The organism is Aureisphaera sp. (assembly GCF_059726885.1).
Genome location: NZ_AP041051.1, coordinates 3322450 through 3553135, shown reverse-complemented (window position 1 = coordinate 3553135; position 230686 = coordinate 3322450). Strand labels below are relative to the sequence as shown.

Annotated in this window: 202 protein-coding genes, 2 tRNA genes, 3 rRNA genes and 1 other RNA gene (2 of these 208 running past the window's edge); 125 read left to right on the top strand and 83 right to left on the bottom strand. The window is 39.6% G+C overall.

From position 1 onward, the window contains the following. A protein-coding gene (locus AC6JAD_RS16005; protein ID WP_461303949.1) for a GAF domain-containing protein crosses the window boundary here: on the top strand, positions 1 to 1393 show its 3' portion. The gene continues 983 nt to the left of window position 1, outside the view; only the last 1393 of its 2376 coding nucleotides appear in the window; its start codon lies beyond the left edge, outside the window; its stop codon occupies positions 1391 to 1393. On the opposite strand, the gene AC6JAD_RS16000 is transcribed toward AC6JAD_RS16005, so the two are convergent. Further along, positions 1390 to 2595: a Pycsar system effector family protein gene (locus AC6JAD_RS16000; RefSeq protein ID WP_461303950.1), complete on the bottom strand. Its 1206-nt coding sequence runs from the start codon at positions 2593 to 2595 to the stop codon at positions 1390 to 1392. The two genes, AC6JAD_RS16005 and AC6JAD_RS16000, sit on opposite strands and share 4 nt — an antisense overlap. A gap of 51 nt (positions 2596 to 2646) precedes the next feature. Here AC6JAD_RS16000 and AC6JAD_RS15995 point away from each other — a divergent pair, with 51 nt between their 5' ends. Next, positions 2647 to 6351, top strand: a complete 3705-nt coding sequence (locus AC6JAD_RS15995; protein ID WP_461303951.1) for a metallophosphoesterase — start codon at positions 2647 to 2649, stop codon at positions 6349 to 6351. Positions 6352 to 6371: 20 nt separating this feature from the next. Here AC6JAD_RS15995 and AC6JAD_RS15990 read toward each other — a convergent pair whose 3' ends face one another. From AC6JAD_RS15990 to AC6JAD_RS15955, 8 genes are all read right to left on the bottom strand, one after another. Further along, entirely contained in the window at positions 6372 to 6908 is a 537-nt protein-coding gene (locus tag AC6JAD_RS15990; protein ID WP_461303952.1) for a hypothetical protein, read from the bottom strand. A gap of 56 nt (positions 6909 to 6964) precedes the next feature. Next, positions 6965 to 11836 (bottom strand): lamin tail domain-containing protein, encoded by a 4872-nt coding sequence (locus tag AC6JAD_RS15985; RefSeq protein WP_461303953.1) that lies wholly within the window; start codon positions 11834 to 11836, stop codon positions 6965 to 6967. Positions 11837 to 11848: 12 nt separating this feature from the next. Beyond that, positions 11849 to 13348, bottom strand: a complete 1500-nt coding sequence (locus AC6JAD_RS15980; protein ID WP_461303954.1) for a tetratricopeptide repeat protein — start codon at positions 13346 to 13348, stop codon at positions 11849 to 11851. A gap of 149 nt (positions 13349 to 13497) precedes the next feature. Beyond that, on the bottom strand, positions 13498 to 18594 hold the full coding sequence (locus tag AC6JAD_RS15975) for a hypothetical protein (RefSeq protein ID WP_461303955.1): 5097 nt from the start codon (positions 18592 to 18594) through the stop codon (positions 13498 to 13500). Next, positions 18591 to 19211, bottom strand: a complete 621-nt coding sequence (locus AC6JAD_RS15970; RefSeq protein WP_461303956.1) for a hypothetical protein — start codon at positions 19209 to 19211, stop codon at positions 18591 to 18593. The genes AC6JAD_RS15975 and AC6JAD_RS15970 overlap by 4 nt, the downstream gene beginning before the upstream one ends. An 8-nt stretch (positions 19212 to 19219) precedes the next feature. After that, a complete protein-coding gene (locus AC6JAD_RS15965) occupies positions 19220 to 19750 on the bottom strand; it encodes an OmpH/Skp family outer membrane protein (RefSeq protein ID WP_461303957.1) in 531 nt (176 codons plus the stop codon). 421 nt (positions 19751 to 20171) lie between these two features. Further along, complete coding sequence (locus tag AC6JAD_RS15960; protein ID WP_461303958.1) at positions 20172 to 20639, bottom strand: hypothetical protein; 468 nt, start codon at positions 20637 to 20639, stop codon at positions 20172 to 20174. A 289-nt stretch (positions 20640 to 20928) separates the two neighbouring features. Then, a complete protein-coding gene (locus AC6JAD_RS15955; RefSeq protein ID WP_461303959.1) occupies positions 20929 to 21795 on the bottom strand; it encodes a hypothetical protein in 867 nt (288 codons plus the stop codon). A 69-nt stretch (positions 21796 to 21864) separates the two neighbouring features. Here AC6JAD_RS15955 and cysQ point away from each other — a divergent pair, with 69 nt between their 5' ends. Genes cysQ through AC6JAD_RS15925 form a run of 6 tightly spaced genes read left to right on the top strand, consistent with a single transcriptional unit; the run spans position 21865 to position 27224 of the window. After that, complete coding sequence (gene cysQ, locus AC6JAD_RS15950) at positions 21865 to 22647, top strand: 3'(2'),5'-bisphosphate nucleotidase CysQ (protein ID WP_461303960.1); 783 nt, start codon at positions 21865 to 21867, stop codon at positions 22645 to 22647. A 1-nt stretch (position 22648) separates the two neighbouring features. Continuing rightward, positions 22649 to 23110 carry a DUF2061 domain-containing protein gene (locus tag AC6JAD_RS15945; protein ID WP_461303961.1) on the top strand — a complete coding sequence of 154 codons (462 nt, stop codon included), beginning with the start codon at positions 22649 to 22651 and terminating at the stop codon, positions 23108 to 23110. Then, entirely contained in the window at positions 23110 to 23709 is a 600-nt protein-coding gene (gene cysC, locus AC6JAD_RS15940) for an adenylyl-sulfate kinase (protein ID WP_461303962.1), read from the top strand. The genes AC6JAD_RS15945 and cysC overlap by 1 nt, the downstream gene beginning before the upstream one ends. Then, the gene (gene cysD, locus AC6JAD_RS15935; protein ID WP_461303963.1) at positions 23702 to 24607 is read left to right on the top strand and encodes a sulfate adenylyltransferase subunit CysD; all 906 of its coding nucleotides are present in this window, start codon (positions 23702 to 23704) and stop codon (positions 24605 to 24607) included. Before cysC ends, cysD begins: the two co-directional genes overlap by 8 nt. A 42-nt stretch (positions 24608 to 24649) precedes the next feature. Then, positions 24650 to 25906, top strand: coding sequence for a sulfate adenylyltransferase subunit 1 (locus AC6JAD_RS15930; RefSeq protein WP_461303964.1), 1257 nt, complete (start codon positions 24650 to 24652; stop codon positions 25904 to 25906). A 19-nt stretch (positions 25907 to 25925) separates the two neighbouring features. Further along, on the top strand, positions 25926 to 27224 hold the full coding sequence (locus AC6JAD_RS15925) for an oligosaccharide flippase family protein (RefSeq protein ID WP_461303965.1): 1299 nt from the start codon (positions 25926 to 25928) through the stop codon (positions 27222 to 27224). On the opposite strand, the gene AC6JAD_RS15920 is transcribed toward AC6JAD_RS15925, so the two are convergent. After that, positions 27214 to 28062, bottom strand: a complete 849-nt coding sequence (locus AC6JAD_RS15920; protein ID WP_461303966.1) for an FkbM family methyltransferase — start codon at positions 28060 to 28062, stop codon at positions 27214 to 27216. The two genes, AC6JAD_RS15925 and AC6JAD_RS15920, sit on opposite strands and share 11 nt — an antisense overlap. A gap of 256 nt (positions 28063 to 28318) precedes the next feature. Between AC6JAD_RS15920 and AC6JAD_RS15915 the strand changes: the two genes are divergently transcribed. Genes AC6JAD_RS15915 through AC6JAD_RS15855 form a run of 13 tightly spaced genes read left to right on the top strand, consistent with a single transcriptional unit; the run spans position 28319 to position 43601 of the window. Then, positions 28319 to 29476: a glycosyltransferase gene (locus AC6JAD_RS15915; protein ID WP_497865724.1), complete on the top strand. Its 1158-nt coding sequence runs from the start codon at positions 28319 to 28321 to the stop codon at positions 29474 to 29476. Continuing rightward, positions 29473 to 30393, top strand: a complete 921-nt coding sequence (locus AC6JAD_RS15910) for a glycosyltransferase family 2 protein (protein WP_461303967.1) — start codon at positions 29473 to 29475, stop codon at positions 30391 to 30393. The genes AC6JAD_RS15915 and AC6JAD_RS15910 overlap by 4 nt, the downstream gene beginning before the upstream one ends. A 6-nt stretch (positions 30394 to 30399) precedes the next feature. Then, positions 30400 to 31296 (top strand): sulfotransferase family protein, encoded by an 897-nt coding sequence (locus tag AC6JAD_RS15905; RefSeq protein ID WP_461303968.1) that lies wholly within the window; start codon positions 30400 to 30402, stop codon positions 31294 to 31296. Continuing rightward, the gene (locus AC6JAD_RS15900) at positions 31283 to 32479 is read left to right on the top strand and encodes a hypothetical protein (protein WP_461303969.1); all 1197 of its coding nucleotides are present in this window, start codon (positions 31283 to 31285) and stop codon (positions 32477 to 32479) included. Before AC6JAD_RS15905 ends, AC6JAD_RS15900 begins: the two co-directional genes overlap by 14 nt. Continuing rightward, entirely contained in the window at positions 32457 to 33548 is a 1092-nt protein-coding gene (locus tag AC6JAD_RS15895; protein WP_461303970.1) for a glycosyltransferase, read from the top strand. The genes AC6JAD_RS15900 and AC6JAD_RS15895 overlap by 23 nt, the downstream gene beginning before the upstream one ends. A gap of 26 nt (positions 33549 to 33574) precedes the next feature. Continuing rightward, positions 33575 to 34687: a glycosyltransferase family 4 protein gene (locus tag AC6JAD_RS15890; RefSeq protein ID WP_497865722.1), complete on the top strand. Its 1113-nt coding sequence runs from the start codon at positions 33575 to 33577 to the stop codon at positions 34685 to 34687. 10 nt (positions 34688 to 34697) lie between these two features. After that, positions 34698 to 35309 carry a sugar transferase gene (locus AC6JAD_RS15885; protein WP_461303972.1) on the top strand — a complete coding sequence of 204 codons (612 nt, stop codon included), beginning with the start codon at positions 34698 to 34700 and terminating at the stop codon, positions 35307 to 35309. Further along, a complete protein-coding gene (locus tag AC6JAD_RS15880) occupies positions 35306 to 35905 on the top strand; it encodes a NeuD/PglB/VioB family sugar acetyltransferase (protein WP_461303973.1) in 600 nt (199 codons plus the stop codon). Before AC6JAD_RS15885 ends, AC6JAD_RS15880 begins: the two co-directional genes overlap by 4 nt. A 2-nt stretch (positions 35906 to 35907) precedes the next feature. Beyond that, complete coding sequence (locus AC6JAD_RS15875) at positions 35908 to 37035, top strand: DegT/DnrJ/EryC1/StrS family aminotransferase (protein WP_461303974.1); 1128 nt, start codon at positions 35908 to 35910, stop codon at positions 37033 to 37035. A 17-nt stretch (positions 37036 to 37052) separates the two neighbouring features. After that, positions 37053 to 39038, top strand: coding sequence for a polysaccharide biosynthesis protein (locus AC6JAD_RS15870; protein WP_461303975.1), 1986 nt, complete (start codon positions 37053 to 37055; stop codon positions 39036 to 39038). Between the two features lie 48 nt (positions 39039 to 39086). Further along, positions 39087 to 39842: a polysaccharide biosynthesis/export family protein gene (locus AC6JAD_RS15865; RefSeq protein ID WP_461303976.1), complete on the top strand. Its 756-nt coding sequence runs from the start codon at positions 39087 to 39089 to the stop codon at positions 39840 to 39842. Between the two features lie 9 nt (positions 39843 to 39851). Further along, the gene (locus AC6JAD_RS15860; RefSeq protein WP_461303977.1) at positions 39852 to 42233 is read left to right on the top strand and encodes a GumC family protein; all 2382 of its coding nucleotides are present in this window, start codon (positions 39852 to 39854) and stop codon (positions 42231 to 42233) included. Positions 42234 to 42266: 33 nt separating this feature from the next. Beyond that, positions 42267 to 43601, top strand: a complete 1335-nt coding sequence (locus tag AC6JAD_RS15855; RefSeq protein WP_461303978.1) for a capsule assembly Wzi family protein — start codon at positions 42267 to 42269, stop codon at positions 43599 to 43601. A gap of 47 nt (positions 43602 to 43648) precedes the next feature. Here AC6JAD_RS15855 and AC6JAD_RS15850 read toward each other — a convergent pair whose 3' ends face one another. Next, complete coding sequence (locus tag AC6JAD_RS15850) at positions 43649 to 45079, bottom strand: choice-of-anchor B family protein (protein ID WP_461303979.1); 1431 nt, start codon at positions 45077 to 45079, stop codon at positions 43649 to 43651. Positions 45080 to 45350: 271 nt separating this feature from the next. Between AC6JAD_RS15850 and AC6JAD_RS15845 the strand changes: the two genes are divergently transcribed. Both AC6JAD_RS15845 and AC6JAD_RS15840 read left to right on the top strand, forming a co-directional pair. Next, positions 45351 to 47090 carry a helix-turn-helix domain-containing protein gene (locus tag AC6JAD_RS15845; protein ID WP_461303980.1) on the top strand — a complete coding sequence of 580 codons (1740 nt, stop codon included), beginning with the start codon at positions 45351 to 45353 and terminating at the stop codon, positions 47088 to 47090. 176 nt (positions 47091 to 47266) lie between these two features. Continuing rightward, positions 47267 to 48388, top strand: a complete 1122-nt coding sequence (locus AC6JAD_RS15840) for a T9SS type A sorting domain-containing protein (protein WP_461303981.1) — start codon at positions 47267 to 47269, stop codon at positions 48386 to 48388. Between the two features lie 95 nt (positions 48389 to 48483). Here AC6JAD_RS15840 and AC6JAD_RS15835 read toward each other — a convergent pair whose 3' ends face one another. From AC6JAD_RS15835 to AC6JAD_RS15820, 4 genes are read right to left on the bottom strand one after another with little or no spacing between them, the layout of a single operon-like run. Then, a complete protein-coding gene (locus tag AC6JAD_RS15835) occupies positions 48484 to 49950 on the bottom strand; it encodes a DUF3570 domain-containing protein (RefSeq protein WP_497865718.1) in 1467 nt (488 codons plus the stop codon). Positions 49951 to 49959: 9 nt separating this feature from the next. After that, positions 49960 to 50169, bottom strand: a complete 210-nt coding sequence (locus AC6JAD_RS15830; protein ID WP_461303983.1) for a DUF4266 domain-containing protein — start codon at positions 50167 to 50169, stop codon at positions 49960 to 49962. Beyond that, positions 50166 to 51155, bottom strand: coding sequence for an FAD:protein FMN transferase (locus AC6JAD_RS15825; RefSeq protein ID WP_461304013.1), 990 nt, complete (start codon positions 51153 to 51155; stop codon positions 50166 to 50168). Before AC6JAD_RS15825 ends, AC6JAD_RS15830 begins: the two co-directional genes overlap by 4 nt. Then, a complete protein-coding gene (locus AC6JAD_RS15820; protein ID WP_461303984.1) occupies positions 51156 to 51596 on the bottom strand; it encodes a thioredoxin family protein in 441 nt (146 codons plus the stop codon). Between the two features lie 219 nt (positions 51597 to 51815). Between AC6JAD_RS15820 and lodA the strand changes: the two genes are divergently transcribed. Together lodA and lodB are read left to right on the top strand one after the other, a co-directional pair. Further along, positions 51816 to 53954, top strand: a complete 2139-nt coding sequence (lodA, locus tag AC6JAD_RS15815; protein WP_461303985.1) for a CTQ-dependent lysine 6-oxidase LodA — start codon at positions 51816 to 51818, stop codon at positions 53952 to 53954. Between the two features lie 5 nt (positions 53955 to 53959). After that, positions 53960 to 55144, top strand: coding sequence for a lysine-epsilon-oxidase maturase LodB (gene lodB / locus AC6JAD_RS15810; protein ID WP_461303986.1), 1185 nt, complete (start codon positions 53960 to 53962; stop codon positions 55142 to 55144). A 93-nt stretch (positions 55145 to 55237) separates the two neighbouring features. On the opposite strand, the gene AC6JAD_RS15805 is transcribed toward lodB, so the two are convergent. Then, the gene (locus AC6JAD_RS15805; RefSeq protein WP_461303987.1) at positions 55238 to 55873 is read right to left on the bottom strand and encodes a hypothetical protein; all 636 of its coding nucleotides are present in this window, start codon (positions 55871 to 55873) and stop codon (positions 55238 to 55240) included. Between the two features lie 161 nt (positions 55874 to 56034). On the opposite strand from AC6JAD_RS15805, the gene AC6JAD_RS15800 reads away from it, so the two are divergent. From AC6JAD_RS15800 to AC6JAD_RS15790, 3 genes are all read left to right on the top strand, one after another. After that, complete coding sequence (locus AC6JAD_RS15800; protein ID WP_461304014.1) at positions 56035 to 56490, top strand: COG2426 family protein; 456 nt, start codon at positions 56035 to 56037, stop codon at positions 56488 to 56490. A 34-nt stretch (positions 56491 to 56524) separates the two neighbouring features. Continuing rightward, a complete protein-coding gene (locus AC6JAD_RS15795) occupies positions 56525 to 56974 on the top strand; it encodes a cupin domain-containing protein (protein WP_461303988.1) in 450 nt (149 codons plus the stop codon). Positions 56975 to 57114: 140 nt separating this feature from the next. Then, the gene (locus AC6JAD_RS15790; protein ID WP_461303989.1) at positions 57115 to 57759 is read left to right on the top strand and encodes a CAP domain-containing protein; all 645 of its coding nucleotides are present in this window, start codon (positions 57115 to 57117) and stop codon (positions 57757 to 57759) included. Positions 57760 to 57884: 125 nt separating this feature from the next. On the opposite strand, the gene mnmE is transcribed toward AC6JAD_RS15790, so the two are convergent. After that, positions 57885 to 59276: a tRNA uridine-5-carboxymethylaminomethyl(34) synthesis GTPase MnmE gene (mnmE, locus tag AC6JAD_RS15785; protein ID WP_461303990.1), complete on the bottom strand. Its 1392-nt coding sequence runs from the start codon at positions 59274 to 59276 to the stop codon at positions 57885 to 57887. A gap of 115 nt (positions 59277 to 59391) precedes the next feature. Between mnmE and AC6JAD_RS15780 the strand changes: the two genes are divergently transcribed. From AC6JAD_RS15780 to AC6JAD_RS15770, 3 genes are read left to right on the top strand one after another with little or no spacing between them, the layout of a single operon-like run. Further along, entirely contained in the window at positions 59392 to 59754 is a 363-nt protein-coding gene (locus AC6JAD_RS15780; protein ID WP_461303991.1) for a DUF4870 domain-containing protein, read from the top strand. Positions 59755 to 59781: 27 nt separating this feature from the next. Next, positions 59782 to 60705 (top strand): alpha/beta hydrolase, encoded by a 924-nt coding sequence (locus AC6JAD_RS15775; protein ID WP_461303992.1) that lies wholly within the window; start codon positions 59782 to 59784, stop codon positions 60703 to 60705. A gap of 55 nt (positions 60706 to 60760) precedes the next feature. Next, a complete protein-coding gene (locus tag AC6JAD_RS15770; RefSeq protein WP_461303993.1) occupies positions 60761 to 61528 on the top strand; it encodes a cyclase family protein in 768 nt (255 codons plus the stop codon). A 7-nt stretch (positions 61529 to 61535) separates the two neighbouring features. On the opposite strand, the gene AC6JAD_RS15765 is transcribed toward AC6JAD_RS15770, so the two are convergent. Beyond that, positions 61536 to 62534: a hypothetical protein gene (locus tag AC6JAD_RS15765; RefSeq protein ID WP_461303994.1), complete on the bottom strand. Its 999-nt coding sequence runs from the start codon at positions 62532 to 62534 to the stop codon at positions 61536 to 61538. A gap of 137 nt (positions 62535 to 62671) precedes the next feature. Between AC6JAD_RS15765 and AC6JAD_RS15760 the strand changes: the two genes are divergently transcribed. Together AC6JAD_RS15760 and AC6JAD_RS15755 are read left to right on the top strand one after the other, a co-directional pair. Continuing rightward, the gene (locus AC6JAD_RS15760; RefSeq protein WP_461303995.1) at positions 62672 to 63235 is read left to right on the top strand and encodes a hypothetical protein; all 564 of its coding nucleotides are present in this window, start codon (positions 62672 to 62674) and stop codon (positions 63233 to 63235) included. 120 nt (positions 63236 to 63355) lie between these two features. Continuing rightward, the gene (locus AC6JAD_RS15755; RefSeq protein ID WP_461303996.1) at positions 63356 to 63778 is read left to right on the top strand and encodes a DUF1573 domain-containing protein; all 423 of its coding nucleotides are present in this window, start codon (positions 63356 to 63358) and stop codon (positions 63776 to 63778) included. A 70-nt stretch (positions 63779 to 63848) separates the two neighbouring features. Here AC6JAD_RS15755 and dnaN read toward each other — a convergent pair whose 3' ends face one another. From dnaN to AC6JAD_RS15730, 5 genes are all read right to left on the bottom strand, one after another. Further along, complete coding sequence (gene dnaN / locus AC6JAD_RS15750; protein WP_461303997.1) at positions 63849 to 64967, bottom strand: DNA polymerase III subunit beta; 1119 nt, start codon at positions 64965 to 64967, stop codon at positions 63849 to 63851. A 109-nt stretch (positions 64968 to 65076) separates the two neighbouring features. Then, positions 65077 to 66759 (bottom strand): gliding motility-associated ABC transporter substrate-binding protein GldG, encoded by a 1683-nt coding sequence (gldG, locus tag AC6JAD_RS15745; protein WP_461303998.1) that lies wholly within the window; start codon positions 66757 to 66759, stop codon positions 65077 to 65079. Further along, a complete protein-coding gene (gene gldF / locus AC6JAD_RS15740; protein WP_461303999.1) occupies positions 66756 to 67472 on the bottom strand; it encodes a gliding motility-associated ABC transporter permease subunit GldF in 717 nt (238 codons plus the stop codon). The genes gldG and gldF overlap by 4 nt, the downstream gene beginning before the upstream one ends. 3 nt (positions 67473 to 67475) lie before the next feature. Beyond that, positions 67476 to 67772, bottom strand: a complete 297-nt coding sequence (locus AC6JAD_RS15735) for a putative quinol monooxygenase (protein ID WP_461304000.1) — start codon at positions 67770 to 67772, stop codon at positions 67476 to 67478. Positions 67773 to 67780: 8 nt separating this feature from the next. Continuing rightward, on the bottom strand, positions 67781 to 68614 hold the full coding sequence (locus AC6JAD_RS15730; protein ID WP_461304001.1) for an SAM hydrolase/SAM-dependent halogenase family protein: 834 nt from the start codon (positions 68612 to 68614) through the stop codon (positions 67781 to 67783). A 113-nt stretch (positions 68615 to 68727) separates the two neighbouring features. On the opposite strand from AC6JAD_RS15730, the gene AC6JAD_RS15725 reads away from it, so the two are divergent. Both AC6JAD_RS15725 and AC6JAD_RS15720 read left to right on the top strand, forming a co-directional pair. Further along, positions 68728 to 69681, top strand: a complete 954-nt coding sequence (locus AC6JAD_RS15725; protein WP_461304002.1) for a PhoH family protein — start codon at positions 68728 to 68730, stop codon at positions 69679 to 69681. Continuing rightward, positions 69681 to 70634 (top strand): phosphoribosylaminoimidazolesuccinocarboxamide synthase, encoded by a 954-nt coding sequence (locus tag AC6JAD_RS15720; RefSeq protein WP_461304003.1) that lies wholly within the window; start codon positions 69681 to 69683, stop codon positions 70632 to 70634. Before AC6JAD_RS15725 ends, AC6JAD_RS15720 begins: the two co-directional genes overlap by 1 nt. Before the next feature lie 135 nt (positions 70635 to 70769). On the opposite strand, the gene AC6JAD_RS15715 is transcribed toward AC6JAD_RS15720, so the two are convergent. Further along, a complete protein-coding gene (locus tag AC6JAD_RS15715; protein ID WP_461304004.1) occupies positions 70770 to 72008 on the bottom strand; it encodes an acyloxyacyl hydrolase in 1239 nt (412 codons plus the stop codon). Between the two features lie 77 nt (positions 72009 to 72085). Between AC6JAD_RS15715 and AC6JAD_RS15710 the strand changes: the two genes are divergently transcribed. After that, complete coding sequence (locus AC6JAD_RS15710; RefSeq protein WP_461304005.1) at positions 72086 to 73465, top strand: alanine/glycine:cation symporter family protein; 1380 nt, start codon at positions 72086 to 72088, stop codon at positions 73463 to 73465. Here AC6JAD_RS15710 and AC6JAD_RS15705 read toward each other — a convergent pair. From AC6JAD_RS15705 to AC6JAD_RS15695, 3 genes are all read right to left on the bottom strand, one after another. Then, the gene (locus AC6JAD_RS15705) at positions 73458 to 74396 is read right to left on the bottom strand and encodes a hypothetical protein (protein ID WP_461304006.1); all 939 of its coding nucleotides are present in this window, start codon (positions 74394 to 74396) and stop codon (positions 73458 to 73460) included. The two genes, AC6JAD_RS15710 and AC6JAD_RS15705, sit on opposite strands and share 8 nt — an antisense overlap. Then, entirely contained in the window at positions 74396 to 75823 is a 1428-nt protein-coding gene (locus AC6JAD_RS15700) for an MBOAT family O-acyltransferase (protein ID WP_461304007.1), read from the bottom strand. Before AC6JAD_RS15700 ends, AC6JAD_RS15705 begins: the two co-directional genes overlap by 1 nt. A 91-nt stretch (positions 75824 to 75914) precedes the next feature. Continuing rightward, entirely contained in the window at positions 75915 to 77000 is a 1086-nt protein-coding gene (locus AC6JAD_RS15695) for a M42 family metallopeptidase (protein ID WP_461304008.1), read from the bottom strand. A 103-nt stretch (positions 77001 to 77103) separates the two neighbouring features. Between AC6JAD_RS15695 and AC6JAD_RS15690 the strand changes: the two genes are divergently transcribed. The 7 genes from AC6JAD_RS15690 (at position 77104) to AC6JAD_RS15660 (ending at position 84333) form a co-directional block, all read left to right on the top strand. Further along, a complete protein-coding gene (locus tag AC6JAD_RS15690; RefSeq protein ID WP_461304015.1) occupies positions 77104 to 77805 on the top strand; it encodes a DUF4294 domain-containing protein in 702 nt (233 codons plus the stop codon). 461 nt (positions 77806 to 78266) lie between these two features. Further along, a 16S ribosomal RNA gene (locus AC6JAD_RS15685) occupies positions 78267 to 79786 on the top strand. Between the two features lie 107 nt (positions 79787 to 79893). Further along, positions 79894 to 79967: transfer RNA gene (locus tag AC6JAD_RS15680), tRNA-Ile, on the top strand. A gap of 94 nt (positions 79968 to 80061) precedes the next feature. Continuing rightward, positions 80062 to 80138, top strand: a tRNA-Ala gene (locus tag AC6JAD_RS15675). 170 nt (positions 80139 to 80308) lie between these two features. Continuing rightward, positions 80309 to 83117 (top strand): 23S ribosomal RNA (locus tag AC6JAD_RS15670). 138 nt (positions 83118 to 83255) lie between these two features. Further along, a 5S ribosomal RNA gene (rrf, locus tag AC6JAD_RS15665) occupies positions 83256 to 83362 on the top strand. Together the 16S, 23S and 5S rRNA genes with 2 tRNA genes alongside form the textbook arrangement of a ribosomal RNA operon. A gap of 134 nt (positions 83363 to 83496) precedes the next feature. Beyond that, entirely contained in the window at positions 83497 to 84333 is an 837-nt protein-coding gene (locus AC6JAD_RS15660; protein ID WP_461303294.1) for a formylglycine-generating enzyme family protein, read from the top strand. 9 nt (positions 84334 to 84342) lie between these two features. Here the strand turns inward: AC6JAD_RS15660 and AC6JAD_RS15655 are convergent, their stop codons facing one another. Beyond that, complete coding sequence (locus AC6JAD_RS15655; protein ID WP_461303293.1) at positions 84343 to 85848, bottom strand: sulfatase family protein; 1506 nt, start codon at positions 85846 to 85848, stop codon at positions 84343 to 84345. Between the two features lie 127 nt (positions 85849 to 85975). On the opposite strand from AC6JAD_RS15655, the gene trhA reads away from it, so the two are divergent. Next, positions 85976 to 86596, top strand: coding sequence for a PAQR family membrane homeostasis protein TrhA (gene trhA / locus AC6JAD_RS15650; RefSeq protein ID WP_461303292.1), 621 nt, complete (start codon positions 85976 to 85978; stop codon positions 86594 to 86596). Here the strand turns inward: trhA and AC6JAD_RS15645 are convergent. The 3 genes from AC6JAD_RS15645 to AC6JAD_RS15635 are packed head-to-tail and all read right to left on the bottom strand — an operon-like array spanning position 86593 to position 88420. After that, complete coding sequence (locus tag AC6JAD_RS15645) at positions 86593 to 87018, bottom strand: DUF4268 domain-containing protein (protein WP_461303291.1); 426 nt, start codon at positions 87016 to 87018, stop codon at positions 86593 to 86595. The two genes, trhA and AC6JAD_RS15645, sit on opposite strands and share 4 nt — an antisense overlap. Next, positions 87018 to 87686 carry a ZIP family metal transporter gene (locus AC6JAD_RS15640; RefSeq protein WP_461303290.1) on the bottom strand — a complete coding sequence of 223 codons (669 nt, stop codon included), beginning with the start codon at positions 87684 to 87686 and terminating at the stop codon, positions 87018 to 87020. Before AC6JAD_RS15640 ends, AC6JAD_RS15645 begins: the two co-directional genes overlap by 1 nt. Continuing rightward, positions 87686 to 88420, bottom strand: coding sequence for a class I SAM-dependent methyltransferase (locus tag AC6JAD_RS15635; RefSeq protein WP_461303289.1), 735 nt, complete (start codon positions 88418 to 88420; stop codon positions 87686 to 87688). Before AC6JAD_RS15635 ends, AC6JAD_RS15640 begins: the two co-directional genes overlap by 1 nt. A 58-nt stretch (positions 88421 to 88478) precedes the next feature. Here AC6JAD_RS15635 and AC6JAD_RS15630 point away from each other — a divergent pair, with 58 nt between their 5' ends. Further along, positions 88479 to 89645: a THUMP domain-containing class I SAM-dependent RNA methyltransferase gene (locus AC6JAD_RS15630; RefSeq protein WP_461303288.1), complete on the top strand. Its 1167-nt coding sequence runs from the start codon at positions 88479 to 88481 to the stop codon at positions 89643 to 89645. Here the strand turns inward: AC6JAD_RS15630 and AC6JAD_RS15625 are convergent. Genes AC6JAD_RS15625 through rlmD form a run of 3 tightly spaced genes read right to left on the bottom strand, consistent with a single transcriptional unit; the run spans position 89635 to position 92209 of the window. Next, positions 89635 to 90339 (bottom strand): DUF6048 family protein, encoded by a 705-nt coding sequence (locus AC6JAD_RS15625; RefSeq protein ID WP_461303287.1) that lies wholly within the window; start codon positions 90337 to 90339, stop codon positions 89635 to 89637. The two genes, AC6JAD_RS15630 and AC6JAD_RS15625, sit on opposite strands and share 11 nt — an antisense overlap. Next, a complete protein-coding gene (locus AC6JAD_RS15620) occupies positions 90305 to 90793 on the bottom strand; it encodes a DUF6452 family protein (protein ID WP_461303286.1) in 489 nt (162 codons plus the stop codon). The genes AC6JAD_RS15625 and AC6JAD_RS15620 overlap by 35 nt, the downstream gene beginning before the upstream one ends. 3 nt (positions 90794 to 90796) lie before the next feature. Beyond that, positions 90797 to 92209: a 23S rRNA (uracil(1939)-C(5))-methyltransferase RlmD gene (gene rlmD / locus AC6JAD_RS15615; RefSeq protein ID WP_461303298.1), complete on the bottom strand. Its 1413-nt coding sequence runs from the start codon at positions 92207 to 92209 to the stop codon at positions 90797 to 90799. Positions 92210 to 92404: 195 nt separating this feature from the next. On the opposite strand from rlmD, the gene AC6JAD_RS15610 reads away from it, so the two are divergent. The 3 genes from AC6JAD_RS15610 (at position 92405) to rocD (ending at position 94753) form a co-directional block, all read left to right on the top strand. After that, on the top strand, positions 92405 to 92965 hold the full coding sequence (locus tag AC6JAD_RS15610) for an RNA polymerase sigma factor (RefSeq protein ID WP_461303285.1): 561 nt from the start codon (positions 92405 to 92407) through the stop codon (positions 92963 to 92965). Next, a complete protein-coding gene (locus AC6JAD_RS15605; protein ID WP_461303284.1) occupies positions 92955 to 93341 on the top strand; it encodes a DUF6768 family protein in 387 nt (128 codons plus the stop codon). The genes AC6JAD_RS15610 and AC6JAD_RS15605 overlap by 11 nt, the downstream gene beginning before the upstream one ends. A 134-nt stretch (positions 93342 to 93475) precedes the next feature. Beyond that, positions 93476 to 94753, top strand: coding sequence for an ornithine--oxo-acid transaminase (rocD, locus tag AC6JAD_RS15600; RefSeq protein WP_461303283.1), 1278 nt, complete (start codon positions 93476 to 93478; stop codon positions 94751 to 94753). Between the two features lie 52 nt (positions 94754 to 94805). Here rocD and AC6JAD_RS15595 read toward each other — a convergent pair whose 3' ends face one another. From AC6JAD_RS15595 to AC6JAD_RS15585, 3 genes are all read right to left on the bottom strand, one after another. Further along, positions 94806 to 95180, bottom strand: a complete 375-nt coding sequence (locus AC6JAD_RS15595) for a DUF2752 domain-containing protein (RefSeq protein ID WP_461303282.1) — start codon at positions 95178 to 95180, stop codon at positions 94806 to 94808. A 16-nt stretch (positions 95181 to 95196) separates the two neighbouring features. Next, on the bottom strand, positions 95197 to 95463 hold the full coding sequence (locus AC6JAD_RS15590) for a CD225/dispanin family protein (protein ID WP_461303281.1): 267 nt from the start codon (positions 95461 to 95463) through the stop codon (positions 95197 to 95199). Positions 95464 to 95692: 229 nt separating this feature from the next. Continuing rightward, positions 95693 to 97756 (bottom strand): DUF8693 domain-containing protein, encoded by a 2064-nt coding sequence (locus AC6JAD_RS15585; protein ID WP_461303280.1) that lies wholly within the window; start codon positions 97754 to 97756, stop codon positions 95693 to 95695. A 184-nt stretch (positions 97757 to 97940) separates the two neighbouring features. On the opposite strand from AC6JAD_RS15585, the gene AC6JAD_RS15580 reads away from it, so the two are divergent. Next, positions 97941 to 98492, top strand: a complete 552-nt coding sequence (locus AC6JAD_RS15580) for a DUF8465 domain-containing protein (RefSeq protein WP_461303279.1) — start codon at positions 97941 to 97943, stop codon at positions 98490 to 98492. On the opposite strand, the gene AC6JAD_RS15575 is transcribed toward AC6JAD_RS15580, so the two are convergent. Then, the gene (locus AC6JAD_RS15575) at positions 98489 to 99397 is read right to left on the bottom strand and encodes a hypothetical protein (protein ID WP_461303278.1); all 909 of its coding nucleotides are present in this window, start codon (positions 99395 to 99397) and stop codon (positions 98489 to 98491) included. The genes AC6JAD_RS15580 and AC6JAD_RS15575 overlap by 4 nt on opposite strands. A 101-nt stretch (positions 99398 to 99498) precedes the next feature. On the opposite strand from AC6JAD_RS15575, the gene AC6JAD_RS15570 reads away from it, so the two are divergent. Beyond that, entirely contained in the window at positions 99499 to 100647 is a 1149-nt protein-coding gene (locus AC6JAD_RS15570; protein WP_461303277.1) for a cysteine desulfurase family protein, read from the top strand. Here AC6JAD_RS15570 and AC6JAD_RS15565 read toward each other — a convergent pair. Together AC6JAD_RS15565 and AC6JAD_RS15560 are read right to left on the bottom strand one after the other, a co-directional pair. Next, positions 100644 to 103109 carry a TonB-dependent receptor gene (locus AC6JAD_RS15565; RefSeq protein WP_461303276.1) on the bottom strand — a complete coding sequence of 822 codons (2466 nt, stop codon included), beginning with the start codon at positions 103107 to 103109 and terminating at the stop codon, positions 100644 to 100646. The two genes, AC6JAD_RS15570 and AC6JAD_RS15565, sit on opposite strands and share 4 nt — an antisense overlap. A gap of 9 nt (positions 103110 to 103118) precedes the next feature. Continuing rightward, on the bottom strand, positions 103119 to 104804 hold the full coding sequence (locus AC6JAD_RS15560) for a M23 family metallopeptidase (RefSeq protein ID WP_461303275.1): 1686 nt from the start codon (positions 104802 to 104804) through the stop codon (positions 103119 to 103121). Between the two features lie 144 nt (positions 104805 to 104948). On the opposite strand from AC6JAD_RS15560, the gene AC6JAD_RS15555 reads away from it, so the two are divergent. The 4 genes from AC6JAD_RS15555 (at position 104949) to rny (ending at position 107320) form a co-directional block, all read left to right on the top strand. Then, on the top strand, positions 104949 to 105239 hold the full coding sequence (locus tag AC6JAD_RS15555; protein WP_461303274.1) for a coiled-coil domain-containing protein: 291 nt from the start codon (positions 104949 to 104951) through the stop codon (positions 105237 to 105239). 10 nt (positions 105240 to 105249) lie between these two features. Continuing rightward, positions 105250 to 105540 carry a cell division protein ZapA gene (locus tag AC6JAD_RS15550; protein WP_461303273.1) on the top strand — a complete coding sequence of 97 codons (291 nt, stop codon included), beginning with the start codon at positions 105250 to 105252 and terminating at the stop codon, positions 105538 to 105540. 52 nt (positions 105541 to 105592) lie between these two features. Beyond that, positions 105593 to 105700: non-coding RNA, 6S RNA (gene ssrS / locus AC6JAD_RS15545), on the top strand. 54 nt (positions 105701 to 105754) lie between these two features. After that, on the top strand, positions 105755 to 107320 hold the full coding sequence (gene rny / locus AC6JAD_RS15540; RefSeq protein ID WP_461303272.1) for a ribonuclease Y: 1566 nt from the start codon (positions 105755 to 105757) through the stop codon (positions 107318 to 107320). A 54-nt stretch (positions 107321 to 107374) separates the two neighbouring features. On the opposite strand, the gene AC6JAD_RS15535 is transcribed toward rny, so the two are convergent. Both AC6JAD_RS15535 and xerD read right to left on the bottom strand, forming a co-directional pair. Further along, positions 107375 to 108322: an aldo/keto reductase gene (locus AC6JAD_RS15535; RefSeq protein ID WP_461303271.1), complete on the bottom strand. Its 948-nt coding sequence runs from the start codon at positions 108320 to 108322 to the stop codon at positions 107375 to 107377. A gap of 58 nt (positions 108323 to 108380) precedes the next feature. Then, on the bottom strand, positions 108381 to 109280 hold the full coding sequence (gene xerD / locus AC6JAD_RS15530; protein ID WP_461303270.1) for a site-specific tyrosine recombinase XerD: 900 nt from the start codon (positions 109278 to 109280) through the stop codon (positions 108381 to 108383). Between the two features lie 97 nt (positions 109281 to 109377). On the opposite strand from xerD, the gene AC6JAD_RS15525 reads away from it, so the two are divergent. The 3 genes from AC6JAD_RS15525 to AC6JAD_RS15515 all read left to right on the top strand — a co-directional run bounded on the left by AC6JAD_RS15525 (position 109378) and on the right by AC6JAD_RS15515 (position 111384). Next, positions 109378 to 109935 carry a porin family protein gene (locus tag AC6JAD_RS15525; RefSeq protein WP_461303269.1) on the top strand — a complete coding sequence of 186 codons (558 nt, stop codon included), beginning with the start codon at positions 109378 to 109380 and terminating at the stop codon, positions 109933 to 109935. A 121-nt stretch (positions 109936 to 110056) separates the two neighbouring features. After that, complete coding sequence (locus tag AC6JAD_RS15520; RefSeq protein WP_461303268.1) at positions 110057 to 110632, top strand: porin family protein; 576 nt, start codon at positions 110057 to 110059, stop codon at positions 110630 to 110632. Between the two features lie 164 nt (positions 110633 to 110796). Then, positions 110797 to 111384 (top strand): OmpW family outer membrane protein, encoded by a 588-nt coding sequence (locus tag AC6JAD_RS15515; protein WP_461303267.1) that lies wholly within the window; start codon positions 110797 to 110799, stop codon positions 111382 to 111384. 98 nt (positions 111385 to 111482) lie between these two features. Here AC6JAD_RS15515 and AC6JAD_RS15510 read toward each other — a convergent pair whose 3' ends face one another. Genes AC6JAD_RS15510 through AC6JAD_RS15500 form a run of 3 tightly spaced genes read right to left on the bottom strand, consistent with a single transcriptional unit; the run spans position 111483 to position 114861 of the window. Next, positions 111483 to 113234, bottom strand: a complete 1752-nt coding sequence (locus tag AC6JAD_RS15510) for a sodium:solute symporter family protein (RefSeq protein ID WP_461303266.1) — start codon at positions 113232 to 113234, stop codon at positions 111483 to 111485. An 11-nt stretch (positions 113235 to 113245) separates the two neighbouring features. Next, a complete protein-coding gene (locus AC6JAD_RS15505; RefSeq protein ID WP_461303265.1) occupies positions 113246 to 113863 on the bottom strand; it encodes a helix-hairpin-helix domain-containing protein in 618 nt (205 codons plus the stop codon). Continuing rightward, positions 113863 to 114861 (bottom strand): OmpA family protein, encoded by a 999-nt coding sequence (locus AC6JAD_RS15500; protein WP_461303264.1) that lies wholly within the window; start codon positions 114859 to 114861, stop codon positions 113863 to 113865. Before AC6JAD_RS15500 ends, AC6JAD_RS15505 begins: the two co-directional genes overlap by 1 nt. 297 nt (positions 114862 to 115158) lie before the next feature. Here AC6JAD_RS15500 and hisG point away from each other — a divergent pair, with 297 nt between their 5' ends. From hisG to hisIE, 9 genes are read left to right on the top strand one after another with little or no spacing between them, the layout of a single operon-like run. Further along, positions 115159 to 116016: an ATP phosphoribosyltransferase gene (hisG, locus tag AC6JAD_RS15495; RefSeq protein ID WP_461303263.1), complete on the top strand. Its 858-nt coding sequence runs from the start codon at positions 115159 to 115161 to the stop codon at positions 116014 to 116016. 9 nt (positions 116017 to 116025) lie between these two features. After that, positions 116026 to 117312 (top strand): histidinol dehydrogenase, encoded by a 1287-nt coding sequence (hisD, locus tag AC6JAD_RS15490; protein ID WP_461303262.1) that lies wholly within the window; start codon positions 116026 to 116028, stop codon positions 117310 to 117312. Between the two features lie 3 nt (positions 117313 to 117315). Continuing rightward, positions 117316 to 118365 carry a histidinol-phosphate transaminase gene (gene hisC / locus AC6JAD_RS15485; protein ID WP_461303261.1) on the top strand — a complete coding sequence of 350 codons (1050 nt, stop codon included), beginning with the start codon at positions 117316 to 117318 and terminating at the stop codon, positions 118363 to 118365. After that, on the top strand, positions 118365 to 119501 hold the full coding sequence (gene hisB / locus AC6JAD_RS15480; protein ID WP_461303260.1) for a bifunctional histidinol-phosphatase/imidazoleglycerol-phosphate dehydratase HisB: 1137 nt from the start codon (positions 118365 to 118367) through the stop codon (positions 119499 to 119501). Before hisC ends, hisB begins: the two co-directional genes overlap by 1 nt. Beyond that, complete coding sequence (hisH, locus tag AC6JAD_RS15475; RefSeq protein WP_461303259.1) at positions 119501 to 120082, top strand: imidazole glycerol phosphate synthase subunit HisH; 582 nt, start codon at positions 119501 to 119503, stop codon at positions 120080 to 120082. The genes hisB and hisH overlap by 1 nt, the downstream gene beginning before the upstream one ends. Position 120083: 1 nt before the next feature. Beyond that, complete coding sequence (hisA, locus tag AC6JAD_RS15470) at positions 120084 to 120806, top strand: 1-(5-phosphoribosyl)-5-[(5-phosphoribosylamino)methylideneamino]imidazole-4-carboxamide isomerase (RefSeq protein ID WP_461303258.1); 723 nt, start codon at positions 120084 to 120086, stop codon at positions 120804 to 120806. Further along, positions 120806 to 121315, top strand: a complete 510-nt coding sequence (locus AC6JAD_RS15465; protein WP_461303257.1) for a DinB family protein — start codon at positions 120806 to 120808, stop codon at positions 121313 to 121315. The genes hisA and AC6JAD_RS15465 overlap by 1 nt, the downstream gene beginning before the upstream one ends. A gap of 1 nt (position 121316) precedes the next feature. After that, entirely contained in the window at positions 121317 to 122072 is a 756-nt protein-coding gene (gene hisF, locus AC6JAD_RS15460) for an imidazole glycerol phosphate synthase subunit HisF (protein ID WP_461303256.1), read from the top strand. A gap of 11 nt (positions 122073 to 122083) precedes the next feature. Next, positions 122084 to 122713 carry a bifunctional phosphoribosyl-AMP cyclohydrolase/phosphoribosyl-ATP diphosphatase HisIE gene (gene hisIE, locus AC6JAD_RS15455; protein ID WP_461303255.1) on the top strand — a complete coding sequence of 210 codons (630 nt, stop codon included), beginning with the start codon at positions 122084 to 122086 and terminating at the stop codon, positions 122711 to 122713. Positions 122714 to 122847: 134 nt separating this feature from the next. Here hisIE and AC6JAD_RS15450 read toward each other — a convergent pair whose 3' ends face one another. After that, complete coding sequence (locus tag AC6JAD_RS15450) at positions 122848 to 123279, bottom strand: hypothetical protein (protein WP_461303254.1); 432 nt, start codon at positions 123277 to 123279, stop codon at positions 122848 to 122850. Positions 123280 to 123329: 50 nt separating this feature from the next. On the opposite strand from AC6JAD_RS15450, the gene AC6JAD_RS15445 reads away from it, so the two are divergent. After that, positions 123330 to 124109 (top strand): tRNA pseudouridine synthase A, encoded by a 780-nt coding sequence (locus AC6JAD_RS15445; RefSeq protein ID WP_461303253.1) that lies wholly within the window; start codon positions 123330 to 123332, stop codon positions 124107 to 124109. 45 nt (positions 124110 to 124154) lie between these two features. Further along, entirely contained in the window at positions 124155 to 124838 is a 684-nt protein-coding gene (locus AC6JAD_RS15440) for a DUF2461 domain-containing protein (RefSeq protein ID WP_461303252.1), read from the top strand. On the opposite strand, the gene AC6JAD_RS15435 is transcribed toward AC6JAD_RS15440, so the two are convergent. The 3 genes from AC6JAD_RS15435 to AC6JAD_RS15425 form a co-directional block, all read right to left on the bottom strand. Further along, the gene (locus AC6JAD_RS15435) at positions 124835 to 125242 is read right to left on the bottom strand and encodes a glyoxalase (RefSeq protein WP_461303251.1); all 408 of its coding nucleotides are present in this window, start codon (positions 125240 to 125242) and stop codon (positions 124835 to 124837) included. The two genes, AC6JAD_RS15440 and AC6JAD_RS15435, sit on opposite strands and share 4 nt — an antisense overlap. 147 nt (positions 125243 to 125389) lie before the next feature. Then, entirely contained in the window at positions 125390 to 128482 is a 3093-nt protein-coding gene (locus tag AC6JAD_RS15430; protein ID WP_461303250.1) for a WD40/YVTN/BNR-like repeat-containing protein, read from the bottom strand. A 64-nt stretch (positions 128483 to 128546) separates the two neighbouring features. Next, positions 128547 to 129329, bottom strand: a complete 783-nt coding sequence (locus AC6JAD_RS15425; protein ID WP_461303249.1) for an outer membrane lipoprotein-sorting protein — start codon at positions 129327 to 129329, stop codon at positions 128547 to 128549. Positions 129330 to 129413: 84 nt separating this feature from the next. Between AC6JAD_RS15425 and AC6JAD_RS15420 the strand changes: the two genes are divergently transcribed. Genes AC6JAD_RS15420 through AC6JAD_RS15410 form a run of 3 tightly spaced genes read left to right on the top strand, consistent with a single transcriptional unit; the run spans position 129414 to position 131365 of the window. Further along, entirely contained in the window at positions 129414 to 130076 is a 663-nt protein-coding gene (locus AC6JAD_RS15420) for a hypothetical protein (protein ID WP_461303248.1), read from the top strand. Between the two features lie 8 nt (positions 130077 to 130084). Further along, entirely contained in the window at positions 130085 to 130972 is an 888-nt protein-coding gene (locus tag AC6JAD_RS15415; protein WP_461303247.1) for a DUF72 domain-containing protein, read from the top strand. A 3-nt stretch (positions 130973 to 130975) separates the two neighbouring features. After that, positions 130976 to 131365: an acyl-CoA thioesterase gene (locus tag AC6JAD_RS15410; RefSeq protein ID WP_461303246.1), complete on the top strand. Its 390-nt coding sequence runs from the start codon at positions 130976 to 130978 to the stop codon at positions 131363 to 131365. Here the strand turns inward: AC6JAD_RS15410 and AC6JAD_RS15405 are convergent. From AC6JAD_RS15405 to AC6JAD_RS15395, 3 genes are all read right to left on the bottom strand, one after another. Continuing rightward, positions 131362 to 132630, bottom strand: a complete 1269-nt coding sequence (locus AC6JAD_RS15405) for a mechanosensitive ion channel family protein (RefSeq protein WP_461303245.1) — start codon at positions 132628 to 132630, stop codon at positions 131362 to 131364. The genes AC6JAD_RS15410 and AC6JAD_RS15405 overlap by 4 nt on opposite strands. Next, the gene (locus AC6JAD_RS15400) at positions 132627 to 132908 is read right to left on the bottom strand and encodes a DUF3817 domain-containing protein (RefSeq protein ID WP_461303244.1); all 282 of its coding nucleotides are present in this window, start codon (positions 132906 to 132908) and stop codon (positions 132627 to 132629) included. Before AC6JAD_RS15400 ends, AC6JAD_RS15405 begins: the two co-directional genes overlap by 4 nt. A gap of 62 nt (positions 132909 to 132970) precedes the next feature. Continuing rightward, on the bottom strand, positions 132971 to 133573 hold the full coding sequence (locus AC6JAD_RS15395; RefSeq protein WP_461303243.1) for a M15 family metallopeptidase: 603 nt from the start codon (positions 133571 to 133573) through the stop codon (positions 132971 to 132973). A gap of 71 nt (positions 133574 to 133644) precedes the next feature. On the opposite strand from AC6JAD_RS15395, the gene AC6JAD_RS15390 reads away from it, so the two are divergent. Further along, positions 133645 to 134370: an SDR family oxidoreductase gene (locus tag AC6JAD_RS15390; RefSeq protein WP_461303242.1), complete on the top strand. Its 726-nt coding sequence runs from the start codon at positions 133645 to 133647 to the stop codon at positions 134368 to 134370. A gap of 1 nt (position 134371) precedes the next feature. On the opposite strand, the gene AC6JAD_RS15385 is transcribed toward AC6JAD_RS15390, so the two are convergent. Continuing rightward, complete coding sequence (locus AC6JAD_RS15385; protein WP_461303241.1) at positions 134372 to 134821, bottom strand: hypothetical protein; 450 nt, start codon at positions 134819 to 134821, stop codon at positions 134372 to 134374. 94 nt (positions 134822 to 134915) lie between these two features. Continuing rightward, a complete protein-coding gene (locus tag AC6JAD_RS15380; RefSeq protein ID WP_461303240.1) occupies positions 134916 to 135770 on the bottom strand; it encodes an OmpA/MotB family protein in 855 nt (284 codons plus the stop codon). 178 nt (positions 135771 to 135948) lie between these two features. On the opposite strand from AC6JAD_RS15380, the gene AC6JAD_RS15375 reads away from it, so the two are divergent. Together AC6JAD_RS15375 and AC6JAD_RS15370 are read left to right on the top strand one after the other, a co-directional pair. After that, positions 135949 to 136122 (top strand): adenylosuccinate synthetase, encoded by a 174-nt coding sequence (locus tag AC6JAD_RS15375; protein ID WP_461303239.1) that lies wholly within the window; start codon positions 135949 to 135951, stop codon positions 136120 to 136122. A 49-nt stretch (positions 136123 to 136171) separates the two neighbouring features. Further along, complete coding sequence (locus AC6JAD_RS15370; RefSeq protein WP_461303238.1) at positions 136172 to 136828, top strand: hypothetical protein; 657 nt, start codon at positions 136172 to 136174, stop codon at positions 136826 to 136828. On the opposite strand, the gene AC6JAD_RS15365 is transcribed toward AC6JAD_RS15370, so the two are convergent. From AC6JAD_RS15365 to AC6JAD_RS15350, 4 genes are all read right to left on the bottom strand, one after another. After that, positions 136825 to 137151, bottom strand: a complete 327-nt coding sequence (locus AC6JAD_RS15365) for an ArsR/SmtB family transcription factor (protein ID WP_461303237.1) — start codon at positions 137149 to 137151, stop codon at positions 136825 to 136827. The genes AC6JAD_RS15370 and AC6JAD_RS15365 overlap by 4 nt on opposite strands. Further along, positions 137141 to 137569 (bottom strand): SRPBCC family protein, encoded by a 429-nt coding sequence (locus tag AC6JAD_RS15360; protein ID WP_461303236.1) that lies wholly within the window; start codon positions 137567 to 137569, stop codon positions 137141 to 137143. Before AC6JAD_RS15360 ends, AC6JAD_RS15365 begins: the two co-directional genes overlap by 11 nt. A gap of 84 nt (positions 137570 to 137653) precedes the next feature. Beyond that, positions 137654 to 138211 (bottom strand): ExbD/TolR family protein, encoded by a 558-nt coding sequence (locus AC6JAD_RS15355; protein ID WP_461303235.1) that lies wholly within the window; start codon positions 138209 to 138211, stop codon positions 137654 to 137656. Positions 138212 to 138325: 114 nt separating this feature from the next. Continuing rightward, entirely contained in the window at positions 138326 to 139048 is a 723-nt protein-coding gene (locus AC6JAD_RS15350) for a hypothetical protein (RefSeq protein ID WP_461303234.1), read from the bottom strand. Positions 139049 to 139224: 176 nt separating this feature from the next. On the opposite strand from AC6JAD_RS15350, the gene AC6JAD_RS15345 reads away from it, so the two are divergent. The 14 genes from AC6JAD_RS15345 to AC6JAD_RS15280 all read left to right on the top strand — a co-directional run bounded on the left by AC6JAD_RS15345 (position 139225) and on the right by AC6JAD_RS15280 (position 158726). Further along, a complete protein-coding gene (locus tag AC6JAD_RS15345) occupies positions 139225 to 140886 on the top strand; it encodes a T9SS type A sorting domain-containing protein (RefSeq protein ID WP_461303233.1) in 1662 nt (553 codons plus the stop codon). 110 nt (positions 140887 to 140996) lie between these two features. Next, positions 140997 to 142217: a serine hydrolase domain-containing protein gene (locus tag AC6JAD_RS15340; protein WP_461303232.1), complete on the top strand. Its 1221-nt coding sequence runs from the start codon at positions 140997 to 140999 to the stop codon at positions 142215 to 142217. Positions 142218 to 142326: 109 nt separating this feature from the next. Further along, positions 142327 to 142881 carry an RNA polymerase sigma factor gene (locus AC6JAD_RS15335; protein WP_461303231.1) on the top strand — a complete coding sequence of 185 codons (555 nt, stop codon included), beginning with the start codon at positions 142327 to 142329 and terminating at the stop codon, positions 142879 to 142881. Between the two features lie 3 nt (positions 142882 to 142884). Beyond that, entirely contained in the window at positions 142885 to 143691 is an 807-nt protein-coding gene (locus tag AC6JAD_RS15330) for a hypothetical protein (protein ID WP_461303230.1), read from the top strand. A 66-nt stretch (positions 143692 to 143757) separates the two neighbouring features. Further along, positions 143758 to 144618, top strand: coding sequence for a DUF4097 family beta strand repeat-containing protein (locus AC6JAD_RS15325; protein ID WP_461303229.1), 861 nt, complete (start codon positions 143758 to 143760; stop codon positions 144616 to 144618). A gap of 3 nt (positions 144619 to 144621) precedes the next feature. After that, the gene (locus AC6JAD_RS15320; protein WP_461303228.1) at positions 144622 to 145464 is read left to right on the top strand and encodes a DUF4097 family beta strand repeat-containing protein; all 843 of its coding nucleotides are present in this window, start codon (positions 144622 to 144624) and stop codon (positions 145462 to 145464) included. Positions 145465 to 146007: 543 nt separating this feature from the next. Then, positions 146008 to 147768, top strand: coding sequence for a tetratricopeptide repeat protein (locus AC6JAD_RS15315; RefSeq protein ID WP_497865691.1), 1761 nt, complete (start codon positions 146008 to 146010; stop codon positions 147766 to 147768). A gap of 93 nt (positions 147769 to 147861) precedes the next feature. Further along, positions 147862 to 149511, top strand: a complete 1650-nt coding sequence (locus AC6JAD_RS15310; protein ID WP_461303226.1) for a tetratricopeptide repeat protein — start codon at positions 147862 to 147864, stop codon at positions 149509 to 149511. 495 nt (positions 149512 to 150006) lie between these two features. Continuing rightward, the gene (locus AC6JAD_RS15305) at positions 150007 to 151674 is read left to right on the top strand and encodes a patatin-like phospholipase family protein (RefSeq protein WP_461303225.1); all 1668 of its coding nucleotides are present in this window, start codon (positions 150007 to 150009) and stop codon (positions 151672 to 151674) included. Between the two features lie 117 nt (positions 151675 to 151791). Then, positions 151792 to 153870: a flavin monoamine oxidase family protein gene (locus AC6JAD_RS15300; protein ID WP_461303224.1), complete on the top strand. Its 2079-nt coding sequence runs from the start codon at positions 151792 to 151794 to the stop codon at positions 153868 to 153870. A gap of 67 nt (positions 153871 to 153937) precedes the next feature. Further along, positions 153938 to 154972 carry a helix-turn-helix domain-containing protein gene (locus tag AC6JAD_RS15295; protein ID WP_461303223.1) on the top strand — a complete coding sequence of 345 codons (1035 nt, stop codon included), beginning with the start codon at positions 153938 to 153940 and terminating at the stop codon, positions 154970 to 154972. A gap of 103 nt (positions 154973 to 155075) precedes the next feature. Then, entirely contained in the window at positions 155076 to 156182 is a 1107-nt protein-coding gene (locus AC6JAD_RS15290; protein ID WP_461303222.1) for a nuclear transport factor 2 family protein, read from the top strand. A gap of 120 nt (positions 156183 to 156302) precedes the next feature. Beyond that, complete coding sequence (locus AC6JAD_RS15285) at positions 156303 to 157733, top strand: metallophosphoesterase family protein (RefSeq protein WP_461303221.1); 1431 nt, start codon at positions 156303 to 156305, stop codon at positions 157731 to 157733. Positions 157734 to 157904: 171 nt separating this feature from the next. Further along, a complete protein-coding gene (locus AC6JAD_RS15280; RefSeq protein WP_461303220.1) occupies positions 157905 to 158726 on the top strand; it encodes a GNAT family N-acetyltransferase in 822 nt (273 codons plus the stop codon). 306 nt (positions 158727 to 159032) lie between these two features. On the opposite strand, the gene AC6JAD_RS15275 is transcribed toward AC6JAD_RS15280, so the two are convergent. Continuing rightward, positions 159033 to 161840 (bottom strand): TonB-dependent receptor, encoded by a 2808-nt coding sequence (locus AC6JAD_RS15275; protein WP_461303219.1) that lies wholly within the window; start codon positions 161838 to 161840, stop codon positions 159033 to 159035. A gap of 506 nt (positions 161841 to 162346) precedes the next feature. Between AC6JAD_RS15275 and AC6JAD_RS15270 the strand changes: the two genes are divergently transcribed. Then, positions 162347 to 163483: an MBL fold metallo-hydrolase gene (locus AC6JAD_RS15270; RefSeq protein WP_497865687.1), complete on the top strand. Its 1137-nt coding sequence runs from the start codon at positions 162347 to 162349 to the stop codon at positions 163481 to 163483. A 108-nt stretch (positions 163484 to 163591) separates the two neighbouring features. Then, positions 163592 to 164998 carry a formylglycine-generating enzyme family protein gene (locus tag AC6JAD_RS15265; protein WP_461303217.1) on the top strand — a complete coding sequence of 469 codons (1407 nt, stop codon included), beginning with the start codon at positions 163592 to 163594 and terminating at the stop codon, positions 164996 to 164998. Between the two features lie 12 nt (positions 164999 to 165010). Here the strand turns inward: AC6JAD_RS15265 and AC6JAD_RS15260 are convergent, their stop codons facing one another. Both AC6JAD_RS15260 and AC6JAD_RS15255 read right to left on the bottom strand, forming a co-directional pair. After that, positions 165011 to 166630, bottom strand: coding sequence for an FAD-binding oxidoreductase (locus AC6JAD_RS15260; protein ID WP_461303216.1), 1620 nt, complete (start codon positions 166628 to 166630; stop codon positions 165011 to 165013). 131 nt (positions 166631 to 166761) lie between these two features. Continuing rightward, a complete protein-coding gene (locus AC6JAD_RS15255) occupies positions 166762 to 167325 on the bottom strand; it encodes a YceI family protein (protein WP_461303215.1) in 564 nt (187 codons plus the stop codon). 116 nt (positions 167326 to 167441) lie between these two features. Here AC6JAD_RS15255 and AC6JAD_RS15250 point away from each other — a divergent pair, with 116 nt between their 5' ends. The 4 genes from AC6JAD_RS15250 (at position 167442) to AC6JAD_RS15235 (ending at position 171236) form a co-directional block, all read left to right on the top strand. After that, positions 167442 to 168314, top strand: a complete 873-nt coding sequence (locus AC6JAD_RS15250; RefSeq protein WP_461303214.1) for a winged helix-turn-helix domain-containing protein — start codon at positions 167442 to 167444, stop codon at positions 168312 to 168314. A gap of 62 nt (positions 168315 to 168376) precedes the next feature. Then, the gene (locus AC6JAD_RS15245) at positions 168377 to 168790 is read left to right on the top strand and encodes a DUF2541 family protein (protein ID WP_461303213.1); all 414 of its coding nucleotides are present in this window, start codon (positions 168377 to 168379) and stop codon (positions 168788 to 168790) included. 21 nt (positions 168791 to 168811) lie between these two features. Continuing rightward, a complete protein-coding gene (locus AC6JAD_RS15240) occupies positions 168812 to 168994 on the top strand; it encodes a hypothetical protein (protein WP_461303212.1) in 183 nt (60 codons plus the stop codon). A gap of 163 nt (positions 168995 to 169157) precedes the next feature. Next, positions 169158 to 171236, top strand: a complete 2079-nt coding sequence (locus tag AC6JAD_RS15235; RefSeq protein ID WP_461303211.1) for a zinc-dependent metalloprotease — start codon at positions 169158 to 169160, stop codon at positions 171234 to 171236. Between the two features lie 134 nt (positions 171237 to 171370). Here AC6JAD_RS15235 and AC6JAD_RS15230 read toward each other — a convergent pair whose 3' ends face one another. Further along, positions 171371 to 171655, bottom strand: a complete 285-nt coding sequence (locus tag AC6JAD_RS15230) for a hypothetical protein (RefSeq protein WP_461303210.1) — start codon at positions 171653 to 171655, stop codon at positions 171371 to 171373. A gap of 368 nt (positions 171656 to 172023) precedes the next feature. Between AC6JAD_RS15230 and AC6JAD_RS15225 the strand changes: the two genes are divergently transcribed. The 3 genes from AC6JAD_RS15225 (at position 172024) to AC6JAD_RS15215 (ending at position 175762) form a co-directional block, all read left to right on the top strand. Beyond that, the gene (locus AC6JAD_RS15225) at positions 172024 to 173076 is read left to right on the top strand and encodes a serine hydrolase domain-containing protein (RefSeq protein ID WP_461303209.1); all 1053 of its coding nucleotides are present in this window, start codon (positions 172024 to 172026) and stop codon (positions 173074 to 173076) included. 674 nt (positions 173077 to 173750) lie between these two features. Continuing rightward, positions 173751 to 174497, top strand: a complete 747-nt coding sequence (locus AC6JAD_RS15220) for a helix-turn-helix domain-containing protein (RefSeq protein WP_461303208.1) — start codon at positions 173751 to 173753, stop codon at positions 174495 to 174497. A gap of 89 nt (positions 174498 to 174586) precedes the next feature. Next, the gene (locus AC6JAD_RS15215; RefSeq protein ID WP_461303207.1) at positions 174587 to 175762 is read left to right on the top strand and encodes a serine hydrolase domain-containing protein; all 1176 of its coding nucleotides are present in this window, start codon (positions 174587 to 174589) and stop codon (positions 175760 to 175762) included. A gap of 30 nt (positions 175763 to 175792) precedes the next feature. On the opposite strand, the gene AC6JAD_RS15210 is transcribed toward AC6JAD_RS15215, so the two are convergent. The 4 genes from AC6JAD_RS15210 to AC6JAD_RS15195 form a co-directional block, all read right to left on the bottom strand. After that, positions 175793 to 178144: a TonB-dependent receptor gene (locus AC6JAD_RS15210; protein WP_461303206.1), complete on the bottom strand. Its 2352-nt coding sequence runs from the start codon at positions 178142 to 178144 to the stop codon at positions 175793 to 175795. Positions 178145 to 178483: 339 nt separating this feature from the next. Continuing rightward, complete coding sequence (locus AC6JAD_RS15205; protein WP_461303205.1) at positions 178484 to 179821, bottom strand: hypothetical protein; 1338 nt, start codon at positions 179819 to 179821, stop codon at positions 178484 to 178486. A 240-nt stretch (positions 179822 to 180061) separates the two neighbouring features. Continuing rightward, complete coding sequence (locus tag AC6JAD_RS15200) at positions 180062 to 180757, bottom strand: LytR/AlgR family response regulator transcription factor (RefSeq protein WP_461303204.1); 696 nt, start codon at positions 180755 to 180757, stop codon at positions 180062 to 180064. 2 nt (positions 180758 to 180759) lie between these two features. After that, on the bottom strand, positions 180760 to 181755 hold the full coding sequence (locus tag AC6JAD_RS15195) for a sensor histidine kinase (RefSeq protein WP_461303203.1): 996 nt from the start codon (positions 181753 to 181755) through the stop codon (positions 180760 to 180762). 179 nt (positions 181756 to 181934) lie between these two features. On the opposite strand from AC6JAD_RS15195, the gene AC6JAD_RS15190 reads away from it, so the two are divergent. The 8 genes from AC6JAD_RS15190 to AC6JAD_RS15155 all read left to right on the top strand — a co-directional run bounded on the left by AC6JAD_RS15190 (position 181935) and on the right by AC6JAD_RS15155 (position 198152). Beyond that, the gene (locus AC6JAD_RS15190; protein ID WP_461303202.1) at positions 181935 to 183932 is read left to right on the top strand and encodes a serine hydrolase; all 1998 of its coding nucleotides are present in this window, start codon (positions 181935 to 181937) and stop codon (positions 183930 to 183932) included. A gap of 661 nt (positions 183933 to 184593) precedes the next feature. Next, positions 184594 to 186192, top strand: coding sequence for a DNA cytosine methyltransferase (locus AC6JAD_RS15185; protein ID WP_461303201.1), 1599 nt, complete (start codon positions 184594 to 184596; stop codon positions 186190 to 186192). A gap of 2 nt (positions 186193 to 186194) precedes the next feature. Then, complete coding sequence (locus AC6JAD_RS15180) at positions 186195 to 187400, top strand: hypothetical protein (protein ID WP_461303200.1); 1206 nt, start codon at positions 186195 to 186197, stop codon at positions 187398 to 187400. A 1-nt stretch (position 187401) separates the two neighbouring features. Continuing rightward, positions 187402 to 191067, top strand: coding sequence for an ORC-CDC6 family AAA ATPase (locus tag AC6JAD_RS15175; RefSeq protein ID WP_461303199.1), 3666 nt, complete (start codon positions 187402 to 187404; stop codon positions 191065 to 191067). Between the two features lie 23 nt (positions 191068 to 191090). Beyond that, a complete protein-coding gene (locus tag AC6JAD_RS15170; RefSeq protein ID WP_461303198.1) occupies positions 191091 to 192572 on the top strand; it encodes an ATP-binding protein in 1482 nt (493 codons plus the stop codon). Positions 192573 to 192581: 9 nt separating this feature from the next. Continuing rightward, entirely contained in the window at positions 192582 to 193115 is a 534-nt protein-coding gene (locus tag AC6JAD_RS15165) for a hypothetical protein (protein ID WP_461303197.1), read from the top strand. Continuing rightward, positions 193112 to 196288: a Z1 domain-containing protein gene (locus AC6JAD_RS15160; RefSeq protein WP_461303196.1), complete on the top strand. Its 3177-nt coding sequence runs from the start codon at positions 193112 to 193114 to the stop codon at positions 196286 to 196288. Before AC6JAD_RS15165 ends, AC6JAD_RS15160 begins: the two co-directional genes overlap by 4 nt. Before the next feature lie 784 nt (positions 196289 to 197072). Further along, the gene (locus AC6JAD_RS15155; protein WP_461303195.1) at positions 197073 to 198152 is read left to right on the top strand and encodes an adenylate/guanylate cyclase domain-containing protein; all 1080 of its coding nucleotides are present in this window, start codon (positions 197073 to 197075) and stop codon (positions 198150 to 198152) included. 11 nt (positions 198153 to 198163) lie between these two features. Here the strand turns inward: AC6JAD_RS15155 and AC6JAD_RS15150 are convergent, their stop codons facing one another. Next, positions 198164 to 198784 (bottom strand): class I SAM-dependent methyltransferase, encoded by a 621-nt coding sequence (locus tag AC6JAD_RS15150; protein ID WP_461303194.1) that lies wholly within the window; start codon positions 198782 to 198784, stop codon positions 198164 to 198166. 507 nt (positions 198785 to 199291) lie between these two features. Between AC6JAD_RS15150 and AC6JAD_RS15145 the strand changes: the two genes are divergently transcribed. Beyond that, complete coding sequence (locus tag AC6JAD_RS15145; RefSeq protein ID WP_461303193.1) at positions 199292 to 200503, top strand: multidrug effflux MFS transporter; 1212 nt, start codon at positions 199292 to 199294, stop codon at positions 200501 to 200503. Positions 200504 to 200508: 5 nt separating this feature from the next. Here the strand turns inward: AC6JAD_RS15145 and AC6JAD_RS15140 are convergent, their stop codons facing one another. After that, positions 200509 to 200955: a Dabb family protein gene (locus AC6JAD_RS15140; RefSeq protein WP_461303192.1), complete on the bottom strand. Its 447-nt coding sequence runs from the start codon at positions 200953 to 200955 to the stop codon at positions 200509 to 200511. 83 nt (positions 200956 to 201038) lie between these two features. On the opposite strand from AC6JAD_RS15140, the gene AC6JAD_RS15135 reads away from it, so the two are divergent. The 6 genes from AC6JAD_RS15135 to AC6JAD_RS15110 all read left to right on the top strand — a co-directional run bounded on the left by AC6JAD_RS15135 (position 201039) and on the right by AC6JAD_RS15110 (position 206810). Next, on the top strand, positions 201039 to 201782 hold the full coding sequence (locus tag AC6JAD_RS15135; RefSeq protein ID WP_461303191.1) for a ThuA domain-containing protein: 744 nt from the start codon (positions 201039 to 201041) through the stop codon (positions 201780 to 201782). Between the two features lie 32 nt (positions 201783 to 201814). Then, positions 201815 to 202330: a YceI family protein gene (locus AC6JAD_RS15130; protein ID WP_461303190.1), complete on the top strand. Its 516-nt coding sequence runs from the start codon at positions 201815 to 201817 to the stop codon at positions 202328 to 202330. Between the two features lie 295 nt (positions 202331 to 202625). Next, positions 202626 to 203609, top strand: a complete 984-nt coding sequence (locus AC6JAD_RS15125; protein ID WP_461303189.1) for an SMP-30/gluconolactonase/LRE family protein — start codon at positions 202626 to 202628, stop codon at positions 203607 to 203609. Continuing rightward, positions 203596 to 204087, top strand: a complete 492-nt coding sequence (locus tag AC6JAD_RS15120) for a gluconokinase (RefSeq protein WP_461303188.1) — start codon at positions 203596 to 203598, stop codon at positions 204085 to 204087. The genes AC6JAD_RS15125 and AC6JAD_RS15120 overlap by 14 nt, the downstream gene beginning before the upstream one ends. After that, a complete protein-coding gene (gene gnd, locus AC6JAD_RS15115; RefSeq protein ID WP_461303187.1) occupies positions 204080 to 205477 on the top strand; it encodes an NADP-dependent phosphogluconate dehydrogenase in 1398 nt (465 codons plus the stop codon). The genes AC6JAD_RS15120 and gnd overlap by 8 nt, the downstream gene beginning before the upstream one ends. Then, positions 205470 to 206810, top strand: a complete 1341-nt coding sequence (locus AC6JAD_RS15110) for a GntP family permease (protein ID WP_461303186.1) — start codon at positions 205470 to 205472, stop codon at positions 206808 to 206810. The genes gnd and AC6JAD_RS15110 overlap by 8 nt, the downstream gene beginning before the upstream one ends. On the opposite strand, the gene AC6JAD_RS15105 is transcribed toward AC6JAD_RS15110, so the two are convergent. The 12 genes from AC6JAD_RS15105 to AC6JAD_RS15050 all read right to left on the bottom strand — a co-directional run bounded on the left by AC6JAD_RS15105 (position 206807) and on the right by AC6JAD_RS15050 (position 217862). Continuing rightward, positions 206807 to 208027, bottom strand: coding sequence for a class I SAM-dependent rRNA methyltransferase (locus tag AC6JAD_RS15105; RefSeq protein WP_461303185.1), 1221 nt, complete (start codon positions 208025 to 208027; stop codon positions 206807 to 206809). The two genes, AC6JAD_RS15110 and AC6JAD_RS15105, sit on opposite strands and share 4 nt — an antisense overlap. 1 nt (position 208028) lies before the next feature. Next, positions 208029 to 208814 (bottom strand): TerC family protein, encoded by a 786-nt coding sequence (locus AC6JAD_RS15100; RefSeq protein WP_461303184.1) that lies wholly within the window; start codon positions 208812 to 208814, stop codon positions 208029 to 208031. A 13-nt stretch (positions 208815 to 208827) separates the two neighbouring features. Next, complete coding sequence (locus tag AC6JAD_RS15095) at positions 208828 to 209079, bottom strand: acyl carrier protein (protein ID WP_461303183.1); 252 nt, start codon at positions 209077 to 209079, stop codon at positions 208828 to 208830. Positions 209080 to 209082: 3 nt separating this feature from the next. Then, complete coding sequence (locus tag AC6JAD_RS15090) at positions 209083 to 210354, bottom strand: beta-ketoacyl-[acyl-carrier-protein] synthase family protein (protein WP_461303182.1); 1272 nt, start codon at positions 210352 to 210354, stop codon at positions 209083 to 209085. Then, positions 210351 to 210797, bottom strand: a complete 447-nt coding sequence (locus tag AC6JAD_RS15085) for a 3-hydroxyacyl-ACP dehydratase FabZ family protein (RefSeq protein WP_461303181.1) — start codon at positions 210795 to 210797, stop codon at positions 210351 to 210353. The genes AC6JAD_RS15090 and AC6JAD_RS15085 overlap by 4 nt, the downstream gene beginning before the upstream one ends. Next, on the bottom strand, positions 210791 to 211540 hold the full coding sequence (locus AC6JAD_RS15080; RefSeq protein WP_461303180.1) for an SDR family oxidoreductase: 750 nt from the start codon (positions 211538 to 211540) through the stop codon (positions 210791 to 210793). Before AC6JAD_RS15080 ends, AC6JAD_RS15085 begins: the two co-directional genes overlap by 7 nt. A 9-nt stretch (positions 211541 to 211549) precedes the next feature. Beyond that, the gene (locus AC6JAD_RS15075) at positions 211550 to 212602 is read right to left on the bottom strand and encodes a type III polyketide synthase (RefSeq protein WP_461303179.1); all 1053 of its coding nucleotides are present in this window, start codon (positions 212600 to 212602) and stop codon (positions 211550 to 211552) included. Beyond that, positions 212599 to 213315 (bottom strand): methyltransferase domain-containing protein, encoded by a 717-nt coding sequence (locus AC6JAD_RS15070; RefSeq protein WP_461303178.1) that lies wholly within the window; start codon positions 213313 to 213315, stop codon positions 212599 to 212601. Before AC6JAD_RS15070 ends, AC6JAD_RS15075 begins: the two co-directional genes overlap by 4 nt. 4 nt (positions 213316 to 213319) lie before the next feature. After that, on the bottom strand, positions 213320 to 214444 hold the full coding sequence (locus AC6JAD_RS15065; RefSeq protein ID WP_461303177.1) for an NAD(P)/FAD-dependent oxidoreductase: 1125 nt from the start codon (positions 214442 to 214444) through the stop codon (positions 213320 to 213322). Positions 214445 to 214528: 84 nt separating this feature from the next. Then, a complete protein-coding gene (locus AC6JAD_RS15060; protein ID WP_497865671.1) occupies positions 214529 to 215245 on the bottom strand; it encodes a YiaD family glycine zipper/OmpA-like lipoprotein in 717 nt (238 codons plus the stop codon). After that, a complete protein-coding gene (locus AC6JAD_RS15055; RefSeq protein WP_461303176.1) occupies positions 215245 to 215730 on the bottom strand; it encodes a lipocalin family protein in 486 nt (161 codons plus the stop codon). Before AC6JAD_RS15055 ends, AC6JAD_RS15060 begins: the two co-directional genes overlap by 1 nt. A gap of 128 nt (positions 215731 to 215858) precedes the next feature. Next, the gene (locus AC6JAD_RS15050; protein ID WP_497865669.1) at positions 215859 to 217862 is read right to left on the bottom strand and encodes an alpha-ketoacid dehydrogenase subunit alpha/beta; all 2004 of its coding nucleotides are present in this window, start codon (positions 217860 to 217862) and stop codon (positions 215859 to 215861) included. 123 nt (positions 217863 to 217985) lie between these two features. Here AC6JAD_RS15050 and AC6JAD_RS15045 point away from each other — a divergent pair, with 123 nt between their 5' ends. From AC6JAD_RS15045 to AC6JAD_RS15025, 5 genes are read left to right on the top strand one after another with little or no spacing between them, the layout of a single operon-like run. Continuing rightward, positions 217986 to 218936, top strand: coding sequence for an isopenicillin N synthase family dioxygenase (locus AC6JAD_RS15045; RefSeq protein WP_461303174.1), 951 nt, complete (start codon positions 217986 to 217988; stop codon positions 218934 to 218936). Between the two features lie 7 nt (positions 218937 to 218943). Further along, on the top strand, positions 218944 to 219270 hold the full coding sequence (locus tag AC6JAD_RS15040) for a translation initiation factor (RefSeq protein ID WP_461303173.1): 327 nt from the start codon (positions 218944 to 218946) through the stop codon (positions 219268 to 219270). Next, positions 219263 to 220183 (top strand): DUF1835 domain-containing protein, encoded by a 921-nt coding sequence (locus tag AC6JAD_RS15035; protein WP_461303172.1) that lies wholly within the window; start codon positions 219263 to 219265, stop codon positions 220181 to 220183. The genes AC6JAD_RS15040 and AC6JAD_RS15035 overlap by 8 nt, the downstream gene beginning before the upstream one ends. Then, positions 220183 to 221052, top strand: coding sequence for a nucleoside phosphorylase (locus AC6JAD_RS15030; RefSeq protein ID WP_461303171.1), 870 nt, complete (start codon positions 220183 to 220185; stop codon positions 221050 to 221052). The genes AC6JAD_RS15035 and AC6JAD_RS15030 overlap by 1 nt, the downstream gene beginning before the upstream one ends. Next, complete coding sequence (locus AC6JAD_RS15025) at positions 221049 to 221903, top strand: substrate-binding domain-containing protein (RefSeq protein WP_461303170.1); 855 nt, start codon at positions 221049 to 221051, stop codon at positions 221901 to 221903. Before AC6JAD_RS15030 ends, AC6JAD_RS15025 begins: the two co-directional genes overlap by 4 nt. A gap of 201 nt (positions 221904 to 222104) precedes the next feature. Here AC6JAD_RS15025 and ung read toward each other — a convergent pair whose 3' ends face one another. After that, positions 222105 to 222770 (bottom strand): uracil-DNA glycosylase, encoded by a 666-nt coding sequence (ung, locus tag AC6JAD_RS15020; RefSeq protein ID WP_461303169.1) that lies wholly within the window; start codon positions 222768 to 222770, stop codon positions 222105 to 222107. Between the two features lie 59 nt (positions 222771 to 222829). Here ung and AC6JAD_RS15015 point away from each other — a divergent pair, with 59 nt between their 5' ends. From AC6JAD_RS15015 to AC6JAD_RS14985, 7 genes are all read left to right on the top strand, one after another. Next, positions 222830 to 225001, top strand: coding sequence for an endonuclease MutS2 (locus AC6JAD_RS15015; protein ID WP_461303168.1), 2172 nt, complete (start codon positions 222830 to 222832; stop codon positions 224999 to 225001). A gap of 170 nt (positions 225002 to 225171) precedes the next feature. Then, positions 225172 to 225762: a dioxygenase family protein gene (locus AC6JAD_RS15010; protein ID WP_461303167.1), complete on the top strand. Its 591-nt coding sequence runs from the start codon at positions 225172 to 225174 to the stop codon at positions 225760 to 225762. Between the two features lie 143 nt (positions 225763 to 225905). Next, positions 225906 to 226271, top strand: coding sequence for a DUF2200 domain-containing protein (locus tag AC6JAD_RS15005; protein ID WP_461303166.1), 366 nt, complete (start codon positions 225906 to 225908; stop codon positions 226269 to 226271). 52 nt (positions 226272 to 226323) lie between these two features. Next, on the top strand, positions 226324 to 226764 hold the full coding sequence (locus AC6JAD_RS15000; protein ID WP_461303165.1) for a hypothetical protein: 441 nt from the start codon (positions 226324 to 226326) through the stop codon (positions 226762 to 226764). Between the two features lie 50 nt (positions 226765 to 226814). Beyond that, positions 226815 to 227564 (top strand): class I SAM-dependent methyltransferase, encoded by a 750-nt coding sequence (locus AC6JAD_RS14995; protein ID WP_461303164.1) that lies wholly within the window; start codon positions 226815 to 226817, stop codon positions 227562 to 227564. A gap of 135 nt (positions 227565 to 227699) precedes the next feature. Then, complete coding sequence (locus AC6JAD_RS14990) at positions 227700 to 228101, top strand: helix-turn-helix domain-containing protein (RefSeq protein WP_461303163.1); 402 nt, start codon at positions 227700 to 227702, stop codon at positions 228099 to 228101. A 31-nt stretch (positions 228102 to 228132) separates the two neighbouring features. Continuing rightward, a complete protein-coding gene (locus AC6JAD_RS14985) occupies positions 228133 to 228528 on the top strand; it encodes a VOC family protein (RefSeq protein ID WP_461303162.1) in 396 nt (131 codons plus the stop codon). Positions 228529 to 228579: 51 nt separating this feature from the next. On the opposite strand, the gene AC6JAD_RS14980 is transcribed toward AC6JAD_RS14985, so the two are convergent. Together AC6JAD_RS14980 and AC6JAD_RS14975 are read right to left on the bottom strand one after the other, a co-directional pair. Further along, positions 228580 to 229170, bottom strand: coding sequence for a hypothetical protein (locus AC6JAD_RS14980; protein WP_461303161.1), 591 nt, complete (start codon positions 229168 to 229170; stop codon positions 228580 to 228582). Then, positions 229167 to 229673: an RNA polymerase sigma factor gene (locus tag AC6JAD_RS14975; protein ID WP_461303160.1), complete on the bottom strand. Its 507-nt coding sequence runs from the start codon at positions 229671 to 229673 to the stop codon at positions 229167 to 229169. Before AC6JAD_RS14975 ends, AC6JAD_RS14980 begins: the two co-directional genes overlap by 4 nt. 186 nt (positions 229674 to 229859) lie before the next feature. On the opposite strand from AC6JAD_RS14975, the gene AC6JAD_RS14970 reads away from it, so the two are divergent. Continuing rightward, positions 229860 to 230686, top strand: the 5' portion of a protein-coding gene (locus AC6JAD_RS14970; RefSeq protein WP_461303159.1) for an amidohydrolase family protein. It continues 400 nt past the right edge of the window; 827 of the gene's 1227 nt are visible here — the first part of the coding sequence; it begins with the start codon at positions 229860 to 229862; its stop codon lies beyond the right edge, outside the window.

Genomic DNA, 230686 nt, shown 5'->3' with positions numbered 1-230686 from the left:
CGCAAAACTGTACCCGGACAATTTGTTATATAAGAAATTACAAAAACAGGGTGTTAAAAGTGCCATCATCCAACCCATTCAGGATGAAGACAACTTATTTGGGATGATGGAAATCATATCACCAAATGCTCAGGAGCTTAATACGATTAATGCCAATAAATTGAGGGATATCATGCCTTTCTTGGTAGATTCCGTTCGTCGATCTAAACAAGAAAAGGATAACGAAATGGAACTCCTCATTCAACAGGAATGCACTTCCATTCATCCTAGTGTGCATTGGAAGTTTAAACGTGAGGCCAAGCGGGTTATCGAAAGCCAATTGAACGGTGATGAAGCTACATTTCAGGAAATAGTTTTCGAAAATGTATTCCCTTTGTTCGGCCAGATTGATATCAAGGGATCTTCCACGGCTCGTAACGAGGCCACCAAGGATGATCTTATCCTTCAGTTGAAGAAGGTGAAGAAAATACTTGTAATGGTATTCGAAAAGGAAGCTCTTCCCATCTATGAGCAGATTAATTTCCGAATCGATAATTTCCTCAAGGATATTAAACAAAACCTTCAGGTCGATAGTGAACGTAGGGTGCTTAACTTCTTACGGAATGAAATAGTTCCACTCTACGATCATTTAAGTGTAAAGGATGAGAATTTAAAAGCTTTGATCGATGAGTATCATGAGCTTTTAGATCATGATAAAGGATTTATTTATAAGCATAGAAAAGATTATGATGAGTCTGTAATGCTTATTAATAAGACCATGGCCGCGATCTTGGATAAAAAACAAGAACAGGCACAGCTCATGTATCCTCATTATTATGAACGATTTAAAACCGATGGGGTAGAGCATAACCTGTACATTGGTGAATCTATTACCAAACAGGATAGTTTTAATAAAATCTATCTATATAACTTACGTTTGTGGCAACTTCAGGCCATGTGCGAAATGGAGAATAAGTTCTACCAGTTAAAGGAAAAACTACTGGTGCCATTAGATGTAGCCTCCATGATTCTGGTCTTTAACAGTTCACTTTCCTTGCGTTTCCGTATGGACGAAAAAAGATTTGATGTAGATGGAACGTACAATGCACGTTACGAAGTGGTTAAGAAGCGGGTGGATAAAGCCTTGGTAAAGGGGACAGATGAGAGAATTACCCAGCCCGGTAAGATCACCATTGTGTATTCGCAGCGTTCAGATGAACAGGAGTACATTAAGTATGTGAATTTCTTGCAATCTAAACGCCATTTAGGGGATAATGTTGAAATATTGGATTTAGAAGACTTGCAAGGGGTTACAGGCCTTAAGGCTATTAGGGTAAATGTTCTTTACAATCGAGGGAAGAAAGATAAGTCTTACTATACCTATGAGGATTTAATGAAGGAAATTAGCAACTAACCTTGTGGGGTTCCACTAACCAGAAAAGAAATTACAAAAGCAATAACAGAGATAACTATACCGCTCATAAAAATGGTATAGGTCAACCTTAGTATTGTGTATTTTCTCTGAAGTACCAGTCCCAGAAAGTACAAATCCTTGGTTAACGAGGAATAGATATACTCCTTGTCCTTTAGCATTTCATTCATTGCCCAATCGTACTCCGATAAACTCATTTGATGAAAATTCCCAAAGAACAATAGGTTCACCTTCTTGTTTTCCACATCCTCCTTGGTAAACTTACCACTGGTAACATTAGGCCTTGTAGCCAATACAGACATTACAATGGAAACCACGGTAACCAAAATGAATATTATCGTAGGAACAATTAGATATGCATTGGAGGGATTGTCCAATTTTGGAATTAAATTGGAAAGAGCAATCGAAATAATAATTGCATTTACCGAGAGCAAGATATTAGCCTTGGTATCTGCGATATCACTTAGTTTAATATGATTTCGAAGGGTAACCCTAAATACACTCTGAATCGCTTTCTCAGGATCTATCGCCTTTGCCTGTGCCTTTAGCTTTTTTTCTTCTTTCTTTTTTTGAAGGGCTTTTTCTGCCTTAAGGGCTTCACTTTCCTGTATCATGAGTTTTAGATTTTCTTCTTTTTTTGGAGTCCAATGCTCAACCGCATATTTGGAGGTGTACCGATGTCTATTCTGCAATAGATCAATGTTTTCAACTAACCATTTCCTTCGGCTATAATCTGCACATCCTTGCATTTTCCATTCCAGTCTAAGAAATTCACTGGCCTCCTGAAAATAATCTTTGGCAAAATGCGAGGCATCTGCATCACGAATAATTTTTTCCATTTCAGTAGTAGGCACAGCATCAAATTTTGTAGCCATGATACATTTGCCTATTTGGGCCAATAGCTCATCTGTAGCCCCCTGTTCTTTAAGGAATTTTGTTGCGATCTCAATACTTCTAGCTTCATGTTCCTCCCCTCCATAGATGTAACCGACATCATGAAAAAGGGCAGCCAACAACAAAATTTCGGCTTCTTCTTCGGTTAGGTCACTCCCATCAATTATTTCTTTTGTACTTTTAAATACACGTTTGGTATGGGTAAGGTTATGATAGAGGCAATTGCTTGGTAACTCTTCAGAAAGAAGTTGCTGGACATATGCTTCAGATTTTTCAATGAGTGTTGACATACCAATTTATTAGATTACCAAATTACTAAATTTTAGCATTAGTCAACCGATATGAAAAAAGTTTACACCATCCTTAGTTTTGCCCTTGTTTTTCTAGTATCCAGTTGTGCCACATATAAGACAAAACTAGCTCAAGATTCCTCAAACACGGCAACCTCTCAATCTTCCAAGCAGGTAGAAAGTACCTTTTACTTAATTGGTGATGCAGGTAATGCTGAAACGGGATCTTCTACCGACGCATTGCTTTCCTTTCAGGATCATATAACTGGAAAGGATACATCGAAAGACCATCTTATTTTCCTTGGGGATAACATCTATGAAAAGGGATATCCAGAAGAAGGAAACCCGAATGAAAGTGAAGCAAAACATCGGCTGGAAGTACAATTGAAAGCGGCCAAAGTATTTGGTGGAAATGTTGTTTTTATTCCAGGAAACCACGATTGGTATAGTGGCCTTTCAGGATTAAAGCGTCAGGAGAAAAGCGTAGAAAAAAGTTTGGGAAAGAACACTTTTCAGCCAGAAAATGGGTGCCCTATAGAAAAAATTGATATTAGCGATGAGGTGGTTCTATTGGCTGTAGACACCCAATGGTATATTACCGATTGGAATAAACATCCCACCATTAATGATGAGTGCGATATTAAAACCAGACATGATTTTATTCTCGAATTGGAAGGGGAATTAAAGAAAAACAACGAAAAAACCATTCTTTTGGCCATGCACCATCCGGCCATCACATATGGATCACATGGTGGATATTTCAACTTCGAGAAACATATTTTTCCATTTAAGGCCAAGGTTCCTTTACCGGTAATAGGAAGTTTGGTTACCCAAATACGTGCTCAGGGAGGGGTTTCTCCACAGGATCGATACAACAAACTTTACAATGAGCTAATGAATCGACTCATAACCCTTGCCAAGGGTAATGATAGGCTTATTTTGGCATCTGGGCATGAACATTCCTTGCAATACACCGATTTAGACGGTGTAAAACAAATAGTGTCCGGGTCAGGATCGAAGAATTCTGCCGCTGCATTGGGAGATGGTGCTAAATTTGTTTCAGGAGCATCTGGTTTTGCTGAGTTAAAGGTTTTCACCGATGGATCTTCGGAAGTAACTTTCTATGAAGGTAATAATGGAAAGGCAGTAGAGATTTTCAGTTCCCAAGTACACGGCCCTAAGAATAACTATGATTTTAGCACATTAACCAATTCATTTCCTCAAAATAAAGTAGCGACTGCCTATGAAAAAGAAAAAACCGATAAGGGCAAGAGCTATAACTGGTTTTGGGGAGATCACTATCGCTATGTGTATGGAACGGATTTAAATGTTCCTGTTGCTACGTTAGATACATTATACGGAGGATTAACCATAGAACGAAAAGGAGGAGGCCATCAAACGCGGTCCCTACGGGTGGTTGATAAGAAAGGAAGAAACTTTGCCATTCGCGGTGTTAAAAAAAGTGCTACGCAATATTTGCAAACGGTACTGTTTACCGAAACCTATATACAAAAGGATTTTGAAGAAACGGTAACTGAAGACCTTATCCTCGATTTTTATACTGCAAGTCATCCATTCGCTTCTTTTGTGGTTGCTCCGCTTGCAGATGCTATTGGTGTGTATCATACCAATCCAGAGTTATTGTACATACCCAAACATAGGGCCCTTGGAAAATACAATGCAGAGTTTGGTGATGAATTGTACGTAATTGAAGAACGACCCGATGATGGATTTTTGGATGTAGCATCTTTTGGAAAGCCAGATGCTATAGAAAGTACAAGCGATATGATGCAGAATCTTCGTGAGGATGAGAAATACCAAGTAGATGAGGGTGCATTTATCAAGGCCCGTTTATTCGATATGCTATTGGGGGACTGGGATCGCCATCAAGATCAATGGCGTTGGTCCCGATTTGATGTGTCAAAAGATCAAAAAGTCTATCGACCCATACCTAGGGATCGCGATCAGGTATTTTCATATTACGACGGTGCTTTGTTAGATGTTGCCAAGGTGCTGATACCAAGTGCGGGGCAACTTCAGAAGTATAGTGATGACTTTAAGGACATTAGATGGTTAAATGCGGCAGGAATCCTTTTGGACAGGAATTTTTTACAGACTTCTTCTAAGGAAGAATGGATGCAACAGGCAAAACTGATTCAAGAAAACTTGACAGATGAATTAATTGAAAAGGCCTTTGCAGAGTTGCCAAAGGAAGTACAAGACGAAAGAGCCGAGGATATTAAGACAAAATTACGGGCTAGAAGGGATCAGATGGTGTCTTTAGCACAGCGCTATTATGAGTTTCTATCCAAACTCCTCATTTTTACGGGTACCGATAAGGACGATTATATAGAGATTACTAGAGGCAATGGTTCTACCAAAATCTCCATTTCGCGTATAAAAGGAGGAGAGATCCAGGAGCCTTTCAAGGAACGAACGGTATTTAGCAATGAGACCAAGGAAATTTGGATCTACGGATTGGATGATGACGATCAGTTTGTGGTGAAAGGAGAGGGGAGTAGCCCCATTTTCATTAGAATAATTGGGGGCCAGAACAATGATGTGTACACCTTAGAAAATGGCCGTGCTGTAAAAGTACATGACCATAAGAGCAAACCCAATACCATTGTTCAGAATAAAGGAGGCTCTATTCGCTTTCGTGATGATTATGAAATCAATAATTATGATTTCCGGAAGCTTATCACACGAACCAATTCCATTGTGCCTTCAATTGGGGCCAATCCTGATGATGGATTGCGTATTGGCTTAATGGATACGTATACTATAATGGGTTTTAAAACGGATCCCTTCCATCAAAAACATGTATTTAGGGCTGGCTACTATTTTGCTACCCAAGGCTTTGATTTGGAATATAGCGGAGAGTTCGCCGATGTTTTGGGGGACTGGAATTTGTTCGTTGGCGGACATTTTACCAGTGAAAACTTTACCCGAAACTTTTTTGGGTTTGGAAATGAGACTGAAAATTTTGATGATGAGGATGGTATTGATTTCGATTTTAATCGCGTTAAGACCGGTATTTTAAGCGGAAAACTTGGAGTGGTGAAGAATGGATTGTACGGTGGCAGATTAGGAATTTCTGCCTTTTTTGAAAACGTTGAAGTAGAGGACACAGAGAATCGTTTTATTTCCGACTTCTTCGATATGATGCCAGAAACCTTTGAGGCCCAGAATTTTGTTGGAGCCGAAGTGGATTATACCTATTCAAGCTATGATTATGCCGGTGCACCCAGCAGAGGAATGCATTTTGGGCTAAAAGTAGGAGGGAGAACCAACATTGATGATACTGAACGCACCTATGGGTACGTAGTTCCCGAGTTACAGTTTTACAACTCAATTACCAAAGATGGGAAATTGGTATTGAGAACCATGGCTCAAGGACAATTTAATATTGGGGATTCGTTTGAGTTTTATCAGGCTGCAGTTTTAGGATCTGGTGATGGATTACGTGGGTATAGAACCCAACGTTTTAGTGGGGAAAGCGCTTTGGCTTTTGGTGGAGACTTACGTTATGGCTTCAAAAAATTTAAAACTGGGATATTGCCCTTACAACTGGGAATCTTTGGTGGTGCTGATACTGGTAGGGTATGGTTAGATGGCGAAGATAGCGATACCTGGCACAGTGATGTAGGAGGTGGTCTTTGGATCAACGCCATAGACACAATTTCCGGTCAACTTGGAATCTTTTCCGGTGACGATGGTATGCGTATATCGTTTGGATTTGGGGTGAGTTTGTAAGAAATCTAGTTGCACCCTGGTTATAGTTCAATCCAATTAGATTTAATAAGCAAATAGTCAATACCAATTTTGTTGGAAGTACCATCGGATGCATTAGACCGTGAATAATACCAAAGCCTTATTTTTTGATCATTCTGGGAGATGATAATATCTTTTTTGCAAACCAGTGTAGACGTTCTCACGATGTTTTCGTTAGAATTCTTTCCAAAAGCTATATCATTTAAGTTCCTATAGGCACAATCTTCTTCTAAACCAGATTCTTTATTTAATACAGCTTCATCGAAGACAATGAATTCATTTAAATTGTTTTCTATAAGAAAATGAGATTTCTTAAGAGGCATTAAGTTGTCCAGAGTAGTGAAAACACCCAAAGAACTGCTCTCATAGTTATTGCAATCGTAGCTTAAATCATAGATGTTGAAAATAAAGGTGCTGGAGCTCTCAAATCCTTTTAAGTCCAAATTAATGAGTACTTCAAGGGTGTTACAGTTTTCTACTTGTGTTTCCCTAGGAATTAACTCAACATTCATTATAAGGTCCGATACATCATGCTCCACTATATTTGATTTACACTGAGTAAATAGAACTAATATGAGCAACAAATATTTAATCATTAGAATTTCTTCCTATATTCATCTATACCATCCCTAAATTCCTTAGTGGCTTTGTTCCAACTATGCAGTGTCTTCTGATAATCTACAGCTGCTTTTTCTGACCACGACTTGAACGCTTCTTTAGATTCAAAATGCATTTTTCCTCCCATAAAAGTAACGTACCAAGCTTGTGCATTGTGAAATAATTCGTGTTCAAGTGCATTGACCGTATTCCAATAGCTTTTGAGCAATACCACCCTGGATCTATCGTAATCATTTGCATGCAGTTTCCATCTTTTTTGATCCAAAGCAATAACGTCATACCCTGTAGCTGCTGTGGACCTAGCCCTATAGCTGAATCCTAAACCATCATTTTTACTATTCCTAAAGACCACGGGAATATTTTTGCTAAAACCAATATGTTCACCTAGGGCACCAATATAACTTAAATATTCAGCTTTGCTACCCATCCATTTACCATCTACGGCAACTATTTTGTACATGTATTTTGGTTTAAAGGTATACCCGTCTTCAAAATTACCTTCAATATCGAATCCATCTTGTGCCTGATACACAACGGTATAGTATTTTTTACCATCATCTACGGTGGCTATAAGTTCTCCCGCTTTATTCACAAATTGCGTGCTATCCCCTTTAACATCTACAAGGTTCATCCAGTTATTGCCCATTGCTTTATAGGGAGAATGGAATTCACTTTCCTTATCGGGAGAAAGCCATCTATTTATTCTAGCATCATAAAGGCGATGTTCAAAGGCAACCCTGCCAATTTCTTCATCCGTCTCGGCAAATTCACCTTGGTACCCATATCTATAGTCGTTGTCTAAATTTCTATTTGGCATAATCATTCCACCTGGATAGTAATCCTTATACCCAATAACATCTACACTGGTATCCTTAACTTCTATATCATCTAGATAAAATATATTGGGTTGAACGAAATCTGTGCCGTTTGGGTACCCCAATATTCTACAACCACCAAACAAAAGCTCGTGCTGTCCTGTGGAAGTTGGCTGTATGGTGTAAGTATAATATCCACCTTGTTGTATACTGGAACCACTATGATACAGCCAGTCGCTACCACCGCCCACTTTCCGTGCCAACGCATAAAATTGACCTAAAATTGATTCCATTTCAATTTTATATTTAATCTGATACGTTTTACCGGCCTCCAAATGGAAGCGAATTCGCGTATAATTCCAATTTTGAGTTACCGTAACCCGGAGTTTTTGATCAACCAAATCAATAGCGGCATAACCCCCAGGCAACCAGGTATCTGGTTCTATGCTCATTAAATCGTTGAAATTCTCTTCATAAATTATAGGATTTTCATCAGAGGCCTGTTGCACCAATGCTCTAACATTGCCTAGATGATCAGTAAACTGATAGGTGTCCGACGCGTCACTTCTATTATGAATTCCTAACCTTGAATTACCGTAAATTGGGTGTTCTTTCAAGTTATTACCCTCATAAATGGCAACTGGATTCCCATTCAAATCCCTGATGTAATGTGTTTTAATGATGGGCGATCCACCACTGTTGAAACTTTCTTTACTAATACGTTGTCCTTTATCATTGTATTCATACTCAAGAATAGGTTGTCCCGAGGTTTGCTTTACCCTTTGAACCAATCCAATGGAATTGTATTCATAAATAACACCATCCTCATTATCCTTAACCAATTGCCCAATTTCATTATATTCATAATTATCTAAGGTTTGAGTTTCCAAATCGTCTGCATCACTCGGAGAAGGGGCATCGTCTGTAATATGGTTAAGTTGGTTCTTATCATCATTGTAATGATATGTAAAGTCGTCCATTTCATTAGTACCGAGGACTGTATTCTTGGTTCGATTTAAAGTAATAATATTCCCATTGGAATCGTAAGTAAGGTTAGATACTTTGTAGTCATCACTTTCAAGAATATTGGCATTACTATCTGCACTTCCGAATATTGCCTCACTCAACCAATTATTGGGGTTGTAGGAATACAAATAAGCATCCTGTGTATCTGTGGAAGACAATTCCTTAGTACTCCAACGAATGGCTTTAACATTTCCATCATATCTATCACCTCCTTGCGGTGTAGTTTTTATAGGAGACTCATTTCGCAAGTAATCACCATTGTAATAATCGAGGGTAATTCCGAAAATGTCATTTACATCGCCACCCATGCTTTCGCTAAAGTTTAATGAAGGATCGTTTATACTCTTTAGGAGCCCAGAAAGAGCATAGACATAATCGGTTCCTTGAAGTCCATCGGCAATTTCAATCCGTTTTAATTGTCCAGATTTAAAATAATCATAATTTGCTTGTTCTTTAAAATCTATGCCATCCCTAGAGGTAGCAACATTCAGCAACACATTGTTCAGATTGTATGTGTAACGGTGCACAAAAAGTTCGGAAGGATCATCTTTTTGATAGATCATATCCTTTAAATTACCGTTGTGATCGTACGAATAATGAATCGTTTTTAAACCAAGGCCATCTATATCCTGAACGGACCATTTTATGCGCCCATAAGCATCATAATTATACCATGTGGTACTTGTAGCAGGAGCACCTACTGAAGGTGATATCTTTGTCATGGACACATTGTCTGATAAGAAGCTCTGGGTATAATCCAATGGGTCTAGACCATTAGTTGAAAGAATACTGGGTAAGCTTGGATCTGCTATATCATACAAAGTTTCATGTATTTCTCGCAATCCAACAGTAATCATATCGGAGGCTGGGTCTAAATTTGTAAAGTTACCTGTGCCGACACCGCTTCTTATTGGTCTTGCTTGGGTATCATAGTCGGTAAAGGCAACCTCATTTACCAGAGCTTGTTCACTGTTTTGGGAGAAACGCATCTGACCATCACTCCTATACTTGAACTTTGCAAACCCTTCATCGGGTGTTTCAGTTTCAATAACCAGTCCTAGGGCATTATAGGAATGGGTAGTAGCCATGTTATGGCTTACGGTCGATTGGACATTGGTAAGACAAGAGTTATCAAATCCTATTGGTGGAGTTGACATTTTGAGACGACCTATGTCATCATAGTAATACAGCTCATAATCTATGTAATTCACATTATATCTTACACCCTTGGTTCCCGAAGGGGCTACCACCGCACCAGTTGAAGAAATATAGGTTTGTGGGTTGGAATTATCGGGTGTCGACGAAATGCGGTATACGTTGCCTCCAGAAATGGAGGAAACAATATTTCCTGTTTTCAAGTCATAGATGGTATAATCGGATGCACTGGTTAAATAGGATAGGGAATTGACCCCATATGGAATGTGCACATCCACATAACCCTGGTCTCCAATCACAGAGATTACCTCATATTCCAATGCTCCACCAGATCTAGCCCTAGCAATGACATTGTCATTGGTATCTAAAAACTCTATCAATTCGTTACCTTGGACATCTAATGTTATGTTTTTGGTATACTTGGTAATTACCTCTTCTCCTTCACTATTAATTGGACCGTTAAAATAATCGGATCCGAAAACGTAATACATTTCCTGAGCAGCAGGAACTTCGAAAGTATAACCCGTTTTCCATTCCCCATCTATTTGGTTACCACCAATGGTTTTCATAACCCTTCCTGGATTTAATCTGTCATACACCGTTCTGAAATAGGGCCTACTTGTAGTTGCTTGGAGTTTTTCGTTGGTGTTTTCGTTACTGTAATACCTTCTTAAACTCGAAAAAGTATTTACGGGCATATCTACCTCTTTTAGATAGTCATAATCGGAATCATTGGGCACATAGGTATTAAAGTTTCCATAAATGAAGCGTGGATCATGCACAAAGCCGTCACAGGACGGAGCGGGTAGTGTTTCTAAAGCAACCCTTCCTAATCTGTCATACTTCACTTGAGTTCCCCAAACCTTGTTATAGTCCTTGTCCCAGAAATAATTGACAGTTGGCTTTCCCATCCCATTAAAATATGCCCCAGATTTGCTAGTCATTTCACCATAAACATTGAATGATTCCGAGTAAATATGATTAGAACTGGTACTAAAATTTGCGATAGAAGGTGGGGGCGGTGGAGGAAAGGCATCCAATGCCTCTGTAGGCTGCTGCAAAGTTATGGGAAAAGGAAGGCTAAACGGTGTACCATCTTCCTGAACATAGATATCCAACAGGTCATGATGATCGTAATAGTTAATTCTGTCTTGAAGGTGAATGGATTTCTTGAAATAACGCTCGGTTTGAGTAGGGGGAAAGCCCTGAGCTTCTAATTGCGCAGCCAATGAAACATAGATCGGGCCATTAAAAACCCCGCCATCACCATTGTCCAAGTCACCGCAGAAATTATAAATAGCACATTCTGGGGAACCCGCAGGCCCTTGGGTGGTATATTTTACCTGATCTATTAAAAAAGCATTCTTATTGAATAATTCTATGGTGGCATACGGATTATGAAGTACAAAATTGTTCTGTAAAATAATTTGGTCTTCAAAACCCGCAGATTCTGGAAATAAGTCCACAAATTTGTCTACATCGAACAAGAAATTCGTCCCCGGCCTATTATCGATTACCCTTCCCGCATAGGTAACAACCAAGAAGTCGCCCGAATCGATTATAGTTTCATTGGGGAAAGTATATTCCGAAGTATGGTCTTTAATCCTCCAACCCGAAATGTCAATATCTTCGGTAGAAGAATTGAACAACTCTATATACTCACCAATATGATGATATTTCGTCTCGATTCGTTCACTATAGTGAGTGTCGAAGTATACTTCAGATATAACTACAGTTCCCCCAACGCGGTTAATGGGAACGTGCTCTTCGTAATCCCAACAGTTCTGACCGTACAAACCCGAAAACGATAACACCGTGAGACCAACTAAAATATATTTAATGTGCTTACTCATATTATTCAACTTTTAAAGGCGATTTGAAGCGAACCTGTTTTCAGGATCATTGGTTAAGATGTACTGAAGCGTACTTTCTTTATCGAAATCATTATCCATTCTATTATAGATTTCGTAAAGCAGATAGTACAATGGAAGGTTCATGGTAAATATGTTCTTTTCCTTCTTATCTGCCAGTAACTTTACGTTTTCATGTTTAGGACTGTCAATGGCTTTGTAATCCTTTATTCCCAGCAAAGCGATTTCTTCTGCTGCCGTGAAATCCCTATTTTCCATATGTGCTTTTCCATAGCAATAGATCAAGGTATTAATCATCCCTTCAGATTTTATAGGAACAGTATCAATAATCTTTCTTACTAATTCTATGGCCTCTCTATATTGACGGTTTAAAATGTAAATGGTAGTTAATTTGGCAATTGTTTTTATCATTAAGGAATCTACCAATCCCCAATTAATTAGCAAGTCTTCACCAATGGCAATGGCTTGTGAGAGGAGGGAAGGGGACTGGGTTTCATTTTCATATTTTAATTGAAGGGCGTGCATAACTCCGAGTGCTGTATAAACAGTTCTATTCTGACTATCATATTGAAGTTGAAAATCTACTAATCCAGAATAATTCTTAGATTTTATGAAAAGGCGCTTGATGAGCTTTACAATTTTCGTATCGTTGATGTCAATTGCATAAACCTTTTGAGCATAGTTCATAGCCCCGTCATAATTCTTTTCATTGAAATAACGATTGGCCAATTCCATATGAATTAGCTTTAGTTCATTTTGAATGTTTTTACGCCTTGTATTGTTCTCGTTATCAAAATAAAGTGTGTTCCTCCTTTTGTTTTCTATAATTGTGATTCGGTTGAGTAGTTCATCATTACTCAAAGGAGAATACCTGGCTTTATGGAGAGCCCTTCTATTTTTCCGGTTGGCCTTGTGAACTTTGTTGGTTTTATAATCTATATTGACAGCATCTATAGCTATCTTGTGTTTTACCTTTGCCTCGCCAATTTTTAGATATAAAGCATCTGGATTTATTTGAATGGCCCTAGTGTACAAGGATTCTGCATCTTTGAGCAAAGAATCGGAATTTGTTTGATCCCTATATTGAGCAGCAATGTCGGGGTATCCCAATTCTAACCGCATAAGGGAACGTGCGGCCCTATCGTAAAATTCCACTTTTTCTGGATTGGCACTCATGGCGTTTTTGAATAATTCTACACACAACAACCATTTTCCTTGAGCTCCATAGACATTCTGCAAGCCATCATATAATCTAATATCAGCTGGCGCTAATTTGATACAGTCTAAATAAACGATTTCTGCTTTAGAGTACTCCTTTTTAAAGAAATGCTCCTTAGCCTGTGCAGCATTATTTAATGCCAACATATGGTCTTCCTTATTATAGTTGTTCGCCGAACTAATAAAGGAAAGCGCTTTTATCTCATGAAGAGGTAATAGCGTAGCCACAAATCCCCACGCCGAGAGGCGTAAAAAATCACTTCTGTTTATTGCCATTATGTGTGTGGGTAATAGAAGAAAAAAGAAAAGGAGAAGAGCTGTTTAAGTTCAAGCTTACAGATACCCGATCTTGCGGGACGACTCTATATGAATTACTTCTCCTATCTTGTTCCATCAAAGTTAATATTATATTTCGTAAAATCAAATTATTGATTCTTATATCGGTAATAGTTTTTCTCGGATAACTTAAAACCTCCTACAATTCCATTTTCAGCATCATCCACCACTTCATTGTAGGACTCTAAGAACCTACCAGCGGCGTCGTAAACAAAATAAGTAGCTAAATTGTTCTCGTCAAGAATGTATTCAAGCTCATCCCATGAATTATAGACATAGCTGTTAATACTTGTAGAGATCGGATGTAACCGGTAATCGTCTACATAAATAGTTCCACTTAGGGAAGCCACCATAAATATGGTATCCCCAGATGTTTGTGATTCACTCCTATCGAAATAATGATTTAGCTGAACCCAATCGCCAGCAAAAATCTTTTCGCCGTTAAATTCTTGAAGTGCTCCTCCATATGTTTGTTTAAACCGCGCATTACTATAATTGTCCTTATGCACCCATACAGACATTTTGTACTTACCGGCTCTGTGATTCCCTCCTTTGAGGACAGCACCAAAACTATTGTCACTAGTTGTGATTTTTAAAGAATATTGGCCTGTATGCGCTTTTTCAGTGGTCCGTAAACTAGCATTTCCCCTTACTTGCGGATCCAATCGGGAGGTGGCTGTATCATAATATTCTGCGCCTGTATTGAAAGATTCGTAGTATCCAGAGTTTGCCGTAAACAGTACTTTAGTATCATTATCACACATTTTGGAAATTGTGAAATTTCCATTTATATCCTTAGCTTCTATTGCGAGGGAGTAGTGGTCATATCTGGTAACAGTAGCAATGTTTCTCCAATCGGGATTTGTTTGCAAACTACCATCTGGCCAATTTCCAACAGTCCAATTAAAGTTGTCATTTATTCCTACATAGTTCTCATAAATCCCGTTTTCGTCTACTTCACCATTCCAAACATAAGTTTTATGCTTGCGCCATATCTTTTCACTTTCCAGCGAAGGCGTTTCAAGTGCGTCGTTGTTACTTGAATAGGTCCATTTATTGCTCCAAGTGGTAATTCCAACTCCAGTCTCTTTCCATTCTCCACCATGTTCAAGATATGCTTTCTCAATTGCAACCTGTGTGAGCATATTTCTATTGGTAGGATTATCAAAGGCACTACCCATACCATATCCGCCAATAGGGTTATATTCGGCTACAGTATAAGCAGGAATAATTTCATTTTTAAAGCGATTTCCTTTGCTATCTTCAGTTATGGTTGCAAGAATTTGATTAGTCAAGGGACTATATTCTGCATATTCCGTGGTAGATTCGAAATTATTCTTTTTCTCGCTTACCAAATTTAAATTGTTATATATATCCGCCTTGGAACCTACATTGTGAAAGTATTTGGAACTGCTCCCTTGAGTCACTTGCTTCGATGTGTAGAATGATTGAGTGAATTGGCCTACACTATAAAAATCATCTGCCGTATGGTAGGAGTTGTTTACTTTTGAAGTTAGTTGACCTTCAGAGTTGAAAACTTTAATTTCTTCTACATTTCCTAGTGAATTGAGGTTATTCTTTACCACGAGTTCCTTAATATTGGTATCCGTTGCAGGGTTTTCCTCAGAGCATTCAATTTCTAAAAATTCTCCAAAAGATACTGTGGTCGCATTTTGAACTAGTTCTTCGAGCACCTTGAATTTGTATTGCCTGCTCAAATCACTATTGGTTTCGGTTACGTACTTGTAAGTAACTACAGGCGAAGGCAATAGACTCACGTAAGGGACCTGTTGGGTTATATTGTAATGCGGTTCCGGGTAATACGAAATTATACCAGAGGAAGTATTAGTATTTGGGTCGATATAACTATAGCTTGTTGTATAATTACTGCCACTATCATTAATGGCTATTCTCTGAACCCTAATGCCACTTTCGTTATCTGGTCTGTGTTTATTTGCAATTACCGTATGTCGCATTGAGTATTTCCTCCATCCTTGTTCGGGAGTCCAAGCCAAGTCGAATCTAGGATGGTTCTGATTCTCAACACCATTATATGACCCTCCAGCATGCAATACAGAAACTGGTTCTGCTGAATGTTGAAATACATCTCGGAAAAATGGGCTCGATGCCATGACCTCTACGATCATATAATTCCCAGCGGTATTTAACTCAGTAATGGTGGCCATTTTGGAGTCAATATTAACACTTGAGCGATCATATCCGGCTCCAGAATGGTTATACACCGCAGAGTACCACATATCCATAAAGAATGGTTGGGAAGGATCGAAATACTCGGATAGCACTAGATCATTTGCAGTATCATCTTGGTCGTCAATCTCTATTTTTATCCTTGTGATTCCTTCTGGTGCAGTATCCGGGTTACTACCACCTTCTGGAGGTGGTATGAGGAAAGAAAACTTTAATTTACTGGTAAATACCCTTCCATTTTTAATGGCAACTTTGTCATAGGTATCGGGCTCGTAATAAATATTGATGTTCGCTCCCGTAGGGGTAGTTATCTGATTGAGACTCCATGCCTGTGGGTTATCCTTGTGATAGCCAAAATCATTTCTCTTTTCGGCATTATAAGAGTAATTTGAAGCATATCTGAAACGGATACTAGGTATTAGCCCAATTCCACCTTTTCCCCTGAAATGAACATTTTTTAAAGTTAACTTACCCAAATCAGAATTGGGGGCACCATATGCAGATGAATAATCATAGTTGAATTTGATTACCTTCAGAGCATTATCTTCAATGTTTAGGCCAGCAAAATCATTCTCGTCAAATACGTTGTCATTAAGGTTTACATCAAATTGTCTTAAATAATAATCGCGTTCCTGCCATACATTAGGACATGTTCTCCAGGGACAATCTGGATCTCTACCATAGGTTCCGGAAATTGCATAGCTATAATTTTGTGTCGCAGCAAGTGGAGCTCCTGCTGCTTTGCTTAGACCGTTAGCATGTTCGTTTTTCAGTAGTATAATTTTGTCCAATGCCAATAGTGGATGACTTCCCATTTGCATATAATTGGTCGATCCCGATTCCCTATGATACATATTTTTATATACCATTGCCTCGCTTTTATTATCGCGTCTTAGGGTTTTACTAAATAGTGCGGTATGGGTACGGGTTTTAATCTTATCTAAATAGTAGATTTGTTTACGACCCCAAGAATACTCTTTGGCCTTATCGAATACATCCACACTTTCTGAATATTTCCCGTTAGGTGTCTTCCATATATATCCGTTACTCCATTTGCCATACTCAAACCGAACCCAATAGCCATAATCCCCTTCATCAGGAAATTTTCTTGAAGGGTCCATTTTTATATAGTCAGGACCCGTAATCGCCGTAAGTAGCCAGTGGGTAGCGTACATATCCAACTTCATGCGGTCCATTTGTGCCTGATCTTCTGTTTTGTCGTCGACAATACCATATAATCTTCGGACCTCCTCCCCTTGATAAACAGGGAGTGAGTAGTGATAGGTCTTGCCATCTTGTGCAGTAACTTTGAAGGCACCAATGCTTTCCCTGAAATTAATTTCAATAAAACCCTCTCCAACATAACCACAGGAATTAACATCCCTAACAAAATTATTATCTACATCCAAAAACCCTTTAGTCTCCGCCACGCCAGATCTAATATCTTCTACCGTGAAGTATTCCACATGTCTACCTTGTTTAATCCGGTGGTTTGGTTCATCATATAATCCATCTCTATGAATAAGAGTCTGATCTGAATTATAGGAGAAACCCGGTGGAGGAGGAGAAGGAGGTAATGCCGTATTATAAACTGCTTCGCCACCTACATAACTAATATCGTAGGGTAGAACATTGAGAAATGAGCTATTGAATGATTTGAAATTGAAATAAACAGGTTTTTCCGTAACCGTGGTACCTTCCAAGTTCGTATGGGTGATGGATGTATTAGAATCTTCTAACCACATTCCTGAAAATGGATAAAGCCTAATATTATTGGCCAGAACGGGACTAATAGTTCCACCAATTCCTTGAGCATCCACACTATAATTATCGAAATTGGCAAAAGCTACATTATGGTTTTTTATATATGAATCTTCCTTGGATTGCTCAAAGGTACTTTGAGTACTCACTTCATAAGCATCCTTATTTCTCAAACTATTGTCAGATGTAATATTAAAATCTGATCCGTCCAAGCCATAGCTACCGCCAGGAACATGATAAGAAAAAATCGCTCCAGAGGTCTGGAAGTTACTTATGCTTTTCAATTCCCAACTAACCTTGTTCTTTCCAAAAGAGAAGAAAGCCCATGGAGTTACAATCATAAAACTGTTGTTTTCTTGACGTACAGTATAGTCAGATTTAGAAATAGATTTACCGAAGGAAGCACTTACAGAAGTACCAAACCCATTGGCTTTTCCACTTACAGATAAACCTGAAGAAGATAAGCTGACACCAATACCACTGGATTTTCCCCTTATCAAATTACCATCCTTGTCCAATTTAGATTTAGATAAACCTAAGCTCCCATTAAGTCCACCCGGTCCATATCCAATTCCCATATTTAGAGAAAGCGCTCCATCTTTGCTTACACCTAAATTGGCGCCAATTCCGAAACTTCCATTAAACCCAACAGATAAACCGACTCCGAAATTATCACTGAATCCATAACCGGCAGAAACCCCATCTGTACCAATAGATCCGTAAATTCCTGCAATACTCAGGCTTACACTTCCGCCTAACGATCTGTTTGAACCCCAAGAAACACCTACTCCTACAGACCATTTTCCTGGTATACCTACCCCAATGGATACAGAAGCACTATATTCACTGCCACCTTCGTCATATGCCATTTCTTTTACTAGTCCATGTTTCCAATCATCTGGATATCCGTTTACACTTCTATTGATGGCACCTGGATTAAGGCTCCATCCTAATCCTGTCCATGAAGCTTCTTGATCTACCGTTACCCCGGCATGATAGGATAATGTTAAGGGATAACCACCTTCTGGACTAGGGACATTTATTACCGGAAGCACGTACGAAAAATCACCTGTGATCAGATTTACCATATCTGTGGCATCCACGGGTTCAAAACTCGCAGCCTCAGGCGAATTAGGCCCTTGGGCATATAAAGAACCAAAATTGGAAATGCACAAAAGGATGGCTAGACCGAGAATTATTCTATTTATTTTTTTCATTCATTTTCGGGATTAAATGCTAATTGTGGCTCATTAGCTATAGTTTCCTGGTATATTTTAAATTTGATTTCCCCTGTGGCTAAACCAATATCTTCTATTGTGAAATTGAGGAAATCTGCATTTTTTGCTTTTTCATTGTTAGGATAGACCAATAGGAGTGAAGTAGACCCCGACATACCATACATCCTTGGATAGATATAATCTGCCATGGCAATGGTATCCTTGGTATTCGTATACAAGTGAACGCTTTCGCCCATTCCAAAGGCAAGTTTGTTCACCAATGCTCCAAATTCGTTTCTGTCACTTGGCACAGCACTTAAGAGTTCCTTTCCATTTTTGGAAAGATGAAGGTTGAAATAGAGATAGGATGCATATTTTTTCCGTAACGAATCAACTAGCTGCTCCGAATGATTGCCATTGAGTTCTTGGTTCACCAAAAGATCTGTCGGACGATACATTAGGGCTATGTCAACCCCATTTACTTTTTTCTCTTGCAGATATCCGTTCTCAGGATTTTTGATGTGTGCAAGAAGATCTTCTTCATGATCAAATGAAGTCCTATTGCAACTAGCGAAAAGAGTAATCGCTAAAAATAAAATTAAAATGTCTCCCCTCATTTATATTGTCAATTCCCTTGATATTCTTTGTTTAATCCTTCAAGCACAATTTCAGTGAGATCCGATGCTTCATCTGCATACATAATGTTACCAGATCCACTGGCCCCGAATATGATACTGTGATTATGTTGTTTGCCATATTCCTTAACATAATCGTTTATATCATTGATCACGGTTTGCGTGGCTTTTTGGTCCTCCTCCTGAATTTGCTTTTGAATAGCTTGCTGATAGCTCCCAATTTGTTGTTGTTTATTGGATAGCAATTCCTGCTTCAATTGTATTTCCTTTTGCGTCATGGAAGAGCGCTCCTTTTCGTAGGTTTTCAGTTCTTCTTGCCAATTAGCGATAAGACTATCTACATTGGCTTGTAACCCCTTGGCTTTTTCTTCGAACTTACTGCGTTCTACCTGTGTTCTATCATACCCCTCAAGGAGTTTGTTGACGTCCACATAGACTAAATCTGAAGTTGAATTGTAGAAAAAAGAAATAATGACTGCAGCGAGTGCAATAAGGGCAATGGGTAATCCTAATTTTTGCATATTGGGGGTCGATGGTTATGTTATTAAAGCTACTTTTTAAAATTAATTTTGAACCGATAAATCAAAAAAATTACGACAACAGTTGTCGGATTTCTTGAAATTCAAGTTTTACGGGTTGTATTGAATTAATTCTATTTTTGAGTTATACCTTCATAACTACAATAATAAAAAATCAATAGATTTTTGATTTTTAAGTAGTTACAAGAACAACCAAAAAGTGAAGTGCTAGGGGAAGTAGTGCACAACAAATTCTGAAACAAATTACATCGTGAAGTTAATAATAAAAACAGGACATTTCCTATTTTTTAATTTCGATATTTTTTCATAACACAAGTACCTTTTCGAATGTATTCCCATTATGTTTACATATAAAAAAAGGGCCCATGTTTGGACCCTTTGGTTTTCTTACTGAGAAAATTATCTAATCGCATGCAATGGGATATGGCCCACAAATAATATTACAACCAGGGCAGCAGGGTTGATAAGTGCACGCTATACATTCAGCCCCCCTGTAGCAGTACTCAGTGTTTTCTGTAATGGTAATTCCTTCGAAGTCAAAATAAGTATACGTTTCGTTGTCCACGTCATCCTTCTCGACTTTAAGGAATTGCAGGGACTCTTTGTTATTTTTTTGTCCGTAGACAGCAAAATAATAGCCTTCTGCTTCAGAATAGAGCGCATCGATATAGTTCACCTCATCGAAAAAACGGATAAAGTTCTTTTCAATTAAACGGTTAAGCTCGGGTTTATCGATTGTCTTTAACAATACGTCTTCATTGGTAGTACTCATTTCTGTTAGAGTAGTATCAACGTTCGTGTCATTTGCGGTGAAGCTGTAGAAAACTACACCCAGCGCAACAATTAAAAATGCATAAATGATTTTTTTCATAATGTATTAGTGTTAAATTAAAAATTAGGTTTGTATTCTACTTAAAGTTAACCATTTAACACGTTTTTACATTTTGCAACTAGTTAATAATAAGTTAATTAGGTCTTAAATCATGAATTTTTGATTCCAATTACAAAGTTCCCATACATTTATTATGGACATACCTTACATTTATTGAAATCCCAAATGATGGGAGAGCAAAATAGGAAATGAGGATAGTAGAAAATTGAATTTGGGGTTGCCATTGGAATCATTCACAGGCTTATTCCAACTTAGAGGATCAATCTATTTAATGCCCCTCTAGATTCAACATATAGAGATTTCCTCCTTTGCCTCGGGAGCGCTCATCAGCAATGTATACTTCGTTCTCGTTTTTAAAGCAGATACTTTCCTTTTGTGAGCGATGTCCCAATTTAATTTTATCAATATCTCCATGTGCGAAATTGTCTCCAGTGTAATTCGAAATTATCCAGACTTTATTATAGGATAAAAGTGCAATTTTACCAGTTTCATGATGAATGGCTGCTGAGGTGATCTCGCAATCACTTTGATCATCACAGGTTTTTATCTCGCCAATAAAGGCAGCGGTCTGTTCCCCTGGTTTAGCGGGGAGACGGTAAATCTTTGAGGTACCGTCATATTTCTTAGCTCTATTTCTTGTAAATAGGTAGAAATGCTCATTAAGGTAAAAGAAGGCCTCTACATCATAGCTCTTGTTCTTTTCTTTGGGCGGAAATTTTAATTGATCGGCAAATGTAAAAGTGGTTTCTATGGGCTCATATCGACGTTTGTCCAATGATCCCGGTTTTTGAATACCGTAAATTGCCAAATCGGTCCTATTACTAATGTTGTTTCCAAAGTTACCTACATAGAGGGTTCCATCTGGGCTTGTGGCGAGGTCTTCCCAGTCAATATTGGGTGCATTTTTAACGCGAATGGTTTGTACCATTTTTTTGCGTTGCAAATTATAGGCATACACCTCTGGTGGATTCCTGGAATCGTTAATGGTCCAAATAAAAGGGTCGCCTGGGAATATTTCAATTCCGCTTACCTCATTAATCTGGCCCGGAAGGTCTGCAACGAACTGCATTTTTCCAAAATCCTGGCAACTCACTTGAGCGATAATTAGTAGGAATAAGTAGGTCATTTTCTTCATGTGTATAAAAGTAAACATAATTATGAATTCTTGCTATTTATTGTACCTTTGCGCACTTATATTCCCCATATGAACAAACACTTACAAACTGCCATTAAAGCTGCTATTGAAGGAGGTAAGGCCATCATGGAAATTTATGCCACCGACTTCGATGTAGAGTTTAAAGGTGATGACTCTCCGCTAACAATTGCAGATAAGGAATGTAATGATATTATTAATTCTTATTTACAGCAAACTCCATTCCCAATTATTAGTGAAGAAAATAAACAGATTGAATATGATGAGCGAAAAGATTGGAGTAGGTGCTGGATCGTAGACCCTTTAGATGGAACCAAAGAGTTTGTAAAGCGTAATGGAGAGTTTACCGTAAATATTGCTTTGGTGGAACAGGGTACGCCCCAACTAGGGGTAATTTATGTGCCTGTTACCAAAACCCTTTACTTTACACAAGGTGCCGATAAGGGCTCTTTTAAGTTAATAATTGAAGACCAGGAATACGCTCCAGAACAAATAATCGAGGATGCCCTGCCAATGTCGCCAGCAGCACTTTCACAGCCAGTAAAGGTTGTAGGTAGTAGGTCACATCTCAATGAGGACACTAAAGCTTTTATTGAAAAGCTAGGGCAGGAAGTTGAAATTGTCTCTAAGGGAAGTTCACTTAAGTTTTGTTTGGTAGCAGAGGGAAATGCACATGTATATCCGCGTTTTGCACCAACAATGGAATGGGATACTGCCGCTGGGGATGCCATTTGCAGGGCGGTAGGTATTAAGGTGATAGACCAAGATACCCAACTTCCCCTTGCATACAATAAGGAAAACCTACTGAACCCCTATTTTCTGGTGACATCTTAACATGGCTCAGTACAAACAAGAATCACATATACGAAGTCTGCTAAAAGGTATCTCTTGGCGAATCGTTGCCACTACAGATACCATTTTGGTAGCATTGCTAATTACGTGCTTGTTTGGGCAATGTAGCTTAGAAGATGCGTTTAAGATTGGTGCGGCAGAATTTTTAATTAAGTTTTTTACTTACTATCTGCACGAGAGAATTTGGCAGCGCTACAGAAAAAATGGCGAAGTCACCAAAAGGGCTACTATTTATAAATCTATCTCTTGGAGACTGGTGGCAACCACCATGACCTTCATCATTTCTGGCGCTGTATTGAATAGTTTTAATGAAGTCGCACTTTTTATAGCTTTAACCGAGTTAATTACTAAATTTGCACTTTATTATTTTCATGAGCGTTTATGGCTCAAAATACCTTTGGGTAGAATACGAAATTACATTTACAGGAAACTAGGTAAGAACTAATGCAAAAGAACGTAATTCCTCATCAATTCAACGTAGATAGGGAAATGAGAAAGTCCATTAAAGGGCATGGTTCATTCTTACTATGGTTTACGGGCTTAAGTGGTTCCGGAAAATCAACCATTGCCAATGCGGTTGAAAAATCCTTGGTAGAAAAAGGAATACACACCTACATCCTGGATGGAGATAATGTAAGAAAGGGACTGAACAATAACCTCACGTTTTCACCAGAGGATAGAAAAGAGAATATCCGACGTATTGGCGAAGTTGCCAATTTAATGGTAGATGCCGGTTTGGTTACCTTAGCTGCTTTTGTTTCACCTTACCGTGTAGATCGGGAAAATATAAAGCAAATTTTGGGTGAGGACAATTATGTAGAGGTATTCGTAAACACACCCATAGAAGAATGCGAGCGTAGGGATGTAAAGGGATTGTATGCAAAGGCTCGTGCAGGTGAGATAAAGGACTTTACGGGTGTAAATGCTCCCTATGAAGCACCACAATCTCCCGACATTGAAATAGACACCACTAAGATTTCTGTGGAAACTGCGGTAGAAACCGTTATAGCACATATTGAAAACAAACTGAAAATAGATGAGTAAGTATTATTTGAATTATCTGGATGAATTGGAGTCCGAAGCCATTTATATTTTGCGTGAAGTATGGGCGCAATTCCAGAATCCTGTAATTCTTTTTTCTGGAGGAAAAGACTCAATCCTGGTAACGCACTTGGCAAAAAAGGCGTTTTATCCTTCTAAAATCCCATTTCCATTAATGCATGTGGATACGGGGCATAATTTCCCGGAAACTATCAAATTCCGTGACGATCTTATTAAAGAGTTGGGTGTTGAATTGATTGTTGGTTCTGTTCAGGAATCAATAAACAAGGGCCGTGTAGCAGAGGAGAAAGGTAAGAATGCCACAAGGAACGCACTTCAAATTACTACCTTGTTGGATGCCATAGAAGAAAACCGTATCGATTGTGCCATTGGTGGAGGACGTAGGGATGAAGAAAAAGCTAGGGCTAAAGAACGTTTTTTCTCCCACAGGGATGATTTTGGGCAATGGGATCCTAAGAATCAACGTCCGGAGTTATGGAATATATTGAACGGAAATCATTTCGAAGGAGAGCATTTCAGGGCTTTCCCCATAAGTAATTGGACCGAAATGGACGTTTGGAACTATATCCTTAGGGAAAACATCAGTATACCTTCCCTTTATTTTGCACATGAACGCAATGTGGTTTGGAGGAGCAATTCATGGATCCCTGTATCGGAACATCTTATTATGGAAGAAAATGAGACTGTGGAGAACAAGAAAATTCGATTCAGAACCCTTGGCGATATCACCATTACCGGTGGTTTGGAAAGTGACGCTGACACCCTAGAAAAAATCGTTGCCGAAGTGGCTGCAATGAAACAGACCGAAAGAGGGAACCGAACGGACGATAAGAGAAGCGAGACTGCAATGGAAGACCGAAAGCGTCAAGGATATTTTTAATTTAAATTCAAGAAGTAAAACCAAGAACCAAGTACGAATTACATGGCCATAGATAACAACCAATTATTACGATTTACAACGGCAGGGAGTGTGGATGATGGAAAAAGTACCTTAATCGGTAGATTATTGTACGATTCCAAAGCAATTTTCGAAGATCAACTAGAAGCCGTAGAGTCTACGAGTAAACGTAAAGGGCACGAAGGAGTGGATCTTGCTTTGTTTACCGATGGCTTAAGGGATGAACGCGAGCAAGGTATTACCATCGATGTTGCCTATCGTTATTTTACCACACCCAAGCGTAAATTCATCATTGCGGACACCCCAGGACACATTCAGTATACCCGAAATATGGTAACGGGTGCTTCTACGGCAAACGCAGCCCTTATTCTTATAGATGCCAGAAATGGTGTTATAGAGCAGACCAAGCGTCATGCATTTATAGCATCCTTATTGCAGATTCCTCATATCATTGTTTGTGTGAACAAAATGGACTTGGTTGAGTATAAAGAAGAGGTATACGAAGATATCATAGCGCAATTTGAAGAGTTTTCATCTAAATTGTATGTAAAGGATATTCGTTTCCTTCCTATAAGTGCACTTAATGGGGATAATGTAGTAAACCGTTCAGAAAATATGGAATGGTTTCAGGGAGCACCATTGTTGCATACCTTAGAGCATATGCATATTAGTAGCGACATCAATAAAATTGATGCGAGATTTCCAGTGCAGACAGTGCTAAGACCACAGAGCAAAGAGTTTATTGATTACAGAGGCTACGCAGGCCGTGTGGCCAGCGGAATTTTTAGACCTGGTGATGAGGTTACTATCATGCCATCAGGATTTACGTCTTCCATCAAAACCATTGACACCATTAGTGGAGCTTTAGAAGAAGCCTATGCACCTATGTCGGTTACTATTACCCTAGAGGATGATATAGACGTGAGTCGTGGCGATATGATTGTAAAAACGAACAATAAGCCAACACCAAGCCAAGAATTTGACGCCATGATTTGCTGGTTAAATAATGGTGCAGCGCGCCCTAGGGCGAAATATACCATTTTGCATACCTCCAATGAACAAAAGGCGATGATAAAGGATATTCTTTACAAGATTGATATCAATTCATACAATCGGGATGAAGAAAACAAAGACCTTAACATGAACGATATTGCACGCGTTAAGGTGCGTACCACCCGACCTCTTATGATCGATGAGTATCGAGACAATAGAATTACAGGAAGTTTTGTTTTGATCGATGATGCTACGCATGAAACCGTGGCCGCTGGAATGATAATGTAGGTCACCCAAACCATTTGGAGTGAAATTATCTTCTTTTTTTAATAGTCAACAAATTCGAACCTCTGCGATCGGAAGCGTTGCCATTAAATTCCTTTCGGCATTATTTGCATTGATCAATGGAATATTGTTGGCACGAATGCTCACCGTAAAGGATTTTGGTATTTATGTTTTGGCCTTTACCACCGTAACAGTAATCACCATACCTGTTTCCTTAGGACTTCCACACCTACTTACCCGGTATATTTCGAAATATGAGATTACAAAAGAATGGGGCGCCATGAAAGGGCTATTAATACGTTCTAATCAATTCGTATTAATAACCAGCTTATTGGCTGTAGTGATAGGTTTTATAACCTATGTCATTTGGTGGAAACAATACCCTATCAACACTGTGACAACCTTTTGGTATTCTTTCCTTTTATTGCCACTTTTAGTTTTTGGTGCTTTGCGGTCGGCCGCGCTACGTGGATTGAAATATGTAGTGCTTGGTCAGATGCCCGAAACATTTTTAAGGAATATGTTGTTTACAGTCTCTTTGGTCACTGTATACTTTAGCAAGATAGAATTAACCCCACAATCCGCAATGCTTTACCATATTGTGGCTGCGGCGATAGCTTTCTTCATTGGGTACCTTTTTCTGAAAAGTAAACTTCTGAATAGATTGAAAGGAGTGGAGGCAGTATTTTATAATAAGTTCTGGTTAAAGGAAGCTACCCCATTTTCAATCATAAGTGGAGTGCAGGTAATTAAGACAAAATCAATCACCTATGTCTTAGCTGCATTTGGGAGTTATGAGGCTGTCGCAATTTTCGATGTCGCTTTGCGAGGATCTGCCCTGGTCTCCTTTACCGTAGAAGCCCTTAACTTGGCTATTTCACCTTATATCTCTACAGCTTTCGAACAACAGCAAACGGAAAGTCTTCAGCGCATTGTTAAGAAGACAGCACGTTTGGTATTTGTATTGTCCATCCCCATTGCACTCGTACTAATTTTTGGAGGCGAGTGGATTATTGGCTTCCTATTCGGATCGGAATATATTGTCGCTTATATTCCAGTAGTCATCCTGTGTGTTGGACATATCATTAATACCATCGTTGGCCCTCTTGCCGCCGTTTTGAACATGACGGACAACCAGAAATACCTTTCCAAGAACCAGATGCAAATGATGGTACTTAGTATTATATTGAGCGTTCCTTTTGTTTATTTTTGGGATGTGGAGGGAGCGGCCGTTGTCTTTAGTCTCATTCTAAGTCTACAGTTAATTCTATTGGTAATTTTCGTAAAAAGAAAACTGAAGATAGATCCGACTATTTTTTAATTACAGATTCTTTCAATTGATACTCACTTTCTGGGTGCGCGCAGATGACCAAATTATAAAAGTGTCGGTTAAAAGCGTCAATCTTTTCAAGTTGGTAAGTTCGCTTGAAGAAAAAGCCAAATATAAATTCCTTTAAAAATGAAGGTTTTCCCGATTTGGAGGCTATCCCAGGTTCCTTTGGGAAATAAAATGGGCCATATCCCAATTCCTCAAGTGTACGAACAAGTTCCATTCCCGATTCCCCTTCATTGATCAATTCGAAACAGATAACAGGTTTATTTTTGTCCAACATCTGTCGCATTCCCTTAAAGGCATTAACTTCATGTCCTTCGACATCTATCTTAATGAATGCAAAGGGCTCGTTCAGATTTCCGTCTAATGGTTTAAGCTGTATTGGGACACTATTCTCACTGGGTTTATCCGAAACATATGCGCCTCCTGCATTTCCTTCGGGAACGTGAAGGTGAGAAGTACCTTCCTTGTCGGAAACGCCAAAATTAAAGATCGAGATATTTTTCCTGCTTCTGGTATTTAGTTTTAAAACCTCAAAAGTAAGTGGATTGGGTTCAAAGGAGAACACATGTTTAAAATGTTCAGAAAACTGAACGGAATGATTGCCGATATTGGCACCTATATCGAGCATATTATGTTGCGGCAAATCAAAATTTAATGATTGCAACATAGTTTCAATCTCAAATTTTTCATAAACACCATAGGAGAAAACCTCTTCCCCAATAAAATCATGTGAAAACACTAATAGTTTGGGGGAATCCTTATGATAGGAGCGCAATTTTCCTAACAAATATCGTGCAATTGTACTGTAAAAATGGTATTTCAATTCTTGTCAATTTGTAAGGACGCAATATACCATTTATAATCCATTAATCTTGAAAATGATACTAGCTTAAACCTAATAAAATGGTATTGTTATCATGTTTTATGGATTAATTTATGTGGCGATGATTTGGAGGCTAATACTGGCGATATTCCATCCGTCTTTATTCAATTTTATTGTAGTTTAGCAGCGTGGCTGAATCTCCCAATAAGAAGAAAAGATTATTGCTAATTGAATCGTATCCCAGCCATAATACAGTATGCAGAAAAGAAATAAGGTACTAACCATAATACCAAGTCTTTATGGTGGTGGGGCAGAAAGATTTGTGGCGGACTTAACTTCAAGTTTGTGTAAGGAATATGACCATACCTTGGTTACCTATAACCGTAAGAGTGGGATGTATTCTTTTGAAGGGGAATTAATTGAACTTCCGGTGAGGGAATCCAATTCTCCAATTTCCCGTTTCATTAGGTTTCATAGGCTTAAAAGAAGATTGGGGAAGCTAAAGGGGGAAAAAGTTCCTTCGGTTAGTATTAGCCATATGTTGATTCCAAATTTATTGAACGTCCTAACGCGGAAGGAAGGGAAAGTGATTTGCGTTATTCATGGACAATGGAGTATTGGTCTGAATTCACTTCCTTTTTTGAATGTTCTTTTTAAAAAATTGTATGCAAGGGCCGATGTAATTGTTTCGGTTTCGCAGTTTATCCAAGAAAAATTTGTTGAGGCCTATCCCTTGGGTGTTTCCCATGAGATAATTCATGCTGGAGTAGATATTGATAGGGTTCTTATTCAATCGCAAGAAACCATTGAACAGCCTTTACCTGAAGAATATCTGGTGTATGTTGCAGGATTTAGGGAAGTAAAAAACCATATCAGTTTATTACATAACCTAAAGGACTTTTTGAAGAGCTCAAACTATTCATTAGTGTTGGTAGGCGAGGGGCCTAAACGAAAGGAAATTGAAGCGACCATTTCCAATTTGGGACTTTCAGATTCAGTAATCCTCTTGGGAGGGTTGTTAAACCCGTATCCAGTGGTTAAGGGAGCAAAATTATCATTGATGGTTTCGTCTTCCGAGTCGTTTAGTTTAGTCGTTGTTGAATCTATGTGCTTGGGTGTTCCTGTTATTGCTACCGATTGTGGCGGCCCGAGGGAAATTATTTATGGAGCTAGCACTTCTCAATTAGATTTTAGCCTTCCATGCAGAACCTCTCAAGGTATCTTAATTGAAAAACCAGATAAATGGAATAGTTGTACTTTAACAGATGAAATAAAAAGACTACTTAACAACCCTGAACTTTATCAAGCGATTTCAAAAGCTGGTAGGGAAAGAGCCAATACATTTAGTCTTGCTAATTCTGAACAACGCTATATAGAATTGATTAATCGTTTAACGCAGAAATCCTCACAGTGATATCAGTTGTAGTGCCACTATATAATAAGGAGACCTTCATTGGGGAAACCATAAGCTCTGTATTGGGGCAGAATATGGCAGACTTTGAGCTAATTATTGTAAATGATGGTAGCACAGACGATTCAATGAAAGTAGTCAATAGCTATACAGACAAGCGTTTAAAAGTGCTGAACATTGAAAGATCGGGAGTGTCTGTTGCGCGAAACTTGGGTATGAAAAATGCTCAGTTTGAATGGATCGCATTTTTGGATGCCGACGACTGGTGGGCCCCAGAATTTTTGGAAGAAATGGTTCAAGCGATTCATGCATATCCAACCCACGATTTATTCGCTAGTGGCCGTACCCGGGTATTTTGTAATAGGGAAGAGCGTTATGAAAACCCGTTATTACCCCAAGATGGTGAATGTAAACCATTGAATTTTTATAAGGTAATAAGTCAATATCTACCTCCCATTAATAGTTCGAATTCAATATTGAACAAAAAATGTATTGATAACGTAGCAGCATTTACCGAAGGTCAAAAAATGCACGAGGATCACGATTTATGGATGCGTCTTTGTGTGGACAAGGAGGTCGTTTTCCTAAATAAGAACCTATCATTTTATAGGAACACGGAAGAGGACTCTGCGTCTAAACAATATTATGAGCCACTCGATTTTTGTATATATCTCACCACCTTAGGTAAGGTAAAAAAGATAATTTCAAACAAGGAAATGAGTTATTTTAACCGATACTGCAATCGGTTCATACTAATCAATTACATAAAAAATTACTCACATTATAGCCGTGAAGAAGACGATTTGGTGTATGAAAAGGCTAGGGGATTGCTCCAGGGATTCCATGCGCTCACCATGTCGGTATTGAGAAAACTACCCTATAAAAATACATACCCTTTGTTCAAAATGTTGAAGATATAATGGACTATGGAGAATAGAAAGGCAAATCTTTTTATTGTAGGTGCTATGAAGGCCGGGACAACCAATCTATCCAGTTTGCTTTCACAGCATCCTGAGATATATTTTTCACCCATCAAGGAACCACATTATTTTGTTCGGAGTTTATCGACCCGTTTTTATGAACCCTCTCGATTTTTCAATTTAGAGACTTATTTGAACAAAAATTTGCCAGAGCCTTTACATATTGCCAAAGTGGAAACAGAAAAACAATACCACAAGCTTTTTTCACTATCGTTGCCTTCACACAAATATTTGGCAGAAGCAAGTACCTGTTATTTACATGATCCAGAATCTGCAAAACTGATTCATGAGTATAATGCGCAAGCAAAAATAATAATCATATTAAGAAACCCACTTGATCGAACGTTTTCTGACTACAGTATGAATTTGGGGCTTTCTAGGGAAAAGGACTCATTCAATTCGGTGATGGAGCGGGAATTGAACTTATATCAAGAAGGAAAACTGCCATGGCACAGTTATTTGGGGATGAGCTTTTATGAAGAGCCTGTGAGCCGATATAAAGAAATATTTTCGGATGTGCTAGTTCTGAATTTCGAGGAACTGATTGGGAATAAAGATGAAACCTTACATAAGGTAAACAAGTTTTTGGGAATAAGTGATTATAACGACTATGATATACAAGATTGGAATAGCACGAGAACCCTTAAGAATCAGAAACTCTTTTATTATTTAAAAAAAATAGGGCTAAAGGACTATTTTTCTCAACTGTTTGGTGCCAAATTTAAACGTACTTTGTTTAATCTTATCAGTCGAAAAGGTAAGGATCCTATGAAACTTTCAGAGGGTACACATAAAAGGATACTGCAATTGTTTAAAAAACATTCTCAGGATGCTATTGCTTGACATTTGTATATGCGCCATCATTTTTTTCCTTGGGATAAACTTAAGGAACCTCTATCGGGGCTTTACTGCTAAGGAGAAAAAGTGGTTGCTCCTTCTTTTCTTTTTCCATTTCGCTATTTCCATAGCATTCCATTTTTATGTTTCGAGCAGCGGAGGAGATGCAATTAAATTCTGGAACCTTCCCAAGAACGGTACATTTTCGGATGTGGTTTTCTTGGTGGTAAACCGCAGGGCCTCAAGTTTTATATATTTTTTCAACTATTTTCCTGCGAATGTATTACAGCTTTCCTTTTTCACGGGAAATATGTTGTATTCCTTTTTGGGCTATTTCGGTTTCATTTATTTACTGAAAATTTTTAAGGATGTTTTCGGGACTACCGAGGACCTTATGAAATTCAAATTCTTGGGAATACCGATGTTCCCATTCATTTTATTCCTTCCCAACTTGCATTTTTGGTCCTCAGGGATTGGTAAGGATGCCATCCTATTCTTTTGTGTGATTGCATTTGTGTATGCGTTATTGAATCTTAAAAAGCGAATTGTACTTTTTTCAATATGCTTACTATTAACCATTCTCATTCGTCCGCATATTACAATGTTTTTGATCGTTTCTACCGGTATTGCCTATTTGTTGGACGGAAATTTAAAAACATATCAGAAGATATTCGCTTTTGTGATACTAGCTGGAGTGTTTGGAAGTATGTTCAACTACGTTATTCAGTTTATCCAAATTGATAATCTTGAACTGTCGACCATTCAAGAATTTACCTCTAGCCGTGGTGCGGATTTGGCGTCAGATCGGACCGGGTCCAGCGTGGATATGTCGGGATACCCATTTCCATTAAAGGTATTTACTTTTTTATACAGACCCCTATTTATTGACGGTGGTGGGGTTTTGTCGCTCCTGTCTTCTGTGGAGAATCTTTTTCTTTTATTTTTAACATATAAAGTGCTGGTAAATAGACCTCTAAGATCATTTAGAAAAGGAAACTATGTAATTAAGACTATTGTCATTTTCTTTGTTATAGGCTCTATTTCATTCTCTCTTATTTTAGGGAACCTTGGAATTATGTTAAGGCAAAAAAACATGTTTTTCCCAATTCTATTTTTGTTTATTTTTTGGACACTTTATAATAACAACTACAATAAGCTTTATGCCAATGAAGGTATTGCAAGTAATTAATAGCTTGGCAGCCGGAGGAGCCGAAAAATTGATTTTGGATACCGTTCCAAAATTAAATGATGGTGAAATGACTTGCGATGTAGCCTTGTTGGACAATACAGCGTATTCCTTCAGGATTCAACTAGAGGAAACACAAAGTTGCCAAATACATACCTTGGCAAAAGGATCGGTTTATAGCCCTAAACACATCTTTGAACTAAAGAAGTTATTTAAAAAGTATGATGTAATTCATGTGCATCTGTTTCCGGGCTTATACTGGGCCGCTTTGGCTAAATGGTTGAGCCGCTCTAATATTAGGATGGTTTTTACAGAGCATAATACCTCTAATCGCCGCCGCGATACTTTGTTGAAATGGGTGGATAGATGGATGTATAAAAAGTATAACAAGATCGTAACAATTGCAGAAGAAGTAGAACAAAACTTGAAGGCACACCTGAAAGAATCGGCATCTAAATTTATAAGAATACCTAACGGAGTGGACCTTGAAAAGATGCTGAATACGATTCCAATGTCCAAATCCGAGATGAATATCCATGAAAGTCATAGGGTAATCATTCAAGTCTCCAGTTTTACGGAGCAAAAGGACCAGGCAACCTTAATTAAGGCATTGCCCAATATAAAAGAGCCCGTTATACTTTTATTAATTGGGGAAGGGCCGAAAATGGAAGAATGCAAATTATTGGCTACCCATTTACAATGCGATGACAAGGTTCATTTTTTAGGAGCTAGGTATGATGTACCTGCATTATTGAAAATGGCCGATGTAGTAGTGCTGTCTTCCCATTTCGAAGGGTTGTCTCTTTCCAGTATTGAAGGCATGGCTTCGGGGAAACCTTTTGTGGCGTCGGCTGTTCCCGGTTTGAAATCTGTAGTGGAAGGGGCCGGTTTGCTATTTCAGGAAGGCAACGAACAGGATCTCGCCCAGATCATAAATACTTTATTATCAGACTCGGAATATTCCCAAAAAGTGGCAGATTCCTGTCAGGCAAGGGCCGCCGAGTATGATATTGCATTAATGGTTCAAAAACTAAAGACCTTGTACCAAACTATATGGGAAAACCGAAACTGATTAGGATAACGACGATACCGCTGTCGTTGGAGAAGCTTTTAGAAGGTCAGTTAGACTATATGAAGCAATGGTACGATATTACTGCCATTTCGGCCGATGAACCTGCATTGAAGGATTATGGCAAAAGAGAGGGAATCTCGACGTTTTATATAGAACTTACCAGAAAAATAACACCATTTAAAGACCTGTTTGCTGTATACAAACTCTACCGATTCCTGAAAAGGGAACGTCCCGAAATAGTGCATACGCATACACCCAAAGCAGGAATTGTGGGAATGTTGGGTGCATATTTTGCGGGTGTGCCAAATAGATTGCACACAGTGGCCGGTTTACCGCTTATGGAAGCCACCGGAGCTAAGAGGACGTTGCTCAATTTTATAGAGAAACTTACCTATCGTTGTGCCACTAAGGTATATCCCAATTCTAAAGGGTTGTACGATTTTATCCTTCAAGAAGGATTCAGCAAGCCTAACAAGCTGAAGATTATTGGCAAGGGAAGTTCAAATGGCATTGATACGGCCTATTTTTCAAGAAGTCATTTTTCCGAAGAAGACATACAAGCCATCCGATCGAAATTCGAAATACCTCACGATAACTTTATCTATGTATTCGTAGGACGTATCGTAAAGGATAAGGGAATCAATGAATTGGTCTCGGCTTTTACAAAACTGTACGAAGAAAATAAGGGGATTACCTTACTATTGGTTGGGCCGTTTGAAGATGATTTAGATGCTGTTTCCGAATGGACTTCGAAAACCATTCAACAACACAATGCAATTATTACTACGGGATATCAAACTGATGTCCGTCCATTTTTTGCATTGAGTGATGCATTGGTCTTCCCAAGTTATAGGGAAGGGTTCCCAAATGTGGTATTGCAAGCCTGTGCCATGGGTCTCCCATGTATTGTAAGCGATATCAATGGCTGCAACGAAATAATCACCGAAAATGATAATGGTAAAATCGTACCAGCTAAAGATGAAGAGGCGCTATTTCATACGATGAAGGAGCTATTTTCTGACAAAGATTTATTTCAAGCCTTGGCAAAATCGAGCCGAAATAGTATCAAGGAACATTTTGAGAGGAGTTATATTTGGGAAGAACTTTCAACCGAGTACAAAGATTTATTGAATTCATAATTAGAAACGGGTGTACAAATCATTTATAAAACCACTATTCGATATTGTATTTGGCATAGTAGCCTTTGTGGTTTTATTTCCCATATTCCTAGTAATGACTTTATTGTTGGGACTACATCTAAAAGGAAATCCTTTCTTCCTACAGAAAAGACCCGGTAAGAAGGAACGAATTTTTAAGGTTGTGAAGTTTAAGACCATGACCGACGCCAAGGACGACAATGGGAATCTATTGCCCGATAAGGATAGACTTACTTCCTTAGGGAAATGGGTGAGGTCAACTTCCCTAGACGAAATCCCTCAGTTGCTTAACGTCATTAAAGGCGATATGAGTTTTGTAGGACCGCGACCATTGCTGCCACATTATCTATCTTTGTACAACGATTTTCAGAAACAACGGCACGATGTTGTTCCAGGAATTACGGGCTGGGCTCAGGTAAATGGAAGAAATGCGATATCGTGGGAGCAAAAATTTGAGTACGATGTGTACTATGCACAGCATATTGGTTTCGCATTGGATCTAAAAATACTAATTAAAACCGTTGCGAAAGTTTTTCTTCGCAAAGATATAAGTGGAGACAACACGGTAACAACAACACCTTTTAAAGGAACAGATCAAGAATGAACGACCTAATTTTATACGGAGCAGGAGGCCATAGTTTTGCTATGGTCGAACTTATTAGGAGCATAAATGGTCTCCAAGTTCAACATATTTACGACGACGCACCGAGGAATGATTTCATTCTTGGGGTTCCTGTATCCAAGTATAACGGTCAGGAATTAAATAAAGCCTCTGTATGCATTTCAGTAGGTAATAATGAGGTTAGAAAGAAGCTCTCCCAGAAGATTAATGCCGATTTTCCAATTTTAATGCATCCTAGTGCTGTCGTGTATCCTTCAGCTGAAATAGGATTGGGAACAACGATAATGGCTCAGGCAGTGATCGACGCCTCTGTTTCATTGGGTCGGTTTTGTATTGTGAACCACAATGCCACTGTTGCGCATAATGCCGTCGTGGGCGATTATTGTCATATTGCCATCAACGCTGCCATTGCCGGAGGAGTGACCATTGGAGAGGGTACGTTGGTTGGCGCAGGAAGTGTAGTTTTACCAGGTATTAAGGTTGGGGTAGGAGTTGTTATAGGGGCTGGTGCTGTGGTTACTAAGGATATTCCCAATGGGGCCACTGTATATGGTAACCCAGGAAAAATTATTAAATAACTATGAATGAGAGAATATATTTGTCTTCACCGCATATGGGAGGCACCGAAAAGAACTATGTAGATGAAGCCTTTGACACCAATTGGATTGCACCCTTGGGGCCCAATGTTACTGGATTTGAGAAAACGTTGGAAGCCTATTTTGGAGATGAATTTTATGTGGCGGCTCTTAGTTCGGGTACAGCGGCTATTCATTTAGCACTAATTCAATTGGGAATACGCAGTGGAGATGAGGTCATTTGCCAAAGCATGACTTTTAGTGCTTCTGCAAATCCTATTATCTATCAAGGAGCCATTCCAATTTTTGTAGATAGTGAAGCCGATACATGGAATATGTGCCCAGAACATCTAGAAAATGCTATAAAAGACCGCATCTCTAAGGGTAAAAAGCCCAAAGCCATTATAGCTGTTCACTTATACGGAATGCCATTTAAAGTAGATGAGATCGTTTCGGTTGCGCGGAAATATGAAATCGCACTGATAGAAGATAGCGCGGAAGCCTTAGGTAGCTACTACAAAGGGAATCCTTGTGGAAGTTTTGGGGAGTTGGCTATTCTTTCTTTTAATGGAAACAAGATCATCACAACTTCGGGCGGTGGCGCATTAGTGACCCGGGATCCAAAAGTAAAAGACAAAGTTGTTTTTTGGGCAACACAGGCTAGGGATGAAGCCCCTCATTACGAGCACACCGAAATAGGTTATAATTACAGATTAAGTAATATATGTGCAGGTATTGGTAGAGGGCAGATGGAAGTGCTCGATGAGCATGTAAAGTTAAGGCGTGAAAATCATAATTTTTATAAAAAGCTATTTCAAGAAAAACCCGGTGTGTCTGTTTTTATGGAACATTCCGAGGATTTCCTGTCCAATCATTGGCTAAGTTGTATAACTGTTACGGAAAATGCCCCATTTACCAATGATGAATTGCGTTTGGCGCTGGCATCGGATAATATAGAATCCAGACCTTTGTGGAAACCCATGCATTTACAACCTATCTTCCAAAAATATCCGTACTATGGATCGGATGTTGCAGAAAATTTATTCAAAAATGGGCTTTGTTTACCTTCTGGCTCAAATTTAACAACACACCAGAAACAAAGGATTAACACTGTTATTTCTCAATTAGTTTAGATAATAACTATATTTGTTTGCCTAATCTTATTGACGTGAAAAGAAGTGCTTCTTTAATTAGCCGGTTGTACGATGGAGATCAAAAACTGAAGCTACTGGATCAGCGATATTTACCGCGATGGACGGTATTTATCATAGATACAATTTTACTTTTTTTTTCATTATTACTGGTATACCTAGTTTTAAGCGAGACACCCATTCGTTTCCATAGGGTTATTTCAATTCCATTGCAGTTCGCTGCTATCATTGGGGTAAATCTTGTCTTTTTCTTTCTATTTCGCACCTATGCAGGGATTATAAGGCATTCTACATTTACGGATATAAAGAAGCTTGCTTTTTCTTGCATTTTTACAGCGGTAACGATATTTGCATTCAATCTCACATACGAGTTTGTTTCGGGTCAAAGGGTGTTTTTAACTACATTCCTGTTTACCTATATGCTGCTTTCATTTGCAAGTATGCTCCTTTTCCGTGTAGTGGTAAAAGAGAGCTATCAATTCTTAAAAAAGGCCGCTACGGGAAGTCATAAAAAGCGAGTGGTTATTATTGGCGTGGACGATCAGACCATTTCTTTAGGTAATGCAATAACCAATGAATCTAACTTGCCGTTCGAACTAGTTGGATTTGTAACCCGAAATTTTGATTCCAAGAAGTACAAAATTGCCGGTAAACCTGTAATACCTGTAAAGGGATCCTTAACAAGTGCACTTTTAAATTTGAATATCGAGGGAGTCCTCATTGTACACGAGTCGATTTCAGGGAAACTGAAAAATCAAATTGTAGAGGATTGTATTTCTGAAAACATTGAAGTGTTTAATGTACCATCCATGGAAACATGGAATACCAAGGCAGATATAAGGAATCAGATAAAGCCCATTCAGATAGAAGACCTCCTAGAGCGCGAACCCATTGTGATTGATGATCAGGTGATTAAAAAGGACATTTTGGGTAAAACAATACTCGTAACTGGAGGTGCTGGATCTATTGGAAGTGAGATCGTTCGGCAATTGGCAAGTTTCCACCCAGACCGGATCGTCATATTGGATCAGGCGGAATCCGCTTTGCATGAACTGGAGTTATTCTTAATTAGGAATCATCCTAAATTAAATTTCATTACCGAATTGGCAGACATAAGCAATATGTACCGAATGGAGCTTATGTTCAAAAAATATGATTTCGATATCATCTATCATGCTGCAGCCTATAAACATGTTCCGCTAATTGAACGCAATCCACATGAAGCCATATATGTAAATATTCTAGGGACGGTTAACATTTCCATTCTTGCCATTAAATTCGATATTGAAAAATTTGTAATGGTATCCACAGATAAGGCGGTGAACCCTACTAATGTCATGGGTGCTTCGAAAAGGGCAGCCGAAATGTATGTGCAATCCCTTCAGAAAGAGAAAGGGGTCTATACCCGATTTATAACGACCCGTTTTGGTAATGTGCTTGGGTCAAGTGGTTCAGTGATTCCACATTTTAGGAAACAAATCATGCAAGGGGGGCCGGTGACGGTAACCCATAAAGACATTATTCGATATTTCATGACCATTCCTGAAGCTTGCCAATTGGTATTACAGGCAGGAACAATGGGAAAGGGCGGGGAGATTTATGTGTTCGATATGGGGAAACCAGTGCGTATCCTGGATTTGGCGGAGCGAATGATCCGTCTGTCCGGCTTAGAGCCTTATGATGATATTGATATACAGATTATTGGTCTTCGTCCGGGTGAAAAACTATATGAAGAACTATTGAATGATTCTTCGACCACATTGCCGACCTATCATTCTAAAATTATGGTTTCCAAAGTACCAGCAGGGGATTTTAACACGATCAAGAAAAAAGTAAAGGAAATAATAAAAACAGCCACTAGGCACAAGGATAAAAAGGTGGTTAAATTGCTTAAAGAATTAGTGCCGGAGTTTAAAAGTGAGAATTCAGAATTTTCTGAATTGGATACAGAATCAAAGATTAATCCAGAAGTAACCACCTCCTAATCCCTTTCATTGCTCGAAAAGTTTATATTTGCATAATTATATGCCACTATGAAACAATTCCTACTTCTTGTAAGCACCTTGTTTTTACTTGTCTCCTGTGCTACCAAAAAGCAGATTATATATTTCCAAGATACCGAGGGCCTGTCAAATCAGGAAAACCCCCTCAAATTCGAACCAGTTATAGAAAATAATGACGTACTCCATATCTCTATTTCCTCAATGAGTAGGGAAGCAGTGGAGCCATTCCGTCGTAAAACAGGCCTCGAAGGCAATGTGGGAAATGCCAATCCTACCTTGCAAGGGTATTTGGTGAATTCTGAAGGCACCATCAATTATCCTGTTTTAGGAGCACTTAAAGCAAGTGGGAAAACTAGAACAGAACTACAAATGGAATTGAAAAGTAAACTTTCAGAATTTATTACGGATGTTGTGGTCGATGTGCGCATCATGAATTTCAAGGTCACCGTATTGGGAGGCGTAAATAACCCAGGGGTTTATAATATCTCAGATGAACAGGTTAGTTTGCCCCAGGCCCTTGGTTTGGCTGGGGATTTGTCCGAAGATGGCCGTAGGGACAATATTATGGTTATCCGGGAAGAGAATGGCAAGCAAGCGGTTACACGTGTTGATTTAACAAAAACAGACTTGTTTTCCAGCCCTTACTATTTCCTAAAACAGAATGACGTGGTGTATGTTGAGCCTTCCTTGAAAGGTGTTAAAAAATCTGGTTTTATACCCGATGTACCGGCATTGTTGTCTCTTTTTACCGTAGTCCTTACCAGTGTAATATTGATTACCCGATAATTCAAGAATATGAGCGATTTAACCTCTCACAACCCAAATGAACCTTCCTTAAGGGAAATAGTAGATAGGTACACGCGACATTGGTATTTGTTTGTTCTGGGCGTAATTCTGGCCGTAGTAGGAACCATCATTTACCTAAGGTATTCTACCACCTATTACATGAGTACCGGAACCATAATTATAAAAGATGATCGATCTGCGAGTAATTCGGGAGAACTAGCCGCTTTTTCGGAGCTTGGTAGTTTCTTGAACCGTTTTGGGGATAATAAGATTGAAAATGAATTGGCAGTTTTCCGTTCTAAAAGAATCATAAAAGAGGCCATCAAGACCTTAGATTTAAATGTAATTTACGAAAGTGTAGGAACTTTTAAGAATACCAATCTTTACGAGCACAAACCTTTCGAAGTTCGATATCTTACGTTCAATGACAGCGTAGTTACCACCCAAATCCCAAAACTGAATTTTAAAATCATCTCCGAAACGGCTTATGAAGTTTGGAGTGAAAATAAGTCTATTAATCAGGGAAATGATTTTGGGGAAAAAGTGGCGCTTCCTTTTGGCGACATAACGGTACTGCCCATTTTTGATAGTCCAGAAGTATTCAATCATTACATCGGCAAAACGATTTCCGTGACCTTCAATGACATAGATCGGGTAGCTTCTATATATCAAAAAAGGATTAAGGTAATCAATGAAATAAAGAATAGTAATGTTGTAGTCTTGAGCCTGCAATCCCCAGTGCCTGCCAGAGCTGAGGATTTTATAGATGAACTGGTATTTCAATACAATAGGGATGCGATCAATGATAGGGGACAGGTGGCTAAGAAGACATCAGACTTTATCGATTCACGACTTGAGATTATTACCCGCGAATTAGATTCTGTAGAAACGAATAAAGAACAGTTTAAAAGCGAGAGGCGTCTTACAGATATTGAAGCCGAAGCCCAGCTTATACTTCAAAGTGCGAGCGAATTTGAAAAACGGAGGTTCGATGTAAACACCCAATTGGAATTGGCCAATACCATGATCGATTATATGGAGAACTCGTCCAGCAATGATCTTCTTCCCGCAAATATCGGTTTAAGTGGTGAAGAGGTGTCCCGATCGGTTGATAATTATAACCAACTAATCCTGAGGCGCAATGAGTTATTGAAGACTTCCACATCTAAAAACCCAGTGGTGATTAATCTCAACAATCAGATTGGGGATATAAGGAATGGGATCTTAGGTAGTCTTAAGAATACCACCAACGCTTTGAAAATCTCCCTTAGGGATCTCAATTTTAAGGAGGCCTCGATAAATTCAAAATTATCTCAGGTTCCAACTGCAGAAAAAATTTATAGGGGTATCGAGCGTCAACAAACTATAAAGGAACAGCTGTATCTATTCTTGCTTCAACAGCGTGAAAAGGCGAATATTTCATTAGCCGTAACAGCACCAAAAGCCAAAGTAGTCGATAAGGCGTTTAGTAGTAATGTTCCCGTTTCGCCAAAAAAAGCCCTGATTTTCCTGGGCGCAGCTTTGGCAGGTCTTTTATTGCCTTTTTCAATAATTTACACAAGGTCTATCCTGAATAATAAGGTGGCGACTAGAAGGGATGTAGAAGCACTCATAAAGGATGTAAGTCTTATCGGAGAAATACCAAAATTGGGTAAAGGTGATGAACAATTAATCCAGATTAATGACAGAAGTATACTTGCGGAATCTTTTAGGATATTGCGGACCAATCTGCAATACCTGTTCATAAACAAACTGAATAAGGAGAAAAAGGCCAATACCGTGTTTGTTACATCTACGATAAAAGGTGAAGGAAAGACGTTTGTGGCTTTCAATTTGGCATTGACTTTAGCCCTTACTGGTAAAAAGGTAGCTTTGGTTGGAGCAGATATCCGTAATCCCCAATTGCAACGGTACCTTCCAAAAGAGTCCCAGTCCAGAAAAGGATTGACTGAGTATATTATCGACCCAAGTCTTCATGTAAGGGACTTGGCAGCTAAAAGTAGCTATAATGAAAACCTGAGTATCATACTCTCTGGGGTTATCCCACCCAACCCAGCTGAACTTTTAATGGAGTCCAGGACCGAAGAGTTTTTTGAAGAAACCCGGGATTTATTCGATTATGTAGTGGTAGATACTGCTCCTTCTATGCTTGTAACAGATACAATTCTTATCAATAAGTTGGCAGATGTTACATTGTATGTAGTGCGCGCAAATTATACGGAGCGTAAATTACTTGGCTTTGCCAAGGATGCCATAGAAGATAAGAGGCTAGTGAATGTGGCTACTGTTTTAAACAGTGTTTCCATGATAAACTTTGGATACGGTAATAAATATGGCTACGCCTATAGCGAAGAGAAGAGAAAGGGCCTATTAGGTCGTTTGTTCAAATAGTGATACATTTCTAATCCCCAATTCGAGTCCATCATGCGTTTCATTTTTTGTTTTCTGATTACGATTTCTGCTTTTTCACAATCCGTAAATTGGGAAGGCTCTGTCTCAGCTTCAGGTCTTTTCTCATCTGAAGATGCTACACCCTTTTGGATGTTCAGGAATACAAATAATCAATGGGGTGAGGAGACAACTTTTTCTGGTACAGGGGAAATTCTGGCAACCTACGATATAAATGAAACCTCGGAGTTGAAGGGAGGCGCAGCTTTTTTTTACAGAAATGAAGTACAGGATGAATTTCAGAGAAGGGATCTTTTTATACAGTTCACGAATGCGTGGCTAAATGCAACAGTTGGAGCACGAAGGGGAAAAACACGAAAAGGAGGTCTCTCTACAACCAATGCAAATTTTCTACTTTCTGAAAATGCAAGGCCATTACCAGGCGTGTTATTGGAAGCCTCGAATCCATTGAAGATTTCTGATAATTTAGCAATAGACTGGGGAATAGGCCACTATTGGCTGAACGGTGACCGCTATGTTGACGATGCATTAGTCCATTATAAGCGCTTGGGTTTACATGTTAAGTTGAATGAAAACCATACAATTAAAGGACAAATACAGCATTACGCACAATGGTCGGGTACCTCACCTGATTTTGGTGACTTGCCTAGTGGATTCGACACCTTTGTAGATGTTTTTATAGCCAAACAATCTGAAGAAATAGGTGAGGATGGAGAGATTACCAACGCAGTAGGAAATCATTTAGGGAGTTATTTGTTGGACTATTCCTTTAAAACAAACGTAGGGATATTTTCATTATATCACGAGCACCCTTTCGAGGATGGCTCTGGAACCGCTTTAAAAAATATACCAGATGGTGTTTGGGGTATTTACTTTGTACCCAGCAATCAAAAGTTGTTCAATGGAATTTTATATGAATATGTAGGCACCAACGATCAAGGGGTTGGTAATCAGTTGGCTGGTTCAGATAATTATTTTAGTAATAATGTGTATAGAAGCGGATGGACTTATGATGGGAATGTATTGGGAGTGCCATTTATTTTGATTGATCCCAATCGGGAAATAACCAGTGAAACATCCCCCATTATCAGTAATAGAACTAAGGTGCACCATTTTGGACTTAGTGGGACTTTCCGAAAAATATCTTGGATGTTTAAAACTTCTATTGCTAAACATTTGGGGACTTACAACAGTCCTTTTACTTCAGACATAGATCTGCTGCACAATTACCTCTCAGTGCGTTATAATACCCCTAATTATGGAAGTTTTAGGCTATTCACAGGGTTGGATAGCGGTGAAAGCATTGACACTTCTTTTGGAGCGGGATTGGAGTATTCGTATCAGTTTTAATAAAAAAAGCCCCCTTCCGGGGACTTTTATTACTAAGGAAAACTTCCTTATTCTCTAGCAATTTTTATCGTTTGACTGTTGTTGATAACAGCTATGTATATTCCTTGCGATAATTCCGCAAGTGATATGGTTTTGGATGTGACCGATGTGGCACTTTCTGAAAGTAATAATCTACCGTTTAGGTCATAAATCGCAATTTCGGTAATTGGATCACTTTGTGATCGTACGGTTAATATATCATTTACAGGATTGGGTGATACGGAAAAGGAAGACTCTGTATTCTCATTAACGCTTAATGAAGGATCCTTAACCAAGAAGAACCCACCAGCATCGGAATAATTGCTTATCACAATATTACCGCTTTCAAAAAATGGGTAAACACCCCATGCCCCTGGATCTCCTACACTAGCACTTGCGTTGTCATCTGCAGGCCATGTATCGAAGAAACCAATTTCTGTCATATTGTTATTGGCTAGATCGGAAACATCCATCACGCGCATTCCACCTCTATAAGCGGAGGCATATGCTTTATCCCCTTTAACAAACACATTGTGATCGGAAGCGGTCGTTGGGCCTAAATATTCCATATGTACACTTGGATTGTCCAAATCGTTTACATCCAAAATAATAAGGCGCAGGTTGAATCCAAAAAAGACTTCATCCAACTCATCTGTAGTAATAAAATATGCCTGGTCTTCGGTGAACCAACCTTCATGGGTATACCCAATGTTATTGTAACTTATAGAGGATATGTTTTGTGGATTCCCTTTATCGGTTACATCCACAAAGACGACTTCATTTTCGTTACTTCCCACAAATATCTCCCTTCCCGTATAATCGGAGTCAGGCCCTGAATAGGTCACTACCTGAGCATCGTGAGTGTATCCATCACCAGCCCATCCTCCAGCAGCTACTGGGTTTAAAGGGTCGGACATATCAACAAAGTGTGCACCTCCACTAAACGTGCTGGTACCAACACCATAGGCGTATCCAGAATCTTCATTTACCACAATGTTGTGCGAATTTCCAAATCCAGAATAATGCGCATCTTCGGTAAACGTAACTGGTGGACTGGCGACATTGCGCAATCTGGTAAGATCGAATATCTGCATTCCATGACCACTGGCTTCACTTCCTATAAGGGCATAATCACCAAGTGTTTTAATATCCCTCCATTCACTACTACTGGTATGTGTGTCTAGTTTTCCTAAATAAACAGGGTTAATCGGATCTGAAATATCAATGAATACGGTACCATTTTTAACTCCCATAATGGCATATTCCTTCCCATCTTGTGGGTCGGTCCATCCCCAAGCATCATTTCCCGAAGTTGCCCCAAAGAAGGCTACCGGGATATTGGACTGCAAATCATAACCATCACAAGGATAGACTCCAGCCATTCCACTTTCACAGGGTGTTTGCGCCATAAGGCAGAATGATACAGTAAAGAATAGACAGGTGAGTATTGCTTTTTTCATAGTTGCGTTTTTTTTGTTGAACAGACACAATTTACTTAAAAATGATGTTACGAATGTTAATTCCGATAACTATTTCCCTCTTAAAACTTAATTCTCCTAGTAGAATTGGATATTCTTCGAATTTCGGATGTAGTCGACTTTTAAAGAAAACGGATAAATTAGCCTCTCTTGATTTATAAATTTGGAGAGAATTTTTTATCAATTTGAATTTTTTTATGAAGAAAATGCCCGCGCACCTAGTATTTTTATGAATCCAAAGAACAGACCCATCATGAAGCATAAAGTGAAGTTTTCCAGCAGTGCCATCTCGATGATCCTCCTTGTTTTTTTTCTTATGATCTGTGGCTGGACCACGGCACAGGATAAAAGCACTTTTAATGGGATCGATATGGAAAAAATTGTGGAGCTACGAAATTATTATCGTTGGACTGCCAATTATGCCTCACAAAAGAAGTTCGATAGCGCAAATCGCTACTCAAATAGAGCTATGGAATTGGCTTTAAGCCTTAATAATGATGAGATGGTTGGATATGCAAAGGTTTGCAACGCCCGCGCACTATATTGGCAGCGGGACGTTGAAAAAGCCAAAGGCCTACTTCATGAGAATTTAGCTAACGATCAACTTCATGATACCATAAAGATAAGATCGTATTTCTTGATAAGTGATATCTATAATTATGAAAAAGACTTCTTAAGTGGTGTGGAAGCCAACATCAATGCCGAAAAAACCATAAGAAAAGCGAAGACCTTGACCCAAAAGGATAGTATGAATTTATCCCTTGTTTACAGCAACCTTGGGAATCTTCATAGGGAAATTAAGGAATTCGATCAGGCACACAGCTATTTTAGGAATGCTTTAGCATATAATGTTGATAAAGGCATGGATAGTTACCTGCTGTACTATAGATCCGAGCTTTATGATGACGAAGACAAGATCAATAAAGCTATCGACATGACACGGGAGGCAATTAAAATTGTGACCCATGACCGTAAGGATCTTTTTCTACCCACATATTATTTGGCATTAAGCAACTACTATCACAAGTTAAATAAGGCAGATAGTGCTGTTTATTTTGGAAAGAAGGGGTTAGTAGATAATACGTATTGCCAGCTAGACCTGTTACATAATGCCGTTGCTAATGGATACTTTATGCTGAAAGATTATCCGGTAGCATTGCAGTATTACAAAAACGCACTAGAGGAGTCTACAGCACCGTCCTTTGATACTACTGTACACAGAAATCTAAGCAAAACCTATACACGATTAAAGAATTATGAGAAGGCTTTAACTCACAATGCGCACTACGTAAAGCTTAAGGATTCGCTGGATGAATTGAAGGTAAAACAGGAAATCGTTGCGATTACCCAAAAATATGAGGCAAGTAAGAAGCAAGTTGAAATTGAGAAACTTAATTATGAAAACGCACAAAGTGAATTGGTTATTAAGGAGCAAAAGGCAAAATTGACCTTGATTACCATTGTGCTTTTCTTCCTGTTTCTGTTGGTTTTTGTTGTGTATTACTTTTTTATTAATCAGAAAAAGCAAAAGCACCTATTATTTATAAAGAACTCCGAACTTGCTAAAGAGCTCAAACAAAAGCAGGCTATTTTGGTAAAGCCCAAGTCTAAGGAGGATCCATCAAAGATACATGATGAGCAAAGGGAAAAGATTCATTCAGCAATTGAAAAATTGATGGAAGGAGATTTTTATCTCGATGCAGATATGACACTGGCTAAGCTGGCCCGCCTAATAGATACCAATACAACTTATTTGTCTAAGGTAATTAATGAGGATTACGAAAAGAGCTTTGCTACTTTTTTAAATGAACTTCGCCTATCCTATACACTGGAAAGTTTGGAATCGGAGCCCACGTTTAGGAGGTTAACCATAGACCATATTGCCGAAAAATCGGGTTTTGCATCGAGCTCTACCTTTTACAATGCTTTCAAAAAGTTTACAGGACTTACTCCATCCTATTACATTAAAAAACGATTGGTACAACCAGAATGACGGGCCGATTGTTCTTTACTTCCTATTTCATTTTGATTTATAAATCTGAATAAACTTCATTTTTCAACACCCATATTCATAGATAACTTTGAAGGTAAATTGTTATGAACTCCATGGTGCACTTCATATATGTGGAGAATCATAATAACAATTCTAACCCTCTAAAAATGTATACTATGATAAAATGTATTTTCTTTTTACTAATTGGAAACATTGCTATTGCGCAAACGGTTTCCACTTTCATGGCAGATCCCAGCATAGATGTAGACGATGCCCTGGTATTTGACAGCGATGGAAATTTATACGGCTCCAATTTTTCAGGGGATACCGTATACCAAATCGGAACGGATGGTGTGGCGACACCCTTTGTTAGCGGTTTTACAAACCCGAATGGCTTGGCCTTCGACACGAGCGGCAATCTATTCGTGATAGACTGGGGTGCCGGTGAAATCGTTAAATTCGATGCTACAGGGACCTTATTGGAAACCTACGTCGTGGGGCCCACTCCTTCCGGTCTAATAGCCTCACCTTCAGGAACCATGCTGTATACGGACACCGGAGACAATAGCATAAAGGAGCTGGCTACAGATGGCAGTATTACAACTTTAGTCACGGGAGCTCCCCTAAACGCCCCAGTTGGCTTGGCATATGACGAAACCAATACATTATATGTGGGCAATTTTGTAGGAAGGGAGATTTACCGTGTTGTTGGAAGTTCTTTAGAATACGTAGCAACAGTACCTGATGGGGGCGCAGCGGACAATCCGTTTTTGGGATTTATTGCATATGCCGATGGTAACTTATATGGGACCACTTTTGGCGGCCATAAAATTTACAAGATAAACCCTCTTTTGGTTGATGATGTAATCTTGTTTACCGGTGGTGAAGAAGGTAGTATGGACGGGGATATATCGGAGGCGAGCTTCAGTTATCCCAACGGAATCGTATATAACCCATCACAACAAGCCCTTTACATTTCAGAATTTAGCGGGGTCGGTAATATTCGTCGCATTGACGATTTCGTGTTGGGTATCGAAGATATTGGGAATGATTTGGAGTTGTCTATAGCCCCAAACCCTGTGAATCATTTGTTGAATGTTGATGTCCCGGATAGCGTTTTGCTGTATCAGGGTACCATTTCTATTTATTCGTTATCTGGGACACTTTTATCCAAGGTTCAGCTAGGTGATACGAACTCAAATGCGTTAGATGTTTCTTGGTTAAGTTCAGGAATGTATTTCGTGGAAGTCAATTCGCCCAATAATGGAAAGGCAGTGACTTCTTTTATTAAAAATTAAGTTTGTTCTTCCCTATGAAAAGCCCCCTAGCCAAAATGCAGGGGGCTTTTCTCTTAGTACCACTTTCAATCATCAAAAAAAATAGTAGGGGACACTCAATCGAATATAAATTTGAACCCTCCAGAAATAATACTGGCACTAAGACCATTGCTGCGCTCATATTGCGCAAACCTTAGATCGATGCTTTTTAAACCGAATTTGAAGAGTCGGAACTTCGTAAAGATATCTGTATACCGTATTCCAAAACCATACTGGCTAGCGTTAAAGGCAGATAGATCATAATCCGATGTGTAATATTGTTGGGTAGATAGATTTTGCTCGAAAGGGGCAAAGTGATCGATTGCAGTTTGGGTGTAGTACCTGTAATTTGGGTACAAAGTGAATTTATCCCCAAGCTTTATGGGCAATTCTATACTAGCCGTATGAGAACTCATTCCCCAATTATCGAAATAGTACCTATAGTAAGTACGCACACTTATGTTCTCATTAAGAAAGTAGTTAAGACGGGCCCCAATGGGTGTCTTTAATCGTGTGTCTGGTAATCTTTCAATATCATCGGCTAGTTGAAATACATCCGTATTCGTGGTCGATGTATAATTTGGGATACTCGCGGCATTTCCTATGTAGTAATTGGATCGATCCCCAAAATAGACACGCTGCATGGGGTTTGCTAACCAACCTTCTTGGTGTATTAAGTCTACAAACAGGGACAGCTGGGCATTTCTGCTCAAAATTTGGGAGAAACTCAATGAAAGGGTGTAACTATTCCTGTTTTTGTTTTCAATAAGGCCAAAGCCATCTACCGGACTCCAAACATTCGAGCCATTCTTATCAATAATTTCCCCTTGCTCATTCAGTATATCAATCCCTTCAAAGAAACCATTGTTCAAGTCCTGACCCGCATCTACATAAGAATCCAATTCGGTAGGGTAGCGAGGGCTCCATTTGTCAAGAAAGATAGAGGCTTTAAAACCAATTTCAGTATTTTTCTGATTGAATAACCATGTATACCCTCCACCAAAACCAGCAGAGAAGTAGTCATACTCTGAAGAGATACCACCGTTCACATTCCAAATACGATTTCTATCATCACTGTATTTTGTGTAACTAAGCGTGGCATTTCCCCAAATATCCATATAAGATTCTCCAGATGAGGCCACCCATGGACTGCCTGTAACCGTATTTGCATTATTTCTATTAGTATCCCCTCCTTTGGCATCATCACCTTCGAATTCCCCTCCAGAAGCCCCACTAGAATCGAATGGATCCAGGTTACTGGAAGAGGCAGAAGTATAGGCCGAAATACCCGCATCTACCGTTAATAATTCATCGGCACTCAATGGCATGGTAACAGTAATTGTGGGGGTAACGTCCGTTAGTTTTTCGGTACCTATTCCGCCCGTAACGGATGCATTGTTCCCATCCTGTTCGTAATAGCTCGAAATAAAGTCGACTTCAGCACTTTCCAGCACCCTTTTTTTATACGTAGAAGGAGTGTTGGTTTCTTGTGCATAGGCACATACACTAAATAGAGATAGTATGGTGAGGTGTATATTCTTCATTAATTGTGTTTAGTTGCAGCCACATCCACCTCCGGTTTTACCACCATTGGCACCAGAAGATCCTTCCCTGTATACTTGAAAATTTGTTTCGAACCGTTCGCATTTGTGTGCTGCCAGGTTCATATCGGGATCGTTAATGTTTACTTTTTCATATTCCTTCACCACAAGGCAGGATTGCAGGGAAGTGAGTAGGATAATTCCTAAGGCAATTCTTATCATAATTTACTGGTATCTAATTCGATGTTATTTGAAGTATGAACTTTATGCGAATCATCGACAATAATGCATTCCACGCCGTTCAACTGATTTATCATATGAAGCCCTGTGTCCAATCCCATTACAAAGACGGAAGTGGACAGGGCATCGGCTAATTCAGCATTTTTGGTAAATATGCTCACACTGCGTACCCCACTAGAAGGATACCCAGTTTTAGGATTTATAATGTGCGAATACCGTACCCCATCAAACTCTACATATTTTATGTAGTTGCCTGAAGTGACGACCGCACTGTTCTTTATGGGCATCCATGAAAAAACTTTTTCGTTGTTCAAGGGGTTTTTTATGGCGACTAGCCAGTCACTGCCATCGAATTGGGTGCCCCAGGTATTTAGGTCGCCAGAGGCATTGATGATCCCGCCGGAAACACCATGATCCCTTAACAAAGACTTTGCTTTATCTGCGGCATATCCCTTACCAATTGCTCCAAACCCAATTTTCATTCCTTCATCCTTTAACATGACAGTCGACTTTTCCTTATCCAGAAGAATCTTCTCATGGCCCACTCGAGCTACCGAATTGGTTATTTCGGTTTCTGAAGGCATGGAGGTCATACTGCCGTCGAATTTCCATATACGATCCATAGACGCATAACTAATATCGAATGCCCCTTCGGTCAATTCGGAAATCTTTTTAGAACGCTCTATGAGTTCAATAAGCTCCAGATCCACTTTAACCGGCTCCTTGCCTGCATTTTTGTTTATGGCTGTGGTCTGCGAATTCGGATCCCATGAAGAAATCATATGCTCAATACGTTGTATTTCTGAAACAGCGATATCGATATATTTATCCGCTTCTTCTTGATTTGAGGCCACAACCGTGATCTCAAATCCGCATCCCATTAATTTAAGGGAGCGTTTAAAATTCTGTTGGGCTAAAAGGCTAGGTGCCAAAAACAAGGCTAAAAGGAGGTGAATAGTTTTCAAAATCTATTGAATGAATGAGTTAATATGTGAAATATAGGCTTCAGGAGCCATTTTTTTATATCCCGTTTCACCCAATGTTTTTCCGTTTCCATCGAGAATAACTACAAATGGGAAGATTCCATTGGGATTGTATGTTTCGGCTAAGGAATTGTTGTGCTGCTGAAGAGAAGCGGGAAGTGCATTTTTCTTTCTTCTTGGGAAATCTGCTTGTAACATCACAAAGTGATCTTCAGCATATGATCTGAAAGTATCCGAACTCCAAATTTCTTTATCCAGTTTTATACAGGGAGCGCACCAATCGCTTCCTTGAAATACCAAAAGGATCAATTTATTTTCCGAAATCGCTTCATTTTTGGCTTCATCTATGTCGTTGAGCCACTCTTGGCCTAAGGCTGTGATGTTGCAAAGAAAAAATAATGAGAGTAGGAGGGTGTATCTGAACATATACTTACTAGCTGTTTAATCTAAAACAACTAAGGGATTCAATCTCCTGAAATAAAAATGTTTTTCTACTAAAAGAATCTGCATTAAACTGTGAATCAGTAACATTACGTAAAAACACGTATTGCCGTATGCACAAGTGGCACCTTACCTTTATGAAGTGGCTAGCTATAGGCTGTTCACATTCCCCATTCAGTTTAGTCTAACTTTAATCATGAAATTATGGAATTGCGAATTAGCCCATCTATTGGGATAGCACGATTAGGTAGTAGCAAAGGTCAGTTTTATCTGGCACCGGAAACCATTGGCGGATTACCGTTCGAAGCAGATGAGTATGGTAATAAAAAGGGGCCTGTAATCAATTTTAAGGACAAACATGGTCAGGTGCGAAGACAGGGACAACCATTTAAAATTTTTACTTCCGACGATAAGGAGTTAACCTTGGATTCTCCAAATGTCGAATCAATCGTGTGGAATGTTCATCTCGCAAATAAAAAAGCAGCTTGGTACAATTACAGCGAGCTCGAAGGTAACCTGCTTTATGGGGTACAAAATAGTTATGCCAATAGAAATGTTCCGTTTCGAAATCCAGATGCGGAGGATCGTCAGAAACTTATCGTCGACCCAGGACCGAGAACCATTTCTGGCCCAAAACAAAAAATTGGGTTCGATAAGGCCAGTGTTCCATCAAGTTATAAGGATCATGCATCGTATCCACCTGTCAAGGTTTCATCCGGAACACCTGTACTAACCTTAGGGGATCTGGTTACTGATTCGGATGGCAGGCTCATCGTTTTAGGAGGATTTGGAAATGCGGGAGGCAATGAACCCTTAACAAGTTATGGAGGCTCCAGTACTTGGCATGACGATATATCCGATGGTCCCGTTTACTGTACGGTTACTTTTAACGACGGAACCCCAGCTGTACAACTCCAGGCTTGGGTAATTGTTGGATCGCCAGATTTTGCTCCCGAAATTGTGAACATATCAACTCTTAGCGATACGATGTTGGATGTTGCGGTACGAACCATGAATATCGACCCTGGACTATGCAAGGGCGGTAATTATAATGAAGACTACATAGCGAATTATCAAAGGGATATACTTCCCATCATTACGAGGTTGGGTAGGTATCAATGGGTCGCCAATGTGCAACCCATGATGGCCTTCACATCCAATATTTTTGATTTCTCAGACCCTAGCGAATCCAACAGGGCAAATAGGGAGAACTACTTTGCTTATTTCCGCCAGCCCGATGACAAATCGAACCCATCACCAGATCAGCCGCAGCAGCAGCTGTTTAGGGAAAACGGGTCGGATATTTTTCCAATGATGCCTCTCAACTCTGGCAGTAATTCTGTGAGTAATGAAACTGTGGTAAAATTTTTAGCACTTAATGAAACACAATACTTCCTATTCTCTCAGTGGGCCAAAGGAAAATTTGAAAGCAACCCAGAATATAAGCCTTACCCAGTACATGAAAACGATCAGGCTAGTGTCGGGAATTGTGTTGGGCTGCCGATGTGTCCAGGAATAGAAGTAACCTGGAGCGTTCAAAATCCAGCCATCTACTCCGATCCTTATATTATTTCTGACCAGAAAGGCATGGGAGGTTATGATGCAACAGGCCTTTCCCCATCAAGGGACGAGTGTGAAGGTGGAGGCTGTGAACCAGGCGATTTAACCAAAAGAATGGCATGTCCATGGCAAGCCGATTTTTTCCAGTGTACCATTCAGCTGATCAATTTTTCGGTTCCTGCCATTAATAAAGATCTAAAGAAGTCTGTGGTAACTACCACTTACGAAACCCATGAAAAATGGGAGGCTTCAGGAAAATCATATGATAATACCCTTACTAGGGAAACAACTACAGAATCTAATGAACCTTTGCCACCCAACTATTATAGTTATTGGTGGCCTCCACAAAGCCCATGGGATGTTATTGCCGGTGAACCAACGTTAGACGGGGAGCAAAAATCCCACCTTCCTTTTGGTCAGCAAATGAATTACGCGCGGGGAATAAACAGTTTTGTTCAAATGGTAGAGCATTGGTCTGCCTTGGCATTTATTCGCGATCGTAATTCTGGGGATAAGGGATATCCTTTCTTTACGGAAACGGAAAGAAACCACGACCTATTTACGTTCGAGGCTTATGAAGTAGGACAGGTAAGTGGAAATGAGGCGGACAATGAAACTACTATTCCGGTATTTTTTATTGAAGCAGACACAAAAGTCATTGCTCAAAAAGGTAAAAGGGCCCAGCTATTGGTATCCTTTCTAGAAGAGCGATCCTTTAAGCCTATAAGTATTGCTAAGGAAGGACTCGGATCCCCACGTTCTGGAACGCGAAACCGTAGATAGTTCGTATGTCCTACACAGCATATAATACAGATGTACTCGTCATTGGCGGAGGCCCAGCTGGCACTGCATTGGCTTTGAGTCTACTCAATTATTCAAAGTGTACAGTCACCATAGTCGAACAATCAGATTTTTCGAGGGAACGGATAGGGGAACATGTATCGCCAAGTCTATTCAATATTCTGGATTACCTGAAAATGGATAAGTCAGATTTTGAAGAAGGATGTTTTCTTCCGGCCTACGGTACGATTGCTTATTGGGGCAACGAATACCCAAGCAGGATTCATTCTATATTTACTGCAGAGAATTCCACCTTTCAATTGGATAGGCAGAAATTCGATTTTAAACTTATTGAACAAGTAGTAGAACGGGGAGGGAGTGTATTTCCCCGTACCAAATGTTTGGATTTTATAAAAAAGGAGAACACAGAATGGTGTGCAAACCTTAAACATGCTGAAAGGGGAAGCTTTAAGGTAAAAGCTAAGTACCTTGTCGATGCCACAGGAAGAAATGCTATGGTCTGCAGGAGGTTGGGGATTACTATCCACAAAATGGACTCCTTAGTGGGAGTAGGGGTGTTTTTAAAACCGAATGAGGAAACCCCATTATCGCAAGAGCAAATATTGGAAACCACCGAGTTGGGCTGGTGGTACAAGGCCGTATTACCCAATGGGACCATCACAGCTTGTTTTTTTACTGATGCGGACATAGTTTCGAAATACGGGATAGATAAAAAGGAGAATTGGACCGCATTGGTCGCACAATCAAAATTTCTGAAAAATGAATTGAAAGGGGCGACTGCGCTTTCCTTAAAACCTTGGGTGAGAAATGCTGCGACTCAACTAACGGACACATCGGGCCATGATAATTTTATTGCGATAGGGGACGCGGCATCGTCATTCGACCCCATTTCATCTATGGGCATTGGGTTTGCAATGACCTCGGCCATTCATGCTGCCAAATTGATAAAGCATCAATTGCTAAATGATATAAAAAATCGCGATTCGTTGGAATTTCAACAAGATATAGTCAAAAATTTTAAGAACTACTTAAAACTCCGTAGCGAGTTCTATGCTAAGGAAATCCGTTGGAAACCCTCACTCTTTTGGGAACGTCGGCAGGCTGAAAATAATGATGTAATGCATCACTATGGGGCAGCAAACTCCAGAAATGGCTTCAGTTTGGTCGACTGACAAATTAAGGTATTGAAAATTGACGAAACATTTCTTTTCGATTGGTATGAAGCAAGCTTTATGATTGTCATTTTTTTAGTAATGCGCGTGCAACTAGTGCCTTGGAGGAACTTCTAAAAGAGGAAATTCGAAGGGCTCACTAAGAAATTTGAACTTCTTTCTTTTATTTCTGGAAATTCGTCTTTTCTGAATTACCCGAATGCTTTCATTTATGTAGTTCTGTTGTTTTTTCTGAATTTCATTCAGGTAATTCTGTGATGGCTCGCTTCCTTTTGCATGTGCTACTGTAGCAAAGATTCGCGCCATTTGCCTATCGTCTTCTTCATCCATTAAATAGAAACCGTTGGAATCACTCCACATATTATTTGGAGTATAATTTTCGAGAACATAAATAACATCGGCTTTTAAATCTGCTTCAATGAAGTCGATTACTTCATTGAAATCTCTGGTGGCCAACCAAAACAGGTTTTTTCCGGGGTCACATTCATACCGAAGGTAATTCGGCCCGATAATGCTTCCTATGAATTGTCCTTTTTCAAAAAAATCGAATGTTTGAGTGGGTTTATAGCCAACCGGAATAACAAAGTAGACAACTGCTTTTCCTGGAGATGGCGGCGGCACTTGATAGTATTCATTTTGGGAATAACTATTGTGAGTTGCGAAAATGGTAATAAAGAGGAAAAAGATTATAAGACCTCGATTATAAGATTTGTAATTCAAATGAATCATACTACGGTACTGTTTTTGCTTAATATATAAATTAGGAGGAAATTAACGGTGTATATAAGGTATGTTTTTCAAATTTGAAAGACAAGGATTAAGTTTTAGTTATTTTTTATGATAACTAGCGACTTCTCATTAACAAAAGAGCCGTAATTTTGCATTCTTATATTGTGAAAGAGACCTTACTTACTATTTTATGGAGCCTTTCCCCATTTGGGGAAGCAAAGGTAGGAATCCCATACGGTATGCTCAATGACCTTAACCCTTATTTTGTTTTTGCCATTGCATTGGGGGCCAATATTCTAGTATTTCCTTTAATGATGATCTTCTTGGATAAAATAAACACCCCGCTTTTGCGATGGAATTGGTACAAGAGAAGCGCTATATGGGTGGCCAAGAGAGCCAAAAAAGGATCTAAAAAGAACTTTAATAAATACGGCTACCTTGGGTTGGCACTTTTCGTAATGATTCCCCTGCCAGGAACCGGAGTGTATGTAGGTTCTATAGCAACTTATTTGTTTAAAATGGAGCGAAAGAAAGCGTTTACCGCCAACACCATTGGAATAACGATTTCTTCTATTATTGTTTGGTGCGTTACATTCTTTGGTCAGGGTGCTTTTTAATAGTTGTAGTTTCCACTCTTAAATTTTTGAACTTGTGAAAAAAATTCTACTACTTATCACAATTGTCGTACTAGTAATTTCATGCCAACAGGACGAAACAAAGACTGCTATTTTCCCAAAGGGAACAAAAGCTCCAAATGTGCATCACACAGGTGATGTATGGTTGAACAAAATTAGTGAGGCCGATAGCACTTTTAATTATAACATTGTTGTAGCTGAATTTGCTGCCAATGCAAAATTAGATTGGCATGTGCATCCAGATGGACAACAACTTCTCATTATCGAAGGTGAAGGCTATTATCAAGAAAGGGGAAAGCCCGTTCAAATAATTAAAAAAGGGGATGTCATTAAAAGTCTTCCTGGTGTCGAACATTGGCATGCATCTACTCCAGATACTAAATGCACCTATCTCGCTATTTATGGTGGTGCTCCAACCAAATGGTTAGAGAAATTAACAGATGAAAAGTACCGTAGTGTAGAGTAGTCATTTTTGTATTATACTCTTAGTGATAACTGTTTATGGGTATATAGAAGGAGGCTGTTTTAACGAAATTAATTTCAGCATTTAATCTTAAAGTAGTAATTTAAGCCCTGCTACCCCATTAATCTTAAGTTACTTGAACTATGAAATCCCCACTTTTGTTGTTTCGATTGGCAATACCTGCTATTTTACTAATTTCAATAAGTTTATTTTCTGCTTGTTCCGAAGATGATTCCGGCCCACAGCACAGTCCCTTACTGGATTTAGGAATTGATGAAGATGAAGTTATTTCCCGTTTGGAAACATCCCTAGTGGGTGAATCACCAGACGGTCCTGGGAATCCAGAAGACCTTTGCAATGAAGGCCTAATGCAACTCATGTCAGCCGATCCCTATTGCGGCTATGTAGATGTTGGAGAATACGCCACCAACCAAATTAACGAATATCGCGCCATGCATAATTTGCCACCTTATGTACGTGCCGTGGAATATGAGCTTTGTGCAGCACGCGAAGCTCGACTTGCTCTAGAAAATGACACTTTTCATTGGAGCGACGGTTGCGGCTGGGCATCACAGGGTGCGGCTGGAGGAGGCAGGGGAGGAGATGATTCTCCAGGAACCGTTGAAAGATCTGTATGGTGGGTTCCCAAACTCTTTTATGATGAAGGTCCCGAAGGAGGTCATTATCAAGCTATGATGGATACAAGAAGCAGGGGAGTTGCGGTGGGGTATTATGCCATTGACCGTGATAGCCATGTTATTGTTGTAAATTACTATAATGAATTGTAGGCAACAACTGGGACGATATATAATTTCCCAACCCAAAAGGGCTTTTATTTAATTTCCTATTATTGATTTATTTGAGACTAGATTGACAGAATCTGTGAAGGGTCTGGAGGCTGAAAGTAGTTCAACTATTTTCCGATGCAAAAATTCGCGAAGATATTTCCCAATAATTCATCGTTCGAAATTTCACCGGTAATTTCACCAAAGTAGTATAATGCCTGTCGAATATCAATTGCCAGTAAATCACCACTAAGACCGGAATCTAATCCTTCCTGAACCTTCAATATCTCTTCCAGGGCTTTTAAAAGTGCATCGTAATGCCGGGTGTTGGTGACGATGGTTTCATTATTGCGCAGGGCGCCCGTGTTGATAAAATCGAGCAATTTTTCCTTGAGTTCTTCAACACCTTCTCCCGTTTTTGCTGAAAGGAGCAGTAGGTGAGACCCTTCGATTGTGTTCAGGGAAATATCAAATTGATTTCTAGTTTCCTTAGAAAGTTGATCTACCTTATTGGCGATAATAACAAGGGGCTTTTGAGGATATTTATTTTTTACCTGTTCAATTTCAGTAGTGTGATCCTTTTTTTCGGTGGCATCAAAGAGATAGATAACGACCTGTGCCTGTTCCATCTTCTCGAAGGTTTTCTTGATTCCTAAGCCTTCAATTACATCATCCGTACGACGTATTCCTGCGGTATCTATAAAGCGGAACCCAATTCCACCAATCACGATTTCATCTTCTATCGTGTCCCTGGTCGTTCCAGCTATATCACTTACAATGGCACGTTCTTCGTTCAGTAATGCATTAAGAAGTGTCGACTTGCCCACATTGGGCTCGCCCACAATAGCCACAGGGATTCCGTTTTTAAGCACGTTACCGGTTGCAAATGAATCGATAAGACTTTTCAGAACATGTGTAATTCGCGTAATGAGTTTTTGAAACTCATCTCGATTGGCAAATTCTACGTCTTCCTCAGCAAAATCCAGTTCCAATTCAATGAGGGAAGCAAAATTTAAGAGCTCTTCCCGTAATTTTTTGATTTCTGAAGAAAAACCACCTCGCATTTGCTGGATAGCCAATTGATGCGAAGCTTTACTATCACTAGCGATAAGGTCGGCCACGGCCTCTGCTTGACTTAAATCCATTTTTCCATTGAGAAAAGCACGAAGTGTAAATTCACCAGCCTGTGCCATTCGGGCCCCACGACGTAGGCAGAGCTGAATGATTTCTTGTTGAATATAGTTACTCCCGTGACAAGAAAATTCCACCACATCCTCACCTGTATAACTATTGGGGTTCTTAAAAATGGTCGCCAAAACTTCATCAATCACGCGTTCCATATCCTTTATATGCCCTAGGTGAACCGTATGGGTCTTCTGCTCGCTCAATACCTTACCAGATACCGAGTGGAATAGCTCCGATGCAATAGCAATAGCATCCTTCCCCGATAGACGGATTACAGCAATGGCACCTGCACCTGCAGGGGTTGCCAAGGCTACTATGGTTTCATCGTACTTCATTGGGCGCAAAAGTACGAATTACTTAGCGGTTTGCCTCTAAGAGTCACCAACGCTGTAACATTTTTGAGAATTCTGCTACCAATAGATTAAGTTAATCATTCAATCAATCAGAATCATGGAAATTATACCTTCTACCGCAAAACGTCAGGACAATTCACTATTAATGGTTACGCATCTGTCCCAACTCCTGTATTATGTAACAGGGTTTGGAGGACTGCTCGTTCCACTTATCCTTTGGCTCACCCAAAAAGATAAGGTACTCGGCATGGATGAACACGGTAAAGCAGTGGTGAACTTTCAACTTACCATGATTCTAATCACGATACTCTCCATACCAGCTATCTTCTTGTTAGGTTTGGGTATTTTAGGACTTATTTATGTAGGAATCCTTGGTTTTGTATTACCTATAATAAACGCGATTAAAGCCAATAATGGGGAAGCTCCCAGTTACTTTTCTACCATTCGTTTTATTTCTTAATTCGATCACGCACAAGGATTTGTGAAGATGCGCAAAAGATCTTTTTGGATCAAAACCCTAGTGATTTCCATACTTCTCATTGGTGTTGGGGGTTATATAGGGTTCACTCACGTTGCACCTTATGCCATGTTGCAACCGCAAAGGGTTAATTTAGGGATTACGCCCGAACAGTATGGGGCCGAAAGCGATTCTATCACCATTGCTGTAGGAGATAGTATAAATCTCAAAGGGCATTGGGTACATGCATCAAGCCCGTCACCAAAAGGGATCCTAATCTTTGTACATGGTATTGGAGGATGCAAGGAACACTTTGTGCCTACGGCAACCGAATTCTCTAAGCAAGGTTACAGCAGCATTGTGTTCGACTTGAGGGCTCATGGCAAAAGCGAAGGCGAGTATTGTACCTACGGATTTTATGAAAAACATGACATCTCTAAGATTATAGATTTTATTGAGGAAAAACATCCAGAGCTACCCATAGGAATTTGGGGAAAGTCTTTGGGCGGTGCTATAGCATTGCAAAGCTTGGAATATGATGAACGAATTGATTTCGGCATTGTGGAAAGTACATTTACCAAGTTGGATATTATCGTTTATGATTATAAAAAGCGATTTCTAAAGGGGTTTGGGATAAAATCCCTATCCGATTATTCGTTGCGAAAGGCAGGGGAAATCGCTCAATTCGATCCAGATTTGGTAAGTCCGATTTCTTCCGTAAAAAATATAGAACAACCTGTTTTTATAGTTCATGGTGATGCAGATGAGCGCATTTCTTATACCTATGGACAATCGTTGTACGACAACTTAGCTTCTGAGGTAAAGTTTTTTAAATTGGTTAAAGGAGCTGGCCATCTCAATGTTGGGGAGGTAGGAGGGGAGGCTTATCTATACGCCATTTTTGATTTTGTAGAAGCACAAACACTTCCCATTTATGACGAAATAGAATTCTAGTTTAGGGAAGGGAGGGTGAAATTTAGTACCTTCATCTACTAAACAAACCCACCCAATGAAAATAGTAGATCTTTCCAAGCCCATACGTTATAATAAACAAGATCCGTGGTTTATGCGCGTAAAGATTAAGCACAAACCACATAGAAAAGCCAATCTGCTGATTCGTCTTTTTCTCGGGCTTCCCAAGAATTTATTTCCAAAAGGCTTTGTGGGTTGGGCAGATGATACCATTCAAAAGATGGGCGTTCACTCTACAACCCATATAGATGCCCCTTGGCACTATGCTCCTACCTGCAATGGGGAGCCTTCTAAAACCATAGATGAAATGCCATTGGAATTGGGTTATGGAGATGGAATAGTAATCGATATGGCCCATAAACCAGACTTTGAGGCAATCACTGTTAATGATATCCAGAACTTTTTGAACAAAAATGGACTTGCCTTGGCACCCAAAATGATCGTACTCATAAAAACGGGGCGTGACAAATACAACGGGACCAAAGACTTTCCAATGGTGGGTACCGGTATGAGTGCCGAAGCTACAGAATGGTTAATAGACCAAGGGATAAAAGTAATGGGAATCGATTCTTGGGGTTGGGATTTACCCTTAAAGCATTTAGTAAAAGAAGCAAAGAAAACAAGAAACCCGGAACTATTTTGGGAGGCACATTTGGTAGGGCAACGAAAGGAATACTATCATATGGAACAATTGATAAATTTGGACGCCTTGCCCTATAGCGGATTCAAAGTAGCGGTATTTCCGCTTAAGATTGTTGGTGCTTCCGCGGCACCGGCACGGGTAGTAGCCATGCTAGAAGACTGATTTCGATTTAAAAGAAGTTTAGGTCCCGATCTACCTCTATTCTGTCTATAACAGATTGTATCTTTTGAAGCATGCGATTGAAAAACAAAGCACGGTCCTTTTCTCCCGATTTGATTAACAGTTTGGAGTTTTTCATCTGTTTCTCGAAAAAACGATGCAATTCATTACAGGTAGCAGGATGCGACACCCGAAAATAGGAAAGTACTGTAAATGGGATATAGAACATTTTCTGGTGACTTGTCTTTACCATCACGGTATTGCTCATGGTGAGCAAGTCACTTTTATATAATTGATAGGACGCATTGTTTTTAGAATTTGTAACAACTTGCCGAATGGCCTGCTCCTCGACATGATCGACCACTTTCTTTAAATCTTCACAAACCAAAAGAGCCATTTCTTTCGAAATATGATTGGATTCATAATAATATAGTATCTGTTGCAGTGTCCCATTTACGGTGTTGTCGTTCCAGAATTCCAATACGTCAATGTACTTGTACATGTCCGATAATTCCAAAGCAGATTTCATTAATGAAGGCTGAATGGTAGTAGCAAAATCCTCGAAGGTTTGTTTTTCCATAGAACCATCTTCATTCAAAAACTTTAACCATACATAGAACTTGTAACGTGTAAGCCAGGAATCCGTAAGCGTATAAAAAATGGGAATGTCCTTGGCAGAATAAATTATAGAGGCGCTTTTAAGTTTTGCCAATGGCTGGATACTTTGGTAACTACTCCTGAAATAAAACTCCAAGTCGGCAGCCGTTCTAATTGGGCTCGATTTTTCGGCAAGCAATGTATTTTCATCTCCCACTTCGAAAAGTTTATTCAGGGAAATTTTATAATGCTTGGCTAGTATTACTGCCTCTTCCAGTGAAAGATTGGTTTTACTGTTTACCCTTCGGTAAGCGGCATCATAATGAATGTTCAAAATAGACGCTACTTGCTCTATGAGGGATTGATTTTCCGGAATATGTGATCTTAGGTGCTTTATGAATAGCTCTTGCATTTTTTACAAGTTTGGATATCAAAAATACCATATTGCGCAAAAATCACAATTTTTTTGATAAAATATTCATACATCTTACGATAAGGCTCCCAAAATCCACTACTAATTTCGGTTTCTGAATCTAAAATATCTATACAATGAAGAAGTATGTTTTCATTAGCTTTCTGGTAACCATAATTGGGACTACTGGGAAAGCACAGGAAGTATCAAATAACGTTGAATCTTCGGATTCTGGATTTACCACTAGGTCTTTGTCCATAATGTTTCCCTTGGGTTTTTATGGAGATGGCGATACAGGCGGGGGTGCTTTTGAAGCCGATGTTACCTTCGAATATGGGGAACATTTATTTACCCTTTTAGGTGGAATAGGGGAAAGCTATGACCTTTTTGCCCCTGACGACAGTTTTAAACAAATTAACCTTTATTATGGCAGGGAAATGGGACTCTCAAGAACGGTGTTTGTAGAAGGCCATGCTGGGATCGGCTATTTTTCATTCCAATCTAAAGGATCTGGAGGCTTTTTCTCATCCCCCAGCGAACCTATTGATGATGCGACCATTGGGTTTCCTATTATGGGGAAACTAAGGATACATACTGGCCCTCGTTTTTCGATCGGCCTAAAATTGGGCGCCAATATTAACGCTATTAATATCGTTCATACATTTGGTATTTCTATACAATGGAATAACCGCAAATGGTAATAAAAGTTGGGGGCCTACGGGAATTCCAACTGGGTCTAGTACTGCATTCAAACCCAGTAAATATAAGGTTTACAGTATTTTAATGGATGTTTGTATTGTATTAATCAAAAACACACAGTTATGAATATTAAAACAAAAACCTTCGCTTCTTTTTGGATGTCGGTGTTATTTTTCTGCTGCATTTTCACATTGAATGCTCAAAGTCTGGCAGATGATAATGCTGGTATTTTGGCTTTCGATGAAGAAGTGATCGATTATGGTAATGTGGCCTATAAATCTGACGGGACTAAAACATTTACATTTACCAATGTGGGAAAATCGCCTGTAGTTATAGCAGATGTTAAAACCAGTTGCGGATGCACGGTAGCGTCTAAACCAACGAAAGCAATCATGCCTGGAGAGTCATCTGAAATTTCGGTGAATTATAAGACCAGTAAAGCCGGGCCATTTTCAAAGACTATTACGGTCATTTCCAATGCCAAGGAGAACCGAAAAGTTCTAAAGATAAAAGGTAAAGTATTGGAAGCCCCTAGCAAAAGCTAAAGAGCTCAAGGATACTCAAAAAAAATCCGCTGAATAACAGCGGATTTTTTTATGTTCTATTGTTGACAGACTAGTTATTTAACATCACAGGCATTACCAACATGGTAACTTGTTCCCCTTCATCCAAGCCATCGATTGGAGTAAGGATTCCTGCTCTATTGGGCAAGGACATTTCCAAAGAAACATCATCACTAGTTAGGTTGTTCAGCATTTCGGTTAGGAAACGGGAATTGAACCCAATTTGCATATCATCACCTTGATAATCACAGGTTAAACGTTCGTCTGCCTTGTTGCTATAGTCTATGTCTTCCGCAGAGATGTTCAATTCGGCTCCAGCAATCTTCAATCGGATTTGATGTGTGGTTTTATTACTAAAAATACTTACACGACGTACACTATTGAGGAATTGCCCCCGATCTATTGTCAATTTATTAGGGTTCTCTTTTGGGATAACCGCTTCATAATTGGGGTACTTTCCATCGATGAGGCGACAGATCATTTCCGTATTGTCGAAAACAAATTTGGCATTGCTCTCATTGTATTCAACAGTTACATTTTCCTCGCTACCGGCCAAGATTCCTTTCAATAAATTCAATGGCTTCTTTGGCATAATGAATTCCGCCGTTTGTGATGCGGTCACATCATTTCGGGTATACTTCACCAATTTATGGGCATCGGTAGCCACAAATGTGAGGTTATCGTTAGAGAATTGGAAAAACACACCACTCATGACTGGTCGCAGATCATCATTACCCGATGCAAATATGGTTTTGCTAATAGCCGTTGCCAAAATATCTCCTTGAATAACGGTTGCACTAGGATCGTTTAGTGTAACTGGACTTGGAAAATCCTCACCACTTGCATAGGCCAATGCGTATTTACCGTGATTAGAGCTGATTTCAACAGTATTGTTATCCTCAACAGTAAAAGTTAAAGGTTGCTCCGGAAATGTTTTTAGCGTATCCAATAACAAACGTGCAGGGATGCAAACACTTCCACTTTCATTACTCTCTACTTCTAGTTTAGAAGAGATGGTAGTTTCCAGATCCGAAGCAGAGACAGTAAGCTCATTTTCGTTCAGATGAAACAAAAAATTGTCCAAAATGGGTAATGTATTGTTATTGTTTATGATGCCCCCAAGCACCTGTAGCTGTTTTAGAAGATACGAACTCGATACTATGAATTTCATTTACTCAAATTTCAGTAGAATACTCTTTTTCCTATACCCTAAAATAGGGTATTCCTTACCTACAAATATATCTTAAATGCCTTGTATGTTAAAACAAACTTATCAACAACTAACGCCTGTATTTTTTACGGCGATACCATTGAAAGAAAATTCCGAAAATACCCAACAAACCTAATGGTAACAGCAGGTTCATCATTTGCCAGAATGTCCTTTCTTGGGCTGTCTTTTGAGGATCGAGAAATGGAATGGCAATTTGCTTGGTTCGAATGTTTATAAGTCCGCTATCGTCTAGCAGGTAATTCACCGTATTCAGCAGAAATTCCTTGTTTCCATAGTAGGAGTTGGTCCATTTATCGAATCCTAATTCCAATGGCCTACCCCGATCCATTTGATTTCTTATTACATCTCCATCACTTATAACCACCATTTTGGCTGAGACACCGTTCTCTTTTGGGTTCTGTAACGAAAATGGTTTAACCCTGTTGGCATAGACCGAAGTGAATTCCCCTTCCAAAAGAACGGCCAAGGGAATTTCCCCTGCGCTGAATTCTTGTGGATCTGGTCCTTCATTTACAATCTTTAGGTTTTTTGGGATTTCCTTGTCAATATTTATTTCGGCAGGCAACCCTACAATTTTAGAAATAGGGGAGGAACTTAAAAGAATGGTTTTCTCTATAGAATTGGGTAATGTATCTATACTACTGGCATATTCGAACTTAACCGCTTCAATATTGGTGGTGATAGGGTGATTATTAGCGCTGGCCGAAAGTGGGTGATACAACCATGGATAAGGCTGGTATTGCGATTCTGTGCCATCCCCACTGGCTAGGGTAATAGGTGCGGCATATACGTCTTTGACCAAATTCGAATTAACCCGAACACCGTATCTGAAGAAAAAATCGTTAAGTCCTAAATCCATAGGAACTGCAAAAGTGCTTCCACTTACGGTATCCAATTGTTGGTACGTAGCATCTACCATCCATAAGGATGCCCCGCCATTCATTGTATACTGATCAAGCACATACTTTTCCGTTTCTGAAAATGGTCGCTGTGGTTGTGCTGCAATAATGAGATCGTACTCAGAAAGACTTTCCAAAGTACGTTGTGGACTAGTGGCCACCGAATCTAAGGTGAACTGTCCAATGTAATAGTAATCCCGTAGGGTAGTTATAAAGTCAGCTAAATACCGATCAGGGAGTTCTTGATTCCCTTTAAGCACTGCAACCTTACGTCGTTTGGGTAGTGTAAGTTTACTAAAACCATCGGCAAATGCATATTCCAGATTCTGAATGGAACCATTGATGCGATCTTCTGAGGAGGCTCCCAATTGGTTTTTTAATAGTGGTATGGGAACCGTTTTTTCATTGAAAGTGGCTAATGCCCATGGGTAAACCACTTCGTTGGTAGTTTTACCATTTTCCTGAATCTGCACATTGGCACCTTTAATGCCAAATTGTATCATTACCTGTTGAATGGCATTTCTGTCAATATCTTCATCCAAGGGATTTACAAATTGATACCGAATGTTAGGATTAAATGCCGAAAACTCTTCAAGAAGTTGCCGGGTTTCTATTTGCAGTCTTTTGAATTCTGGCGGTAGTTTCCCATCTAAAAACAGTTCGACGGTAATGGGGGAATCTATTCCGTCTATCGTATTTTTTGCCTCATCCGATAGTGTATACCGCTTGTCCTGTGTAAGGTCGAAGCGCTTGTAGGCTTTGCTGCTTATCCAATTTATGAATAAGACACCGATTAAGGTTGCTAGGAGTATGGTCAATTTGTGCTTGCTCATGACTCCTTTTTCAATTTTATATAGGTTCCAATCAAAAATAAAACGGAGACACTCAAAAAGTAAATCACATCCCTAGTATCGATCACGCCACGGGCCATACTTTTAAAGTGCGACTCCATTCCGAGGTTTGCCAAATTGAAACCTGAATTACTATTGGCGAGTCCTTCAAACCCAAAATAGAGCAAGAAACAAAGAAATACGGCTACTATAAACGATACGATCTGGTTACTGGAAAGCGACGAACAAAAAATTCCAATCGAGGTATATGCCAGTGCCAAGAATAACAGTCCAAAATAAGAACCCATTGTACTGCCAACATCCCAATTACCGCTCGGGTTTCCTAAATTGGAGATGGTAAGAATATAAGTCAATGTTGGGATTAGCGCTATGACTATGAGCAAAAACGCTCCGAAATACTTACCTAAAATAATATTTCGCAGCCCTAAAGGTTTTGTAAGTAAGAGTTCCAACGTGCCTAGTTTGGTTTCTTCACTAAACGACCGCATGGTCACTGCCGGGATTAAGAAAAGCAATACCCAAGGAGCCAATTCGAAAAAGGAACTGAGGTCTGCAAAGCCCGCATCGAACACATTGTAATTTCCACCGAAGACCCAAAGAAACAATCCATTAAATACTAGAAACAAACCAATGACCAAATACCCAATTGGGCTGGAAAAAAAGCTTCGAATCTCTTTCTTTATTAGGGCTATCATATATTAGGTCAGTTGGCAAATGGCATCTACACTCCAAGCTTGGGCTTTAGAACGAAATAGCGGCTTGGTTGTTGCCCAAACCGATTTGAAAAGAGCACTGTTCCTATAACTTTCCAAATCTGCTTCTTGTTCCCAGTGACTATAGGTAAAAAAAATGGAAGGGTCTTTTTTGTCCCTCCATAATTCTAAATACCTACAGCCCGGATACACCCGTATTCTTGATTTCACTTCTTCAAAATTATTCAAAAAAGTAGATACATGCTCCTCTTCAAATTCCATTTTTACAATTCTTGTAAACACCTGTTTTCTTATTTTATGAAATTAATGGTTATGGTATCCCAAAATTCCAATCCAAATAGGGTAGAAGCACTTCCTACCGTTTTGGGATTGCTTTTATAGATTGCGAGTTCTAAATAATCGGACGAATTCCATATCGCCAGTTTTTTGCCATCTTCTTCACGTCGGTCTGCTGGAACATCGAAATTAATGGAGTCGCTATAATGCGTATAAATCTTTGTGAAGGTGGCGGTTCGGGCAGTAATTTTAAACTCGCGCCCCTTTCCTACCTTGTCAAATAGCGATTTGGTGATATTGCAAACCACATTGCCATAATTATCAATATAAATGACATTTCCTATCACTTGATTGCCGTCTGTATTCACAACAGGTTTCAATCGGGTAAGCTCCCTGATTTCCTGTATGGGTTTCCCAATCACCTCTAAGGTTCCACCTCTAGCCAAGTGGCATGCTACCTTTACGAATACGTCCAATACTGGGAAATTACTTTCCACGCGATCGTGAATGTTGATTTCAACGATCTTTTCTGGGTTAATTTCTGAAGTAAGCATGGAAATGATCCCATTATTGGCACATATAAAATAATGTCCGTCCAATAATAGTGCAATGTGCTTGTTTTCGGGGTTCAGTTCACTATCTATACCTATAATGTGAATAGAGCCCTTTGGAAAACTGCTATATGCATTCTGAACCACATACGCCGCCTCCGTATTGTGAAAGGGGGAAATGGAGTGGGAGATATCAACAATGCGAACATCTTCCAGTTCACTGTAGATGGCCCCCTTAACAGCTCCCACATAGTGATCTTTCTCTCCAAAATCGGTTGTAAGGGTTACAATGGGCATTCGTAGTTAATTGTTGATATTTTGTTAAAACAACTACAGCAAAAATAGGGTACTTTTGCAAAGAGAAAAAGTATATTTACTCTAGTTATTCATAAAACAATAAACAACCGCTTTTGAACGAACTTATAATTGAACTCACTGAGATCAGTCCAAAAGAGTTTTTTGGACTTCAGAATGCCAATATTGACCTTCTAAAAAAATATTTTCCAAAACTGAAAATCGTTGCCCGAGGCAGTAAAATAAAAGCCTACGGTGATGAAGAGATTCTGGAAGAATTCGATACCCGAATGAGTATGCTTCTAGAGCATTATGTGAAGTACAATAAGCTCGATGAAAATGTGATCGAGCGCGTACTTATGAGCGAAAGCAGTGCCGACTACGAAACCTCAGAAATTAGTGGCGAGGTATTGGTACACGGTGTTAGCGGAAAGTTGATCAAGGCGCAAACGGCCAATCAACGCAAGCTTGTAGACCTTATGCAGAAAAATGATATGGTTTTTGCCATTGGTCCTGCCGGAACCGGAAAAACCTATACCGGGGTCGCCCTTGCGGTTAAGGCATTAAAGGAAAAGCAGGTTCGCAGAATCATTCTTACCCGTCCGGCTGTAGAGGCAGGGGAGAACCTTGGTTTTTTACCTGGGGACCTAAAAGAAAAGCTGGACCCTTATATGCAGCCTCTTTATGATGGGTTGCGGGACATGATTCCTGCCGAAAAATTGGATTCTTATATAGAGAAAGGTGTCATACAGATAGCTCCCTTGGCATTTATGCGCGGGCGCACTTTGGATAATGCTTTCGTAATTCTGGATGAAGGTCAAAATACAACCCATGCCCAAATGAAAATGTTCCTAACCCGAATGGGGAAGAATGCTAAATTCATGATTACAGGTGATCCAGGTCAGATAGATCTTCCAAGACGTGTCATTTCTGGACTTAAAGAGGCGTTGCTTATCCTAAAAGATGTCGACGGCGTGGGAATCGTTCATTTAGACGACAAGGACGTTATTCGCCATAGACTCGTAAAAAAGGTAATTGCCGCCTATAAAGCAATAGAAAATAGAAATTAATGAGCCAGACGATTACCGATACAAACTTTAATTTTCCCGGACAAAAATCCATTTACAAAGGAAAAGTACGGGAAGTATATACCTTGGAAAATGATTTGTTGCTTATGATAGCAACGGACCGTTTGAGTGCGTTCGATGTGGTCATGCCTAAGGGGATTCCTTTCAAAGGACAGATCTTGAATCAGATTGCCACTAAAATGATGAAGGATACAGTAGATTTGGTACCCAATTGGTTAGTGGCGACACCAGATCCAAATGTTGCGATAGGTCAAGCTTGCGAGCCGTTTAAGGTTGAAATGGTTATACGTGGCTATATGAGTGGCCATGCGGCCCGGGAATACAAGTCCGGTAAGAGGACGCTATGTGGTGTTTCCATGCCAGATGGTATGAAGGAAAATGATGCTTTTCCGGAACCCATTATCACTCCAGCTACAAAAGCTGAAAAAGGAGACCATGATGAAGACATCTCCCGAGAAGAAATTTTGAAGAGGGGAATTGTTTCAGAAGCGGATTATTTGGTATTAGAAGACTACACAAGGAAATTATTTCAAAGGGGATCGGAAATCGCTGCTCAGCGAGGGCTTATCTTGGTGGATACCAAATATGAGTTTGGAAAAAACAGCAACGGGGAAATCCTTCTCATCGATGAAATTCATACCCCGGATTCTTCAAGATACTTTTATGCGGATGGATATAAAGAACGCCAGTCAAAAGGAGAACCGCAAAAACAACTTTCGAAAGAATTTGTGAGACAATGGCTCATATCTAATGGCTTTCAAGGACTCGAAGGACAAGAGGTACCACATATGAGCGATGCTTATATTGAGACGGTTTCGGAGCGATATATAGAGTTGTACGAGAATATTACCGGAGAAAAGTTCGTGAAAGCGGATTTAAGCAATATTCAAGACAGGATTCGTGCAAATGTGTTGCAATATCTTCAAAACCAATGAAAATATTGGGTACGATCCTAAAATGGGTTTTAATATTTTTTTTCTTTCCGCTATCCTTAATCTTTGTGGCGTATTATCGCCAAAAGAACATAAAAAAGGAATGGAGGGAACAAAATGATGGATACTAGATATTTCCTACCAGTTGTACACGTAGCCTAAACTCACATCGGTAAAATCTGCTTGTCCACCATTGGAATTGATGTGGAATCCAGCATACAAGTTGTTTTTCCTAAACTCGTGAGTGCCCCATAAATAGTACTTCATTCCCATTCGTGAAGACACCAAGTGTTTTATTCGAAACTTTGTATCGAATTCACCCAGGACAAAATTGTTGTCAGGTGGTATTTCACGTGGAATGAACGCCCATCCCTGATTAAGACGCCAATCAATTTTATAGGCAGGTTTGTGAATGTTTAGACCAATCTGAACTTCAAGGCCAATGTGGTTCAATAAAATTTCACCAGAGCCATAAACTCCCAGCGCAGAGGCATTCCAAACGGGACTGTCCTTGAACGATGCAAATTCACGACCGTCCTGAACCAAAGATTCATTGTCATTAATATAATCGAAGTAGTGTTCGTAATAGCGATAATAGAAACCAATTCCCAGTTTATAGGTGTTATTAATTACTTTACCATATTCTCCGGCAAAAGTGTATACGGGTTTCTTATCATTAAAAGGTTCTGGTTTGCCAAGTACATTAACACCATATCCGCCACGTACCGAAACATACGAATAGATACTGCGTTCCAAATCGGGGAATGATGGAGGTTCATCCAAAGATCTGTTCGATTTAATGGCAGCAGAAACACTAAGAAGGAATGAATTAAGACCTTGATTGGGCAGACGGGTATGGCCATTGGAATGGTGAAAATATCCAGCACCCACTCTCCAATCTATTTTGCCCTGGGTATATAGTTTCCACTGGAAAAACGTTCGGAACGACCAGACCAAATCGGTGGTTATTCCTTGATTGTTAGGGTTGGTAACTGGATCATAAATCTTATTAAAGTAAGATCCTCCCATCCCTACTTGAACACTTAGATCTTTTTTTCCGAATGCATTAAATTCAATAATAGGCATGAAGGTGATGGCACTTCCCAGACTATCCTTATTGCCAAAGTCTGTATAGCTCAAGGACAATCCGGTTCTCGGTCCTTTGAGTCTCCTTGCCCATTCATGGGATTTGAATCTTTGATCCCAAACTATATTGAGTAAAAGCGACCCCTGTCCGTTGGTTTCTGGAAAGTTTTCATTGGCCTCAGCCGTGATTCCACCCATTATTTCAGGAATGAAAATAACTGGGCTGTCAGTGTCTTGTGCATATGCCGATGTTAGGCATAGAAGCAAAAAAGCGGTTAGTAGTTGTTTCATTTCGAATACAAATAAAGCCAATCGAAACGAATTTTAAAATTTAAATTACTTTAGGGCATCCATAAAGCAAGCCAAACGTGAAAGAAATCCTCGAAAATTTTATATCAGAATTATCCTCACTTGCTTGGGGACTTCCGTTGTTAATTATTCTTATTGGAGGAGGATTGTATTTGCTTATCCGAATACAATTTATGCCCTTCCGGTATTTGGGTCATGCAATTGCGGTTCTTAGAGGCAAATATGATGATGAAAAGGATGATGGCGAAATTAGCCACTTTCAAGCGTTGACCACAGCATTGTCCGCAACAGTGGGTATGGGAAATATTGCTGGGGTAGCAGTCGCCATTACCATTGGAGGACCAGGTGCCGTATTTTGGATGTGGGTTAGCGCTGTAATAGGTATGTCTACTAAGTTTTTTACTGCAACCTTGGCCATATTATTCCGTGGAAAGGACAGTGAAGGGAAAATTCAAGGAGGCCCCATGTATTTTATAGAAGAAGGTCTGGGCAAAAATTGGAAGTTCCTAGCAGTGTTTTTTAGTATTTCCGGCCTTATAGGCGCACTTCCCGTATTTAATGTGAATCAGCTTACACAGGCAGTTAATGATATCATTGTTAAGCCTTCTGGAATATATTTCGGATGGAAAACCGACTTAATAATCGGTATAGTATTGGCAGCTATTACGGCCATTGTTATTTTAGGTGGATTGTCAAGGATAAGTAAAACCGCAGAAAAATTGGTGCCATCTATGGTGGGATTGTATTTTGTGATGGTACTGATTATCCTGGGCATTTATATAGAAGAGGTCCCTCATTATCTCGGATTAATTGTTTCTGATGCCTTTTCAGCATCATTTTTTGAAGGGGATGCTTTTTTAGGTGGAGTTGTCGGAGGGTTAATTCTTCTGGGAATTAAAAGAGGCGCATTTTCAAATGAAGCAGGTATTGGAACAGCTCCTATGGCACATGGAGCCGCCAAGACCAATGAACCTATTCGGGAAGGTTTGGTAGCCATGTTGGGTCCAGCGATAGATACATTGATTGTTTGCACACTTACAGCTCTGGCAATCTTGGTCACTGGGGTGTGGCAATCGAGTATGGATAACGGAGTTTCATTAACCGCGGCTGCGTTTGACAATGCAATGCCTTCTTTTGGTAAATACGGATTAATGGTCTGCATTGCAGTTTTCAGTATTTCCTCATTGTTCTCCTATTCCTACTATGGAACCAAATGCATGTCGTACCTATTTGGAGCGCATCGTAAAGGTGTTTACAACTACTTTTATATTGGTAGTATTATTCTGGGAGCCACTGCTTCTTTAGATATGATGATTGGCTTGATAGATTCTTTTTTCGCTTTTATGGCAATACCCACGATGACGGCTACCATCATACTTGCACCCAAGGTGGTATCAGAAGCTAAATCGTACTTCAGGAGATTAAAAAAGACTAATTAAGGGTTTGTAAGAGAGAGTCCAATCTTTTAGTATACTTTTCGGCACCTTTGGGGTTTAGGTGACTTTGATTCCAAAAGTCGTTCACTTCAAAATTAATTGTATCCTGTTCTAGATCGAATAATGTGATGTTATCGAATTGTTTCTGGGAAAGTTCAAGAATACTGTCCCTTCGTCTAAGAATATCAGGGTTTTTTCTTTGGTGATAGGTTTTGTACATCGGGACTTTACAAACAACAACCTTGTATCCCTTCTGTTTGCAATAGTTCAGTATATCGAAATAAAGAGCTGTATTCTTTTTAAAAACCTTCAAACTGGGCTCGGTGTTTATTTTGAATCGTGGCATGGCCGCAATTTTAATTTCGTCATGCCCTAGATCCTGAAATTGGCCATGATAAGAGTTGGTGTTGAAACCATATTCGTTGTATACTTCCTTTCGCTCACCTTCCGAATAATACTCCCAAATCTTTTTGGAGAAGAATTGGGGGTTGGCTAAATAGGCTAACCTATCTTTAAAATATACCTGCCGCTCAAAATTATTGGCTTTATAGTATTTCAAATAAAAATTGTTTTTCCAAAAATCCTTTCCGTTATGTGGAATTTCAAAATGACTATAGGATACCTCAAAAATAACGGTCTCGAGATTAGGGAATTCATCTTCCATTCCCTTCAGTAGCTTAAAATCGGTATCATGATGCTGATCCCCGGAGGCCATATTTATGGTAGGGGTTTGTATCCACTCCGGATTAACGGACTGCCGCATTTGTGAAGACCCCAGCACCATATTTTCAAAAGTGTTCTTGTTGCCTTCCATATAGGATACATTGGCTTTAAAAGAGGAGGGCATTTCCAAAGTAAGATATTCTACCAGGCCATATCCAATAACAACTGGAACAAAAAACAAAAGCGTATATGTAGCAAATTTTCGCAACATTAAAACTGAAAATAAATAAAAGCCTCTTTGGGCTCGGCGTACCGAATGATTAAAAATATGATGGTATAATATAGTGCCCATCTCGCCACTTTTGGAACCTTAACTTCCAATTGCTGCAATGGGAAGTCCTTTTTTCGTGTGAGCAATTCTGCAATAATCAGAATTAGAAGGTACAGGAGTTTAATTCCAATCAAGGATGAAATATGGGTATCCATATCCAGGGTAAACCACTTCTTCAGGATTAAAAATGACTGAGAAATAGAGTGGGATCTGAAGAACATGGACATTAAGGCCGCAATGGCAAAGAAATAGACCAATGAAATGAATCGCGGAATTTTATATAATTTTTTCTGAAGGACTTCACCATTTTTAAATAAGGGAATCCGCTCGACCACCAAAATAATTCCGTTTACCAGTCCGAACATGACAAAGGTCCAATTGGCGCCGTGCCAAAGACCTACCAAGACCATGGTTATGATAACTGCAAAAATTCTCAGCGTTGGTGTAATCTTTCTTCGGCTTCGCAAAATGGGTAAGTAGACATAATCCGTAAACCATTTGGTCAAAGTGATATGCCATCGCATCCAGAATTCGGTTATACTAATGGACAGATAGGGTATTTTAAAGTTTTTGTTCAGCTTGAAACCAAACAATTTGGCCGTTCCAATTGCGATATCCGTATACCCAGAAAAGTCACAATAAATCTGAAAGAAAAACAGGAGGGAAACGTATACGAGGGTCAAGGCACCGTAATTTTCAGGTTCGTTAAAAACCATTGTGACCGCAATGCCCAATTTATCGGCTACTAGAATTTTTTTGAATAAACCCCACAGGATTTGGCGCAACCCTTCCTTGGCATTCTGATAATTAAAACTGCGTTCATTTTCGAATTGCGGAAGGAGATCCCGAGCCCTTTCAATAGGGCCTGCTACTAGTTGGGGGAAAAAGCTCACAAAGCACATGAACTCCAAAAAACGGTGTGTGGGTTTTATTTTTTTTCGGTATACATCGATAGTATAACTCATGGTTTGGAAAGTGTAGAAGCTAAGGCCTACTGGTATGATCACATTCCAGAAGTGATATCCTTCAGTGGCCTCTATCCCAAACAGAGAACGGAAGTTGTCTAAAAAGAAATTGAAATACTTAAATGTAAAGAGCACTCCAATATTCCAAAGGATACTTCCCCATAGGTACCATTTTCTTTTTGTTTTATTAGAAGTATGGTTAAGCGCCCTTCCTGCTAAGTAATCTACGAGGGAACTCATAAAAATAAGCCCTAAAAAACGCCAGTCCCACAGACCATAGAAGACATAACTAGCCACCAATAACAGTAGATTTTGTGTATTTCTTCTCTTAACGCCAATGATCCAATACATTGAGAAAACAATGAGGAGAAAGAAACCAAAATCGAATGAATTAAATAGCACTATAGGTTATTTGGTACTGGCCAAAGATAAAAAAAGGCTTTTATCATTCTTGATTGGATAAAAACCTTTAGGTTGTTGAAAGGAAATGTTACTACTTGAAGTAACTAAAAGTCTCTCCTTTTTTAATATTCAACAGGGTTTCGTAAATTAATTTAATAACATTTTCTACATCATCCCTGTGTACCATTTCCACAGTAGTGTGCATATATCGTAAAGGCAAGGAAATTAAAGCACTGGCAACACCACTACCACTGTAGGCAAAGGCATCCGTGTCGGTACCGGTTGCTCTAGATAGAGCAGCCCTCTGAAAGGGTATTTTCTTATCCTCGGCAGTGTCCGTAATAAGGTCACGCAATTTTTGCTGAACCGCCGGGGCATAAGCTACCACGGGACCATCACCAATCTTAGCTAACCCCTGCTTCTTTTTGTCTATCATAGGGGTGGTGGTATCGTGAGTTACATCGGTAACGATAGCAACGTTCGGCTGAATCCGTTCCGCGATCATTTGTGCCCCTCGCAACCCGATTTCCTCTTGAACCGAATTTGTTATATAGAGTCCAAAAGGTAGCTTTTTCTTATTCTCCTTGAGCAAACGTGCCACCTCTGCTATCATGAATCCACCCATACGGTTATCTAAAGCACGACAAACGAATTTGTCCTTGTTCAAAATATGGAATTCATCGGGGTATGTAATAACACATCCCACGTGCACACCCATTTTTTCAACTTCTTTTTTATCCTTGGCTCCAATATCAATAAATATGTTCTCAGGTTTTGGCGGTTCTTCCTTTGCTCTACTTCGCGTATGAATGGCAGGCCAGCCAAATACCCCTTTCACAATTCCTTTTTTGGTGTGTATGTTAACCACCTTCGAAGGGGCTATTTGATGGTCACTTCCACCATTGCGAATCACATAGAGAAGGCCATTGTCCGATATATAATTTACGTACCATGAGATTTCATCTGCATGTCCTTCGATAACCACTTTGTAGTCGGACTTAGGATTAATAACGGCCACCGCAGTACCATACGTATCCGTAATGAACTCGTCCACGTAAGGTTCTAGGTATTCCATCCATAGTTTCTGCCCGTCCCATTCATATCCGGTTGGAGCTGCGTTATTAAGGTACTGTTCTAGGAACTTCAGTGATTTTTTATTGAGAATAGATGTTGCCATATATAAATTTTGTGATGAGAATTTCAAAATTAGTAATTAATTAATAATGGGCCCGTTGCAATTTTTATAATTTTGGAACGATTTTGGAATTACAATTAGCATGATGTTCAGGATTGCCTACATTACCGTACTACTTTCACTTGTCTTTATGCCTACGGGACAGGGGCAGGAGAAAAACCCCCTTCAGGAAATCAAGAAGGACAGTACGTACACATTCTATTATATAGTAGAGGGTGATACCATTCCTAGGGAGTTTATCGATCTAAAGGAAGTGGTACTTCTGAATAAATTGGAATTTAACTCCAAGGAGGACAGGAGACGTTACCTCATATTGAGACGCAAAACCAGGAAAGTGTATCCCTATGCTAAACTTGCTGCAGATAGACTTCAGGTTATGACGGAGCGAATGGCTTCCCTTGAAAGCAAAAGAGCCAAACGAAAGTACACCAAGCGCATTCAGAAATATATAGAAGGGGAATTTTCTGAACGATTAAAAAAGCTTACCCGTACAGAAGGACAAATCCTGGTAAAACTTATACATAGGCAAACGGGGAAAACGGCCTTTAATTTGGTAAAAGAACTTAGGACGGGCTGGAGGGCCTTTTGGTACAATACCACGGCCAATATGTTCGATATTTCATTAAAGGAAGAGTATAGGCCTTTTGATGTTAAGGAAGATTACCTAATAGAGGATATTCTTGAACGATCCTTTCAGGAAAATTTATTGGAGCGACAGGAACCATGGCAGGAAATAGATTATTTGGATTTGTCTGCCCATTGGAATAAAATGGCAACTGGAAAGTAATTTTGTTTTTACTTGCCTGAATTACAGAAATGTAGTATCTTGCTTGTCCGCTCTTTTTTTCACTACATGTGATTTACATTGATTTGAATAGTCTTTATCGACTAAATATCTGTTACGATATGATTGTTGGTATTCCTTATTTCGGATCAATTTTTTTGTGACTGTAAATGACACCTTTTCAATTGTTTATAAACGGTTAATAAAAATCATCGAAAAAAGATTGAAATAGTTTTGGTGGAATGAAAAAAGGGGTTGTATATTTGCACCCGCAAAACGGATGAGGGATTGTTTGTTTTGTGTATTTAGAAGAGAATAAAGTTCATTGATATATTGAAATTGACAGCGCGTAGGACCGCGGTTTTTTTGAGACTGTGGTTCGACGAGAATAAACTAAACTAAGAATAGATACCTGAGATTTTTTTGAGGGCTTTTTGTTGTGCTTGAATTTTATTTAAGATTTAACGATGAAGAGTTTGATCCTGGCTCAGGATGAACGCTAGCGGCAGGCCTAACACATGCAAGTCGAGGGGTAACATTGGTGCTTGCACCAGATGACGACCGGCGCACGGGTGCGTAACGCGTATGCAATCTGCCTTGTACTGGGGGATAGCCTTTGGAAACGAAGATTAACACCCCATGGCATCATTTGACGGCATCGTCTTTTGATTAAAGGTCACGGTACAAGATGAGCATGCGTCCTATTAGCTTGTTGGTGTGGTAACGGCACACCAAGGCTACGATAGGTAGGGGCCCTGAGAGGGGGATCCCCCACACTGGTACTGAGACACGGACCAGACTCCTACGGGAGGCAGCAGTGAGGAATATTGGACAATGGGGGCAACCCTGATCCAGCCATGCCGCGTGCAGGAAGACTGCCCTATGGGTTGTAAACTGCTTTTGTACGGGAAGAAACACCCCCACGTGTGGGGGCTTGACGGTACCGTAAGAATAAGGATCGGCTAACTCCGTGCCAGCAGCCGCGGTAATACGGAGGATCCGAGCGTTATCCGGAATCATTGGGTTTAAAGGGTCCGTAGGCGGGCGATTAAGTCAGGGGTGAAAGTTTGCGGCTCAACCGTAAAATTGCCTTTGATACTGGTCGTCTTGAATCATTGTGAAGTGGTTAGAATGAGTAGTGTAGCGGTGAAATGCATAGATATTACTCAGAATACCGATTGCGAAGGCAGATCACTAACAATGCATTGACGCTGAGGGACGAAAGCGTGGGGAGCGAACAGGATTAGATACCCTGGTAGTCCACGCCGTAAACGATGGATACTAGCTGTCCGGCCTTCGGGCTGGGTGGCCAAGCGAAAGTGATAAGTATCCCACCTGGGGAGTACGTTCGCAAGAATGAAACTCAAAGGAATTGACGGGGGCCCGCACAAGCGGTGGAGCATGTGGTTTAATTCGATGATACGCGAGGAACCTTACCAGGGCTTAAATGCATTCGGACAGGGGTGGAAACACCCTTTTCTTCGGACTGTTTGCAAGGTGCTGCATGGTTGTCGTCAGCTCGTGCCGTGAGGTGTCAGGTTAAGTCCTATAACGAGCGCAACCCCTGTCGTTAGTTGCCAGCATGTAAAGATGGGAACTCTAACGAGACTGCCGGTGCAAACCGCGAGGAAGGTGGGGATGACGTCAAATCATCACGGCCCTTACGTCCTGGGCTACACACGTGCTACAATGGCCGGTACAGAGGGCAGCCACACCGCAAGGTGGAGCGAATCCTTAAAACCGGTCTCAGTTCGGATCGGGGTCTGCAACTCGACCCCGTGAAGCTGGAATCGCTAGTAATCGGATATCAGCCATGATCCGGTGAATACGTTCCCGGGCCTTGTACACACCGCCCGTCAAGCCATGGAAGCCGGGGGTACCTGAAGTCGGTCACCGCAAGGAGCTGCCTAGGGTAAAACTGGTAACTGGGGCTAAGTCGTAACAAGGTAGCCGTACCGGAAGGTGCGGCTGGAACACCTCCTTTCTAGAGATTCCCCCTATGGGGGATGAGAGGTACGACGAGAAGAATCCTTTAATGGGATCCTGTATCTTTCTTGGTTTAGCTGTCGATTTTGATTTATATATGCATGCAGTCTCATAGCTCAGCTGGTTAGAGCGCTACACTGATAATGTAGAGGTCGGCAGTTCGAGTCTGCCTGAGACTACGATACGTTCATATTGATATATTGAAAGGAAATTCTAGAAGTTGAGTAGTAGTTGTTATGGCTACTGGCTACTATGTACTAACTGCTAGTATATGGGGAATTAGCTCAGCTGGCTAGAGCGCCTGCCTTGCACGCAGGAGGTCATCGGTTCGACTCCGATATTCTCCACCAAGGGCAAAAAGGGATTTTTGCGGTTTAGCTGCCGTCCGTTGTGGCGGCCACCGTATGTTCCGGGCCCGGACAGTTCATTGACATATTGGGAAAAGAGATACGAGCGCAGTGCTTTATGCACTGTGCGCAATAATAAATTGAATCAAAACTCATTGAAAGAGCAAAAAGTACAATAAGCAAACTAAGGGCGTATGGGGGATGCCTAGGCTCTCAGAGGCGATGAAGGACGTGATAAGCTGCGATAAGCCACGGGGATCGGCACATACGAACTGATCCGTGGATTTCCGAATGGGGCAACCCACCATGCTGAAGGCATGGTACCCGAAAGGGGGCGAACCCGGGGAACTGAAACATCTAAGTACCCGGAGGAAGAGAAAACAATAGTGATTTCGTCAGTAGCGGCGAGCGAACGCGAATTAGCCCAAACCGGTTGTGTTACGGCACGGCCGGGGTTGTAGGACCGCAATATTCCATGCTTTACGAACTGGAACCCTTTGGAAAGAGGGGCCGTAGACGGTGATAGCCCGGTACAGGCAAGGACAGTTATGGATAGCGGTATCCTGAGTAGTGCGGGGCACGTGAAACCCTGTATGAATCCGGCGGGACCATCCGCCAAGGCTAAATACTCCTGAGAGACCGATAGTGAACCAGTACCGTGAGGGAAAGGTGAAAAGAACCCCGAACAGGGGAGTGAAATAGAACCTGAAACCATACGCTTACAAGCGGTCGGAGCCACTTTGTGGTGACGGCGTGCCTTTTGCATAATGAGCCTACGAGTTACTGTTGTTAGCGAGGTTAAGCACTTCAGGTGCGGATCCGTAGCGAAAGCGAGTCTGAACAGGGCGCTTTAGTTAGCAGTAGTAGACGCGAAACCGTGTGATCTACCCATGGGCAGGGTGAAGCTGTGGTAACACTCAGTGGAGGCCCGAACCCGTTGACGTTGAAAAGTCTTGGGATGACCTGTGGGTAGGGGTGAAAGGCCAATCAAACTCGGAAATAGCTCGTACTCCCCGAAATGCATTTAGGTGCAGCGTAATGATAGTTTTATAGAGGTAGAGCTACTGATTGGATGCGGGGGCTTCACCGCCTACCAATTCTTGACAAACTCCGAATGCTATAAAATGTTTCATTGCAGTGAGGGCATGGGTGCTAAGGTCCATGTCCGAGAGGGAAAGAACCCAGACCATCAGCTAAGGTCCCCAAATGTATGCTAAGTTGAATAAACGAGGTTGGACTGCCCAGACAGCTAGGATGTTGGCTTGGAAGCAGCCATTCATTTAAAGAGTGCGTAACAGCTCACTAGTCGAGCGGTCCGGCATGGATAATAATCGGGCATAAGCATACTACCGAAGCTATGGGCCCGCAAGGGCGGTAGGGGAGCATTCCAGTTGTGCTGAAGGTTCACCGTGAGGTGTGCTGGAACGGCTGGAAAAGAAAATGTAGGCATAAGTAACGATAAAGGGGGCGAGAAACCCCCTCACCGAAAGACCAAGGTTTCCCCGGCTATGCTAATCAGCCGGGGGTTAGTCGGGACCTAACGCGAACCCGAAAGGGGTAGTGGATGGACAACGGGTTAATATTCCCGTACCTGCCCGCGACGAAAGCGACGGATCCCTGGAGTTGCTGCGCACTGACGGAATAGTGCGTTGAAGCGCAAGCGATAGTACACTAAGGCTACGGCCGCGGTGATAATGCAGCGAAGGGGGTTCCAAGAAAAGCGAGCGAGGCAGCCCGTACCCCAAACCGACACAGGTGGTTGGGATGAGAATTCTAAGGTGCTCGAGAGATTCATGGCTAAGGAACTAGGCAAAATCGACCCGTAACTTCGGGAGAAGGGTCGCCCATCTCAGGATGGGCCGCAGTGAAGAGGTCCAGGCGACTGTTTATCAAAAACACAGGGCTCTGCTAAATCGAAAGATGACGTATAGGGCCTGACACCTGCCCGGTGCCGGAAGGTTAAGAGGAGATGTCAGCTTCGGCGAAGCATTGAATTGAAGCCCCGGTAAACGGCGGCCGTAACTATAACGGTCCTAAGGTAGCGAAATTCCTTGTCGGGTAAGTTCCGACCTGCACGAATGGTGTAACGATCTGGACACTGTCTCAGCCATGAGCTCGGTGAAATTGTAGTCGCGGTGAAGATGCCGCGTACCCGCTGTGGGACGAAAAGACCCCGTGAACCTTTACTATAGCTTAGTATTGACTTTGGACAAGCAATGTGTAGGATAGGTGGGAGGCTTTGAAGCGGCGTCGCCAGGCGTCGTGGAGCCATTGTTGAAATACCACCCTTTGTTTGTTCGGAGCCTAACCCCTAACGGGGGACAGTGCTTGGTGGGTAGTTTGACTGGGGTGGTCGCCTCCAAAAGAGTAACGGAGGCTTCTAAAGGTCCCCTCAACACGGTTGGCAATCGTGTGTAGAGTGCAATGGCATAAGGGGGCTTGACTGAGAGACCTACAAGTCGATCAGGTACGAAAGTAGAGCATAGTGATCCGGTGGTTCCGCATGGAAGGGCCATCGCTCAAAGGATAAAAGGTACTCCGGGGATAACAGGCTGATCTCCCCCAAGAGCTCACATCGACGGGGGGGTTTGGCACCTCGATGTCGGCTCGTCACATCCTGGGGCTGGAGAAGGTCCCAAGGGTTGGGCTGTTCGCCCATTAAAGTGGCACGCGAGCTGGGTTCAGAACGTCGTGAGACAGTTCGGTCTCTATCTACAGTGGGCGTTAGAAATTTGAGTGGATCTGACTCTAGTACGAGAGGACCGGGTTGGACGAACCTCTAGTGTACCTGTTGTCGCGCCAGCGGCACCGCAGGGTAGCTACGTTCGGAAGGGATAAGCGCTGAAAGCATATAAGCGCGAAACCCACCACAAGATGAGATTTCTTTAAAGGGCCGTGGGAGACTACCACGTTGATAGGCCGCAGGTGTAAAGGCGGTAACGTCACAGCCGAGCGGTACTAATAACCCGTAAGCTTATGTACGCGCACGCCCCCTTCGGGGGGCGGGCACACTCTTTTTGATCGAGGTACGGTTGCGTGCCCCTTTTCCCTCTATGTTAAGATATTTGCCGTGCACAGCGCGGCGGTCGGCCGCCCCCAGCGGGCAGGCGGACCCAAGACCAAGGTGGTTATAGCGACGGGGCTCACCTCTTACCTTTCCGAACAGAGAAGTTAAGCCCGTTTGCGCCGATGATACTGCAATGCGGGAAAGTAGGTCGCCGCCTTCTTACAGGGCCCCTTCCAAAAGGATGGGGCCTTTTTTTATACCATAACCTCCAAAGAGTAATCCCCGATCTACGTATTCAAAGGGGCAACTCCATCAAAATAGTAGTATCTTGGGTGTATCAAGTATTGCGTTTCCATGAAAATTTACAAAGCGTTACTATTTTTAGGGATATTGCTTGGAATCATGTTTTTGGTTTTCTTACGGAAGCCTGATCATAATGAAGTGGAGAAGGATCACAGCATGGTGCTGGTTCCTCAAGGAACTATGGACTACAATTCAAGTAAAGCTCAGATTTCAAGCTTTTATATGGATATTCATCCGGTTACGGTTCAAGAATTTCGAATGTTTATTGAAGCAACTGGCTATGTAACGAGTGCTGATGAGTTTGGCGATGCTGGCGTTTTCAATTACAAAACAGGAAAGTGGGGCTTGGTTACTGGTGCAAATTGGGAGTTTCCGCAAGGGCAAGATTTCCCCAAAGCAATAGATAGTCATCCAGTGACCCAGGTTTCGTGGTATGATGCCAAAGCCTATGCCAATTGGAAAGGAAAAAGATTACCTACCGAACTGGAGTGGGAATTCGCAGCCAGAAACGCAGGACAGATCGTTGATGCCATGTACCCATGGGGTACGAATGAAAATAAAAAGAACGATATATACCTTGCCAATGTTTGGCAAGGAGTATTTCCATTATACAACTCTATCGATGATGGCTATCAGAATACTTCACCAGTAGGAGCATTTGGCAAATCCCCTTTAGGATTAGAAGATATGGCCGGGAATGTATGGGAATGGTGCAGTGATTGGAAGGACCTTTCAAAACCCGATGCGTTAAAAGAAAAAATACAAAAGGGCGGTTCTTTTCTTTGTGACACCAAGGTATGTCATGGCTACACTGTATATGGGAAAAGTAGTTCTACACCGGAAACTTCTTTAATGCATGTGGGATTTAGGTGCGTAATGGATTTGTAAAAATCAAAACTATTCATATAGAATAGGCCCCGAACTTACTTTCCATTGCTCAATGGCTTCGTTTAAATGATTGGCAATCTCTGGATGTTGTGTTATCACATTTACCGTTTCATTTGGATCATTTATCAAATTGAATAAAATCGGGGTTTCTGGGTGATTAATATATTTGAATTCACCATTAAAAGCAGATTGGATACCCTGTATTTCACTAATGCCAATGCCATTTCCCATAAACTGTCCTTCACGCTCTAAAAGGGGCACTAAACTGTTGCCATTAGGGACTCCGTTCAGGATTTCTTCACTGGCATTGCCAATATCCAAAACCGTTTTTCCCAAATCGATCAATTCTACGGTTGTTTCAACACGCCCCGCTTTATATTCTTTCGGATAATTAACGATAAGGGCTGGATTAAGTACCTCTTTGTACAATGTAGATTTTCCTGTTAATCCATGATCCCCCGTCATTATACCATGGTCGGAAAAAAATACGATCATGGTATTATCACCAAACTCTGAATTTCTAATGAAGTTTACTATTCTTCCGACCTGATCGTCCATATAGGCCAATGCCCCCATATACCTTCTCCGATAACCACGCATATCGGACACCCATTTTGGTACGAGGCTTGGTTGTAATTCCTTGGGTACTTCAAAAGCTTCGCAACTTGGGGAAATTACTTCTGGCACATGCCTGAACCCGATTTTCCGAGTATATTCGGAAGGAACATTAAAGGGCAAGTGTGGCCCTGAAAAATTAATCCACATAAAAAATGGATCCTCATCTTTATAGGTATTCATTTTCTCTATAGCGATAGAAGTAAAATGTCCGTCCATAACTTCAGTATCGGGATCCAATGTAGTTGGAGCTTCTTCTCCTTCCCGAACAAAACAATCAAACAACCCTTTTTCCTCTAAAAAATCTCCATATGAATCCCTGCCCATCTGCCAAGAGCCATATTTTTCTATTTCATCGTTCGCGATTTTCAATACCATCGATCTTCCCATAGACTGGTAGACATCATCGAATCCCATTTCATCATGTAAAGCCTTGTTTCTCCATATAATCGCATTCGTCTCAGGATCGTATGTGGTGTAGGGAATTAGATGATTTTTCCCCACCCAAAACGTTCTGTATCCCTCTTGTTGCAATATTTTTGGAAATGTCCAAATGCCCTGGGGTAGGCTAGATCGGTCTAAGTTGTGAAATAGGCCCAGATTTCTGGGATATAAACCCGTAATTAACGAGTTTCGAGACGGTGAGCACATAGTGCCTTGCACTACGGCATTTTCGAATACCACTCCATGGGCTGCCAAGGAATCTATATTTGGGGTTTTTGGATGCTGGGCACCAAAAGCACCCAGATATTTTGCGGTAAGGTCGTCTACTTCAATAAAGACAATATTGGGTCTGGAACCTTCATTCGAAATGGAGTCATTCGAGGTTAACGATTCACTACAGGAAATAATTATAACCGCAAAAGACAAAAGAACTATAATTGGTAGTAAGCAGCGCATTGTAGTATCAAATATATAGCATAGAACGATTCGATGCTTCCATTTATCCTCACAAAAAAGTCATAAATGTCTAAAAACTTGAATTTTGAATGTTATATAAGAATTAAATTTGCATCAAATTCTATTTATGTATACGAAGAGGGAGGAGTTTTGGAATACAATTACCCATGGTTTAGGGGTTTTGCTCGCAATACTGGGTTTGGTTATTCTATTATTGAAGGACAATCATTCTTCTTCTTATAGCACCATGGGAATACTCTTTTATGGAGTTTCCCTAATCCTGTTGTACTTGGCATCGACTTTGTACCACGCGATACCTAAAGCTAACTGGAAGCCCTTACTGCGTAAGCTAGATCATATAAGCATATATTTACTTATAGCTGGAACGTATACGCCAGTTGCCCTTATTTCCTTAATTGATGGTAATGGTTGGTCTTTATTTTGGACCGTTTGGAGTATTGCTGCTATAGGTACTATACTAAAGATATTCTTTACGGGGAGATTCGAAAAACTTTCGCTACTCCTTTACCTAGTAATGGGATGGCTCATTCTGTTTGACATGACAGCTGTTTTAGAAGCTCATTCAACCCTTGGCATCACTCTATTGGCAGTTGGAGGCGCCTTCTATACCTTGGGAATTGTATTTTACATCATTGAGAAAATTCCCTATAACCACACCATATGGCACCTTTTCGTATTGGCTGGGAGCATATTTCATTTCTTTTTCATCTTATTGGATGTAATTTAAGACTTAATGTAATCTTTATAGTCTTCCCAAAACAACTCCATTTGTTCCATATTACCTTTTAAGAACAACATGGATTGTTGCCAAGAATCTTTATTGTGAATGGAAACTCCGTCCTGTTGAAGGTAAATGGACGAAATCTCTTTTCCGTTGGATAGAAGGAGGGATCGTTCAAATTGTAATTGGGGAATGTAAGATTCAAGAATGGATTTCAATGAAATGAACTTTTCAAACAACTTCTCCCTTTCGGTCATATCAGTTTGTTCAAAATCAATAGAAACCCTTGCGTACTTTCTTTCGAAATGAAACTTAAAAGACAGATCTTTTACTTTGGTGTTATAGAGAATCCATTTTCGTGGAAATGACTTACCAAACGAAATCCAGAAATCCTGACGTAATCTTTTAGATTCTTCTTTACTGAACATTATATAAAATAGGCTATTACCGTGCCTAGAATAATAGAGAGTAGCTTTGCCATATTGAACTTATGATCCTTACTGCTCTCAAACAGAATCGTGGTAGATACATGTAGAAAGATCCCAATAGCCACGGCATTTATGGATACAGCATATTCTCTGAACATTTCGATCTCTTGGGAAAACCAACTCCCCAAAGGCGTCATACAAGCAAACAGAAAAAGAAAAATAAAGGTGTTAATACCCTTGAAGTTTGCTTTATGAAAAAACAGGGAAAGAATAATTACTATTGGAATTTTATGGACAAGGACACCAATGAGCATACTTTCATTATGGGCTACAGGAAAACCTTCCAGTAAGGCATGAATGGACAAACTAAGAAATAAAAGCCACGGAAACGATGTTTGTTGACTATCTATATGCACATGGCCGTGTTCTGCCCCTTTGGAAAAAAAGTCTAAAACAATTTGAAGCAAAATCCCAACCATAATAAACAATCCTATATGGTCGCTCCCGCTCTCAAAAACTTCTGGTAAAAGTTCGAACAAGGTAACAGATAAAAGGAAAGCTCCACTAAATGCCAAAACCAAGGGCATTTGCTTGATCCCTTTTTTATGGAAGAAAACTGCAATCACATATCCGATGACGACGGCAAGGAAGAGTAGTATATAAGCCATTAATTGAAAATTAGTATTAACCGTTCAGAACTATTGGGATGAAACGGGGTTAGGTTGTAATCACCAAAACTATACAGTAATTCGGCCTTAGCTTCTTTAAAATACTCCATAAAATCCTTTAAGGACAATGCACGTACTTTTTCGGTAAATTTTTGGCTTCGTCCATCTACGTCAAAAGTAATATGTTTTATAATATGATCTTTACTTACTTCTTTTTCCATATGGAATGTGATATCATCTACATGTTTAATTTCATTAGCCACCAAATTCTCCCTAACAAACTCAACGTTTAGGAAGTCGATAACTCCGTATCCACCTTTCTTAAGTTCAGATTTAATTGCATTAATAGTCCTAAAATTGTCCTCTTCGGTATCGAAATAACCAAAACTCGTAAATAAGTTGAACACTGCATCGAATTTCTTCGGATAGGGCATGCACATATCATGCTGCTTAAAAGTTAAGGTTTCATTTTCGAAACGTTTGGCGTACTTAATATTTTCAGAAGATAAATCGGCACCGATCACATGATATCCCAATTCATTCAAATAAACTGAATGCCGGCCACGGCCACAGGCTAGGTCCAGTATTTCAGCATTATTCGGAAGTTTGAGGAATTTAGTAAGCTTATCCATGAATTGCTGGGCCTCTCTTTTATCCCTATCCTTATAGAGAATATGGTAGTATGGTGTATCGAACCAAGATGAATACCACCTATGTTCTGCCTCTTTTCGCATTCATATTATTTTGAGGTGCTAAAATAGGTTATTTTTGCAGCATTGAACACGAAGCTTTATGGGAAAAAACTTTAAAATGTTGGCCAAAACCCTTTATGGTTTAGAGGATTTATTGGCTGAGGAATTGCGCAAACTAGGGGCATCTTATGTGGAGAAGGGAGTACGAAGCGTCACTTTTGAAGGAGATACAGGTTTTATGTACAAAGCGAATTTGTGCTGCCGTACCGCGATAAAGATATTGAAGCCTATTAATGCTTTCAATGTGTTTACGGAAGAAGACCTATACAAAAGGGTCTATGATATGCCATGGGAAAACTATATGGACGCTGAAGGGAGTTTGGCGGTCGATGCGACTGTATTTTCTAAAGAGTTTACACATTCCAAGTATATCTCCCTAAAGACGAAAGATGCGATCGTAGATCGATTTAGGGATAAGACGGGCGAACGACCCGATGTAGATCTAGATCACCCTACCTTACGTGTAAATATACATATAGACCGAAACATTTGTACCATTTCATTGGATAGTTCAGGTCAGTCGCTTCACAAACGGGGATATAAAGTGGAGAATACCTTCGCTCCCATTAATGAGGTATTGGCCGCAGGGATGATCATGTTATCCGGATGGAATGGACAATGTGACTTTTTAGACCCTATGTGTGGTAGTGGGACGATTTTAACCGAAGCCGCCATGATCGCTTGTAATATTCCACCAAACCTAAATCGGGATGAATTTGGTTTTGAGACATGGCCCGATTTCGATGTTGATTTATACGAACTAATTGAAGGTGCAGCCCTTAAGAAAATAAAGGATTTTCATTTTAAGGTTTACGGTTACGATAAAGATGTTCTTTCTGTGAAAAAGGCCCGGCGGAATGTGAAAAGTGCAAATTTGGATGATTTCATAGAAATTGAAACCCGGGACTTCTTTGAAACCCGGAAAGAGACCGATCGCTATATGTATGTAGTTTTCAACCCACCTTACGACGAACGACTTTCGATAGATGATGTATCCCATTTTTACGGAGAAATTGGAAATACATTAAAAAGAGGGTACCCAGGTGCGCAGGCATGGATGATAACATCGAATATGGAGGCACTTAAAAACGTGGGATTACGCCCTTCGAGGAAAATTAAACTATACAATGGTAAGTTAGAGAGCAAGTTTGTAAAGTATGATCTTTATGAGGGCAGTAAAAAAGCCAAAAAGCAAACTAGCGTTTAATTATAGGGATTAAATAGGAAATTCCATACCCATATCCTACACCAAATTTACTAGAGTCATACGTTCTATTAAATCCAGGAATAATTAGGTTGTCAAAATTATCTGGTGTCGTTTCGCTTATCCTTCGTTTTAATTGAAGGTTAATTGAAAGGTATAGGTTATTGAATATTTCTGTTTTCACCCCAAATATAAATTCCGCCCAACTTGCGGTCAATCCAGTGGTTTCTTGAGAGGTGTTCACGATTTCCGTAGGAAAAGTAGGGTCCGACGTAAATATACCATAACTGGTTAGTTCCTGGGAAAATGTAGAAAACCCATAGCGAAGTCCTGCGAATATGGCATTTTCCATCCCCAACCAATTGTCGTATGCATTGTAATCTACACCCAGTTTAATATAACTTCCTTTGGCTGTTGCAGTAAGGTTTTCCTCATCCCAATCCCGGGTTTCATTCCCAATCTCGACAGCTGCGTAAAACTTTTTGTAAAAACGGACATCTCCCATTATCTCGAATCCGGTGTACCCATCCTCTAATGCGGTTCTGGCCAATTTGGAAAGGTCGGCACCTACACGAAGCCCATATTTTTCCACCCTCTTGGGTATGGAGTCATTATCTGGCTCTGCGGTTTGGGCTATTGAAGTAAAAACCCCAAAGCACAGACTAATGAAAAATAGTAAGATGTGCTTCGGTTTCATCTTCAACAGTGTTTTTTTGTATAGTAAATGATTGTATCCAATTAGACGTTTCCCCTTCAACATTAACACCCAATTCGTTAAAAATTGCCTTGAATGCACAAGCGCGGTTAATATATACATCTTCACGCGTGTAAGTGAAAGTAATTAAATCGGTATCCATGTTGTTTTCATCCGTACTATTAGCTACTAATTGATATTCTGTAAAAGAAGCCAGGGTGTTTAATGGGATGGAAATAAGCGTGTCAGAGGTGCCACTATAGACCTCGGTATTGTCAGTGTCTGTTAGTAACACCTTAAGGTTTTCCACAGCTTTACTAAGCGTATTGTCGTTTGCATCCTTGAATTCAATAACAAGTGATGGTGTGGTAGAAGTGCCTTCTTCGCAAATATCATCCTTGGTACACGAAATGATACTAATGAAGGCTAAGAAGAACCAAATAAAGTTGTTTTTCATAGACTAGACTCTCTTTTCCAAAAGTACAACATTTTCTACGTGATGTGTTTGTGGAAACATATCCACAGGCTGCACTTTGGTTACCACATAAGCATGGTCCATTAACGCTAGATCCCTTGCTTGTGTTGCGCTATTGCAACTTACATAAACAATTTTTTCAGGATTCAGGTCTAACAATTGAGCTACGACGTCTTTGTGCATGCCATCCCTTGGTGGATCTGTAATCACTACATCGGGATGCCCATTGTCTTTTACAAATTGATGATTGAATACGTTTTTCATATCACCTACGAAAAAGTCCACATTTTCAATTCCATTATTGCGGGCATTTTCCTTGGCGGCTTCAATGGCATCTGGCACCGCCTCTATGCCTACTACTTTTTTGGCAGTTTTCGCAACGAATTGCGCAATGGTACCCGTACCAGTATAGAGGTCATAGACCAGTTCATTGCCGCTAAGGGAGGCAAAATCCCTTGTTACCTTATAAAGTTCGTACGCCTGCTCACTATTGGTCTGATAGAATGATTTTGCATTAATTTTAAATTTCAAACCTTCCATTTCCTCATAAATATGATCCCTTCCGTGATAACAAATCACTTCCTGATCATAAATTGTATCATTCCCTTTACCATTTATAACGTATAACAAGGAGGTAATTTCAGGGAATTGTTCCTTAACCGCCTCCAGGAGTGACACCCGTAATGTTTCGTTTTCAACAAAAAACTGTATTAGCACCATGAGTTCCCCAGTACTCGAGGTACGTATCATTAATGTACGCAGCATCCCTTCTTGCTTTCTTGTATTAAAAAAAGGAATCTGTAACTCTTCGGATTTATTCTTAATAAAATTGCGAATTGCGTTACTGGGATCCTTTTGTAAATGGCAGTTTTCAATATTCAGGATCTTGTCCCACATTCCAGGGATATGGAATCCTAATGCATTTCTGTTTTCAATAGTTTCATCACTCTCGATTTGTTCACGGGTAAGCCACTTACTGTCGCTAAAGGAAAACTCCATTTTGTTACGATACATATAGATTTCCTTTGAACCGAGAATGGGGGAGACGTCGGGGATTTCTATACCGCCTAAACGCGTCAAATTATTTTCAACTTCCTTTTGTTTGTAGAAAAGTTGATGCTCGTATCCCATAGACTGCCATTTGCAGCCCCCACAGGTGCCAAAATAATCACAAACTGGATCTACACGTTTTTCCGACAGCTTTTGAAAGGAAATTGCACTTCCTTCATAATAGGATTTACGTTTTTTATGGGTTTGTACCGTTACTATATCACCGGGTACCGCATTATTTAGAAAGACCACACGGCCGTCTGGAGCTTTGGCCACAGATTTCCCCTTGGCACCGGCATCGATAACCTCAATGTCTTCAATAATGATCCGTTTGTTTTTTCTTGCCATGTCGGCAAAAATAAGGCTATTTCCCATAAAAGAATGTCATGTATTGTCCTTAATTAATCATAATTCTATGGAACGAGCCTGTTAAAGGGAAGATATCCAATCTTCAGTCTTTACCTTAAAATAGATGTAGATTTATAATCCAATTGAGAAAAATGAACCTTTCTGAAAATTGTTCGTCTAGTAAGTAGAAGTTATATGAGCACAACCAATAAAATAATGGATGCCTTGTTGGTACTAAAGGTAAAGGGCGGGAGTTCGAAAGCGATGGGGTTGCTCGTGAAGCGATGGCACGGAAAGTTTTGCCGACATGCCTATGGGTTTACTAAAGATAAGGATACGGCTAAAGATGTAGCTCAGGACAGTTGGAGGGTTATTCTAAAGAATATTCATCAATTAAAAGAAGAAAGAAGCTTTGGGAGTTGGTCTTTGCGTATTGTAACGAGGACCGCCATTGATAGGATTAGAAAGGAAAAACGGAATTTGGAACATTTAAAATCACACTATGATACACTTAATTCAAATACTAATGGCGATGATTCTTTGGTTGCTGGGGATAGGGTGAAGGGACTGCGGGAAGCAATCGATAGATTACCCGATAATCAAAAAGTAACGCTGCAGCTTTTTTATTTAGATGGATTCAACCTAACGCAAATTGGTGAAATCCTCGATGTTCCGGTGGGAACGGTAAAGTCTAGGCTGTTTAAGGCAAGAGAGGCACTTAAAAAAACATTAAAACATAGAAATCATGAAGAATAATATGGAAGAAATCGATCAGTTAATTAAAGAAACCCTATCCGAGGAAGAAGCTAAGTTCTATGACGAACTGGATGAACAGAATGTGTTTGAAATGATTAGGGGACTATTTGTAACCAGAAACCGCTGGTTTATGGTTCTCCTAAATTTGGTACATCTAGCGAGTTTTGTGGGTTTTATTTATTGCTTAATCCAGTTTTTTGGAGCCATAGAAACCAAAGAGATTGTTAAATGGACCTCGGGCGGATTCTTTTGCTTAATGGTTATCGGAATGTTAAAAATATTTATGTGGTTACAGATGGATAAAAACGCGATACTTAGGGAACTGAAACGACTTGAATTGCAGGTATCATCCTTGGCGGGAAAAATGTCCTCATAGTCTTTTTTGAAGCAATTATAATTTATTAATTTGCGCCCAAGGATGATTTCTCTCCTGCGCTGAATTTTCGACACCCCGAAGAAACAAAGGCATTGTAGGAATTGCTTAAATTTTTACTCTTAATTTTTTACGTTATGTCAGTAGCAGAAAAAACCCTTTCACAACAGGCCATTGAATTGGAAAACAAGTATGGAGCACACAACTACCACCCATTACCCGTGGTATTGAGTAGAGGAGAAGGTGTACATGTTTGGGATGTTGATGGAAAAAAGTATTATGATTTTTTATCGGCGTATTCAGCTGTAAATCAAGGGCATTGCCATCCAAAGATCGTAAACGCGATGGTACAACAAGCCGAAAAATTAACCCTTACTTCGCGAGCCTTCTACAACGATGTACTCGGTACTTACGAAAAGTATGCCTCGGAGTATTTTAATTTCGACAAGCTCCTTCCCATGAATACCGGGGCAGAGGCTGTTGAAACAGCATTGAAAATTTGTAGGAGATGGGCTTATGAAAAGAAAGGTATTGCCGAGAACGAAGCCCAGATCATCGTGTGTGAAAATAACTTCCATGGAAGAACTACGACCATTATTTCTTTTAGTAATGATCCTGTCGCACGGAAGAATTTTGGGCCTTATACAAATGGATTCATCAAGATTGAATACGATAACCTAAATGCACTGGAAGATGCACTAAAGAGCAACAATAACATTGCTGGTTTCCTAGTAGAACCCATACAAGGGGAGGCAGGGGTTTATGTCCCTTCCGAAGGTTATCTGAAAGCTGCTAAGGCATTGTGTGAAGCACATAATGTTCTTTTTATCGCAGATGAAGTTCAGACAGGAATAGCCCGCACGGGAAGATTATTGGCTACATGTGGTAATTGTAGCTGTGAGAACAAAGATTGTAGCGGTACACCGGAGATAAAACCTGACATTCTTATTTTAGGTAAAGCCCTTAGTGGTGGGGCATATCCCGTATCGGCCGTATTGGCAAACGATCCTATTATGAATGTAATAACACCAGGATCACACGGTTCTACCTTTGGGGGTAACCCAATTGCAGGAGCGGTGGCTATGGCTGCATTGGATGTAGTTAAGGAAGAAAATCTTGCTGAGAATGCAGATAGGTTAGGGAAACTCTTCAGAAGTGAATTAAGCAAGTATATCGAGAATAGTGGGGTATGCAAACTGGTTCGAGGAAAAGGATTGCTTAATGCTATTGTAATTAATGATGCTGAGGAAAGCAATACCGCCTGGGAAATTTGTTTGAGACTACGTGACAATGGTTTACTTGCGAAACCCACACATGGAAATATTATAAGATTCGCGCCTCCATTGGTTATGAACGAGGAACAATTAATGGATTGTGTTTCGATTATAACACAAACCTTAAGTGAGTTTGAATAGTCAGATGACTATTGCAATATGAGAAGCGGCCCAAATGGGTCGCTTTTTTTTGTTAAGGGGCCAGTATATTGAATGGATAGACCGGAATATTTCTTAGAACCCAGAATGATATAATAATGAGCAATACTATTTTGGTAAACTTGGAGGAGTAAATAATATTGGGTATGGACTTATTGTAGAATCGATTGTAACCTTTAATGCCTAGATTGTAAATGAAAAGCCCCAAGGCAGGAATAAAAAGAAAATTGTAGGTAACGACCGATTTAAAATCCAAATGAAGCAGGCTATGCAGCGCCCGTTGACTTCCACATCCTGGGCAATAAATACCTGTAGTACTGTGCATAGGGCATTTGGGGAATATGTCTACTTCCGTAGGGTCATAAAAAAAGTATATTAGCAGGATTCCTCCTACTAATATACTTATCACAATAGTTAATATTTTTCTAGAGTCCACTAAAACCTGCTACGAATCCAGCAAAAAATAGTATAGCATATATTATAGCTAAGATTACCCACGAAATAACAGCCCAAATCACCCATTTTTTGGCGTCTGCAGATGCTTTTGCAGCGGCATCGTAGTTTCCTTTTTCGTATTCAGAATTAACCTTAGAAGCATTAATGATTCCAAGAATTCCGAAAATTAGGCAGCAGAATATCGTAACTAAAATAGACTCTACAAGATAATTCTTTGGTTTTGGTTGGTTTTCCATAATTGATTAGTTAATGTTTACGAATTAAAGTTAAACTAAATTGGCTAAAATGAAAGTTTTATTGGCATTAAAATTTCAGTCAACCCTATTTTTTAAGTTATGTAAACTCCTGTTATAGCAGCAGTTGGCTGTCATTGGACAAAAAAAAGGCCATAACATAATAATGTCATGACCTGTTTAATTTTTGTACCATTAATGTCAAAGTCCGACAATAATGATCAATTATATTTTACTGATTAATTACATTGATTTTGTAATCAATCTTTAGGTTATCCGTGGTAGTTAATTGAACTAAATAGATACCATCGGCGAAATTGCCCGTTGAGAAGCGTAAGGTACGCTGCTTCCCTAGATTCTGCTTTGCAAGCACCAATTTACCGCTCATATCGAAAATGGTGAGTTCTTTCACATCATATCCTTCAGGATTACTTACTTGTAACTCGGCAATAGGATTATTCTGAACAAAATCTACATTCTCTTTCAATTCATCCTGCGCCTTCACGATTAAATCGTTTAATACACCACCCTCATAAGGGGATTGTTCTTCCTGATCTATAGTCCTAAAGGAAATAAAGAAACGATCTCTGTATTCACCTGGGCTTAGAACCCTATTCCAAACTTCACCATTGGAAATTTCTTCATAGGTGTTTGCTTCTGAATCATGAATGTATGCTGTATGGTATGGTACATTAATCTCTTCTATGAGTTTGACCTCTACATTCATTTCTTGTTGCAAATTGAATGCAATAGGTACCATTTTCCTTGGATCATCGAAAGGAATCGTTTGAATTACCAAATTACGTTGGGTTGCACTTGGGTTTTGTCCTTGTCCGCTTCCACTTCCCGGTCCAAGATTCGTGGGCATATATGCTTCCGCAATAGCGCCATCCATAGGATGTCTAGCATCCATACCCCTGTCAAAACCATCTGTAGCGGTATCATGAAATGCTAATACCATATCTCTAAAGTGAGTTCCATCACCAAAAATGGTATGAACACGAATTTGGGGAGTATAATTTGAATAATCTATGGTGGGAACATCATCACTTGACGAACCGTCGTTATCATTATCACCAGAGTCATTATCATCTGTATCATTACCATCACCAGTATCGGCGGCAGTAGTAGGGCCAAAACCATTTGTAGTTCCATTTTTGTCGCCATCTTCCATAATTCTCCATTCAGAATTATTAGAAGCACCTTCTTTTACATATTGTCTGTGACTGTTCTTAATGGTTATTTGGCCATCACCAGGATTAGCAGGATCACCTACTATCATGAATCCTTGACCAATAGGAGCATAGCGCCTTTCAACCGCCAAAGGAGTATATCCAACAGCAGTAGATATGGGATTACCGGCACCGTCATAGTTCATAAAAGTGGGCACCGTATATATACCGGGGTTAGCATCATCTGCTTCGGGTCCAGGAACCCAAGTTCCATAACCTCCTTTATTGTCAAAGTAGGTGTGTGAGTTAACAGAACGATCCTCATCCCAATAACGGAATTCGGAAATTTCTATATTATCAGTATCGTAGAAAACATCTTTCAAATCCAGGGCAGAAGGATAAGGGTTTCCCGCAAGGGTAAAGTAATATATATTACCATCTGTCCAAGGTACCGCAGCAGTCTGGACTGGTAAAGTAATATCTCCATTGTTTGGACGCCCCCTAAAATCATAAATCTGGTTGTTGGCATCTTGATATACTGTAGTACCATCTGCAGAAGTGGTCTCGTTGGTTCCTTTCATAGTAAAACCATATCCTGCAGGTATACTGTTCCCTGTACCTCCCCAAACCCATCTCTGAGTTGCGGTGTTCCAGTAGTCGTACCAGCGAGTTGATACGGTTAATGGGTTAGACCACCCATTATGGGCATTAGTTGTAGCAGCTGTCGTAGATTGTGTTAGTGTCTCAACTTCCGCCAATTTTGTAAGTCCAAAATTTCGGTTTCCAGTTCCAGCATTACCACTCACAGGGGAACACCAAAAATTATAGTCATAGGCATCGCTATTACTATCTTGGTATACCGAAAGCCACCCAGTACCCACATTAGTGGTACTTCCTGATTCTCCTTGAATCAGCTGAGCACGTTCCCTTAGGTATATACTGGCTTCTGTAGTCGCATCATTATTGTTACGAACCAAATTAATTTCTTCTTCCACATACAAAATCTGATCATCTACATAGATGTAAGAATCAGTACTGGAGGTCGCATTAGGTGAAATATATAACTGCCCAAAAACGGCGCTAGTTACACATAACATAGCTAGTGAAAGTAGTAGGTTTTTCATACTTTTTATGTTTAAAAAGGTGATAGTTATGGGGGTAACTATCAATATGTTGCTGTAAAAATAGAATTTTTTTTCAATTACCAGCACAATATTGTGCGAAATTTCCGTTGGTATTGCTTTACCTTTCGATAAAAAACGTTAAATATCCGATGAAAAAGTGCCTACAATTGCCCAACTTTGCATTATGAAAATTGGAGATCATGTATATGTTTTGGACGACACTCTGGCCGGAGTGATCACAAAAATTGATAAAGATGTTGTGACTATTGAAACCATGGATGGGTTTGAGATGGACTTTTCTAGAAATGAGTTAGTTGTGACCGTACCAGGCATTGCAATCGACAAGAATATAGATGCAGAAGTAATAACCAATGTCATTTCTGAGAAAGAGGGCTCCGCAAAAAGAAAAGTTAAGCGTTCAAAGCCTAAAGAAAGAAATCTCCCGGCAATGGAGGTCGATCTTCATATCCACCAGTTGGTAAAATCCTCTAGAGGTATGTCAAACTACGATATGCTTAGCCTTCAAATAGATACGGCCAAACGACAATTAGATTTTGCCATTTCAAAACGTATTCAGAAAATTGTATTCATACATGGAGTAGGAGAGGGTGTCTTAAGGGCTGAATTGGAATATTTATTTCGGCGCTATGATAATTTAAAGTACTATGATGCCGATTTTCAGAAATATGGAAGGGGGGCAATAGAAGTGTATATATTCCAGAACAAAAAACCCTAATCTTCAGGGAAATTGGGAGTTAGGGTAATGGTTCCCGTCAATATTTCGTCCATATTACCCATATCCAACGTTTCGAATGTGATTTGTTCGTCACCATTAACGAGCACCAGGTTTTGAACGATCAATGTGATATCACTGCTAAAGTTGTACGAATGTTCCCTGAATTCATCTATTGCAACAGACTTGGCGATCAATGCATTTAGGAAATTGGGCGTGCCTGTTGTGTCTGTGCTGTAGCTAGAAGGGTCTAGGGTGCCATTGGCTTCATAGCGAGTTAAAACACCGTCATCATCATCATCAGCGTCCAAATAGTCCGCAATGCCATCTCCATCCGTGTCTTGTGGGTTGTCAGGGTCGCCGCCTATTTCGTCAACGGTAAGTACATTGTCCCCATCGTCATCTTCATCATAAAAATTAGGTATTCCATCACCGTCAAGGTCGCCAGTGCCCTCTTTTAGGGGGTCTTCAGAATCTTCAAAAGGAATGGAATCGTTATCGTCAAGCCCTACGACAGTAGTGAGGGCTGCATTTCCGGAATTGCCAAAATACTCTATGGAAATCTCTGGATCCGAGGGGGGAATCTCATTACAGAAGTACGAATTTGTAACTGTACCGTTAAAAATTCGATAATTCATCACATTGGTAGAGGCATCTAAGGTAAAGTTCCTTGTGCCTTGTTCTGTAAATAATTGGTCGCTGGTTCCTAATCGAAGGGAAATTGTCTCTGTGCTCCCAGTATTGATCTTGAAAAACACATATCCTCCTGCTTCCCCACAATTTTCCAATGAACTATCATCAAAGTCAAAGGAAGTAACAATGATATCTCCATCATTACAACTCCATGAAAAGAGGGCTAGGGTAATGGCCGAAATTAGGACCCTATATTTTATCAAAAAGTAGGACATGACACAAAGAAACACAATCTTTTCTATTCACGCCAATGATAAATATTTTAATACGTATTTTTGCCCAAGTTCATAAGAGAAGTAACTAACTCCAACCTTCAATGAAAAAAGTGTATTTCGATAGTGCCGCGACTACAAAGCTAAGAAACGAAGTGATTTATTGTATGACTGAGGCTTTAAAAACGGAATATGGAAACCCTTCATCTACACATTCTTACGGTAGATCAGCTAAATCATTACTTGAAAATTGTAGAAAAGAAATAGCCAAGCATTTGAATGTAACGGCAGGTGAAATAATTTTCACTTCTGGCGGGACTGAAGCAGACAATCTTATTTTACATAGTTGTGTGCGTGATTTGGGTGTAAAGCGAATTATTTCGAGCAAAATTGAACATCATGCGGTGTTGCATACCATCGAGGAAATGGAAGCCAATTATGGTATTGAGGTCAATTACGTAAAGCTGGATGATTGCGGACATGTGAATTATGACGATTTGGAGGTATTGTTGAAAAAAGGGTCTGAGAAAACCCTTGTTAGTTTGATGCACGTAAATAATGAGGTTGGCAACATATTGGATATTAAGCGAACTGCCTTATTGTGCAAAGAGAATGATGCGCTATTTCACAGTGATACCGTGCAAAGTGTGGGGCATTTTGAATTGGATTTTTCTGATATACCCATCGATTTTGCTGCTGTAGCTGCCCATAAATTTCACGGGCCAAAGGGAGCCGGTTTTGCTTTTATTAGAAAGAATACGGGCTTGAAGTCTATGATTTATGGTGGTGCACAGGAACGAGGGTTAAGGGCTGGTACCGAGGCGGTTTATGCCATTGCAGGTATGGCGGAAGCATTAAAGATATCTTATCAAAACCTTGCCGAGGAAAAAGCCTATATCACAGAGTTGAAAAACTACTTTAAATCTGAATTGAGTCAGCATATTGAAGGGGTTTCCTTTAATGGCTCATGCGATGACAATGATAAAAGCACCTATACACTTTTAAATGTGTGCTTGCCCATTACCCCTGAAAAGGGAATGATGTTATTATTTCAAATGGATTTGAAAGGAATAGCTTGTTCGCAAGGCAGTGCTTGCCAAAGCGGTAGTGCAGGCGGATCCCATGTTTTGAATGAAATCCTCTCTGAAGAAGATAGAAAGAAGCCTTCTTTGCGTCTATCTTTTTCAAGTTTTAATGACAAAGAGGAAATAGACTATGTAGTTCAGGTATTGAAGGAATTTGTGAATTCCTAAAACTTCGCCGTTACTCTAACATTGAACACCCTAGGAGTTAGGAAATTAGGTATAGAATACTGCACTTTGGTGTATACGTCCCTCACAAAAGTATTCGTGATTGAGTTCTGAACATCGAAAATATTAAATATCTCTGCACCAATGGTAAGCTCTCTAAACGGCTTAAATAGACCACTGTCCTTGCGTTTCTTATCATGTATTAACACATAGTTTATCCCAAGGTCTGCACGTCTGTAATCCCTTAGTCTGGTCTGGAAGTCATAAGGATCTGCATAACTTGGCGAACCACCTGGAAGCCCAGTGTTATACACCAGATTTAGATAAGCCTTCAGGTCTGGAATTACCTTTACGTAATCCTGGAATAGCACCCCAAATTTTAAGCGCTGGTCTGTGGGCCTAGCAATGTATCCACGGTCATCAATGTTTTCTTCTGTCTTGAGGTATCCAAAACTCACCCAACTCTCCGTTCCTGGTACAAATTCACCCGCCAAACGTAAATCGAGTCCATATGCAAAAGCTTCGGCATTATTTCGTGCACGATAGCGAATGCGAACATTTTCAATAGTATATGGGTTAACATCGGTTAATTTCTTATAATATACCTCACTATTCAGGGTAAAGGCCCTGCCCCATAGGTCGAAGCTATAATCGTTCCCCAAAACTACATGAATGGATTGTTGTGCTTTCACACCTGGCCTTACGGTACCCGTAGAATCCCTCAGTTCACGATAAAATGGAGGCTGGTGGTATAACCCTCCAGAAAGGCGGAAAAGCATGTCCATATCCTTCCAATTGGGCTTGAGTGTTATCTGTGCCCTAGGGCTAATTACCGTTTGAGTCTCGCTTGTAATCCCATCTCCACCTACGGTCCAATTCTGTGATCGTATACCTGCATTCATCCAAAGTTCACTTTCTCCGATGTTGGTAAGCTTGCTCCATTGCACGAAACCGGAAATTCGGTCAATCTGTGCATTGTTTTGCGAGCGAATAGAAGTAAAGGGAACAATTGGCGAATCGAATGGTTCGTAAGGTTGATTGTTAGGTAAATCGAGAATGGGAGGTCTAATGGAAAAACCTGCCGAATCTATTACTTCGTATTCCTGAACACGGTCCCTTATATCTTCATGGGTATATTTTATACCATATTCTATGGTATGATCCTCTATTTTGAGTGTACCTTTATGTTGCGCATTTATAATAAGGGCATCAAGATCGTTTCTTGCGTGTGTTAGTTGACTCCCGATTCCCTCAGCAAATTCAACTTCACCTAGATCTTCATCACCAATATTGGTATTTACTTCACCCAGAAGGTATTGTGCCTGTATATCGAAGTATTCTTGCTCAGTGGTTTGATAAATGGACCCGATAAACTTGGCGGTATAGTTTTCGGAGGCAACGTAGGTCCCTTTCATGGCGCCAAAATAGGTGTTGTAACGATCTTCTTCCTGCCCATCATAAAATATAAGAAGGGCCACAGGATCTGTTATGGTACCAAAATTGGTCTGCCGAGTTAACGGCTCATACTGGTAGTCGTTTACAGAAATATTCCCAAGGAAGCCTAATTCAAACTTATTACTGAACTTGTATGTGAAATAGGTTTGTGCATCTGCAAATGTGGGACGAAAATTGGTTTCCGTTTGTTTGGCATTCACAAAAAGACTGTTATCCCTATAACGCAATCCCACAATACCTGTAAGACGTCCATCATTGGATTTTCCACCCAAAGAAGCACTCGCTCCCAGTAAACTGGCATCAATAGATGCCTCGAAACCTGTGGGCTGACGATAGGTAATGTCCAACACGGATGAAAGCTTGTCGCCAAACTTTGCTTGAAACCCACCAGCAGAAAAATCTACACTGGAGGTAAGGTCAGGGTTTACAAAACTCAAACCTTCCTGCTGCCCGCTTCTAATGAGAAAGGGGCGATACACCTCAATTTCGTTAACATATACAAGGTTTTCATCATAATTTCCACCTCGCACGGCATATTGGGTGCTCAATTCATTATTACTACTAACCCCAGGAAGTGAGGTGAGCACATTTTCTACACCGGCATTGGCACCAGGAATGCGTCGAATGGCCTCAGGACTAATGGTGGTGATTCCCTCTACGCGTTTTCGTTTTTTCGCGTCAATGACCACCTCTCCAAATTGCTCTATATCCGTTTTAAGCGATGGGTTAAACTCATAATCTTCATTAGATGACAATGTGATGGTAAGTTCTGCGTCCTTAAAACCTAGATAAGAATATGTTATGACCACACGCTCATTCGCAGGTATTTCCAATACATAGGCCCCGTTGAAATCCGTTTGCGTGCCTACATCACCTGCTACGATATTTACGCCATTCAACGGTTCATTGTTGTCGTCGAGAATAATTCCCCTTACGGTGGCAGTTTGTGCTTGAAGAAATCCTACAAATAATAAGAGAAAGAATAGCGGCAGTAAATATTTTGTTTTCAAAAGCGAATATTATAGTTGTTTTCTGAAAAAAGTTGCTTCAAATGTAGTACTATTTCCCACATTATCCACGACAATTACTTTCAATTTGTTTTCGGCTTCAGTAATGATATTGTCGGCGAAATCATATACTAAAACGTCTTTTTTGTAATCATATTCTGTGAGGATGAATTTTCCATTAATAGTAGCACGGTAGGTGCTTACTCCCGTTTCGTTATCCTCAATTTTTATTTCAAGGGTATTGTTTTTGCTTATCCACTTACCATCCTGAAAATTAAGTGGTTCTATCGTAGGACGAATGGTGTCCCTTGCTAGTACATAAGTTCCGAAAGTCCTGGTTTTGGCCGACAGTTTCTTTCCGTTGCGATAGGTTGTGTAGTAAAAAGGAGGTTTGTTGTAGTTGTATTTTCCGATATATAACTTGCCCATATCCTCCTTGGTATAGTTGGAGGCATCAAAGGATATGGTCATATTCTTATGTAAAGGCACCACATCTTCATGTAGTTTTAGGGTATCCACATCGGCCTGAATGTCCAGATAGGTATTCTCATAAAGACTTTCGGCAGGAATGTAGATACTGAATTTTCCCTTGGTAATGGAGTTTCCCTGATCATAGGCAACAAAGTCCAACCCTTCCTTGCTTTCCAAAGGCTCCAAAATTTCCTGTTTTTTCCCGGTAACTGGAATGGTGACTACGGTTTTGTTGTTCTGAAAATCCAAAATTTCAATCCGATACACTGAAGAAAAACCATCTTCGACGGTCACATATCCTTTGCCCGTCTCATTTACAATGACGCTCAAGGGATTATTGGGTTGTCGAAATAGCTTCTGAACACGAATTTTGTTCTTCTTGTAATAGCCATAGTCTATATAGCGATTAAGGTATCGGGTTTCGGAAAACGAAAAACGATTGAATTCCACTTTATAGGTTTCCTCTCCATTGTATGAAGCTGTTATCACATAAGAACCGTTTTTGTTCGATGCGCCATCATGTTGGTCATTGGTGGAAACCCCAAAACCAATGGTGCCTAAAGCTTCTATTGCCTCAGCGCGATAGGATCCGTCCTTCTGCTTTGTCAACCTTAACTTCTGTGGCTTTTGCGAGCCGTTTACAACTGCCTCTTCGGTAGGATACACCATAATGGCATTTACCAAAGGATCCTTGCTGTCGGCAATGTCTATTCCAAATAGCATAGGATTCATAGGCCGTGAGGAGGCATCCCTTATCTCATAGTGCAGATGGGGGCCGCCACTACTTCCAGAATTCCCCGTATAACCAATGAGGTCGCCTTTGTTCACAGGGAGCACATCCGATTCGGGAAAAAGCTCTATCTCATATTCTTCCTTTTCGTATTGTTTCTTCTTAACGTATTCCTGAATAGCCCCTGCGTAGGCATTTAAGTGCGCATACACCGTATTGTATCCATTAGGGTGGGTTAGGTACAGGGCTTTTCCGTAGCCATAATGAGACACTTTGATTCTTTTTACGAAACCATCTGCCGGCGCGTAAATAGGAAGCCCTCTTTTTTGTTGTGTTTTAATGTCTAGGCCACTATGAAAGTGGTTGCTCCTGAGCTCTCCAAAATTTCCTGAGAGAATTAAGGGAATGTCTAATGGTTTATCAAAATAATCTGCAGGAACATTCTGTGCATGAATTTGAATCCCAACAAGGATTAAAAGCAAGAAATAGGATCTCATAAAAATTCTAATTGTCTATAAATTAATGGGGAGATTCAAAAATTATTGCAAACGTATTCAATAATACAAAAAAAAGGCAAAAACAATTGGCATATTTGGGCTACAATGTTAACTTTGTGTAATAAGTATTGAATAAAACCGTTCATGTCCAACATTGTTGAAATTGTTGATTCTCTAGAAAATAGAATTAGTAAACTGCTTCACCGGCACGAGAAGTTGAAGCAAAAAAACAAAAAACTAGAGTCGGAGTTAACAGTTTTGAAAGAGCTAAATGAGAAAACCAAGGAAGAGGTTGCTCAATGGCGAGATAAGTGTGGATCACTGAAATTGGCAAATTCATTGCTTGGCAGCGACCAACATAAACGAGATACGAAACTCAAAATAAATGCTTTAGTTCGGGAAATAGACCAATGTATTAGTCAACTTTCCGAATAAGATAAAAATAATGTCGAACCCACTAAAGATTAAACTCTCTATTGCCGACAGGGTCTACCCGTTAACCATCGACCCAGCACAGGAGGAGGGGCTCAGAAAAGCCACCAAAAAAATAGAGGAGATGATCAAACGTTTTGAACAGAGCTACGCAGTTCGGGATAAACAAGATGTTTTGGCCATGTGTGCCTTGCAGTTTGCAGCACAAGTGGAACAACGTGGAATAGACAAGGTAAATGATCAGCACGAAGTGGAGGAGAAGCTTGAAGCTTTAAACCATCTTTTAAAAGATCATTTAGCATAACGTTCTTTAAAATAAATAAGGTACTGCCTGCATTAATACTATTTTTTGGTAAACTCAACACGAATTCTTTAAAAAGGGTGAGTTGAAGTTGTAAAAGCGAGCCGTCTTTGAGCGGATACTTGACCAGCTTGTTAGCCCTAAACTTGTTTTTAAGGAGTTTATTCAAAAACACAATATTAGTGTGGGCTTTTTTTATACACTAACTTAAACTTATATGGACAATATAATTACGATAGCAATTGCAGCTGTAGTAGGTTTGGCGATCGGTTTTATTATCGCCAAAATGCTCGAGAAAAGCAATGCTTCGCAGGTAATAAAATCGGCCAAGAAAAATGCAGCCTCTATCACCAAGGAAGCTAAAAGCGAAGCCGAAGCCCTTAAAAAGGATAAAATACTACAGGCCAAGGAGAAGTTCATCGAACTCAAGGCAGAGCATGAAAAGGTGATCCTTAACCGTGACAAGAAAATGGCCGAGGCCGAAAAACGAACTCGCGATAAAGAATCACAGGTGTCTAACGAGCTCTCAAAGAATAAGAAGCTCAATTCAGAATTGGAAAGTAAGAAGAAGGACTATGACAATCGTTTGTCTTTGTTGGACAAAAAGAAGTCGGAGGTTGAGAAGATGCACAAGAGTCAGATTGAGCAGTTAGAGGTTATATCCAGCCTTTCTGCGGAGGATGCCAAGGCGCAACTAATGGAAAGCCTTAAAAGTGAGGCCAAGACGGATGCCATGGCATTTATTCAAACCTCAATGGAAGAGGCCAAGATGACGGCACAACAAGAAGCTAAGAAGGTGATCATTAATACCATTCAGCGAATTGGTACTGAAGAGGCCATAGAAAACTGTGTTTCCGTTTTCAATTTGGAAAGTGATGATGTTAAGGGACGCATTATTGGACGGGAAGGTCGTAATATTCGAGCTATTGAAGCCGCAACTGGCGTAGAGATCATTGTAGACGATACCCCAGAGGCTATTATTCTCTCCTGTTTCGATTCGGTAAGAAGGGAAGTTGCTCGTTTATCACTGCATAAATTGGTAACCGATGGTAGAATCCATCCCGCCCGTATTGAAGAAGTGGTTCGCAAAACCACAAAACAGATAGAAGAGGAAATTATTGAAGTAGGAAAGCGAACCGTGATCGATCTGGGTATCCACGGCTTACATCCTGAACTTATTAAAGCAGTTGGAAGAATGAGATATCGTTCTTCGTATGGACAAAACCTGCTACACCATTCACGTGAAGTAGCTCGATTATGCGGCGTTATGGCTTCAGAAATGGGATTGAATGCCAAGCTTGCCAAAAGAGCGGGATTGCTTCATGATATAGGAAAGGTGCCCGAGGCAGAAACTGAAACCCCTCATGCTATCCTAGGTATGCAATGGGCAGAAAAGTTTGGTGAAAAGCCTGACGTTTGCAATGCCATTGGTGCTCACCATGATGAGATAGAAATGAACAACCTATTGTCTCCTATTGTTCAGGTGTGTGATGCCATAAGCGGTGCACGTCCTGGAGCGAGGCGGCAGGTGTTGGATTCCTATATACAGCGCCTTAAAGACCTAGAGGATATCGCTTTTGGATTTAATGGCGTGAACAAGGCATATGCCATTCAAGCAGGTAGGGAACTTCGTGTGATTGTAGAGAGTGAAAAGGTAAGCGACGATAAAGCCGCTCAACTTTCTTTTGAGATATCACAAAAGATCCAGACGGATATGACCTATCCCGGACAGGTGAAGGTTACTGTGATTCGTGAAACCAGGGCTGTGAATATAGCTAAGTAAGAAACTTAGGACTAAGGACAGTTATCAAAAGCCCGAAAACCAGGTAAGCACTTTCTATTCGTCGTAAATATTTGAATAGCCACTACCAGGCAATTCGAAGAATTTGCCATTAATGAATCGATAATTTCGGTCCAACCCACTAATTTGCTCTAAATCTGAAGCGTCAAGCTTAAGTTCGCTTGAATTGAAATTACTGATGATGTTCTTTTTTGTAGTCGATTTTGGTATAACCGCTATATCCCGTGTTAAATGCCAATTGATCAATACAGCTGCTGGGTGCACACCATGTTTGTCGGCTATGGACTTTATAGCAGGGATTTCAAACAGACTTGGCTCATCGGATGCCTTCATGCTATCTGCTCTATCCCCGGATCCAAGAGGGGAGTAGGCGGTTAAGTGTATCCCGTGTTCCTTACAATATTGAACCAATGTTGGTTGCTGGAGTAAAGGATGCATTTCTACCTGATTCATCTCCGGTTTTTCCTTTGAGTTCGCAACTAGTTCGCTTAGCTTTTTTACACTGAAATTTGATACACCAATGTGTTTCGTTAGGCCTTGTGCTTTAACAGACTCCATAGACTCCCAAGTAGTTGCAGAGGGAAGTTGTTCCAGAGGAACATAATCTTCAGGCCCTTGTGGAAAGGAAACTCCCTTTTGAAAGGCTACTGGCCAATGGATCAAGTACAAATCCAAATAATCCAGTTGTAGCTTTTTAAGTGATTCTTGTAAAGCGGGTACAACCGATTCAGGATGGTGAGAGTCGTTCCAAAGTTTTGAGGTAATAAATAAATCTTCCCTTTGTAGCTTGCCTTCTTCAAAAACACTTTTGAGGACCTCACCAATTTCTTCTTCGTTTCCGTAAACCGCAGCGGTATCTATATGTCTATATCCAGAATCGATGGCATCTCTCAACGCATTTTTCAGTTCGTCCCCTGTGGCTTTCCATGTTCCTAGGCCCACGGCATGGAAGGCATCTCCATTCTTAAATTGTAGTGTTTTCATTTCCTTCTTTTTAGGCTAATGAAATTACAAATAAAAAGCACAATTGAAAAGGAATTAATTAGTTGTTTCTTGGGTGATACTGTTCAATTACAGAGGCCAAATGAGATGTGTCTATATGAGTGTATACTTCTGTTGTAGTGATACTTTCATGTCCCAACATTTGTTGTATGGCCCGTAGGTCGGCTCCATTTTTAAGTAAATGGGTGGCAAACGAATGCCTAAAGGTGTGTGGACTTACTTTTTTACGAATGCCTGCTTTTTCTGTGAGTTGTTTAATAATGGTGAACACCATGGCGCGTGTAAGCGGCTTACCCCTTCTATTGAGAAAGAGATAGTCCGTAAATTCATTTGGGATATTTTGATGAGAACGAATTTCTTTCCTGTATAGCTCAATGAACTTAACCGCTTGTAAGGCAATGGGAACAAAACGCTGTTTGTTTCCTTTACCGGTTACCCTTATGAAGCCCTCTTCAAACAGCAGGTCAGATATTTTAAGCTGAGTAGCTTCAGAAACCCTTAGGCCACAACTATATAAAGTTTCAAGAATGGCTCGGTTCCGCTCCCCTTGCTCGGTGCTCAGGTCTATTTGCGCAATAATTTGGTCGATTTCCTCTTTGGATAGGGTATCAGGCAGTTTTCTCCCTAATTTAGGCGATTCAATGAGTTCTAACGGATTCGTAGTTCTGTATTCTTCAAAGATTAGGTAATTAAAAAACCCCCGTAGGCCAGAAATGATACGGCTCTGAGATCTCGGGTTTACATCTTTAGCTATTTGATAAATGAATTCCTGAAGGGTTTTTTCGGAAATGGATAGGGGAGATTCCTTTATATCATGCTGCTCTAACCAATCGATCAATTTTAAGATATCATAAGCATAGTTGGTGATGGAATTCTGTGATAGGCCACGTTCAATGTGGAGGTAATGTTTGTAATCGGTAAGTGCGTTAGACCATTTCATTCTATATTTAAAGATATTCCAAAAAAATGAAGATGAAATAACAACCTATCAAAAATCGTTGTAATTTTACATTCATAACTAAACTTTTACCCCCATTATGAGAAAAATAGCAATTACTGTAATCGCAGTATTAATTTCTTCGGTTACATTTTCCCAAGGTTTGGATCTTGGGATTAAGGCAGGTGTCAATTTTGCAAGTATTACAGATGCATCCGGTTTGGATAATCGTACTGGCTTTGTTATTGGTGCCTTTGCAGGTGTTAAACTTGGAGACAAATTGGGAATTCAGGGAGACTTACTCTATTCGCAGCAAGGAGCGGAGGCAGATGTCGATAAAATTGACTTAAACTATGTGAATATTCCCGTAGTCCTAAAGTATTTTGTTACCGAAAACTTGCACATTCATGCAGGACCACAATTTGGTTTTGTCGTCGATGATAATATAAAGGACGTGTTTGCCAATGTTGCAGAGGCAGAAACAGCAGACGTTTCTGGTGTTGTAGGTGCTGGGATTGATTTACCTATGGGTATTCGTCTCGATGGACGTTATAACTTTGGTTTATCCGATGTAATAAAGAGCACAAGTAGCGATGTAAACATAGAAAGTGGTAAAAATAGTGTGATTACGCTTTCTGTTGGATATTCTTTCCTTTAGTAAAATACTAAGGATTCTTTAAAAGGGTTGCAATGCAACCTTTTTTTTATTCTGAAAATCAGTCATTTACATAATTATTTTTTAGTTTAGTTGTATTAATCAAACTTCAAACTAAACAATTATGAAAAAATTATTCACCCTGTTGGTGATTGCGATGTTCGCATTCACTTACACAATTAGCGCACAGGATATTTCCATTGGCGCCAAGGCAGGTCTTAATCTAGCGTCGATTAATGGAGACGTTGCCGATGATTTAAGCTTAGATGGTAGAACGAGTTTCCACATTGGTGCAGTGGCCAATATTGGTATTGGAGAGTTCTTTGCCGTACAACCAGAAGTTGTTTATTCTGCTCAAGGATTTACTTCGGATGACGAAGGAGAAGATGTAACCGGGAAATTGGATTACATTAATGTGCCCGTATTGGCAGATTTCACCATTGCCGAAGGCTTCAGCTTACAGGGAGGGCCTCAATTTGGGTTCAATATTACTAGTGAGGCAGAGTCCGACGGTGAGACCGAAGAAATTGAGGATGTGGAATCCGTTGATATCGGAGCAGGTATTGGGGCACAGTATAAACTACCTGTGTTGGGATTGTTCTTTCAGGCACGTTATGTCATCGGTTTTAGTGATGTAGTTAGTGATTTAGATGGAAAAAATTCGAATATAAGTATTTCAGTGGGTTGGTTTTTTAACTAAACCAGCGTGCTTATCTTAAGTTAAGGAGTCTATCTTAGACTCCTTTTTTATTGTATATCAGTTAGTTACGATGTTTAATTAAAGAAAACAGGGTTTTTCCTGTATAATTTTCAGAAAAATATTTCTTAGTTTCGAGCCGTAATTAAACTTCAAACTAAACAATTATGAAAAAAGTAATCTTATTTGCAGTTGTAGCTGCATTCACTTTTACTATGAGTGCTCAGACCGAAAAGGGAAACTGGTATTTTGGTGCTGATGCAGGGATTTCATTTTCTTCTAACAAAATGACCCCAGAATTCGACGGAACTGATGGAGAAGACACAACCACTTCTACTTTCAGTGTAACTCCAAGTGCTAACTACTTTGTTATCGATAACCTAGCAGTTGGATTGGATCTATCCTTTACTTCCTCAAACACTAAATTCGATACCGAAGGTGGGGAGCAGGAATTTAAGAGCAATTCTTTTGCTGTTATCCCAAATGGAACGTATTTCTTTGGAAGCAGCAGTACACGTCCTTACATTGGAGCTGGTGCAGGTCTAATGTCTATGGGTGGAGAAGAAGATTCTACCAAGTTTAGTGGTCTAGCAATTAAAGGTCAAGGTGGTGTTGCCATTTTCTTGAACGATAATGTTGCTGTTAACATTGGTGTTGAGTACATTAATGCTAACCTTACTAACAAGGAAGAAGACCAACTTAAAAACAAGTCAAACACTTTAGGTGTAGGCGCTGGTTTTTCTATTTTCCTATAAGGAACATATATCTATACAAATTGCAAAGAACGGGGTCCAAATGGACTCCGTTTTTCTTTAAACAGGATTGGCAGGGTAAAAAACGAAAGGAATTGTATTTAGCGCTTCTTCCAAAGGGCAAAGATCAGCCAACCAGAAAGGGCCGCAACTCCCAATAATACAATTGCGCCTAACATATTTCCGTATATAATGTATCCTGTCCCGAAAAGAGCGGTGTAAACAAATACCACACCCAACAACATAGAGGCGAGGTCTATGGTAAACCGATCTGTGGTTTTCGCAAGTTCAGCTCCTTCGGAAGCCGCTTTTCTTTTAAAACCGTTCCAACCAATGCCATAAGGTGTAATAGAATTGTAGAACTTCGTAAGATGTTTCGTATCGGTAGGTTTAGTCACCATAGTAGCGACAATCCATGCAATAGTGGTAATAAGAACCCCTAAAACGAGCTTTTCATGATCTTCGAGCCCTAATTCGGTAAATTCAAAAAACAAGGCTATTGCGAATGAAACGATCATACCTACGATTTCACTATATGCATTAACACGCCACCAGAACCACCTTAGAATGAAAATGAGACCCGTGCCAGCACCTATTTGAAGGAGAATATTGAAAGTATCCAAAGCGCTTTCAAATTGCAGTGCAAGCAGGGCTGCTAGAATCATGAGCACGACGGTAGAAAGCCTTCCCACCGATACCAATTCCTTCTCAGAAGCTTCAGGCTTCATGAATCGCTTGTAAAAATCTAGCGCAACGTATGAGGAACCCCAATTAAGGTGTGTAGAGATGGTACTCATAAAGGCTGCAATTAAAGAGGCAACTACCAAACCTAACAATCCTTTAGGTAAATGGGTTAGCATAGCTGAATATCCTAAGTCATGCCCAATGGTCGCTTTGGGAAACTGAGCAGAAATATCAGAAAGTTGTGGGTACAAAACCAAAGAAGCCAAAGCAATCAATATCCAAGGCCATGGGCGTAACGCGTAATGCGCTATATTGAATAGGAGTGTGGCCCCAATAGCATTTTTTTCATCCTTGGCAGAAAGCATTCTTTGGGCAATATATCCACCACCGCCAGGTTCTGCACCGGGATACCATACGCTCCACCACTGAACTGCAATGGGTATAAGAAGTAAGGTTAATAAACTTTTCGAATCGCTAAAGTCTGGAAGAAAATTTAATTTATCCGATACATTTTCATGCTGCAATAAATTATCTAAACCACCTATTTCGGGCATTGTAATAATGAAATATGCTGCCCATACAGACCCTACCATGGCTACAATGAATTGTAGGAAATCTGTAAAAATGACTCCCCTTAAGCCTCCAATGGAACTATAGGCAACCGTGATAATAGAGGCGTAGACTACCGATTCCCAAGGTTCCAAGTCAAAGAGAATCCCTCCAATTTTAATAGCTGCCAAGCAAACGGAAGCCATTATCATTACATTAAAGAAAACCCCTAGGTATAAGGCTCTAAATCCACGAAGAAAAGCTGCTTCCTTCCCACTGTAACGCAATTCATAGAATTCCAGATCGGTTAAGACTTTAGAGCGACGCCAGAGCTTGGCATACACGAATACGGTTAACATACCCGTAAGCAAGAAGGCCCACCACACCCAATTTCCAGAAATTCCATTCTGCCGGACGATATCCGTGACAAGGTTGGGCGTATCGGCCGAAAAAGTTGTAGCCACCATAGATATTCCCAACAGCCACCATGGCATGTTCTGTCCTGAGAGAAAGAATTCCTTGGTGTCTTTTCCAGAGCGTTTGGAGACGACAAGTCCAATAATCAGGAAAATGACAAAAAATGAAATAATGAAAACCCAGTCGAGAGTGGCTAATTGCATAATAAGAAATATTAGTCTTTTAGGCCATCAGCCTGTCCAACCCAATCATCCCTTTCTATTCTACCTGGGAAGAAGTCGATTAATTCGGTAAGCACTCGGATGTCTTCATCCTTAAACCGACTAATTTGTTCATAGTTATAAATACCAATTTCATTGAGTTTTTGTTCAATGTATGGCCCTATACCATTAATTTGGGTAAGATCTTGTTTGTTTGAAGGTTCTGCATGACCGAAATTATCGAAGTTGAGTTTCGGTTTGTTCAATGTATACGTTATGTAACTTGTCCTGGCTTTTTGGGCAATATCCTCAGGTGCTAAAGCTTCTACTTCCTCAGTTTTCTTTGGCTCCTCTTCTTCTATGTCTAAATCGTTCTGGAGCTCTTCCTGCGTTTCTTTAACCACTTCAATAATCTTGGGCTTAATCTCCGTGAATATGACATCAATGTCTTTCTCATCACGGACCATTTTGGTTCTTTCGGAGCTTTTATTAATCTTTCGGAGTGCCTTGAGGTATTTGGATCGCTGCATGCTCCATGCAGAAAAATAACCGATTAAAAAGGTACTCAACATAAGGAGAAATATCCCTAGATAATCTGGTAATTGATTTATAAACTCTGTAAACTGATCCATTAACTTGAGCTGTACTTTATTTCTATCCGCCTATTCAGTAAACGACCTCTTTCAGTTTTATTGCTTGCAATAGACTTAGATTCACCTTCAGATCGCGCTACGACTTTTTTCCTGTCCAAGTTGCCCTTCGTTACCAAATACCAACGGACCTGTCGTGCGTATTTTAAGCCTACCATATAATTATCATTGGCATTCCCTATATTATCTGTATGGCCAATTACTTCAACAATTAAGTTCGGGTTATTGCCCATTGCTTCCTTCACTTCTGCCAATAAATCCTGTAAGTCTTTATTTACAAAAATATCATTATTTACCAATTTAGGGTAAATAGTTTTGTCTTCCGGTAGTTCTAATGCTGCAGATGCAATTCGTTCGAGATCTAATGGATTGAATGAAAAGGAGATACCATCATCGAATTTTTGATTTGCATCAAAATTAATTTCACGAATAACGGGCTTAATCACAACCCTTTCTTTGGGAATACCCATTTCCAACAATAAATCCCTAACCTTTTTACCTCTTTGGAACCCTAAATTTGGAGTATCTATATTTTCTGATGCACTATACAAAGAATAAATATGAAGCTCTTCATTAGGGTGGGAGATCATATAGGTGTTCAGCTTGTATTTGAAATCTTTAATTTCATCTTCAATAATGATGTCCGGGCTATTTTTTAAAAACCCGATGCCCTTATCGAAAAGAAATATCACATCGTTCTTTGGGGTAATGGCCTTCAGGCCATCTGGCAGTTCAATACTGTCATTAGAGTCATTTTCATTCTCGGTCAGGTTAAGACTGTCTTTATTCTGAACGAAAGGTTCGAGGGAGTCATCGGTTAACGGTCCATCGTTCATTTCAACCACTGTATCGGACGTTGCACTGGCAACATCTGTTGTCGGGTTGGTTTTTTCGTGGGTAGGATCAAGAATGGAAAACAACCACAAACCGAAGAAAGACCATATAAGGAATACCAGAAGAGCAATAAGGAAATTCTTCATTTCGGGTAATAGGTTGTTTTAGAGGTGTTGAAAAAGCTATTCAAAGCATAACAAACATACTAAATTAATTAATGCTTTGGTATTCAAAAATTAATCAATTTTTCACATAGAACTTAACATTTTTTATTTAGATTTGTATCAGAAATGAGAATTCAAAACTTACATCATCATCATTTATCACGACTGGCTCAGGCGAGGTGATAGATTGTATGTGTGATTTTACCATATCAACAAACCCGTTTGAGTATTCAAACGGGTTTTTTTTATGCCCAAATTTTAATAAAAAAAGAAGGAAAAATGATCAAATTAAAAATTGCTGTACAAAAGTCGGGGAGGCTTCACGATGACTCCTTAAAACTGCTTAAAGATGCTGGGATAGCCATCGATAATGGCAGGGATCAGTTAAAGGCTGAAGCTAAGAACTTCCCTGCGGAAGTCTATTATTTACGCAATGGGGATATACCTCAGTATTTAAAAGATGGCGTGGTAGATTGTGCTATTATTGGTGAAAATGTTCTTGTAGAAAAAGGCGAAGACATAGGTGTAGCCGAAAAATTGGGCTTTTCGAAATGCAGGGTTTCCCTGGCAGTTTCAAAAATTTTCGAGTACGATAGTTTATCTGACCTTAACGGAAAACGCATTGCCACCTCATATCCCAACACAACAAAAAAGTACCTTGAGGAAAACGGAGTGGAGGCAGAACTTCATGTGATCAACGGAAGCGTGGAAATTGCCCCCAATATTGGCCTTGCCGATGCTATTTGTGATATCGTAAGTAGTGGCAGCACCTTGTTTAAGAACAACCTAAAGGAAGTTGAAGTGATGATGAAAAGTGAAGCTGTCCTGGCAATATCCCCAAAATTACCACAGGACTCAAAAATCATACTCGATAAGCTTCAATTCCGTATTCAAGCCGTATTGAAGGGAAGGGATTCGCGCTATGTGCTTCTCAATGCCCCAAATAACAAACTTGATGAGATAGTTTCTATCCTCCCCGGGATGAAAAGCCCTACCATACTTCCTCTTGCAGACGATGATTGGAGTAGTGTTCACAGTGTCATAAAACAGGATGAATTTTGGGAAGTGATAGATCAATTAAAGGGAGCTGGAGCGCAGGGTATTTTGGTTTGTCCAATAGAAAAAATGGTGATTTAATTAGAGGATATGCAAATAATAGAAAATCCAGATAGTTCACAATGGCCCCAATTATTGGCTAGGCCAACGCAGTCGGTGCAGGATATTGAATTTACGGTACATGAGATTTTTGCGGAAATACGTCAGAAAGGTGATATCGCAGTTTCTAAGTATACCGAACTGTTCGATGGGGCGGTGCTCGACAATAACAAGGTGAATTCGTCCGAAATTGAAAGCGCAAAAAAGGCTATAACCAAAGAGTTGGTCGCTGCCATTGCCCTTGCTAAAAACAACATCGAAAAATTTCATAAAGCACAGAAAACGGAAACAGTACGAGTTGAAACGTCTCCCGGTGTGCAATGCTGGATCGAAAAAAGGCCTATTGAAAGGGTCGGGCTCTATATACCAGGAGGTTCTGCACCCTTGTTTTCCACGATACTCATGTTGGCGATTCCTGCTGTTTTAGCCGGTTGCAAGGAAATTGTGCTATGTACGCCTCCCAATAAAGATGGAAGTGTACATCCCGCTATTCTATATACGGCAGATTTATGTGGAGTAACCCAAATATATAAAGTTGGTGGTATACAGGCAATAGGGGCCTTGGCATTTGGAACTGATGCTATCCCTAAGGTTGACAAAATATTTGGTCCTGGGAATCAATATGTAACAGTGGCCAAACAACTGGCTACCAAGTTTCAGGTTGCCATAGATATGCCTGCAGGTCCGAGTGAGCTTATGATTTTTGCCGATGATACAGCGGTGCCTTCCTTTTTGGCTTCAGATTTATTAAGTCAAGCGGAGCATGGTGCAGATAGTCAAGTGATCCTTGTGTCCACATCAAAAAGGATAGCTGAAAAAACATTAAAAGAAATTAAAGTGCAATCTAAAGTATTGCCACGTAATACTATTGTAAATCAGTCTATTATAAATTCTAAAATAGTTGTAGTAGAAACTAATGAAGAAGCCTTGAGGATGATCAATATGTATAGTCCCGAGCACCTCATTATCATCAGTGAAAATGAAGACTATTTTGTGAGGAATATTGCCAATGCGGGATCTGTTTTTCTAGGGAATTTCACCCCAGAGAGTGCAGGGGATTATGCTTCAGGAACTAACCACACACTACCAACCAACGGATATGCAAAACAATATAGTGGTGTGAACCTAGACAGTTTTATGAAAAGTATGACGTTTCAGAAGATTTCGGAAGAAGGGTTAAATAACATAGGAAATGCTATAGAGTGCATGGCAGAAGCCGAAGGACTGCAAGCCCACAAGAATGCGGTAACCCTTAGATTGGACTATTTGAAGGCGTAGGAAATGGAAAAAAGAAAAAACAATATATATGAATTGGTTAGGGCAAATGTGCTTCATATGAAACCCTATAGTTCTGCAAGGGATGAATTTAAGGATTTTCATAAGGAAATGATCTTCCTAGACGCCAATGAAAACCCCAACAACAATGGGGTGAACCGATATCCAGATCCCAAACAGCAGCGCTTGAAACAACTTCTGGCCGACCGTAAGAAGGTTTCGGTGGATGAAATTCTACTGGGAAACGGCAGCGATGAAGTATTAGACTTAATTTTTCGGGTGTTTTGCGAACCTAGCCGGGATGAGGTAATTACATTACCGCCTACATATGGTATGTATAAAGTTTTATGCGAAACCAATGATGTAGAATGTGTTGAAGTGCCTTTAACGACCAATTTTCAACTCAATGTTCCTGAAATTATACAAGCGCAAACTCCCAATACCAAGTTGCTTTTTATCTGTTCTCCCAATAATCCTTCCGGTAACATGATGAGTGACAATTCAATTATAAAGCTTCTTGAACAATTTAATGGGATAGTGGTTATTGATGAGGCATATATAGACTTTACGGACCGTACTAGCTGGGTAGACCGTATTGGACAATATAATAATCTCATTATCACCCAAACCCTTTCCAAGGCGTATGGAATGGCGGGTATCCGTTTAGGGGTTTGTTACGCCTCCGCGGAAATTATTGCCCTCCTTACTAAAATTAAACCTCCATACAATGTAAATACACTCTCTCAAGCTTATGCCATAGAGGGTTTAATGAAGGAATCTTCGGTAAGGGAACAAGTACAAGCCCTTGTCTCTGAAAGGAAACGCTTGGTTGAAGCTCTAAATCATATCCCCATGGTAAAAAAGGTGTTCGACTCGGATGCTAATTTTGTTTTAATCCGAGTGGATGATGCTGAAAAGCGTTACCATCAGTTAGTCGAGAGAGGGATTGTAGTTCGCAATAGGAGCAGTCAGTTGCATTGTGAAAACACCCTACGGATTACCGTAGGTACTTTAGAGGAAAATAATTTAATCATACACACATTAAAAGACCTGTAATGGCAAAAAAAGTATTGTTTATAGATAGGGATGGAACTATTATCAAAGAAACGATCGATGAGCAAATCGACGCCTTTGAGAAACTAATATTTTATCCAAAAGTATTCACGTGGTTAGGGAAAATAGCCCAAGAGCTGGATTATGAACTGGTCATGATTACCAATCAGGATGGTTTGGGTACGGCTGGATTTCCGGAGGAAACGTTTTGGCCCGTTCACAATTTCATCTTGGATTCCTTTGAGAGGGAAGGTGTCACTTTCGATAAAGTGTTCTTGGATCGTACTTTCCCACATGAAAATGCACCTACTAGGAAACCAGGGACGGGACTACTTACTGAATATTTTTCTGAAGCTTACGATCTCACCAATTCTTTCGTGATAGGTGATCGATTAACCGATATGGAATTGGCCAAGAATTTAGGAGCCAAGGGAATATTCATTAATGACAAAACCGAGCTGGGAACCTCCGAAATCACCGTAGATCGTCAGGCTTTGGATGCGCATATTGCTATCGAGGAAAATGATTGGGAGGAAATCTACCGTTTTTTAAAGCTGGAGCGTAGGGAGGCCACCATAGAACGTAATACCAATGAAACCAGAATAAAGATTCAATTGAATTTAGATGGAACGGGTAAAAGTGCTATAGATACGGGCATTGCATTTTTTGACCATATGCTAGATCAATTAGCCCGTCATGGACAGATGGACCTGGAAATTAAGGTGGACGGAGACTTAGAAGTAGATGAGCATCATACCATAGAAGATACTGCAATTGCATTGGGAGAGGCATTCCATCAGGCAGTAGGGGATAAAGTGGGTATGGAACGCTATGGCTTCTGTTTGCCTATGGACGATTGTTTGGCGCAAGTCGCTTTAGACTTTGGAGGGCGTAATTGGCTTGTATGGGAAGCCGATTTCAAACGTGAAATGATCGGTAAGATGCCTACAGAGATGTTTTTCCACTTTTTCAAGAGCTTTTCAGATGGGGCGAAAGCCAACCTCAATATAAAGGCAGATGGAACCAACGAACACCATAAGATTGAAGCTATATTCAAGGCCTTTGCAAAAGCCATCAAATCTGCAATTAAAAGGGACCCAGAAAAAATGATACTACCCTCAACAAAAGGAATGCTATAATGAAGACGACGATCATAGATTACGGAGCTGGAAATATTCAGAGTATACAGTTTGCCTTGTCCAGACTAGGGTACAAGGCTGCTCTTAGTGCTAATGAAGACGAAATCCGCAATTCAGATAAAGTAATTTTTCCCGGCGTGGGAGAGGCGAGTAGTGCAATGAATAAGTTGAGGAAAGCGGGATTGGACACACTAATCCCAACACTATCCCAACCCGTTTTGGGAATTTGTTTGGGTATGCAGCTTATGTGTTTGGACACCGAGGAAGGAAATACGGAAGGGCTTGGTATTTTTAATGTGAACGTACGGAAGTTCTCTTCAAAGGTGAAAGTCCCCCAGATTGGTTGGAATACTGTTTATGGCTACGAGTCGCCTATTTTTAAGGGGCTTTCAGAAAATGAGTATATGTATTTAGTGCATAGTTATTATGCTCCTGTTTCAAAAGATACGATTGCACTGTCGGATTATGAAATGACTTATAGTGTGGCACTGCAAAAGGATAATTTTTACGGAGTTCAATTCCATCCAGAAAAGAGCAGTACAGCAGGAGCAAGGCTTCTTAAGAACTTTTTAGAATTGTAATATGAGAATTATACCTGCCATAGACATCATTGAAGGAAAATGCGTTCGGCTATCCAAAGGGGATTACAGTACCAAGAAAATCTATAATGAGCACCCCTTAGAGGTTGCAAAGGAATTTGAAGCCCACGGAATAGAACACTTGCATTTGGTAGATTTAGATGGCGCAAAAAGCAAACACATTGTAAATCATAAGATATTGGAACAAATTGCAAGCAAGACAAAACTTATGGTCGATTTTGGAGGTGGTTTAAAGTCAGACGAAGACTTGCACATAGCTTTTGAAAGCGGGGCAAATCAAATCACAGGTGGGAGCATAGCGGTAAAGGACCCGGATACTTTTCGAAAATGGTTGGCCACTTACGGAAGCTCAAAAATCATCCTTGGTGCGGACGCCAAAAATGAAAAGGTTGCCGTTAGCGGTTGGATGGAGGAAAGCGAGGAAGAACTCATTCCATTCATAAAAATGTATGAAAAGGATGGGGTAGCGTATGTGATCTGTACAGATATTTCAAAGGATGGCATGCTGCAAGGTCCATCATTTGGGCTCTATCAAAAGATTTTGAAGGAAACACAAGTTAAATTAATAGCTTCCGGGGGAATCTCTACTTTTTCAGAAATTCCTCAGCTTGAAGAAATGGGATGCGAAGGTACCATCATTGGCAAAGCTATTTATGAGCAAAAAATCACCTTAAAAGAACTCGAACATTATATTCTAAATAAATAATGAAAGATCGATTAATTCAGGAATTCAAGGAAAATGCGGTGTATCGTCTTAACGAAAGCAGTAGGATGATTGATATTGCAATGAAAAAAATAGGAGAAGAGGCCATTTGGAAACGACCTAACGCCGTTTCAAACAGTATTGGCAATCTCATGTTGCATTTATGTGGAAATATTCGGCAATACGCCATATCCTCTTTAGGCAATACTCCAGATATACGGAGTAGGGACACCGAGTTTGAAGCTCAAGAAGGATATTCCAAAATGGAATTGTTAGAAATGCTTAATCAAACGGTATTGGAGGCGATTGAAACTATTAAAGCTGTTTCAGATGAAGAGTTGGTAAGGGTTCGTGATGTGCAGGGGTTTCAACTTTCGGGAATAGGCATCATTATGCATGTGGTAGAACATTACAGTTACCATACTGGACAGATAGCTTTTTGGGTAAAACAATTGGAGAATATGGAATTAGGCTTTTACGATGGCTTCGATCTAAACATAAAAAACGAATAATATGCTTGCCAAGAGAATAATTCCTTGTTTGGATATCAAGAATGGGCGTACTGTTAAAGGGATCAACTTTGTTGACTTGAGGGATGCAGGCGATCCTATAGAATTGGCCAAGATTTATGCCAAAAAAGGGGCAGATGAGTTGGTATTTCTTGATATTTCTGCCACAGAAGAACGCCGTAAAACCTTAGCAACCTTAGTAAAACGTATTGCTGAGGAGTTGGATATTCCCTTTACCGTGGGTGGAGGTATAAGCAAAGTAGAAGATGTTGCCGTACTTCTTAAGAACGGAGCAGATAAGGTCTCGATTAATTCGGCCGCAGTGAAACGCCCCGAGCTAATCAATGAACTGGCCGCAAAATTCGGATCACAATGCATTGTTGTTGCGATAGATGCAAAACAGGTACAGGATGATTGGAAAGTACATTTGGTCGGAGGAAAAGTGCCAACTGAGATATCCCTTTGGGATTGGGCAAAGGAAGTAGAGGAAAGGGGTGCTGGCGAAATCCTATTTACTTCCATGGATCATGATGGTACTAAGAATGGATTTGCCAATGAAGCATTGTCCAAATTAACAGCTCTTGTTAATATTCCCGTAATCGCATCCGGCGGTGCGGGAACCATTGATCATTTTACAGATACCTTTCAAAAAGGAAATTCGGATGCCGCCTTAGCTGCCAGCGTCTTTCATTTTAAGGAAATTGAAATTAAAGAATTAAAACAAAAACTAAGAGCACAGGGGATTCCTGTGAGATTATAAAAACAAACCTTATGGAAATTAATTATTCAAAATACCCAGATGGCTTAGTACCAGTAGTGGTGCAAGACGAAGTTACCAAGAACGTGCTAATGCTTGGCTTTATGAACGAAGAGGCCATGGCCAAAACCAATGAGATGGGACGGATTACTTTTTACAGTAGGAGTAAAGGAAGGCTATGGACCAAAGGAGAGGAATCAGGAAACTATATGGAGCCCATTTCCATGGAGGTTGACTGCGACAACGATGCGCTATTAATTCAAGCAAAGCCGCAAGGTCCTGTGTGCCACAAAGGAAAGGATACGTGTTGGGGAGAACGAAACCGTTCCAATTTTGGCTTCTTCTCGTATTTAGAGAATGTAATTGAAGATCGAAAAAACAATCCTGACCGTGTTAACAGTTATGTCGCTTCCCTTTTTAACAAGGGCATAAACAAAGTAGCCCAGAAAGTAGGAGAGGAGGCAGTAGAGGTGGTCATTGAAGCAATGGACGATAATGATCTTAACTTTTTAAGTGAAAGTGCAGATCTCATGTTCCACTTTATGGTATTGTTACAGGCCAAAGGTTTTCACCTTCGTGATGTGGAGAAAACATTGCGATCCCGTCATAAGTACGATAAGGACACTGCCGAAAATGACAAATGAAACGTAAATTGATATTAGAAGAATTAGCTTTCGACTAAATGGATAGTGCCGTTCCAGTATGGAAAATTTGACCTCTAGACAACAAAAAAGGGCCCATATTATCTATGCGCCCTTTGATATTAATTAAGGTTATCTTACGAAAGCCATCCTTTTTTAACAGCACTTTTGCTATACATATAAAGGAATATGGCTACAATAATTACAAGAATGGGCATAATAACAGATCCAACTCCCATAACATCCATTACATCTGTGGCAAATATCCAATACCCCATCTGGATAACCACGGCAATCATGGATAACAGAAAGAGGGTAACGGCAAGCTTTTTTCTAATGAGCAAAAAGATGCACCCAAGAACTCCGCCTATCACAGCAACTCCGAAGACGATATTATACCATGAAGGTAGATTGTTTACTAACTCTAGTTGCTCTGGCGTGTAACTATCTACCATCGTATCTTCCATGAAATTTGATACAGCAAACTGGAATAGTCCCATAAGGTTCCAAAGAAGGGCAATTACGGCTATTACCCAATAGGCCGCACTGGGCTTGTTAGTTGTTGTCATTTTGTTTTTGGTTTAAGGTTGTACTCAATAAATATAGATATTTTTGTGCAATGTTTCGAAAACGCTATTTCTATCTCATTAAAATTCAGTTTCTTGGATTTCGCTATCACGGTTGGCAAAAACAACCCGATGTGCTTACACTGGAGAAAATGGTGTCTAGGACATTGCAGTATGTCTTAGGGCATTCTAATTTTAAATTACTGGCTGCTGGCAGGACAGATGCTAAGGTCTCTGCGGGGGCACAGTTCGTGGAACTCTTTGTAGACGATGCTCCAATTGAATTGAATGAGTTCCTTCCCGTTTTTAACCGTAACCTGCCCCAGGATATAAAGGCTTTGGAAATTCAAGAAGTAGATGAATCCTTTAACGTTATTGGCGCACCCACGGAAAAGGAATACGTGTATCTTTTTGCCTTTGGGGAGAAAACCCATCCCTTTGCTGCTCCCTTTATGTATACGGTGTTTGAGCATCTGGATATTGAGGCCATGCAGCTTGCAGCAAAATTATTCGAAGGAACGCATGATTTTAAGAATTATACGTACAAACCAACTTCAGAAACAAAGACCGTCGTATCTATTATTGAAAGTACTATAGTTGAAAATAAATTGTACACGGCTAACTTTTTCCCCAAAAAGAGTTATTTGTACCGTGTTCGCGGAAAAGGGTTTAAGCGACATCAGGTTCGTTTAATGATGGGAGCCTTGTTAGATGTGGGCGAGGGGAATGTTACACGTATCGATATTGAAAACAGCCTTAAAAATGATGTCGATATAAAGTTGGAACGAATCGTTCCGGCAAGCGGACTCATATTACAGAACGTAGAGTTATAAACTTCTCGGTTTTTTGTACCTTCCTACTTCTAAATTTTGAACTACATGAGTACTTTACCAAAAGAAGTCCTACACTTTTTAAAAGACCTTAAAAAGAACAACCATAGGGATTGGATGCAAGAAAACAAGAAAGTGTACCAAGCCAATGAGAAAACACTGAAAAGCTTCTATGCGGCAATTGAAACGGGTTTGAATGTCGATGATCAGATAGAAAAGGTAAAAGTGTTCCGAATTAACAGGGATATTCGCTTTAGTAAAGATAAAACCCCGTATAATGTTCACAGAAGTGTAAGTTTTAGTAGAGCCGGAGCACATAGAAGGGGAGGATACTACCTTCGCATTGAACCGGGAAACAAATCGGTTGTGGCCGGTGGCTTTTTTAGTCCAGAACCGCCAGATTTATTGAGAATCCGACAAGAATTTCAAATGGATGCGGACGTCATTCGGGGAATTTTGGCAGCACCCGAGTTTAAAGAAGCTTTCGGCAGTGAATTTGATGCATGGGACCCGGTTAAGACCGCTCCCAAAGGTTTTTCAAAAGACGATCCGAATATAGATTTAATTCGACTCAAGAACTTTATAGTAACCCATAAGTATACGGATAAAGAAGTGCTATCAGCAGAATTTGCAGATAAAGTAGTCCACCACTTTAAACTCATGCGCCCATTTTTCGATTATATGAGCGAAGTACTTACCACAGACCTCAATGGAGTTTCCCTATTGGATTAGGACACTTTTGCGTATTCCAATAATTGGACGTTGCTCTTTAGGCGTTCCTTTACGATATTCATCATGCGTTTGTTGAGTGCCGAAGAATTTTGAGTGTAGGTGTCGTATTCTTCAATTGTAAACTGACCAATCATAATGCCCTTCAATGAATTTCGGAACTTCATATCCTTGTGAATTGCATTTTCAATGTAATCCAAGCGCTTTTCGATGGAAAGATCAAAAAACACATTTTTATGTTTCCGAACATAATTTCTGAAAACCGCTATCAGCAATTCATTTTGCAATTTTGCAATGGGCCGTAGCGTATTGTTTTGAAATGTTTCTTCGGAAGACATTCCCGGTAGCACTCGTGCTGAGGGAATTTCTGGGCGTAGTCCTTTTAGGACACGATCTCTATCATTCATAACGAGATTGTTTTATTAAAAGTAGGAATTAAGTGACTTCGAAAATGGAAGCCGTTATAGAGTTATGAACGGGTTTTTAACAGGAAATATCCATAAAAAAAGCCCTGTCCATCTATGAACAGGGCTCTTTTTGTAATGAATGAGTCTCTATTTCTTGGATAGAAAATCGTCTTTTTCTTTTATGCTTGGCAATGCCAATTCATTTTTCTCAAGGAATGACATGAATTTTTTCCCTTCCTTATTCATTATATTTTCGAATCGAGCTTTAGCTTCATCAAATTCTCCGGAAATTAGTTCAAAATTCACTTTTCTAGCTTGAGAAATTCGATCATAGCTGCTTGCTACGCCAGAATATAAATCTCCCATACGCTCTCTTAGTTGAGGTTCGGCAGAGGCTACATAATTATCACCAGTTGTTATAACAATGTCTTCCCGTAGGTCTTCTAGGGCGTCGTGCAACTTCTGTGCAGTCTTCTTGCCTTTAGGATGTTTCTCAATAACCATTTTGGCCGATTTTTGGGTTTCAGTCAATTGGTGCACCATATACGCTAGATCTTCTACCATATTGAAAAGGTCCTTTGTATATTTTTCCTGTTCCTTTCGTTCTGCAATAGTGGTTAAGGATGTATCATCATAATTGGTTTCAATAATATGTTCATAGGTTTTCTTTCCTTTGGTAAGCACAATTTTGTACTTGCCGGCAGGAACCCGTTTGGCTGTAAACCCTCCAGAGGCAAAGGTCTTTCCTTCCGCCATTTTAGGCATATCCGTCGTGTATCCCCAATTAACTACATTGATTCCTTTGGACTTGCCTGGAGGAATGGTCGTAATTAAATTACCTTCCATATCCTGAATTTCCAATTTCATCTTTCCGAAGGTATGTCTCTTCTTCATGTAATAGATAATTCGAGCCGCACTCGTTTTGTTTCTACCCACAAATTGAGTCTCACCACCAAAATTTCCAGCAAAACCACTGCTTTCTTTCATAGTGAAGGGTTCATTGGTAAAGAAGTGAACATCTTTAGCCAGTACTTCCTGACTCAACTCACGAAGAGGGCTGATATCGTCTATAATAATCACACCACGACCATGGGTTCCCATCACAATATCGTTGGTCTGCTTTTGCAGGTCCACAAAATGAACGGCCACAGGGGGCATATTGTTAGTAAATTGAGACCAATTCTTTCCTCCGTTAATGGTAACGTACAATCCCATTTCCGTACCTAGGAAAAGAAGGTTTTCGTTTTCATAGTCTTCCTGAATGTTTCTAACAAAAGCCGGTGCCTGCACATCGTCGGAAATAATATTAGTCCAAGTCTTACCGAAATCCGTTGTTTTAAGTGCATACGGCTTGAAATCCCCACTCGTATGCCCATCGAATACGGCATAGGCGGTTCCTTTCCCGTGAACACTGGCTTCAATATGATATACCCAGGTATTGGCTGGGATGCCCGTAAGGTTGGCGGTAACGTTATCCCAGTTTTTTCCTCCATCGCGCGTTACCTGTACATTTCCATCATCGGTTCCAACCCATAAGATGTTTTGATCCAAAGGCGATTCCGCAATAGTAAAGATGGTGGTATGGTTCTCCGCTCCACTATTGTCCATGGAAAGCCCTCCAGAGGATGACTGATCCTGTTTGCTAGCGTCATTAGTTGTTAGGTCTGGCGAAATAATCTCCCACGAGTCTCCCATATCATTGCTACGATGCACGAACTGGGTTCCCATATAAAAACGATCTGGCGCATGATGACTCACGGCCATGGGTGCATTCCAGTTAAAACGCAATTTGGCCTTACCTTTTTCCTGTAGTGGTTGTACAGTTTTCGTTTTATTTCGATCTACATCATATCTCCAAACATTTTGTGCTCCTTGCATTTCCGAATAGATGATGTTTTTGGTAGGGTGTTTTAATACCCTGAAACCGTCACCATATCCCACACTATTCCAATCCCTGGCGTTTACACCCCCGGGAGAGGAGGACGGCCCGTACCATGAGCCGTTATCCTGTAAACCACCGTATACATTATAAGGTTCAGCGTCGTCCACGCTTATGTGATAAAATTGGGAAAGGGGAAGGTTTTCAACAATTTCGAAAGTAGTTCCACCATTCCAAGAACGGTAAACACCACCATCGGTTCCACAATACATGATATCGCTGTCATTAATGTGGAATGTAATATCGTGGATATCACTATGCATATTCCCCAAATCCTTAAACGTTTTTCCTCCATCACGGCTTATGGAGCCACTTAATCCACCCTTAACGATTACATTTGGATCTTTTGGGTCAATGGTTATCCTTGAGAAATAGAACGGTCGAACTACCAGCCCAAAATCATTGTTTAAGTGCTCCCAGCTTTCTCCAGCATTCACAGATTTCCATAGACCATTTTTTGATTTGTCCTCAGTTTCAAGAACTGCATATAATATGTTGTTATCACTTGGAGCTACAGCGACGGCTATCCTCCCTAGATCCCCAGATGGAAATCCACTGTGTATTTTATTCCAGTTGGCACCACCGTCGGTAGATTTATACAATGCGCTAGTGGGGCCACCCGATGAAAATCCCCATCCGCTTCTTCTGAATTCCCACATAGAGGCATACAATATGTTTGGATTGTCAGGATCCATGATGACGTCGGCCGCTCCTGTAGAAGGACCTATATATAGGATTTTGGTCCAGGTTTTACCACCATCTGTGGTTTTGTAGACACCTCGGTCTTCACTATCGCTCCATAGTGCTCCCAAAACGCCGACATAAACCTCGTTCGTATTGTTCGGGTTAACAACTACAGAAGCAATTCGTTCGCTATTTTCAAAGCCCGGAATCTCCTTCCAAGTATCACCACCATCTGCCGAGCGATACAATCCATCTCCTATAGACACAGAATTTCTTGTCCAAGTTTCACCAGTCCCAACCCAGATGATATTATCCGGATCCTTAGGGTCTAGGGTGACTACTCCAATAGATTGGGGGTACTCTTCAAAAATTGGTGAAAAGGTAGCTCCCCCATCATTACTTTTCCAAACACCACCACCTGCAGTTCCTGCATAGAGGATGCGGGTATTGGATGGATGCATTTCTAAATCATTTATACGCCCACTCATTAGGGCAGGACCTATGTGGCGGGCATTCATATCCCCAAAAAGTTCCTTCCCTTTTAGCGCAATCTCTTGTGCAGATGCTGTAAATGGCATTACGAGCAAAGCACCTAAAATTAATATGGCCTTTTTCATGGTTATAGTTTTTTTGATGAAAAAAAATCCCCTGCAAGCAGAGGATTTAATAATAAGAATTATGTTAGTTTTTGGTTCCTTCGGCAGGAGCTGCCTTTTCAGGCATTACAAAGATAGTCTCGTCAATATCACTATTGAATTCGATTTCCGTCATGTTTATCGTTTGCACTACTTGGCCATTCATTTTCACATCGAATGTATAGGCATAAAAAATATCGCCTGCTTCTTGATAATCACTATACAATGTTTGGGTTAGCATTCCTTTTTGAGGTCCACTAGTAATGGCCTCTTCCGAAACGATAGGAACGTAATTTTCAGTGTCGAAGTAATACATAACAGAATGGTCTTCTTCTTTACCATCTACCATGATTTTATTTTTTGTCAGTTTTATCTTGAAGGTTTCAGTGCCCTCAATCGTTTCTTTTCCCTCAAAGGATACAGAGTACCCTTTATTCTTATAATCGAAGAAAGGATCCGGGAAATCTTTGGCTTCATTTGCCTTATAGTTGTTAGAAGATTCGGAATCAGCAGCTTCTGCTTCCATGGTCTGAAAGTTCATGGACCAAGACTTTTCACCATCGAAGGCCTGAGGAATAAATTTTGAACCTTGTAAGTCTACTTCGGCAGCCATTCTTCCATCCTTCATGGTGTACATGGTAAACGGAAATTTTTGTGGGCCAAAAGAAGCAGTACCAATGGCCTTAATGGATTGTAGTTCTTTCCAGGCGTCCATTCCGCCGGTATTTTCAAAATAATTAGCTATGATTTCTTCTGCAGTTTGTGCATTAGAAATCGGTGCGAATGCAACTAATGCGCACAGAACAAATAGGAGTTTCAGTGTTTTCATGAATATTCGTGATGTTTGATGTTATGAGTTAGACTATACTGTGACAAATATGTTACATTTATCCATCTAAAAATTTACATCAACATGAAGAATATTATTTTAATTGCTTTTACATTCGTTTCGGTAATGGCCTTTGGGCAAAAAGAAATTGGATACGTACTTATGAACGACGGCTCCAAGGAACTAATCTACGATGGGGCTAACGCCAAGAAAAAGACGTTTCGCACCAAGGCGTTGTCAGCCAATACAGATGGCCCTGTAGCCTATGGATTTCGCTACTTGCACTATTACGATGTTGATGGCAAAATACAGGAAGTGAATGCCGACGATTTTGAAAAAGCGGTTATTGGAGACGAGGAGTATGTGTACCTATCCTTTCGTCATAAAAAGAAAAAATATAGAAAGGTGAGCAGGCTTGTTGCTACCAGCGACACCTATCTTTTGGTAAATTACTACGGGCTTAACGCCAATCAACTAATGGTAGTTACCCATGAAAAGGAGATTATTGAGGACAAGATCGTTCATTCCCTAATTAATATGAAAGGGAAATCTAAAAAGGCCATCGAAAAAGTTCGGGAGTATTTTGGAGACTGTCAGGAACTAATGGAGCGATTGGAGGAAAACTTTTCACATCAAGAGAAAGTAGGGATTGGTGGAAGATTAAACCGCTTATTGTTTTATGTAGAGGAAGGCAATGACAAGGAGGTGATGCGTAATTATATTACTCATATAGATTGTAGCAATTAATGTAACCTATGAAATTTGGAAAGGTAGAACATCCAGAACTGATAGACTTTACATTACCGCCTGATCATAAAGGAACAGCGGAAATTCTATCAAAATCGAAGATAAAGGACATTCCTAATATCTATGTGGGATGTGCGAAGTGGAATAGAGCCGATCTTAAAGGGTTTTACCCTAGGGGAACCAAGGATGAATTGCAGTATTATGGAACCCAGTTCAATTCTATTGAACTGAATGCCACCTTTTATCGCATATTCCCAGCCACAACCTTTTCTGGTTGGTATGACAAAACACCTTCGGGGTTTCGATTTTTCCCAAAGGTCTTTCAAGGTGTAACACATTGGAAACGTTTGCAGGATTTTGAAGGCTATTGGAATGAGTACCTCCTGAATTCTTCTAACTTAAAGGAGAAACTGGAAATGCCTTTTGTGCAAATGCATGGTACATTTGGACCAAAGAACATGGATAGATTGGTTCCATTTTTTGAAGCGGTTCCCAAGGACATGAGAATAGCAGTGGAGTTTCGACATACGGATTGGTTTAATGACGAAGCTGTTGCGAATGAATTATATGATATATTAGAAACGTATAACATAACCAATATAGTTGTAGATACCGCCGGTAGGCGTGACCTGTTGCATATGCGAATGACAAGCCCTTCTGCCTTTATTAGGTACAATGGAGCCAATCATGAAAGCGATTACACCCGATTGGATGATTGGGTAGATAGACTAGAGGAGTGGGTCGCCCAAGGATTACAGGATATATATTTTTTTGTGCATCAGAATGTGGAAAAAGCCTCTCCCTTGTTGTCAGCACATTTTATTGAAAAAGTCAACGAAAGATTTGGCACGGATATACATATTCCGGTGATGGCCAAACCACAGACCTTATTTTAAACTATGAGATTTCATACCCGAAAATGGATTAAACCCGAAGACCTAAATCCAAATGGAACCCTGTTTGGCGGAAGGCTTTTGGAATGGATTGATGAAGAAGCTGCACTATATGCCATCATTCAATTAGAAAACCCACGTACCGTTACAAAGTATATGAGTGAAATCAACTTTCGAAGTTCGGCTAAGAAAGGGGATATCATTGAAATTGGACTGGAGGTGGTAAAATTCGGAAATTCATCGTTGACCTTAAAATGTGAAGTGCGAAATAAAATGACCAGAGAGACCATTATCACTATAGATTCCATTATCATGGTGAGTCTTGACGCTATGGGCAAACCCACAGCCCATGGGAAAACACAGGTAGAATTTGTAAGGGATCGTTTAAATGATTAATCCTTTCTGAGCTCGGACAGATCTGAGCTTGTAGGTTTTTCGAATAACTCCAACTGAAAATAGGGAAAGGCGGCAATGAGGTGATCAAAAATATGAGCCATAAGCTTTTCATATTCCTGCCATTCCTTGGTTTTACTGAAGCAATAGATTTCTATTGGGATCCCCTCTGTGGTTGGATCCAAGTGCCTAACGGTTAAAAACATGTCTTTATTAATGCCCGATTGAGAAAGCAAATAGTTCTCTATGTAGATCCTGAAAACACCTAAATTTGTCTGGTTTCTGCCATTAATGGTCAAACTCCTATCCACGTCATTAGCACTATTGTAAAGTTCGATTTCGGCCTGCTTTTCCGAAATATAGTTGGATACCAACTGTATATTCGAAAGTTTGCTCAATTCATTTTCGTCAAGAAACTTTACCGAGCCCTGTTTCACATATAGCGCCCTTTTTATGCGCCTTCCATCGCTTTCCTGCATTCCTCTCCAGTTCTGAAACGAATCGGAAATAAGACTGTATGTTGGAATGGTCGTATACGTTTTGTCAAAATTCTGAACCCGTACCGAAGCTAGGTTTATCTCAGTCACAAAACCATCTGCACCAAATTTGCTGAAGGTAATCCAGTCGCCAATACGCACGATATCATTCACGGTCACTTGTATACTGGCTACAAAACCTAAAATGGTATCCCTAAAAATAAGCAACAAGGCAGCAGAGGCAGCCCCTAGGGTCAATAAGCTTTTAATTTCATATCCCGTAAGACGGCTTATGATAAGGAAGAGGCCAACACCCCAGGCAAAAATCATAAGTACTTGAACGTAGCTCTCAAGCGGTTTGTCACGGTATTTATCCTTGGTCTTTAGATAGTTGGCTGTTGTTCTTAGAATACTGCGAAAAATGAGTATTCCCAAAATCACCAAATAAATGTCTATAGTAACCAATAATATGCTTGAAAAAACGGGATAGCCCTTAAAAAGAAAGGGTTCAATGTACCATAGGATTCCAACAGGAATTAAATGTGCCACGAATCTTGGGAAATTACTTTTTACCAAGTAATTATCGAAAGTGGTTTTGGTTTTATTGCTAAACAAACGGAACGTCGTCACAATGGTTTTTCGCACGACAATATCCAATAGCGTAACCACAGCAGCTACCAAAACACAATTGATAAGGGTGCTCAACCCCAAAGAAAGACTGGTATTCATTCCAGCATCCACAAAGTAATTATGAAGCCATTCGAAATAAGTGATTAAGGTGTCGTCGTTCATCTTAAGTATTTTCGTTCGGCATAAAAGGGTCCAAAAGGGAGTACTGAGCAAAACAGAACTACCAAAAATACCGACCATGACCATTGTAACTTTTCTTTCATGTAATAGGCCCCAACAATGTAAAGCATAAACAATATTCCATGCGCCATACCAACGACCTGAACCATTTCAGGGCGATCCCAAACATACTTTAAGGGCATTGCAATTACCAAGAGTATAAGAAACGATAGGGCTTCTAGTACACTAATGATTTTGAAGGTTTTAATTGATTTGTCCACAATCAAAAAATTTTGGCAAAGATACGGCACGAATGGCACATAGTGGAGCCAAAAACAGATATTTAATTGCAGGGTAAAGGATCATTCAGTGTAGGGTAAGACCTGTTTTTTCTAAAGCTATAATGCCACCATTCTGTGCGCACAGTTTGGAAGCCATGTTTTCGCATTCCTTCAATTAATAATTTGCGATGGGTAAGTATCTCTTCCGAAAAATTATAATTGTCAATGTGTGCTTCCCGACCAAAGTAATCGTAGTCACTTCCCATTTCAATATAACAACCTTCTAAAGTAACCAAGGTGATATCTACCGCAGCACCTTTATTATGAATACTTCCTTTGCCATAGGGATTGGCCACATAGGTAGGACGAGGGACTTTGGCCCACATTTTTTTCTGAACGTCCAAAGGGCGGTAACAATCATACAGTTTAATTTTATATCCCAATTCACAAAAATATTGATTGGCCTCATTAAGGGCTTGGGCAACCTCAGGACGGAGAAGGCATTTGGCACAATCGTACAGGGTTTCGCCAATAAAATTATCGGGGGTAGCATATCGTATTTCGTAATCAAATTCTGAAGAAATGGTAGCAATATCTACAAGGTGGTCCTGGGCAAGTACATTACACGCATAGATTTGGAATAGTAAGAATAACCATTTATTCATGAATTGAAATTTAGTGATTTGTTGGAAAAGAGTCCCTAGAACTTTGTATTTTTAAGATAAACTTTTCGCTTATGGCTAATTTAATGGGTAAAATAGGTTTAATAACCGGTGGTACTAAAGGTATTGGTTATGGTATTGCCAAGGCATTGTTGGCACAGGGTATGAATGTGGCAATCACCGGCAGGACGCCAGAAGGGATTCGAGATGCAGTTACCTCCTTGAATGAATATGGAAATGATGCGGCTTATGCAATTGGAGTGGTTTCGGATGTTACGAATTACGATAGCCAAAAAGAGGCAGTTCAAAGAGTTCTGGAAGAGTTTGGCAACATAGATGTTGTTATTGCCAATGCCGGGCTTGGTCATTTCGCACCAATTGATAAATTGAGTGTTTCGCAGTGGGAACAAACCATCGAAACCAATCTTACGGGAGCCTTCTTTACTTTGAAAGCGAGCTTAGATTCCCTTAAAGAAAGTAAAGGGTATTACATTACTATTTCCAGTTTGGCAGGGACCAATTTCTTTGCCAACGGGAGTGCCTACAATGCCAGTAAGTTTGGTTTAACGGGCTTTACACAATCTGCCATGCTCGACCTACGACCTTATGATATTAAGGTGTCTACCATCATGCCGGGAAGCGTAGCTACTTATTTCAATAATAATGAACCGGATGATAAAGATTCTTGGAAAATTCAGATTGAAGATATTGGGCAGATCGTTGTAGATCTTTTAAAAATGCACCCACGTACATTGCCAAGTAAAATAGAAGTGAGGCCGAGTAAGCCACCAGTCAAGTAGTCTAGTTTTTCGGAAATTTCTTCTGCTCCTTACTATTAATAGCCCAATCGATGGCAGAATCTAAGTCCTTAAATTTTTTGATAGGGGCATTCGAGAATATCTTCTCTAAAACGACGCTCATCCATCCCAGTTTACTGTAAGCTACCACAGCGATGCATTTAATATGGTGTCTTTCTTTGAAGAATTGCATCCAGTCCTTAGGCTGTACAGAATAAGAATTCACTCGATTTGAAATGTAGGCCACTTTTAAATCGGTGGTGCCGAAATAGTCATATACGGCATAAATGACCTTAGAGGCAAGATCCCAATTAAAGTGAATCCCCTCCGAGATTTCCCCAATCACATAAGTGTCGAAAATGTAAAAATTCCCAAAATCAAATTCCAGCTTTTTCAAATAGTGCTCCCGGTACTTGGAGTTTTCTACTTTGACGGGGGAAATAAACTCATTCATAGCAATGAAAGTACTATTTTTTTCGAATTCAGTCAAATAAAAAACGGCCTTCAATTATTTTGAAAGCCGTTTATACTAGGGGTTTTGCTTATAACTAATTGGAACTCAGCAGGGCTAAAAATTTGTCCAAATTAGGTAATATAACGATGCGTGTTCTTCTGTTCTTGCTTCTTCCTTCGGCAGTATCGTTATCGGTCACTGGTTGAAAACTACTTCGTCCAGCGGCAATTAATTTAGATGGATCAACATCAAAATCTTCTTGTAATTTCCTGATAACTGCGGTAGATCGCTCTACACTAAGATGCCAATTGTCCTTCACATATGCACCTTTCTTCACGGTTTGGGCATCTGTATGGCCTTCTATAAGAACTTCCATTGCAGGCTCACTGTTTATAACATCGGCTAGCCTCTGAAGCAGATGATCTGCTTTAGGGTTTACGCGATAGCTTCCAGACTTGAACAAAAGTTTGTCAGAAATCGTAATCATCACCACGGTTTCATCTACATCGATAGTGATTTCATCTTCTTCTCCTTCTGCTACCAATGTATCATCCAGGTTCTTTTTAAGATTGTGGGAAATAATTAGGTTCATGGAATCCTCTAAGGTCCTCGCTTCGGCCAATTCATTCTGGTCGACATTGGCTAGTGCCTTTTTCATTTGTTCCTTGTCCTTGTTAGACAATACCACATTGCCATAGTTTTTAAGACTGTTATTCTCCAATTCAATGTTGCTATCGGTTAGGGAAGCGATTTTAGCATTGTAATTAGCGACACGATCTTCGATCTTGGCATATTTTGCCTCAATCTCTTCCTTTTCCAATTGGGTCTTGGAAAGGGTGGAGCGAGTTTCATTATACTGGCTCTCTAGTTCAACATATTTTTTCTTGGAGACGCAGGACGTAAATATAAAAGTCCCGCCAAGCAGGGTTAGTGCAATAGCTTTTTTCATTATACTAAGTTTTAACGGTTTGTTGGGTGCAAGAACCGAAATATGGTTAAAAAAACAAGTTAAGAAACCCTATTTTTTTGTTAATTAACAAGATGTAAGCAAAAGAAAGTTAATTAATTTAAGACTTTCGATATCACAGTAATTTCGTAAATTGAGTTAGAAAAAGAAAAAAGTTGCCATGCAAATACCTACAGATGTACCGAATCCGGATAACAATTCACCAATAGATCTTACAAGTCCCTTGGAAATTGTTGTCTATATTGTGATCCCGCTTGTTATGCTGGCTATTTATTTCTGGGTTAGAAGGAAAGGAAAATCTGCAATCAAAGACCAAGAAGGAAGTGAATCATGATGAATTTGGTTTAATTTTTGATAGTCCCAATACAATGAATACAGAACTTATGAAATACATACTTGTCCTCTTGCTTATCGCAGTAGCGGGTCCTGCCTATGCGCAGCTAGACACCAATACGGACAGTGTTCAATTTGAGGTGGGGGATACTAATGCAAAAGATCCCAGTGGCTTAGAACTTCCTGCGCGTAAAAGACGTGGGTTAACACTTCCAAAAGACGAACGGGATCCCAAAACCAATATGTCATTGGGAACAACACAGCCTGAACCCTTTGACATGTCCAAAACCGATGGATTATTAGAGAATGATAAAGGAAAAGCACCCAAGGCTTTTACCAAGGATAAAGAACCACTACCGCAATATGGTCAAGACCAATTTTTAGGGGATATGAAAACCGGAGCGGCCTTTGTGACTATTAAGTATAGGGACCATGAGTATGTGGATGGTGATCTCATACGAGTTTATGTAAACGAGGATATAGTCCAATCCCAAGTCTTTTTGGGGGGTAGTTTCTCTGGCTTCGTACTCAATTTAGAGCCTGGAACGAACCGAATTGAATTTGAAGCGCTTAATCAGGGGAGTTCCGGCCCAAATACAGCCGAACTGCATGTATACGATGACAATGGATTTATCATCTCCGCTAAGGAATGGAATCTCTTAACAGGTAGCAGGGCCAGCATTGTGGTGATTAAGGAAGATAACTAGACTTCCTTGTTGTCCAGGTAATCGCCCAAACTTTCCAGGGAATCATTCCAGAATGTATCGTAGAACTGTAGCCATTTCTGAACCTCTTGCAAGGGTTTTGGGTTCGCAGAACAATACCTCTCACGCCCCAATGTATTAATTTGAATCAACCCGGCGTTTTCCAAGTTCTTTATATGTTTTGTGACGCCTTGTCTCGAAATATGGAACTGTCCGGATATTTGCGAGATGGAAAGCGCCGTAGCGGCCACAACCACAGCATGAAATATCTCACGCCGTGTTGGGTCCGCTATAGCTTTTAGAACCTGTGTGATTTTATCCTGCATGGATTGCTTTTTTTGCGTATTCATCTAGAGACTGGATACAATTGTCCCAACCTCCATTAAAACTATTGAACATTGCAATAGCCGTATCGCCTGCGTAGTTGGAAATGCCGGAGTGCTCCAGACGCAATATAGTGCCATTGGCTGTGGCTTCCAGCTGCCAAGAGACCGTGGTTTCAACATCGGTATTCTCAACTACCCATGTATACACCAAGGTATAGGGATTAGCAGATTTTACCTCACCCGTTATGGCAGTGCAACCATTTTCCTCACTTGAGGTAAAAGTGTATTTATATCCATTTTCTGCTTTGAAATCGGCTTGTATAAACCATGTCGATATTTCCTCAGCTTGTGTAATGGCTTTCCATATGGTATCAATGGGGTGCTTGAATTCTACTTCTTTTGTAATGACATCTTTCATGACTTAGTTTGTTTAAGGATTAATTATGCAACTATATGGTTGCTAAATTACAAAAGAAATTTTAATATGCAACTTTTTGGTTGCTTATTTTAGCTCTGCTTCCGAAATGAGCAGGGGGTAGGCGTCCCTAACCTGTTTAATTTCCTCCTTAGTAAGTTGGGAGAATTGTTTTCCTTCAAAAGTTTTGGATATATAATGTTCACGCAATTCGAAATATGCCTTATTCAGCTCTACTTGTACCGATATAAAGTCTTTATACCTCGATTGTCTATCGGTTTGAAGCGAGATAATGGCTTTCGCAGGATTATCTGATGAGTTACCCAAGCTTTCCCCTTCGCAATACCGACAACTCTCGTCACCATTGTTATCAATAAAATTAACCAAGGTTTCTTTTAAATCAGAAAAAGCTATGAGCACATTATTGGCAAGTAGCTGGCCTTCCTTGTTCAATTCTATCCGCAGTACATTCCTTTCTTCAATATTGGCAATGCAGGGTGGATCCGTACATTTTTTCGGAAGTGTTCTAAGAATACCTTCGTCATTTGGAATAATACTGGTAACTAAAAAAAAGATAAGCAGTAGAAAGGCGATGTCGGCCATGCTACCTGTATGGATACTAGGCGTTTGTCTTGAATTTTTCATAATCGAAGTGGTTTGCAATTATGGAATCAAGAAAAATGCCAAAGCACGATAGAATAAAAAAAACCGCCTCTTCATTTATAAAGAGACGGTTCAATATGATTTAATAAATAGGCTTTATTTATGCTCGGGCTTCTTGTTTTCGTCGTCTTCATCTTCATCTTCACCTTCTTCTGATTCTTTAATTTCAGTTTCCTTCGCAGGCAATGGCTTCACATCACCTTCTTCCTCTACACGCATCATTAAGGCATCATAGGAATCTATGTGAATATACATTTTACCATCCAGCATTACCACAGGATTTTCCATATCAGCCAAAGGAACGGAAGCTCCAATAAAGGCTTTACCCAGTTGTTCTTTCACTTTATCATTTTCAACTAGGTCATAGGTTCGATAATTGTAAGGGCTATTTTCCAAACCACTTATAATAGTGTCGCAAGTACGGCACTTTTCCGTAAGATAGATTGTAATGGCTTTCTTGGGATCGATCTTAATCAGTTTAAACTCCTTTCTGATCACACGGCGGGAAAGACTATCGGTTACATCCAATTCATATTCATAAACTGGCTGCTTTCCTCTTTCAATAATAAGGCTTAAAAGGTTGACACGTGAGGTAGCGGGTACCCTTGTTTTGCGGGGTACTCCTTTTCTTTGACGAAAACCAGTTCCTGTAACGGATATGGCAACATCTAAATCCACTAAGTTTTTGTTAACAGCATAAAGGAAAAGACGATTTGCCTTTCGTTCTTCTTCAATTTCTACCTTGTAGTCTTGCGCAAAGGCGACAGAGGTAAATAGGGAAAATAGTAATGCTAAGCTGAGGTAAAAGTTCTTATTCATATTGCAGGGCTTTTTTATGGGTTCCAATATAGTAATTATTTGCCAATGGCTGGGAATCATAAATAGTGCCAATCTATTTATTGGGACCTCTCGTATTTTATAAACCACGATTCGAAATTCATGAATGTTGTGTGGAATCATGTATCTTTAAAAGATAATCAATTCAAAAAATGCTCATGAAAACTAAACAACCCTTTTTATTCATTTGTTTTTTGATCTGTATGGTTCCATTCATGCATGGACAAACGGAGCAAGAAGTGCGTGCCATGCACGATGAAACCCCGGATGACCCATATGTAGCGGTAGATAAGTCATTGATGCCGAGACAACCAGCCTATAATGTTGAGGGAAGTAGCTTTTTCACAACACAGGTAAATGTAGATTCCAATGGTGATGATATTATTGGTGATGCTGGAAATGAACCTTCTTTGGCCGTAGACCCTACCAATAATAACCGAATCGTTGTAGGATGGCGTCAATTCGATGCCATAAGCAGTAATTTTCGTCAGGCTGGTTATGGATACTCCTTAGACGGTGGGGCTAATTTTACCTTTCCAGGAGTCATAAACCCTGGAGTTTTTAGATCGGACCCTGTATTGGATTTCGATGCCAATGGAAACTTCTACTACAATAGCCTACAAGGCACGTTTGCCTGCGATGTATATAAAATTGAGGATGGAGGCGTGGTTTGGACCGGTCCTTTTCCCGCATTTGGTGGTGACAAGCAATGGATGCGACTGGACAGAACAAGTGGAATCGGTGCAGGGCACAACTATTCCAATTGGAACTCTTCCTTCACGACTTGCGGACCAGGTTATTTTACGCGCTCTACCGATGGAAGCACCACATTCGAAGATTGTATCACAATTGATGGAAATCCCTTTTGGGGGACCTTGGCGGTCGATGCAGCGGGCGACCTATATATTTCAGGTAGAACCGGCAGCACCACTGTTCTTGTAAAATCGACCAATGCGAAAGATGCTTCGGCAGATATTACTTGGGATTTTGCCAATATAGTGGACCTTAATGGCCCCGTAGCTGCGGGCTTGCCCATTAACCCTAGTGGGTTGGCCGGACAGGTTTGGGTAGATGTTGACCTAAACAATGACAATGTGTACATGCTAGCTTCAGTCATACCTACGGGTGGTGGCGACCCTGTAGATGTGATGTTTGCCAAAAGTATCGATGGTGGACAAACCTTTGCCGATCCCATTCGAATTAATACAGATCCTTTAGGTAATTACAATTGGTTCGGAACTATGTCTGTAGCACCGAACGGCCGTATCGACGTAGTATGGTTAGATACCCGAGATGCCAATGGAGGTTTCGATTCGGTATTGTACTATGCCTTTTCTGAAGACGAAGGGGAGACGTGGTTGTATAATTTGCCCATATCAGAACCTTTCGATCCAACCATAGGCTATCCCCAACAGAGCAAAATGGGTGATTACTACGATATGAAGAGTGACGACAACCATGCCCATGTAGCTTGGTGTAATACAATTAATGGAGGACAGGATGTATATTATACCAGAATAACGCCAGCGTTGTTGGGAGTTGGGGATATAGCTGCAAATCCTTTTAATGTGGTTATTTCGCCGAACCCAGTGAATCAAAATACTGCTATATCCTTTCAAATTTCATCAGAAAAGAAAACGGAAGTGGCCCTTTATGATGTATTGGGCAAGAAGGTTCATACTTTGTTGAATGAGGTGGTGTCAGGTCCACAACGCATTGATTGGAGCACCTCCGGCATCGAGAAGCTTAATTCTGGCTTGTACTTTGTTAAAATTACTGCGGGTAATCAGAAATCTGTTGCCAAATTGGTGGTAGAATAGTCAAGACCATATACTATTTCCAAGCCCCGTCTTAATAATATCAATTATTGGGACGGGCGTTTGTGTAACGTTATATCGAAAGAAGAGTCTTTTACCTAAACGCACCGTCCATGCCTATCAAAATAATTGCTTCCGTCCTTGTTCTTCTTTCAATAATAGGATGCGGAAACAATTCCCGTGAAAAGGATCCAAAAGAAACCAAAACGTATCACCTAACCAAGGAACGATCTGCACAACTGGACAGTTTGGACATACTATTAACCCAAAAGGCCAATCAAGACATTTTACCGGGATTTGCCGTCAGCATTTTCAGCAAAGACACTGTGTTTTTACAAAAAGGATATGGCTATGCAAATATGGAAAAACAGCTTCGTTACAATCCACAAACGGTTCAGATGATAGCTTCCGTAAGCAAAACCATGATAGGTGTTGCCCTGATGAAAGCTGTTCAGGACAACAAACTTTCCCTGGACGATCCTATCAGCCAATTTTTGCCATTTCCTATACAACATGTCCATTTTCCAGAGAATGCGATTACCGTTCGACACTTGGCTACACACACGGCAGGTATTACAGATGACCCGCACGGAGGCAAAGGAAATATATTCAGTAAGAAACTGGTAAAGGATAATTGGCGGGAGGTATGGCATCCCTTTATTGCCAAATACAATGCCAACGTGGATGTGCCTATGGACGAATTTCTCACTGCTATTTTTTCGAAAGATGGTGCTTGGTATACCGAAGAAATTTTTTTGAATCACGCACCGGGGACTCATTATGAATACAGTAATTTCGGTACTGCATTATTGGCACACATAATAGAGCGGGCCACGGGAACCGATTATCGAGAATATACGAGAAAACACATTCTGGAACCATTGCAAATGAAGCGGTCTGGATGGTCCCGTAATGAGGTGGATGTCGAAAATCATATTGCCTATTACAATGATAGTTATCACGCTGTACCCGAATACCACATCATTACATATCCAGATGGGGGTTTATATTCTACCGTGGAAGATTTGACACTTTTTTTACAGGAAATGATGCAAGGCTATGACGGTCAGGGAACCCTATTAAGCGCAGCTTCCTACAAAGAGATGTTTGGTGTTTACAATCCTGAACTGGATTCGAAGACAGGGCTCATATGGGATTTAGACCAAGACTGCTGCATTGGCCATGGCGGTAATGACTTCGGAATAGCTACCATGATGTACTTCTTCAAAGATCAAGGGATCGGCCGTATCCTGTTTGGTAATTTAGATGTGCAACAAGAACAACAAGATGAAGCATTTTACAGTATTCATAATGAACTTTATAGCTTCAAATAGTTGATTTTCAATTAACTTCAATACTTTTTTAAAAAATTACTACCTTTTTGTGTCACGTTTTTTTGAAACGTGAGTTTACTATTTCAGAAACATCAAAAAAACCAACTTTTTGAATACACTAACCGACAACAAGCTTATGCTGGCCGTAAAGGGCGGTGAAGTAGATCGCTTGGGATTGTTATACGAGCGTTACAAAGTTTGGGTTTATAATTTCTTCTTCCAGTCCAATCATGACTCGGAACTTTCGGAGGACTTGGTGCAGAATGTGTTTATGCGAATCTTAAAGTACAAGCATACCTATACGGAAGAAAGTAAGTTCGTAACATGGATGTTTCAGATTGCAAGGAATGTGAATCATGATCATTTCAGAAAAAACAAAAAGCATATGAATACGGTAGACTTGGATGGAATTGCTTATAAAACTGAAAATGGTAAAGGAGCACAAGAACAGTTGGAGGTGAAGGAATCGAAAAATCTCCTTCATGAAGCTTTAGGAAGGCTTTCACTTGAAAAAAGGGAGGTCATTGTACTAAGTAAATTAAAGGAATTGAAGTATAGAGAAGTTGGGGCCATTATGGGGTGCAGTGAAGATGCTGCAAGGACCAAGGCGCATAGGGCACTGAAAGAACTGAAGATGGTGTATCTGCAACTTCAAAAACATTAGGATATGGATAAAGAGAGACTTCACGAATTATGGCCAGATTATGTATTAGGGCAACTTTCTGATGCACAGAGGAACGAAATAGATTCCTATTTGGAGGAGTATCCCGAAATGAAAATCGAAATGTCCGATTGGGATCCGCTCTTAGAAGCTTTGGACAACAATTGGTCCGAGCCTTCTAATAATATGGATGCTGTTTTCTATGAAAACCTCAATGCTCAGGCAAAGGCCGAAACCAAGGATTCGACAACACAGCCTAAGGTGTTCCGATTAAACCCCTGGTTCCTTGGTGTGGCGGCTAGTGTCGTATTGGTGCTCGGATTTTTTATTGGGACAGAATGGAATACGGAAGAAAGCACAAATGGGGAAACATTGATTACCACTAATGAAAAACTAAAAGCAGCCGAGGAAGAAACCAATGAATTGCGCACACAATTGGTGATCTCCCTTGCAGATCAGCCAACGGCATCCAAGCGATTAGAGGCGCTAAGTGAAGTAAAGAAGCTTGACACTGCAACAGACAAAGTTATAGAGGCACTATTCAAAATGTTGAATACCGATCCAAATGTAAATGTGCGTTTGGCAGCGGTTACTTCCTTATCGAAGTATGTGGAAAACCCTATAGTGCGCGAAGGTTTGGTCATGTCTATTACACAGCAGGAATCGCCACTGGTTCAGATAGCCCTAGCGGAACTAATGGTCACACTAAAGGAGCAAAAATCAATTAATTCCATGGAGACTTTACTCAAAAAACCGGATATCAACGAAGCAGTAAAGATGAAATTGGAGGAATCTATAAAAGAAATCATTTAATCAAATCAATTATTCAATCAATCAATCATGGCACCCATGTGCCGAAATGAGCAAAAAACGAACATCATGAGAACATTAAAATTTATTTCAATCGGTTTATGCCTTCTATTTGTAAGTGTATTGCAAGCGCAGCGACACACAGAAACCATTACAAAACAAGAGCGTTTCCCTAGTAATTCTTCAGAAAACCTATTGGTGGTATACAATATAAACGGGCCAGTTAGGGTAGAAGGGACCAACAGTAATGAAGTCTCAATTTCTGTCGAGAAAACAATTAAAGGCAACAACAATAGGCAATTAGAACAAGGTAAATCAGAAATAGGTATTAAGGTGGAAAGAAGTGGAAATATTATCTATGTGTATCACGATTCGCCATATACTGAATTCAATCTGGAAACTGGTCGTTTTAACCACAGAGGTCCTTGGAATGGTATTAAGTATGACTACCTGCTAGACATAACGGTTAAGGTTCCTAAGAACACTAACCTGGAGCTTAGTACCATAAATAGAGGGGATATCTTTGCCCAAAGGGTTGAGGCCAACGATATTAGCGTGAGCAATATTAATGGAGCCATTACATTGGAGGACATTTCCGGAAAAACATACGCCAATGCCTTAAATAAAGACATTAACATAAGTTATTCCAAAAACCCAAGCAAAGACTCAAAATATGCGTCGTTAAATGGTGATATCAATATCAATGTAAAGAACGGTCTTAATGCAGATGTGTCCTTTAAGAGCCTAAATGGGGATATTTATACCAATTTAGATACCCGATCCTCTAATGCCGCTATGAAAATGGAGAAAGGAAAGGGGAGGAAAGGAACCAAATATAAAATGAATAAGAATACCGAATTTCAGATAGGATCTGGAGGTATTCGTATGGATTTTGATGTATTGAACGGCGATGTTACCATAAAAGGATAGAACATGAAAACACACTATAACACACTAAAGCGATTGGGTATCCTACTTGTATTGATCATGGGTAGCCAAATGAGAGCACAGACAAAAGAAACCTTTACCATTCCATTATCCAATCCTGGGGAAGAAGGCAAACTGGTAGTAAATATTATTGATGGAGATATTACTGTTCAAGGGTATGATGGAGAAGACGTCGTCGTTGAGGCCTTTGGCGACCAGAAGAGCAAAGGATGGAATAAAAGCAGCCATAAGGAACAGGAAAACATGAAGAATGGAATGCGTAAAATCGTAGATAATTCACTTTCCTTTACGGTTGAAGAAGTTGAGAACAAGGTATACATAAAATATACCCCCGGTAAATGGGTCATAGATTTTGTGGTGAAGGTACCAAGAAATTTTTCCTTGGACCTGAAGACTGTGAATCAAGGGAATATTTTAGTGGAAGGCGTTAATGGAACCCATGAGGTAAGTAATACCAATGGGAAGATTACCATGAACAATGTAGGAGGATCTGTTATTGCAGATGCCTTAAACCGAAATATCGTAGTGAGCTTTTCTTCCATTCATCAAGGGGCAAACATGATGTTTAGTAGCCTTAATGGAGATGTTGATGTAAGCTTTCCTAAAAACTTAAAAGCTAATGTATTAGCTAGATCTGATAACGGAAATGTGTATACAGATTTTGACATGGTAAAAAACGGTAATGGCGGTAATGTGCAAACCACTAAGAAGAATGGAGTGTACCGTATTCGCCGTGAGAAAGGCGTGTCAGGAACCATTAATGGCGGAGGTGCCGATATTGTCTTCAAAACATTGAATGGAGATATCCTCATACGAGAGAATAAATGAAAAGGGTAACAGTTCTATTGTTATTATTTGTTCAGGGGTATTACAGAATAAAAAAATCCCTCACTAGATCTATTCTGTGAGGGATTTCATCGAAACGGTTCCGTCGTATTATCTGTGGATTGCATAACTACTGGCTTTAGCATATTCTACCAATTTCTCATTCCACTTGCTTAGTTTCTTGTTCCAAAATTCTTTTAGATTTTTCATAATGGTGAATTTTAATGATTAAACAATTAATTCGATTTTACTATTTGACTCCCAAATAGTCTAGTTGTTTAATAGGAATTCAACAAGCGTGCCAAAAAAATGTTCATTGGTGAATTGAAACCACCATTCATGAATACAGCGATCTAAATCTTGAATGGACAAAGTATGGACAGGTGGCTTTTCCTGTTTTCAATATGGTTGTCGCATAATTTTGATTGTCAATTAGTTACATGTAAAACTATGTTCAATTATATAGTTTTCGCAACAGGAATTGTATGGATCGGAGTTTCAGAAGGCCTTCAAATTGAGTATCTTGGGAACAACTAACTCCCACTTATGAAAATTATATTATCCCTTTGTTTCTCGTTATTATTTTTTATCACGGCTGTAAGTCAAAGCACTAAAACAGTTGATAGTTTATTAGGCGTTTTAGAAAATACAAAAGACGATATGGATAGGATTCCACTCTATGAAAGTTTGTTTTTGCAAACCTATGAAAAAGAGCCTAACGAGGGAAAGCGTCACCTTGATAGTATAGAATTACTAACCCAACGAATAAATTCAGAAGAAAATGCAACAGATCTAGCCAGATACAAGGGGCTCTATTATAAAAGGATATCTAATTTTCCTTTGTCCGAGACTTGGTTGAAAAAAGCAATTACTGGTTATGAAGTCCTTGGAGATAAAACTTCTAGAATGCTTACCGTTAATGATTTGGGGAATGTTGAGCGCAAGATGGGAAAATTTGAAGAAGCCATGAATTCCATCCAATTGGTTTTGAAACTGAGGCAGGAATTGGACTTAGGGGAAGTTGAGATCGCAAAAAGCTATGTCTCTTTGGGAAATTTACATGGGGTTTTACAAAATGTGGAATTGTCCAATGAGTATTTTAACAAAGCAGAAGCAATTTATCTGAGGAACACGGGTGTTGAAGAAGATCTAGCCAAAGTGCAGGGAAACATTGGACTGAACCATAGGAAACTAAAAAATTATGATGCAGCACTTTCGTATTATAAAAAAACATTGGCGTATTTCGACAGCGCTGGATTTCCTATAAAAAAGGCTCGTGTTTTGCAAAATATTAGTGCTCTCTACAGGATTTGGGATAGTCTGCCACAGGCAGAATCCTATGTTTTGCAATCACTACAACTCACCCAAGAATATAAAAACCCTGGTCTGGAAGCTAAAAGCTTGGTTACTTTGGCAAAATTAGCTCATTTAAAGGGGGACGATAAATTAGCCCTGGACTATTACGAAAAAAGTATCGCCATAAATAGGGAAATCAAGCAAGGGCCACATTTAAAGATTAACTATAGGGATGTAGCAAGAATTTATGCGGATCTCGGGGATTTTAAGAAGGCGTACGGCTATAGGGTTGCACAATTAAACTTAGCAGATAGCCTTTATAGAAAGGAAAAAATTGACAAAGTAAATGAACTCGAAGTGCAGTATGCCACTGAGCGAAAAGAAGCCGAGATAGCTCTTCAACAACAGGAGATTAAAACCTTGAACGAAGAGGTAAAGGTCTCTAACCTAACCAAAACCTTATATGGGTTCGGTATGTTCGCTTTTTTATCGATTGCCGGCTTACTGTATTTTGGTTTTAAGCAGCGTATTAAGAAAAACAGAATTGCAAGGGAGAAGCAGGAGGCAATTTACAAGCAGGAAATAGAATTCAAAAAGAAGGAATTGGCCTCACAAACACTTCATTTGGTGCAGAAGAATACCTTTATTGAGGAACTGAAAAACAATTTAGAGCGTATTAAAGAAACCCCAGAGCTTTTCAAAGTAGAATTCAGAAGGCTAATTATGCTGCTTAAAAAAGAAAAAGCCGAAGACAAGGATTGGGAGGTGTTTAAAAGTTACTTTTCTGAGGTTCACAACAACTTCGATCTAAAACTGAAACAGATCTATGAGGAAATTACTGAAAAGGAAATACGTTTGGCGTCCTTTCTTCGCATGAATCTTTCAACTAAGGAAATAGCTTCTATGCTCAACGTATTACCAGACAGTGTTTTAAAGTCTAAGTACAGGCTTAAGAAAAAACTGAAACTGGAAAAGGAGGAGGATCTGGTTACATTCTTGTCTTCTTTATAAAGTAAAAGGTTTTATTAAGAAACTTTAAGACAGAAAAGTGTAACAAACAAGGGGGATTTCGATCTTATATAAGATCATCAATCAATCAAAATCATGAAAAAACTATTCCTCCTTCTAGTGGGTTGTATGACATTGCATGCAACTGCCCAAAGTTCATTTACTGCCTCACAATGGCAAGAAGACCTTAAATTCCTTCAACAAACTGTTCATAAAGACTATCCTTTTCTTTTCAAAAAAGTGACCCAGGAAGAATTCGATACGGCCGTAGACAACTTCTACAATAAAATACCCGATTTGGAAGCGCATGAAATCAATGTAGGTTTCGCCAAGATCATTGGGCTTTTCAAATATGGCCATACACGTTTGGGATTCCGGAACAATCCATTACCGTTTAACCAATTGCCCATAAATATGTATCAGTTCTCCGATGGAGTCTATGCGCAGGGCATTCATAAAGACTATGAAAAAGGTTTGGGAGCTAAGGTTGTGGCAATAGGAAATATGCCCATAGAACAAGCCTTAGAGGCCGTATATCCTGTTGTGCCAGTAGAGAATGAACAATTCTTTAAGGCCTACGGATTTCTATACCTGATCAGTCCACAGGTATTACACGCTCAGGGAGTTATTTCGGAATTTTCGAACAGCGTACCCATAACTTTCGAAAAGGACGGTGCCACTTTTACACTATCTATGGAGGCCATGCCTGCGGGTAAAAACCTGCCCACTTCTTATGGTTTTGTGCAGCAAAAGAATGATTGGCTAGATGTTCGGGATCAAAGCAAAACCCCTTTATACTTAAAGAATTTAGATAAGATCTATTATTTTGAACATCTTCCGGAAAAGAAAACCGTCTATGTGCGTCATAGCCAGATTCAAGATGAAGATGAAGAACCTATTCCGGTTTTTTACGAACGCGTATTCGATTTCATTGAAAAGAATGAAGTGGAACGACTTATTCTGGATGTACGACTGAACGGAGGGGGAAATAATTATAAGAATAAGGCTTTAGTTACAAAAATCATTGAATCAAAAAAGATAAACACGGTTGGAAACCTATATGTCATCCTGGGACGAAGGACATTCTCGGCATGCCAGAATTTGGTAAATGAACTGGATAATTATACCAATGCCATATTTATTGGAGAACCGACAGGTGAGAACATTAATTTTTACGGGGATAATAGGCTTGTAGAGCTACCCAATACCAAGCTACCCGTATATCTTTCTTTTGCGTGGTGGCAGGATAAACCGCAATGGGAGAATGGACCGTGGCTTGCTCCTCATATTGCTGTAGATATGAGTTTTGACCAATACAAAACCAATCAGGATCCAATATTGGATACTTGTTTGAACTTTTCAGATAGCAATTTTGTGTTGGACCCAATGCAGTATATGACCGATTTATATATGGCCGGGGAACAGGAAAAACTTCAGAAAGAGGCTTCCCGCATGGTAAAGGATCCGGCATATCGCTTTTTCGATTTTGAAGGTGAATTAAATAAAACCGGTTACAATCTTTTAGGACGAGGGCAATTCCCAGATGCCCTAGCAGTATTTAGTTTCATTACGCAATTGTTTCCAGATTCTGCCAATGCATGGGATAGCCTAGCCGAAGGGTATTTAAAGGCAGGGGATACGAATAAAGCGAAGGAACTGTATGAAAAGGCCTTGGCTATGGATCCAGAAGGCCCAACAGGAAAAAATGCAAGTAAGATGCTTCAACGCATTGAAAAGGGACATTAAAAATAGAATCCCCCGCCGTACAGGTGGGGGATTAAAGAAAAATATACTGTGGAACGATGGCTAACGATGGATGGCGTAGCTGCTTGCTTTAGCATACTCCACCAATTTAATGTTCCATTCCTTACATTTTTCTTTCCAAAATTGTAAAAATTTCTTCATACGCAAAGGTTTTAGAGGTTAATAAATCTAATTACCAAGCGCTAAGAAGCTCAAGACTTTTTAAAATCAATAAAAGGTAAAATTCTGGGCAATACCCGTAGTTGGTAAGATAGGTAGATGGTGACTTGAAGCGTTACTTAAATGTACGAAATTTCTTGTTAAGCAGTACATGATTTTAATGAAAATCGTTGAAATGCAGATATATACCTTTTAACGGCATATGATAAATGCAACATTCTTAACGTATAATTCATTGCACAATTAACTTGTGCGCTACTCATTTCTTCTTAATTTTATCGTCTCCCCTTGAAATTTGACTAACCATATGTTAACATCATGAAAGAACAATCGACCGAAGAATCAAAATTAGATCCTTTCGAGGGTATTGGATTATGTTTTAGTGGGGGAGGGTATCGCGCTACTTTCTTTTCACTTGGGGTAGTATCTTATTTGGAACGTATTCAATTTAAGGGGAGTTCCCTATTGGATAGAACACTTGCTGTAAGCTCAGTAAGTGGGGGCACCCTTTTGGCGGTGGCATATTCCAGGGCGGTATGTTCCCCAGAGTATGATTTCAAAACTTTTTACAGGGAATTTTACAATCAGTTCAAACCAGATACCGATACCTTACTAAGCGACGCAATGAAGAAGTTAGAGGATCAAAGCACCTGGGTAAAATTTGCTTATAAAAAGCAAAGTATAATAAATGCGTTTGCCCTGACCTATGCCGAAATGGATATTTTTAAGGGAGGGTTCGATGTGTACAAAAATACAAACAACACTCAATTAAAGGAGGTCTGTTTCAATAGTACAGAGTTTTCTTTTGGGCTTCCTTTTAGATTTCAAAACTCGGGGATATTTGGTAATAGTCCCCTGCGCAGTCCAAATTCAGAAGCTTTAAAGTATTCAATACAACTAGGGGATATTGTCGCCTCCTCCTCATGTTTTCCTTTAGGGTTTGAACCCCTTATTTTTCCCAACGACTATTTTTCCGATCAATCTACAGAGGCTTTCAAGGCACTCAAGAAAGAAGAATATTTCGAAGATGGGATTGGGATCATGGATGGGGGGATTGCCGATAACCAAGGTATTGAAAGCATGCTCAACATTACAAGGCGTAAAGCAATGAACAATAAATTTAACTTGCTTATCGTAAATGACGTGGCAAGTTATAAAATGGTGCCTTGGTCTGAGGATAAAACCCCAATTCGTAACAGGAAATCACTTAGGACGACCTTCCGAAGCCTCTTGGGCTATCTAAAGGTAAAACCAATTTATTGGATATTACTGCTAGCAGGAGTACTCCTTATGCTGTTAAATGCCGGACAGGTATTTAGCGATCAAGAATATGTTTGGCCTTATGTTACCGGAGGAATTCTAACGGGAATGGGAATTGTTCTTATTGTCTTGGGAGCCATATTAGCTTCAGTAAAAAAGGAGGGAAGCGATTGGTTAGAATCTATGGTGAAAGGAAATGTTCCAGAAGTATTGTTGAACGATGTAATTAGTTTTCAAAACCTGGAAATAGGACTGATAAAAAGAATGTTGACCGAACGTCTGACATCTGGGGCTAAAATGATTAATGATGTGTTTCTGAAACAAATTAGAAGGCTTAATTATAATGTGTTGTACAATGAAGAAAACTTCGATAATAAAAGGATTACCTCTACTGTCTATCAATTAAATGGCGAGAAAACTCCCTATGGGAATAATTCATTCAACAAGAAAATTACACCTACGCCTAGCAAGGAATTGACCAAAACCGCACTTATTGCCTCCCAAACACCCACAACGTTGTGGTGGGATGAGAAGGATAAGGAAGCAAACCGGATGGATTCCCTTATTGCCTGTGGCCAATTCACGACATGTTATAACCTGCTGGATTATGTTACAGATATTCGATCCCAGGGATATGATTCAAGCGAGTTACAAGAACTTGAAAACGTTTTAAGAGCCGATTGGAAAAAGTTCAATGAACAACCCCTGAACCATGTCAATCCTTGATTTTATGGCATAGCCACCCCTAATTTAGGTATATATACTTATAGTAACCTTTGGAATGAGTAGGTATGTTTGTTTTACAATGTCCATTATACAAATCCACTCTAAAAAAGAATCAATATGAGCTATCTTTCATTTAAACCTGGTACCCAAAAGAGTTCAGAAACCAGAAAAAAAGAATCCAAACTCCAAGGATCCGTAAAAAAGGCATTTTCAAAATACATACTTGATACCTATGGGGAAAAGCATAGTAAGGAATTAAAACGTCAGAGGACCATTCGAAAAAAGGCCTTTGTTGCCAAAGAAATAGATCAACCAACGGTAGGTATTATCGGTGGTGGTTTTGCAGGGCTGTACTCCGGGCTTATTTTACAATCATTGGGGATTGAATGTGAAGTATTTGAAGCCTCTGAAAGAGTGGGCGGTCGAATCGATACTTGGTATTCTACCGAATACGATCCTACCCATGTGGATAAAGCAGGTCTTTACGGTGAAGTAGGAGGTATGAGAATCCCACAATTTTCAACGGATATGCTTCCGGTACAACATTTAACATTGGCTGTAAATTCAGTACTGGAATACAACGGACTACAGGATAAAATGGTACGATGGAGGAAGTTCTACTATAATTCGGACGTGCAGCGACTTCGTTACAATAATATGCCGGCACCCATTACGGCTGCCGATGCCTCCTTAAACTCATTAAACTTTGGTATAAACGAAGGTGGCGATTTGGATATGGTATGGGTCACCGAGGTTACACCAAAGAAAGGAGATCCCTATTTACCCATCAATATGGTGTTGGATAAGGTGAATGAGCCTTTCCTTAAAAAGATAGACGAATCTTTTTCAGAGGGATTTAAAATGCTCATGGAGTATGACCATTATTCCATGTGGGGATACCTTACCAATGTATTTACGCTGGGGGATCTTGACGAATATTATGATCCTGCCATGGGTGAGAAGTCTGAGAACCTTCCGTATAATGTGGCTAGTTATTTGGAAACCCTAAATGTGGGAACCGGCATGTATTCTGTTTCTTTTGTGGAAATGGTCATAGCGGTATATGATTGGAGCGGGAGTAAAAATTCCTACGATAAATCCGATCCTAATGTGTATATGGTTACTATTGATCATGGAATGCAGCATTTTCCAGATGCCTGTAGGTCGGTACTTAATTTAGAACACGGTGTACGCATGGAAGATGGAAAGTGGGCACAGGTTGAGATAGGTATGGAGAAGGGATTGAATAATGAGTATGGATATTCGCCTCCCAATTTAACCAAGGATGCCCAACCTCCTTCAACAGTGCCTAAAGCCGATGCTAAGAAGCCGGCTCCCGGCAAACCAAGTAAGCCAAAACAACGGGTGTTTATGCAACATCGAGTGACTAAGGTAGACTATGATGAAAATCTGTTCGATGGACACGGTGGGATGAGCCTAACCATTCAAAGACCTTATGGCGAAGGCTTGGCAGTAAAACAATATCCATATGCCATTACCACCTTGCCCAATGGAAATTACCTAAATGGGCAGCTCAAGGCAAATTTCTTCGACAAGCTGTCATTCTCAAAAGCAAGGGCCATAAGGGAAAGCAATTATATGCCATCTTTTAAAGCGTTTATCACCTTTAAATCGCAATTTTGGGCCACATTGGGGAACAGACAGCACAAAGGCTTAGGCGTAGCTGCATCGGACCGTCCAAACCGTCAGATCGTTTATCCCTCATATGGGTATGAGGCCAAGGGCGGGGTACTTCAAATTTATTGTTGGGCTCAAGATGCTGAGCGCATGGGGGCACTTTCGGATAAAGAGAGAGTATATGAGTGCTTAAAAGGGATCGCTTACATATATCCGGAGGTAAATGTATATGAAGAGTTCGCAGGATACGATCCTGAAACTACGACAAAAACATGGTTCTGGGATAAGCATGCTGGAGGTGGAGCCTTCGCTCTCTTTGGCCCTGGACAGTTTAAAAATCTATATCCGACCTTATTAACCCCCGAATTTAATGGCTGCTTAAATTTTGCCGGTGAATGTGTTTCGGTACATCACGGCTGGATTGTTGGAGCCTTGGATTCTGCATACAATGCCGTGTTAAATATCTTAGAGCAAATGGGGGCAGATGATAAAATTGATCAGATGAAAGGCACTTGGGGAGCGTTAATGGCTCCAGATGTTTCCTCAGATATAGTATAATTTTGTCTGAATCGAATACCCCATTTTGAGTCTTTTGGATGGTAGAAATTGATATCTTTGGGCAACTATGGATATCGATTCCTCCATCCTTTTTTTCTTTAGTGCCCTAGGGGTATTCAATGGCTTCCTATTGAGTATTTATTTGCTGTTTTTCAGAAAGAAGAACCGCCTATCCAATTACTTCCTCGGTCTGCTTGTACTTATGTTGAGTATTCGTATTGGAAAATCGGTATATATGGTTTTTAACCAAGATCGAGTTCTATTGTACCTGCAAATTGGGCTTTCCGCCTGTTTTTTAATTGGGGTCATGCTCTATTATTATATAAAGTCACAATTGGAAAGCACCAAAAAGGTTCCTTTTTCATGGAAATTGCATATTGGAATTTTAGTAGGTTTTATCGTGACAGTGGGAATAATCTACCCTTACGAGGAATATCCAGAACTATGGAGAAGCTACTCCGCCCGCTTTATTTACTTTGTTTGGGGTGTGTATTTACTGCTTTCAGGGTACATGCTTCGCAGCTCTATAGTGAAAGTGTTTAAAAGGAGGCAGACATTTACCACACAGGAGCTTTGGCTGCTGACCATACTTGTGAGTAATCTTCTCATTTTCATTGCCTATAACATCGGAAGGTTCCGTTGGTATATTACGGGCGCCATTACATTTTCTGTAGCCTTGTATGGAACCCTCTTTTTTCTCCTATTGAAGAAGAACAGATCCATTCTATTTCAAGATCCTCCGACAAAATATGGCTCGAAAAAGATTGATATCTCAGAAGCCAATACAATCATAGGACAATTGGAAGAAGCGATGAAGCAAAAGGAACTCTTCACACATCCTGATATCAAACTCAAGGATGTGGCAGAGGAAGTTCAAATCTCACCACATAAATTGTCGCAATTATTGAATGATAATATTGGGAAAAGTTTCAATCAATACATCAACGAATACCGGGTTCAAAAGGCCAAGCAACTTATGCAACAAGAAAATCGCTATACGTTGGAGGCAATTGGATTTGAAGCAGGTTTTTCCTCTAAGTCCTCATTTTATAGCACCTTCAAAAGGATTACTGGGATGACACCTTCAGAATTCAAGCAATAGAATACTCCAAAATTATAATTCTGGAGCTTTGGATTATAAATTATGAATCCATTTTGAGATCACTTTTAGAAGTTTACCAAAACTTTTAAAAACGTTCATCAAAATGAAAATTAAAATCACATTATTCTTTGTTTGTATTTCCCTTTCCATCGTTGCACAATCGGCAAGGGAATCGATTACTAATACCCTACAGGATTATATGGAGGGCAGTTCCTATAATCAGAAGGAGCAATTACTCAGTGCCTTTTCAGATAATGCAACATTATACCTAACTGTTCGTGATGAATTCAAAACACTTACGGCCACTGAGTATGTAAGTTGGTTTAAGGGGGAAGCAGGGGTTTTTAATGGAAGGAAAGCCAAAATTCTATCTATAGATATTTCAAACGAAATAGCAACCGCAAAGGTCGAAATTCTTATTCCACAACGAAATTGGCGGTTTATTGATCTTTTCCTGTTGAAGAAAATGGAAAACAATACATGGAAAATCATATCGAAAACTGCCACACGGGAGGACTCGCCAAAACATGGCGATCATATTCTTTTTGTTGTGTCCAATGCCCAGCATTATGGCAATTCGGAACTAAAAACAGGAAACAGTTTTTATGAAATGGTCAAGGCTTATGAAACCTTTGTAAAAGCTGGCTATCATGTAGACTTTGTGAGTCCCGAGGGAGGGGCTATTCCCATTGCCTATGTTGATACCTCCGACGATACGAGCAAACGACTATTATATAACCCCGATTTCATGTATGCCATTAAACATACCCTTTCCCCACAAGAAGTGAATGTAGCTCAATACAAGGCTGTTCAATTTATTGGAGGGGGAAGTGCTATGTTCGGGGTTCCGGAAAATGAGGCAATACAACAAATTGCCATGGATATTTATGAAAAACACGACGGTATTGTGTCTTCGGTTTGCCATGGTACGGCGGGCATAGTAAACCTTAAAACAGCAAAAGGAAACTACTTGGTCAATGGAAAGCGCATAAGTGGGTATCCAGATGCCTACGAGCACAAGGAGAGGGAGTATTATAAGACCTTTCCCTTTAAAATTACACAAACGATCGAAAGTAGGGGAGGAAATTTCAAATATTCCCCACGAAACACACCGCATGTAGAAATAGATGGGCGATTGGTTACGGGACAAAATTGGCTGTCATCCATTCCTGTGGCAGAAGCCATCATTCAGCTTTTGGAAACCAAATAATTACTAACGAAATATAATTGGACGGCTCCTTTTGGGGTGGTTTTCATTTAAAAACACGTATAAATACGTATTCCACATCTATTTGATATTAAATACTTTATAGGCATAAAAATAGATATTATGGATACATACAATTTTGAATCGGATGCACTGGAAACCTTAAAGGATGTTAATCAGAAAATGGAAACGGCGTATCAAGAAAAAGCCCATCTGTTGGATACCAAAGAAGTGGCAGATACCTTCTGGGACTATCTGGTAACATGTGAAAATTATTTTGTGGATGGGGAATACAAGGAAGATTATCATCATGGACTGGAAAACATGTTTGCGCTATATCTTCTAAATGATCTTGTAGACAAAGGGCATTTAACCAAGCTATTGCGTACCGTATTCAAAATGCCAGGATCACAGATTACTACCCAACAATTTACGGAATGGAACCTTGCTGGTTGGGTTGCAGGCGATGGTACTATTTATGCCATCTCCAAATACTGTCAATTAGATATAAAATGGACTTTGGTGTTGGTGTATTACTATTACTACAAGCTTTTACCTTTCAAAATACATCCTTTTGTATCCCAATCGGCAGAATTGAACAATACTCCAGTCGATTTAATTCCGCCTTCTGCCAAGATTGCCATCATTGGTGATTGGGGCACTGGTCTTTGGACAGATGGTCATACACCCAAATGCCCTTCCCAATTGGTCATTGAAGGTGTTATAGCCCAAGATCCCGACTATATTATCCATTTAGGGGATGTGTATTATGCCGGAACCAAAAAGGAAGAGATCCAAAATCTTTTGGAAAGGCTCCCAGAAAAGTACAAAGGCAAGATATATACCATGAACAGTAATCATGAAATGTACGATGGAGCCAACGGACTAATGGGTACTACGCTCAAGGATTCCCGTTTTACACATCAAAATGGCAGTACGTACTTCTCTTTCGAGGTTGGTGATTGGATCATTGTTGGTCTGGATTCTGCTTATTATGATGAAAGCCCTTTATATATGGATGGAATTATAGCCACGAAACATGGAGGTCAGGAACAACTGGAGTATTTAACCAAGGCCTATAATTCAGGCAAACAAGTCTTGTTGTGTACCCATCACAATGGAATCGATGTAGCCAAGGATGGTCCCAAGCCCAACAGTACGTTATGGAATCAAGTGATTGGGGCCACAGCACCCAATGTTCCCGATGTATGGTATTGGGGACATGTGCACAATGGAATTGTATACAATGAGGACTTGACAATGTATGGTGGAAAAACCGCAAAGAATGGAAACAAGCCAAGAATGCGCTGCTGTGGACATGCTTCCATTCCTTATGGAAATGGTTCTTTTTTATCTGATTTAGTCACAGGAACCAACCCTGAAGTATTGTATTATGGAAAAACCGCCATGCCCAATCCTACCACAGAGGTACAGAAATTAAGGGTACTGAACGGTTTTGCGATTGTTGAAATTAATCAAAGCGATATCACCGAGACTTTTTATGAGGTAGCTTATGACAACGGACTTGTGGTTACAAAAAAGTGGAGTTCATAATTCTAATGTTGTTGAAGACTTCATTTTTGGACCCAGGGGATACCTTTTCCCTTGGGTCCTTTGTTACAAATTAGGGATGTAATCTATTCGACTTCCTGAAGTACTACAACCAACACCCTACATCTAAGTACATTGGTAGCATATTTTTGATTAGTTTTATAGATTGACGATATGATTATTAGGAATCTTGAAAGTGTACCGTTTTATCAATTAATAGAATGTTTCAATAAGGCATTTGCGAACTATTTCGTTCCTATGCCTTCGGATGCTGAATTTTATAAACAACGTTGGAAAAGGGCAAAGGTGAGTTATGAGGATTCCTTCGGAATGTTTGATGAAGATCAATTGGTTGGTTTTATGATTCATGCCATCGACGAACGGAATGGGGAGAAAATTGCTTTTAATACAGGAACTGGCGTTCTTCCAGAGTATCGTGGGAAAAGAATTGTCCAACAACTCTATGTTTATGGCCTTCCTAAATTGAAAGACAAAGGAATCACACGTTGTTCCCTAGAAGTAATTACCGAAAACACAAAGGCAGTAAAGTCCTATCAAAATGCGGGCTTTGCTATTACAAAACAATACAAGTGTTATTCGGGAACTTTTAGCATAGAAACACAAGTACCACCGATTGAGTTGAGAAAAGTCCAAGCCTCACATTTTAACTGGGAAGAGCTAAGCCAACAGGATTATTCTTGGGACAATCACATTGCGACGTTATCTGCTGGATCTTTCGATTATTACGTTGTACTGCACCTAGAAAAGGAGATAGCTTATTTTATAATAGATCCAACTCGGGGATATATCGCTCAGTTTAATATATACGAAGATTCAAAGGAACATTGGGATAGTCTCTTTGCAGCCATTCAAAGTATCTCTACATCCGTAAGGATAAATAATGTTGACGAGCGTTTGACTTCAAAAATAGAATACTTAAAACATATTCAATTAAAAAACACGGTTAATCAGTATGAAATGGAGATGGCTATATAATTTAGCCCTTTAGATGTCTAATTTCGACGATCACTTCATGTGGTCTGCGGAAAAACCACTACATTTAATAAAGCAATAGATAAGCGAAGCCAATTGCTTCCCTTACGAAAAGGAAAAAGAATTTATGTCTTCATTTTTTGGTTTTTGCATGATCATTACTCAAACCGATTTCAATAAAAAACGTTCTGAATGAATCAGAAATACCAGTCCGGCGAGTGAAATTTTAAAAGTAGGATTATAATACGCGAAAAATAAAAAGCCCTCATGGTCAAATCCATGAGGGCTTTGATTATCTAGGATTGTCTTTTAATTGTTTATGGTCCAAGAAACATAGTACATAGCGCCAATGAGTCCAGTTCCAAAAGCAGTGGCATATTCATCCTGTAATAGATTGGTAGCCCCAACTTTAAAAGTGGATTTCAAAAATTTTGGTACACGGTAGTTCACCTGTGCATCCAATACATGGAAGGCAGGTACTTGTCCCGTTCCAAAGGTGGCTTCCCATAAGTAGGTGTCACTCCAACGCCAAGCTACATTAAACCCGAAGTTTTCGAATAAATCCGAACTACCGATCGAAGCTTTCACTTTATGCTCTGGTGTATTGAAAAGCGTTAGGAAATCTGGATTCGAATCACGATCAAAATCCAATTTCGCATATGTATAATTTCCGGAGAGATCCAATTTATCGGCAACACGCAACGTCAAGCCCAAAGAACCTCCATAGGAATTCACGTCCTCATCAATATTCGTATAAGTTTGGTACGCCTCGAAGTCGCCATTGGCTATGGCTGCAATTGCCAATGGGGTTCCATCAGGCAATGCCTGCGTAAGGCCTACATCCCCATAAAACGTAGAAACTACCGTTTCATTAGTAATGAAGTCAGTATAGGCGTTATAGTATCCACTTAGGTCTACCAGTAATTTATTATCGAACAATTTTCCGCGATAGCCCAATTCAATAGAAGCAACCTGCTCTGGTTTTACTGCTTCTGGATTAGCTACCACAAGTTGTGTAGGATCCGCTGTGGCAGCAAATGCCCCAACCGATGACGCTGAGAATGAGTTGTTATAGGCGCCAGTACCATCTTTTTGTATTTGTGGTACTCCAGTGATGGCTTGTCCCACGGCACTCAAAGCATAATTACGAACATCCATTTCTGGATTGCCATCTGCACTTCCTACAAGTACTGCACGTCCTACATCTAGCCCAATGAATAAATCCTGGGTTGTTGGGTTTCTGAATCCTGTCTGGAAGGAAGCACGTATGTTGTGATTGTCAGCAATGGTAAAACCAGCTGCGATCCTTGGTGAGAAAAACCCATCCAGCAATTCAGATTTATCATAGCGCACAGACCCTGTTAATTTTACTTCAACTTGATCCGATAGTGGAAGTTTCTTCTGAATTTGTGTATACAGACCATATTCTGAATAATTAATTGGTCCGTCAGAATCTGTATAGATCGTCCCGAAGGAATTTAAACGGTATTGTCTGTACGATCCACCCACCTGTACTTCGGCAACATCCCATAAATGACTGAAATTGTAATTGGCATCGGCATGGTAGTACCTAGATTCATCTTGAAATTTGGACCCAACGGAAAGATCGGGGTTACTAATACTACTATTAAAAGCACTGTTGAACTCGGCAGTACCTGGTTCAAAACGCCCTGTGTCGGCGGTTTGACGGCCTAAGGCATGTGCCTCCTCAGGCGATAAGCCTGCCAATGTTCCTTGTACAAAACCACCCACATACTGTCCGAACCAAGTTTGGTCATCCTTCCATGCACGGTTCACATTTATTCCAGTGAATACCATATCATACGAATCTCCTGCTTTATCGGCAACTACATATCCACGAAGGAAGAAGTTGTTATTCCTGAATTCCAATTTATGTTGCTGTTGAAAGAAATTGTCAATTCTGTATCTATTGGCACCTTGGTAAATGGTTTTACCAGTTCCAACTTTTCCTTGGTACACAAATTCGAAATCATCTTCCCAAGGTCTGAAATAAAGACCCCAGTCCGCTTTTACACTTTCTGCATCATAATCGGTTAGTTCCCTTTCATTATATCCGGTTCTACTTACATCGACAGAAGGAACCAATGCCTCGGTCCCAGCGGGAAGTTGTCCTATGGCTACCAAGGTTTCTGCAACACCTCTTATATTGATACTTACTTCATCACCATATACATTTATACCATCATAATCTGTAGCACTTCTATCGATGCCCCTTTGAAGTTTATCCTCTTCGTTAGTCGCAAACCAATCGGTACCCACCAAAAGTCCGAAATTGACTTTGGCTGCAAATTTTTCACTGAACTTATGAGCTGCACGAATGCCTATATCCGTATAATCGTTATTTCCGGCTGCTTCCTGCGAGGTAATTCCTCGTTTAATGGAAAGACTAAGCCCGGTATGATCGAATGGGCTTTTACTGGTCATAAATAAAATACCATTAAACGCATTCGCCCCATATAGGGCAGAAGCTGCACCTGGCAGTATTTCAACACTTTGCACATCGGTCTCCACCATTCCCAGAAGATTCCCCAGTGGGAAATTAAGGGCTGCGTTAGAGTTATCCATACCGTCTACCAATTGGGAAAACCTATTATTGGCGAAGGTGGCAAACCCCCTTGTGTTTACCGATTTAAACGTTAAGCTATTGGTGTTAATATCGACTCCCTTTAGATTTTCGAGTCCATCATAGAATTCGGCAGAGGCTGTATTCCGTATCTCCTGTAAGCCGAATCGCTCGACGGTTACTGGCGATTCGAATATACTCTCTGGGGTTCTGGATGCTGATATTACTACCTGATCGAGCTCACTACCTTCGTTCAGGGAAACGGTTACATCCTGGTTGTTTTGATTGATTTCAACTTCAGCATTTTCGTAGCCAATGCTACTTATTTGAATAGTGAACGGTGGGGCGTTCTCAACATTCAGGGTGAAGTTTCCATTTAGGTCGGTGGCTGTTCCAATGTAAGTACCTTTTACAATGACATTAGCCCCGAGGATAGGTTCGTTATCTTGACTAGTAATAGTTCCGGTTACCGTGGTTTGTGCATGGGTAGTGCCCACTGCAACCAAGAACAGAAAAAAGAGGAGTTTTTTCATGACATCAAGTTTTACGGGTTGATTAGTAAGTATTTAGTTAAATAGTTTAAATTCTGCTTTTAGTAAAGCATCTGTTCAGAAGACACACTTCAATTACATCTAACATTCATTAATTACGTAACCTATGAATCATATAGATTTATGGATAAAGTGCAATATGCTATCAATAATAGAGGGTCATCTAATGGATGGAAAGGTAAAGAATTTTGCAATACAAATCTTACAAATCAACAATTAAGGTAGAACGTTTGAAGAATTGTTCCTTAAAAACAGGTAACCGGGGTAAATGTGTAGACTGCTGGTAGTTAACTGTATATAGCTCACAAAATGGATACCCCTACTACTTAATGGCGAAGAAAGAGAATCATTTGAAATGACCAATTATGGGTTTTGTAAATTTGTAAGAACTATTCAATACAGGTTAAAAAGTGAAAAGCCTCATCAAGACAATACACTCTATTGGATAGGAAAACAAGGATAAAAATAATGGCCGAATACCAACTTGTATGTTAAAACGAATTCTAAAATCTTTAAAACGAATGCTATATATACTACTGGGACTTATATTATTATTAGTTATAGGATACTATTTGTTTGTGAGTTTACATCCTGTTTTTGGTGGAGACGTAGATAAGGAATTACAAAAGGAATACGCTACCTCAGAAAATTATGAGGAAGGAAAATTCATAAATATAGATGGTGTAGATGAGGATATTTCCTTTGGCCAGGGAATGACCATTATGCGCAAAATGCTTTTCAATAAATTTCCGAATGCCAAACCGAAGGGAGAATTACCGCTTATAAAGGCCGATTCTGCCCAGGTAGCCGATTATATAGGTTCGCCAAGGCTTATTTGGTTTGGGCATTCTACCTTTCTGCTACAAATGGAGGGTAAACATATTCTTATAGATCCTATGCTCACCGATATGCCTTCCCCAATTTCAAGGGATGCCCAGCGCAGGTTTAATGATGCATTGCCTATAGAAATTGAACAATTACCAAGAATTGATGCGGTCTTAATATCACACGATCATTATGACCATTTGGATTATAAGTCCATAAAGAGACTAAGGGATAAAGTGGATCATTTTTTCGTTCCACTCGGGGTTGCTGTGCATTTGGAAGCTTGGGATGTCCCGAAATCCAAGATAACAGAAATGGATTGGTGGCAAGAAACCCAGTACATGGGCTTCCGCTTTGCCTGCACGCCTGCTCAGCATTTTTCTGGAAGGAAATTCAATAACCGAGCTAGTACCTTATGGGCTTCCTGGGTGGTTTCCTCGACTCATCACAATATATTTTTTAGTGGCGATAGTGGATATAACGATCATTTTAAGGCGATCGGGGACGCCTATGGTCCTTTCGATTTCGCCATGATGGAATGTGGTCAATACGATGAATTGTGGCCACTTATTCATATGATGCCCGAAGAAACGGCACAGGCAGGTCTTGACGTAAAAGCAAAAGTAATCATGCCCATTCATTGGGGGGCGTTTCAATTGGCTATGCACGATTGGGACGATCCCGTTATACGTGTGGTAGAAAAAGCAAAGGAAATAGGGATGCCAGTAGTGGTACCCAAAATTGGGGAATACATTTATATTGATTCCATGCATAATCCCACCTTTGAAAAATGGTGGTAAGGGTCTTTATGGGTGAGTGAGTAGATGCTAAACGAAAGTTAAAATAGTTTTCAGCATGTAGTTTTTTGATATCTTGAGGATTACATCGTCATCAAAAAACAATCTAAAATGAAGTTCTTCAAAACAATCACCTTATTCCTGTTCGTATTGGGAATGGGCGTAACGCATGCCAATGACATTAAGATTTCCAATATTGCCTTCGACAAGGACAAGGGACAGGTGCAATTCGATTTAGAATGGGAAAACGGCTGGAAAAATGAAAAGAACCATGATGCAGCCTGGGTTTTTGCCAAGTTAATATTTCCGAATGGCTCTTATGTTCATGGTTCTTTAATAGATACCAAGGTTATACGCACTGTGTCCGGACCAAAAGGTAAAGTGGCCATGGCCCAGGATAAAGTTGGGGCTTTTATACTACCCAGTGAAGTTCATCGTGGAAATGTACATTTGAGAGTGCAACTCAGTTTACACAAAACCCTCTTGCGTGGGCTATCGGATAAGGTGGAAGTAAGGGTTTTTGGTATAGAAATGGTCTATATCCCAGAAGGGTCGTTTTTTGTAGGTGCTACAGAAAAAGAAGCTGTCGATTATGCTTCTTTTTATGAATCAGATGATAATGGGGATCCGGCGGGAGCCTTTAAAATATCTTCGGAAGGTCAGGAAATTAAAGTAAGCCCTACCAAAGGAAACTTATACTATAAAACCGGTGATTCTCCTTACAGGGGTGACCATACGGGTACAATACCCACAACTTTTCCCAAAGGGCACGATGCATTTTATATGATGAAATATGAAACGACACAGGGCTTGTATGCAGACTTTTTGAATGCGATAGGGCCAGAATGGGCTCATGCCTTGAGTCCACATAAGGTAGAAGGGTATTATGATAAGAAGGGAGGCATTCGTTTTGCTAATGAAGTCTATACGGCAGACACCTATAACCGCCCAGCCAATTTTATTACTTGGGATGACGGAGCTGCCTTTGCCGATTGGGCAGGCCTTAGACCTATGACTGAACTGGAATTTACCAAAGCGGCGCGCGGGACTTCTGAGCCAATTGCACATGAATTCCCTTGGGGAACGGACACAACAAGCGAATTGAAACGTAAAGTGGAACTTAATGACGAACTCATATTAGAAGATGGAATATTAGAAGCTAACCTGAATGATGCAAATAGACAAGTGTATGGTGCTTCCTATTATTGGGTAATGGACCTCGCTGGAAGTTTATGGGAAAAGTGTGTGACAATAGGAGATGAAATTGGCAGGAATTACAGGGGAACTCACGGAGATGGTTTGCTTTCTGCCAATGGGAGTGCGACCAATGAAGATTGGCCTAAAGGAATTAGTGAAGAAGGAGGGTATGGGTACCGCGGAGGCGGCTATTATCATCATGGTATGAAGGTAAGTGATTTCAATCCACATAGTCCAACAGCCTATCGTCCCTACGGAAGTTGGGCAGGAGGGAAGCCCTCTATCGCATACAGCCAACGATATGTTCGTACTGCTAATTAAGTAGAGGTTGCCCTAATACGGAGGGATGCTCATTTCGAAATAAAAGAAGTGTTCGGAATCTACTTCGGTTTTTATTTTTCGAAGCTCTTCTAAATTCTTTTCACCATAGTATATCCCCAAAAGCTTCAATCTTCCTTCTGGCGTTTCTGGATTGGGAACTAGATCGCGGTCCACAAAATTAATAAAGGCACCTTCTATCATGGGTGATATGTGCTCGCGGAATGAGGCTACCCATTGTACATAAGCCTTATTCCTTGACACATTGGTGAATGCATTTCCTGCATCGTCCCACCAACATTGTATCTGCAGCATATACGGTTTATCATGAAATGCGAATATCCTACTTTCCGTATTCTCAGTGACCGCACCGCCCAGACAATGAAAACTCATATACCTATTCACGTCGGAATAGAAGCAAGTTTTTCCCAGGAAATCATATATAGCATCTACTAGTTTAACGTGGGCTTCTTTGTCTGTATTCTTAGGAAATCCAGAAGTCACTTTATGCGGATGCGGCCTATCACAAGTGGAGGAAGGCGCATCCGGTAGAATCCGTAAGCCCCTATCCCCGCAAGAGGTAGTGGTGTGCAATGGATTGTGTAGTGGAGCGGTAGGATTTACAAAATCTGCAATCCTGCTTTGGTGTTTGGATAGTGAAATGCCCTGGGTCGCAGACTTAGATCGCTTTATCTGATCTGTCCCATAATGTTTCTCTTCTAGCGACACAAAACCACTTTCATCTGGGATGAGACTTCCAAAATGTTCTCTTAACAAATCCAATAAGTCTCCTTTCGATCCATAAAACAGGCCTCCCATACGAGTATGAACTGCGCTTAGATGGCCTTCAGGTAAGGTAGCGTCCTTAGGGTCTGCTACCATCATACCGCATGCGGTAGATAAGTTTACATCGAGTTTATTGGATGCATTGTGCAGATAGGTCCAAATCTTCATAACCGCCTTGGCATCGTCTGGTGAATCCCATAGTAGCGCAAATGATGTAGTCACTGGCTTTAAGGAGGCCAACTTGAATTTGAAACGGGTAACCACGCCAAAATTACCGCCTCCGCCACCTTTAAGGGCTTTAAATAAATCAGGTCTATTTGTAAAAGAGGGTCGTTCTATGGTACCATCTGGCAATACAATTTCACATTCCAATACGGAATCGCAGGTCATGCCAAATTTTCTTATGGAAAGACCCCAACCACCGCCTTGGGTAAGTCCTCCTACGTTCACGGATTGACACCCACCACCAGGGATAATGCGCCCTTTGGTTTCCAATTCTTCATATACTTTACCCAATTGCTTACCTACAGGAATCCACGCTTCATCTTCTGTCGTATATTCAATGGTATCCATCTTCGATAAATCGATGATCATAACTCCATTACCCGAACTCATGCCTTCATGCTGGTGACCTCCGGAGCGAACACGAAAAGGAAGCTTTTTCTCTCTACAATAGGCTAAGCACCACTGCACATCTTTTGCATTCTCACAATACACTATGTATTTGGGCATGTGTCCAAAACGAGTGTTAGAAATAACCCGGGCATAATGATATATGGGATCACTAATTTCGACAACTGTAAGCCCACTGGGGAAATGATCCGTTATAGAAACTCCATTACCATCCATACTAAAAAATTTAAGGACCGAAATGACCAGTAGGGGAGCAATGGGGAATAAAAGGATTTTCGGCGTGGTTGAAGCCTAAAGATACAAAAGTATTTGTTCAAGTTTTGTACCTTTAGAATTTCCGCGTCGCTCTAAAATTGTAGTGCGACATCAAACTCTATAGCCTCGGAAATAGCATGGTCCTTTAGTTTGTTATTGTAGGTTATTCCCCAACGTGTGCGGTCTATTTTGAATTTGGTCTTTATGAGTTTCTTTTCTACATCGACCATACTCAGCCAAAATTCAACAGGTTTTGTGATTCCCTTAATCGTAAGGTCGGCTTCCATTTTGTGATCATCGGAATCTGCAAAATAAGTCACTTTGTTAATGGTTAACTGTGCTTTGGGAAATTTTGCCACATCAAAGAAATCAGGATCCTTGAGATGGTTTACGGGTCCATCGCCACTTCGAGCGTGATCTTCATTGGTAATGCTCGTCATATCAATTTGGAAGGTGCCGCCAGTAATATTGCCATGAGCGGTAATCAATGTGCCGTTGCTAAATTTTACGGTTCCCACATGCTCACTGAATTTAAAGGAATAGGTTCCTTTCCAATTAATGATACTAGTATCCGTTTGTAATGGGTGGTACTCTTCCATTTGGGCCTGTACCATTGCAATGTTTGAAATAAATAATAAAATAAATAGTGTTCTCATGATGAAATAATTTTTCATCAAAACTATCGGTAGGGGCTTATGAAAATGTCAAAAGAATGTAAAAGATGTGTCAACCCATGTAAAAATTCCTCAAATTGCCAGTAATTTGTAAGATTATGGAAAGAAAAAGGATGTATTCGCGTGCCATACTCGGTGTTTTGGTATCGGGAAGTTTATTGATTCTTGGGTTTCAAAACCCCGAAGAAGACCAGCAGCCATTAACAAAAATTGCCTTACGGGAAGTGGGTCATCAGCTACTCCTTAGCAATGAGGATTCCACTTCATTGGTTTCCCCCGTACTTGAAAAAGGGAATAATAATTATAGGGTCTCTTTTCAAAAAGCGTTGTCTATAGCCCCCGAAAACTTGGTTGCGGTAATGAACAATAGCTTACAGAAGGCCAACCTGCCGGAGGAATATATCGTCGAAGTGGTTCAATGTAGTGATGATGAAGTAGCATATAGCTATGCTTTCAGTAGCGATGAAGAGAAGTATTTTATTCCCTGTGGTACCCGAAACTTGCCTGAGGATTGTTATGCTTTGGATGTGAAATTCGCTCAACAATCGGCCTCCTTTTTAGGAAACCCACTCCTTTTAATCCTTTTTATAATATCCTTATTGGCGTTCACGATAGAATTTATGTTCCACAAAAGAAAACAGAATGAGATTGTACTTAATGGTCCAATTGATTATACACCTATTGGGAGTTTTCGTCTGTACCCGGAACAGAATATACTGGTTAAGGAAGCCGAAGAGATTCAACTATCTATTAAGGAATGTCAATTGCTAACCATATTCGCTTCCAAACCCAATCAGGTCATCAAGCGGGAGGAACTCACAAAACGAGTCTGGGAAGACAATGGTGTAGTTGTTGGAAGGAGCTTGGATACCTATATATCCAAACTACGTAAAAAATTAAAGGAAGATACTAGACTAAAGATTACCAATGTACACGGGGTAGGGTACAAGCTTGAAGAGTTAGAGCATTAAACCTTTCTTTTGTTTGCAAGTCCAAAAGGCAGAACAAACAATTAATCTGTAATACTTTAATTATGAAACAGACACTGGGAACATGGGTTTTAACCGCTTTTTTACTTGTAGGATTAACTAGCTACGGAGCGACAAAACCTTCAACTTTAGTAAACGATTGGGTGAAAATTGGCACTAAAAAAGTTGATTATAAACTGGATAAGGATATTATGAACGTAGGCTTGGACGATGGAAGGTTCAAGAAATTGAAGTTGGTAGTAACGGGCGGAAACTTAAATATGCACCGTATGGTCGTACACTATGGCAACGGTTCCAAGGAAGAAATTGAACTTCGTCATAATTTTGGCAAGAAGAGTAGTTCAAGGGTCATTGACCTCAAAGGAAACAAACGTATCATTAAAAAGATCGTCTTTGTATACGACACCAAAAATGCCTCAAGACAAAAGGCAAAAATACGGGTGTTCGGAAAACATTAAACCTTTTTTCAAATTGAATATATGGGAAGACCGCTTTTAAAGCGGTCTTTTTTATGGTACCTTGCTCCTATGGAAGAAATTGCAGAATTTTTTAGCACTCCCTTTGGTATGCTACTGCTCACAACTGGGGTACCTGTCCTATTCTGGCTTATCTACACGCTGGCTAAAAATTATAAGGATTCACAAGATCATTTCGATTTGTAAGTGCCGTTTGGGGATGTTTTCATCCCTACAAAGTACTTGGAAATTATCACTTTATTCTCACAAACCGTTTGTTTTTAGTAGCTCAACAGCAAAAACTATATCATTTTCACCTTACTCAAATAATTTATGGATATATTTACTTTTTGAATTCAAATAAACTTCTATGAGAAAAATTATTTTTTTAGTTCTTATCTTACCATTTATGGCAATGGCCCAAGAAAAAGGACCGGGCAAAGTATCCCAAGCTATTACTGAGGCAAAGTCCAATTTTGGTGAATTTCAATCTTTTGAAGTCTTTAAGCCACAAACCAGAAGCGCTGCGGCCGATTATTCGGAAACCGTTGATAACGGGATTGTATTCGAATTGGATCAATCTAAGGTTCAGAACCTGTTGGCTCAAAACCCAAAGCAAATCAACCTAAGTGTACCTTTTTCATCTAATGGAGAAACCATTTCACTTGATCTGATTCAAGTAAATGTGTTTGCACCAGATTTTAAAGCTATACTGGATACTGGACAAGATATCACGAATGAAGTGGATTTTGGAAAGCACTATCGAGGTGTTATCGCAGGGAATGAAAACTCATTGGTATCCATCAGTATTTTCGGAAACCAAGTAAATGGTTTTATTGCCAACGACGATGGTAATTACACCCTTGGAAAACTGAGACAATCCGAAACAGAGCATATTCTGTATAAGGATTCCGATCTGAACGTAGCACACAATTTAAGTTGTGCAACAGAAGATGATGGCGTAGGCTATACAGTGGAGCAAATTACGCACCCAAATACAGAAATGGACCCGGGTGATGAAGTAGATATTTATATTGAAGCTGGACGAAGTGTATATAACATTTTTGGTCAGAACCTTCCTAATACCGTAGCTTTTTTAACCACACTATTTACCCAGAGTTATGTATTGTATGCTAACGACGGAATTTTGGCTCGTACCTCAAATATGATGATTTGGGTAAACCCAGACCCGTATGATGGTAGTGGTTCTGCAGCTCAGTTGACTAAATTTACCAATCAGACCGACTTTTTAAATGGAGATCTAGGTCATTTGGTTATGATGCAGAACTTTGGTGGGATCGCTGCTGGGTTCTCAGGTATTTGTCCTTCAAATTCAGACAATAGCCTTTGTTATTCAGGATTGGTAGGAACCAGTGTTCCAGATGTGCCAATTTACTCGTTCAACGTATATCTTATTTCGCATGAAATGGGTCACCTTTTAGGTTCAAGACATACCCATGCTTGTGTATGGAATGGAAACAACACAGCCATCGATGGTTGTGCAGGGTTCACCGAAGGAGGTTGTGCCTTACCTGGAAACCCTCCAGGCGGTGGAACGATCATGAGTTACTGTGCCAATACATCGGTAGGGGTGAACTTTAATAATGGGTTTGGCCCACAACCGTTGGCAGTAATCCTTAATAATATTGAAGAAGTTGGAAACTGCTTAGATGAAGAAGATACTACAGACCCACCAGTTGCCGTATGTAAAACGCATATTGTAAACTTAGATAGCAACGGAGAGGCTACTATAGATGTATCCGATGTAGAAGGTGGTAGTTATGACAACGATGCTATTGTTTCCATGACGATCGATATCGATTCTTTCGATTGTACCAACGTAGGAACAAACAGCGTTACTTTAACAGTTACCGATACAGACGGATTGACTAGTACCTGTATTGCCTATGTAGAGGTAATAGATGGAACGGACATATCTATCGAATGTCCAGAAGATTTCACCGTAACGGTTCCGATAGGATCTACTTACGAAGTTTTGGATTACGTAAATGATGTAACGGTATCTTCGGACCTTTGTGCTTCTGTAACGGTAGCTGCATACAACCAATCTCCAAGTGCTGGAAACGAATTGGAAGTTGGGGTTCATACCATTAATTTTAGTGTATTGTTAATTGATGGGGGTGTACTTTCTTGTTCTTTCGATATCACGGTAGAAGAGTCTACATTAGGAATGGAAGATTCGGTACTATCCAGTTTGGTGTTATATCCTAACCCAGCTGTTGAATCACTTTATGTAAGCAATCCTCAAAACTTAGCGTTAGAGACCATTACCATCTACGATATGGCAGGAAGACTTATTAAGTTGGTTGACCTAACGGATAGCGGACTTGAAAAAATGATTGACGTTTCAGAATTGTCTGAGTCCAATTACTTTGCTGTAATTCAAGGAGCAGATGGTAAAATAGTGAAGCAGTTAATTATTGAATAAATAATAGTATTAGACCAAAAAGGGGCTGTCTAACAATTAGACAGCCCCTTTTTTATTTGGCAAGAAATTCTTTAGTGCTATACCCAAAAGTGGCTATACAAAGCGCTTAGGTACCTTTTTGAATTGATATAGGGTTATTGTTTCCTATAAATTTCTTCTATATACATACCCAAATGGGCATCTTTAACCAATCCACAATTCACTCGATCCAGTACCTTGTACTTAATACGAACCTTTAGGCTGTCCTCATAAAACTCGGGCGCTAGGTTCTGCGGCATATAAATGGTGGAATTAACATCAACAACCCACCCACAGCCATCTAAGGCCGGGTCTCCATAATTTCTAATGATGGCATCTTCGCAAGAATTGCATGCGGATTCGGGTACGGCTCCTTGCTTGCCTTTACAGGCAGTAAACAAGAGCAACGCTGTGGTAGAAATAAATACTAATTTTTTGATAAGCCTATGATTTAAAAGTGATGGGGTAATTTAAACTTTTTATAAAGAAATAAAAAGGGAGGGGCCTTTGTTTTTCTATTCGGGCATTATACCATTATGATTTGCCACTTTTTGGATGAAGGGATAGGAGGGATGTGAGGTGCACGTTTTGTTTGCAATAAAATATGAGGGTATGAATAACGTGATTGGAGTGCTTTTTTGATTATAATCCCATTAAGCAAACTAAATCAATTCATCCATAACATATAACAGTTCAGTAATTCGTAATTATTTTTTAGTACTATCAAAAATATATTTGTATCATAAACTATAATTTATAGTATAGATAAATGAAAAGCACTCAGAATAAGACCAGTAAAGGGAAAAAAATATTCAGAATCATATTATTTGCCGGAACTTTTATTTCCCTATGGTTTGTACCTTGGATTCTGGTTAAGGCATGGATATTGCCTTTGCCGGATACGGTTCAGGAGCAAGTAGATCAAACATTAAGTTATGGTTTTGATGGTGTTATTGTATACGTAGATGAAGCCGGCAAACCACCAGCTTTCTATACTGCTGGTTATCATAATAAAGAAGAAAAAATACCCGCCAAGCCAGATGCTTTGTTCAAGATTGCAAGTGTCGACAAGTTATATGTCGCAGTTGCTATCACTAAGTTAGCGCATAACAATCAATTGTCATTAGATAAAACAGTAGCTGATTACTTTCCTGAACTCGTAGGAAGAATAGAAAATGCAGATGAAATCACCTTACGAATGATGGTGCAACACCGCAGCGGTATTCCAAATTTTACGGATAATTCTGAGTTTTGGAAAAATCAACCCAACACGAATATAGATGTACTTGAATATGCGCTTGATTTACCGGCAGACTTCCAGCCAGACAAAGGTTATGGTTATTCGAACACCAATTATTTATTGCTTTCAAGAGTCATTGAACAAGTTACAGGAGGTAGTCGCCATGACTATTTCAAGAAGGAAATTTTAATGCCCCTTGGGCTTAAAAATACTTTTGGATCACTGGATGACGTACATCTGGACGATGTTATGAGCGGTTATTATGTCGGTATTGAAAAGGACTTCAAAAATGAGAATCAAGGAATGATGATAGCCACGGCAGAAGATGTTGGCATCTTTTTAAGAGCCCTAAATGATGGGTCATTACTTAATGAAGAAGAAATGGAAATCTATGCGTCTATGTATGAATTTAATCATGGAGGATTGGCTCCAGGTTACCAATGTATGGCAGAATACCATAAAGATATCGATGCTGTTGTTATTCAATTTATGAATACCACCGATTTTGAAGGTTATCAATGGAATTTGCTACAAATAACACATAGTCGCGTTGTTAAAATTTTGCGTAAGGCTGCACGTTAAATCTAATAGTTTGTGGCCAGCAGCGTTATTCCATTCCGCCTATAACATTTTCATTCAAATGGTTTTACACCACTAACAACAACGAATGCAACTAGCACATTTTGGATAGATGAATACGGTATGATGATTCCAATTGTCGCAAGTATTTTTGCCGTTGTATTTTGGAGGAAAGCAAGAAAGGAGAATTTTTAGAAATAAAGGCATCATCAACCTATCGCCCCAGCAGGATGTATTATACGAGCTGACGGTAGGAGGGAAGCTTAATGTATGTGTACTGGTATTTAATCTAAAAAACTTACATTAGATTTTCAATGCTGAACATAAACATGGTATCTTTTGATTGGTCTTCTTTAATTCTATTTAGCGGCATTGTTAATGCTGTTATTGTCATTGCTTTCTTAATTATAAATAATAGTCGGTATAAGGCAAAGTATGCGTTATGGGTTAAGATATTTTTGTTTTGTATCATACTAATTCTTTTTGAACGAATCATTAGGTTTTCAGACTTAGAGTCCCATTATCCCAAATTGTTATTCATTACAAGTCCTTTATTTTTCTTTATTCTTCCGTTGGTTTATGTTTTTCAAAAACGGTTAAATGGAAAACCAAAATATGGGTATCTACACTTTATAGTTCCCATGGTAATGCTCTTATTATTCATACCAACGATTTTAATGAGTGATCAAGATAAATTGGCCATGTACTATAATGAGGGCATAAACGATCCAATTTGGTTGGTAGTATGGTATCTTCTGTTTGCTGTGTATTATTCTGCCAAAACGTTCATTGCAAATAGAACGCATAAAGCCCGTTTGTTGAACACATCGGCAAATAATACTATTGAGTTGCAACTATTTTCAAACCAATTGGTCTTTTTAGCAAGTGTATGCATTATTACTATTCCAATTTCATTGTTGATGCAGTATGTAGATAACAGTTCTGAAGTTATAGATAAGTTACTGTTTATCATAGTTTCCCTAATCCCGCATTTCATACTCATTTCCATATTCAACATAAGAACTTTCGAAGGCATTAATGAATTGAAAATTGAAGAAAAACAAGCAAAATCAATTGAGTATCATGATATAGAAACTTCTAAAACCGAACTCACAGTTTTTATGACCGACCACAAACCGTACTTGAGCCAGAATCTAAACTTACAAGCATTGGCTAATTTGATAGGTTGGAATAGAACCAAACTTTCTATGGTCATAAATAAAGGGTTTGAAAAAAACTTCTACGATTACATTAATGAACATCGTCTCGATGCTGTTATTGAAAAATTCAACAAAGGTGCATATAAAGACTACTCATTAGATTATATAGTAAGTGAGTGTGGTTTTAAAAGTTATGTGTCTTTTTACAGAATCTTTAAAAGGGTAAAGAAAAAATCGCCCAAAGAGTATTTAAAAAAAATGTAAATACATTACACTGTATCACCTGTAATGTTTTAAAATCTTAATTGATAATAGGGGTTCATAAATTTGTGATAATCTAAATCATAAAATCTATGCGCCTTCTTATCAATGTACTTCTAATTATATGCTCTAATACTGTTTGTTCCCAAAATGTTGATCTTAATATTCTAAATGATATTAAAGTAAAAGCAAAAGAAACACATTCTGATGCAATTATTATCATCAAGGACGGGAAGACTATCTATGAGGATTATTTTGGAAAAGAAGAAAAACCCATTTATATAGCTTCAGCAGGAAAGTCACTGGTCAATCTCGCCATTGGGAAACTTATTGATAACGGACAGTTGGATTCATTAGACCAACCAGTTTACACTTTATATCCGGAATGGAAACAAGGCAAGAAAAAGGATATTACCATCCGAATGCTATTAAATCACACTTCGGGTATGCAGAACCTGCAAAATGCAAGTATTGAATTAGAACCTGCACCCAATTATAAGGTTAAAAACATCATCGATTTAGCTCTTGCAGCCGAACTTTCAAACACACCAGGAGAAAAATTTGACTACAACAATAAGGCTGTTGCCTTATTGGGTGGCATTGTTGAAAAGGCTTCCGGAAAACGCTTTGATCATTTTTTTGTCGATGAATTTTACAAACCCATGAATATTGCGAACTACGGTTGGATTCAAGACGAATCAGGAAATCCTACAACACATGGAGCATTTGTTATAAAACCATCGGATTTCATAAAATTTGGAAACTTACTCTTAAACAAAGGGCTCTACCATGACAGAAGGATACTGAGCGAATCATGGATTGAAGTATCATTGGAACAAGGCCAAAAGTTTGATCCAAGGTTTGGATTGCTTTGGTGGCGAAAACCGGCTTTTGAAAAACGAATAATTGATGATATCATATGGAACACATGGAAGGAAGCCCATGTGAGCAAAAGTTTTTTAAAGAAAATCAGGCCTTTAAAAAACAAACTCTATGAAAATAAGTATGATTTTTTTAGTGATTTAGAGCTACTTTTTGGCGACCATTGGAGCAAAACCCTAAATGAGAATTTAGATAAGGACTTGATGTCAAGTAAAAGAATATATAGTAATAAAATTGTAGCGTATTATGCTGACGGGTTCAGGGGGAATTATTTGATAATCATTCCAGAAAAAAATATAATTGCAGTAAGATGTGCCGACCATGAAGGATTTAATTATCAAACTGATTTTTTTAATGATTTTATAGAATTAGTCACTCAACTATAACCAAGATGAGGTCCAATAAAGTTGCACAAATTATTTATTCGAATAGTCGTTGTTAAAAGGACTGCATATTTGTTCGTTTTCATACAACCAACCATTGGCAGCCATCCCTTCAATAATCACCTTTACTTCTTTTTGTCCGTTGAGGGGTATCGTGATTGACTTAGGCATTTCTGAATTGATCTCAAGTTGACCTTCCCACCAAATAGCACCATATTTTTTATACCATTGTGAGCTAAAATCGGGATAACTTGGATTAAAATAGCTTTGAACGCGACTAAAACCTTGGTGTACATGAAGTTTTGTGAACCTCCCTCTGTCATTTAATGCATCAAAATCATACCGTAATGATGCAGAAATAAATGGGCCATCTCCGGGCGTGAGCCATTTTCTATACACCAAAGATTCTATAGAAGAAAGCGGTATGTTCATGAGTTCAGTTGGATTCACAAACATGCCATTGATCAATACAGGTACAGGGTGTAGGTTTGGGGAATCAAAAACAAAAACACCTAAACCCGTGCCTTGATAATTTGAACGAATTATAAACCCCAATTTTCGGATATAACTAATAAAAGTCTTGTATTTATTTTGCGTCTCTTTGTCAATGATTCGTCCCTCGATAACAGGGTTTACTTGAAATTTATTGGTCTTCTTTGCATTTCCTGTAACCACTACTTCATCAAGGGCTATGGTTCCTCTCGTTAGATCTATGTTTTCATCTATTTCCGATAGCGCGGGTTGTGAGGCTGTCTTCTTTGCATCCCTTAACCATTCCGTATAATCAAAAAAGCGCTCATTAGAACCATTAAAGTAGAGTTCTGCTTTTGGCTTTCTTAGTTTCCCTTTATGGTTTAGAACACTTACTAAAATAGAGTCACCCTCATATATAGGAAGATTCCCTTGAAAATCTTTATTAGATGAAAGGTCTAAAAACTTAATGCTACCAAATGATTGGGATAGTACGGAAATCTGTTTTTCTTTTTCTATATCTGCATCTAAGACCTTCCCTTTAATCGTTATAAGGTTTTCCTTTTTGTAGTGATCGTTTTGAGTGTCGATTGACCTCAGATTCCAATGGAACTTTTCCGGTCCTTCCATCAGCAGTCTCGTGTCCAATTGATAGCCCTTCGTGCGTTTTGTCCCTTCAAAAAAATACCGCCCATTAACCAAACGTTGCTTAAGATAAGGCTGTACCATAAAGGAGGAACTTATAGAATTATTGGGAAAATATGCGCTTGATTGGGTAGGGAGCACGGACATACTAACGTTGGCCATCGTGTTTCCTTCTGGGAGTATTAAGTCCACCTGAAGGGAATCCTTATTTTGGGTCAAGCAATAGCTCACTTCTACCGAACGAACCCGTTTGTTTGGTATTCGTTTATTGAAGAACATACGATGGGAGAGAGGTTGCATTTGTTTATCCAGGATTACAGCGGTATTTATTCCGTTGGGAATGTCTGTGCGGTTTACCGAGATGGTTTCATTGTCTTTGCCGAAGACATAATCCCGAGTAAAGGAGATCTTATTATTGTTAAAGATTGCTACTTTATATTTGGTATCTGCTCTCGAATGTAAAGCCGCTTGGGACCATTTTGGAGTGAGAACGATAACATTTTTAGCACTGTTGTTTACACTCATCCCAAATTCCTGATAGGAATTGATTTCCAGTTTTTTGGTAACCCATACACCGTTCACTTCTTTGACTTTTAAAAAATATGATTTGTCGGGGTCTGCAAAAAAACGAAATCTACCTTGTCCCAATCCGTTGGTTTTAATATTCGACCGGATAAGGGCACCATCGTTATCGACTAACTGGACTGAACTGGTTTTTAAAGGGTTTAGTCCTTTGTCATAAGCAACGAACCCCACATTGTTAAAGGTTCCTGTGATGATCTGTTGTCCTTCTGGATAGACTAAAAGGGTCATTCCATTTTGGTCGTTGGTGACAGTTTCTTTAGGGTTACCAACAATGGTGACTTTTTGAAGAAAAGGGGTGGCAACCTCAAAGTTTTTCATATAGTTGGTCCATGCCATGAGGGTATAGGAATCATCTACAAAAGTCGAATCGATTTTAAAATCACCGGTACCAATACCATTGTCCACCAAGAACATCTTTTTGGCTATGGCATTGCCTTCTTTAGAAAATAGCCCCACATGTAAATTGGTGGTCGCTGTAGATGGCAATTCCTGTAGTTGATCTTGTACGTAAGCCTTGAACCACAGGTGTTCTCCTTTAAAAAAAATGGCTTTATTTAGGTGAAGGTGTATATTTTCGAGCAAAGGATCATTTTGTGCACCTATAGCGGTTTCCTCTTGTCCAAAGGCAAGAAGGAACCCCATTAAGAAGAAGGGAATAGTAATTATTTTTTTGATGTCGGGCATGGTTCACTAAAGATAATCCATAATTGGGGTAAATCAAAAGTAACATGAAACCTATAGGTGTATTTAAAATATTCTTTACCTATGGACATTGAGTTCAATCTACGACAACCGCATATTTTAAAAATCTTGATGAGCTCTTCGGTATTCTAATTTTAAGATCAAGGACTGGTAGAAGGTGCGCAAGCAAATACGCCTTTCCCGCAATGACGTGGTCACTGAGCTTGTCGAAGTGTAGGAGGGAAACATAATGTGTATTGAATGGTTTAGTACTACTAATTATGGTAATCGAATCCTGTAGCTGCCATTAGAGTATTTTCATTATTCCTGAATAAAAGATTGCTAATCACCAACCATTATTCTACGGGCTCTAATGCTTGTACCATTACCATCGCCAGACCATGACCCCCAAACGGCAAATAAAATACCATCTGGTGATGCAGCAATCGCAGGAAAAACTTGATAGTTGTCCGAATTACTATTTACGGTAAAGGTTTCGCCATAGGGCGTTCCGTCGTCCAACAAACGTCGCGCATATATTTCATCGGTACTATCACTTGATGAAGCGTCGCCTTGCCAAACTGCAATAAACCCACCACGGTCGTCTGTAGCAACTCCAAGATTTTGATTTTCACTGGTGTCTTGGCTGAGTACAATTTCATCGGTTAATGAGGCACCATCACTACTGTAAATTCGTGCTGCAATTTCGGTAACCAGCGTTTGAACGCTACCACATTTTTCTGGATCTTCAAGGTGTTCCCAAACAATCAAGAACCTGCCATCGTCAAGCGTAGTAATATCCGGGTTTTTTTGATCGCAAATTTCACGCGTGTTCACTTGTTGTTCCGTAGACATTAATGGAGAACCTTCGGTATTGAATCGTTTAAAAACTATGGAAAGTCTTTCGGAATCAATATTTAGACTTTCCCAAACCACGATAAAACCACTGGGTACGGCTGCGATTCTGGCCGTATTTTGCCATCCACTTATCTCAGTATTTACCCGAAATTCACCATTACTGATATCATTGAATTCAGCATCGTATACACGGGCATATATTTCGCCTGCGTCGCCATCTTGGTTTTCACTCTGCCAGATAACCATTAGGTTGCCATTTTTATGATAAGCGGCATAGGCAAGATCTTGATCGGAATTGGTTTCTTCATTAATTCTAAATTCGTCACCCACTTTGTCGCCAGCACTATCATAGCGTTGTGCATACACTCCAAATTCGCTACCATCTTGAAATTTGCTGCGCCAAAAAATAATATGCGAGCCATCCTGTGCAACGGCAACGCTAGGCTGGCTTTGGGTCGATACGGTTTCTGTATTTACCACAAATTCATCACCCCATTTAGATCCATCCGCATGATAGCGCTGGGCTGCTACCGAATGACCATCATTATCCTGACCTTCACTCTCCCAGACCACAATTGCCTTTCCTTCCGGAGTAATGGCAACTTTGGGATAGTTCTGATTATTATTGATATAGGTATTCACTTGAAAGTCGTCACCGAGAAAAAGGTAGGTGCCGCTGCCTTCATCATCCGCTACATCACCATCGTCATCGTCATCGGGATCAATTTCAATTTCATCTTCTGTAGTGTCTTCTAGTGTGTCGTTGGAACAAGCGGGGAATAGGAAAACAATGCATAGCATTGCCAAGATTGGGGATTTCATAATAAGTTCAATTTTTAGGTTTGGGTAGAATAAAGTTGGTAAAAAATATTTACAATTGGGTATTTTTCGTTGAAAAATCTCCAAATGAACCGAACTCATTAAGATTATCTTCTTGTCTAAAAACCCATATTTTGATATTTAATGGAATACTCTATTGCATTAGCGATGCAGTCACTGAGCTTGTCGAAGTGTAGGAGGGAAGCCTAATGTGAGTGAGCGACCTAGAGTCAGGGTGAGTATTTATGATTTCCCTATAGCTTCCAATTTTTCAAAAACAACAACCTTATACATGGCGCTCACAGGAATCTTTTTTTCTTCAATCAATAGATACGTTCGGGTCGCTTTTGCCACTCTATCCAAATTGGCAATATAAGATTTATGGGTACGATGAAAATTCCCAGATAAGAGGGTAGTGATATTAATAAGTGTCTCGGAAATCAGATACATTCTGGTATCCGTAAAAACTTTTAAGTAATTCCCGAAACTCTGTATGTATTGTATTGATTTAAATGGAACCCTGATCGGTAATCCGTCATGCTTTATGGTAAGTTCTTCTTTTGTGCTATTTGTTAAGGGTTCCTTTAGTGTAGAAGTTGACACTTTGTTTATGGCTTGTAAAAAACGTTCAAGTTTTATCGGTTTCAATAGATAATCCACCACGCCAAAGTCATAACTTTCTAAGGCATATTCAGAATAGGCTGTCGTTAAGATCACCTTGGGTGACTTTATCATCGAACGTAAAATACCCATTCCATTGAGCTCTGGCATTTCTATATCCAAAAAAACGAGATCAATTTCATTTTGCTGAATGAAATTGACAAATTCCATAGGATTTCCAGTACTTAGAACCAGTTCAAAGTTGTTAATTTTAGAACAGTATTCCTCTAGCACTTCACGTGCTAACAATTCATCATCAACTATGGCAATTTTAATCATCCCTACGAGTCTGTTATATCAATAGTTAAATTCACCTGATATTCTTTCTCCATATCATTGATCCCCAATACATGGGCATTCGGATATAAAAGATTCAATCGCCGCTGCACATTGTCGAGTCCCATTCCTTTTCTTGTCGGTTGCGTCACCTTATTAGGCTTAGAATTTACAACATCAACATGAAGCCTGGAATTTTTTATGGAAACATTCACATCAATGGTACTCTGCTCATTGGTGGCCTGTGCTCCATGTTTGATTGCGTTTTCAACAAACGGGATGAGTAGCATGGGCGCTATTTTATAATTGGAAGAGTCTCCTTCAATTAAGAATTCAATTGTACACCGTTTGCTTAACCTTTTTTCTTCAAGCAGTAAATAATTTTCTATGAACTCTAACTCTTCTTTCAAAGAAACAAAGTCTTTTTTGGCACTTTCCAATTGATATCTCATCAATTCCGAAAGTTGCATGACAACCTCAGGTGTTTCCCTGGATTGTTGCCTGGAAAGGGCATAAATACTGTTTAATGAATTAAACAAAAAATGAGGGTTTACCTGTTCCTTTAAGTAATTCAATTCCAGCTCTCTTTGTAATTTTTCTTTTTCACTGTTTTCTCTCTGTATGCGTATGTTTCTTCTCAAAAAGAAAACGGCCATTCCAGTTCCAGTGGTATATAAAAAGAAAAAGAAGAATTTGGAAATAGCGATCCAATCATATTCGAAGTTTATTTTGGTAGATATAGCAGCAAAGATGGTGGCAAGGAGAAGCGTGGAAAATAGCAGATAGCGCTTTTTATCTAGGAAATAAGGAATGAGAATGAAGTGATTGATCCAAATGATTCCCATGATGTGCACGGTATAACTCAAACTGTGAACGAACAACGCATAATCGGAGCCTAATTTGTCTTTTATAATCAAATTACTAAATAGCTCAAGGAGTAGCACCAACAAAAATGCCCCCAGGTTTATGAGTAGGGTATTCTTTAAAGACTTTTGTATCATGAATTCCTTTAGTTCCGAACAAAAGTACTGAGTTAAAACACAAACTCTCATAATTTCTTACAAAAGGCCTGTATCCATGATGAAGTGATTTCATCATTTAAATGCCATGCTTATCCTGTTTACCAGTTCCGGTAGGGTTTATACAATAATTTTATCATGCATTTATAAATAACGAAACGATGAAAAGCATAACCAAAGGCCTACTCTTACTTCTTCTTATGATAACCAATACTATTTTTGCTCAGGATAATAGTGTGAAAGAAATTGTATCACCTGTAGTAGGTTCTTCTTTAGAATTACCACAAATTCGGGTAGTCCCGATAAAGGACACAAAAACAGAAAGAAACTATGAACTGTATATAGAGTTGCCAGGAGATTATGCCGAAAACCCTCATAAAAAGTATCCTGTCCTTTATTATACAGATGCTAAGTGGCATCTTGAAATACTATCTTCCTGCCAGGAATTCATTATTGAAGATGTGATTCTAGTTGGAATTTCGTATCAATTAGACATCGATGAAGACTTAAAAAAAGAAGTAGGAGCGCATGTGAGTAGGTTTCGGGATTACTCTATGAGAGAACACAGCAATCCGGAAGTTCAAGCAAAACTTCAATTAGGGCAGGCCAATAATCATCTAGATTTTATTCGCAATGATGTCATTCCCTATGTGGACAAAACCTACCGCACAGATCCAAATAGTCGTACTTATTTTGGATACTCATTGAGTGGGGAATTTGGTGCGTATATTCTAATGAAGCAACCGGATACCTTTAACAACTATATTATTGGCAGTCCAACGGTTAGGGGGGAAATCGATATTTTAACCGAAATGAATACCCAATTTGGACCTTATGAGGCCTCGAATAAGAACTCAAGTCTAAATGCCAATGTTTTTATTGCCTATGGTTCATTAGAAGAAGAGAGAGTGGTTGCACCTATGGAATCGTTCATTACATTATTAAACGATCGAAGAGATCTTGGTTTATCGGTGTATAAAGAAGTGATGGATGGGAACCATAGTACTGCATTTCCTTCAACAGCCATTCGCAGCGCAGCCTGGTTGTCGTCTATATTGAACCCGGTTTCAAGTCTTGACAATGAGACCTCATTCTGGTCGACTCCGCGCCTCAATAAGGCATTTGTCACGACCACCCCAGAGGACAGAAAAGATGGAATACTAGTTGACACTTTGGTGGTGAGTAGCGAAGACCAAAACGCGATCAAAAAGGTGTCTCAAGAGATTTTTGAGGGTGCCTATGGTCATTACGATGCCTTACTCATTTCGCATAAGAATAAATTGGTGTATGAATCCTATTACAATAAGGGGCGTATCAATGTGCCTCATGGGCAAGCCTCCGCAGTTAAAGGGTATACCAGTTTGGTATTGGGAAGGGCTATTGAGATGGGGTATGTAAACATGGACGATCTCCACAAACCTTTGACTCATTTCTTGAAAGATGTAGACCCTAAGAAATTCACAGAAGGATACGAAAAAATAACACTTCACAAAGCATTAACCATGCAAGGAGGATTAACGATCGACAGGGAACAATGGAAAGAAATTGAAAATGATTCCGTTCGGTTGAAAGGGCAGGGGCTGGTGCAGACACTTTTGGAACGTAGCGAGCCTATTACCGATGCAACGCAGACCTATTTATATGGTAATTTTAATCCCATGTTGGTGATGACGGTGATTGATGCTGTAGTACCGGGATCTGCTGAGGACTTTATTAAAAGAGAGTTTCTTGATCCCCTTGGTATTACCGATTATGAATGGTCCAAACATGTAAGTGGGTTACCACAAGCAGGATGGATGGTCAAAATGAAATCCCGTGACATGCTTAAATTAGGGCATTTGGTGCAAAACAAGGGTACGTGGAACGGAGAACAGTTCATCTCAGCAGCCTATCTGGAAGAAGCTACCCGCGGGATTGTACAACCTGCTATAGATTGGATGCCCAAGAATTATCGTTATGGATATTTTTGGTACCATACACCGGTAACGGTTGGTAACGAAAGCTATGATATGACACTGGCCTGGGGCGGTGGAGGCCAGCGCGTTATGGTCGTAGAAGAACTTGATCTAACCATTGTCATTATGGGTTATGACCGGGATGATGACAAAATCATGAAACCTATTTTTGAAACCGTCGTACCTGCATTTGCTAAAGAATAATTCGTTCTTTCAAGGCTAACATAGCATAGATAAAATTTATAATAACCCCAGGCATGATCTGGGGTTGTTTTTTTATGTCCCCATGTTACCAGCCTGCCTGCAGACAGGCATTCTTTTCTCAGAGTGATGTGGTCACTGAGCTTGTCGAAGTGTAGGAGGGAAGGGGAAACCGAAGAATGAGATTATAGGCTATAGCCAAACTAATTCAAGGTTCATGAATTCTTATTTCTAAAATATGAAAGGATGAATAATGTGTGTGGAATGGAATTATTTTTTCCTTATATAATTCGTAGGATAGGGCTTTATTTTCTTATTAAAATCATCAATTTCATCTCTAAATTTACTGTTGATGTCCTTAAAAAGCCCGTTTTTCAACCTTGTAGTAACAACTTATTGAAAATGGATATTTAGTCTGTGATTTGGATTAGTATCATACTAAGCAAGAATAGAAAAGTGTTAAAAAGACCTTTAATAACTTATTTAGTTTTAAGGGTTTACCACAGTGCGTTAAACATTAAAAATCAGTAAATTATTCGAGTAGCAATTCGATTTTATATTTAAAATAAAAGATACAATCAAAATTTAATTTTATATAAGAATTCACTAGCTTTAAAATTTTTTTGAATTGATTTTATGATATTCTATTTAAAATAGTATTTAAGTGAAAATACCAGTAATTGACATATTTGCGGGACCTGGAGGCCTAGGAGAAGGATTTTCAAATGTTCCTTCAGCCAATTGGAGGAGCTTTGATATTAAGTTATCTATTGAAAAGGATGAAAATGCTCATAAAACACTTGAATTGCGGAGTTTTTATAGAAAATTTGCAGCCAAAAATGTTCCTCAGGATTATTTTAAAATACTTGAAGAAAAAGATTTTGACAAGAGAGAGTTGTTGAAAGAAAAGTTGTTCAAGAGTTATCCTAAGAAGGCCAGAGCTGCTAAAAATGAAACATGGTGCACAACTTTGGGGGTAGAACCATCTGATAATGTAGATGCTAGGATTCGTAGAGCTTTAAGAGGAAATAACAATTGGGTGCTCATTGGTGGGCCACCTTGTCAGGCTTATTCATTAGTTGGTCGTTCAAGAAACCAGGTAAAAGATAATTTAGATAATACTGATATACGTGTACACTTGTACAAAGAATATTTGAGGATAATAGCAGTGCATAGCCCAGCTATTTTTGTCATGGAAAACGTAAAAGGTTTATTATCCGCTAGAGTTAATGATGAGAAAATATTTGATTTAATAAAAAGAGATTTAAGAGATCCTTCAATAGTATTTCCAGAGGCTGAATATAAGTACAAAATATATTCACTTATCTCAAATCCTAAAGATTCTGATGATGAAGGACAACCCATTTATAATAGTGATTCAGATTATTTGATAAGATCTGAAAATTATGGAGTTCCTCAAAAAAGACACAGGGTCATTTTATTGGGGATCAGAGAGGATATTGAAATTATACCTGACACACTTGATGAGCATCCTGATTTAATAAAATTGAAAGATGTTATAGGTGATTTGCCAAAAATACGTAGTGAATTGAATCGTTCATTTGTGAAAAGTGAAACGGTTATTGTTGAAGGTAAAGAAAAAAAGAAAAGGTTTTACAAGAAAGAAGTTGATTCCAATCAGAACTGGAAAAAGCTTATCAATTCATTTAGAAATGAAATAATATCTTGGAATGGCTTTGCTAAAAATTACTCGTCTTTAGAGATTGAAGTGCCGGAAAAAGGTATAGGATCAGAGTTTGTTGAGTGTATTACACCTTCTGAAAAAAACCCGCTTTATGATTGGTACTATGATAAAAACTTAAAAGGAGCAGCTAATCATGAATCTAGGTCGCATTTAATTCAGGATTTAAAAAGATATATGTTTTCAAGTATGTTTACTAAAACATATGAGCGTTTCCCAAGATTACATGAGTATGAAGAGCATAGTCTTGAGCTCTTGCCTGATCATGATAATGTAAAGTCTGGGAAATTTGCAGATAGATTTCGAGTTCAACTTCCCAATGAACCAGCAACAACTGTAACTAGTCATATTTCAAAAGATGGTCATTACTTTATTCATTATGATTCAGATCAATGCAGAAGCTTAACGGTTAGAGAAGCTGCACGAATTCAAACTTTTCCAGATAACTATTTATTTTGTGGATCTCGTACTGCCCAATACCACCAGGTTGGGAATGCGGTTCCACCCTATTTGGCTATGCAAATAGCTGAGATAATATTAAAAATATTTACAAAAATATAAAAATGTCCTCATTCAGTAATATTGTTTCCAAAATTCAGGTATCATCAAATGAAAAAAATATTTTAGAATTAATTGAGTATTCTAGGAATGGTTTATCGGATGATAATATTGCTTGTCTTGCAAAATTATATGCTAAATCTGGGCATATTATTAAAAAGGGCTTTTCTAATTCCACAGCAGATATAGCATCTACGGGTGGCCCAACATCATTATCTACATTGATAACCCCACTGTTTTTGAAATCTTTTGGTTTTTCAGTACCAAAATTAGGCGTTCCTGGAAGGCCAGCTGGAGGGATTGATATCTTGCATCAGATTAAAGGTTATGAAATTAATCCAAAACCTAAACAAATAAAAAATTGGTTAGAAAACGGTAAGTATGTTCACTTTATAGGAGGTGATTTATATGCCCCCCTTGATAGGCTAGTTTTTGATTTAAGAAAAAAAAATAATGCTCTCGGTATTCCTGATTTAGTAATGGCTAGTATTTTATCAAAGAAAATTGTTGTGAATATAAACTATGCAGGTTTGGACATTAGAGTTTCTTCATTTGGGAATTTTGGTAAAAAATGGGGTGAGGCAAAAGAAAATGGTGAAAGATTTCTTAGAGTTGCGTCATATTTAAACATTCAAGCAAAATGTTTCTTAACGAATGGTGATTTTCCTTATCAGCCTTTTATTGGAAGAGGAGAAGCTCTTTTGGCCATGTATAATATCTTTGAAAATAATGTTGATTCTCGTTATTTAATTAATCACTTTGAAGAATGTTATAGTATGGCTGCTTCAGTTGCAAATATTAATGAATTTGATGGTCCTAATGTAAAAGATGTCAAGGATTTGTTTAAAGATAATTTAGAGATACAAGGTACTAATTACAAGGTGTTTGTGGATAAGGTAAATGAAATTCAAAAAGGCCATATTTACAAAATTTTGTCGCCAAAATCAGGCTTTTTAAGAATAGATCTTGAAAAAGTTAGATATGCAATAGTTGATATTAATAATAGAGCAGGTGTTGGTAAATTTCTTTTTCCAGATTTATGTGGAGTTATTCTTGAAAAAATGCCTTCCGAATTAGTAAAAAAAGATGATGTCATATGTTCTTACAGATGCCCGGAGAATTATTCAGAGGAATTTCGAAACTTATTAATGGGGGGTATTGAGTTGAGTAATAAAAGATTTATAAATAATCAATTTGAAGAAATAAATTAGTATGGAGAAGTATTGTTGCTTTTTACACCCAAAGAAAGATTATGAAGAAAAAGAGTTGACAGATAAGTGCCCAGAATGTGGGAAGCCTTATGGGTTTCCATTATTTGATCAAACGGCACCAAAAAAAATAGGCGAGTACAAAGTTTTGACTTCGCTGGACCGGGGTTATTATGGAGCTACTTATATAGCCGAGAAAAGTACTGCTATAAGAACGCAAAAAATGGTGTTAAAAGTAGTGCCCAAGTCAGTTTATGAATTTTTTGATAAAAACTTCATTGAAGAATGTAAGGCACATGCCAAAGCCGCTGAAGATACTCAACACATTGTAGACATAGATAACATTTTTGATGCTGTAATTATATTTGGGGATACAAGTATTGATTGTCATGTGGCAATTCTTCAATATGTTAAAGGTAAAACACTTAAACAACTTATAGGATCTGATAAAAGACTCAAAGCTATAGCAATTGGGCAGATTGCAATTGACTTACTCAAAATTTTGTCAGAATTGGAATTGAAAAAGCTTTTTCACAATGATCTACACCCCGGCAATATAATTATTGAAGAATTAGATGCAGATAGAAAGCGTCTTGGCGAGTTAGATGATAGTATAAAAGCGGTTGCTATTGATTTTGGGTCTTTAGGCCCAAAATCCCAAAGTGGTGATAAATCAAATAGAGTAGGTGATCTTCACCGTATTGCTATAACACTCAATCAATTGGGTAAAATGATACTTGAAGACCCTGAAGGATCTGATGAACGAGATTATAGACTAGCAAGCCTTCTAGAGGAAAGAGCAAAGATTTTATTACCAAGTGTGGAAAACCAAAGGACTTTTGAATTTGGCGAAATAATTGATCAAATTAAAAGCTCGTTCATCCAAGTAAGTTCACCTTGGAAAGCTGCACTTGAATTAAAAAATTTTAAAGATTCCTACAACGCTCAAACAATGCTACCTTGGTTTGTTCCAAGCTTACTTGTTGACGATGATGATAAATGGATTAGTAGAATTTCAAATCGAGGTCCTTTAGTCATAACTGGAATGAGGGGATGTGGAAAAACCATGTTGCTTAGAGCTTTACAGTTTCACGCAAGAGCCATCCCTATAAGTCAAAAAGAAAATGATATTGAAGTTACTAAACGAATAGAAAAGGAAGGTTATATTGGACTTTATGTTTCTTGTACAAGGTTGTTAGATTCACATGGTTTAACTGATAAACCTATTCACCAACCTTTTCCTAGGTTATTTTTAGCCTATGCAATAGAAGCAATTAGTGCAATTAAACATATAAGAGAGTTAAACAGAGAAAGTGTAAAGCATGAATCTTTCAGAACTATTGCTAACATTGTATCCGAGTATGTTGAAGACACTGAAGAAATAAAAGATTTAGTTACTGAACATGAAGTTGAGGTTTTCCTCAAAAAAGCCCTTAATAGTCTAAGTAAAGGAGAAGATAAGCATACAATCAATGCTAGTCCAGCCATTTCTTTTCCTGCATTGGCGCAAGCGATATCTGAATGCTCAACTATTTGGAATAATAGTTATGTCTTTTTCCTTTTAGATGATGTTTCAACAAGGTTTTTGAATGACGAGAATATTATACATCTAGTATCAACTCTTTTATTCCAAGATCAATTTTGTGCATTCAAGTTTACTACAGAAATGCAAACATTGGAAATGGTTATTCGTTCACCAGGAAATATTGAGCAAGCTAGAGAGGGAAGAGATTATAATGTTTTTGATTTAGGGGATGAAGTAAATGAAAAAGTGCATTCCAATAAACATGAAGGAACACGTTTTGTTGAAAAAATACTGTTAAAAAGGTCTAAATTTCACAGTGGTCATCCAAAGCATCTTAACCCATCTCAGGTGCTAGGTGATGCCACCCTTAAGAGCATTGCAGAAAATATTGCAAGAAAAGGAAAAGCTTCTGATAAGAAGGGGCTTTATCATGGCATTACAGCTATAGCTAGTGTTTGTGTTGGAGACATAGGAGATATAATTACTTTGTATGATATGATTTTAAACAAAAGTGGAAAGGAATACCCTGTGCCAAGAGAAATTCAAAATGAATGTTATTTGGAACTCTGTAATTCCAGATTATATCATATCAATCGAAGAGAGAGTAAATTGTATGACTTTGCAGAATCTTTTGCAAAAGCAGCTCATCATTTATTGGTACAATCATATCGAGCAAGAAAAGCAGAAGGAGAAAATCCAAAAACTAAATTAAGACAATATTCCTCAATCTTTATAAATATTACTGCTGGAAATATTGATGAGCAATATGAGCAAGTAAGGGAATTAATTGATGCTGGGATTTTTAATTTTTCTGGTGGTCCTGAGGCTTCGAGAACTAATAGACAAGGAGTAAATCCACAGCAACAATTCAAGCTTGTTTATAGAAAACTCTATGGAGTTACTAATCACATTGGTTTATCAAATGCTGATCGTTTTGAATTATCTGGGGAACAATTGGAAAATTGGCTAAATAACCCAAAAGAGGGAGAGAAAATTCTAATTAGAAATTTAAAAACAGATATTCCACAACAACAATCAGTTGAGAGTGAAAATGGAGAGGAGTTAAGTGATATTTATAAGCCTAATACTATACAAAAAACTTTATGGGAACAAGAATTAAAGAGTGAAAATCATAAAGATGATATTACTTTAGAAAAGAATCTTTTAGAGTTAGCTATAAACAAGCTTCCTGATGTAAGGATATTGTCTTTAAAAGATTTTAAAAATGATGATAAATTAAATTTCATTGCAGGCCTTGGATTTGAGGAGCGTACCCTTAATTCAATAAAGCAGTGGATTGGACTTTCTCTCGCTAATGTAGATTTAATTGAGTTTGATGAGCCCGGCAAAAAAGAGGATATTATTAAATGCTTTGAACTAAATTCTATTAATTATAGTATTCATCCTGTAGGTAGAGCCATTGAGGATAGTATGATGTTTGATAAAAAAGCTACTGTAGATATAACAGGTCTACCCAAAGCAGTAATTTTTAATGTTGTAAGAAATGCTCTTGTCAATAATCAAAATATAAATATAGTTTTTACAGAAGCTGAAAAACATTACCCTTTGGAAGATGATATTGAAAGACTATTGGCAGAATATAAAGATTGTGACCACACAAAATTTCTTGAGTCCTTGACAGATGTACTTAAAGGAGAAACAGGCCCTTATAGAATAATACCTCTACTGCCAAAAAACATTGATAATTATTCCTCTAGACGTGTTCTTATCGCTTTTTCATCACCTAAGCACGAGCGCTTATTTTCATTCTTAGATGAACGCGAGTATGATAAGATTCATATAATAGTCCCAAGTGGTGATTCCCCAAGGGATAAACTAGCAAAAATTTCAGCAGAGGTAGCTATTCGTAGGTTTAATCATGCAGAAATTGTAGAATCCGAATCAGAAGATTTACTTGCTTTAATGAGATACTTAGCAGGAACTTACCAAAAATATTTTGTAGAACAAACTTTTAGTTTTGAAATTGCACTTACTGGGTCAAAAATTGAAACCGTTGCAAGTGCAGCAATATCTGCTACGTTTATGGTTAGTCAGGTTTGGTATGTGCAACCTCAATCTTGGGATCCTAAAAGGTTTACTGAAGGAACAAAAAACACATCAGTTTACGCATTAGAAAAAAAATAGTTTAACACTAAATAGTATTATCTATGATTGAGCAATTTAAAAAATATGAATGTGAAGAAGCTATTCCTCATGCCGGCTCAATGATAGAAAGTTTCAGGTCAATAGGCTACAATTTATCAACAGCTGTGGCAGATATTATTGATAATAGTATTGCTGCAAATGCTAAAAATGTATGGATTGATTTTGAATGGAATGGAGCCGAAACTTCACTGATTATTTGTGATGATGGTAATGGTATGTCATTAGAAGAATTAGTTGATGCAATGAGACCAGGCTCAAAAAATCCTCTTTCTGATAGAAGTTCTGAAGACTTAGGAAGGTTCGGTTTAGGCCTTAAAACTGCGTCATTTTCCCAATGTAGAATTCTCACAGTTGCAAGTAAAAAAGAAGAAGAGGCAATATCATATCGTAGTTGGAATCTAGATTATGTTGGTCAAACAGGTGAATGGAGACTACTCAACTACTTGAAGAACAATATACTTATATATAGACTAAAGATATTGAAACATGGTACAGCTGTTATATGGGAAGATATGGATAGTCTTGTTAAAAATACCAAAAGAGATAATGAAGATGATTTGAATAGTTTTCTGGATCAAATCAATCTTATGGAAAAACATTTACAAATGGTCTTTCATCTCTTTTTAGAAAATAAGGAACTAAACATTTGGATAAACGATGATCGAATAGCACCATGGGATCCTTATATAAAATCTAGTGAGCATACCAATAAATATGAAGAACATATCTTAAGAGGCAATGTTAAAGTTGATTCTTGGGTATTGCCTCATAATTCTAAATTATCTAAAGAAGATTTTGAAAAAGCATCATGGCTAAAGGGGTGGAATGCACATCAAGGTTTTTACATTTACAGGAAGAATAGATTGATTATAGCTGGCGATTGGTTAGGCATGTTCAAACAAGAGGAACATAGTAAACTTGCCAGAATTATGGTTAACGTACCTAATACTTCAGAATTAGATAAGGAATGGCAATTGGATATAAAAAAGTCTACAATTAGTCCACCTAGTGATATAAGGAAAGAGTTAAAAAAGATAGCTATTGATGCAAGAAAAGAAGCAGTGGATATTTATCGACAAATAGGTAAGGCTAGAAAAGTAAAAAAAAATAAAAAAGAAATTCCTGTTTGGCTTCCTCATAAGTGGAATGGTAAAAGGAGTTATCAGATTAATAAAGAGCACCCATTAATTAAAAGCTTTATTGATGGAATTGAAGATGATAAAACCAAAATTAGAAGACTTTTTAGACTGATCGAAGAAACTTTACCATTGACAATGATAATAATTGATGAAAGTGAAAATAGGGATAACCAGAACATTCCATTTGAAGGGAAATCTATATCAGATCTGGTTTCTATGGTCATAAATCTATTCCAGGAACTGACAGATGGAGGGCTTTCTAAAGAAGAAGCTATAGACGAAATATTAAGAACAGAGCCATTTAATTATTATCCGGAGTTAATGGAAGGCTTGGGTGAAAATTAGTTAAACATTATGGATTTAGACCTAAAAGAACTTGAAACAGAAAAACATCACTTTTTAACATCAGCCGCAGGCTTAAACTTTGCTCATGCTGCTTCTGTTTGCTTAGAAAGTTGTGGACACTCGGTGACCTCTCAAATTGCTGATACAGGTCATTTTGGAAATACCTATAATATTTCTCGTTTTGAAGTTAATGACCAAATGAAAAGAACTCATAATGATGAACAGGTGGCTACAGAAGAAGGAGCTTATGGTGTGGCATTTATGGTAGCGTCAAAAGAAATGGAGGTAAAAGCAATTGAGAAATCGAGAAAAAAAACCGGTATTGATTATTGGCTAGGTACCGAGGATAATTTTCTATTTCAGAATAAAGTTAGATTAGAGGTTTCTGGTTTACGTAATGGTAGTGATAGTCAATTTGAGTCAAGGTATAATACAAAGATGATACAATCTGAAAAATCTGACCATACTTTATTACCTGCTTTGATTGTAATTGTAGAATTTGGTCAACCTCGTATAAAAACGGGATTAAGAAATGTAATATGAAAAACGATGATTTGCAAAAATATCACCGCATAGCTATGGACAATTCCGAATTGGCTTTGAGAGCACTTCGTAATGGTGATATTGAGAAATTCAAAGAACTTTCAGAACGAGCTTTTAAATATGAAAAGAAAGCTGCTTTAGGGATGTACAACCAGCATATTGAGCCTTCAAGGTCCGTTTTGTTCAGAAGTGCAGGATATATAGCACTTGATAATGCTGATTTTATTGAAGCCAAAAAGCTCTATGAGTATGCTCTGGAAGGAGATGTTCCTGGTGAGATCAGCGATGAATTAGAAGAATTAAGAACTGAGATAGATAGAATTCAAACTGAAAATGAAAGCCTTATCCAGGTAGCGTTAACATTTTTGAATATTAAACCAAAACCTATTTCTGTTAACGATATAGAAAGTGATATTCAAAGAGCATTAAGATCATTTAATGAGAATGAAATTAATGTAGAATATGTATCAGAATATCTAAGAAGACAATTTAGTATTGACTCCGATAAACACACAATTTTAGATGAGGGCTATGAACCTTGGATTGATGCCAGAAAAGGAGAGGTGGATAAAAGATTTTGGGATAGATATAAAAACTATCTTCTGAAGGACCAAAAATGGGCACCAGATACAGTTGAAAAACTTGATGATATTACTGATGATATTTTAGATCGTCTAAAAAATCCAAAAACCGAAGGAGATTGGGATAAGCGAGGAATGGTTGTAGGTCAAGTTCAATCGGGTAAAACAAGCAACTATATCGGATTAATGTCTAAAGCTGCTGATTACGGTTATAAAATAATTGTGGTATTGGCAGGTTTAACAAAAGATTTAAGATCGCAAACTCAGCTTAGAACAGATCTTGGATTTTTAGGGTGGGACACTCAAGTAGATAGAGAATCACCTGGAGAAAGTCGTAATTTTGGTGTAAGTAAATATGACTCAAGACCTCAGGCTCATTATCTGACAACCAGTGCTCTTGATGGTGATTTTAAATCAACTTCAAGAAGAAGTGTTGGTGTTAACCCCGGAGTAGCAGGTCATTTGGTTTTGGTAGTTAAGAAAAATCCAACTGTTTTAAAAGAATTTATCAGGTGGTTTTCAGATCGTGGTGATGAGCTCGGAGATGGAAAAAAATTAGTAAAAAGACTTCCATTATTAGTTATTGATGATGAAGCGGATAACGCATCCATAAATATATCGCCAAATACCGTCTCAACCATTAATGGATTGATTAGGTCGTTACTTTCTCTTTTTCAGCAGAGTGCTTACGTTGGATATACAGCTACCCCATTTGCTAATGTTTTTATACCGTTAACAGAAGATGAAGATGACATATCTCGGGGCTTAAATGTGAGGTTGTCCGAATTTTGGAGGCATTCTGGAAGAGATTTATTTCCTAAAGATTTTATTTTAAACATTCCAGCGCCTTCCAACTACATTGGTCCAAAGGAGATATTTGGATTAGATGGAGAATTAAGTTCAGAACCAGATAAAGAGTATCAGGGGTTGCCTTTGTTGAAAGAATTAAAACCGACAGAATACAGTGTTTATTTTCCTGATAAACACAAAAAAGATGACCCACTTCCAGATGATCTTCCGGAAAGTTTGAAGCTAGCTATAAAGTCATTTATACTTACTTGTGCCATTCGTCGAGCCAGAGGTCAAATAAAAGTGCATAATTCAATGTTGGTCCATGTTACTCGATTTGTTCGCTGGCAAAATAAAATAGCTAGTCTCATTAATAGACTATTAAAGAATTGGCAACAGCAAATACAATATAGTCAAGGAACTATTGTATCAGAGTTAAAAGAGCTTTATGAAAACGAGTTTGATGTAATTACAGACATGGTTATTGAAGATGAAAGATATGATGATACCATAATTCGCCATCTTGATTGGTTTGAAGTAGAGACTCAATTAAAAAAATCTAGTGCAAAAATTAAGGTTAGAGCTATTCACGGTGATAGTACACAAGAAGGACTAGAAGGCTTTGAAAATATTTCATCTTTAGATTATTATCAATATAGGCATACTGGTTTGTCTGTGATTGCTGTAGGAGGCAATAAACTTTCCCGAGGTCTTACTCTTGAAGGATTATCAGTAAGTTACTATTTGCGAGCTTCAGTAATGTACGATACTTTGATGCAAATGGGCAGATGGTTTGGTTATCGTCACGGATATTTAGATTTATGTAGGCTTTACACAAGTGGTGAGTTAATAAAGTGGTACAAGTATATTACTGTTGCATCTGAAGAATTACGAGAAGAATTTGAGCAAATGAAGCGGGAAAGAAAAAGTCCAAAAAACTTTGGAATAAAAGTAAGAAGAAGTCCTGGAGTACTTAAGATTACAGCAACTAACAAAATGAGATCGAGTCAGGAAATGCAACTTACTTATTCTGATAAATTAAGGGAGACCTGGTGTTTTAAAAGGGATAGGGAATTAATTAATGATAACTACAAACATACTTATAGTATTATTAACTCATTAGAACCGCCAATTTTTAAAAATGGACAACAATTTGTTTGGCAAGGTGAAAATAATTTTGAAACAGTTCTTCAATTTTTAAGAAGGTATGTAGCAGACAATCGAGTTGAGCATCAAAAAATAATAGAGTATATATCGGAACAATCAAAACATAATTTTCTAACTAACTGGACAATAGTTCTAATTTCTAATAAACAAAACAAAAGGAGCAATTTATTTAAAATTAATGATGAATATATTTCTGTCGGTCTCACAATGAGAAGTGATTCAAGAATTGGTAATGGTGATTATTATGAGGTAGCCAAAAGTCATATAATTGACCCGAAACATGAATACATTGATTTTAATATAAGAGGAAAATTATTTGAGAAGGCTTTAGAACTAACTGTAGAGGATTGGAAAAGAAGTGAAAGGAAAAATAAAAAAAAGGAACCGCCTGCAACGCCTACGGGGAAAAATATTAGAGCTTTAAGACCAGCACAAAATGGATTGCTTTTAATATATCCACTTGACCCAAAACCAAACGGTTGGGAAGATTCTAATTTAGAAATACCGATAGTTGGATATGCTATAAGCTTTCCTAAAAATGAAGACGATAAAAAACTCACCTATGCAGTTAATGAAGTATTTATGGAAGAGTTTGATTTCGATATGGATGATTTCGAAGATTTAAACATTGAATAATCCATAGTAGGACATTAGTAATAATATAATTTTGATCCTTAGGTAAGTGTCAGAACATATGGTTAGCACGGTCTTCAGATGAAAATTACTGCCATATTGTTAGAATGATATGGGCTTGCATACACTATCGCGTAACCGTTTAGGTTTAGCAAAACCTGGCAAAAGATAGAAGGCCTAATTGGATTTTCTTTTTCTATTACCAGTCGGGTAGGGCTTTATCTTCTTTTTAAAATCTTCAATCTCATCTTTTAGTTTTTTATTAACATTTTCAATAACAAGTCGCAACCGCATCTTAAGGATCTTAAGAAGATTGCCATAATTTTAGATGTAGACATAAGAGAGTTGTTAGTTCCTACTAAAGAGTAAATTCTAAAAGAAAACTTCAATGGTAGTTCTGCATTTAACAAGGTTCTAGATTCACCCAGAAAAAAATCTTGCGGGATTTTCCCCGAATACAAGAATTTCAATAAGAAGCAAAAGTTTAGCTTTTTTTGGTGTGGCCAAGCGATGGACACCATTATAGATACAGTAGAGTTGTGTTTGGTACAAATGGCTGGGATTTCCTTTTACATAATATCTGCCGATATAATCCGCCAAAGGCGAAGTGATATCTGATATTATGCAAAATAGCAAAGCTATGCGGAAATCTCCTTATGGGGCCACATTGGGCCTTTTGCTATAAATGTACTATAATTTACATTATGTAAAATAGGATATTTCGATTCCTAGACCCTTTCCCTGCTTTCAAATAAATCGTAACTTCCCCTACCAAGACACTCCAACCATGTACAAGTCATTAAAAGAATACGGGAAACAAGTTCTCCGCTCCATGGTTTTCTGGAGTATGGCCATGGTACTGTATTGTATATTTCGGTTTTACGGTTTGGCCGACTTTGAAGGCACCACCATAAACAGCGATTACAAAGAAGTTTTGGTAATGTCGCATTTGGTGCGATTGTTCGCGTTTTCCGGAATGCTTATGGGTTTCATATTCGCGCATATCGAATTCTTCTTCGAGAAATACGCTTCAAAAAGATTATCCATTGGGTTGCTTATACTCCTTAAAGCACTATTATACTTAACTTCTTTAATCATCGTTTCTACCATTGCGAAATCCATTATTGAAATAAGATTTGGCATCGATGTTAACGCTACAGGGCCTTTATGGGAAGATGAAATATTTAAATCCACCTTGGTTTATGTGCTATTGGTTTCTATTGTCTTTTCCTTTATTAAAATAGCCAACGAGAAATTTGGTAAGGGGGTTTTTCTTAAAATGTTGCTCGGCCGTTATAAGAAACCACAGGAAGAAAAACGGATTTTTATGTTTTTAGACCTACAGTCCTCAACCACCATAGCAGAAAAATTGGGGCATTTTAAATACAGCCAGCTGATACAGGACTGTTTTTACGACCTTAACGAAATCGTACCCGAATATTCAGCCGAAATATACCAGTATGTTGGTGATGAAGCCGTGTTGAGCTGGCCCTATAAAAAAGGTTTGGCCAATAATAACTGTGTGCAAATGTATTTCGAATTTGCCGCATTCCTGAAAAATAAGTCTGCATACTATAATGAAAAATATGGCCTAACTCCCCTATTCAAAGCTGGATTGCATGGTGGAACCCTCATGGTGGCAGAAGTCGGTGTGGTTAAAAAGGAATTGGCCTTTCACGGAGATGTCATCAATACTTCAGCAAGAATACAGGCCGAATGCAACAACTACAAGGTGCCCATATTAATTTCGGAAAGTCTTAAAGATCAGTTAAGTATGAAAAACAATTTTATAGCCAAACATATGGGGAACGTACTGTTGAAAGGGAAAGAAAACAAAGTCAATATCTACACCTTGACGCATTCCTAAGACGCATTGGCTTAAGTTTTCTTGGCAATCAGCATCCAGATTACCTTATCTTCATCATTCTCCCAATTACCCAGATCATTGTTTTCATAAAGCACCCTAAAACCTGCATTGCGAAGTTCTTCAATCACATAGCCGGTACTTAAACTATGGGCATTGGTCTGTGCCTGCCGGGAGCTTCCTATAATTCGCGACTTCAGTTTCTCTACAATGACAATCTTCCCATTGGGTTTTAACGAACTGTACACATGATCCAATATCGTTTGGTATTCTTCCATTTCATGATACGTATCCATAATGATCACCACATCCAGCGTATTACGGGGTAATTTGGGATCATCGTAATCGCCCAGAATAACTTCTACATTATTCAGATCCCTGTCTTCAAGATTATCGCGTAATACATCTAGCCGATCTTCACGGACATCCACGGCATATACTCCCCCTGAGTCCCCTACTCTTTTGGCCAAATGAATACTTAAATAGCCTTCATGACAACCAATGTCTGCTACAAAGCTCCCTTTTTCAATTTCAGCTTGATCAAAAATAAAATCCACATCCATCCAAGTATCCCGATCTTCCCATTCACTTTCTACATATTGGCCCAGTACCAATGGAGAAACTAGAAGAGCCATTAGTATCACAAAAAATCTAAAAAGGGTGTTCATTGCCTAGCTATATTGAAGAAACCGATTTAAAGATATTCTGCTTTCAGAATATCAAATTCCCAATTAACTAATATTTAACGGGCTGTTGCACAGCAGGTAATACGTTATTACAAGGGATGCAAAAAAGGAAAACCACTCTAGCGGGGCCGGTTCCAGAGCGGTTTTCAGATACCAAAACATTCTTGTTGGGTTTGTAGGATTAAAGTGGTTAAGTTCTCATAGGGAAATGTTTCTTTTTAGGGACACACGGTTTCTTGCGTGTTTACTGTATGTTTCATTTTACATAACAACTTTACTGCGTTTATTACTTAAACAATCAAAAGTGTAAAACTCCTCATACAGATGGAAAAATAATTGTACTATTATTCTTACTTGTTAGCTGTACTTCAGTAGCTTACGCTTCTTATTTCATTGAAAACATAGAATTACCGTTTATGGGTTATAGTGAGTAATAAAAAGGCTAATTTTGCACTCATGCAAACCCCAAACAAGCACTCCCAATTCGAATTTATCGCCCTAATGGCTTCACTAATGTCGGTAGTCGCACTTGCTATAGACGCATTGTTACCTGCCCTGGATGTTATTGGTGTTGCCATTGGCACAAAGCAAGCTGTCGACAATCAGTTGCTTATTATCATGATCTTTTTGGGATTGGGGATTGGCCCATTATTGTTTGGGCCCCTATCCGATAGTGTGGGACGTAAACCCTCGGTATATCTTGGTTTTATTGTGTTTATAATCGCCAGTGTTATATGCGTGTACGCCCAAAGCCTTGAAGTTATGGTAGCAGGTCGAATCCTTCAAGGTGTAGGATTGTCCGCTCCCAGAACTATTTGCATTGCCATTATTCGGGATCTCTATTCCGGCGATTATATGGCGCGTATTATGTCCTTCGTGACCGTTGTTTTTCTTTTGGTTCCCATTATTGCTCCAGCGCTGGGAAAATGGATTTTGGATCACTACAATTGGGAAGCCATTTTCTATGTACAAGTAGGCATTAGTGTAATCATCTCTCTTTGGTTTTGGCTACGGCAACGGGAAACACTGACCGAGGAAAAACAGATCCCCTTTACCTTTAAACGATTATACCTAGGACTAAAAGAGATCCTACAGCATAGACAAACCATGGGATATACCATCATATCAGGGTTTGTGGTCGGTTCGTTTATGGTATACTTAAGTGCTTCCCAGCAGATATTCGACAGTCAATATGGACTAAAGGATGAGTTCCCTTATATATTCGCAGGACTCGCCATTGCTATTGGTGCAGCCATTTCCCTCAATGGGATTCTGGTGGTCAGGTTGGGAATGGAAAAATTGGTGACCACTTCCCTCCTAGCTTTTTTTGTGATTTCCATGGTCTATGTGGTCCTGTATTATTCTGGCAATAATCCTAGCATCTATATTTTGCTTACGTTTTTTGCCCTTCAATTCTTTGCTATCGGATTCCTATTCGGAAATCTACGTGCCCTGGCCATGGAACCTGTAGGTCATATCGCAGGGATTGCAGCAGCCATTACGGGGCTTATATCCACCTTAATGGCAGTCCCCATAAGCACTTTTGTGGGTCGCTTTTTGGAAGCCTCTACCCTTCCCATATTTATCGGGTTTGCTGTATGTTCCGGGATTTCGATTTTGGTACTATGGGCCGTAAAGGGACGGAACCAAGCCTCAACCAAAGCCTAAGGAATTTATTCACGAAGATTCATGGAATCGTATACCACCACCTTATTCCAAAGATGGGAAGATTCTTCCACGAATTTCAGGTGAACCGGTTCTACCTGGTATAGATCCTGGTCCTCTTTATTCTTGAAGGTAAGCACAATACTGAAGGAAAAGCTATCGTCTACCACATCGCGTTCTGACGGAACCGGATACCCCACATGACTGCTAACGATATATTCAGACGCATCCAGAAAACGATTCAACGATTCTAAAAAGGCTTCCTGATCTTCTTTCATGTCCGGGCGTTTTAACCAGATGTAAACATTATGCGCAAAACTGCCCTGGCATTCCGAAGGACTTGTTTCAACTACAGTGGTCTCGCTTTCAACAAAGGTGTTTTCCGGTTGTTTTTCTTCTGGCTGTTTACATTGTACGAATGTCAATAACAGTAAACAAAGTATCCCGTATTTCATAGGTGAATTGTGTATTAGTGTTGATAAAAAGTAATAAGATCGGCTTTCAAATTTACTATTTTTGTAAGGCAATACCTGCAGCTATGAAAAAAATTCTACTCCTTTCTGGTCTTGTGCTGTGCGCATGGCTTGGTTCCTGTGCCAGGGAGACCAAGGATCCCAAGGTGCTGGTATTCACTAAGACCGAAGGATATGTACATGAATCCATTCCTTATGGCATTAACGCAATTAAATCATTGGGCGGGCAGCACAATTTTACGGTGCATGATACCCAAGATGCATCCCAGTTTAATGATGTAAACCTAAAGCAGTATGCAGCTGTTGTTTTTCTGAATACCACCGGAGATGTATTCAATGAAAGACAACAGAATGCTTTCAAAAACTATATGAACAATGGTGGCGGCTTCGTAGGCATACACTCAGCCACCGATACCGAATATGACTGGCCATGGTATGGCAAAATGATAGGTGCCTATTTTGAAAGTCACCCCGATCAGCAAAAAGCCACTTTATCAAGCCAGAATGCATACCATCCTTCTACTCAATGGATTTCCCCGTCCTACGAGCATTTTGATGAATGGTACAACTTTAAGGATATGCAACCTGGTATAGAAGTGTTGGTCACGGTAGATGAAACTACCTACGACGGAGGAACCCACGCCGATAACCATCCTATTTCCTGGTATCAGGTGTACGATGGCGGAAGGGTTTTCTATACGGCCCTAGGCCATACCAAGGAAGCCTATTCAGACAAGTATGTGCTTACCCACATTCTCGGTGGCTTAGAATGGGCCATTGGCGATATGCGTATTTCATTCTTTGATTAAAAACGAATTACTTATTATAACAAACCCTACTTATGAAGACCCTACTTATCACTATTTTATTTTTACTGAACCTATCACTAGTTGCTCAAACTATAACTATTAATGAAGCCGAAGCCCAAGTTACCTTTGTGTTCTTGGATGAAGATGTGGAAGGAACCATGGATGATTTCAATTTTACGGGACAAATCGATTTAGGCGATTTGGAATCCTCCGTAATCTCTGGTTCCGTAGCCACTAAATCCTTAGATACCAACAATTGGTTCAGAAGTAGGCACCTACGTTCAAAGAAATACTTTTATGCCAACGAGCACCCTTCCCTATCATTTACGAGTACGGCCATAACGGGAACGGCAGATTCCTTTCAGGTGGAGGGAACCTTGACCATTAAAGGGATTTCGAATACCGTGACATGGCAATTCACCAATATTGAAAACGAGCTGAAGGGCACGACTTCCATAAACACCCAAGATTTTAAGGTCAATATTTACGAGGAAAGGGAACGAAATGCTGTGGATATAAGTATCAACCTTCCTTATGACACCCAATAAAAAAAGGCGCACCAAGCGCCTACAATGTTATATTAAATGATAAAAAGCTTAGTGCTTGTCCTTTTTCACAAGCACAAGTTCACCGTTCTCATTTAACACCAACTTGTCATTTTTAGAATTGCTTCTAAAATTAAAGGATCTTCTATATCGGGACTGAAAGTCTGCGTGCGTTTTTTTCTTTGGTGTTTTCGTCATAACTCTCGTTATTTTATTTCGAAATTAAATACTAAAGAACTAATTTTAAAACTTTTTAGAAAAAATTTGTGATAAAATCACTTTTTTAACATTCCCACTAATGAAAGCTAACCCCTTCTTAACCATAATTTTACTTATAATTTTTGTTGCAGGCTGTAAGGAGAAACCCACCGAATCGGAAATTCAAGAAGTAAAAAAGGAACTCGCTAATTCTGCGCTATTGGAATATCAAATTAAGGCCGAATTAGGCGAAGGTGCCTATTGGAATCATAAGACACAAGAGTTCTACTGGGTAGATATCCTAGGGAAGCAGCTGCATATTTACAATCCAAAAACCAAGAGGAACCGGTCCTTCCCCACCCCTTCACTTATTGGTACCGTGGTTCCAAAAAATGATTCAATGGCAGTGGTGGCATTAGAGGATGGGATATACACAATGAATACCCACGATGGTTCATTGGCTGTTCTTTCTGAAGTTGAAAAGGATATGGATATAAATCGCTTCAATGATGGCAAGTGCGACCCAAATGGAAATCTTTGGGTGGGTTCCATGCATCTGGAACAGACGCAACCCATGGGAAGCGTGTATAAAATCGATGCATTGGGCAAAACCGAGAAAATGATTGATAGTGTCACTATTTCCAACGGGATAGTGTGGACAAAGGATCATAGTACCATGTACTATATAGATACACCAACGGGCACGATTAGGGCGTATGATTATGATAAGGCAACTGCTACCATCTCTAATGAGCGTGTGGCGGTTATAGTAGATCCAAAAGATGGTTTTCCCGATGGCATGACTATCGATTCTGAAGACATGCTTTGGGTGGGAATGTGGAATGGCAATGCCGTGGCCCGGTTCAATCCCAAAACGGGGGAACTCATGTCAAAAATTGAAGTGCCCGCCCATAACGTAACCGCATGTGCCTTTGGAGGGCATAATTTGGACAAGCTTTATATTACTTCGGCGAGCGTAGACATGACCGATGAGGAGAAAGAACAATATCCATTGGCTGGGTCCCTTTTTGTGGCGGATCCCGGTGTGACGGGTGTAAAAAGTGATTTCTTTGGGCAGGAATAAGGTCATAATTGTATTGGGTGTAAGCGGCAGTGGCAAAACTACCATTGGCAAAAAGCTGGCAGACGCTTTGCATGTTCCGTTTTATGATGCAGACGATTTCCATCCTGATCGTAATATCGAAAAAATGAAGAACGGTATTCCCCTCAATGATGAGGACCGCTATCCTTGGCTAAAAAGGTTATCTGAAAATATTGATATATGGAGCGCAGCAGAAGGAGCCGTTTTGGCGTGTTCGGCTTTAAAGGAGTCGTACCGTACACTTTTAGCAGAAAATACACCTGTGGATTGGGTGTTCCTTTCGGGTACATTCGATACGATATTCGAACGAATGGCAAACAGAAATCATTTCATGAAAGCAGATATGTTGCAGTCTCAATTTGATGCACTGGAAGTGCCGGATTATGGATTTCATGTCGATATTCGTAGAAACCCAAATAAGATCATCGATACCATATTAAATGAATTACAGAATGACTAAGTCTGAAATTGGAATTATTGGATTGGGAGTAATGGGCCGAAGCTTGGCAAAGAATGCTCTTTCCAAGGGATTTCATGTTTCCGTCTATAATCGCTGGACCGAAACCGAAAAAGACATAGTCCCAGACTTTGTAAAGGAGGTTGATGGAAGGGCTCTTGGGTTCACGGACCTATCGGCATTTGTAGCTTCCCTGCAAAAGCCACGAAAGATTTTGCTCATGATCACAGCTGGAAGTGCTGTAGATTCTGTAATCAACGAACTTACACCACATTTGGATAAAGGGGACATCATCGCCGATGGCGGTAACTCCCATTTTCTGGATACCCAAAGACGGGTTGAAGGGCTGAAAGCCTATGGAATTCAATTTTTGGGAGTGGGTATTTCCGGAGGTGAAAAAGGAGCCTTGGAAGGCCCTTGTATCATGCCCGGAGGAAATAGCAATGCCTACGCTCCTTTCCAGGATATCCTGAAGGCCATGGCAGCAAAAGACAAAGACGGAAATCCTTGTGTTTCCCTAGTAGGCTCCGATGGTGCTGGCCATTTGGTAAAGACAGTACACAATGGTATCGAATACGGAGAAATGCAGCTCATTGCCGATTGCTATGCCGTCCTCTCTCCTACCCATTCCAATGAAGAGATTGCAACAATTTTCTCCAATTGGAACCGTGGAGTGCTACAAAGCTACCTTTTAGGGATTACGGCGTCAATACTGAGAAAGAAGAACGGCGATGCATACTTAATTGACAAGGTGTTAGATAAGGCAGGGAATAAAGGAACCGGTTCCTGGACATCACAATTGGCATTTCAACTGGGGGTCCCTGCTCCTACTATCAATGCAGCCGTAACGGCACGATACCTCTCCTCACTAAAGGAAACACGTCTTAGGTACGGTTCCAAAATAAAAAGAACGGATAGTTACGAAAAACCAGATGCAAAACAATTGGAAGATGCCTATTTGGCGAGTAGAATGATTAACCATCATCAGGGTTTCGAAGTAATAAGATCGGCCTCCAATGCCTTTGGTTGGAATATCAATCTAGCCGAAGTAGCTAGGATATGGACCGAAGGGTGCATCATTAAGTCCAACTTCATGGAAGAATGTGCCGAAATCCTGCAAAATCACACCTCCTTAATGGATCAACTTGTTGTTTTTGGTATACTGACCAAAAGGGAAAATGCATGGAAGGAAACAATAAAGTATTCATTAAATAATAGGATATTAATTAATTGCATATCAGAAAGTTATAATTATTTCAAACACATAACTTCTGCACAATCCTCTGCTCATATCATTCAGGCGCAACGCGATGAATTTGGGGCTCATACCTATAGGCGAAACGACCGCCCAGAAAACGAATCTTTCACCACTAATTGGACCGAAAATGGATAGTACATTACTCATTGCCATATTTGTAGGTATCGCAGCTTTGCTGTTGCTCATCTTACGTTTTAAAATACAAGCGTTTATAGCGCTACTCATTGCAAGTATCATTGTGGGTATTATTGCTGGGATGGATCCCTATCAAATTATCCTTACCATTCAGGAAGGAATGGGTAGCACCCTCGGTTTTGTAGCTGTCGTCGTCGGTTTAGGTGCTATGTTTGGGGCTATACTGGAGCATTCTGGCGGCGCAGAGGCAGTAGCTTCCTTTTTGTTGAAACGATTCAAGGAAAAAGGAACTTCTTGGGCCTTGATGCTGACCGGTTTTTTAATTGCCATTCCTGTGTTTTTTGATGTGGCATTCATCATTTTGGTGCCCATGATCTATTCATTACAACGAACATCGAAAAAATCCTTACTGCTTTACGGAATCCCATTATTGGCTGGATTAGCGGTGACCCATACCTTTATCCCACCGACTCCAGGACCCGTGGCGGTTGCCGATATCCTTAAGGCAGATTTGGGCTGGGTCATTGTCTTTGGTTTCTTGGTCGGTATACCTACCGCTATTATTAGCGGCCCCGTATTTGGCCGATATATCGCCAAGAAAATTCACTTGGATGCACCCGCCTTATTATCCGATATTGAAAAAGAGGATAGCAAGCGTCCTTCGGTCGCCATGATATTCAGCATCATTGCTTTACCCATTCTCCTTATAGTAGGTAATACCTTTCTCAATAGTGATTTGGCACCTTGGGCTTCAGAGAGTCTTAAAAGTTGGTCTAAAATGATTGGACATCCCTTTGTGGCGCTAATCTTGGCCAATCTTATTGCATGGTATGTGTTGGGGATAAAAAGGGGGAATACTGCTCAAACACTTCAGAATATTACTGGAAAGTCGTTGGCACCTGCAGGGATTATCATCTTGCTTACTGGCGCCGGTGGGGTGTTCAAACAAATGCTCATTGAGACTGGAACCGGAACGATGCTGGCGGACTATTTTAAGGAATTGGGACTCGGCATTCTAGTGGTATCATTTATCATTGCCGCCTTGGTTAGAATCCTACAAGGGTCGGCCACAGTGGCTATGATCACTGCCGCCGGTGTTGTGGCTTCTTTATTGGAAACGGATCCTCTGGGCGCCATGGATACGGCACTGTTGGTTATTGCTATAGCTTCGGGAGCCACCATCATGTCTCACGTAAACGACAGTGGATTTTGGTTGGTGTGCAAATATATGGGTATGACAGAGAAACAAACCTTTAGGAGCTTTACGGTCATGACTACCATCTTGGCTTTGGTGGGAATTACCTTTGTAGGTATCATTTCCATTTTCGTTTAACCGCTAAAACGATAATACTCACATTTTAAATAAGCACCTTCAGGAAAAGCGATAGGATGATCCGTATCGTGAAAGGTTTGGTCCATTACTTTATACTTCCTCCCCGAATGTTTTAAAGAACGGCTATTGATTTCAAAGAAATCCTGTGCCATTACCCTGGAAGAACAGGAGGCCAATACCAATATCCCTTTCGCTGTCACCAGTTTGGCTCCCAGATGAGCCAATTGTGCGTATTTTTTTTTGGCAACAGCAACTTCCTTTGCGCTTTTTGCAAAGCTTGGAGGGTCTATAACCACAATATCATATTGTCTTCCCTTTCCAATCAAGGATTTCATTTCTTCAAAGGCATCCCCAACTATGGTTTTATGTGTCCCTTTTATAGGGTTTAGCTTTACATTTTCCTTGGCAACCTCCAAGGCTTGCCTGCTAATGTCCAAACTAGTTACTTCAGTAGCGCCTCCGACCAATGCATGTACGGAGAATCCACCTGCGTAACTAAATACATCCAGTACTGTTTTGCCATGGGCCAACTCCCCCACTCTTTTTCTATTGGCACGATGATCCAGAAAGTAACCTGTTTTATGCCCTTTAATCACGTTAGCGGAAAAATGCACCCCATGTTCAACAAATGGGACAATTTCATTATCTAATTGGCCATACACCACAGCGCCGTCGGTAATTTCATAGGTGTTCTTGTTCTGAAGGTTCCGGCTTAATCGTATCACACAGCAATCCACGTCAGAAATTTCAATAAGATGTCCTAAAACAATTTCCAAAAATGGAAACCAAATAGCCGAATACAGCTTTACCACCAAGACGTTGTCGTAAACGTCTGCAATCAATCCCGGAAAACCATCGTTCTCACCAAATAATAGTCGATAACTATTTGTCTGAGTTTTGAGTAATTCCTCCCTTAAAGTGTAGGCGTTTTGTATGGATTCATTGAAAAAAGAGGTGTTTAATTGTGCCCCGCTACCAAAGTGTACCATTTTTATTCTAATGGGAGAATCGGGATCATAGAGTCCAACCCCCATCGGCTTATTCTTGGTATGACTAAAAATAACAGCAATATCCCCCGAAGCTCCTTCTTTGCTTATTTTTTCTATGCTGTCACTAAAGATCCACGGATGTTCACTGCGCACACTCCTCTCCCCCTGTACCGTTAATTTTACAGCTAAAACTTTCGTTGGTACGTCTGGAAGGGAGATAGAAAACATATTAATCTTTTATTTCCTTGTTAAGCTCTGCACTTAATTTTTTCTGGTAACGTCCTTGAACAATATCAATGAGAATGAGGACCGCAATGACAAAATAGAACGTGGTCTTACTCATGGCCGTTACCTCGCTTCCGAAGAGATGCATATGTGCTAAATGCCCGCCTTCTGAAAGAAGCATGATTCCAACAATAAGGAGAATGAAAAGCCCTAGGACCTCATACATGCGGTTCTTTCTAAGGAACTCGGTAACCCTTCCCGCCAACCAAATCATAAGTAATCCACCCACAATAATGGCAATAGCCATAGTGAGGAATACATCGGTTAGGGCAATAGCCCCTAAAATGGAGTCGAAGGAAAACACCAAGTTCATGATTACAATCGAGGTAATGATATTGGCAACGGATTTGGGTTTCTTTTCTGCATCTCCCTTTTCATGAATTACCATCATATGCCAGATTTCCTTCATGGCGGTATACATAATAAATACCCCACCAAAAAGAATAATGATACTGTGAAGATTGAACGAGCCATCGAAATAACCGTTCAATGGGATGACAAACCAAGGATCCTGAAACAAGTTAATGAGCTCTAATAGGACGAATAAAAGCACAATCCGGAGAACAATGGCCATACCAATTCCCAATCGTCGCACCCGGGCCTGTTGATCCAACGGCGCCCTTTTCGATTCGATTGAGATATACAACAAATTGTCCAGTCCCAATACACCTTGTAACAAGATGAGCAATAATAAAGTGATTAAATTTTCAGCAGTAAAAAATGCTTCCATGGTTAAAATGCGATTAGTTGTTTAGTTTTTCCTGAATTAAGACAATGGCATTGGAAACGGTATCCAGTGCTTGAAGCTCATGATCCTTTATTTCAATATTGAAGGCATCCTCCACATCAAGCACTACATCGATGAGGTGCGCTGAGTTAATATTCAACTCTTGAATTAAATGACTGTCTTGAGTAATGCTTTCAACGGTTACGTCTTCTGGCAGGTATACTTTAATGATGTCCCGTAGTTGATCGAAGATGGCTTCGGATGTCATGTGCTAAATTTTTCTAAAGATAATACACGCATTTACATCACCAAAGCCAAAACTTGCTTTTGCTACAGTATTTAAAGGCAACTCCTTTAGCGTTTGGGGAATCTTTTCAGGATCAATGAGTTTGTTAATTTCGGAATGAAGATCCTCACAATTAATATTAGGGAAAATGAACCCATGATGCAATTGAAGAATGGTCGCAACCACTTCCATACTTCCACTGGCAGCTAAGCCATGCCCAATCATACTTTTCAATGAGTTAATGTATGGGAACTCATCGCCCTTTCTACCTAGGGCTTCACACCAATTCTCTATTTCCGTAGGATCTTTGGCCGTTGCAGTTAGGTGTCCATTAATATAATCTATTTCATTGGCGCTAATGCCTGCATTATCAAGCGCATCCATAATACATCTCCGAACAGCCCTACTATTGGGAGCTGTCATGCTACCACCCGACCGATGTCCTCCATTATTTGTACATCCGCCCAATACCTCTGCATAAATGGTAGCGCCTCTTTTTTGGGCACTTTCCAAGGATTCCAACACCAATGCCCCAGCCCCGCTTCCGGGCACAAATCCACTGGCAGAAGCACTCATGGGCCTGGATGCCTTTTGCGGAGTGTCATTGTTCTTAAAAGTGGTCACTTTCATAGCGTCAAAACCACCCCATATGTAAGGGCTTGCATCGCTACAACTACCACACAGCATTTTTTCGGCTTTACCATTGGCAATATGTTCATAGCCCATTAGGACCGCTTCGGTACCCGTAGCACAGGCGGAAGAATTAGTCGTTACCCAGTTCCCAGCTCCAATCTTTCCTCCAAGGTAAGCCGTGATACCGCTTGCCATGGTTTGAATTACCGTCGTGCTTCCCAGTCTGCGAACCTTACCCTCGTCTAATTTATAAATGGCCTCACGGAATTTTTCTACACCACTGGTTCCTGTTCCGAAAACAATTCCCAAATCCCACAGGGGTTCGTCATCTTTTCCTGCAACTTCAATACCCGCAGAGGCTAAAGCGTCCATTCCGGCAATTACTCCATACAAAATGCCATTGCTATTGAAATTGCGCAGTTCTAAATCGGTGAAATATTGCTTTGATAGTTCATCGGAAACATCGGGTTTGCCTCCTAACTGGCAGGAGAAGTTGAGATCGGCCAATTCTGGAAAGTGTCTAATTCCCGATGTGCCAGACTGGATGCTTTTGAGAAACGAGGGGACTCCTACCCCATTAGGAGCTACAATTCCCAAACCTGTTATGACGACTCTTTTCCTCAATGGGTATCACTTTTAAAGATGATTCCACTAATAGTTCCCTTACAAACCAATGTATTATTGGCATTGACCATTTTTACTTTGCATTTCAGTTTACCAAAACGAAAGTATTCCTTTTCTGAAATAACGGTGACCCGTTCCCCAGGCAATACAGGTTCGTAAAACTGAACTTGGTTAGAAACCAATGCGATTCGGTCTTCTGGGGTCAAGCCATCAATTAAGTAAATTCCCAAACAAACTACGCCAATTTGGGCCATGCACTCCGTAAGAATGACACCGGGCGTAATGGGGTTGTTCTTAAAATGCCCTTTGTAGAAGTACTCATTTTCCAGAAAGGTATAGGTCCCTTCCGCTCCATTATCAGAAACGTGATCTAGGGTGTCTACAAAAAGAAAAGGCTTTTCATACGGTAATTGGGCGATGATGTCTTCATTGTTAACTAACATAGGCTTTCTCCTCCATCTGCTTTAATTATGGTACCGTTTACCCAATTGGAATCCTTTGAACAGAGCATCGCTACCACTTTCCCCACTGCTTCTGGTGTTGTGACATGTCCTAATGGGTTTCGTTTTTCCGCATGCTTTAGGAGCACTTCGTAATTTGGAATGTGCCTTAATGAAGGAGTGTCTGTAGCCCCAGCCTGAATGCAATTGGTTCGAATACCCAATGGGCCATACTCTACAGCCATCTGTCTCATTATTGCCTCCAACGCAGCTTTGGCTACCGAAACGGCTCCGTATCCTTTCCAAACGCGATTGTTCCCTTCGCTGGTAAAGGCAAGGTTTTGAGCTCCTTCAGCAAATGCTTCCGCAGCTATCAAGGCCGAAGTCCATTCCCACCAACTAAGTGCCATCGCATCCAAAGTAATCCTAAAATCATCTATGGATAGTTCCTGCATGGGCTTTACGGTTCCTTTGGCAATACTATGAAGCAAGACTTTCACAGATCTTTTTGGAAGCATGCTAATTACTTCGGCAATAGTTTCTGTTTTCAAAGCATCCTTGTTCAAGGTGCGCACCTCTACTCCCATTTCACGCATGACCTTGATGGATTCTTGAAGGGGAGCCATATTCGATTTACGATCACGATGTACAATGAAAATATGAAAACCTTGCTTGGCAAGTTCTAATGCACTGGCTAAGCCCAGCCCACTACTTCCTCCCAATATGATAGCCCAAGTCTTGTCCATGTTGTCTGTTTAAAATTCCAATAGTATACGCTGTGCCGAAAAACCAGGGCCAAAACTTAACATGAGCCCGTATTCGCCTTCGGGAATATCCCGTTCCAAAAACCGCTCAAGCACATATAGCACAGTGGCACTACTCATATTACCGTATAAGTTAAGAACTTCTTTGGTATCATCAATGTTTTTTCCCAGCCCGCCAAATAGATCTTCCACGGTTTGCACAATTTTCTTGCCTCCAGGATGAAAAATGAGATGTGCTATGTCTTCTATCGTTTTGCCATTCTGAGCTAAAAATGGATGTATAATATCATTAAAATGCTGCGCAATTTGATTGGGAACCTCCTTATCCAATATCATTTGTAAACCCGTATTAACCATTTTGAACCCCATCATCTGCGTTGCATTGTAAAAATGGTACATGGCCTCATCTACAATTTTTGGTCCCATGGCATCTTCTTCGGACGACATCAACACACAGGCTGCGCCATCTCCAAAAATAGCAGCACTTACAACATTGACCATGGAAAAATCGTCTAACTGAAAGGTGGCTGTAGGAGATTCCAAGGCCAGTACTGCGGCTCTTTTCCCTGGGTTTGCCTTCAGAAAATTATGGGCATAGATAATACCCGAGATTCCTGCGGCACATCCCATCTCTGTAACCGGTAAACGTACTACGTCCTGTCGCATATGCAAGTCATTAATAAGATAAGCGTCTACAGATGGTATCATAATACCTGTGCAGCTTACCGTAATAATGAAATCAATGTCAGTGGGAATCCATTTGGCTTTGGTCAGCGCCTTTTCCAAACATTGTTTCCCCAGTAATTTCATTCCTTTAGCATAAATATCATTACGCTCTTCGAATGTAGAATTCAGGAAAACCTCATGAGCATCCATAATGGAATAGCGACGGCTCACTCCTGCCCCTTCGAAAATCTTAATTACTTTTCTCTGAAAACGCTCGTCCTGTCCTTGAAGCCATTGTTTTACAAATGGGAGGATTTCGTCCGTAGGTCTTGTGTATTTGGGCAGTTGCTTTGCAACCGTTGTAATTGTTACACTCATATATTAGAAATCAACCATTGATAACGAAATGCCCATCTCCATTGGATTTTATGGGCGCCTTGTACTTTATGGCTTAGCTGTTGCAATTCTTTTTTCTTGAATCCCCTTGCTACCGATACCAGGCCGTCATGCCTCGCTGTGCTCGTTTTCAAAAACAACGCGCCGAATATTCGAAACAATCCGAACGCCCAAACACTTCTTTGTAAGTCGTTCACCACAATCCCAACTTTCGCTTTACCCTGCAATTTCTGAAGTAAATTCAGAATTTCCACTTCCTGAAAATGATGTAAGAACAATGTGCATAGGGCGATGTCGAATTCGGGCAATGAATTCATTCCTGAAAATACATCTATTTTTTTGAATTCAAGGTTAGAATATTCAGAAGATCGTTTTTCTGCCTCTCGCAGGATATGCGAATTGGCATCCACACCGATCGCTTTCATTTCGATTCCCTTCTCCAATGCCCAATCCAAACAGCGTCTAAGGACCTCGCCGTCCCCACAGCCTAGATCGACCATTACCAATGGACGATTCCTGTCTAAAGCCCTATTCAACAATTTCTCAATTCCTGAAATCGTTATGCCCACACCACCGAGCAAATTATTCACTACCGCAAGATCCTTCAGCAAAGCCTGCATTTCCTGTCCTTGGAAATCCAGATCATCCATGATTTCTGCCTCTTGCGATCTATATTTAGAAGAAAATGCTACCATTTATTCAGAAAGTAGTGCCATGCGTTTTACAAATTAGTTTAGGAATAATTACTGGGAAATTTTTCACAAATTGAACTCCCCAATGGGAAATTTCCTTATGAAGCAATAGCCTTTGCAGCATACGCCCATAGTACAACCGTGATTTAAAAGTACGTTTCCATTCTTTGAGATATTCGAATTCAATATGTGTGCGATCCCATGTCTCCGCTTTTAAAGCGCTTACCAACAATTCTGAAATTATTTTAGCTCCATGAATGGCCATAGCCATGCCATTTCCGCATAAAGGATGAATGAGCCCTGCACTGTCACCAACCATGAAAATATGATTGTTAATGGGTTCTTTGGCACTGAAGGACACTTGAGCAATGGTGAGTGGGCGGCTAAAAACCGGGGAGGCATTATTAAAAAAGTCTTTTAATAACGGGTTCTTGGACATTTCAGATTTTTGAAACTCATCAATCCCTGAAGATTTTTTGAACGTGTCATATTTTACCAAATAACAGGCATTCACGATATCGCTTTCTGTTTTGGACAATCCACAATACCCACCATCAAAATTGTGTAAAGCAACAGTATCATTGGGAAAATCATAGTTGTAATGACCTTTCACAGCCAACCACGACGAACGCTGTTCTATAAAGTTCCGTTTCAGGGATATATCTATATTGGAACGCTTACCAAAAGCACCGATTACAAAATGCGCGGTAAAACTATCCTTGGACAATGTGCTTACGCTAAATTGATTGTCTTGAAAGTCAATTTCCTCTACCTGATCAAAAATGACATCGATGGAATCTTTTATTTTCTCGTATAACAGTAGATCTAGCGCATAGCGGGACATTCCGAACCCACCCAAAGGCAATTTTGCATGGGCTACGGCTCCATTCTTTGTAGATATTTGGAATTTGGAAATAGCGACAGCACCTTTTTTGAAAGGATCTATTTCCAAGGAAGCAAGATATGACAGTACTTCATTGGAAACATATTCTCCGCATACTTTATGTCGTGGATACGGGTGCTTTTCAATAAGGAGAACGTCAATTCCCTGTTTTGAAAGATGAATGGCACTGGTTAAACCTGCCAATCCACCTCCCACAATAATGACTTCATATACCTTGGGGGAATTCACTTCTTAAAGAACGGGGGAAATCTTCAGAAAAAAAAATCCCAAGACGGTAGTCTCAGGATTTAACAATTATAGTTTTATACGGTCTTATTGGCCACCACCGGCTTCTTTTTCCGCATCTTGTTTCATTTTTTCATTGGGAACGATCACAATATTAACCCGTCGGTTCTGTGCTCGACCATCGGCTGTGTCATTAGTGGCAATCGGACTGGTTTCCCCAAACCAGTTGGTATTAAAACGACCCGGACTTAACCCTTTGGAGTTCGTAAAATAATTGGTCACGGACTGTGCCCTGTTTTTAGAAAGGGTCATGTTGTATTCGTCACTACCCGTGCTATCGGTATGTCCTACCACCAGCACATCGGTATCTGGAAATTCTACCAACACCCCAGCCAACTTATCTAAAGTAACCTTAGAGTCTGCATTGATATTGTATTGGTTCGTATCGAAATAGACCCCATTGTTCTCACCATCGAAAGTAATCACGATGCCATCATCTACACGCTCTACTTTGGCTCCTGGCACTTCTTCTTCTATTTTCTGGGCGTTTTTATCCATCTTGGATCCAATAAGGACACCCGCGGCACCACCAACGACTCCACCAATTACTGCTCCAATTTCACCATTACCACCTTTGCCAATATTATTACCTAAGATCGCACCCAATACGGCACCACCTGCAGCACCAATGACAGCACCTTTTTGTTTGTTATTTGCATTACGCGTGGCTTCGCAACTTGATATCCCGAACATAAGGACCAAGGCAAGGCCAATACTAGCTATTTGTTTCATATATCGTTTCATTATTCTTGAATTTTTGAGAAGTTCATATTTATTGTAAACGGTTTTCCTTCCAACTGTACGGTTTGTTCCCATCGCATGGAAGAATTACTCAATTGGGCTAATCGTAAACGGAAACCAACAGAGCTATCCTTATCTGCCTTTCCCAGTTTGGTTGTGGGTTTCAATAAGAAATCATACAATCCGGTATCTGGATCAACCTCTTGGATGGCAAAAATGAAATTGCGATCGCCAGTAGGACAGTTTCCATCGGTAATACTGTAGTATCCAGAGTTGTTGTTTGGGATAAAACGCCAAGCGCTTCCTTCAAAACATTCGCGCGACGTATCACGGAAAATGGTAATGTTGAAGGTGCCTTTTTCACTGTAGGTGATATTGTCTAACATCCAATTTCCCTTAATGACTTTTTTGGATTCAATTACAGTTTTGGGAGTACCACAACTCAGTACTATGGCAGAGAATGCCAAGAGCATCATAACTTTTTTCATATACTTGGTTTTATGAGGTTGATATTCGTTCGGTTTGTAAAATAAAGGTAGTGAAAAACGAAATACAAAAGAAGGCTAATTTTCGGCAAATCAACCAAATAAAGCTACTCTTGACCGAAAAACCTTTTTCAATACGCTAGAAGTTCCTTCAGCGTTTCCTCGAATCTAGTTTTTGGAAGATAGTTATTCTCCAAGTTCTGTGCGAATGGCACGGGAGTTTCTAGGCTGGCCACCCTTCTAATGGGCGCATCAAGAAATTCGAAACAATTTTCTGTTATTAGGGCCGAAATATCGCTAGCAATTCCCCCAAACATCGAATCCTCCTGAAGAATAAGAACCTTCCCTGTCTTCTTGACCGAAGTATATATGGCATCGGTATCCAATGGTGAGAGTGTGCGCAAATCTATTAGGTCTATCGAGTAATTATTCTTGTCTAGAACATCCAATGCCCAGTGAACGCCTGCACCATAGGTAATAATGGTAAGTTCGCTCCCTTCTTTTAATAAGGCAGCCTTTCCAATAGGCAGGGTGTAGTAATTGGTAGGAACTTCCTGTCGAATACTGCGGTATAACGCTTTGTGTTCAAAAAACATTACCGGGTTTGGGTCTTCTATGGCAGTCGCTAACAAACCTTTGGCATCGTATGGGAGTGCAGGGTATACCACTTTTAACCCCGGGGTATGGGTAAACCAAGCCTCATTGGTCTGACTGTGGAACGGTCCGGCCCCTACCCCTGCCCCACATGGCATACGTATGACCACATCGGCTTTCTGATTCCAACGATAATGGCATTTAGCCAAGTAATTAACTATGGGGTTAAAGCCTGAAGTAACAAAATCAGCGAATTGCATTTCCATAATAGCTTTAAATCCATTAATGGACAATCCCATAGCAGCCGAAACAATAGCGCTTTCACATATAGGTGTGTTACGTACCCTATCCTTGCCAAAAGCTTCAACAAAGCCTTCGGTTATTTTGAAAACACCGCCATATTCAGCGATATCCTGCCCCATAATGACGGAATCGTCATGGCGCTCCATGGCTTGTTTCAACCCTTCCGATATGGCATCAACCAAGCGAAGTTCTTTGGTTTCTGTCTTAGGATTAACTTCCTGATATATAAATTGTTGAAATACATCATTTAGTTCATTACTTTCAGTAGACTGAATGATCTCTTCAGCAAAAGCCAACTCTAAACCTTCATTGATTTCATTCTTTATTTCGGCTCTATAAGTCGCTATTTTCGTCTCAGATAATACACCCTCTGCCAACAAATAATTCTCGAAATTTGTTAGTGGATCCTTTTCCGCCCAAGTATCCATAAGTTCCTGCGGAACATATTTTGTACCACTGGCTTCTTCATGCCCGCGCATTCTGAAGGTTTTGAATTCCAATAATATAGGCCTCGGATCTTGGCGCATGCTGTCCACAATTTCAGAAATCTTGCTATAGACCTCCAAAATGTTATTTCCATCAATAATGTGTGCTTCCATACCGTAGCCTTTCCCACGATCTGCAAGGTGTTCACATCTATATTGTTCTGCCGTTGGTGTTGAAAGTCCATACCCATTATTTTCAATACAGAAAAGTACAGGTAATTGCCAGACAGAAGCCACATTTAATGACTCATGAATATCACCTTCGCTGGTTCCACCCTCCCCTGTAAATACAGCACATACCTGATTGTTTTTCTTAAGAAGGTTCCCTAGGGCTATTCCAGATGCCACGCCAAATTGAGGGCCCAAGTGGGAGATCATTCCAACGATATTGAATTCCTGGGTGCCAAAATGAAAACTTCGATCACGCCCTTTCGTAAAACCGTTGGCTTTTCCCTGCCACTGAGAGAACAATCTATGCAAAGGAATCTCCCTTGTTGTGAAAACCCCAAGATTTCGGTGCATGGGCAATATGTATTCTTCCTTGTTAAGAACAGAAGTAATACCCACAGAGATGGCTTCTTGGCCAATTCCACTAAACCATTTTGAAATTTTTCCTTGACGTAGGAGAATGAGCATCTTCTCTTCGATCAACCTTGGCTTCAACATTCTTTGGTACAATTGTACTAGCACTTCATCGCTTAACTCCTTACGGTCATAATCGAAAAAAATGGAATCCTTGGTTTGGGTAGCCATATGCATGTTTTTGTGAATGTCAAAAGTAGGAAAAATGCATATTGTACAAACTATTTCGTAATATTTTTTCGCTCGGAATTCCACAGCATATTTGGTATATTTGCAAGTATAAACAACGATGTTATGAACAATATACCGAGTGTTGATCTATCGGACTTCTTGTCTGATGATCCAGTGAGAAAGCAGAAGTTTGTAGATGAAATTGGAAAGGCCTATGAAGAAATTGGTTTTGTGTCTTTAAAAAACCATTTTCTGGATGACCAACTGGTAGCAGATTTATATAAGGAAGTAAAAAGCTTTTTTGCACTTCCTCTAGAGACTAAGGGCAAGTATGAAATTGAAGGTCTTGGAGGGCAAAGGGGATACGTCTCTTTTGGGAAAGAACACGCCAAGGGCAAGAAAGAAGGGGATTTAAAGGAATTCTGGCATTTTGGACAGGAACCTTCTGAAGATGCTAATCTTCCGGACGAATATCCTGAAAATGTCATCGTCGAGGAACGTCCATACTTTAATGCCACGGGTATGGAAGCCTATAGAATGCTTGAGAAGACAGGTATTTATGTGTTGCGGGCATTGGCATTGTACATTGGATTGGAAGAAACATACTTTGATCGTTGGGCGACCAACGGAAATAGCATTTTACGCCCTATTCACTACCCTCCTATCACCGAAGAGCCGAAAGGAGCCGTAAGAGCGGGAGCTCATGGAGACATCAACCTCATTACACTGCTCATGGGAGCTTCTACTGGAGGCTTGCAGGTACTTCGTAATGATGGAGAATGGATAGATGCCATTCCAGAAGAAGACGAACTTGTAATTAATGTGGGGGACATGCTGGAACGCCACACCAATAATAAATTGCGTTCTACGATCCATAGGGTGGTCAACCCACCTAAAGAACAATGGCATACCCCAAGGTATTCTATTCCATTCTTTATGCATCCTAGAAGTGATATGCGCTTGGATTGCTTAGAAGCATGTATTGATGAAGATCATCCAAAAGCCTACGAAGACATTAGTGCTGGTGAATTTTTACACGAGCGACTAGTGGATATAGGATTAATTAAAAAATAGATAGATTTTGGACCTACAGGACCAGTTAAAGAACCTATTTCCCGATCATGTTTCTCAAGAGGAACCTATCAAGGAGGACAAACCAACCGTGTGGTTGCAGGATGAACCCCTAATTTGCAAATACGAAAAGCGCAAAGGAAAACCCATAACCATAATTGAGGGGTATAATGGAGCGGATCATGATTTTAAACAATTAGCCAAGGAGATCAAGCAGTTGCTAAGTGTGGGGGGAAGTTTTAAAAACGAACAAATTATCATTCAAGGCGACTATCGCGATCGCATCATGAAATTTCTGCAGGACAAAGGTTTTAAAACAAAAAGGGTTGGTGGCTAACACCCTACATCTTACCAATGGATCAAGCTTTACCGAGCGCTTGAAACTACTTCTTCCCAATGAGGAAGTATTGACTTGGAATGAAATATTGTGCGAAGGCCCTGCCTCCTATGAGGTCTTTTCCGAGCCCTTTGTAGAAGAACGTATTACCTATTTACGGCATTTCGATCCTTCCCCAGACAAACAATATGCTGAATTTGTAACCCAATTTAACTCATTGGAGGAAAAGCCATTCGAGTCCATCATCCTTTGGTTTGAATACGATTTGTTTTGCCATATTAACATGGCGGCAGCTATCACTTACCTATTTAGCAAATGGCCCAATGTATCGTTATTCTTAGTTTGCAGTGGGCATATTGCCGGAAAAGAAGGCCTCTATGGCTTATCGGAACTTTCGAAAGATGATTTGTGGAAGGAATATGAGAACAAGTTGCTTTTGGATTCCCGTGATAAAGAAGTTATGAAGGAGTTTTGGAACATCTATTGCCAAGAAAACCATTCGAGATTAAATGAATTACAGTTCAACGAAAAGAAATTCCCTTACCTGTCTGAATGCATCCTTACACATTTTTCGCGCTTTCCGAATAGCCAACAAGGGCTAAATGCCTTGGAGCTGAAAGTACTCAATGCCATTCACGACCAAGAGCTGGATTCTACCCACAAATTAATTGGACACCTCTTAAGGAATCAAGGATATTTTGGTTTTGGGGATGTACAGTGGGCAAAAGTAATCGATAGGATGTCCCTCTATTTTGAAAGGGAAAATAGATTGCAACTAAATGAGAAAGGCAACGCTATCTTGGAAGAAACATACAGTGCTACGCAAGACTTACAGGATGACACCCTATTTGGTCGATGTGCCAAATACGACTACCTTTACAACCCTACAACACAAGGAATAGAAAAGAGATAATGCGCATTTTAGAATCCGAACTTATCCTGAATGCAGATGGCAGTGTTTATCATCTAAACCTGAAACCTGAGCACGTTGCCCATACCATCATTACCGTTGGTGATCCGGATCGTGTAGCTACCGTTACCAACTATTTTGACACTATTGAATTTTCTACCCGGAAAAGGGAATTCTGCACCCAAACAGGAACCTATAAAGGAAAAAGAATTACCGTGATCTCCACAGGAATTGGAACGGATAATATCGATATTGTGTTCAACGAATTGGATGCTTTGGTAAATATCGATTTTGAAACCAGGATGATAAAAGAGGAATTCACCCAATTGAATTTTTTTAGAATTGGTACTTCGGGAGGTATTCAAGAACATATAAGTATCGATAGTTTTTTAGCTTCTGCAGAAGCAATTGGTTTCGACAACCTAATCCATTTTTACGAAGATTCATCCCATTGGGATCAAGACTTGACCGATGCATTTGTATCGCATATGTCCTGGAATCCAAAAAACTCAGAACCCTATTGTGTGAGTGCTAGTGATGCATTGCTCTCCCTTTTTCCGAAGGGTGAGTTTTTACATGGAATCACAGGAACCAATGTAGGTTTTTATGGACCTCAAGGAAGAAAATTGCGACTTGGACTACAAGATGGAGCAATGAACGATAAACTTCAAGCCTTCAACCATAATGGCAAGCAAATAACCAATTTGGAGATGGAGACTTCGGCAATATATGGATTGGCGAAACTCATGGGGCATCAAGCGGTTTCCCTAAATGTAATCCTTGCCAATCGTGCCAACGGCACTTTTAGTCAGGATCCTAAAGAAGCGGTGAATAGGCTCATTCAAAAAGTATTAGATAGTATAGTAGCATGAAGAAGTTTCATATTGGAGGTGTACCAGAACACTTTAACCTACCATGGTATTTAACCCTACGGAACAAAGAATACCAAGAAGAAGGAATTAACCTTCGTTGGAAAGATTTCTATGGTGGAACGGGGCAAATGTGCAAGGCATTGCGGGAGAAAGAAATTGATATGGCCGTAATTCTTACTGAAGGAATCATTCGGGACATCATTAATGGCAATAATTGCAAAATCGTTCAGGTGTTTGTGGCTTCTCCGCTAATTTGGGGGATACATGTCGCCAAGAATTCAAAATATCAATCTGTAGAAGACCTAAAGGGAACTGAGGCGGCTATTAGTCGTTTTGGCTCTGGATCGCATTTAATGGCGTATGTAAACGCCGAAAATCATGGCTGGGAAACGGATACGGATCTTGATTTTCATGTGATTAAAAACTTGGATGGTGCCTTGGAGGCACTGCCGAAAGGCGAAGGTGATTATTTCATGTGGGAAAAGTTTACCACCAAGCCGTATGTAGATGATGGGCCTTTTCGTTTAGTGGGCGAGTGTCCTACCCCATGGCCTTGTTTTGTAATTGCTGTTAGGGAAGATGTGTTGGAAAACGAACCGGGAGCTGTGGAAAGTATCCTACGCATCATTAACAATACGACCCTCGATTTTAAAAGTATTCCTTCTATAGATCGCATGATCTCAAATCGCTACCAACAGCAATTGGAAGATGTACGCGAATGGCTTTCATTGACACAATGGTCCCAGGAAAACCTCTCTTTAGCACAGGTTGAGGCCGTTCAGGAAAAATTATTACAGCTGGAACTTATTGAAAATAAGGTGTCTAGTGAAAAAATATTGCATTCGATTTAATTTTTTTGCCAAAAAGCGCAACCCTTTTTGTTGTCCTGCGTCTTACGTATGTAAAACCTGAGAAGTATGACAACCTTTCTAATAGTTTTGGGGACGTTACTGGCGATCAACTTCTTATTATTGCAGTTTAGTTGCAATAAAGTGACCGAGCCAGAAGTACCCGCCGAAGAATAGACAAACATTGTCTTGTATCTGCATTGCCTACCATGAAATTGGGTCCATTCCCTTTTCCTTCAAATAATCATTTGTTTGACTAAAATGTTGGTTTCCGAACCAATATCCCCTATTCGCACTTAATGGCGAAGGATGACCGCTGGTTAATACCTTGTGCTTCATTGTATCTACTTTTGCGCCTTTTCTTTTGGCATAGCCTCCCCATAGTAAAAAGACCACCCCTTCCCTTTCCGAAGATAATTTCTGTATGACAGCATCTGTAAAAAGCTCCCAACCTTTATTCTGATGACTTCCAGCTGTATGTGCACGAACCGTTAGTGTAGCATTGAGCAATAGCACGCCCTGTGAAGCCCATCGTTCTAAATCACCGCTTAGGGGAACTTCTATACCTAAATCTTCCTTTAATTCCCTAAAGATGTTTTGAAGCGAAGGCGGATGCGGCACACCATCGGCTACCGAAAAGCAAAGCCCGTTAGCTTGACCCGGCCCGTGATATGGGTCCTGGCCAATAATGACTACTTTCACTTCATTAAAAGGCGTGTGATCGAAAGCCGAGAATATCTGCTTGCCCGGTGGATAACACCTATGTGTCTTGTATTCATCCCGAACGAATTCAATCAAGTCCTTAAAATATGGCTTATGGAATTCGTCGGCCAATTTCTCGTGCCACTTAGGTTCTATGGTTACTGACATTATTTGTACTTTTGCGCTCATAAAATTACAACAAAAACCCTTTGTAGCTCACACATTCAATGATCAAGATTGACTCAAAAACCCTTCAAGATCTGGAATTTCCTACAGCTTTGCAGCAAGTATCCCACCACTGCATAACTGAATTGGGAAAAGCTACTGTATTGGACATTGTTCCGTATTCCGATGTGTCCGAAATAACGGATGAATTGCAAAGGGTACGTGAGTTTACGGCTTCTTTCGGAAATGATAATGGAATACCTAACCATGGTTTTGAAGCCATTACCAATGAATTGAAATTATTGGCGATCGAAAATAGTACCTTAGAAGTTTCGGGTTTCAGGCGCATACTTTCGGTTTCCGAGACCACCAAGACGCTTCTTAAGTTTTTCAAAAAGTTTGAAGAATTCTATGTGTATTTAAGTGCGTATTCCGATAAGATCACTTTTACTGGCTTAATATCGGACGCGATCCATAAAGTATTCGATCGTTATGGAGATGTGAAAAATGAGGCTTCTGCCGATCTTGCGGCCATTAGAAAACGACTTAACGTAGTTAAAGGGCAGATCAATTCTTCATTTTCGAAAGCCTTATCCCAATATTCGCAGAAGGAATACTTGGATGAAATACGGGAATCTGTTGTAGATAATCGTCGTGTCTTGGCCGTTAAGGCAATGCATCGCCGAAAAATAAAAGGGGCCGTTTTAGGAAGTAGCAAAACGGGAAGCATTGTATACATAGAACCACAGGAAACGCTCGAATATGCAAACGAATTGAGCAATTTAATTCATGAAGAGTTAGAGGAAGTAAAGAAAATCCTTAAGGAGCTCACAGAATATGTAAGACCTTATCGTGAGTTACTAGCACAATACCAGGACTATTTGGTGACTGTAGATACCTGGCATGCGAAAGCCAAGTATGCCATTCAGATCGAGGGGTGCTTGCCCATTCTAACTACAGATAAGCGACTCTTCCTGAAAGATGCCTATCATCCCCTACTCCTTTTGGCCAATAAGAACCAAGGAAAGAAAACCTATCCACAAACGATAGCGTTGCACCCAGAGAATAGAATTATTGTCATCTCGGGCCCCAATGCCGGAGGGAAAAGTATCACGCTTAAAACGGCTGGTTTGTTGCAACTAATGCTTCAAAGTGGGATGTTGATTCCGGTAGACCCTTTAAGCGAGTTTACTTTCTTTGACAGAATCCTGACCGATATAGGGGACAATCAATCCATAGAGAATCATCTTAGTACATATAGTTATCGTCTCAAGAAGATGAATCAATTTCTCAAAAAATGCAATGCCAAGACCTTATTTCTTATCGATGAATTCGGAACTGGAAGTGATCCCGAACTGGGAGGAGCCTTGGCAGAAACATTCTTAGAGGTATTTTATGAAAGGGAAGCGTTTGGCATCATTACCACGCACTATACCAACTTGAAACTCTTGGCTTCTGAGCTACCACATGCGACCAACGCCAATATGCAATTCGACAGTAGAAGTTTGGAACCTGTATATAAATTACAATTGGGAGAGGCTGGTAGTTCCTTTACGTTCGAGGTAGCCCAAAAGAACGGTATTCCGTACAGCTTGATCAATAAATCGAAAAAGAAGATTGAACGGGGTAAGGTACGATTCGACAAGACCATTGCCAACCTACAGAAAGAACGCTCCCAACTGCGTAGGACCTCAGAATCCTTAAAAACCAAAGAGGAGAAAGCCCGTGAGGAAAGTAAGCAATTGGAACAAACCAATGCACGAGCGCAAGAAAAATTGGAACGATACCAAGAAATCTTCGATTCCAATCAACGGCTCATTCAATTAGGGAAAAAGTTTGATGCCCTCGCTTCCAATTACCTGAATAACAAACAAAAGAAAAAACTAACGGACGAACTCATGAAGTTGGTCATGGTCGAAAATAGCAAACGCAAGAAGGAAGCACCTAAACCCAAGGCAAAGAAGAAAGAAGAAAAAGCCAAGGAGCACGCCATTCGGCAAGAGGTGGAGCAGAAAGTAGCCCAAATTCGGAAAAAGAAGAAAAAGGAAAAAGAAGAGGCCAAAAAAGCGCCTGCACCCAAACCAAAAGTAGCTTTAAAGATTGGGGATCGCGTTCGGATGATCGATGGTAGGGCCATTGGCACCATAGATAGTATCGAAAAAAAGAAGGCCATTGTAAACTACGGTATGTTTACCACCAATGTAAGCCTCGAAGAGTTGGAAAAGGTGTCCTAGCCCATTACGATCATTGATTTACCCGAAAATGGTAAGAGTAGCCTAAGCACGATGATTTCCGACTAAAAAGCACTAAATTTATTACAATGCATGGTGGTTCAATACAAACATGGTGTTTTCGGAATTTGAGCACCAAGATGCTACTGTAGTCCATTAAAAAATCACACAAAATGAACACGAGAAAGTTAATTACTTTGACATTGATCAGCTTCTTATGCATTCAGTGTGCGATAGATAGAACTGTTTCACCATTGAGCGAAATTGAAGTTGAAAAACTCGCAGTATTTCAAAATTTGGAGTCAAAGAACAAAATTCAAATATGTGATGAAAACGAAATTGGACAAAAATTGTGGTTATGCCTTACCGTTGTTTCCAAAGAAAGTGAAGAGCCAATAATCAATGAAGAAATAAAATTATATCATACGTCTACAGCAGGTGAATATGAGCTTACAAACCCAGCTGACCCATCAAGTGCACGATTAGGTGGAACTGTGATTACTGATGAAGAGGGACGAGTATTTGTTCAAACTATTTTACCTGGTGATTATGGTAGTTCTGCAGATAATAGGCATATTCATACTACAGTAAATAATGCCAGACCAGATGCTTATGATATTAATTTCGAGCAATATACAAGTACCATGGGCAGGAACTTTATTAACGGAAGTGACCAGCATTTTCTGGCCAATTTGAAACAAACTAAAGATAATGTTCTCGTAACCTTCCTAACCATGGAAGTGAAAAATTGGAATTCCAACTAATCAATTAGAAATACAGTTATCAGAAATGGCATTATGGCTCGTGAATACTTCATCTATAATCATTAACTTTAAAACCCTAATGGTAACACAGTGAGGACTCTAAAAAAATATGATCGAACACTATAAGGAAACATAAAAATACGATGACAACAACACCAGAACATGATGCCCGGGTTGCAAAAATTATATTCGCCTCCGTATATCCTCATTACGTGAGTAAGGTGGAAAAGAAAGGTAGGACAAAAGAAGAACTGCACCAGGTAATAGAATGGTTAACGGGTTTTGACGAGAAAAAACTACAAAAACTCATTGACGAAAAAGTGACTATTGAGACTTTCTTTGCGAAAGCTACATTGAATCCAAATGCACCTCTAATTAAAGGGGTCATATGCGGCTATAGGATAGAAGATATTGAAACCCCTTTAACAAGGGAGGCAAGATACATGGACAAGCTAGTGGACGAATTAGCAAAAGGCCGAAAGATGGAAAAGATTTTACGACAGGCTTAAGGATCAATAGTGTGTCTTGCAGTGTGAAGTGGCCATAACCTAAATAGAAAAAATGATACATCGAGTAGAATTTTCCATTGATATTGAAGCCGAAAACACTACCATTTGGGAAGCCCTATGGAATGACAATTCCTATCGAGATTGGTCGGGAGTTTTCTTTGAAGGTTCCTATGCCGTCGCTCAAGACTGGAATGAAGGCAGTATTGTTCATTTTCTTGCACCCGATAAAAGTGGGATCTACAGTATCATTGAAGAGCATATTCCAAATAAAAAAATTGAGTTTAGGCATATCGGAAATGTAGTTGGCGGAAAAGAGCAGCCGGTTGATGATGAAACTAAGAAATGGTCTGGGGCAAAAGAAACGTACACACTCATAGACGGTAAGGGCACCACTACCCTTTTGGTAGAAATTGATATTATGGAGGAACATCTGGAATTTATGACCAACACATTTCCAAAAGCACTTGAGAAGGTGAAAAACAATTGCAACTAGTAGGGTATTGAAAGGAAAACGGTTATAGATAATCTACAAACCTAAAATCAATGAAAGCAACTTACAATGAAATTGGAATCAATTATTCCTCCACTAGACGCACGGACAATAGAATAGCAGAACAAATTCATTCGAAACTAAAGAGGGGCAAACGAATACTGAATATTGGCGCGGGAACTGGATCCTACGAACCTGAAAATATGGAATTGATTGCAGTAGAGCCTTCTGAAGAAATGATCTCTCAACGAAAACAAGGCTCGCATAAAGCGGTGCAAGCATTTGCTGAGGAGCTGCCATTTAAAGATCAAAGCTTTACTCATGCCATGACTATTCTTTCCATGCACCATTGGGAGAATAAGGCATTAGCATTCAAGGAAATAAAAAGAACTGTTTCGGACCTATTTGTAGCCGTCACTTGGAATCCAAATTCAGAACCATTTTGGCTCACACGCGACTATTTTCCAGAAATTTACAAAATGGATCAAGGTATTTTTCCTTCACTCGATGAACTATCCAATCACTTTGAAAACCTTGAAGTTTCGCCATTACTTATTCCAGAAGATTGCCAAGATGGATTTTTAGCCGCTTTCTGGAAAAGACCGGAAGCTTACCTAAATGCACAGGTGAGACAGTCCATATCCACCTTTGCCAAGTTAGAGGACTATTCACTTGGATTAAAACAATTGAAAAATGACCTAGAAAACGGCACATGGGAAGAAAGAAACCAAGATATCTTACATTACAAAACGTTAGATGCAGGGTACGTTATAGTTACGGCAACGCTTAAAAGCCATAAATAGCGTATGTTCAATTTTCACTTTTTAACTACCTTTAATGAAAACATGTGAAAGTGCAACGATACGCACTTTCTAGGTGTATTGTAATGACAAGTATATGTTACTACCGTATGCCCATACAAGTCTAGGATTTGGACAATGACTCAATACGAAAAAGCACTTAACAAAACCCGTCAAATTGTTTATTCAAACGAAGGACAAATTAATACTGTAATTGAAATTCGAAACTATATCCAAAATAATTATGATATGGATTTAAGTTTGGACGTACTGTCCCATGTCCAACCGGTTTCCAAATACCATTTGTTGCGTCTTTTCAAAAAATACTACGGCATGACGCCAAGACAATATTTGATCGACATACGAATCGATAAATCTAAGGGGCATCTAAGAAATGGAATGTCGGTCACTGAATCCTGTTTTGCTGTTGGATTTGAAAGCTTAGGTTCTTTCAGTACGTTATTTAAAACAAAAACAGGAAAATCCCCTAGGCAATTTCAAAAAGAGCAACTTTCAAGAAGCAAAATAGATTCAGAGTAGTGAAATTTGGGTTTCCATAAACTAAACAAAGATGAAAGTAACACTGATTAGTATTCCCGTTCGAGATCAAGAAAAGGCGTTAAAATTTTATACTGAGAAATTAGGTTTCCTAAAAAAGAAGGACCTACCATTGGGAGGTGGCAATAGATGGCTTACTTTAGTTTCGGCCGAGTGGCAGGATGGGCCAGAATTATTATTGGAACCCGCACCCAATCATTTTGAACCTTCCAAAGTATTTCAAGATGCCTTAATGGAGGCTGGATATCCTTATACACAGTTTGATGTTGATAATGTTGATAGCGAATATGAAAGGCTTATAGAACTAGGGGTCGAATTTAGTGTAAAGCCTACGAAAATGGGAACCGTTAAATTTGCGGTTTTAAACGATACCTGTGGAAATAACATTCAATTAGTGGAGCAATTATAAAAATACTATTTCAAACAACCACCGTCGCTTCTTATCATGCATTTACTAGTATTAATGCATTAATTCGTTTATCAATTCACCAACCCGTTTAATTCTTGGATCGATTTCCTTTTTTACCCTTTTCTTATTTAAAAAGTATCCATATACTCCCATACCGATAGCCATGACATAAGCTATGATTATTATATAACGTTTTGCCGGAAGGTGCCAAAAACCACTCAAAAAGAGAAGTAATATGGGGTAAACCGGCAACACAACCCAGTACACTGATGTGCGTAGCAATCGTTTTTGGGCTTCGAGATACTTCTTGGTCTTTTTAAGGTATTTCAGGTAACTTTCTTCCAGGTCATTTGGTTTAAGCCTTTTTATACACAGCAATTGAACCAATATATTCATCAAAAAAACAATAAGTAATATAGACGCAATTTTTGAAGTGGTAAAAGGAATCCAAAACGCAATGAAAGTAAACGCTAGTATGCCTATGATTACGGAAATCACCTCTATAAGTTCTAGATACTTCCACCACCTATGTAACCGCTCTAGACTCGATTGCAATTCTATCATCAATTTTGACTTGTCAAATTTTATACGTTCCTGATTACTGGACGATTGCCAAATTTTAATCAATTCATCTTCTATCATATCTTTTCTTTTATGCAGTTCAACAATTTTACCTTAATTCGCTTTATCTTAACAGCAATGTGATTCTCAGACAGTCCTAGGATACTTGAAATCTCCCGATAGACCAATCCTTCTAAGTAAAGCGCTACAATGGCCTTATCCCCATCATTCAGTTTTTTAATACAGTTTCTAAGTGCATGCAGTTTTTCATCTTCCCCATCCTTATGCTCTTCTGCGCCAGCATGCGCAATCATAATATGATCTAAGCGAATGAGACGGCTTTGATGCTTAGTACAATTAGATTTGAAACGAAGGCACACATTCAGCGCAATCCTAAACATCCAGGTGCCAATTGCAGAATTGCCCTTGAATGCACTCATGGACTTCCACACATGAACCAAAACCTCTTGAAAAAGATCTTTGGCTCCTTCCTCGTCTTCAGAATAAATCGTGCAAATTCTAAATAGTTGTTCTCGATGTTGTGCTAGGGCACTAAGAAATATGGGTTCCACTTCTTTTTTCATTGTTAAGGCATCTCTCTACTACTTTAGTTACCGGAATGTTCAAAATATGACAATTATTAGTATAATTTTTGCAAAAACACCTGCCGTCACCGTCGAATCATTTAGTACCTTACCTAACCCATGTATTTATCTTTTAATTAATCGTGGCCAAGCATCGATCAAAACAATTAGTAATTAGGATTAGATATGAAGCATTTTTTTAAAATAATAGTACTGGTCTTAATGGGTATGTCCTCATGTAAGAGTGATGAGAATCGATCCATCCTATTAAAAGAACCAACAATAATCAATGTGCACAATGGGCAATTAACGACCCAATCCATTGTGATTGAAAATGGTTTTATAAGGGAAATTGGGGATTTCGACATGCTTGTCAAAAAAAACTTAGCAACGATCATAGATTGTGAAGGGAAATATATTATCCCGGGTATGTTCGATATGCACATGCATATAGCGGAAGAAGAAAATATGATTTTGGAGCTCGATAGATTGGTACAACACGGAATAACTGGAATTCGCGATATGGGCGGTATTGCAGATTCTATAGCACATGCTAAACATTTGATTCAAAATGGGAATCTTCAAGGACCCGATATTTATTTCGCAGGGTTTACATTAGATGGCCCACAAACCAATGATCCCTTTCATTTTAAAGTGTATGATACGACAAATATTAAAGCCCTAGTTGCCGATTTAGAAAAAACGGGAGTCGATTTTTTAAAAGTCCACAATTACTTTCCAAACCACAAACTTGTTGAACTGAAACAAGCTGGTAACGAATTGGGGTTGAAAATCACTGGGCATATTCCAGTGGGTGTAGGACTTACGGAACTGGATTCGGTCGGAATTAAATGTGTTGAACATATAAACTCTTTAATTAGTAGTATTGTATTGAAGGAATCTAACGGCGTTAATAATCTTGAAGATGCATTTACTGCGTTAGATTCAACATATATCTCCAATTTATCCACGTATTTCAAAAAAAATGATATTGCCATAACACCTACATTGTA

Bases quoted from the DNA above. Each gene is read 5' to 3' on its own strand.
- AC6JAD_RS16000 (WP_461303950.1), bottom strand. From the start codon at position 2,595: ATGTCAACACTCATTGAAAAATCTGAAGCATATGTCCAGCAACTTCTT.
- AC6JAD_RS15995 (WP_461303951.1), top strand. From the start codon at position 2,647: ATGAAAAAAGTTTACACCATCCTTAGTTTTGCCCTTGTTTTTCTAGTA.
- AC6JAD_RS15985 (WP_461303953.1), bottom strand. From the start codon at position 11,836: ATGAGTAAGCACATTAAATATATTTTAGTTGGTCTCACGGTGTTATCG.
- AC6JAD_RS15980 (WP_461303954.1), bottom strand. From the start codon at position 13,348: ATGGCAATAAACAGAAGTGATTTTTTACGCCTCTCGGCGTGGGGATTT.
- AC6JAD_RS15975 (WP_461303955.1), bottom strand. From the start codon at position 18,594: ATGAAAAAAATAAATAGAATAATTCTCGGTCTAGCCATCCTTTTGTGC.
- AC6JAD_RS15970 (WP_461303956.1), bottom strand. From the start codon at position 19,211: ATGAGGGGAGACATTTTAATTTTATTTTTAGCGATTACTCTTTTCGCT.
- AC6JAD_RS15965 (WP_461303957.1), bottom strand. From the start codon at position 19,750: ATGCAAAAATTAGGATTACCCATTGCCCTTATTGCACTCGCTGCAGTC.
- AC6JAD_RS15960 (WP_461303958.1), bottom strand. From the start codon at position 20,639: ATGAAAAAAATCATTTATGCATTTTTAATTGTTGCGCTGGGTGTAGTT.
- AC6JAD_RS15955 (WP_461303959.1), bottom strand. From the start codon at position 21,795: ATGAAGAAAATGACCTACTTATTCCTACTAATTATCGCTCAAGTGAGT.
- cysQ (WP_461303960.1), top strand. From the start codon at position 21,865: ATGAACAAACACTTACAAACTGCCATTAAAGCTGCTATTGAAGGAGGT.
- AC6JAD_RS15945 (WP_461303961.1), top strand. From the start codon at position 22,649: ATGGCTCAGTACAAACAAGAATCACATATACGAAGTCTGCTAAAAGGT.
- cysC (WP_461303962.1), top strand. From the start codon at position 23,110: ATGCAAAAGAACGTAATTCCTCATCAATTCAACGTAGATAGGGAAATG.
- cysD (WP_461303963.1), top strand. From the start codon at position 23,702: ATGAGTAAGTATTATTTGAATTATCTGGATGAATTGGAGTCCGAAGCC.
- AC6JAD_RS15930 (WP_461303964.1), top strand. From the start codon at position 24,650: ATGGCCATAGATAACAACCAATTATTACGATTTACAACGGCAGGGAGT.
- AC6JAD_RS15915 (WP_497865724.1), top strand. From the start codon at position 28,319: ATGCAGAAAAGAAATAAGGTACTAACCATAATACCAAGTCTTTATGGT.
- AC6JAD_RS15905 (WP_461303968.1), top strand. From the start codon at position 30,400: ATGGAGAATAGAAAGGCAAATCTTTTTATTGTAGGTGCTATGAAGGCC.
- AC6JAD_RS15900 (WP_461303969.1), top strand. From the start codon at position 31,283: ATGCTATTGCTTGACATTTGTATATGCGCCATCATTTTTTTCCTTGGG.
- AC6JAD_RS15895 (WP_461303970.1), top strand. From the start codon at position 32,457: ATGAAGGTATTGCAAGTAATTAATAGCTTGGCAGCCGGAGGAGCCGAA.
- AC6JAD_RS15880 (WP_461303973.1), top strand. From the start codon at position 35,306: ATGAACGACCTAATTTTATACGGAGCAGGAGGCCATAGTTTTGCTATG.
- AC6JAD_RS15875 (WP_461303974.1), top strand. From the start codon at position 35,908: ATGAATGAGAGAATATATTTGTCTTCACCGCATATGGGAGGCACCGAA.
- AC6JAD_RS15865 (WP_461303976.1), top strand. From the start codon at position 39,087: ATGAAACAATTCCTACTTCTTGTAAGCACCTTGTTTTTACTTGTCTCC.
- AC6JAD_RS15860 (WP_461303977.1), top strand. From the start codon at position 39,852: ATGAGCGATTTAACCTCTCACAACCCAAATGAACCTTCCTTAAGGGAA.
- AC6JAD_RS15855 (WP_461303978.1), top strand. From the start codon at position 42,267: ATGCGTTTCATTTTTTGTTTTCTGATTACGATTTCTGCTTTTTCACAA.
- AC6JAD_RS15850 (WP_461303979.1), bottom strand. From the start codon at position 45,079: ATGAAAAAAGCAATACTCACCTGTCTATTCTTTACTGTATCATTCTGC.
- AC6JAD_RS15845 (WP_461303980.1), top strand. From the start codon at position 45,351: ATGAAGCATAAAGTGAAGTTTTCCAGCAGTGCCATCTCGATGATCCTC.
- AC6JAD_RS15840 (WP_461303981.1), top strand. From the start codon at position 47,267: ATGATAAAATGTATTTTCTTTTTACTAATTGGAAACATTGCTATTGCG.
- AC6JAD_RS15835 (WP_497865718.1), bottom strand. From the start codon at position 49,950: ATGAAGAATATACACCTCACCATACTATCTCTATTTAGTGTATGTGCC.
- AC6JAD_RS15830 (WP_461303983.1), bottom strand. From the start codon at position 50,169: ATGATAAGAATTGCCTTAGGAATTATCCTACTCACTTCCCTGCAATCC.
- AC6JAD_RS15820 (WP_461303984.1), bottom strand. From the start codon at position 51,596: ATGTTCAGATACACCCTCCTACTCTCATTATTTTTTCTTTGCAACATC.
- lodA (WP_461303985.1), top strand. From the start codon at position 51,816: ATGGAATTGCGAATTAGCCCATCTATTGGGATAGCACGATTAGGTAGT.
- lodB (WP_461303986.1), top strand. From the start codon at position 53,960: ATGTCCTACACAGCATATAATACAGATGTACTCGTCATTGGCGGAGGC.
- AC6JAD_RS15805 (WP_461303987.1), bottom strand. From the start codon at position 55,873: ATGATTCATTTGAATTACAAATCTTATAATCGAGGTCTTATAATCTTT.
- AC6JAD_RS15790 (WP_461303989.1), top strand. From the start codon at position 57,115: ATGAAATCCCCACTTTTGTTGTTTCGATTGGCAATACCTGCTATTTTA.
- mnmE (WP_461303990.1), bottom strand. From the start codon at position 59,276: ATGAAGTACGATGAAACCATAGTAGCCTTGGCAACCCCTGCAGGTGCA.
- AC6JAD_RS15780 (WP_461303991.1), top strand. From the start codon at position 59,392: ATGGAAATTATACCTTCTACCGCAAAACGTCAGGACAATTCACTATTA.
- AC6JAD_RS15775 (WP_461303992.1), top strand. From the start codon at position 59,782: ATGCGCAAAAGATCTTTTTGGATCAAAACCCTAGTGATTTCCATACTT.
- AC6JAD_RS15770 (WP_461303993.1), top strand. From the start codon at position 60,761: ATGAAAATAGTAGATCTTTCCAAGCCCATACGTTATAATAAACAAGAT.
- AC6JAD_RS15765 (WP_461303994.1), bottom strand. From the start codon at position 62,534: ATGCAAGAGCTATTCATAAAGCACCTAAGATCACATATTCCGGAAAAT.
- AC6JAD_RS15760 (WP_461303995.1), top strand. From the start codon at position 62,672: ATGAAGAAGTATGTTTTCATTAGCTTTCTGGTAACCATAATTGGGACT.
- AC6JAD_RS15755 (WP_461303996.1), top strand. From the start codon at position 63,356: ATGAATATTAAAACAAAAACCTTCGCTTCTTTTTGGATGTCGGTGTTA.
- dnaN (WP_461303997.1), bottom strand. From the start codon at position 64,967: ATGAAATTCATAGTATCGAGTTCGTATCTTCTAAAACAGCTACAGGTG.
- gldG (WP_461303998.1), bottom strand. From the start codon at position 66,759: ATGAGCAAGCACAAATTGACCATACTCCTAGCAACCTTAATCGGTGTC.
- gldF (WP_461303999.1), bottom strand. From the start codon at position 67,472: ATGATAGCCCTAATAAAGAAAGAGATTCGAAGCTTTTTTTCCAGCCCA.
- AC6JAD_RS15730 (WP_461304001.1), bottom strand. From the start codon at position 68,614: ATGCCCATTGTAACCCTTACAACCGATTTTGGAGAGAAAGATCACTAT.
- AC6JAD_RS15720 (WP_461304003.1), top strand. From the start codon at position 69,681: ATGAGCCAGACGATTACCGATACAAACTTTAATTTTCCCGGACAAAAA.
- AC6JAD_RS15715 (WP_461304004.1), bottom strand. From the start codon at position 72,008: ATGAAACAACTACTAACCGCTTTTTTGCTTCTATGCCTAACATCGGCA.
- AC6JAD_RS15705 (WP_461304006.1), bottom strand. From the start codon at position 74,396: ATGTTGCGAAAATTTGCTACATATACGCTTTTGTTTTTTGTTCCAGTT.
- AC6JAD_RS15695 (WP_461304008.1), bottom strand. From the start codon at position 77,000: ATGGCAACATCTATTCTCAATAAAAAATCACTGAAGTTCCTAGAACAG.
- AC6JAD_RS15690 (WP_461304015.1), top strand. From the start codon at position 77,104: ATGTTCAGGATTGCCTACATTACCGTACTACTTTCACTTGTCTTTATG.
- AC6JAD_RS15660 (WP_461303294.1), top strand. From the start codon at position 83,497: ATGAAAATTTACAAAGCGTTACTATTTTTAGGGATATTGCTTGGAATC.
- AC6JAD_RS15655 (WP_461303293.1), bottom strand. From the start codon at position 85,848: ATGCGCTGCTTACTACCAATTATAGTTCTTTTGTCTTTTGCGGTTATA.
- trhA (WP_461303292.1), top strand. From the start codon at position 85,976: ATGTATACGAAGAGGGAGGAGTTTTGGAATACAATTACCCATGGTTTA.
- AC6JAD_RS15645 (WP_461303291.1), bottom strand. From the start codon at position 87,018: ATGTTCAGTAAAGAAGAATCTAAAAGATTACGTCAGGATTTCTGGATT.
- AC6JAD_RS15640 (WP_461303290.1), bottom strand. From the start codon at position 87,686: ATGGCTTATATACTACTCTTCCTTGCCGTCGTCATCGGATATGTGATT.
- AC6JAD_RS15635 (WP_461303289.1), bottom strand. From the start codon at position 88,420: ATGCGAAAAGAGGCAGAACATAGGTGGTATTCATCTTGGTTCGATACA.
- AC6JAD_RS15630 (WP_461303288.1), top strand. From the start codon at position 88,479: ATGGGAAAAAACTTTAAAATGTTGGCCAAAACCCTTTATGGTTTAGAG.
- AC6JAD_RS15625 (WP_461303287.1), bottom strand. From the start codon at position 90,339: ATGAAACCGAAGCACATCTTACTATTTTTCATTAGTCTGTGCTTTGGG.
- AC6JAD_RS15620 (WP_461303286.1), bottom strand. From the start codon at position 90,793: ATGAAAAACAACTTTATTTGGTTCTTCTTAGCCTTCATTAGTATCATT.
- rlmD (WP_461303298.1), bottom strand. From the start codon at position 92,209: ATGGCAAGAAAAAACAAACGGATCATTATTGAAGACATTGAGGTTATC.
- AC6JAD_RS15610 (WP_461303285.1), top strand. From the start codon at position 92,405: ATGAGCACAACCAATAAAATAATGGATGCCTTGTTGGTACTAAAGGTA.
- AC6JAD_RS15605 (WP_461303284.1), top strand. From the start codon at position 92,955: ATGAAGAATAATATGGAAGAAATCGATCAGTTAATTAAAGAAACCCTA.
- rocD (WP_461303283.1), top strand. From the start codon at position 93,476: ATGTCAGTAGCAGAAAAAACCCTTTCACAACAGGCCATTGAATTGGAA.
- AC6JAD_RS15590 (WP_461303281.1), bottom strand. From the start codon at position 95,463: ATGGAAAACCAACCAAAACCAAAGAATTATCTTGTAGAGTCTATTTTA.
- AC6JAD_RS15585 (WP_461303280.1), bottom strand. From the start codon at position 97,756: ATGAAAAACCTACTACTTTCACTAGCTATGTTATGTGTAACTAGCGCC.
- AC6JAD_RS15580 (WP_461303279.1), top strand. From the start codon at position 97,941: ATGAAAATTGGAGATCATGTATATGTTTTGGACGACACTCTGGCCGGA.
- AC6JAD_RS15575 (WP_461303278.1), bottom strand. From the start codon at position 99,397: ATGTCCTACTTTTTGATAAAATATAGGGTCCTAATTTCGGCCATTACC.
- AC6JAD_RS15570 (WP_461303277.1), top strand. From the start codon at position 99,499: ATGAAAAAAGTGTATTTCGATAGTGCCGCGACTACAAAGCTAAGAAAC.
- AC6JAD_RS15560 (WP_461303275.1), bottom strand. From the start codon at position 104,804: ATGAGATCCTATTTCTTGCTTTTAATCCTTGTTGGGATTCAAATTCAT.
- AC6JAD_RS15555 (WP_461303274.1), top strand. From the start codon at position 104,949: ATGTCCAACATTGTTGAAATTGTTGATTCTCTAGAAAATAGAATTAGT.
- AC6JAD_RS15550 (WP_461303273.1), top strand. From the start codon at position 105,250: ATGTCGAACCCACTAAAGATTAAACTCTCTATTGCCGACAGGGTCTAC.
- rny (WP_461303272.1), top strand. From the start codon at position 105,755: ATGGACAATATAATTACGATAGCAATTGCAGCTGTAGTAGGTTTGGCG.
- AC6JAD_RS15535 (WP_461303271.1), bottom strand. From the start codon at position 108,322: ATGAAAACACTACAATTTAAGAATGGAGATGCCTTCCATGCCGTGGGC.
- xerD (WP_461303270.1), bottom strand. From the start codon at position 109,280: ATGAAATGGTCTAACGCACTTACCGATTACAAACATTACCTCCACATT.
- AC6JAD_RS15525 (WP_461303269.1), top strand. From the start codon at position 109,378: ATGAGAAAAATAGCAATTACTGTAATCGCAGTATTAATTTCTTCGGTT.
- AC6JAD_RS15520 (WP_461303268.1), top strand. From the start codon at position 110,057: ATGAAAAAATTATTCACCCTGTTGGTGATTGCGATGTTCGCATTCACT.
- AC6JAD_RS15515 (WP_461303267.1), top strand. From the start codon at position 110,797: ATGAAAAAAGTAATCTTATTTGCAGTTGTAGCTGCATTCACTTTTACT.
- AC6JAD_RS15510 (WP_461303266.1), bottom strand. From the start codon at position 113,234: ATGCAATTAGCCACTCTCGACTGGGTTTTCATTATTTCATTTTTTGTC.
- AC6JAD_RS15505 (WP_461303265.1), bottom strand. From the start codon at position 113,863: ATGGATCAGTTTACAGAGTTTATAAATCAATTACCAGATTATCTAGGG.
- AC6JAD_RS15500 (WP_461303264.1), bottom strand. From the start codon at position 114,861: ATGAAGAATTTCCTTATTGCTCTTCTGGTATTCCTTATATGGTCTTTC.
- hisG (WP_461303263.1), top strand. From the start codon at position 115,159: ATGATCAAATTAAAAATTGCTGTACAAAAGTCGGGGAGGCTTCACGAT.
- hisD (WP_461303262.1), top strand. From the start codon at position 116,026: ATGCAAATAATAGAAAATCCAGATAGTTCACAATGGCCCCAATTATTG.
- hisC (WP_461303261.1), top strand. From the start codon at position 117,316: ATGGAAAAAAGAAAAAACAATATATATGAATTGGTTAGGGCAAATGTG.
- hisB (WP_461303260.1), top strand. From the start codon at position 118,365: ATGGCAAAAAAAGTATTGTTTATAGATAGGGATGGAACTATTATCAAA.
- hisH (WP_461303259.1), top strand. From the start codon at position 119,501: ATGAAGACGACGATCATAGATTACGGAGCTGGAAATATTCAGAGTATA.
- hisA (WP_461303258.1), top strand. From the start codon at position 120,084: ATGAGAATTATACCTGCCATAGACATCATTGAAGGAAAATGCGTTCGG.
- AC6JAD_RS15465 (WP_461303257.1), top strand. From the start codon at position 120,806: ATGAAAGATCGATTAATTCAGGAATTCAAGGAAAATGCGGTGTATCGT.
- hisF (WP_461303256.1), top strand. From the start codon at position 121,317: ATGCTTGCCAAGAGAATAATTCCTTGTTTGGATATCAAGAATGGGCGT.
- hisIE (WP_461303255.1), top strand. From the start codon at position 122,084: ATGGAAATTAATTATTCAAAATACCCAGATGGCTTAGTACCAGTAGTG.
- AC6JAD_RS15450 (WP_461303254.1), bottom strand. From the start codon at position 123,279: ATGACAACAACTAACAAGCCCAGTGCGGCCTATTGGGTAATAGCCGTA.
- AC6JAD_RS15445 (WP_461303253.1), top strand. From the start codon at position 123,330: ATGTTTCGAAAACGCTATTTCTATCTCATTAAAATTCAGTTTCTTGGA.
- AC6JAD_RS15440 (WP_461303252.1), top strand. From the start codon at position 124,155: ATGAGTACTTTACCAAAAGAAGTCCTACACTTTTTAAAAGACCTTAAA.
- AC6JAD_RS15435 (WP_461303251.1), bottom strand. From the start codon at position 125,242: ATGAATGATAGAGATCGTGTCCTAAAAGGACTACGCCCAGAAATTCCC.
- AC6JAD_RS15430 (WP_461303250.1), bottom strand. From the start codon at position 128,482: ATGAAAAAGGCCATATTAATTTTAGGTGCTTTGCTCGTAATGCCATTT.
- AC6JAD_RS15425 (WP_461303249.1), bottom strand. From the start codon at position 129,329: ATGAAAACACTGAAACTCCTATTTGTTCTGTGCGCATTAGTTGCATTC.
- AC6JAD_RS15420 (WP_461303248.1), top strand. From the start codon at position 129,414: ATGAAGAATATTATTTTAATTGCTTTTACATTCGTTTCGGTAATGGCC.
- AC6JAD_RS15415 (WP_461303247.1), top strand. From the start codon at position 130,085: ATGAAATTTGGAAAGGTAGAACATCCAGAACTGATAGACTTTACATTA.
- AC6JAD_RS15410 (WP_461303246.1), top strand. From the start codon at position 130,976: ATGAGATTTCATACCCGAAAATGGATTAAACCCGAAGACCTAAATCCA.
- AC6JAD_RS15405 (WP_461303245.1), bottom strand. From the start codon at position 132,630: ATGAACGACGACACCTTAATCACTTATTTCGAATGGCTTCATAATTAC.
- AC6JAD_RS15395 (WP_461303243.1), bottom strand. From the start codon at position 133,573: ATGAATAAATGGTTATTCTTACTATTCCAAATCTATGCGTGTAATGTA.
- AC6JAD_RS15390 (WP_461303242.1), top strand. From the start codon at position 133,645: ATGGCTAATTTAATGGGTAAAATAGGTTTAATAACCGGTGGTACTAAA.
- AC6JAD_RS15385 (WP_461303241.1), bottom strand. From the start codon at position 134,821: ATGAATGAGTTTATTTCCCCCGTCAAAGTAGAAAACTCCAAGTACCGG.
- AC6JAD_RS15380 (WP_461303240.1), bottom strand. From the start codon at position 135,770: ATGAAAAAAGCTATTGCACTAACCCTGCTTGGCGGGACTTTTATATTT.
- AC6JAD_RS15375 (WP_461303239.1), top strand. From the start codon at position 135,949: ATGCAAATACCTACAGATGTACCGAATCCGGATAACAATTCACCAATA.
- AC6JAD_RS15370 (WP_461303238.1), top strand. From the start codon at position 136,172: ATGAAATACATACTTGTCCTCTTGCTTATCGCAGTAGCGGGTCCTGCC.
- AC6JAD_RS15365 (WP_461303237.1), bottom strand. From the start codon at position 137,151: ATGCAGGATAAAATCACACAGGTTCTAAAAGCTATAGCGGACCCAACA.
- AC6JAD_RS15360 (WP_461303236.1), bottom strand. From the start codon at position 137,569: ATGAAAGATGTCATTACAAAAGAAGTAGAATTCAAGCACCCCATTGAT.
- AC6JAD_RS15355 (WP_461303235.1), bottom strand. From the start codon at position 138,211: ATGAAAAATTCAAGACAAACGCCTAGTATCCATACAGGTAGCATGGCC.
- AC6JAD_RS15350 (WP_461303234.1), bottom strand. From the start codon at position 139,048: ATGAATAAGAACTTTTACCTCAGCTTAGCATTACTATTTTCCCTATTT.
- AC6JAD_RS15345 (WP_461303233.1), top strand. From the start codon at position 139,225: ATGAAAACTAAACAACCCTTTTTATTCATTTGTTTTTTGATCTGTATG.
- AC6JAD_RS15340 (WP_461303232.1), top strand. From the start codon at position 140,997: ATGCCTATCAAAATAATTGCTTCCGTCCTTGTTCTTCTTTCAATAATA.
- AC6JAD_RS15330 (WP_461303230.1), top strand. From the start codon at position 142,885: ATGGATAAAGAGAGACTTCACGAATTATGGCCAGATTATGTATTAGGG.
- AC6JAD_RS15325 (WP_461303229.1), top strand. From the start codon at position 143,758: ATGAGAACATTAAAATTTATTTCAATCGGTTTATGCCTTCTATTTGTA.
- AC6JAD_RS15320 (WP_461303228.1), top strand. From the start codon at position 144,622: ATGAAAACACACTATAACACACTAAAGCGATTGGGTATCCTACTTGTA.
- AC6JAD_RS15315 (WP_497865691.1), top strand. From the start codon at position 146,008: ATGAAAATTATATTATCCCTTTGTTTCTCGTTATTATTTTTTATCACG.
- AC6JAD_RS15310 (WP_461303226.1), top strand. From the start codon at position 147,862: ATGAAAAAACTATTCCTCCTTCTAGTGGGTTGTATGACATTGCATGCA.
- AC6JAD_RS15305 (WP_461303225.1), top strand. From the start codon at position 150,007: ATGAAAGAACAATCGACCGAAGAATCAAAATTAGATCCTTTCGAGGGT.
- AC6JAD_RS15300 (WP_461303224.1), top strand. From the start codon at position 151,792: ATGAGCTATCTTTCATTTAAACCTGGTACCCAAAAGAGTTCAGAAACC.
- AC6JAD_RS15295 (WP_461303223.1), top strand. From the start codon at position 153,938: ATGGATATCGATTCCTCCATCCTTTTTTTCTTTAGTGCCCTAGGGGTA.
- AC6JAD_RS15290 (WP_461303222.1), top strand. From the start codon at position 155,076: ATGAAAATTAAAATCACATTATTCTTTGTTTGTATTTCCCTTTCCATC.
- AC6JAD_RS15285 (WP_461303221.1), top strand. From the start codon at position 156,303: ATGGATACATACAATTTTGAATCGGATGCACTGGAAACCTTAAAGGAT.
- AC6JAD_RS15280 (WP_461303220.1), top strand. From the start codon at position 157,905: ATGATTATTAGGAATCTTGAAAGTGTACCGTTTTATCAATTAATAGAA.
- AC6JAD_RS15275 (WP_461303219.1), bottom strand. From the start codon at position 161,840: ATGAAAAAACTCCTCTTTTTTCTGTTCTTGGTTGCAGTGGGCACTACC.
- AC6JAD_RS15270 (WP_497865687.1), top strand. From the start codon at position 162,347: ATGTTAAAACGAATTCTAAAATCTTTAAAACGAATGCTATATATACTA.
- AC6JAD_RS15265 (WP_461303217.1), top strand. From the start codon at position 163,592: ATGAAGTTCTTCAAAACAATCACCTTATTCCTGTTCGTATTGGGAATG.
- AC6JAD_RS15260 (WP_461303216.1), bottom strand. From the start codon at position 166,630: ATGGATGGTAATGGAGTTTCTATAACGGATCATTTCCCCAGTGGGCTT.
- AC6JAD_RS15255 (WP_461303215.1), bottom strand. From the start codon at position 167,325: ATGAGAACACTATTTATTTTATTATTTATTTCAAACATTGCAATGGTA.
- AC6JAD_RS15250 (WP_461303214.1), top strand. From the start codon at position 167,442: ATGGAAAGAAAAAGGATGTATTCGCGTGCCATACTCGGTGTTTTGGTA.
- AC6JAD_RS15245 (WP_461303213.1), top strand. From the start codon at position 168,377: ATGAAACAGACACTGGGAACATGGGTTTTAACCGCTTTTTTACTTGTA.
- AC6JAD_RS15240 (WP_461303212.1), top strand. From the start codon at position 168,812: ATGGGAAGACCGCTTTTAAAGCGGTCTTTTTTATGGTACCTTGCTCCT.
- AC6JAD_RS15235 (WP_461303211.1), top strand. From the start codon at position 169,158: ATGAGAAAAATTATTTTTTTAGTTCTTATCTTACCATTTATGGCAATG.
- AC6JAD_RS15225 (WP_461303209.1), top strand. From the start codon at position 172,024: ATGAAAAGCACTCAGAATAAGACCAGTAAAGGGAAAAAAATATTCAGA.
- AC6JAD_RS15220 (WP_461303208.1), top strand. From the start codon at position 173,751: ATGAGTGATCAAGATAAATTGGCCATGTACTATAATGAGGGCATAAAC.
- AC6JAD_RS15215 (WP_461303207.1), top strand. From the start codon at position 174,587: ATGCGCCTTCTTATCAATGTACTTCTAATTATATGCTCTAATACTGTT.
- AC6JAD_RS15210 (WP_461303206.1), bottom strand. From the start codon at position 178,144: ATGCCCGACATCAAAAAAATAATTACTATTCCCTTCTTCTTAATGGGG.
- AC6JAD_RS15205 (WP_461303205.1), bottom strand. From the start codon at position 179,821: ATGAAATCCCCAATCTTGGCAATGCTATGCATTGTTTTCCTATTCCCC.
- AC6JAD_RS15200 (WP_461303204.1), bottom strand. From the start codon at position 180,757: ATGATTAAAATTGCCATAGTTGATGATGAATTGTTAGCACGTGAAGTG.
- AC6JAD_RS15195 (WP_461303203.1), bottom strand. From the start codon at position 181,755: ATGATACAAAAGTCTTTAAAGAATACCCTACTCATAAACCTGGGGGCA.
- AC6JAD_RS15190 (WP_461303202.1), top strand. From the start codon at position 181,935: ATGAAAAGCATAACCAAAGGCCTACTCTTACTTCTTCTTATGATAACC.
- AC6JAD_RS15180 (WP_461303200.1), top strand. From the start codon at position 186,195: ATGTCCTCATTCAGTAATATTGTTTCCAAAATTCAGGTATCATCAAAT.
- AC6JAD_RS15175 (WP_461303199.1), top strand. From the start codon at position 187,402: ATGGAGAAGTATTGTTGCTTTTTACACCCAAAGAAAGATTATGAAGAA.
- AC6JAD_RS15170 (WP_461303198.1), top strand. From the start codon at position 191,091: ATGATTGAGCAATTTAAAAAATATGAATGTGAAGAAGCTATTCCTCAT.
- AC6JAD_RS15165 (WP_461303197.1), top strand. From the start codon at position 192,582: ATGGATTTAGACCTAAAAGAACTTGAAACAGAAAAACATCACTTTTTA.
- AC6JAD_RS15160 (WP_461303196.1), top strand. From the start codon at position 193,112: ATGAAAAACGATGATTTGCAAAAATATCACCGCATAGCTATGGACAAT.
- AC6JAD_RS15155 (WP_461303195.1), top strand. From the start codon at position 197,073: ATGTACAAGTCATTAAAAGAATACGGGAAACAAGTTCTCCGCTCCATG.
- AC6JAD_RS15150 (WP_461303194.1), bottom strand. From the start codon at position 198,784: ATGGCTCTTCTAGTTTCTCCATTGGTACTGGGCCAATATGTAGAAAGT.
- AC6JAD_RS15145 (WP_461303193.1), top strand. From the start codon at position 199,292: ATGCAAACCCCAAACAAGCACTCCCAATTCGAATTTATCGCCCTAATG.
- AC6JAD_RS15140 (WP_461303192.1), bottom strand. From the start codon at position 200,955: ATGAAATACGGGATACTTTGTTTACTGTTATTGACATTCGTACAATGT.
- AC6JAD_RS15135 (WP_461303191.1), top strand. From the start codon at position 201,039: ATGAAAAAAATTCTACTCCTTTCTGGTCTTGTGCTGTGCGCATGGCTT.
- AC6JAD_RS15130 (WP_461303190.1), top strand. From the start codon at position 201,815: ATGAAGACCCTACTTATCACTATTTTATTTTTACTGAACCTATCACTA.
- AC6JAD_RS15125 (WP_461303189.1), top strand. From the start codon at position 202,626: ATGAAAGCTAACCCCTTCTTAACCATAATTTTACTTATAATTTTTGTT.
- gnd (WP_461303187.1), top strand. From the start codon at position 204,080: ATGACTAAGTCTGAAATTGGAATTATTGGATTGGGAGTAATGGGCCGA.
- AC6JAD_RS15110 (WP_461303186.1), top strand. From the start codon at position 205,470: ATGGATAGTACATTACTCATTGCCATATTTGTAGGTATCGCAGCTTTG.
- AC6JAD_RS15105 (WP_461303185.1), bottom strand. From the start codon at position 208,027: ATGTTTTCTATCTCCCTTCCAGACGTACCAACGAAAGTTTTAGCTGTA.
- AC6JAD_RS15100 (WP_461303184.1), bottom strand. From the start codon at position 208,814: ATGGAAGCATTTTTTACTGCTGAAAATTTAATCACTTTATTATTGCTC.
- AC6JAD_RS15095 (WP_461303183.1), bottom strand. From the start codon at position 209,079: ATGACATCCGAAGCCATCTTCGATCAACTACGGGACATCATTAAAGTA.
- AC6JAD_RS15085 (WP_461303181.1), bottom strand. From the start codon at position 210,797: ATGTTAGTTAACAATGAAGACATCATCGCCCAATTACCGTATGAAAAG.
- AC6JAD_RS15080 (WP_461303180.1), bottom strand. From the start codon at position 211,540: ATGGACAAGACTTGGGCTATCATATTGGGAGGAAGTAGTGGGCTGGGC.
- AC6JAD_RS15075 (WP_461303179.1), bottom strand. From the start codon at position 212,602: ATGAGTGTAACAATTACAACGGTTGCAAAGCAACTGCCCAAATACACA.
- AC6JAD_RS15070 (WP_461303178.1), bottom strand. From the start codon at position 213,315: ATGGTAGCATTTTCTTCTAAATATAGATCGCAAGAGGCAGAAATCATG.
- AC6JAD_RS15060 (WP_497865671.1), bottom strand. From the start codon at position 215,245: ATGAAACGATATATGAAACAAATAGCTAGTATTGGCCTTGCCTTGGTC.
- AC6JAD_RS15055 (WP_461303176.1), bottom strand. From the start codon at position 215,730: ATGAAAAAAGTTATGATGCTCTTGGCATTCTCTGCCATAGTACTGAGT.
- AC6JAD_RS15050 (WP_497865669.1), bottom strand. From the start codon at position 217,862: ATGGCTACCCAAACCAAGGATTCCATTTTTTTCGATTATGACCGTAAG.
- AC6JAD_RS15045 (WP_461303174.1), top strand. From the start codon at position 217,986: ATGAACAATATACCGAGTGTTGATCTATCGGACTTCTTGTCTGATGAT.
- AC6JAD_RS15030 (WP_461303171.1), top strand. From the start codon at position 220,183: ATGCGCATTTTAGAATCCGAACTTATCCTGAATGCAGATGGCAGTGTT.
- AC6JAD_RS15025 (WP_461303170.1), top strand. From the start codon at position 221,049: ATGAAGAAGTTTCATATTGGAGGTGTACCAGAACACTTTAACCTACCA.
- ung (WP_461303169.1), bottom strand. From the start codon at position 222,770: ATGTCAGTAACCATAGAACCTAAGTGGCACGAGAAATTGGCCGACGAA.
- AC6JAD_RS15015 (WP_461303168.1), top strand. From the start codon at position 222,830: ATGATCAAGATTGACTCAAAAACCCTTCAAGATCTGGAATTTCCTACA.
- AC6JAD_RS15010 (WP_461303167.1), top strand. From the start codon at position 225,172: ATGAACACGAGAAAGTTAATTACTTTGACATTGATCAGCTTCTTATGC.
- AC6JAD_RS15005 (WP_461303166.1), top strand. From the start codon at position 225,906: ATGACAACAACACCAGAACATGATGCCCGGGTTGCAAAAATTATATTC.
- AC6JAD_RS15000 (WP_461303165.1), top strand. From the start codon at position 226,324: ATGATACATCGAGTAGAATTTTCCATTGATATTGAAGCCGAAAACACT.
- AC6JAD_RS14995 (WP_461303164.1), top strand. From the start codon at position 226,815: ATGAAAGCAACTTACAATGAAATTGGAATCAATTATTCCTCCACTAGA.
- AC6JAD_RS14990 (WP_461303163.1), top strand. From the start codon at position 227,700: ATGACTCAATACGAAAAAGCACTTAACAAAACCCGTCAAATTGTTTAT.
- AC6JAD_RS14985 (WP_461303162.1), top strand. From the start codon at position 228,133: ATGAAAGTAACACTGATTAGTATTCCCGTTCGAGATCAAGAAAAGGCG.
- AC6JAD_RS14980 (WP_461303161.1), bottom strand. From the start codon at position 229,170: ATGATAGAAGATGAATTGATTAAAATTTGGCAATCGTCCAGTAATCAG.
- AC6JAD_RS14975 (WP_461303160.1), bottom strand. From the start codon at position 229,673: ATGAAAAAAGAAGTGGAACCCATATTTCTTAGTGCCCTAGCACAACAT.